The sequence below is a fragment of the Bradyrhizobium sp. FW305-F6 genome, assembly GCF_058782905.1.
On the sequence record NZ_JBYSYD010000004.1, the window covers coordinates 168017 to 395833 of the forward strand.

At 64.1% G+C, this 227817-nt stretch carries 203 protein-coding genes, 2 tRNA genes and 1 pseudogene (2 of these 206 only partly in view); 101 read left to right on the forward strand and 105 right to left on the reverse strand.

From position 1 onward, the window contains the following. Positions 1 to 107, forward strand: partial view of a hypothetical protein gene (locus tag AC3WLX_RS25335; RefSeq protein WP_006022598.1) — the end only. 322 nt of this gene lie to the left of the window's left edge; 107 of the gene's 429 nt are visible here — the last part of the coding sequence; the start codon falls outside the window, past its left edge; the stop codon is at positions 105 to 107. A gap of 81 nt (positions 108 to 188) precedes the next feature. Here the strand turns inward: AC3WLX_RS25335 and AC3WLX_RS25340 are convergent, their stop codons facing one another. The 3 genes from AC3WLX_RS25340 to AC3WLX_RS25350 all read right to left on the reverse strand — a co-directional run bounded on the left by AC3WLX_RS25340 (position 189) and on the right by AC3WLX_RS25350 (position 2287). After that, positions 189 to 827: a response regulator transcription factor gene (locus AC3WLX_RS25340; protein ID WP_006022597.1), complete on the reverse strand. Its 639-nt coding sequence runs from the start codon at positions 825 to 827 to the stop codon at positions 189 to 191. Beyond that, complete coding sequence (locus tag AC3WLX_RS25345) at positions 824 to 1843, reverse strand: sensor histidine kinase (protein WP_197057830.1); 1020 nt, start codon at positions 1841 to 1843, stop codon at positions 824 to 826. Before AC3WLX_RS25345 ends, AC3WLX_RS25340 begins: the two co-directional genes overlap by 4 nt. Before the next feature lie 165 nt (positions 1844 to 2008). After that, complete coding sequence (locus AC3WLX_RS25350; protein ID WP_006022595.1) at positions 2009 to 2287, reverse strand: metal/formaldehyde-sensitive transcriptional repressor; 279 nt, start codon at positions 2285 to 2287, stop codon at positions 2009 to 2011. Between the two features lie 340 nt (positions 2288 to 2627). Here AC3WLX_RS25350 and AC3WLX_RS25355 point away from each other — a divergent pair, with 340 nt between their 5' ends. From AC3WLX_RS25355 to AC3WLX_RS25375, 5 genes are all read left to right on the forward strand, one after another. Continuing rightward, positions 2628 to 2843, forward strand: a complete 216-nt coding sequence (locus AC3WLX_RS25355) for a hypothetical protein (RefSeq protein WP_124810155.1) — start codon at positions 2628 to 2630, stop codon at positions 2841 to 2843. 77 nt (positions 2844 to 2920) lie between these two features. After that, positions 2921 to 3439, forward strand: coding sequence for a phosphoribosyl-ATP diphosphatase (gene hisE / locus AC3WLX_RS25360; RefSeq protein ID WP_006022593.1), 519 nt, complete (start codon positions 2921 to 2923; stop codon positions 3437 to 3439). Then, complete coding sequence (locus AC3WLX_RS25365) at positions 3427 to 3843, forward strand: DUF2493 domain-containing protein (protein WP_006022592.1); 417 nt, start codon at positions 3427 to 3429, stop codon at positions 3841 to 3843. Before hisE ends, AC3WLX_RS25365 begins: the two co-directional genes overlap by 13 nt. A gap of 46 nt (positions 3844 to 3889) precedes the next feature. Continuing rightward, positions 3890 to 5656, forward strand: coding sequence for an NRAMP family divalent metal transporter (locus tag AC3WLX_RS25370; protein WP_006022591.1), 1767 nt, complete (start codon positions 3890 to 3892; stop codon positions 5654 to 5656). A 171-nt stretch (positions 5657 to 5827) separates the two neighbouring features. Beyond that, a complete protein-coding gene (locus AC3WLX_RS25375; RefSeq protein WP_492338012.1) occupies positions 5828 to 6280 on the forward strand; it encodes a hypothetical protein in 453 nt (150 codons plus the stop codon). A gap of 362 nt (positions 6281 to 6642) precedes the next feature. On the opposite strand, the gene AC3WLX_RS25380 is transcribed toward AC3WLX_RS25375, so the two are convergent. Further along, the gene (locus tag AC3WLX_RS25380; RefSeq protein ID WP_006022588.1) at positions 6643 to 6849 is read right to left on the reverse strand and encodes a hypothetical protein; all 207 of its coding nucleotides are present in this window, start codon (positions 6847 to 6849) and stop codon (positions 6643 to 6645) included. Between the two features lie 373 nt (positions 6850 to 7222). Here AC3WLX_RS25380 and trbB point away from each other — a divergent pair, with 373 nt between their 5' ends. From trbB to AC3WLX_RS25435, 11 genes are read left to right on the forward strand one after another with little or no spacing between them, the layout of a single operon-like run. After that, positions 7223 to 8239, forward strand: a complete 1017-nt coding sequence (gene trbB, locus AC3WLX_RS25385) for a P-type conjugative transfer ATPase TrbB (protein WP_024343194.1) — start codon at positions 7223 to 7225, stop codon at positions 8237 to 8239. Positions 8240 to 8274: 35 nt separating this feature from the next. Continuing rightward, complete coding sequence (locus AC3WLX_RS25390; protein ID WP_248312794.1) at positions 8275 to 8568, forward strand: TrbC/VirB2 family type IV secretion system protein; 294 nt, start codon at positions 8275 to 8277, stop codon at positions 8566 to 8568. Then, positions 8568 to 8849 (forward strand): VirB3 family type IV secretion system protein, encoded by a 282-nt coding sequence (locus AC3WLX_RS25395; RefSeq protein ID WP_006022585.1) that lies wholly within the window; start codon positions 8568 to 8570, stop codon positions 8847 to 8849. The genes AC3WLX_RS25390 and AC3WLX_RS25395 overlap by 1 nt, the downstream gene beginning before the upstream one ends. Before the next feature lie 13 nt (positions 8850 to 8862). Continuing rightward, positions 8863 to 11301: a conjugal transfer protein TrbE gene (gene trbE, locus AC3WLX_RS25400; RefSeq protein ID WP_006022584.1), complete on the forward strand. Its 2439-nt coding sequence runs from the start codon at positions 8863 to 8865 to the stop codon at positions 11299 to 11301. Then, positions 11298 to 12059 carry a P-type conjugative transfer protein TrbJ gene (gene trbJ / locus AC3WLX_RS25405; RefSeq protein WP_006022583.1) on the forward strand — a complete coding sequence of 254 codons (762 nt, stop codon included), beginning with the start codon at positions 11298 to 11300 and terminating at the stop codon, positions 12057 to 12059. The genes trbE and trbJ overlap by 4 nt, the downstream gene beginning before the upstream one ends. 10 nt (positions 12060 to 12069) lie before the next feature. Next, positions 12070 to 12471, forward strand: coding sequence for a putative entry exclusion protein TrbK-alt (trbK-alt, locus tag AC3WLX_RS25410; RefSeq protein WP_006022582.1), 402 nt, complete (start codon positions 12070 to 12072; stop codon positions 12469 to 12471). Between the two features lies 1 nt (position 12472). Next, positions 12473 to 13828, forward strand: a complete 1356-nt coding sequence (gene trbL, locus AC3WLX_RS25415; protein WP_006022581.1) for a P-type conjugative transfer protein TrbL — start codon at positions 12473 to 12475, stop codon at positions 13826 to 13828. A gap of 2 nt (positions 13829 to 13830) precedes the next feature. Then, complete coding sequence (gene trbF, locus AC3WLX_RS25420) at positions 13831 to 14514, forward strand: conjugal transfer protein TrbF (protein WP_006022580.1); 684 nt, start codon at positions 13831 to 13833, stop codon at positions 14512 to 14514. Next, a complete protein-coding gene (gene trbG, locus AC3WLX_RS25425; RefSeq protein ID WP_006022579.1) occupies positions 14511 to 15578 on the forward strand; it encodes a P-type conjugative transfer protein TrbG in 1068 nt (355 codons plus the stop codon). The genes trbF and trbG overlap by 4 nt, the downstream gene beginning before the upstream one ends. Next, on the forward strand, positions 15575 to 16831 hold the full coding sequence (locus AC3WLX_RS25430) for a TraB/TrbI/VirB10 family type IV secretion system protein (RefSeq protein WP_006022578.1): 1257 nt from the start codon (positions 15575 to 15577) through the stop codon (positions 16829 to 16831). The genes trbG and AC3WLX_RS25430 overlap by 4 nt, the downstream gene beginning before the upstream one ends. A gap of 1 nt (position 16832) precedes the next feature. Further along, positions 16833 to 17072 carry a DUF2274 domain-containing protein gene (locus AC3WLX_RS25435; RefSeq protein ID WP_006022577.1) on the forward strand — a complete coding sequence of 80 codons (240 nt, stop codon included), beginning with the start codon at positions 16833 to 16835 and terminating at the stop codon, positions 17070 to 17072. Here the strand turns inward: AC3WLX_RS25435 and AC3WLX_RS25440 are convergent. The 7 genes from AC3WLX_RS25440 to AC3WLX_RS25470 all read right to left on the reverse strand — a co-directional run bounded on the left by AC3WLX_RS25440 (position 17005) and on the right by AC3WLX_RS25470 (position 26883). Further along, complete coding sequence (locus AC3WLX_RS25440; protein WP_024343196.1) at positions 17005 to 17964, reverse strand: LysR family transcriptional regulator; 960 nt, start codon at positions 17962 to 17964, stop codon at positions 17005 to 17007. The two genes, AC3WLX_RS25435 and AC3WLX_RS25440, sit on opposite strands and share 68 nt — an antisense overlap. A 310-nt stretch (positions 17965 to 18274) precedes the next feature. After that, the gene (locus AC3WLX_RS25445) at positions 18275 to 18907 is read right to left on the reverse strand and encodes a response regulator transcription factor (protein WP_006022575.1); all 633 of its coding nucleotides are present in this window, start codon (positions 18905 to 18907) and stop codon (positions 18275 to 18277) included. Then, on the reverse strand, positions 18907 to 19971 hold the full coding sequence (locus tag AC3WLX_RS25450; protein ID WP_006022574.1) for a sensor histidine kinase: 1065 nt from the start codon (positions 19969 to 19971) through the stop codon (positions 18907 to 18909). The genes AC3WLX_RS25445 and AC3WLX_RS25450 overlap by 1 nt, the downstream gene beginning before the upstream one ends. A 90-nt stretch (positions 19972 to 20061) precedes the next feature. Next, positions 20062 to 20760, reverse strand: coding sequence for an MgtC/SapB family protein (locus AC3WLX_RS25455; protein ID WP_006022573.1), 699 nt, complete (start codon positions 20758 to 20760; stop codon positions 20062 to 20064). A gap of 87 nt (positions 20761 to 20847) precedes the next feature. Next, on the reverse strand, positions 20848 to 23007 hold the full coding sequence (locus AC3WLX_RS25460) for a carbohydrate porin (RefSeq protein ID WP_006022572.1): 2160 nt from the start codon (positions 23005 to 23007) through the stop codon (positions 20848 to 20850). 561 nt (positions 23008 to 23568) lie between these two features. Beyond that, entirely contained in the window at positions 23569 to 26283 is a 2715-nt protein-coding gene (gene mgtA, locus AC3WLX_RS25465; protein WP_006022571.1) for a magnesium-translocating P-type ATPase, read from the reverse strand. Positions 26284 to 26586: 303 nt separating this feature from the next. Further along, positions 26587 to 26883 (reverse strand): hypothetical protein, encoded by a 297-nt coding sequence (locus tag AC3WLX_RS25470; protein ID WP_006022569.1) that lies wholly within the window; start codon positions 26881 to 26883, stop codon positions 26587 to 26589. A 369-nt stretch (positions 26884 to 27252) separates the two neighbouring features. Here AC3WLX_RS25470 and AC3WLX_RS25475 point away from each other — a divergent pair, with 369 nt between their 5' ends. Beyond that, entirely contained in the window at positions 27253 to 27729 is a 477-nt protein-coding gene (locus tag AC3WLX_RS25475; protein ID WP_124810153.1) for a hypothetical protein, read from the forward strand. A 145-nt stretch (positions 27730 to 27874) separates the two neighbouring features. Further along, the gene (locus AC3WLX_RS25480) at positions 27875 to 28120 is read left to right on the forward strand and encodes a PilZ domain-containing protein (RefSeq protein ID WP_080655009.1); all 246 of its coding nucleotides are present in this window, start codon (positions 27875 to 27877) and stop codon (positions 28118 to 28120) included. A 548-nt stretch (positions 28121 to 28668) separates the two neighbouring features. Here AC3WLX_RS25480 and AC3WLX_RS25485 read toward each other — a convergent pair. The 3 genes from AC3WLX_RS25485 to AC3WLX_RS25495 form a co-directional block, all read right to left on the reverse strand. Then, on the reverse strand, positions 28669 to 29364 hold the full coding sequence (locus AC3WLX_RS25485; protein ID WP_006022566.1) for a VIT1/CCC1 transporter family protein: 696 nt from the start codon (positions 29362 to 29364) through the stop codon (positions 28669 to 28671). Positions 29365 to 29962: 598 nt separating this feature from the next. Then, on the reverse strand, positions 29963 to 33193 hold the full coding sequence (locus AC3WLX_RS25490) for an efflux RND transporter permease subunit (protein WP_006022564.1): 3231 nt from the start codon (positions 33191 to 33193) through the stop codon (positions 29963 to 29965). Further along, positions 33190 to 34464 (reverse strand): TolC family protein, encoded by a 1275-nt coding sequence (locus tag AC3WLX_RS25495; RefSeq protein ID WP_006022563.1) that lies wholly within the window; start codon positions 34462 to 34464, stop codon positions 33190 to 33192. Before AC3WLX_RS25495 ends, AC3WLX_RS25490 begins: the two co-directional genes overlap by 4 nt. 119 nt (positions 34465 to 34583) lie before the next feature. Between AC3WLX_RS25495 and AC3WLX_RS25500 the strand changes: the two genes are divergently transcribed. Together AC3WLX_RS25500 and AC3WLX_RS25505 are read left to right on the forward strand one after the other, a co-directional pair. After that, the gene (locus tag AC3WLX_RS25500) at positions 34584 to 35237 is read left to right on the forward strand and encodes a response regulator transcription factor (protein ID WP_024343199.1); all 654 of its coding nucleotides are present in this window, start codon (positions 34584 to 34586) and stop codon (positions 35235 to 35237) included. Next, positions 35237 to 36583 carry a sensor histidine kinase gene (locus tag AC3WLX_RS25505; protein ID WP_006022561.1) on the forward strand — a complete coding sequence of 449 codons (1347 nt, stop codon included), beginning with the start codon at positions 35237 to 35239 and terminating at the stop codon, positions 36581 to 36583. The genes AC3WLX_RS25500 and AC3WLX_RS25505 overlap by 1 nt, the downstream gene beginning before the upstream one ends. A gap of 31 nt (positions 36584 to 36614) precedes the next feature. Here AC3WLX_RS25505 and AC3WLX_RS25510 read toward each other — a convergent pair whose 3' ends face one another. From AC3WLX_RS25510 to AC3WLX_RS25565, 12 genes are all read right to left on the reverse strand, one after another. Continuing rightward, the gene (locus AC3WLX_RS25510; protein ID WP_209612057.1) at positions 36615 to 37061 is read right to left on the reverse strand and encodes a tetratricopeptide repeat protein; all 447 of its coding nucleotides are present in this window, start codon (positions 37059 to 37061) and stop codon (positions 36615 to 36617) included. A gap of 712 nt (positions 37062 to 37773) precedes the next feature. Further along, positions 37774 to 37850 (reverse strand) — tRNA-Arg (locus tag AC3WLX_RS25515). A gap of 350 nt (positions 37851 to 38200) precedes the next feature. Then, positions 38201 to 39244 carry a sensor domain-containing diguanylate cyclase gene (locus AC3WLX_RS25520; RefSeq protein ID WP_492338013.1) on the reverse strand — a complete coding sequence of 348 codons (1044 nt, stop codon included), beginning with the start codon at positions 39242 to 39244 and terminating at the stop codon, positions 38201 to 38203. After that, positions 39244 to 42354, reverse strand: a complete 3111-nt coding sequence (locus tag AC3WLX_RS25525) for an EAL domain-containing protein (protein ID WP_492338014.1) — start codon at positions 42352 to 42354, stop codon at positions 39244 to 39246. The genes AC3WLX_RS25520 and AC3WLX_RS25525 overlap by 1 nt, the downstream gene beginning before the upstream one ends. 158 nt (positions 42355 to 42512) lie before the next feature. Continuing rightward, the gene (locus tag AC3WLX_RS25530) at positions 42513 to 43598 is read right to left on the reverse strand and encodes a branched-chain amino acid ABC transporter permease (protein WP_492338015.1); all 1086 of its coding nucleotides are present in this window, start codon (positions 43596 to 43598) and stop codon (positions 42513 to 42515) included. Continuing rightward, positions 43595 to 44605, reverse strand: a complete 1011-nt coding sequence (locus AC3WLX_RS25535) for a branched-chain amino acid ABC transporter permease (RefSeq protein WP_291618749.1) — start codon at positions 44603 to 44605, stop codon at positions 43595 to 43597. Before AC3WLX_RS25535 ends, AC3WLX_RS25530 begins: the two co-directional genes overlap by 4 nt. Beyond that, positions 44602 to 45324, reverse strand: coding sequence for an ABC transporter ATP-binding protein (locus tag AC3WLX_RS25540; RefSeq protein WP_492338016.1), 723 nt, complete (start codon positions 45322 to 45324; stop codon positions 44602 to 44604). The genes AC3WLX_RS25535 and AC3WLX_RS25540 overlap by 4 nt, the downstream gene beginning before the upstream one ends. Continuing rightward, a complete protein-coding gene (locus AC3WLX_RS25545; RefSeq protein ID WP_492338017.1) occupies positions 45321 to 46094 on the reverse strand; it encodes an ABC transporter ATP-binding protein in 774 nt (257 codons plus the stop codon). The genes AC3WLX_RS25540 and AC3WLX_RS25545 overlap by 4 nt, the downstream gene beginning before the upstream one ends. 181 nt (positions 46095 to 46275) lie before the next feature. Beyond that, positions 46276 to 47460, reverse strand: coding sequence for a substrate-binding domain-containing protein (locus AC3WLX_RS25550; RefSeq protein ID WP_492338018.1), 1185 nt, complete (start codon positions 47458 to 47460; stop codon positions 46276 to 46278). Positions 47461 to 47665: 205 nt separating this feature from the next. Beyond that, positions 47666 to 49102: a sigma-54 interaction domain-containing protein gene (locus AC3WLX_RS25555; protein ID WP_492338019.1), complete on the reverse strand. Its 1437-nt coding sequence runs from the start codon at positions 49100 to 49102 to the stop codon at positions 47666 to 47668. 270 nt (positions 49103 to 49372) lie between these two features. Next, positions 49373 to 51109 carry a putative bifunctional diguanylate cyclase/phosphodiesterase gene (locus AC3WLX_RS25560; protein ID WP_492338020.1) on the reverse strand — a complete coding sequence of 579 codons (1737 nt, stop codon included), beginning with the start codon at positions 51107 to 51109 and terminating at the stop codon, positions 49373 to 49375. A gap of 649 nt (positions 51110 to 51758) precedes the next feature. Continuing rightward, positions 51759 to 52724 carry a sensor histidine kinase gene (locus AC3WLX_RS25565; protein WP_492338021.1) on the reverse strand — a complete coding sequence of 322 codons (966 nt, stop codon included), beginning with the start codon at positions 52722 to 52724 and terminating at the stop codon, positions 51759 to 51761. Between the two features lie 179 nt (positions 52725 to 52903). Between AC3WLX_RS25565 and AC3WLX_RS25570 the strand changes: the two genes are divergently transcribed. After that, positions 52904 to 53743: an SDR family NAD(P)-dependent oxidoreductase gene (locus AC3WLX_RS25570; protein WP_291624191.1), complete on the forward strand. Its 840-nt coding sequence runs from the start codon at positions 52904 to 52906 to the stop codon at positions 53741 to 53743. Positions 53744 to 53849: 106 nt separating this feature from the next. On the opposite strand, the gene AC3WLX_RS25575 is transcribed toward AC3WLX_RS25570, so the two are convergent. Both AC3WLX_RS25575 and AC3WLX_RS25580 read right to left on the reverse strand, forming a co-directional pair. Then, a complete protein-coding gene (locus AC3WLX_RS25575) occupies positions 53850 to 55226 on the reverse strand; it encodes a cytochrome P450 (protein WP_492338022.1) in 1377 nt (458 codons plus the stop codon). Positions 55227 to 55370: 144 nt separating this feature from the next. Then, on the reverse strand, positions 55371 to 56606 hold the full coding sequence (locus AC3WLX_RS25580) for an LLM class flavin-dependent oxidoreductase (RefSeq protein ID WP_492338023.1): 1236 nt from the start codon (positions 56604 to 56606) through the stop codon (positions 55371 to 55373). Between the two features lie 470 nt (positions 56607 to 57076). On the opposite strand from AC3WLX_RS25580, the gene AC3WLX_RS25585 reads away from it, so the two are divergent. After that, positions 57077 to 58249 (forward strand): extracellular catalytic domain type 1 short-chain-length polyhydroxyalkanoate depolymerase, encoded by a 1173-nt coding sequence (locus AC3WLX_RS25585; RefSeq protein ID WP_492338024.1) that lies wholly within the window; start codon positions 57077 to 57079, stop codon positions 58247 to 58249. Between the two features lie 63 nt (positions 58250 to 58312). Here AC3WLX_RS25585 and AC3WLX_RS25590 read toward each other — a convergent pair whose 3' ends face one another. Further along, positions 58313 to 58993, reverse strand: coding sequence for an MBL fold metallo-hydrolase (locus AC3WLX_RS25590; protein ID WP_291624198.1), 681 nt, complete (start codon positions 58991 to 58993; stop codon positions 58313 to 58315). A gap of 161 nt (positions 58994 to 59154) precedes the next feature. Between AC3WLX_RS25590 and AC3WLX_RS25595 the strand changes: the two genes are divergently transcribed. Together AC3WLX_RS25595 and AC3WLX_RS25600 are read left to right on the forward strand one after the other, a co-directional pair. Continuing rightward, a complete protein-coding gene (locus AC3WLX_RS25595; protein WP_492338025.1) occupies positions 59155 to 60753 on the forward strand; it encodes an alpha-amylase family glycosyl hydrolase in 1599 nt (532 codons plus the stop codon). Between the two features lie 198 nt (positions 60754 to 60951). Further along, positions 60952 to 61443, forward strand: coding sequence for an MmcB family DNA repair protein (locus AC3WLX_RS25600; RefSeq protein ID WP_291624202.1), 492 nt, complete (start codon positions 60952 to 60954; stop codon positions 61441 to 61443). A gap of 75 nt (positions 61444 to 61518) precedes the next feature. Here AC3WLX_RS25600 and AC3WLX_RS25605 read toward each other — a convergent pair whose 3' ends face one another. From AC3WLX_RS25605 to AC3WLX_RS25615, 3 genes are all read right to left on the reverse strand, one after another. Further along, complete coding sequence (locus tag AC3WLX_RS25605) at positions 61519 to 62508, reverse strand: c-type cytochrome (protein ID WP_492338026.1); 990 nt, start codon at positions 62506 to 62508, stop codon at positions 61519 to 61521. Positions 62509 to 62807: 299 nt separating this feature from the next. Next, positions 62808 to 63362, reverse strand: coding sequence for an ActR/PrrA/RegA family redox response regulator transcription factor (locus AC3WLX_RS25610; protein ID WP_291624206.1), 555 nt, complete (start codon positions 63360 to 63362; stop codon positions 62808 to 62810). A gap of 194 nt (positions 63363 to 63556) precedes the next feature. After that, positions 63557 to 64879: an ActS/PrrB/RegB family redox-sensitive histidine kinase gene (locus tag AC3WLX_RS25615; protein WP_492338410.1), complete on the reverse strand. Its 1323-nt coding sequence runs from the start codon at positions 64877 to 64879 to the stop codon at positions 63557 to 63559. A 118-nt stretch (positions 64880 to 64997) separates the two neighbouring features. Between AC3WLX_RS25615 and AC3WLX_RS25620 the strand changes: the two genes are divergently transcribed. The 4 genes from AC3WLX_RS25620 to AC3WLX_RS25635 all read left to right on the forward strand — a co-directional run bounded on the left by AC3WLX_RS25620 (position 64998) and on the right by AC3WLX_RS25635 (position 69277). Next, positions 64998 to 65801 (forward strand): ABC transporter ATP-binding protein, encoded by an 804-nt coding sequence (locus tag AC3WLX_RS25620; RefSeq protein ID WP_492338027.1) that lies wholly within the window; start codon positions 64998 to 65000, stop codon positions 65799 to 65801. A 151-nt stretch (positions 65802 to 65952) separates the two neighbouring features. Continuing rightward, a complete protein-coding gene (locus tag AC3WLX_RS25625) occupies positions 65953 to 66771 on the forward strand; it encodes an ABC transporter permease (protein ID WP_291623650.1) in 819 nt (272 codons plus the stop codon). 121 nt (positions 66772 to 66892) lie between these two features. Continuing rightward, positions 66893 to 68221 carry a polyhydroxyalkanoate depolymerase gene (locus AC3WLX_RS25630; RefSeq protein WP_492338028.1) on the forward strand — a complete coding sequence of 443 codons (1329 nt, stop codon included), beginning with the start codon at positions 66893 to 66895 and terminating at the stop codon, positions 68219 to 68221. A 216-nt stretch (positions 68222 to 68437) separates the two neighbouring features. Beyond that, complete coding sequence (locus tag AC3WLX_RS25635; RefSeq protein WP_492338029.1) at positions 68438 to 69277, forward strand: M48 family metallopeptidase; 840 nt, start codon at positions 68438 to 68440, stop codon at positions 69275 to 69277. Between the two features lie 322 nt (positions 69278 to 69599). On the opposite strand, the gene AC3WLX_RS25640 is transcribed toward AC3WLX_RS25635, so the two are convergent. Beyond that, positions 69600 to 71810 carry a transglycosylase domain-containing protein gene (locus tag AC3WLX_RS25640; RefSeq protein WP_492338030.1) on the reverse strand — a complete coding sequence of 737 codons (2211 nt, stop codon included), beginning with the start codon at positions 71808 to 71810 and terminating at the stop codon, positions 69600 to 69602. Between the two features lie 168 nt (positions 71811 to 71978). On the opposite strand from AC3WLX_RS25640, the gene AC3WLX_RS25645 reads away from it, so the two are divergent. Continuing rightward, positions 71979 to 72404, forward strand: coding sequence for a DUF1330 domain-containing protein (locus AC3WLX_RS25645; RefSeq protein ID WP_492338031.1), 426 nt, complete (start codon positions 71979 to 71981; stop codon positions 72402 to 72404). A 132-nt stretch (positions 72405 to 72536) separates the two neighbouring features. Here AC3WLX_RS25645 and AC3WLX_RS25650 read toward each other — a convergent pair whose 3' ends face one another. Continuing rightward, positions 72537 to 73760: an ABC transporter substrate-binding protein gene (locus AC3WLX_RS25650; protein WP_492338032.1), complete on the reverse strand. Its 1224-nt coding sequence runs from the start codon at positions 73758 to 73760 to the stop codon at positions 72537 to 72539. A gap of 133 nt (positions 73761 to 73893) precedes the next feature. Beyond that, complete coding sequence (locus AC3WLX_RS25655) at positions 73894 to 74256, reverse strand: DUF1304 domain-containing protein (protein ID WP_492338033.1); 363 nt, start codon at positions 74254 to 74256, stop codon at positions 73894 to 73896. A 92-nt stretch (positions 74257 to 74348) separates the two neighbouring features. On the opposite strand from AC3WLX_RS25655, the gene AC3WLX_RS25660 reads away from it, so the two are divergent. Next, the gene (locus AC3WLX_RS25660; protein WP_492338034.1) at positions 74349 to 74879 is read left to right on the forward strand and encodes a methylated-DNA--[protein]-cysteine S-methyltransferase; all 531 of its coding nucleotides are present in this window, start codon (positions 74349 to 74351) and stop codon (positions 74877 to 74879) included. A 157-nt stretch (positions 74880 to 75036) separates the two neighbouring features. On the opposite strand, the gene AC3WLX_RS25665 is transcribed toward AC3WLX_RS25660, so the two are convergent. Next, positions 75037 to 77826, reverse strand: a complete 2790-nt coding sequence (locus tag AC3WLX_RS25665) for a [protein-PII] uridylyltransferase (RefSeq protein WP_492338035.1) — start codon at positions 77824 to 77826, stop codon at positions 75037 to 75039. A gap of 248 nt (positions 77827 to 78074) precedes the next feature. Between AC3WLX_RS25665 and AC3WLX_RS25670 the strand changes: the two genes are divergently transcribed. The 3 genes from AC3WLX_RS25670 (at position 78075) to AC3WLX_RS25680 (ending at position 81475) form a co-directional block, all read left to right on the forward strand. Beyond that, positions 78075 to 78584: an OsmC family protein gene (locus tag AC3WLX_RS25670; protein ID WP_492338036.1), complete on the forward strand. Its 510-nt coding sequence runs from the start codon at positions 78075 to 78077 to the stop codon at positions 78582 to 78584. A gap of 168 nt (positions 78585 to 78752) precedes the next feature. After that, a complete protein-coding gene (locus tag AC3WLX_RS25675; RefSeq protein ID WP_492338037.1) occupies positions 78753 to 79553 on the forward strand; it encodes a hypothetical protein in 801 nt (266 codons plus the stop codon). A 245-nt stretch (positions 79554 to 79798) separates the two neighbouring features. Continuing rightward, a complete protein-coding gene (locus AC3WLX_RS25680) occupies positions 79799 to 81475 on the forward strand; it encodes a methyl-accepting chemotaxis protein (RefSeq protein WP_492338038.1) in 1677 nt (558 codons plus the stop codon). 93 nt (positions 81476 to 81568) lie between these two features. Here the strand turns inward: AC3WLX_RS25680 and mutS are convergent, their stop codons facing one another. Beyond that, positions 81569 to 84307: a DNA mismatch repair protein MutS gene (gene mutS / locus AC3WLX_RS25685; RefSeq protein ID WP_492338039.1), complete on the reverse strand. Its 2739-nt coding sequence runs from the start codon at positions 84305 to 84307 to the stop codon at positions 81569 to 81571. Between the two features lie 339 nt (positions 84308 to 84646). On the opposite strand from mutS, the gene pcaF reads away from it, so the two are divergent. The 6 genes from pcaF to AC3WLX_RS25715 all read left to right on the forward strand — a co-directional run bounded on the left by pcaF (position 84647) and on the right by AC3WLX_RS25715 (position 91336). After that, a complete protein-coding gene (gene pcaF, locus AC3WLX_RS25690) occupies positions 84647 to 85855 on the forward strand; it encodes a 3-oxoadipyl-CoA thiolase (RefSeq protein ID WP_492338040.1) in 1209 nt (402 codons plus the stop codon). Between the two features lie 115 nt (positions 85856 to 85970). Further along, positions 85971 to 86864: a dioxygenase family protein gene (locus tag AC3WLX_RS25695; RefSeq protein ID WP_492338041.1), complete on the forward strand. Its 894-nt coding sequence runs from the start codon at positions 85971 to 85973 to the stop codon at positions 86862 to 86864. 116 nt (positions 86865 to 86980) lie between these two features. Continuing rightward, positions 86981 to 87682, forward strand: coding sequence for a protocatechuate 3,4-dioxygenase subunit beta (gene pcaH, locus AC3WLX_RS25700; protein WP_492338042.1), 702 nt, complete (start codon positions 86981 to 86983; stop codon positions 87680 to 87682). Continuing rightward, a complete protein-coding gene (gene pcaG, locus AC3WLX_RS25705) occupies positions 87683 to 88273 on the forward strand; it encodes a protocatechuate 3,4-dioxygenase subunit alpha (protein ID WP_291624555.1) in 591 nt (196 codons plus the stop codon). A gap of 233 nt (positions 88274 to 88506) precedes the next feature. Then, positions 88507 to 90195 (forward strand): methyl-accepting chemotaxis protein, encoded by a 1689-nt coding sequence (locus AC3WLX_RS25710; RefSeq protein WP_291624556.1) that lies wholly within the window; start codon positions 88507 to 88509, stop codon positions 90193 to 90195. A gap of 76 nt (positions 90196 to 90271) precedes the next feature. Further along, positions 90272 to 91336 (forward strand): phosphotransferase, encoded by a 1065-nt coding sequence (locus AC3WLX_RS25715; RefSeq protein ID WP_492338043.1) that lies wholly within the window; start codon positions 90272 to 90274, stop codon positions 91334 to 91336. 127 nt (positions 91337 to 91463) lie between these two features. On the opposite strand, the gene AC3WLX_RS25720 is transcribed toward AC3WLX_RS25715, so the two are convergent. The 3 genes from AC3WLX_RS25720 to AC3WLX_RS25730 are packed head-to-tail and all read right to left on the reverse strand — an operon-like array spanning position 91464 to position 94682. Then, positions 91464 to 93020 carry an MDR family MFS transporter gene (locus tag AC3WLX_RS25720; RefSeq protein WP_492338044.1) on the reverse strand — a complete coding sequence of 519 codons (1557 nt, stop codon included), beginning with the start codon at positions 93018 to 93020 and terminating at the stop codon, positions 91464 to 91466. 17 nt (positions 93021 to 93037) lie between these two features. Beyond that, positions 93038 to 94207 carry an HlyD family secretion protein gene (locus AC3WLX_RS25725; protein WP_291624559.1) on the reverse strand — a complete coding sequence of 390 codons (1170 nt, stop codon included), beginning with the start codon at positions 94205 to 94207 and terminating at the stop codon, positions 93038 to 93040. Next, positions 94200 to 94682 (reverse strand): MarR family winged helix-turn-helix transcriptional regulator, encoded by a 483-nt coding sequence (locus tag AC3WLX_RS25730; protein ID WP_291624560.1) that lies wholly within the window; start codon positions 94680 to 94682, stop codon positions 94200 to 94202. The genes AC3WLX_RS25725 and AC3WLX_RS25730 overlap by 8 nt, the downstream gene beginning before the upstream one ends. 156 nt (positions 94683 to 94838) lie before the next feature. Here AC3WLX_RS25730 and AC3WLX_RS25735 point away from each other — a divergent pair, with 156 nt between their 5' ends. The 4 genes from AC3WLX_RS25735 (at position 94839) to AC3WLX_RS25750 (ending at position 98581) form a co-directional block, all read left to right on the forward strand. Further along, positions 94839 to 95333: a Fur family transcriptional regulator gene (locus AC3WLX_RS25735; protein WP_291624561.1), complete on the forward strand. Its 495-nt coding sequence runs from the start codon at positions 94839 to 94841 to the stop codon at positions 95331 to 95333. Positions 95334 to 95368: 35 nt separating this feature from the next. Continuing rightward, the gene (locus AC3WLX_RS25740) at positions 95369 to 96322 is read left to right on the forward strand and encodes a DMT family transporter (protein WP_492338045.1); all 954 of its coding nucleotides are present in this window, start codon (positions 95369 to 95371) and stop codon (positions 96320 to 96322) included. 12 nt (positions 96323 to 96334) lie between these two features. Further along, positions 96335 to 97618, forward strand: coding sequence for a flavodoxin-dependent (E)-4-hydroxy-3-methylbut-2-enyl-diphosphate synthase (gene ispG, locus AC3WLX_RS25745; protein ID WP_492338046.1), 1284 nt, complete (start codon positions 96335 to 96337; stop codon positions 97616 to 97618). 150 nt (positions 97619 to 97768) lie between these two features. Then, positions 97769 to 98581 (forward strand): N-acetylmuramoyl-L-alanine amidase, encoded by an 813-nt coding sequence (locus AC3WLX_RS25750; protein WP_492338047.1) that lies wholly within the window; start codon positions 97769 to 97771, stop codon positions 98579 to 98581. 22 nt (positions 98582 to 98603) lie between these two features. Here the strand turns inward: AC3WLX_RS25750 and AC3WLX_RS25755 are convergent, their stop codons facing one another. Next, a complete protein-coding gene (locus AC3WLX_RS25755; protein ID WP_492338048.1) occupies positions 98604 to 100211 on the reverse strand; it encodes a Na+/H+ antiporter in 1608 nt (535 codons plus the stop codon). Positions 100212 to 100375: 164 nt separating this feature from the next. Continuing rightward, positions 100376 to 100750, reverse strand: a complete 375-nt coding sequence (locus AC3WLX_RS25760) for a nuclear transport factor 2 family protein (protein WP_291626003.1) — start codon at positions 100748 to 100750, stop codon at positions 100376 to 100378. A 94-nt stretch (positions 100751 to 100844) separates the two neighbouring features. On the opposite strand from AC3WLX_RS25760, the gene AC3WLX_RS25765 reads away from it, so the two are divergent. Further along, positions 100845 to 101273, forward strand: a complete 429-nt coding sequence (locus AC3WLX_RS25765) for a GFA family protein (RefSeq protein ID WP_492338049.1) — start codon at positions 100845 to 100847, stop codon at positions 101271 to 101273. 183 nt (positions 101274 to 101456) lie between these two features. Continuing rightward, positions 101457 to 103286: a caspase family protein gene (locus tag AC3WLX_RS25770; protein WP_492338050.1), complete on the forward strand. Its 1830-nt coding sequence runs from the start codon at positions 101457 to 101459 to the stop codon at positions 103284 to 103286. 42 nt (positions 103287 to 103328) lie between these two features. On the opposite strand, the gene AC3WLX_RS25775 is transcribed toward AC3WLX_RS25770, so the two are convergent. Both AC3WLX_RS25775 and AC3WLX_RS25780 read right to left on the reverse strand, forming a co-directional pair. Next, complete coding sequence (locus AC3WLX_RS25775; RefSeq protein WP_291625997.1) at positions 103329 to 104021, reverse strand: DUF1345 domain-containing protein; 693 nt, start codon at positions 104019 to 104021, stop codon at positions 103329 to 103331. A 9-nt stretch (positions 104022 to 104030) separates the two neighbouring features. Beyond that, positions 104031 to 104954: a polyprenyl synthetase family protein gene (locus AC3WLX_RS25780; protein WP_492338051.1), complete on the reverse strand. Its 924-nt coding sequence runs from the start codon at positions 104952 to 104954 to the stop codon at positions 104031 to 104033. 161 nt (positions 104955 to 105115) lie between these two features. Between AC3WLX_RS25780 and mtgA the strand changes: the two genes are divergently transcribed. The 3 genes from mtgA (at position 105116) to AC3WLX_RS25795 (ending at position 106940) form a co-directional block, all read left to right on the forward strand. Continuing rightward, entirely contained in the window at positions 105116 to 105790 is a 675-nt protein-coding gene (gene mtgA, locus AC3WLX_RS25785; RefSeq protein WP_291625993.1) for a monofunctional biosynthetic peptidoglycan transglycosylase, read from the forward strand. A 171-nt stretch (positions 105791 to 105961) separates the two neighbouring features. Continuing rightward, the gene (gene rpmF / locus AC3WLX_RS25790) at positions 105962 to 106144 is read left to right on the forward strand and encodes a 50S ribosomal protein L32 (RefSeq protein WP_007598106.1); all 183 of its coding nucleotides are present in this window, start codon (positions 105962 to 105964) and stop codon (positions 106142 to 106144) included. Between the two features lie 142 nt (positions 106145 to 106286). Further along, positions 106287 to 106940 (forward strand): hypothetical protein, encoded by a 654-nt coding sequence (locus AC3WLX_RS25795; protein WP_492338052.1) that lies wholly within the window; start codon positions 106287 to 106289, stop codon positions 106938 to 106940. 6 nt (positions 106941 to 106946) lie between these two features. On the opposite strand, the gene AC3WLX_RS25800 is transcribed toward AC3WLX_RS25795, so the two are convergent. Beyond that, positions 106947 to 107207 carry a hypothetical protein gene (locus tag AC3WLX_RS25800; protein WP_291625916.1) on the reverse strand — a complete coding sequence of 87 codons (261 nt, stop codon included), beginning with the start codon at positions 107205 to 107207 and terminating at the stop codon, positions 106947 to 106949. 220 nt (positions 107208 to 107427) lie between these two features. Between AC3WLX_RS25800 and AC3WLX_RS25805 the strand changes: the two genes are divergently transcribed. Continuing rightward, on the forward strand, positions 107428 to 109122 hold the full coding sequence (locus AC3WLX_RS25805; protein ID WP_492338053.1) for an EAL domain-containing protein: 1695 nt from the start codon (positions 107428 to 107430) through the stop codon (positions 109120 to 109122). A gap of 105 nt (positions 109123 to 109227) precedes the next feature. On the opposite strand, the gene AC3WLX_RS25810 is transcribed toward AC3WLX_RS25805, so the two are convergent. From AC3WLX_RS25810 to AC3WLX_RS25840, 7 genes are all read right to left on the reverse strand, one after another. Beyond that, entirely contained in the window at positions 109228 to 110736 is a 1509-nt protein-coding gene (locus AC3WLX_RS25810) for a tripartite tricarboxylate transporter permease (RefSeq protein WP_492338054.1), read from the reverse strand. A 3-nt stretch (positions 110737 to 110739) separates the two neighbouring features. After that, a complete protein-coding gene (locus AC3WLX_RS25815; protein WP_492338055.1) occupies positions 110740 to 111225 on the reverse strand; it encodes a tripartite tricarboxylate transporter TctB family protein in 486 nt (161 codons plus the stop codon). A 147-nt stretch (positions 111226 to 111372) separates the two neighbouring features. Continuing rightward, positions 111373 to 112350, reverse strand: a complete 978-nt coding sequence (locus AC3WLX_RS25820; protein WP_492338056.1) for a tripartite tricarboxylate transporter substrate binding protein — start codon at positions 112348 to 112350, stop codon at positions 111373 to 111375. Positions 112351 to 112545: 195 nt separating this feature from the next. Then, the gene (locus AC3WLX_RS25825; protein WP_492338057.1) at positions 112546 to 115410 is read right to left on the reverse strand and encodes a PAS-domain containing protein; all 2865 of its coding nucleotides are present in this window, start codon (positions 115408 to 115410) and stop codon (positions 112546 to 112548) included. A gap of 250 nt (positions 115411 to 115660) precedes the next feature. Next, positions 115661 to 116536 carry a GNAT family N-acetyltransferase gene (locus AC3WLX_RS25830; RefSeq protein ID WP_492338058.1) on the reverse strand — a complete coding sequence of 292 codons (876 nt, stop codon included), beginning with the start codon at positions 116534 to 116536 and terminating at the stop codon, positions 115661 to 115663. A gap of 95 nt (positions 116537 to 116631) precedes the next feature. Then, the gene (locus tag AC3WLX_RS25835) at positions 116632 to 117612 is read right to left on the reverse strand and encodes an amino acid--[acyl-carrier-protein] ligase (protein ID WP_492338059.1); all 981 of its coding nucleotides are present in this window, start codon (positions 117610 to 117612) and stop codon (positions 116632 to 116634) included. Between the two features lie 75 nt (positions 117613 to 117687). After that, positions 117688 to 118905 (reverse strand): acyl-CoA dehydrogenase family protein, encoded by a 1218-nt coding sequence (locus tag AC3WLX_RS25840; RefSeq protein WP_492338060.1) that lies wholly within the window; start codon positions 118903 to 118905, stop codon positions 117688 to 117690. 356 nt (positions 118906 to 119261) lie between these two features. Here AC3WLX_RS25840 and AC3WLX_RS25845 point away from each other — a divergent pair, with 356 nt between their 5' ends. Both AC3WLX_RS25845 and AC3WLX_RS25850 read left to right on the forward strand, forming a co-directional pair. Next, positions 119262 to 119534 carry a phosphopantetheine-binding protein gene (locus AC3WLX_RS25845; protein ID WP_492338061.1) on the forward strand — a complete coding sequence of 91 codons (273 nt, stop codon included), beginning with the start codon at positions 119262 to 119264 and terminating at the stop codon, positions 119532 to 119534. A 162-nt stretch (positions 119535 to 119696) separates the two neighbouring features. Further along, on the forward strand, positions 119697 to 120596 hold the full coding sequence (locus AC3WLX_RS25850) for an EamA family transporter (protein ID WP_492338062.1): 900 nt from the start codon (positions 119697 to 119699) through the stop codon (positions 120594 to 120596). Positions 120597 to 120647: 51 nt separating this feature from the next. Here AC3WLX_RS25850 and AC3WLX_RS25855 read toward each other — a convergent pair whose 3' ends face one another. The 4 genes from AC3WLX_RS25855 to AC3WLX_RS25870 are packed head-to-tail and all read right to left on the reverse strand — an operon-like array spanning position 120648 to position 123121. After that, on the reverse strand, positions 120648 to 121130 hold the full coding sequence (locus AC3WLX_RS25855; protein ID WP_291624287.1) for a DUF1178 family protein: 483 nt from the start codon (positions 121128 to 121130) through the stop codon (positions 120648 to 120650). Beyond that, a complete protein-coding gene (locus tag AC3WLX_RS25860) occupies positions 121127 to 122005 on the reverse strand; it encodes a carbon-nitrogen hydrolase family protein (protein WP_291624286.1) in 879 nt (292 codons plus the stop codon). The genes AC3WLX_RS25855 and AC3WLX_RS25860 overlap by 4 nt, the downstream gene beginning before the upstream one ends. Further along, the gene (gene grxC / locus AC3WLX_RS25865) at positions 122002 to 122277 is read right to left on the reverse strand and encodes a glutaredoxin 3 (RefSeq protein WP_492338063.1); all 276 of its coding nucleotides are present in this window, start codon (positions 122275 to 122277) and stop codon (positions 122002 to 122004) included. Before grxC ends, AC3WLX_RS25860 begins: the two co-directional genes overlap by 4 nt. Before the next feature lie 34 nt (positions 122278 to 122311). Beyond that, entirely contained in the window at positions 122312 to 123121 is an 810-nt protein-coding gene (locus AC3WLX_RS25870; RefSeq protein ID WP_492338064.1) for a ComF family protein, read from the reverse strand. 103 nt (positions 123122 to 123224) lie between these two features. On the opposite strand from AC3WLX_RS25870, the gene AC3WLX_RS25875 reads away from it, so the two are divergent. Further along, positions 123225 to 124103, forward strand: a complete 879-nt coding sequence (locus AC3WLX_RS25875; RefSeq protein WP_492338065.1) for a methyltransferase domain-containing protein — start codon at positions 123225 to 123227, stop codon at positions 124101 to 124103. An 81-nt stretch (positions 124104 to 124184) separates the two neighbouring features. Here the strand turns inward: AC3WLX_RS25875 and AC3WLX_RS25880 are convergent, their stop codons facing one another. From AC3WLX_RS25880 to AC3WLX_RS25890, 3 genes are all read right to left on the reverse strand, one after another. After that, a complete protein-coding gene (locus AC3WLX_RS25880) occupies positions 124185 to 124595 on the reverse strand; it encodes a (deoxy)nucleoside triphosphate pyrophosphohydrolase (protein ID WP_492338066.1) in 411 nt (136 codons plus the stop codon). Positions 124596 to 124599: 4 nt separating this feature from the next. Beyond that, complete coding sequence (gene argJ, locus AC3WLX_RS25885; RefSeq protein ID WP_492338067.1) at positions 124600 to 125841, reverse strand: bifunctional glutamate N-acetyltransferase/amino-acid acetyltransferase ArgJ; 1242 nt, start codon at positions 125839 to 125841, stop codon at positions 124600 to 124602. A gap of 116 nt (positions 125842 to 125957) precedes the next feature. Next, positions 125958 to 126872 (reverse strand): peptidylprolyl isomerase, encoded by a 915-nt coding sequence (locus tag AC3WLX_RS25890; protein ID WP_492338068.1) that lies wholly within the window; start codon positions 126870 to 126872, stop codon positions 125958 to 125960. Positions 126873 to 127225: 353 nt separating this feature from the next. Between AC3WLX_RS25890 and secA the strand changes: the two genes are divergently transcribed. Then, a complete protein-coding gene (gene secA / locus AC3WLX_RS25895; protein WP_492338069.1) occupies positions 127226 to 130066 on the forward strand; it encodes a preprotein translocase subunit SecA in 2841 nt (946 codons plus the stop codon). Positions 130067 to 130304: 238 nt separating this feature from the next. Then, entirely contained in the window at positions 130305 to 131831 is a 1527-nt protein-coding gene (locus AC3WLX_RS25900; RefSeq protein WP_291621405.1) for a sensor histidine kinase, read from the forward strand. Here the strand turns inward: AC3WLX_RS25900 and AC3WLX_RS25905 are convergent. Together AC3WLX_RS25905 and AC3WLX_RS25910 are read right to left on the reverse strand one after the other, a co-directional pair. Continuing rightward, positions 131782 to 132324 carry a response regulator gene (locus tag AC3WLX_RS25905; protein ID WP_492338070.1) on the reverse strand — a complete coding sequence of 181 codons (543 nt, stop codon included), beginning with the start codon at positions 132322 to 132324 and terminating at the stop codon, positions 131782 to 131784. The two genes, AC3WLX_RS25900 and AC3WLX_RS25905, sit on opposite strands and share 50 nt — an antisense overlap. Before the next feature lie 36 nt (positions 132325 to 132360). Further along, the gene (locus AC3WLX_RS25910; RefSeq protein WP_036042586.1) at positions 132361 to 132804 is read right to left on the reverse strand and encodes a MarR family winged helix-turn-helix transcriptional regulator; all 444 of its coding nucleotides are present in this window, start codon (positions 132802 to 132804) and stop codon (positions 132361 to 132363) included. A 178-nt stretch (positions 132805 to 132982) separates the two neighbouring features. On the opposite strand from AC3WLX_RS25910, the gene AC3WLX_RS25915 reads away from it, so the two are divergent. The 7 genes from AC3WLX_RS25915 to AC3WLX_RS25945 all read left to right on the forward strand — a co-directional run bounded on the left by AC3WLX_RS25915 (position 132983) and on the right by AC3WLX_RS25945 (position 140656). Continuing rightward, positions 132983 to 134167, forward strand: a complete 1185-nt coding sequence (locus AC3WLX_RS25915; protein WP_492338071.1) for a substrate-binding domain-containing protein — start codon at positions 132983 to 132985, stop codon at positions 134165 to 134167. Between the two features lie 167 nt (positions 134168 to 134334). Continuing rightward, complete coding sequence (locus tag AC3WLX_RS25920) at positions 134335 to 135849, forward strand: amidase (protein WP_492338072.1); 1515 nt, start codon at positions 134335 to 134337, stop codon at positions 135847 to 135849. Between the two features lie 36 nt (positions 135850 to 135885). Then, positions 135886 to 136743: a branched-chain amino acid ABC transporter permease gene (locus AC3WLX_RS25925; RefSeq protein WP_492338073.1), complete on the forward strand. Its 858-nt coding sequence runs from the start codon at positions 135886 to 135888 to the stop codon at positions 136741 to 136743. A gap of 2 nt (positions 136744 to 136745) precedes the next feature. Next, entirely contained in the window at positions 136746 to 137963 is a 1218-nt protein-coding gene (locus AC3WLX_RS25930) for a substrate-binding protein (RefSeq protein ID WP_492338074.1), read from the forward strand. 189 nt (positions 137964 to 138152) lie between these two features. Further along, entirely contained in the window at positions 138153 to 139247 is a 1095-nt protein-coding gene (locus AC3WLX_RS25935) for a branched-chain amino acid ABC transporter permease (protein WP_492338075.1), read from the forward strand. Next, on the forward strand, positions 139234 to 139968 hold the full coding sequence (locus AC3WLX_RS25940; RefSeq protein WP_291621419.1) for an ABC transporter ATP-binding protein: 735 nt from the start codon (positions 139234 to 139236) through the stop codon (positions 139966 to 139968). Before AC3WLX_RS25935 ends, AC3WLX_RS25940 begins: the two co-directional genes overlap by 14 nt. Beyond that, complete coding sequence (locus tag AC3WLX_RS25945; protein WP_492338076.1) at positions 139961 to 140656, forward strand: branched-chain amino acid ABC transporter ATP-binding protein; 696 nt, start codon at positions 139961 to 139963, stop codon at positions 140654 to 140656. Before AC3WLX_RS25940 ends, AC3WLX_RS25945 begins: the two co-directional genes overlap by 8 nt. Before the next feature lie 428 nt (positions 140657 to 141084). Here AC3WLX_RS25945 and AC3WLX_RS25950 read toward each other — a convergent pair whose 3' ends face one another. The 5 genes from AC3WLX_RS25950 to AC3WLX_RS25970 form a co-directional block, all read right to left on the reverse strand. Continuing rightward, positions 141085 to 142176 (reverse strand): helix-turn-helix transcriptional regulator, encoded by a 1092-nt coding sequence (locus AC3WLX_RS25950; protein WP_291621423.1) that lies wholly within the window; start codon positions 142174 to 142176, stop codon positions 141085 to 141087. 150 nt (positions 142177 to 142326) lie between these two features. Further along, positions 142327 to 143886 carry a L,D-transpeptidase family protein gene (locus AC3WLX_RS25955; protein WP_492338077.1) on the reverse strand — a complete coding sequence of 520 codons (1560 nt, stop codon included), beginning with the start codon at positions 143884 to 143886 and terminating at the stop codon, positions 142327 to 142329. Between the two features lie 453 nt (positions 143887 to 144339). Continuing rightward, positions 144340 to 145302 (reverse strand): acetyl-CoA carboxylase carboxyltransferase subunit alpha, encoded by a 963-nt coding sequence (locus AC3WLX_RS25960; RefSeq protein WP_492338078.1) that lies wholly within the window; start codon positions 145300 to 145302, stop codon positions 144340 to 144342. A 326-nt stretch (positions 145303 to 145628) separates the two neighbouring features. Beyond that, positions 145629 to 146588 (reverse strand): site-specific tyrosine recombinase XerD, encoded by a 960-nt coding sequence (gene xerD, locus AC3WLX_RS25965; protein WP_492338079.1) that lies wholly within the window; start codon positions 146586 to 146588, stop codon positions 145629 to 145631. Between the two features lie 17 nt (positions 146589 to 146605). Next, positions 146606 to 146752, reverse strand: coding sequence for a histidine kinase (locus AC3WLX_RS25970; protein ID WP_492338080.1), 147 nt, complete (start codon positions 146750 to 146752; stop codon positions 146606 to 146608). Between the two features lie 168 nt (positions 146753 to 146920). Here AC3WLX_RS25970 and AC3WLX_RS25975 point away from each other — a divergent pair, with 168 nt between their 5' ends. The 3 genes from AC3WLX_RS25975 to AC3WLX_RS25985 all read left to right on the forward strand — a co-directional run bounded on the left by AC3WLX_RS25975 (position 146921) and on the right by AC3WLX_RS25985 (position 150100). Next, complete coding sequence (locus AC3WLX_RS25975) at positions 146921 to 147544, forward strand: shikimate kinase (RefSeq protein ID WP_291619663.1); 624 nt, start codon at positions 146921 to 146923, stop codon at positions 147542 to 147544. Beyond that, on the forward strand, positions 147541 to 148683 hold the full coding sequence (gene aroB / locus AC3WLX_RS25980; protein ID WP_492338081.1) for a 3-dehydroquinate synthase: 1143 nt from the start codon (positions 147541 to 147543) through the stop codon (positions 148681 to 148683). The genes AC3WLX_RS25975 and aroB overlap by 4 nt, the downstream gene beginning before the upstream one ends. Positions 148684 to 148747: 64 nt before the next feature. Further along, entirely contained in the window at positions 148748 to 150100 is a 1353-nt protein-coding gene (locus tag AC3WLX_RS25985; RefSeq protein ID WP_291619645.1) for a hemolysin family protein, read from the forward strand. 90 nt (positions 150101 to 150190) lie between these two features. Here the strand turns inward: AC3WLX_RS25985 and AC3WLX_RS25990 are convergent, their stop codons facing one another. Beyond that, positions 150191 to 150460, reverse strand: a complete 270-nt coding sequence (locus tag AC3WLX_RS25990) for a BolA family protein (RefSeq protein WP_492338082.1) — start codon at positions 150458 to 150460, stop codon at positions 150191 to 150193. Positions 150461 to 150588: 128 nt separating this feature from the next. Here AC3WLX_RS25990 and AC3WLX_RS25995 point away from each other — a divergent pair, with 128 nt between their 5' ends. Beyond that, complete coding sequence (locus AC3WLX_RS25995; protein WP_291619643.1) at positions 150589 to 151221, forward strand: J domain-containing protein; 633 nt, start codon at positions 150589 to 150591, stop codon at positions 151219 to 151221. 54 nt (positions 151222 to 151275) lie between these two features. Here the strand turns inward: AC3WLX_RS25995 and AC3WLX_RS26000 are convergent, their stop codons facing one another. Together AC3WLX_RS26000 and AC3WLX_RS26005 are read right to left on the reverse strand one after the other, a co-directional pair. After that, entirely contained in the window at positions 151276 to 151512 is a 237-nt protein-coding gene (locus tag AC3WLX_RS26000) for a hypothetical protein (protein ID WP_291619642.1), read from the reverse strand. Positions 151513 to 151760: 248 nt separating this feature from the next. Next, positions 151761 to 152855, reverse strand: coding sequence for a citrate synthase/methylcitrate synthase (locus tag AC3WLX_RS26005; RefSeq protein WP_492338083.1), 1095 nt, complete (start codon positions 152853 to 152855; stop codon positions 151761 to 151763). Between the two features lie 75 nt (positions 152856 to 152930). On the opposite strand from AC3WLX_RS26005, the gene AC3WLX_RS26010 reads away from it, so the two are divergent. Next, on the forward strand, positions 152931 to 154148 hold the full coding sequence (locus AC3WLX_RS26010; RefSeq protein ID WP_492338084.1) for a citrate synthase family protein: 1218 nt from the start codon (positions 152931 to 152933) through the stop codon (positions 154146 to 154148). A gap of 112 nt (positions 154149 to 154260) precedes the next feature. Beyond that, positions 154261 to 155658 carry an allophanate hydrolase gene (gene atzF / locus AC3WLX_RS26015; RefSeq protein ID WP_492338085.1) on the forward strand — a complete coding sequence of 466 codons (1398 nt, stop codon included), beginning with the start codon at positions 154261 to 154263 and terminating at the stop codon, positions 155656 to 155658. An 89-nt stretch (positions 155659 to 155747) separates the two neighbouring features. Here atzF and AC3WLX_RS26020 read toward each other — a convergent pair whose 3' ends face one another. The 5 genes from AC3WLX_RS26020 to AC3WLX_RS26040 form a co-directional block, all read right to left on the reverse strand. Then, on the reverse strand, positions 155748 to 156473 hold the full coding sequence (locus AC3WLX_RS26020) for a Crp/Fnr family transcriptional regulator (RefSeq protein ID WP_492338086.1): 726 nt from the start codon (positions 156471 to 156473) through the stop codon (positions 155748 to 155750). Between the two features lie 379 nt (positions 156474 to 156852). Continuing rightward, complete coding sequence (locus AC3WLX_RS26025; protein WP_492338087.1) at positions 156853 to 157731, reverse strand: ABC transporter ATP-binding protein; 879 nt, start codon at positions 157729 to 157731, stop codon at positions 156853 to 156855. Then, positions 157719 to 158498, reverse strand: a complete 780-nt coding sequence (locus tag AC3WLX_RS26030; protein ID WP_492338088.1) for an ABC transporter permease — start codon at positions 158496 to 158498, stop codon at positions 157719 to 157721. The genes AC3WLX_RS26025 and AC3WLX_RS26030 overlap by 13 nt, the downstream gene beginning before the upstream one ends. After that, on the reverse strand, positions 158495 to 159496 hold the full coding sequence (locus tag AC3WLX_RS26035; protein WP_492338089.1) for an NrtA/SsuA/CpmA family ABC transporter substrate-binding protein: 1002 nt from the start codon (positions 159494 to 159496) through the stop codon (positions 158495 to 158497). The genes AC3WLX_RS26030 and AC3WLX_RS26035 overlap by 4 nt, the downstream gene beginning before the upstream one ends. Before the next feature lie 224 nt (positions 159497 to 159720). Further along, a complete protein-coding gene (locus AC3WLX_RS26040; protein WP_492338090.1) occupies positions 159721 to 160650 on the reverse strand; it encodes a LysR family transcriptional regulator in 930 nt (309 codons plus the stop codon). 124 nt (positions 160651 to 160774) lie between these two features. Here AC3WLX_RS26040 and AC3WLX_RS26045 point away from each other — a divergent pair, with 124 nt between their 5' ends. The 3 genes from AC3WLX_RS26045 to AC3WLX_RS26055 all read left to right on the forward strand — a co-directional run bounded on the left by AC3WLX_RS26045 (position 160775) and on the right by AC3WLX_RS26055 (position 162271). Then, a complete protein-coding gene (locus tag AC3WLX_RS26045) occupies positions 160775 to 161377 on the forward strand; it encodes an NADPH-dependent F420 reductase (protein ID WP_492338091.1) in 603 nt (200 codons plus the stop codon). 51 nt (positions 161378 to 161428) lie between these two features. After that, positions 161429 to 161809 (forward strand): nuclear transport factor 2 family protein, encoded by a 381-nt coding sequence (locus AC3WLX_RS26050; protein WP_291619621.1) that lies wholly within the window; start codon positions 161429 to 161431, stop codon positions 161807 to 161809. A 297-nt stretch (positions 161810 to 162106) separates the two neighbouring features. Beyond that, positions 162107 to 162271: a hypothetical protein gene (locus tag AC3WLX_RS26055; RefSeq protein WP_366863945.1), complete on the forward strand. Its 165-nt coding sequence runs from the start codon at positions 162107 to 162109 to the stop codon at positions 162269 to 162271. A 122-nt stretch (positions 162272 to 162393) separates the two neighbouring features. Here the strand turns inward: AC3WLX_RS26055 and AC3WLX_RS26060 are convergent, their stop codons facing one another. Next, on the reverse strand, positions 162394 to 163308 hold the full coding sequence (locus AC3WLX_RS26060) for a helix-turn-helix domain-containing protein (RefSeq protein ID WP_492338092.1): 915 nt from the start codon (positions 163306 to 163308) through the stop codon (positions 162394 to 162396). 110 nt (positions 163309 to 163418) lie between these two features. Between AC3WLX_RS26060 and AC3WLX_RS26065 the strand changes: the two genes are divergently transcribed. Then, positions 163419 to 165998 carry an HWE histidine kinase domain-containing protein gene (locus AC3WLX_RS26065; protein WP_492338093.1) on the forward strand — a complete coding sequence of 860 codons (2580 nt, stop codon included), beginning with the start codon at positions 163419 to 163421 and terminating at the stop codon, positions 165996 to 165998. On the opposite strand, the gene AC3WLX_RS26070 is transcribed toward AC3WLX_RS26065, so the two are convergent. Next, a complete protein-coding gene (locus tag AC3WLX_RS26070; RefSeq protein ID WP_492338094.1) occupies positions 165995 to 167545 on the reverse strand; it encodes a PAS domain S-box protein in 1551 nt (516 codons plus the stop codon). The two genes, AC3WLX_RS26065 and AC3WLX_RS26070, sit on opposite strands and share 4 nt — an antisense overlap. Positions 167546 to 167661: 116 nt before the next feature. Further along, a complete protein-coding gene (locus AC3WLX_RS26075) occupies positions 167662 to 168309 on the reverse strand; it encodes a DedA family protein (protein ID WP_492338095.1) in 648 nt (215 codons plus the stop codon). A 295-nt stretch (positions 168310 to 168604) separates the two neighbouring features. Between AC3WLX_RS26075 and cobS the strand changes: the two genes are divergently transcribed. The 6 genes from cobS to AC3WLX_RS26105 all read left to right on the forward strand — a co-directional run bounded on the left by cobS (position 168605) and on the right by AC3WLX_RS26105 (position 175686). Continuing rightward, positions 168605 to 169603, forward strand: coding sequence for a cobaltochelatase subunit CobS (cobS, locus tag AC3WLX_RS26080; protein ID WP_492338096.1), 999 nt, complete (start codon positions 168605 to 168607; stop codon positions 169601 to 169603). Between the two features lie 164 nt (positions 169604 to 169767). Further along, positions 169768 to 171672 carry a cobaltochelatase subunit CobT gene (gene cobT / locus AC3WLX_RS26085; protein ID WP_492338097.1) on the forward strand — a complete coding sequence of 635 codons (1905 nt, stop codon included), beginning with the start codon at positions 169768 to 169770 and terminating at the stop codon, positions 171670 to 171672. Then, the gene (locus AC3WLX_RS26090) at positions 171669 to 172742 is read left to right on the forward strand and encodes an esterase-like activity of phytase family protein (protein WP_492338098.1); all 1074 of its coding nucleotides are present in this window, start codon (positions 171669 to 171671) and stop codon (positions 172740 to 172742) included. Before cobT ends, AC3WLX_RS26090 begins: the two co-directional genes overlap by 4 nt. A gap of 55 nt (positions 172743 to 172797) precedes the next feature. Then, positions 172798 to 173766, forward strand: coding sequence for a Bug family tripartite tricarboxylate transporter substrate binding protein (locus AC3WLX_RS26095; RefSeq protein WP_492338099.1), 969 nt, complete (start codon positions 172798 to 172800; stop codon positions 173764 to 173766). Positions 173767 to 173927: 161 nt separating this feature from the next. After that, positions 173928 to 175040, forward strand: coding sequence for an NADH:flavin oxidoreductase/NADH oxidase (locus AC3WLX_RS26100; protein ID WP_492338100.1), 1113 nt, complete (start codon positions 173928 to 173930; stop codon positions 175038 to 175040). 238 nt (positions 175041 to 175278) lie between these two features. Continuing rightward, positions 175279 to 175686, forward strand: a complete 408-nt coding sequence (locus AC3WLX_RS26105) for a hypothetical protein (protein ID WP_291630645.1) — start codon at positions 175279 to 175281, stop codon at positions 175684 to 175686. Positions 175687 to 175943: 257 nt separating this feature from the next. Here AC3WLX_RS26105 and AC3WLX_RS26110 read toward each other — a convergent pair whose 3' ends face one another. From AC3WLX_RS26110 to rpmB, 7 genes are all read right to left on the reverse strand, one after another. Continuing rightward, positions 175944 to 176195 carry a PilZ domain-containing protein gene (locus tag AC3WLX_RS26110; RefSeq protein ID WP_291630643.1) on the reverse strand — a complete coding sequence of 84 codons (252 nt, stop codon included), beginning with the start codon at positions 176193 to 176195 and terminating at the stop codon, positions 175944 to 175946. 173 nt (positions 176196 to 176368) lie between these two features. After that, positions 176369 to 177709 (reverse strand): T6SS phospholipase effector Tle1-like catalytic domain-containing protein, encoded by a 1341-nt coding sequence (locus AC3WLX_RS26115; protein WP_492338101.1) that lies wholly within the window; start codon positions 177707 to 177709, stop codon positions 176369 to 176371. Positions 177710 to 177821: 112 nt separating this feature from the next. Next, complete coding sequence (locus tag AC3WLX_RS26120) at positions 177822 to 179012, reverse strand: hypothetical protein (RefSeq protein ID WP_492338102.1); 1191 nt, start codon at positions 179010 to 179012, stop codon at positions 177822 to 177824. Positions 179013 to 179037: 25 nt separating this feature from the next. Next, on the reverse strand, positions 179038 to 181080 hold the full coding sequence (locus AC3WLX_RS26125; protein WP_492338103.1) for a hypothetical protein: 2043 nt from the start codon (positions 181078 to 181080) through the stop codon (positions 179038 to 179040). Then, a complete protein-coding gene (locus AC3WLX_RS26130) occupies positions 181080 to 181544 on the reverse strand; it encodes a hypothetical protein (RefSeq protein ID WP_492338104.1) in 465 nt (154 codons plus the stop codon). The genes AC3WLX_RS26125 and AC3WLX_RS26130 overlap by 1 nt, the downstream gene beginning before the upstream one ends. Before the next feature lie 22 nt (positions 181545 to 181566). Then, positions 181567 to 182472, reverse strand: coding sequence for a hypothetical protein (locus AC3WLX_RS26135; protein WP_492338105.1), 906 nt, complete (start codon positions 182470 to 182472; stop codon positions 181567 to 181569). Positions 182473 to 182665: 193 nt separating this feature from the next. Next, the gene (rpmB, locus tag AC3WLX_RS26140; RefSeq protein ID WP_061882608.1) at positions 182666 to 182974 is read right to left on the reverse strand and encodes a 50S ribosomal protein L28; all 309 of its coding nucleotides are present in this window, start codon (positions 182972 to 182974) and stop codon (positions 182666 to 182668) included. A 576-nt stretch (positions 182975 to 183550) separates the two neighbouring features. Here rpmB and AC3WLX_RS26145 point away from each other — a divergent pair. From AC3WLX_RS26145 to AC3WLX_RS26170, 6 genes and pseudogenes are all read left to right on the forward strand, one after another. Then, a complete protein-coding gene (locus AC3WLX_RS26145) occupies positions 183551 to 184360 on the forward strand; it encodes a DUF3108 domain-containing protein (RefSeq protein ID WP_492338411.1) in 810 nt (269 codons plus the stop codon). 814 nt (positions 184361 to 185174) lie between these two features. Further along, positions 185175 to 188618: a helicase-related protein gene (locus AC3WLX_RS26150; protein ID WP_492338106.1), complete on the forward strand. Its 3444-nt coding sequence runs from the start codon at positions 185175 to 185177 to the stop codon at positions 188616 to 188618. 9 nt (positions 188619 to 188627) lie between these two features. Further along, a pseudogene (locus AC3WLX_RS26155) lies at positions 188628 to 188891 on the forward strand (RNA-binding S4 domain-containing protein); the annotation flags it as partial. Positions 188892 to 189023: 132 nt separating this feature from the next. Then, positions 189024 to 189362 (forward strand): ferredoxin FdxA, encoded by a 339-nt coding sequence (gene fdxA, locus AC3WLX_RS26160; protein ID WP_291628573.1) that lies wholly within the window; start codon positions 189024 to 189026, stop codon positions 189360 to 189362. Positions 189363 to 189706: 344 nt separating this feature from the next. Further along, positions 189707 to 190528 carry a CarD family transcriptional regulator gene (locus tag AC3WLX_RS26165; protein ID WP_492338107.1) on the forward strand — a complete coding sequence of 274 codons (822 nt, stop codon included), beginning with the start codon at positions 189707 to 189709 and terminating at the stop codon, positions 190526 to 190528. A 233-nt stretch (positions 190529 to 190761) separates the two neighbouring features. Continuing rightward, complete coding sequence (locus tag AC3WLX_RS26170) at positions 190762 to 190998, forward strand: hypothetical protein (protein WP_492338108.1); 237 nt, start codon at positions 190762 to 190764, stop codon at positions 190996 to 190998. 33 nt (positions 190999 to 191031) lie between these two features. Here AC3WLX_RS26170 and AC3WLX_RS26175 read toward each other — a convergent pair whose 3' ends face one another. The 7 genes from AC3WLX_RS26175 to cyoA are packed head-to-tail and all read right to left on the reverse strand — an operon-like array spanning position 191032 to position 197972. Beyond that, positions 191032 to 191565, reverse strand: coding sequence for a response regulator transcription factor (locus AC3WLX_RS26175; protein WP_492338109.1), 534 nt, complete (start codon positions 191563 to 191565; stop codon positions 191032 to 191034). After that, positions 191555 to 192958: an ATP-binding protein gene (locus AC3WLX_RS26180; RefSeq protein ID WP_492338110.1), complete on the reverse strand. Its 1404-nt coding sequence runs from the start codon at positions 192956 to 192958 to the stop codon at positions 191555 to 191557. The genes AC3WLX_RS26175 and AC3WLX_RS26180 overlap by 11 nt, the downstream gene beginning before the upstream one ends. After that, positions 192930 to 193781: an SURF1 family protein gene (locus AC3WLX_RS26185; RefSeq protein WP_492338111.1), complete on the reverse strand. Its 852-nt coding sequence runs from the start codon at positions 193779 to 193781 to the stop codon at positions 192930 to 192932. The genes AC3WLX_RS26180 and AC3WLX_RS26185 overlap by 29 nt, the downstream gene beginning before the upstream one ends. 13 nt (positions 193782 to 193794) lie before the next feature. Next, positions 193795 to 194175 carry a cytochrome o ubiquinol oxidase subunit IV gene (gene cyoD / locus AC3WLX_RS26190; RefSeq protein ID WP_291628585.1) on the reverse strand — a complete coding sequence of 127 codons (381 nt, stop codon included), beginning with the start codon at positions 194173 to 194175 and terminating at the stop codon, positions 193795 to 193797. Continuing rightward, positions 194172 to 194801 carry a cytochrome o ubiquinol oxidase subunit III gene (gene cyoC, locus AC3WLX_RS26195; RefSeq protein WP_492338112.1) on the reverse strand — a complete coding sequence of 210 codons (630 nt, stop codon included), beginning with the start codon at positions 194799 to 194801 and terminating at the stop codon, positions 194172 to 194174. The genes cyoD and cyoC overlap by 4 nt, the downstream gene beginning before the upstream one ends. Continuing rightward, on the reverse strand, positions 194802 to 196799 hold the full coding sequence (gene cyoB / locus AC3WLX_RS26200; protein ID WP_291626641.1) for a cytochrome o ubiquinol oxidase subunit I: 1998 nt from the start codon (positions 196797 to 196799) through the stop codon (positions 194802 to 194804). A 12-nt stretch (positions 196800 to 196811) separates the two neighbouring features. Beyond that, positions 196812 to 197972 carry a ubiquinol oxidase subunit II gene (gene cyoA / locus AC3WLX_RS26205; protein WP_291626639.1) on the reverse strand — a complete coding sequence of 387 codons (1161 nt, stop codon included), beginning with the start codon at positions 197970 to 197972 and terminating at the stop codon, positions 196812 to 196814. A 180-nt stretch (positions 197973 to 198152) separates the two neighbouring features. Here cyoA and AC3WLX_RS26210 point away from each other — a divergent pair, with 180 nt between their 5' ends. Continuing rightward, positions 198153 to 199496, forward strand: coding sequence for an MFS transporter (locus tag AC3WLX_RS26210; protein WP_492338113.1), 1344 nt, complete (start codon positions 198153 to 198155; stop codon positions 199494 to 199496). Positions 199497 to 199685: 189 nt separating this feature from the next. Here AC3WLX_RS26210 and AC3WLX_RS26215 read toward each other — a convergent pair whose 3' ends face one another. Together AC3WLX_RS26215 and AC3WLX_RS26220 are read right to left on the reverse strand one after the other, a co-directional pair. Beyond that, positions 199686 to 201077 (reverse strand): M48 family metalloprotease, encoded by a 1392-nt coding sequence (locus AC3WLX_RS26215; protein WP_291626637.1) that lies wholly within the window; start codon positions 201075 to 201077, stop codon positions 199686 to 199688. Positions 201078 to 201214: 137 nt separating this feature from the next. Next, positions 201215 to 201985, reverse strand: a complete 771-nt coding sequence (locus AC3WLX_RS26220) for a thermonuclease family protein (protein ID WP_492338114.1) — start codon at positions 201983 to 201985, stop codon at positions 201215 to 201217. A 342-nt stretch (positions 201986 to 202327) separates the two neighbouring features. Between AC3WLX_RS26220 and AC3WLX_RS26225 the strand changes: the two genes are divergently transcribed. From AC3WLX_RS26225 to AC3WLX_RS26235, 3 genes are all read left to right on the forward strand, one after another. Next, positions 202328 to 203533, forward strand: coding sequence for an ABC transporter substrate-binding protein (locus AC3WLX_RS26225; RefSeq protein WP_291626635.1), 1206 nt, complete (start codon positions 202328 to 202330; stop codon positions 203531 to 203533). A 177-nt stretch (positions 203534 to 203710) separates the two neighbouring features. After that, positions 203711 to 204502, forward strand: a complete 792-nt coding sequence (locus AC3WLX_RS26230; protein ID WP_492338115.1) for an enoyl-CoA hydratase — start codon at positions 203711 to 203713, stop codon at positions 204500 to 204502. A 2-nt stretch (positions 204503 to 204504) separates the two neighbouring features. Beyond that, positions 204505 to 205251, forward strand: a complete 747-nt coding sequence (locus tag AC3WLX_RS26235) for a VOC family protein (protein ID WP_492338116.1) — start codon at positions 204505 to 204507, stop codon at positions 205249 to 205251. 184 nt (positions 205252 to 205435) lie between these two features. On the opposite strand, the gene AC3WLX_RS26240 is transcribed toward AC3WLX_RS26235, so the two are convergent. From AC3WLX_RS26240 to AC3WLX_RS26250, 3 genes are all read right to left on the reverse strand, one after another. After that, positions 205436 to 206248 (reverse strand): enoyl-CoA hydratase/isomerase family protein, encoded by an 813-nt coding sequence (locus tag AC3WLX_RS26240; protein ID WP_492338117.1) that lies wholly within the window; start codon positions 206246 to 206248, stop codon positions 205436 to 205438. 197 nt (positions 206249 to 206445) lie between these two features. Continuing rightward, positions 206446 to 207606, reverse strand: a complete 1161-nt coding sequence (locus tag AC3WLX_RS26245) for an acyl-CoA dehydrogenase family protein (protein ID WP_291627271.1) — start codon at positions 207604 to 207606, stop codon at positions 206446 to 206448. A 16-nt stretch (positions 207607 to 207622) separates the two neighbouring features. Beyond that, complete coding sequence (locus tag AC3WLX_RS26250) at positions 207623 to 208687, reverse strand: acyl-CoA dehydrogenase family protein (RefSeq protein ID WP_492338118.1); 1065 nt, start codon at positions 208685 to 208687, stop codon at positions 207623 to 207625. 243 nt (positions 208688 to 208930) lie between these two features. Here AC3WLX_RS26250 and AC3WLX_RS26255 point away from each other — a divergent pair, with 243 nt between their 5' ends. Next, positions 208931 to 209716: an SDR family NAD(P)-dependent oxidoreductase gene (locus AC3WLX_RS26255; RefSeq protein ID WP_492338119.1), complete on the forward strand. Its 786-nt coding sequence runs from the start codon at positions 208931 to 208933 to the stop codon at positions 209714 to 209716. A 179-nt stretch (positions 209717 to 209895) separates the two neighbouring features. On the opposite strand, the gene AC3WLX_RS26260 is transcribed toward AC3WLX_RS26255, so the two are convergent. Both AC3WLX_RS26260 and AC3WLX_RS26265 read right to left on the reverse strand, forming a co-directional pair. Next, positions 209896 to 210168 carry a GlsB/YeaQ/YmgE family stress response membrane protein gene (locus AC3WLX_RS26260; protein WP_492338120.1) on the reverse strand — a complete coding sequence of 91 codons (273 nt, stop codon included), beginning with the start codon at positions 210166 to 210168 and terminating at the stop codon, positions 209896 to 209898. 28 nt (positions 210169 to 210196) lie between these two features. Beyond that, on the reverse strand, positions 210197 to 210775 hold the full coding sequence (locus AC3WLX_RS26265) for a YidB family protein (protein WP_492338121.1): 579 nt from the start codon (positions 210773 to 210775) through the stop codon (positions 210197 to 210199). Positions 210776 to 210938: 163 nt separating this feature from the next. On the opposite strand from AC3WLX_RS26265, the gene AC3WLX_RS26270 reads away from it, so the two are divergent. Beyond that, positions 210939 to 211940, forward strand: a complete 1002-nt coding sequence (locus AC3WLX_RS26270) for a 2-dehydropantoate 2-reductase (protein ID WP_492338122.1) — start codon at positions 210939 to 210941, stop codon at positions 211938 to 211940. 19 nt (positions 211941 to 211959) lie between these two features. Next, complete coding sequence (locus AC3WLX_RS26275) at positions 211960 to 212175, forward strand: hypothetical protein (protein WP_492338123.1); 216 nt, start codon at positions 211960 to 211962, stop codon at positions 212173 to 212175. A 190-nt stretch (positions 212176 to 212365) separates the two neighbouring features. Here AC3WLX_RS26275 and AC3WLX_RS26280 read toward each other — a convergent pair whose 3' ends face one another. Further along, complete coding sequence (locus AC3WLX_RS26280; RefSeq protein WP_492338124.1) at positions 212366 to 212989, reverse strand: hypothetical protein; 624 nt, start codon at positions 212987 to 212989, stop codon at positions 212366 to 212368. 232 nt (positions 212990 to 213221) lie between these two features. Here AC3WLX_RS26280 and AC3WLX_RS26285 point away from each other — a divergent pair, with 232 nt between their 5' ends. The 7 genes from AC3WLX_RS26285 (at position 213222) to AC3WLX_RS26315 (ending at position 219641) form a co-directional block, all read left to right on the forward strand. Continuing rightward, complete coding sequence (locus AC3WLX_RS26285) at positions 213222 to 214739, forward strand: AMP-binding protein (protein ID WP_492338125.1); 1518 nt, start codon at positions 213222 to 213224, stop codon at positions 214737 to 214739. Positions 214740 to 214760: 21 nt separating this feature from the next. Next, complete coding sequence (locus tag AC3WLX_RS26290; RefSeq protein WP_492338126.1) at positions 214761 to 215399, forward strand: RraA family protein; 639 nt, start codon at positions 214761 to 214763, stop codon at positions 215397 to 215399. A gap of 26 nt (positions 215400 to 215425) precedes the next feature. Then, a complete protein-coding gene (locus AC3WLX_RS26295; RefSeq protein ID WP_291621693.1) occupies positions 215426 to 215797 on the forward strand; it encodes a cupin domain-containing protein in 372 nt (123 codons plus the stop codon). A gap of 48 nt (positions 215798 to 215845) precedes the next feature. Then, entirely contained in the window at positions 215846 to 216802 is a 957-nt protein-coding gene (locus AC3WLX_RS26300; protein ID WP_492338127.1) for a tripartite tricarboxylate transporter substrate-binding protein, read from the forward strand. Positions 216803 to 216903: 101 nt separating this feature from the next. Beyond that, positions 216904 to 216980, forward strand: a tRNA-Arg gene (locus tag AC3WLX_RS26305). Between the two features lie 256 nt (positions 216981 to 217236). Further along, positions 217237 to 218376 carry a DUF2252 family protein gene (locus AC3WLX_RS26310; protein ID WP_492338128.1) on the forward strand — a complete coding sequence of 380 codons (1140 nt, stop codon included), beginning with the start codon at positions 217237 to 217239 and terminating at the stop codon, positions 218374 to 218376. Between the two features lie 125 nt (positions 218377 to 218501). After that, positions 218502 to 219641 carry an amidohydrolase/deacetylase family metallohydrolase gene (locus AC3WLX_RS26315; protein ID WP_492338129.1) on the forward strand — a complete coding sequence of 380 codons (1140 nt, stop codon included), beginning with the start codon at positions 218502 to 218504 and terminating at the stop codon, positions 219639 to 219641. 36 nt (positions 219642 to 219677) lie between these two features. Here the strand turns inward: AC3WLX_RS26315 and AC3WLX_RS26320 are convergent, their stop codons facing one another. Further along, positions 219678 to 220403 (reverse strand): alpha/beta hydrolase, encoded by a 726-nt coding sequence (locus tag AC3WLX_RS26320; protein ID WP_492338130.1) that lies wholly within the window; start codon positions 220401 to 220403, stop codon positions 219678 to 219680. A 140-nt stretch (positions 220404 to 220543) separates the two neighbouring features. Between AC3WLX_RS26320 and AC3WLX_RS26325 the strand changes: the two genes are divergently transcribed. Beyond that, entirely contained in the window at positions 220544 to 221524 is a 981-nt protein-coding gene (locus AC3WLX_RS26325; RefSeq protein WP_492338131.1) for a helix-turn-helix domain-containing protein, read from the forward strand. 16 nt (positions 221525 to 221540) lie between these two features. Here AC3WLX_RS26325 and AC3WLX_RS26330 read toward each other — a convergent pair whose 3' ends face one another. Genes AC3WLX_RS26330 through AC3WLX_RS26350 form a run of 5 tightly spaced genes read right to left on the reverse strand, consistent with a single transcriptional unit; the run spans position 221541 to position 225597 of the window. After that, on the reverse strand, positions 221541 to 222686 hold the full coding sequence (locus AC3WLX_RS26330; protein WP_492338132.1) for an acyl-CoA dehydrogenase family protein: 1146 nt from the start codon (positions 222684 to 222686) through the stop codon (positions 221541 to 221543). Between the two features lie 13 nt (positions 222687 to 222699). Beyond that, positions 222700 to 223527 carry an SDR family NAD(P)-dependent oxidoreductase gene (locus AC3WLX_RS26335; protein ID WP_492338133.1) on the reverse strand — a complete coding sequence of 276 codons (828 nt, stop codon included), beginning with the start codon at positions 223525 to 223527 and terminating at the stop codon, positions 222700 to 222702. A gap of 20 nt (positions 223528 to 223547) precedes the next feature. After that, positions 223548 to 223958, reverse strand: a complete 411-nt coding sequence (locus AC3WLX_RS26340; RefSeq protein ID WP_492338134.1) for a MaoC family dehydratase — start codon at positions 223956 to 223958, stop codon at positions 223548 to 223550. Further along, complete coding sequence (locus tag AC3WLX_RS26345; RefSeq protein WP_492338135.1) at positions 223958 to 224410, reverse strand: MaoC family dehydratase N-terminal domain-containing protein; 453 nt, start codon at positions 224408 to 224410, stop codon at positions 223958 to 223960. Before AC3WLX_RS26345 ends, AC3WLX_RS26340 begins: the two co-directional genes overlap by 1 nt. Before the next feature lie 5 nt (positions 224411 to 224415). After that, positions 224416 to 225597, reverse strand: coding sequence for a lipid-transfer protein (locus tag AC3WLX_RS26350; RefSeq protein WP_492338136.1), 1182 nt, complete (start codon positions 225595 to 225597; stop codon positions 224416 to 224418). A gap of 88 nt (positions 225598 to 225685) precedes the next feature. Between AC3WLX_RS26350 and AC3WLX_RS26355 the strand changes: the two genes are divergently transcribed. After that, positions 225686 to 226423 (forward strand): TetR/AcrR family transcriptional regulator, encoded by a 738-nt coding sequence (locus AC3WLX_RS26355; protein WP_492338137.1) that lies wholly within the window; start codon positions 225686 to 225688, stop codon positions 226421 to 226423. Beyond that, positions 226420 to 227817, forward strand: partial view of an acyl-CoA synthetase gene (locus AC3WLX_RS26360; protein ID WP_492338138.1) — the 5' portion only. 159 nt of this gene lie beyond the right edge of the window; the window shows 1398 of its 1557 coding nt (coding positions 1-1398); its start codon is at positions 226420 to 226422; its stop codon lies off the right edge, out of view. The genes AC3WLX_RS26355 and AC3WLX_RS26360 overlap by 4 nt, the downstream gene beginning before the upstream one ends.

The window sequence follows — 227817 nt, forward strand, 5'->3', positions numbered from 1 at the left end:
CTGGCGAACGCTATGATCAGTTTGTCACAGCTCTCGGCCGCCGTCTCGCGAAGGGCCCGAAGCTTCATCAGGAGATTTCTGAGGACGTTGATGGCGAGGCAGAATAGCTCGTCAGATCGCGCACGCTCCTGCGTGAGCCCAAGCTGCTCTCCAAGGCCGCATTGAAGTCAGCAATAATCGACTGCCTCTCAATCCCTTATTCTTTCCAATCTCTCGGACATCCGCCCGAGTTCAAGCAAGGATGCCGCCTCCATCTTCCGCATGATCTGCGCCCGACACACCTTCACCGTGATTTCGCTGAGTGCAAACTTCGCAGCAATTTGCTTTGTGAGTTTTCCATCAAGTATCATGTCCATAACTTGGCGCTCGCGAACAGAAAGCGAATCGTACCGCGCGCGAAGATCAGCTGTCATTGTCTTCTCGTTTCGTCGGATTTGCGAAGTCTGGAGACCGAGATAGATCGCATCAAGTAGGTCTTGGTCCCTAAACGGCTTGGTCAGAAATTCGATCGCGCCAAACTTCATAGCCCGGACCGACATCGGGATATCCCCGTGCGCCGTAATGAACACGACCGGGATCTCCACACGCGTTCTGAAAAGCTCTTGTTGGAAATCCAAGCCGTTCTGACCCGGCATTCTAACGTCCAATACCAAGCAAATCGGCGTATCAGGAATCGACCACGCCAAAAACTCGTGCGTAGACGCAAAGGTGTGAATATCAAGTCCGACAGAACTCAGGAGATTTCTGAGCGCTTCACGCACGGAAAGATCATCGTCGACGACGGCTACCGTGCCGCCCACAACGACGGGCTGTTTCGACTGTCTCATAGTATTTTCTCCCTGTCGCCAGGCAGAGTAAAACAAAAGGTAGCGCCGCGCGGATTGGTCGGCTCAGCCCAAATATTACCGCCGTGAGATTCAATAATTGATCGGCATATTGAAAGTCCAATTCCCATGCCATCGCTCTTGGTGGAGTGAAAGGCATCGAAAAGATGCCTTACGAAGCCAGGATCGATACCGCCTCCCGTGTCTTCTATCGTGATCATCACGCCGGACGCGCTTGATTTAGCGGAGTTTATTCGAATCTCACGAACACTGCTCTGCAGCGTACCCATCGCATCTATCGCGTTCACGAGAAGGTTGAGTGCAACCTGTTGAAGTTGAATACGATCACCGAAGATCATGGGCAGATCACTCGACAGGTTCGTATAAACGGAAACTCGGCTTTCTCGGAAACGGCTTTGCAAAAGCCCCAGCACCTCTCTGATTACGACGTTGATCTCAATCCAGGACCTCTTTGGTTCTGCACGCATAGACAGCGCTTGGACGCGCTTGATGATTTCACTTGCTCGGTTTGCGTCGCTGACGATGCTATCTATCGAAGACGCGGCTTTTTCTAGGTTCGCGGGATCTCCGTGAATCCAGCGTGTACATGCATTGGCGTTGGTCACGATTGCGGCGAGCGGCTGATTGACCTCATGGGCGATTGAGGCAGCGATCTCGCCGAGAGTCGTGATCCGAGCGACGTGCGCAAGGCGGGTCTGCGCCTGTTCGGCCGCCACACGAGCGGTCTCCATCTTGACAGCGAGATAGGTCGTTGCCGCGATCGCCAGCAGGCTGATCGAGGTGTTGACGACTCCGGTTCCGAAGCTTCCACTCGGCGTCAGGATGTAGCTCGCGATCGTCAACGCGATGCATATTCCAGAGACCGTGCCCATGCCCCGCGTGTGGCTGAAGCGAGCCGACAATAGAACGACAATCACATAAAACGTCGCAGCGGATATCTCGTAAGGGGTTATGGTGTCGATGATGAAGATGCCGATAGTGAGGATGCCGATCAGCAAGGGAAGCGTTCCAGACCTAACGAGGCGCCATAGCCCATCGATGAACGTCAGTAGTTCCCTTGAACGGGTGCCGAGCGGGTATCGATGCGTCAAGTTTGCCTCGTGATCTATAGGATCGACGTGGGCAGGCTGATTGACTGGTGTTTTTTGTGGAGCCATCGCAGTTCACTTGATGTAGGTGTGCAAAACGTCGACTAATTCGAGCGCGGCATTACGTTCAGCTTCTGTGGGCGTGCGGTTCGCATCGACCATATGCGCTTGAATGTGCCCATTGACGACTTCGGCCATGATTCCGTTGATCGCACCGCGCGTGGCCGTGACTATCCGCATCACGTCGCCGCAACTCTCATCCGCGATGAGGGCCCGTTCAATCGCATCGACCTGACCTCGAAGGCGTCGGACCCTATTCAGCAGCTTCTGCTTCTCAGCCACCGCATGCGCCATCGCGTCCCTCCGCTATACCCGGGTATAGTTGTAATATACCCCCCAGAGTATATATGAATGTCGCGCGAAGTGAAGACCGGCAGGGTTGTTCGCGTCGTGGTCCAGTTCGTCGTGAATTGGATCCGGATTGGCACAGCAGAGGATCATATGAACCCGCGATCTAGCAACGACCCCTCGGAGGGAGATAGTAGGCGTCAGTCACCTGCTATCGACGCTCCGCTGGGTTGCATCATCGCTCGGGTCGGTTCTGCCGACGTAACTGCGCCAGCACTTCGACGCTGAGCACCGTCCGTCCAGGCCACCCGGGTTCGAGCAACTGCTTGAACAGACGGAGGTGGCCATGGCCGCTCATCTCAACATCGACACACGTCGGGCGCCACCGGTGGTCGCCCATGATGATATTCAATTCGCCGGGGTGTTTCCCGGCTTGAAATTGGGCGCTCGCAACTTGGCGAGACCAAAGCTTCTTGCCCATTGGCATCAGGAATCCGATGGCCGGCTGATTGGGGGCTGGCAATTGGAGACATCCGCCACTCTGAAGAATCCTGACGATTGATCATAGCGACACACGGCAATGCCGTGCGCAGCGTAGCGCTGCTGTTGGCAGCAAAGTTCAAACGAAGGGATTAACTAATGAATGCAGTGGTGGCTTTGCTGCCTGCGCGCCCCGCAGGCACTAATACGACTTGCGCGAATACTATCTTCGCCAACGATTTAGAGCAGCTCTACAACGCGCTGAATGATGTGACATTGACGGAGCATGCTCGCACGGCAGAGCTGATGAATGCCGGATTGCGGAAGATCTCGCAGAAGGTTGTCGAGGAGGCTGCCGAGGTCGCTCTCGAGGCGGTGAGGAAGCGGACCCAAAAGACGGTCAGCGAAAGTGCCGATCTTCTCTATCACTTGGTCGTTCTGTGGCACGCACTCAATATTGAACCCAGCGAAGTCTGGGCCGAGATGCGGCGCCGCGTGGAAAGCATGGGCATTGCCGAAAAGCTTCCTAAGCCGCGTCGGGGAACGACTGATCCCGCCCCGGTCAACGACAGCTCGGAAGGAAATCGCGTACCTGCGCCCTGCATCACCGCCAACTCGCGCGCACCAGCACCGTGTCCCGAAGAGCAGCCCGAAAGGACACGGCCATGCGCCTCCTAGTCTGTGGAGGACGTCACTTCGAGGACGCCGAGATGGTGCATCACGAACTAACTGCACTGCATTGGCGAAAGCCAATCAGCGTTGTGGTCCACGGCAGCATTGCAGGCGTCGGCATCATCGCTGAGGCGTGGGCGCGTCGCCATGGGATCGCTGTGGTGCGTTACCCGCCAAATTGGGAGTTTTACGGCAAGAAGGCCGAAGGGCTGCGCAGCGATTTCATGCTGACAGACAGCCGACCCGACTTTGTCGTGGCTTTCCCAGGGGGGCGCCACACCGCCGATCTCGTCCAACGGGCAATCAACGTCGGGCTCGCCGTGCTCGCCATTCCGCCCAACACGGCTGGAGCTTGCCCAGTCGCAAAGCATCCGCCGCAGCGGGGCCAGCCAACAACCGCTTCGCTCTGATCCAGTGAATTCACCCAAAAACGAGCAAAACTCAACGGAGTTTGAAATGTCCGATACCTCTGCGACATCGCTTGAACAAATCGAATTGGCCTCAAGCGCGCCCGCTGTCCTGGATAGCGCGCATATTGGCGACATCCACGGCGCGTTCGGCACCATCCGGCAGCACGACACCGGTGTACGAAAGACTTGGCGGGCTAGGCTGGCGACCTTGATGGCAATCGTCGGCCCGGGACTGATTGTCATGGTCGGCGACAATGATGCCGGCGCTTTTGGAACCTATACGCAGGCAGGTCAGAACTACGGCACCTCTCTGCTGTGGACGTTGATGCTCTTGATCCCGGTGATTTACGTGAATCAGGAGATGGTGTCACGGCTAGGTGCTGTGACGGGCGTTGGCCATGCACGACTGATATTCGAACGTTTCGGAAAGTTCTGGGGTGCCTTCAGCCTTATAGACCTAGTTCTTCTCAACGGACTAACCATTGTAACCGAGTTCATCGGCATCGTATTCGCACTCCAATATTTTGGTTTGCCAAGAGTTCCGGGACTGATTGTCGCGGCGGTGCTCATAGTGGCCGCCGTCAGCACCGGAAGTTTCAAGCGGTTTGAACGCTTCGCGATGGTTTTGGTCTTTGGCAGTCTGTTGCTAATACCTGTGCTCCTCGCCATCCATCCACCAATCGGTGAGATCGCCCATGGACTGCTCGTGCCGCAATGGCCCGCTCACTCCGACATGGCGGCAGTCATGCTGCTTGTCATTGGCATCGTTGGCACGACCGTCGCACCTTGGCAGCTCTTTTTCCAACAAAGCTATGTTGTCGATAAGCGGATCACGCCCGCCTTCAACGGCTACGAGAAAGTCGATCTTTGCCTCGGGATCCTCCTGGTAGTAATCGGCGCCGTTGCCATGATGGCGTTCTGTGCCGCATTGTTTGCCGGACGGCCGGAATTCGGCAATTTCACGGATACAGGTGCGGTGCTTACGGCGCTGGACAAATATGTGGGTCCATATTCGGCGACGATTTTTGCAATCGCTCTTTTGGATGCTTGCCTCATCGGCGCAGCAGCCGTCTCGCTCTCGACGTCTTATGCGATCGCCGACGTCCTCAGGGTGAGGCACTCATTGCATCGCAAAGTCACGGATGCCATCGGATTCTACGTTGCTTACGGGATTCTCATATTCATTGCCGCAGGCCTTGTTGCCTTCGCAAGTGATGCGCTGCTGGGCCTCTTTGTCAGTGCCGTGCAGGCTCTCGCTGGCGTGCTGCTACCAAGTGCCACGGTCTTCCTGCTCCTCCTTTGCAACGACAAGGCGGTTGTCGGCCCCTGGTCCAACGGTCCTAAGCTCAATGTATTCACCGGAGCAATAATCTGGTCCCTTGTGTTGCTCTCGATCATCCTCACCGTGGCGACCGTCTTCCCAGATGTGGCTGACAGCACAATTCTGAAAATACTGATTGGCGGCTCTTTGCTGGGGCTTTGCGGGTTCGTCTTTTCGTTCGCAGCACGCAAGCGTAGTTATGACGTGCCCGCTGCCGCATATGGCAACGATCAAGATCACCGCTTCGCCAAGATGACGATGCTCGAGCGCCGGAACTGGCGCATGCCGCCGCTTAATCGGCTGCCTGCCCTGCATATGACGTTGATGACGAAGGTCTGGATGGGCGTGCTACGCGGCTATCTTCTGATTGCTGTCGCGCTGATCGGCTTCAAGGTCTTCGTCGCCGCGACCGGCGTCGAGGTCAGCATCCCCCAGATCGGCGGAACGCCAACCAGCAACGACGCTGCTACAAGCAATACCGGCTCGAAGTAGCACGCAAGAAGGCGGGTGACGACGTTGACGCACGGGCGCGAGCACCGACATGTCCGCAATAGCCTCGCGGACGTTGCTATACCCCGCGTCGTCGCCTGCCAACCAAAACGAAAAGGAAACAATCTGAATAGACAAAACTCTTTTGTTCTAACTAGCTGATGGGGGCGCCTCATGTCTGAACAATTCAAGACTCTTCCCGAACGCATCCAGGCGCTTTCCGATGCAACTTCTTGTAGTTCTTTTTCGCTGACCTCAGTCGAGCAGACCAAGGGCTTTCAGATTATCGCTTTTGTCGACAGCTGTTTCGGCGATTCTCAATGCGAGATCGATGCTTGCGGATTGATCGCCGCTATGCTGATGGCTTTTGCCAAAGCGCGCAGCGATCCGTTCACGTTTCATTATTTTGCAACGCGTGCTCTCCATGACGGACTAGAACGTTGCATCGCTATCCTTGTCCAACGCGGCGAAAGGCTGCCCGTTGTCGCCTATGCGCTCATCGCAAATTATATCCGCTGGACGGCTCGACGCCGAGAGATGGCTTTAGCCGCGGCGTTTGAGCGTCTGCGCCTTTATCCGACACTTCCAAACATGTTGATCTGGCCGCCGAAGCGCACGCCAGGATAGCGTGCCAGCGCCTGAGATTCATCGAACAAAAAAAAGCCGTGGCAGATTTTCTCAAAGGAGACGCAAAACAATGAGTAATCAACTATCGCATTGGCCTCCGCCACTTCGGATCCGCCTTCTGCTTTTTGTGGTGTCTCGCATCGAACACTTTCTCCTCTTAAGGTGTCCGAAAGGTCGCATCAGGCGATTGGGATTGGCTTGGGTCGACCAGATTCATGCGCGCGTGCGCAAAAAGCTCAGCCGTGCAGAGCTACCCGAAACGCGTTGATGTTTCTTCCGCGTTCGATCGCGCGTCAAATAGCCTTGAATCAGCGCTGAATGGTGAGGAAGCCTACAAATCTCTTTCCGCGCCGATCGGTCCGTCACCGTGATCTATAATCGACGAGGGCTTCATTGCGCCGCGCCGGTGTTAAACTGTCAAGGAGGGCGTTGGCCTTCTCAATTACCTTGCTGCCGATCTCGCGCTGTTGCCCTTGATTGGCTTTTCGGGCGCCCTCGGCGAACACCGATTCCGCGGGGAGTACCGCCGCAGCAAATGCGGCGGCGGCCAAAACCGATCTAAGAAACATAGGCTACTCTACTCGGCTGGGGTTCATGGCTGCAAAGATGCTATCGTACGTACCGTCCCGTTCAGCCTAACGCCGTGCATGATCCCGATTAAGAAGGATCTCACCCCCCGGATGATCTCCGCGATCGAGGATGTCCATCACCTCCACAACAAATGCATTGAGCGGTCATTGTGCGAGGATCAGACGCTTGCGCAGAGCCGGTCAAGCTCCGCGAGCGTATTGGCGTATCGTGCGTCCGACACCGCCGTTCTCCTGTATTTGCACGCTACACTACTACGTCGATGAATCTTTGTTGAATCGCCCCGAAATCTGGCCCCTTTAATCATCCCCGTCTGGGGAAGGACTGTATCGGCCCCGATAGAAACGGGGCACTATGACAGCATCACACCACAATTCGGAAGGCCTCGCGCGCGGCGCAAGGATGCTGCGCACTGCGCTCGGTCCTGCAATCGCGCGCTATCTTGATGACGCCAGCATCGTCGAGGTGATGCTCAATCCCGATGGGCGCCTCTGGATCGACCGACTCTCCGAAGGACTTTCCGATACCGGTGAGCGGCTGTCACCAGCGGACGGCGAACGTATCGTTCGCTTGGTTGCGCACCATGTCGGAGCCGAGGTTCATGCTGGTGCTCCTCGGGTATCCGCAGAGTTGCCTGAAACCGGCGAGCGGTTCGAAGGCCTGCTGCCACCCGTCGTCGCTGCCCCCGCATTCGCGATCCGTAAGCCCGCTGTCGCGGTGTTCACGCTCGACGACTACGTCGCGGCCGGCATCATGTCAGCGACGCAGGCCGAGATACTCCGCCGGAGTGTCTCCTCACGCGCCAACATCCTCGTCGCCGGCGGGACATCCACCGGCAAGACGACGCTGACAAACGCGTTGCTCGCCGAAGTTGCGAAGACCGCCGATCGCGTCGTCCTCATCGAAGACACCCGCGAACTGCAATGCGCCGCGCCGAACCTCGTGGCGATGCGAACAAAAGATGGCGTTGCCTCACTTTCCGATCTCGTTCGCTCTTCGCTGCGTCTGCGGCCCGATCGCATACCCGTTGGCGAAGTGCGCGGCGCCGAAGCGCTCGAACTGCTCAAGGCCTGGGGCACCGGCCATCCTGGCGGGGTCGGCACCATCCACGCCGGCAGCGCGATCGGCGCACTGCGCCGCATGGAGCAGCTCATTCAGGAGGCAGTCGTCACGGTCCCGCGCGCATTGATCGCGGAAACGATCGACCTCGTTGCCGTCCTCTCCGGTCGCGGGTCCGCGCGGCGACTCTCCGAACTCTCGCGCGTCGAAGGCCTCGGTCTCGACGGCGACTACCGCATCGCGCCGGCCACCACGGATGGCGACGGCAGCTCGAGCTTGTTCGTCCCAGCACCTGAAGGAGAAAGCCTGTGATCCAACGCCTGCGGCGCGCGCGCCATCATCTCGTCTTGACCGTTTCCATCGCCACTCTGTCGGCGGTGATGGCAGCCCCCGCTCACGCTTCCGGTTCGTCGATGCCGTGGGAACAGCCTCTCCAACAGATCCTGCAGTCGATTGAAGGTCCCGTGGCGAAAATCATGGCGGTGATCATCATCATCGTTACCGGCCTGACGCTGGCCTTCGGCGATACCTCCGGCGGCTTCCGCAGGTTGATCCAGATCGTGTTTGGTCTCTCGATTGCCTTCGCCGCGTCGAGCTTCTTCCTGTCGTTCTTCTCGTTCGGCGGCGGGGCGCTGGTCTGATGACGGGCGCTGTCGATCAGGGCGGCGACGTCCCAGGCTATACCGTCCCCGTTCACCGGGCACTGACCGAGCCGATCCTGCTCGGCGGCGCCCCACGGGCTATCGCCATCATGAACGGGACGCTCGCTGGCGCGGTCGGCCTAGGGCTTCGCCTCTGGCTGGTGGGGATCGCGATCTGGGCGATCGGCCACGTCACCGCGGTGTGGGCTGCCAAGCGCGATCCGCTCTTCGTCGACGTTGTGCGCCGCCATCTGCGCGTCCCCGCACACCTTTCGGTCTGAGGGGAGCGCGGCCATGATGAACCTTGCCGAATATCGCAATCGCAACAGCCGCCTGGCCGACTTCCTCCCCTGGGTCGCGCTGGTGGGCTCCGGCATCGTCCTCAACAAGGACGGCAGCTTTCAGCGCACCGCGCGGTTTCGCGGCCCCGATCTCGACAGCGCCGTACAGGCTGAGCTAGTCGCCATCGCCGGCCGCCTCAACAATGCGTTCCGTCGCCTTGGATCAGGCTGGGCAATCTTCGTCGAGGCGCAGCGGCAAGCTTCGAACCTCTATCCCGACAGCCGCTTTCCCGATCCCGCCTCGGCGCTGGTCGACGCCGAGCGCAAAGCGGATTTCGAGGAAGCTGGCGCACATTTCGAGTCGAGCTATTTCCTGACCTTCACCTATCTGCCGCCGGCCGAGGACGCCGCGCGCGCGGAATCCTGGCTCTATGAAGGCCGGGAAAAGTCGGGCCTCGACCCCAACGAGGTGATGACCGGGTTCGCCGATCGCACCGATCGCATCCTGCGCCTGGTCGAAGCCTTCATGCCCGAATGCCGCTGGCTTGATGACGCGGAGACGCTCACCTATCTCCACGGCTGCGTCTCGACCAAACGGCACCGTGTCCGCGTCCCCGAAACGCCGATCTATCTCGACGCGCTGCTCGCCGACCAGCCGCTCACCGGCGGGCTCGAGCCGCGCCTTGGCGCGTCGCATCTGCGCATCCTCACCGTCACAGGCTTTCCAACGGCGACGACACCTGGCCTGCTCGACGAGCTGAACCGTCTCGCATTTCCGTATCGTTGGTCGACGCGGGCGATCCTGCTCGACAAGACCGACGCGACCAAGCTGCTGACCAAGATCCGCCGGCAATGGTTCGCCAAGCGCAAGTCGATCGCCGCGATCCTCAAGGAGGTAATGACCAACGAGGCGTCCGTCCTCGTGGACACCGACGCCGCGAACAAGGCCGCCGATGCCGACATGGCGCTCCAGGAACTCGGCGCCGACTATGCCGGGATGGCCTACGTCACCGCGACGGTGACGGTGTGGGACGAGGATCCGCGCGCTGCCGACGAGAAGCTGCGCCTCGTCGAGAAGGTCATTCAGGGCCGCGACTTCACTGCCATGGCCGAGACGATCAACGCGGTGGACGCCTGGCTCGGATCATTGCCCGGCCACGTCTATGCGAACGTCCGCCAGCCGCCGATCTCCACGCTCAATCTCGCCCACATGATCCCGCTGTCGGCGGTGTGGGCGGGGCCGGAACGGGACGAGCATTTTGCAGCGCCCCCACTGCTCTTCGGCAAGACCGAAGGCTCCACCCCGTTCCGGCTTTCGCTTCACGTCGGCGACGTCGGCCACACGCTGATCGTTGGCCCGACCGGCGCGGGCAAGTCGGTCCTGCTGGCGCTGATGGCGCTGCAGTTCCGACGCTATGCTCGCGCCCAAGTCTTCGCCTTCGACTTCGGCGGCTCGATCCGCGCGGCGGCGCTCGGCATGGGCGGCGATTGGCATGACCTCGGCGGCGATCTCAGTGACGGCGCGACCGATAACGTCAGCCTTCAACCGCTCGCCCGCGTTCACGACGTGCCCGAGCGCGCCTGGGCGGGCGACTGGATCGTATCGATCCTGACCCGCGAGGGCGTGGCGATCACGCCCGAGGTGAAGGAGCATATCTGGACGGCGCTGACCTCGCTGGCATCGGCGCCCGTCGAGGAGCGCACGATCACCGGCCTGGTCGTGCTGCTCCAGTCGAACGATCTCAAACAGGCGCTCAGGCCCTATTGCGTCGGCGGTCCCTACGGCCGGCTGCTCGACGCTGAACGCGAGTATCTTGGCTCGGCGTTCGTTCAAGCGTTCGAGACTGAGGGGCTGATCGGCACCGGCGCGGCGCCGGCGGTTCTCTCCTATCTCTTCCATCGGATCGAAGATCGGCTCGACGGTTCGCCGACTCTTCTCATTATCGACGAAGGCTGGCTGGCGCTGGACGATGACGGTTTCGCCGGCCAGCTCCGCGAATGGCTGAAGACGCTGCGCAAGAAGAACGCCAGCGTCATCTTCGCCACGCAATCGCTCAGCGACATCGACGGCTCGGCCATCGCGCCTGCCATCATCGAAAGCTGCCAGACCCGGCTTCTGCTGCCGAACGAGCGCGCGATCGAGCCGCAGATCACGGCGATCTATCGGCGCTTCGGCCTCAACGACCGCCAGATCGAGATCATCGCGCGGGCAATGCCCAAGCGCGACTATTACTGCCAGTCGCGGCGCGGCAACCGCCTCTTCGAGCTCGGTCTGTCCGATGTCGCGCTCGCTCTGTGCGCCGCGTCATCGAAGACCGACCAGGCGGCCATTGCCCGCATCGTCGCCGAACACGGCCGCGACGGCTTCCTCGCCGCATGGCTCGATCACCGTGAGGTCGGTTGGGCCGCCGATCTCATCCCCACGCTCACCAACAAGGAGACGTCCCAATGAAACTGCGCAATTCCCGCGCAGCGCGTTTTGCTGCCGCGCTGCTGACCGCTCCCGTCGCGCTCGCGCCCATGCTGGCGACGCCCGCTCACGCCATCATCGTATTCGATCCCTCGAACTATGCGCAGAACGTGCTCACGGCGGCGCGATCGCTTCAGCAGATCACCAACCAGATCACCTCGCTTCAGAACGAAGCGCAAATGCTGATCAACCAGGCACGCAACCTTGCGAGCCTGCCGTTCTCGTCGCTGCAACAGCTTCAGCAGTCCGTCCAGCGCACGCAGCAGCTTCTCAACCAGGCGCAGAATATCGCCTACGACGTCCAGCAGATCGACCGGATGTTCCAGCAGAAGTACGGGAACGTCTCGCTGTCCGCTTCGGATCAGCAACTCGTCACCGATGCCCGCTCGCGCTGGCAGAACACGGTCGGCGGCCTGCAGGACGCAATGCGGGTGCAGGCGGGCGTCGTCGGCAACATCGACACCAATCGCACGCAGATGTCGGCGCTGATCGGCCAGAGCCAGGGCGCGACCGGCGCGCTGCAGGCGACGCAGGCCGGCAACCAACTCCTTGCGCTCCAGGCGCAGCAACTCGCGGATCTCACCGCCGTCGTGGCGGCCAACGGCCGGGCGCAGGCCTTGCAGTCGGCCGAGCAGGCCGCCGCCGCCGAACAGGGCCGCGAGCAGCGCCGGCGTTTCCTGACGCCGGGCTCGGGCTACCAGCCCGGCAATGCCCGCATGTTCCCGAACAGCGGCAACTGAGGCTGGCACGATGGACGGCAAGACCCTCGCTCGCGTCGGCGCCATCGTCTTCGTCGCGGTCGCCATCACGGCGACCGCGATCGAGATGAACCGCAAGGACGTTTCGACGGACGTCCTCGCGACGCAGGGCCGTCCGGTCACAACATCGGATCCTCTCGCCGCCGAATTGCTTCGTTGTTCCGAGATCGGCGAGGCCGGCACGCGCGATCCCAATTGCCTGAAGGCATGGGCAGAGAACCGGCGCCGCTTCCTCGGCCAGCCGGCCCCCGTTTCATCACCATCGCCGGTTGCGCCGACCACGCTGTTTCCAAGCGCGCCCGCGTCGGCCGCTCCCATCCACAAAGACAGTGCGCCAGCGGACGTGACCGGGCCTGCGATGCAGGCCGAGCCCGCTCAGCCAGAGGTTCGCTGACATGGGCGGCACCGGTGTCATCGACCATTTCCTCGAGGTCTTCACTCGCTACATCGACGGAGGATTCGGGCTGCTCGGCGGCGAAGTCGGTTTCATCGCCACCACCTTGATCGTCATCGACGTCACGCTCGCCGCGCTTTTCTGGTCATGGGGCGCCGACGACGACATCATGGCGAGGCTGGTCAAGAAGACGCTCTTCGTCGGTGTCTTCGCCTACCTGATCTCCAACTGGAACAATCTCGCCCGCATCGTCTTCGAGAGCTTCGCGGGCCTCGGCCTGAAGGCTTCGGGAACGGGCTTTGCCGTGAGCGATCTCATGCGCCCCGGCAAGGTGGCGCAGACTGGTCTCGATGCCGGCCGGCCGCTGCTCGACTCCATCTCCAGCCTGATGGGCTACTGGTCGTTCTTCGAGAACTTCATCCAGATCGCCTGCATGTTTTTCGCCTGGGCGCTGGTGCTGCTGGCGTTCTTCATCCTGGCGATCCAGCTCTTCGTCACCCTGATCGAGTTCAAGCTGACCACGCTCGCCGGCTTCGTCCTCATTCCCTTCGGCCTGTTCGGCAAATCGGCGTTCATGGCCGAGCGCGTGCTCGGCAACGTCATCTCCTCCGGCATCAAGGTGCTGGTGCTCGCCGTCATCATCGGCATCGGCTCGACGCTGTTCTCCGAGTTCACCTCGGGCTTCAACGGCGCAACGCCATCGATCGACGATGCCATGGCGATCGTGCTTGCCGCGCTGTCGCTGCTTGGTCTCGGCATCTTCGGTCCCGGCATCGCTAACGGCCTCATCTCCGGTGGCCCGCAGCTCGGCGCCGGCGCGGCCATTGGCACTGGTCTTGCCGCCGGCGGCGTTGTCGCAGCAGGCGCGGCCGCTGCCGGCGCCGTCGTGACAGGCGGCGCTGCACTTGCTGGCGGCGCTGCCGCCGCCGCGCGTGGCGGTGCAGCCCTCGCCGGTGGCGCCTCCACCGCCTACAGCCTCGGCGCGGCCGGCCAGGCCGGCGCATCCGGCGTCGCGTCGGGTCTTGGCAGTGTTGCCAGCACCGGCGCGAAGGCGGCCGTCTCACCGCTGAAGCGCGCAGCCGGTCGTGCCGCCGACAGCCTGAAGCAGAGCTATCAGGCCGGTGGCCAGGCCGCGACGGAGATCGCCACCGGCGCATCCGGTGCTGCGACGACCGCCACCGCGGAGGCCGCATCTCCCGGAGCTGCGTCTTCCACCAGCGACGGGCCGCCGGCCTGGGCGAAACGCATGAAGCGCTCGCAGCAGATGTCCCATGGCGTTCAGGCCGCCGCCCACGCCGTGCGTAGCGGCGACAGCCATGGCGGCGGCTCCTCCGTCAACCTCTCCGAAAGCGACTGACCATGTTCAAGCGACCATCCACCCACTACGGCAAAGCCCCTCAGCCCGAGACTCCCTATCAGCGCGCCGCTCAGGTCTGGGACGATCGCATCGGCTCCGCCCGCGTGCAGGCCCGTAACTGGCGCTACATGGCCTTCGGATCATTGGCCCTCGCGGGCGGCCTTTCGGCCGCGCTGGTCTGGCAGTCCGCCAACGGCTCGATCGTGCCTTGGGTAGTGCAGGTCGACCGGCTCGGCCAGGCGCAGGCGATCGCGCCGGCGACCGCCGACTATCAGCCAAACGATCCGCAAATCGCCTTCTACCTCGCGCGCTTCATCGAGCAGGTCCGCTCGATCCCGTCCGACGCCATCATCGTGCGGCAGAACTGGCTGCGCGCCTACGACTTCACGACACAGGGTGGCGCGCTCGCGCTGAACGATTATGCGCGCGCCAACGACCCCTTCACCAAGGTCGGCAAGCAGCAGATCGCGATCGAAGTGTCGTCGGTGATCCGCGCCTCGCCGTCGAGCTTCCGCATCGCCTGGATCGAGCGACGCTATCAGGACGGCTCACTGGCCTCCACCGAACGCTGGTCCGCGATCCTCACCGTCGTCGTGCAGCCCCCACGCGACGCCGACACGCTGCGGAAGAACCCACTCGGAATCTACATCAACGCCATCAACTGGTCGAAGGAGCTTGGACAATGACGCCCGCACTCCGCAAAGCCGCCCCTTGGAGTGCAGGGCTCCCGGCTTTGCTCATCCACGTAGTTCCGGTTTTCCGCAAATCCGCTTTGCCGGGAATCTTGCTCGCCGGTTCGGCGCTGGCAGGGTGCGCCACTCACACCCCGCCGCCGGAGATTTCCTACGACAATGCGGTGCCGGCTGTGCAGACCTCCGATCCGCCAGCGCCCGTCCGGGTGGTGGAGCTTCCCAAACCGCTCCCGCTGCCTGGTCAGTTGAAGCCCATCGGCAAGGACGGCAAGCCCGAGCCGGAACCGTCCGATCCCGCCGCGCGCGTCAACCAGGCCAATGCCGCAGCGCGCGTCCAGCCCGTCCGCAACGGCTTCATCAACTCGATGCAGGTCTATCCCTTCGTCGATGGCGCGCTCTATCAGGTCTACGCCTCGCCGGGGCAGATCACCGACATCGCGCTTCAGCCCGGCGAGCAGCTCGTCGGCTCCGGTCCTGTCGCCGCTGGCGACACAGTGCGCTGGATCATCGGCGATACCGAGAGCGGCGTTGGCGCGGCCAAGCAGGTCCATATCCTCGTGAAGCCAACGCGGGCCGAGCTGATGACCAATCTCGTCATCAACACCGACCGGCGCACCTATCACATGGAGCTGCGCGCGACGCCATCGACCTATATGGCATCGGTGTCTTGGCAATATCCGCAGGACCAGCTCATCGCGCTGCGCCGCCAGAACAGCCAAGCCGAGGCCGCGCAGCCGGTGTCGGGCGGCATCGATCTCGCCCGTGTCAATTTCCGCTACGAGGTGACCGGCGACCGCGCACCGTGGCGGCCGCTGCGCGCCTTCGATGACGGCAAGCAGGTGTTCATCGAATTCCCCCGCGGCATCGGACAGGGCGAGATGCCGCCCTTGTTCGTGGTCGGACCGGAGGGCGACACCTCCGAGCTGGTGAACTATCGCGTGCGCGGCAACTACATGATCGTCGATCGACTGTTCGCCGCCGCCGAACTGCGGTTCGGCGCGGGCAAGAACCAGAAGCGTGTCCGCATCTCCCGCACCGACGGGAGGCCGGCATCGTGAGCGACGAACGCGATCCCGAAAAGGAGGAAGGCCGGACGCCCGGTTCGGCGCCCCAGCCTCAGCCGACCGACGACGACGCTCGGCCGCTGACCGGCGAGCCGGCCGCGACCATGCGGCTGCGCGCCGAGCCGCCGCGTGTGACCCGCCTGTCCCGCAAGGTGCTGGCCGGTCTGGGTCTTGCGGCAAGCCTCGGTGTCGGTGGGGCGCTGATCTATGCGCTCCAGACTCGTCACAGCGGCCAGGGTCAGGAGCTTTACTCTACGGACAACCGCTCGACACCGGACGGTCTGGCTGGATTGCCGAAGGATTATTCCGGCGTCCCGAAGCTCGGCCCGCCGCTGCCCGGCGACCTCGGTCGCCCGATCCTCAACGCGCAGAACGGTGGCACAGTGCCGCCGATCGGCGCACCGGCATCAGGTCCGACGGGACCGAGCCCCGAGGAACAGCGCCGGGCGCAGGAACTGGAGGCGGCTCGGACCGCACGGCTGTTCGCATCCACCGAGACTCGGCCCGCTACGGCTGGAGCTTCGACACAGCCGACTGCGACCGCCACGCCGTCGGCCGATCTCGCCAGCCTCGGCCTTGCGCCGCAGCCAGCGACACCCTCCGCGCAGGATCGTCAGCTCGCATTCCTCAATCAGACGCCCGACAAGCGCACTGTCTCGCCGGATCGCGTTGCCGCGCCAGCGTCGAAGAACGTCCTGCAGGCCGGCGCCGTCATCGCGGCCGCGCTCATCACCGGCATCCGCTCCGACCTGCCGGGTCAGATCACCGCACAGGTGACGGAGAACATCTATGACAGCCCGACCGGCAAGATCCTGCTTGTGCCACAGGGCACGCGCGTTATCGGCCAGTATGACAGTGGCGTCGGCTTCGGTCAGAGGCGCATACTTCTCGTCTGGAACCGGCTGATCTTCCCCAATGGCCGCTCCATCGTTCTGGAGCGTCAGCCTGGTGCGGACGCCGAGGGCTATGCGGGCCTTGAGGATGGCGTCGACTATCACTGGGGCGAACTGTTCAAGGCCGCTGCACTTTCCACGATTCTGAGCATCGGTGCGGAGGCGGGCTCGTCTGGCCAGGACAGCGATATTGTGCGGGCGCTGCGACAGGGTGCCTCCAATAGCGTCAGTCAAACCGGCCAGCAGATCGTCCAGCGCCAGCTCAACATCGCACCGACCCTCACCATCCGGCCAGGCTTGCCCGTCCGCGTCATCGTCACCCGCGATCTCGTTCTCGAACCCTACGGAGGCTGACATGACCAAGCTGAAATTGGGAGCGATCGTCGACGACAAACCGGTGAAGGTCACGGTGGAGTTACCGGCAAGCCTGCATCGCGACCTAACGGCCTACGCAGAAATTCTCGGCCGCGAAGCGAGGCAACCGCCGGCCGATCCCGTTCGCCTCATCGCTCCGATGCTGGAGCGGTTCATAGCCACGGATCGGGGATTTGCGAAAGCGAGGAAGTCAAAAGAACTGCCGAAACCGTCTGAATGATTGTGGCGGCAGCCGAGCGCGACATTGAACGCGCAAGACTGAGGAGGCGGCGCCAGGCCGGGTTATCATTCCGCGGCGACCACACCGCGCAGAACGGCAGAACCTCGCCGGCAAGCTGCCGATAGGCAGTTCCCGGAAACTGAGCCGCCGTCCCGGCCTCGCTCATGACCGTGACGCCTTGGCCGATCGCCACAAGCGACAGGAGATTGTCCCTCCCGACGTATTGGGTATCGATTTCTGGGTGACGCCCAAGATCGGCGAGGCGTTGAACCAAATAGTCGTGAATTTCCGATCCAGGGGCACCGTCACTTACAATGAATCTCTCGTCCACAAGATCACGCCAGCCAAGCTCCGATTTCTCAGAGAGAGGATGATCGCTGGGAAGTACGGCGAATACTCGCTCGGACCAAAGTTGCTCTGTTTCACAGTCCGACCACTGTGTGGTTCCCGTGATAAAAGCCACATCGAGTTGAAGTCGCCGGATCGAGGCAACGTGATCCGCAGGATCGCCGTCAAAAAATTCGACCCGTACACTTGCATGCTCCTTGCCGTAGGCTCCCAGCAGATCGGACAGGAATCCAGACGCGAGCGACGAAAAGATGCCGACCTTGATATGCCCCCGCTCGGAGCGACCTATGGCGGCCACATCCTTCGCGCCGCAGTCGATCTGTTGAAGTGCTTTGCGTGCTCGACGCACAAACTGCTGTCCTGCCAACGTCAGGCAGACGCCGCCGTTGTGCCTCTGAAATAGGGAAGCGCCGAGTTCGTCTTCGAGATCGCGAACGCGACGGCTGATCGCCGATTCCTGTATTCCCAAGGCCAAGGCCGCCTTTCGGAAGCTGCCATATTCGGCCGCCGCAAGAAAATACCGGATCTGGCGGAATTCAAGCATCGGTCAATTGCGACCGAGATCTATTCGAAATGATTCCTGGCCTCGCGACGGTCCATCGTCCGCTCGTTGCGAGCATCGCTCTGTAAGCACCATCTACCACGACCATCGCGCCCCGACCGCAGCTAAGGCAAGACCTCCCGATTCTCACCCTAGAATAGACGGCTACAGACGCTCATTGGCCGATGATCTTATATAGATTCGATATACCAACGTATCTTCGAAATATACCGTGTTCTGAAAGGGGGGGGTGGCACGCCCGCGCAGATCGCGCACCAGTTCGCGGTGCAGGGGCTCTCCTCTCAGTCGAGATTCAAACGCTCAAACTGTCCGACATTCTAACAAGGTCAATAATCGTCTTGGCCTGCATCTTCTGCATGAGATGGCTACGGCGAACCTTCACCGTGATCTCGCTAACATTCAGGTCGGCGGCGATTTGTTTATTGAGGAGGCCCTTTACAACGAGCTTGAAAACGTCTCGTTCGCCGGGCGTCAATGTCTCCCAACGCGCATTCAAATCCAGCGAACGCGCTTCGCTCTCGCGCCTTCGCCGGTCTTTTTCGATCGCTTGTTGGATAGCATCCAGCAGGTCTTGGTCGCGAAACGGCTTGGTCAAGAACTCGAAGGCGCCATTCTTGATGGCGTTCACGCCCATCGTGATGTCCCCATGTCCCGTGATGAATATCGTCGGCAGATGAATGCCGTATTCAGGCATTTGCCGATGAAAATCGATCCCGCTTTGTCCGGGCATTCTCACATCGAGCAGCAGGCAGCCGGGCGCGTCCGGCATGGAGCTTTCCAGAAATTCGGCAACCGAGCTATACGAGCGCACCTGTAGCCCAACGGATGCGAGCAAATCTTCGAGCGCGGCGCGAACGGACCGATCGTCATCGATGACATAGACGATGGGCTGCGGCCGCGAATCCGCCGTCGGTTCATTTTTCATCAGGCTGCCTCCATGTGGCGCGGCAGGCGCACCTCAAATACGGTCCCGCCTCCAGGGACTGGAGCCGCGGAAATCTGTCCGCCATTCGCTTCAACGATCGTCTGACTGATGGTAAGGCCAAGACCCATGCCTCCCTCTTTCGTCGTCCAGAAGGCGTCAAAGAGGTGCTCACGAGCTCCCGGCGCCAGACCGGTGCCGGAATCGGCCACCGCGAGAACGATCGCATCCCGTCCATCCTGCGAGGCGGCAATTCGCAGACGACGCTCGGGCAATGCGCGGTCCGACATCGCCTCGGTCGCATTGAGGACGAGATTGCTGATGACCTGCTGGATCTGGACCCGATCGGCAAAAACGCGAGGTAGGCCGTCATGCAGGTCCAGTTGCAAGGCGACGCCGCCACGCTCGATCTCGCCGCGCGACAAGGTCGCGATTTCCATGACAGCTTCCCTGAGGTCGAATGGTTGTCGGCGCGGCGCCTCGCCCTTCGAAAGGGCGCGAATGCGCGCGATGACCTGGCTTGCCCGGTTGGCATCGCTGACGATGCGGTCGAGCGCGAGGCGGGCCTTGTCGAGATTTGGCGGCTCCTGGGCAAGCCATCGGGTGCACGCGCCGCCGCTGGCGACGACGGCAGCCAGGGGCTGGTTGACTTCGTGCGCGATCGACGCCGACAGTTGACCGAGCGTCGTGACCCGCGCAATTCGCAAAAGCCGATCGCGCGCCTCCAGCGCCTCGGCCTTCGCAGCCACCATCCTTAAACTGAGATAGGTTGTAACGCCGATCGCAACGATACTAATCCCGGTATTGACGATGCCGACCTCATACGCACCGGAGTGGGTCAAGAAAAAACTGATCAGGGTCAGCGCGACACAAATGCAAGCGAGGGCCACTACAGCCGTGCCAGACAAGATGCGTGTCGCAACGAGAATGACCGCTGTGTAGAATACGGCCGCTGCGATGGCGTAGTCCGTGACCGTATCGGCGATAAAAATGCCGGCCATCGCAACGCCCATCGCGATCAACGTCAGCGCCGATCCGGGACGTATATCATTGGCGATCTTGAGCATTGTTCACCTTCTCGATCAACTTACCTACTTTCAATATTCTTCCCTGGAGAATCTACTCCGCCGTGTACCTAGATAACTATTGCTTCTCGGTCACTCGCCTGGCTCGAACCGCCACCGAGCAGATGTTACCAGCGGCTCCAGACTGAGACGACCGATAATCTGTTCCAAAAGGCGATCCTGCCGAGTGTCGGCTCGCACTGTCGCGCTCACCTGGACTCGGTTTGTGTCCTCGATATTCGTGCTTTCGAGGTCGCGGATGTGCAGCGCACCGGCGAGATCGCGAAGAAGAAGCGCCCGAACATGCGCCTCAGCCTCTCCATGGCAGATGATGCTGATCGCATATGCGCTGTCCAACGGGCTTGCGGCGAATGACTGGCGCTCAACGAGGCGCACGAGCGGGCGCAGAACTGCGTTGACGGCGATGACGAACGTCGTCGCAATCAATGCATGAAAGAAAAATCCGGCCCCACACAGCGCGCCGATCGCGGCGGAGCACCACAGCGTCGCGGCGGTGTTGAGCCCGCGCACATTCAACCCTTCCTTGAAGATGATGCCGGCGCCCATAAAGCCGATGCCGGAAACAATCTGGGCCGCAACGCGCGTCGGGCTCGCCTCGCCGGGGAACAGCCCGGCAAAGAGGACGAAGATGGCCGCGCCGAGCGCGACGAGGGTATTGGTTCGCAGCCCGGCCAGGCGCTGGCGCCATTGCCGTTCGAAGCCGATCAAGCCGCCAAGAAGGAATGCGCCCCCGAGCGTGAGTGCGGTGTGGCCAAGGCTTTGCCAATCCATCTGAATGTGTTCCCATCTCGTTGCGTCGGTCGCGCCCTCCCGAGGCGCAAGCCCGCGCTATTGCTGGAATTGCCACTCCACTCGCTGTCAGAATTCGGCGTGGGCGCGAAGCGACAGAATCGAGGCTGGTCCGCGGTCGGCGTTGTAGGCGGGGTTTGCAACAAACTGATAGTCGAAGGTGACGGTGCTCCAGCCGTTGACCCGCAAGGCGTAATACGCCTCGACGATCGACTCGTGGCCGTAGCGCAGTCTCCCATCACCGATCAGCAACCCCGTGCCTCCGGCGGCGAGGAAGTTACGATGTGCACTCGAGAGGCCGTTGACCGCAGCACCGACTCCGATCGTGTCCGCAGGCCGTCCCCATGCAGAACCCTTTAGGGAGAAACCACCGGAAATGCTGCGGTCGATGTCCGTGAAGGAGAGGATTTCGGTGCGGCCGTCGTTCCAGCTTGCACGGGCGAAAAGCCCGAGGTCAGCTGTCAAAGCCTGTTCGATATTTCCATAAAAGCCATACTTATTCTGATTGCGGCGCAGGGCCGTCATCGCATCGTTGATATCTGTTTGAGGGCTCGCTTGCGCGAGGTTGATAGCGTCGCGATACGCGCCGGTGTAACCACGGTTGATGAAAGCGCCGATCCGAACCTTACCCGGCTGCCCGAACAGGCTGTGCCGTTCCTCGAACTCGACGGCGCCACCGCCGCCCCCATTGAAGACCAAAACATCACTGTTCGGCTCCCTGGGCACTTGGAAGGCCCCGGCTCGCACAGCCCAATCCTTACGATTCAGCTCGATGACCGCACCGCGCGTCATGCCGGGAAGGTCGGCGGGGAAGTCATAGGCCCCCGACGACCAGATTGCCCAATTCATGAAATCCGCGCGCGGATCCTTGGCATAGGCATTCGCGTCGAAGAAATCGCCAACCGCGAAACGACCAACCGTGACAGTGACGCGATCGATATCGCGTCGCCCCGCCAGTTGCAGGGGGCCGTCTGCGACATCCTCCTGCTCGCCACCAAGACCGAATGTCTGCTGAAGATAGTAGCGCTGTGGCCGAAATTTCGGAAATTCAGCGCCGCCTTTTTGCGCTTCTCCATTTGGAAAGCCTGCGAGTCCGAGCGTCCCGTTCAGCCCGAAGCCTTGGGCTAGCTCGGGATTGAAATAGAACGCACCACCGTCCCAAAGCCTCACGCCAAGAAATGCGTCCGCGGTCCACGTCTCACGAACTTGCCCACCACCGGGCAGGCTGGCGCTGGAAGCGTAGGGGGAACGAATCGCGGGATAGCCTTGGGCGATGAATGTGGTCTGGCCATGAATATTCCAGTCCGGCGACATTTCGACAGTTGCCGGTGGTCTTGGGAGTGTCGAGGCCACATCGCCCAGTCGGTAGTTCAGGCCAAGCGTGAACCTCTGGGTTCGGGGGCGGACGGACACATCGCGCAGTCCGGCACCATCGAGTCGATAGGTCGAGGAAGCCAGATCGAGGTAGTCGTACTGGACGCGTGCCGTCCATGGTCCGCCCAAGGCCATTTCGACACCTGCGCCTGCCGTCCACCCAGCGTGCCAGCGCCCCAGTTTTGACAAAACGCTGCCGTCATCGCCATTGATGTCGACGTTCGTTCGTGTCCAAGCGAGGCCTCCCGTTGCATAGGGGAGGAATGGGCCAAAAGCATAGCCGATCCTGCCACGCACCGTCCCCACGACATCCAGGGATGTGTTGAAGGGAGCCGGTATCCGTCGCGTCTCATCGGGCGGGCTCACAAAAGTGACATCGGCTTCCGCGCCGAGCACCCAACGATCGCTGGCCTGAAAGTTGTAGCCTCCCTGAAAGCCGCCGATCATTCCTGTCACCGTAGGCGGCAGGCCAACGGACTGATTCAAGACGGGGTTCGTTCCCGGGCCAAGGCTGCCAGCCCCGAAACCGGTGTGTCCGCCAAAATAGACGCCCGACCAGTCGGGCCCGCCCGATTCCACCTTATTGTCACGCGAGGCCCCCGGTGCCTTCGTTGGCATCGCCAGGATGGGTTGCGGTCCACTAGTGTTGAGCCGTGCCGCATCCGGATGGCCGGGAGTCGTTTGAAGTTCTTGCGCGTGCGCTTTGGTTACCTGAAGAACCGCTACAAGACCGAGCGCCAGCAAGTAGAAAGCGATCACCATCAGTCGGCAAAAAAGAACCCGACGACGCCTGAAAACCTTCAGTCCGGTGGTGATAGTGAAATTGGGAAGTCCGTGGGTCGTAAAATAAGTCATGGGCTACTCCTGGCGTCGGGTTGCGAGAGCGCCCGGCGCCAATAGCCGCGAGCTGCCCTCCTAGTTTTCTCGTGAATTCAAGCGGCGCGAGTTGTTGGTCGCGCCGCGACTAGATGGGTCGTCCATTTGAAGCTCCTTGCTGATCGAAGTCCGGTTCAGGTCCGGGCCTCGTGCTTTGGTTCCATGCAAGCGATCGTTTTGCGCTTGTGTGGCTCACCAGCGGCAACGCCGCATTCGCGATATCGCCGCTCTGTTCAACCGTGCGCCGCAACGCAGCAGGAATCTGAGCTTGAAACCGTCCAGCAGACGGCGACGAGCAAGGTGAACGGCCGCATGCGTCACGAACATCGCCAAAACCGCCAAAGCCCAACACAAACGTCTGTCCAACCGATTCCGAAGCGACGACCTGGCATCGCCCGGCTCGCGATTGTGGGGCGGACGCGGCGCTTGTCGCCTCGGCGGTGGCGGCCCTTGTCGCGGGCAGTCTCCAGCCTGCGGCGGCGCAAATCTCAGGATCAACGGTGATGTGGACATGATCAGGACCTCTCATGCGCTTGGCCGTCAGAACCATTGTCCGAACCGGCGGATGTAGACGGTCTTCATCAGTTGAGCGACGAGGCAGTAGCAGAGCAGCGTTCCGGCCAGCCACGGGAAGTAGGCGATAGGCAGGGGCTGCAATCCGATGGCTGCTCCCAGCGGAGAGAACGGCAAATAGATCCCCAGTACGCAGATGACGCTCGACATCAGCAAGACCGGCAAAGCCGCTGTGCTGTTGACGAAGGGAATCTTCTGGGTACGCAGCATATGGACCACGAGCGTTTGAGAAAGCAGGCCCTCGATGAACCAGCCCGACTGAAAGAGCGATTGATGCTCCGGGCTATTGGCGGCAAAGACGAACCACATCAGAGCGAACGTCGTGATGTCGAAGATCGAGGACGTCGGCCCGATCCAGATCATGAAACGACCGATATTCTTGGCATCCCACTTCCGCGGTTTGCTGAGAAACTCCTTGTCCATGTGATCCCAAGGCAGCGCCAATTGGGAAATGTCGTACATCAGGTTTTGCACGAGCAAATGGATCGACAGCATCGGCAGGAACGGAATGAATGCGCTCGCCACCAGCACTGAAAACACGTTTCCGAAGTTCGAGCTGGCGGTCATGTTGAGGTATTTCATGATGTTGCCGAAGGTTTCGCGCCCCTTCAGCACACCCTCCTCAAGAACCATCAGGCTCTTCTCGAGCAGGATGATATCGGCCGACTCCTTCGCAATATCGGCGCCGCTATCGACGGAAATGCCGACATCGGCATCGCGCAGCGCCGGGGCGTCATTGATGCCGTCACCGAGAAATCCGACGGTATGACCGTTAGCCTGAAGCGCCTGCAATACACGCGACTTCTGGAGCGGAGTGAGCTTCGCGAAGATCGTCCGCTCCTCGACCAAAACGCGAAGCGCGGTGTCGTCCAATTTTTCTATGTCGCGCCCGAGTACGGCTTGGCCCGGTTCAAGTCCTACTTCACGGCAGATCTTGGCACTCACGACCGCATTGTCGCCCGTAAGAACCTTGACCTTGACGCCATGCTCCGCGAGCGCAGCGATTGCTGGTCCAGCCGTCTCCTTTGGCGGGTCGAGAAAAGTAAGGAACCCCTGAATCGTGAGATCGGCTTCGTCCGCGATGGCATAATGCGTCTTGGCCTCGGACGCCACAAACCCTCGGGTGGCGACGACCAGCACACGGAATCCGTCCTCGTTGTACGCCCGAGCCATCGCAGCCAGATTCTTGCGCTCAACGTCACCAAGGCGGATCAGATCTTTGCCTCTTCTGACGTGCGTAGAGATCGACAGCATCTCCTCAACCGCGCCCTTGCAGATGAGCAAGTGATCTCCGTCCTCGCCCTCGACGACCACTGAGAGTCGGCGGCGCACGAAGTCGAACGGAAGTTCATCGACTTTTCGGTAGCTCGCGGCCGTGTTCGTGATGGCTGGCTCCGCCCCGGCGAATCGCACGACGGCCTGATCCATCAGGTTCTTCACGCCGCTCTGGTGGTAGCTGTTCAACCAGCCCAACCGGAGAACGTCAGCGTTGGGTTGCCCGGTAACGTCGACGTGGTGCTCCAGAATGATCTTGTCCTGAGTCAGCGTGCCGGTCTTGTCCGTGCAGAGAACATCCATCGCGCCGAAGTTCTGAATGGCGTTGAGTCGCTTCACGACGACTTTGCGCCGCGCCATCGCTACGGCGCCCTTCGCGAGGTTCGAGGAAACGATCATCGGCAGCATTTCGGGGGTAAGTCCGACGGCGACGGCAAGGCCGAACAACAGCGCTTCCACCCAGTCGCCTTTGGTCAGGCCGTTGATGACAAAGACGACAGGAACCATGACGAGCATGAAGCGGATGAGCAGCCAGCTCACACTGTTGATGCCGCGATCGAACGCCGTTTGAGCGCGCGATCCGACGATCGCCTTGGCTAACGATCCGAAATAGGTGCGAGCACCCGTGGCAACGACAAGCGCGGTCGCCGTGCCGCTCACGACGTTGGTGCCCATGAAGCAGACGTTGGGCATGTCGAGCGCGTTCATTTCGCTGGACGCTACGCTCGCCGCGGACTTCTCGGCGACAGACCCGAGCGTGTCATACTTCTCAACAGGGATGGCCTCACCGGTGAGCACTGCCTGGCTCACAAACAGATCGCGGGATTCGATCAGCCTCACGTCTGCCGGGATCATATCCCCTGCTGAAAGACGCACGATGTCGCCGGCGACGATCTCTCGCATCGGGATTTCGAATGCTTCGGGATTTGACGTTGCCGATCCTCGACGAAGAACCGTCGCCGTCGTGCGGACCATCGCCTTCAGAGCTTCGGCCGCAGCGCTCGATCGGTACTCCTGAACGAAGCGCATCAAGGCGCTGGCAAGCACCATCACGATGATGATGGTGACTTTTGTCGGATCCGCATCCTCGCCATGTTGAAGCCGAAGCCAGATGTCCGTTACAGCGCTGATCCCAGCCAGGATCAGCAGCACTGCAATGAACGGATTCTTGAAAGCGCCAAAAAACTGAACAACCGCTGGCAGGCGTCGCTCTTGCGCAACCTCATTGGGGCCGTCTTTTGCCAGCCGTTCGATCGCATCTCGGGCAATCAGGCCGTTGCGGTCGCCTTTGACGTTTTCGAAGGTGTCATCCAACCCATTCTGGGCTTCACGGACCGCCTTCATCGACAGCTTGCGTTCGTCTTTTCCGCGCGGCTTGAGAGCCGCCTTGAGGATGGGGGCATTCATTGGATGAATCTCCTGCCGCAAGCGCCGAGACCATGCGCCTCTCGGCACGGTCTTCGGCGCTTGGGGTCTTGGTCGGCTGAGGGGATAATGAAACCGATGCATCTTCACGACGCTCGGCATTCGGACCGCGCTTGAGCAGCGCAGCCGCTCTTCACCAGGGAGGGTCCGCACCTTCGCGCGACCGTGCGATTCTGCGCGAGTACGGATTGCCGCCCCGGCGGGGGTGAAGCCCGTCCAGGCCGGCGGACACCAGAACCATCGCCGTGCTGGCCTTATGCAGCGTGAGGGAATGCATCACACGCCTCACGCCGCAAAGCGACCATGCTGGTAAACTGCAAGAAGGAGTCCGGCGCGCTCGATCAATCGGCGCAACCCGCCGCCCGTGTCTGGTTCGGCGTCAAGCATCCAGATGCATTCGAGCCGACCGGTCTCGCCATTGACACGCCACGCCGCGACCAGTCGAGTCCGGTTCGTGCGGGGAGACTTCGTGAAAGGACGGTCACGCTCGCATCGCGGGTCGGCGAATGCGGGATTGCGTTTCGGCGAGGCGATCCGCGAAACGCGGAGCGAAGCCGGCAGAGTAAAAAATTGGAGAGTCATGTCTCACCTCCGTGACGAGCCGCTCGGCCGTCACAGGCGAGACTGATGATTCAGACTCGCGAGAACGACCTGAGCGGCACGCTTGCTCGACTACTGTCGCTTGGCATTGCTCGTTGATCCTCATGCGTCGGCAGCGGGTTGGAGCCGCTAGATGACATTGGCTGGATATCACCGTCATTCCTTGAGTGACAGTGTCTTGCGGGGTTGATCCGATATACAAAACAATATCCGGGATATACCATCGTATATTGTAAGGTCTTCGGCGATAACTACCTGCGCAATATCAAGCCGCTTAGACTCACCGGACACGGGCGCGTCGACTTCACTAGCGATGTGATCGCTCTGATTTATTTCGATCCGAGGTCTAGTGTGGGTATCGATATGGTTCTTGTCGAGCGCATCGTCGCGCGAAGCCCTCGTCTTCGGCGATTGCTTTATTCGTTGTCCTTAACCTTTCTGAAAGCGGCGTTTCGGTTTCGCCGCACGGGCTTGGATGCCTTTGCCCGACCGACATTGCGTTTATCGCAGTGTCTCTTTCGTACTGCCTCTTCGCGGATACGACGTCGTTATGCAGCCGAGCCGAAAATGACGTCGGACTCGCGCTTTGTGCTCCGTCGCCTTTCTCTCAAACTTTTGATCGTGCTGATCTTTGCCGGTGCTCAAAGCCCGCTGCCCTGGGGATTCGGGAAAGCGCTTACGATGATGCTGTTTATGAGCGCGGCTATCAGCTGTGCCTTGGCCCTCATGAACCACCAACGATTCAGATTGGGAGTCTTGAGCTACTGGGACGAATCTTTGGCCTTTGTCCTGCTCGGCCAAACCGCGCGGATGGTGTTTCTACGTTGAAGTATTGCGAGTGCGCTATGCCGGGGGCTCTCGTCTTCAAAATACTCGCCAATAACCTGCCACGCGATACGGGAATCGCGAAGGTGGCCGTCGAGGCGAGACGCGGGGCAGCGACAACCGCCTGCGGCGTCGTTTGGTATTGGTTATGACGGAGCGTCGCACCACTCGCCGTCGCCGCACGCTGTTGACGGGGAAGATCATTCTCAATCAGCGATCGTCCGTGATAAGTTGCGTCGTCCGAAACTTGTCGGACACAGGCGCCTGCCTCGAAGTTCCTGCTGCCCTGAACATTCCGGATGCCTTCGAGCTGAAAATAGAACCTGGCGGCGCTTGCTCACAGTGTCGAATAGTCTGGCGGAGCGCTACGCGCATCGGCGTGGCGTTCGATTGACACAAAGCTAGAACGCGCCTTCACTTTCAAGGGCGAGTGTAAAGGCGCTGGCCCGAGATACTGGCCGCGCGCACGGCGCTGCAGGCGTGACGGCTGATATGGCCGGACGGCAGGCTACAGAAATAACAAGGACAATGTGTGGGGGAAAGAGCCAATCTCACAAGGAGAATGGCGCGCCGTACTGGATAAAAGTGCGAACGCATATGTGATTGAATCTGCGATTAATTTATTTTGGGGCATCGTGATCCTCTCATCTTTCAGCGTTCGCCGGCTGCCGCCAATAGCCCCACCCAAACGGGTGCGCCGAACCGAACGCGGAGCTGATATCGGACCAAGTACAAGGTATCCGGTATTTTGCTTCTCCCGGGTCTATGAGGAAATGACTAGCTCTTTCCAAATCTGGGCCGCGTACGCAGTGGCTCTCTCCTAGTCCTGAAGTCCGCGGCATGTGTGATTGGGTACCGCTGGAATACATCGCAGAAAATCCCATTCTGCAGCGATGCAAATATCGAGTGCAAAATCGATTAAAAAATAGAGAGCTCCGCGAACTAGACGGCTCGACCGATGAGGGCACCAATGGTCGCAGTTGAGGCCATGGCGACTGCTCCCCAAAACACGACCCGAAGAGTGGGTTTCCATATGCTGGCGCCGCCAGCGCGAGCGCCGATCGCTCCGAGAACGCCAAGTCCGATGAGGCAGGCAATGGAGACGGTCCAGGTGGCGGTCCAGGCCGGCGACAGGAGAGCGACGGCCAGCGGCAAAGTCGCGCCAGATGCGAAGGTGACCGCCGAAGTGAAAGCCGCTTGAACTGGCTTCGCCATCACATGACTGGTCAGTCCGAGTTCATCCCGCGCATGGGCCCCGAAGGCGTCCTTTGCCATCATCTGCTCGGCGACCTGTCGCGCCAGTTCGGGCGTTACACCACGCTGCTCGTAGATCGCGGCGAGTTCGGCCAGCTCCGCTTCAGGTTGCGTGGCAAGTTCGCGGCGCTCACGCGCCATGTCGGCTTCTTCCGTATCGGCCTGGGAACTGACCGACACATATTCGCCTGCAGCCATCGACATTGCTCCGGCGACGAGCCCCGCTACGCCAGCAACCAGAATTTCGTGGGAAGCGGCGGTCGCGGCGGCAACACCGACGATCAGACTCGATGTTGAAATCAGCCCGTCATTGGCGCCTAGCACCGCTGCGCGAAGCCAACCTATTCGTTCGATCAGATGGTTCTCTTTATGAAGGGCTCGCATGGAACATGGTCCTGAATTACATTTCTAAGGCTTTGTAACGCGGCGCTGAGCACATAGGAAAAGGCGCCTTGCCTTCGAGATCGATCTGGAAACTTGGCCGGTCAGGCTGATCAATGATGCTATCTTCCGATGAAACGCCTACCGTTCCATCGCCACATACGCTGTAGTCCAAAGCCGCATTCAACTTCAATCGCCGGAGTGTTGTCCAGGCCTCTCAACGTGACTTCATTTGCCCTGACACTCATCACCAGATGATATCGTCCGTGGTGCGACATGTAGACCTGATGGAGGCATTTTCCGCTGCTACAAAACGTAAGGCGGTCGCCACATCTGAGTTCATGAAGATGAAGAGCGATGAGACGAACGTTCCCAACGTCAATGAAGCGGCTGAAGCCACGCGTTGTTGTCAATTCATCGCCACATACCTTCCTGTATTTTTGAAGGCCTGCCCGCACTTCCGCCGGCAGGTTTTGCACGTAGAAAGGACTGGGTTGATTATCATGGACAGGAGAACTTGCGAGCGAGAGGGCCGGCGAGACAAAGAAAAGTGACGTCATAGCGGCTAAGATTGCCACGTCACGGAGCCGATTCGATCTTTTCATGCTGAAACCTCCACTTCCAACGGCTGTTTCTCTCGTTCGACGACGGCTGCGGAGCGGCGCTCCATCCATCGGTAGATCGCCGGCAACAGCAGCAGCGTCAGAACGGTGGACGACAGGACGCCGCCGATGACGACAGTGGCGAGCGGTCGTTGCACCTCCGCTCCCGCGCCCTGTGAAATCGCCATCGGTACGAAGCCGATTCCCGCGACCATGGCGGTCGACAATACCGGACGGAGCCGATCCGTGGCGGCTTGCCGGACTGCCTCGATAACAGGCAGCTTCCGCCGCAACGCATTGATATGATCGATCAGAACGAGACCATTCAGCATCGCGATGCCGGAGACCGCGATAAAGCCGATCGCGGCGGTGATCGAGAATGGCATGTCACGTAGCCAGAGTGCCAGCACGCCACCGGTGATCGCAAACGGAATACCGGTATAGACGACGGCGGCATGACGGACGCTCCCCAACGCCGAATAAACGAGCAAGAAGATCATCAGCAGCGCCGCCGGCACGACGATCATCAGACGGGCTCGGGCCGCTTCTAGCTGACGGAACTGGCCTCCGAACTCGATGCGATAGGATTCAGGCAGCGCAAGCTTGCCGTCGAGGCGTGCACGCGCTGCGGTCACATAACCTTCGATGTCGCTGGTGTTGAGATTGACCATCAAGGCGGCGCGGCGCTTACCATTGTCGTGCAGGATCGGTTCGACCGTTCTCATCTCGCGCAGACTTGCAACGCGGTCCAGCGGCACAAGGCCGGACGCGCCGACGCGCAATGGAAGGGAGAGGATCGATTTTGTGTCCGCGCGTAAGGACTCGGGCATACGAACGACGATCGCGTGTCGATGCTCTCCGTCCGCGATGAAGCCGACCTCGTCCCCACCGATCGCTGACGCAATGGCACGGTTGACCTCGGCGGTTCCCAGCCCCAACCGCACCATCGCGTCGTGATTGATCTCGACCACCACACTGTGGGTGCGGCTGGCCGCTTCGAATGCGGCATTGGCGGTGCCGGGCACGCCTTGCAATTCCTCTCGCGCCTGCGCGGCGAGCCGCTCAAGCACGTCGTAGTCGTCTCCGAATATCTTGACCGACAGATCCGCCCGCGTGCCCTCCAACATTTCGTTGAAGCGCATCTCGATAGGCTGCGCGAAAAGGAATGACTGCTCCGGCGCCAGCGCAGTGGCAGCCTTTTCGATCGCCGCAACCAGCTCGCTCTTGTTGCGCGGCATGTCCGGACCTTGCGGCCATTGGTCGAGCGGCTTGTAGAAGATGTAGAGGTCGTTCTCATTCGGCGGCATCGGGTCGGTCGCAACCGCGCTGGTGCCGATGCGGGAGAAGGTTCGGGTCACTTGCGGAAAGCGACGCAAAATTTCACGCTCGGTTTGCTGCTCGATCTCAAGGCTACGGTCGAGCGACATCCCCACGGGCTTGTAGACCATCGCCGTGATGGAGCCCTCATCGAGGCGTGGCGTAAACTGCGAGCCAAGGGTCAGGAATATCCTCAATGCCACGGCCAACAGGACTGCCGATGGAACGAGAAGGGCAGCGGGATGACGGAGGGCGAAGTCCAGGACGGGACGGTAGCCCCGGATCACGAGGCCGGCGAAGCCACCGTTATGCGTGATGTGGTTGTCGGCGGTTATCTCCGGGAGAGAATCTTCCTTTTCACTGACGCTCGGCTGACGCACCTTCTCGCCTCGTAGCAGCCGGGCGCACAGCGCCGGCACTAGCGTAAAGGTAACGATCAGCGCCGCTGCCAGCGCCAGCATCACGGCTTGCGCCATCGGCTGAAACAGCTTCCCCTCGACGCCGCCCAGGCTGAGTACCGGCACATAAACCAGCGCGATGATGGCCATGCCGAAGAACACGGGCCGCGCCACGCCCCCCGCAGCGTTGATGACGATGCGACGGCGTTCATCGGCCGTCAGCTCGCGCCCCTTGAGGCGCTGTGCCTCGCCCATCAGACGCAATGTGTTTTCCACGACGACGATCGCGCCATCTACGACCAGGCCGAAGTCGAGCGCGCCGAGGCTCATCAGATTGCCCGATATACCGAGCGCATGCATGCCCGAGATCATCATGAGAAAGGCCAGCGGGATGACCGACGCGACGATAAATGCCGCGCGCCAGTTGCCGACCACGATCAGCAATACGACGGCGACCAGCAACGCTCCCTCGCCAAGGTTGCGCTCGACCGTCGCGATGGTGCGATCCACCAATTCTGAACGATCGTACTGAACCTGAAGGATCATGCCTTTGGGCAGCGCGGCGCGCAGGTTCGGCAATTGCGCATCGACGCGCCGGGCAACGTCCCGGCTGTTCTGCCCGACCAGCATCATCACTGTGCCGAGCACGGTTTCCTTGCCGTTGGTGGTCGCGGCGCCATCGCGTGGAGCATGGCCGATGGTCACGGTCGCCAGATCCGCTACAGTCAGCGGCCGCACGCCACCTGCGAATTTCACGGGTAATGCGCGGATCATCTCCGCCGTCGTGACACGCGCTTCGGTTCGGACGGTGAAGCGTTGGCCGTTCTTGGTGATGGTCCCGCCGCCGGCATTGGCGACGTTGGCGCCAACAGCCTGGGCAAGCTCGCTCGGCGTGATGCCCGCTGTCGTGAGCTTCTTCAGATCAGGCTCGATGACAAACTGACGTTCGAGGCCGCCGTTGGAATTGACGTCGGCGACCCCCTCGATCGCGCGCAGCATCGGGCGCACGATATATTCCTGAGCCTCGAACAACTCCATCAGTTGTTGCCGCTCGTCCAAATCGGACGGCGGTTGCGCCCATTCGAGTGTGTAGTACCAGATTTCGCCAAGCCCGGTGGTGATCGGAGCGAGGCGCGGCGATGATCCGGCTGGCAGCATGTCGCGCACTGCGGAAAGCCGCTCGTTGACGAATTGGCGTGCGCGAAGCTGGTCCGTGCCGTCCTGATAGATGAGCGTGACCTGTGACAGTCCGGTCTTGGTGAGCGATCGCATTTCCCGCAGGCCCGGCTGACCACCCATGCTGCGCTCGATGGGCAGCGTCACAAGACGCTCGATTTCCTCTGGCGCCAGGGCAGGAACAGTCGTGTTGATCTGCACCTGCACGCCTGTGATGTCGGGAATGACATCGATTTGCAGATTCACGAAAGACCAGATTCCAAGACCAGCGATCAGCAAAGCGATGATCATCACCGTGGCTGGTCGACCGGTTGTCCATTCCAGAATCCGCCGCGTCATCGGGACACGCCGTCGAAGCTGCGGCCGCCATTGAGCGCCCGAAGTTGAAGCATCGCTTCCATAGCCTCACGTCGCGTGTCGAGCAGAGCCGACAGCGCGTCCAGATACTGGCGCTGCATCTCGACGTAAGTTGCGATCGGGATCGCTCCCTGGCGATAACTATCGGCGGCGGCGGTAGCTGCGGCCGCAAATTTCTCGGTGGCCCCGGCTGGCCAGCCCGCAAGGGCTCGACGCTTCGCCTCGTAGTAGGCTGCCTGTTCGTAAACCTGCCTCGCGATCCGTCGGTTGGCGGCGAGCAGGGCCGCATCGCCCTGGGATTGACGGCTCAACTCCTGTGCGAGGCCAGCAGCCTGGCTATTCCAAAGCGGCAACGTCGTCGTCAGCCGTATGCCGAAATTGGTCTCGCGGCTGTCTGACTTCGCGCGATTGAAGTAGGGACCGACTGAGACGTTCGGCACACGCGCTGCTTGTGCTAGGTCAACGCGCAACCCTTGCTGCTGCAATTGCGCGCGCAGCGACTGAATCTCGAAATTGTTGATGCCAGCTTGTTGCGCCATGCGCTCGACCGACGGAAGGCCGGGCAGCGTGATATCGGGCGGAGCAATGCGGAGCCGCGCTTTGAGCGGCGCGCCGCGAAGTTGATTCAGTTCGTAGACGATCGTGCTGGTCTCGGAATCAGCCATCGCGGCATTTCGCTCCGCCGTGATGGCACCCGCATCCAGAATGGCCGTGTCCAGCGTGGTGGCGATGCCCGCCGGATCCCGCTGCTCCACAACGCGTGCAAGCTCGCGCATCCGCGCGGCAACGTCGCGTGCCGCGGCGGCTTTCCGCTCGGCCGCGAACAAGGCATATCCCAAAGAGCGTGCCCGGCTTGCGAGCGTTGCGTCGAATTGCGCAAGACCGAGCCGCGCCAGCGCGATCTGATGCTCGGCGATGGCGCGACGGAGCGCCCCGCGTCCGGCAAAGTCGAGCGGCTGCATAATCGACAAGCCATATGTCGGCCCGGCGCCTTTCGGTGCACCTGTCAGGCCGTCGGCCATCCGGCGTTCGCCTAACTCGAATGCAGCTTCAGGGTCCGGCAGGCGATCAGCCGCGTCGCGCTCAACACCTGCAAGCCCGATCTGCTGGAAATAAAAGCGTCGTTCGGGGTTACTTGCCACGACGGAATTGGCAAGTGCATCAATCGACAGCACGGCGGCCTGCTGAGCGAAGGCTGGGGTCACCAAGATAATTGTTGATATGCGAACGATTATCAGGAGCAATTTTAACATTGGCACGAGTCTCAACACTGACTTCTAGACGCCTGATTGCCACGCTAGTCTGAACACAAGCTGTCAGCGTAAATGCAGGTTGATCCAGTATCGGACTGCAGCAATCAGGAGACATGACCATTCGCATTCTTCTTGTCGAAGACGATCAGGACATTGGCGCCCGCCTGAAGGAAGGGTTGGCCAGCTTTGGCTTTGTCGTTGAGCATGTGGAAGATGGTGAGCACGCCCTTTCCTTCGCGCTGCAAGAAGAATTCGACGCGATCGTTCTCGATCTCGGTTTACCCGGCCTGTCAGGCATCGAGGTCTTACGGAGGTTGCGACGTACCGGGGCCGCCACACCGGTCCTGATCCTGACGGCGCGCAGCAGCTGGACTGAGAAGGTGGAAGGTCTCAATGCAGGGGCTGATGACTATGTGGCGAAGCCGTTTCACGTCGACGAAGTCGCAGCTCGCCTGCGCGCGCTGATGCGGCGCGTCGCGGGCCAAGCCACCTCCGAATTGCGCCACGGAGATATCGTGCTTGACCCCGTTGCCGGCACCGCCAATGTTGCGGGCCAGCCGATCGAATTGACGGCACAGGAATTTCGCCTGCTCCACCTCTTCCTGCATCGCGTCGGCCGCGTCGTGACGCAAGCCGAGTTGCTCGACCATCTCTACGGCCTGAATGAGGAACGCAGCTCGAATACGATCGAGGTCTATGTCGGTCGGCTGCGACGCAAAATCGGCCGCGATACCATCAGGACCCTGCGCGGTCTGGGCTACAGGTTCGGCTGATGGTCAGAAGTCTGCGCGCCCGGCTGCTGGTTGGCGTTATTCTCACGACCGTGACAGGTATCGCTGTCGCTGGCGTTTCGATTTCCGCGCTGTTCCGGGCGCACGTCACGGAGCTTGTCAATGCCGAGCTGATCGGTCATCTCGACGAGCTCGAAGGTCTGTTGGCCCGCACGGCCGACGGACATGTCGCTCTGGCACAAAGGCTCAGTGATCCGCGCTTCGCGCAGCCCGGGACTGGCTATTACTGGCAGGTGAGCGATCGCAACGGCATCGTCCTACAATCAGCCTCCCTCGAACCGCAACGGCGTTTTCCGCCACCCGCGCGGGGGGCGGATCGGCAGCTTACTCGCTCAGTCGAAGCTGGCCCGGCTGGTGAGCCGATGATCGCATATGAGCGACCGTGGCAGACCGCTGAAAACGGTTACGTGCTTCAAATTGGCGCCGACCAGCGGATCGTCGATGATGTACTGAGACATTTTAATCAGGCGCTGGCCCTGTCACTCGGCACACTGGCAATAGCCCTAATTGGGGCCGGCACGTTGCAGGCCTGGTTTGGTCTGCGTCCCATGCGCCGTCTGCGCGACGCGCTGGGCGACATTCGCGCGGGCAAAGCAGAAACCCTGCCTGGTGACTTCCCGTCCGAAGTTCGGCCGCTGGTCGATGATCTCAACGCTCTGATCGACGCCAATACCCAGATGGTTCGCCGCGCCCGCACGCAGGCGGGCAATCTCGCGCATGGCCTGAAGACACCATTGGCCGTGCTGACGGACGAAGCGCGCCGGCTGCTCGCGAGAGGTGATACCGAGGGCGCCGCGGTCCTGACTCAGCAAACAGGGCGGATGCAGCGCCAGATTGATTTCCAGCTTGCCCGAGCCCGTGCCGCAGCCAACGCCGGCCTGCCTGGCGTCATCACGCAGGTCGAACCTGCCTTCGCATCAATAGCCGCGGCGATGCGGCGGCTCTATGCTCATCGTGAGCTGACGATCGTCCATACAGCCGAGACGGAATTGCTTGCCGCCGTCGATCCCAACGACCTTGACGAGATGGTCGCCAACCTGGTCGATAATGCCTGCAAGTGGGCTCGTGGTGTTGTCTCGATCAAGGCTACGCGCGATACCCCGACGGGGCAGCTCCTTATTACGATCGTTGATGACGGGCCAGGCATCCCGGCTGATGCACTAAACCGCGCGTTCGCCCCAGGCGAGCGGCTCGACGAGGCCAAACCGGGAAGCGGGCTCGGACTCGCAATCGTCCGCGATCTCGCCACACTGCACGGCGGCTCTGTCGAACTATCCAATGGCAGAAATGGAGGCCTTCACGCGGAGTTGCGGCTCCCATCAGCCTGACAAGTTCAACGGCGTCTAGGTTGGGCGAGTTTCATCGTGGCCGCGTCGTCCGCGCACCATTCGACCTGAGCGATTCGGCGCGCTCGAAATCAGCATCCGCGCCGCTCTGATCTCCAGCGTTCGCTTTCATCGTTCCGCGTTCGAACAAGAAGGTCGGATTCTTCGGATCAGCCTTGATGACCAGATCATAATCCGCGATGGCACGATCAAAGAGTCCTTTACGCCCGAGTGCCTTCCCGCGATTATAATAGGCACCGAGGTAGTCAGTCCTCAGTTGTACGGCGCGATCGAAATCAGAAATCGCGCGATCAAGCTCTCCCTTGCTCATTAAAGCAACGCCTCGGTTGTTGAGCGCGACATAGTAGTCGGGGGACAAACGAAGTGCTCGATCGTAATCCTCCATGGCACGGTCGATATCTCCACTCGACCGCAGCGCGACACCGCGATTGTTATAAGCCGCCGCCAACTGGGTGATCATCCGCTCGCCTGCCTGGATAACCGCTGTGCATCCCCGGATCGAGCGATCGGGTACGATTTCGGCCGCATGCACGCACGAGTCCCAATCCTCGTCGCTCAAAGCTGATGTGGGCGACGAGTTAATTGCAAAGTACGCAATAAATATCGTTGTGCTCAATAACGTAAGAGCACAACGCTTCCAGCGGGTGGTTCGCGCTAGGATCGATGCAGTTCGTGTTCTCGTATACAGCGGCGTAATGCAAATGAGCAAAGAGTAGCCTCAAGTACGTGCATTATATTATTCCCAGTTTGTTCTCTAACAATCCTGTCTGAATTTTCCCTGACAATCGACGTTTGAGACATCCGATCTGGTCGCTTCCCGAACGAGAGTACACCCGTCGAGTGCTATAGAGATTACCAAGCGAGCGCCGTGCGTGCCATCCGACAGGGACAGATCCAAGACTCCCGGACTAAGCCTCAGTCTGGTAGCATGAAGACATCAGCGGTGTTTGATGTACTAGCAGCGGCAATCGACGGGACGGGATGGATCCGGACTCGGTCACGGGAGGGCAACGAGGAGCCGCTATCCGGAAGAAATCGTCCTGCAAGAATTGAACATCGCGCTCTGCGGCGCTGCCAACTTGAATGACCTCTGAAATATCTGGAGGTCAATACGGCGAATTGCTCTGCAACGGCGCTCCGCAAATATGCAAGATATCAACCTAATATTAAGTTGGCGCGCCCGACACGATTCGAACGTGTGGCCTCCACCTTCGGAGGGTGGCGCTCTATCCAGCTGAGCTACGGGCGCATCGATATTCAGATAGTGTCCGAGATCGACCACGGTCAATCGCGAATTCTAGAATCGACATGGCTCAAACGACGCGGGCTAAAGCCTCGCCGATCATCGCCATTCGTACTCCACAACCTCCTTTCGGTTTGCTTCCGTGGTGCTTCCGCGACCTCGAATGCGATTTTCGTGCTTCCTTCGAGTTTCGCCAATCGCTTGGTTTCACTCGTTTTTTACGACACCCTCGACCATCAGAAAGAGCTTGCATTTGCCTTCGGAGGGCAACGCTCTATCCAGCTGAGCTACGGGTGCAATGCACGTTCATTAGCCGATTGGCGCGGGGCGGGCAACCGCTTCTGGCCGGATCGGATTCAAGCCATTTTGCGCCGGAAGGGCGCTGGAACAGCCGCAGCCTCCCGGCCGATGGCGGCGAACTCGGCTAAAACCCGTTCGGCGCAGATGACGCGGTTGCGGCCGAGCCGTTTGGCGACATAGAGCGCCTCGTCGGCTGCGCCGAGCAGCCGGTCGGGGCCGCCATCGGCGCCGGTGGGAATGTGGCTGGCGACGCCGACGCTGAGCGTGACATGGCCGCCCGCGTCCGCGGCGCCGTGCACGATCGCCAAGGCCATCACGGCGCAGCGGATCTGCTCGGCGACGATGCAGGCGGCGCTGCAGTCCATGTCCGGCAGGATCAGCGCGAACTCCTCGCCGCCATAGCGGCTGGCGAGGTCGAGCGGGCGCATGGCGTGCCGGCTGACGACGCCGGCGACCGCGCGCAGGCATTCGTCCCCGTTCTGGTGGCCGTGACGGTCGTTGAACAGCTTGAAATGGTCGACGTCGACGAACAGCAGCGCCACCGGCTTCTGCGTGCGTTGGGCGCGTGCCCATTCGCTGGTCAGCATCTGGTCGAAGGCGCGGCGGTTCGACAGGCCGGTCAGCCCGTCCTTGGTGGCGAGCTCCTTCAGCGCCGTCTCGGCGCGCTTCTGGTCGGTGAGATCGCGCAGCGTCTCCACCACCGCGATCAGACGGCCGGCCTCGTCGTGGATCGGGCCGGCGTCGATGGCGAGATAGAGCTGGCTGCCGAGCTTTGGCATCACGCACCAGTTCTCCGCTGAGAAGCCGAGGCCGTTATGGCCGCGCGCGGCATATTCCGAGTAGTATTCCGGCAGCTGCTCGGGACGGTCGAGCGCGACGAGGTCGGCAAGGCAGGGGCGCTTGGTCTCGTAGAACGCCTGCCAGTGCTTGCTCGTGCCGATCACCTCGCTTGCCGCGACGCCGGTCAGACGCTCGCAGGCCCTGTTCCAGATCACGACGCGGCGCTTCGGGTCGATCACGAAAGTCGGCACCACGAGGTGCTGCATCAGGCGTACCGCGTAGGAATCCGCGACATCGACGGTCTTGCGCGGCTTCGCCATCAGGCCACCGCGGCCACCGGCGCGGCATCGCCGGCACCGAACAGCTTTCGCACTTCAGTGGCCGGCTTCGGCGCGCTGAACAGGTAGCCCTGCATCTGCGTGCAGCCGAGCGTGCGCAGCATCTCGCGCTGCGCCTCGGTCTCGACGCCCTCCGCGACCGTGGTCATGTTGCTGGCGGCCGCAATGTTCACTACCGCCTGCACGATGACCGGAGAGCCGCTCTCCTCGGCGATGTCCGCGACGAAGCAGCGGTCGATCTTGATCTTGTCGAACGGGAAGCGCTTCAGATAGCTCAGCGAGGAATAGCCGGTGCCGAAATCGTCGAGCGCGATGCGGACGCCGATCGAGCGGAGCTGATGCAGGATCGAGAGCGCCGCCTCGTCGTCGCGGATCAGCACGGCTTCGGTGATCTCGAGCTCGAGCCGGCGCGGGTCCAGCCCGGAGGCGGCGAGCGCACCGGCGATCCGCAGCGCCAGCGTGTCGCATTTGAGCTGCACCGGCGAGACGTTGACAGCGATGCGCACATGCGCCGGCCAGGTGGCGGCCTCGTTGCAGGCCGTGCGGAGCACCCAGTCGCCGAGCTCGGTGATGAGACCGGTGTCCTCGGCGACCGGAATGAACTCGGCCGGCGACACCATGCCGCGCTGCGGATGCCGCCAGCGCAGCAGCGCCTCGCAGCCGGAGACATCGCCCGAGCGCAGGTCGACCAGCGGCTGATAGTGAATCTCGAAGCCGCCATCGACGAGGGCCTGTCGCAAATCCTGCTCCAGGCTGAGGCGTGCCTTTGCGCTGGCATCCATCGCCGGCTCGAAGAAGCGGTGGGTGCGCCGCCCCTCGGCCTTGGCCCCGTACATCGCGAGGTCGGCGTTCTTGACCAGCTGGTCGAGATCGGTGCCGTCCTGCGGCGCCAGCGCGATGCCGATGCTGGCATCGGTGGAGAGCTGGTGGCCGAGGCAATGATAGGGCTGCCGGATCGCCTGGTAGATCTGCGTCACGAAGGACAGCACGTCGGCGGATGACTCGATGTCGGTCTGGATTACGGCGAACTCGTCGCCCCCGAGCCGTGCGATCAGGTCGCCCTGCTTGAGGCAGCCGCGCAGGCGGCCGGCAATCGCCTTCAAGAGCTCGTCGCCGACGTGGTGACCGAGGGAGTCGTTGATGCCCTTGAACTCGTCGACGTCGATGTAGAGCAGCGCGAACTGTCCGCCTTCGGCGACCTTCTCCAGCTCGCATACGATCTGCTCGCGGAACAGGGTCCGGTTCGGCAGGTCGGTCAGCGCATCGTAATGCGCCATGTGTGCGATCTTCTCGTGATCGCGCCGCCGCTCCGTGACGTCCTCGACGACGTTGATGATGTAGCGGGGCTCGCCCGACCCGTCGCGGATGCCGATCCGGGTGGACGTGATGTAGCGCCGTCCGATGCTCGGCGTGGTCCACACGTGCTCGTCCAGGAACAGCCCGTCCGCCGATTGCAGCAGCTTGTCGTCGTCCCGGGTGATGATCCCGGCGGTTTCCGCGGGATAGAGGTCGAACGCGGTCTTGCCGACGATCGTCTCGCTGGTTTCGCCGAGCTCTTGCTCGGCCACCTGGTTGGCCAGCAGGTAGCGGCGCGTGCGGGCGTCCTTCACGGTGATCCGTGACGGGATATGGTCGATGATCTCGCGCAGGAAAGTGTAGTTGCGGTCGCGTTCCTGCTCCAGATTGCGCTGCTCGGTGATGTCCTCGATCGTGGCGACCCAGCCGCCCTGCGCGAGCGGCGTGTTGATGACCTGGAAGGCGCGGCCGTTGGCCAGCTGATGCGTTCTCGTCGAGACCGTGCCTTCGGCGACCACCTTCATGACGTCGGCGCAAAACGCCTCGACGTCTCCATCGAATGCGCCGCGCTCCTTGCGATGGTACATCGCCTCGCGAATGTGGCAGCCAGGCTTGATGACGTCGTGGGAGAGGCCGAACATCTCGGCGTAGCGGCGGTTGCAGGTGACGATGGTGCCGCTCGCGTCGTACAGGATCAACCCTTGCGACATGTTGTTGATGGCGGTGTCGAGCCGCTGCCGCTCCGCTTCGATGCGCTGCTGGGCCTCGCGGTTCTGCCGGGCGATCTGGCGGATGATCAGATAGAGGATCAGTGCGATGGCGGCGGCCGAGAGCGCAGCGGTCGCCACCAGGAAGCCGGTCTGCTGGCGCCAGTCCGAAAGCGCAGCCGCCGTGGTGTTGGTGGCGACGATGACGAGCGGGAAGTGCCTCAGCGAGGCGGCGGAACCAAGCCGCTCCTCGCCGTTGATCGGGCTGTTGCCGCGGTGAGACTGCTGGCCACCTTGGGCCAGCACCTTCTGCATCAGCGGCGCATCCCTGAAGTTCCGCCCGATCAGCTCTTCGCTATGTGGATGACGCGCCAGCATCTTGCCTTCGCGGTCGAACAGCGAGATGGCGGTACCCTCGCCGAGTGCGACGGAGGCGAAATAGTTCCGGTAACTGTCGGGATCGATGCGCCGGACCATGGCGCCGAAAAAGGTGCCGTCCGCGCCGTTCAAGCGTCGTGCGACGACCGTGGTCCATTTGTTGTTGATGAAGCTGCGGACCGGTTCCAGGATGACCGGCTCCGCCGCCGGATTGGATTTGAACGCCTGGAAATAGCCGCGCGACGAGACGTTGATCTTGGGCAGCGGCTGAGCCCGCGACCAGTTGATCAGCTCGCCCTCGGCATCGTAGATCGCGATGTCGCCGAGATACGCCACGGAGCTGATTTTGCTGCGCAGCATCTGGTTGGCCGCAGGCCCGGACATGCGCTCGCGGAACATCGCGGGCGAGGTGAGCTCCGCAAGGTTCATCTGCCCGATCACGTCGGCAGCGACGACGTCGGAATCCTCGAACTGCTGATCGAAATGTTGCGCGATCAGCTTCACCGTGTTTTCGAGCTCGCGCTCGCGATTGGCGAGGGTCCGCTCGCGAAATTCGCCGACGGTCATGGCCGTGACGATGAAGATTCCCGCGACCAGAAACACGCCGCACAAGGTCAGCCACAGCACAGGACCACGCCGCGCCAAGGTCTCCCAGCCGTTCCTCGCGGCTAGAGACAGTCCGGTTGCCACCGTTGAAAAGACCTGGCGCATTCCCCCTCCCTGGACGAACAGGAATACACCGCACAAATGGCGCAAAGCTTAGGAAAGCCAGTTACCTAAGCATTAATCCGGTTGCGTAATGGCACCGATATGCCGTCCGGCCTGTATCGCGCGTCCCGCCAGCGCCGCGCCGCATCATGAATGACCGCTTAATGCGAGGGGCCGGCAGTCTTCTTGCCGCCGCCATGGCGCAGCCGTCCGACCACGCCGGTCGGAAAGAAATAGACGCTCGCGATGAACAGCAGCCCGAGCCACAGCAGCCAGCGGTCCGGATGAAGCAGCCCCGGCAGCAGCGGCAGGCCGGCTTCGTCCGCCGCCTTGGAGGCGACCCCCATCAGCGATTGCAGATAGTTCTGGGCGACGATGAAGATGGTGGCCCCGATGACGGCGCCGTAGATCGTGCCCATGCCGCCGATCACCACCATCAGCAGGATATCGAGCATGATCGAGAAGCTGAGCGAGGTATCGGGACCGGCATAGCGCAGCCACAGCGCGTTCAGGATGCCGGCGCTGGCGGCGACGAGAGCCGCGATGCAATTGGCGTAGGTCAGGTGGAACACGGTGCGGAAGCCGAGCGCCTCGGCGCGGAAGCGGTTCTCGCGGATCGCCTGGAGCACGCGCCCGAATGGCGAGTTCACGACGCGCAGCAGCGCGAGAATCATCAGCGCGGAGCCGGCGAACACGAGGTAATACGTCAGGATGCGTCCGTTGATCTCGACGCCGAACATGTCCTTGGGGATCAGGACCGTGCCGGGCCGGAGCAGTTCCGGGAGCCGAAAGCTGCGTCCGTCCTCGCCGCCGGTGAGCCAGGACAGTTGCGAGGCCAGCACCTGGAAGGCGGAGGCGACGGCGAGCGTGATCATGGCGAAGAAAATCGCGGCCACCCGCAGCGAGAACAGGCCGATGGCGAGCGCGAGCAGCGCCGCCAGCGGCAGGCCGGTGACGATGCCGGTGGCGACCGCGGCCCAGTTCGGGCCCATCCCGTACAGCGCGATCGCGATGGCGTAGCTGCCGATGCCGTAGAACATGGTGTGCGCGAACGACACCGTGCCGGTATAGCCGAGCAGCAGGTCGTAGGAGGCGACCAGCGCGGCGAACACGCAGATCTTGGCGGCGACGTTCAGCGCCTTTGCGCCCGGAAACAGGAACGGCGTCGCCGCCAGCGCCAGGATGATGAGGACGAGAACGAGCGTGAGCACGCGGCTCTTCGGCGGATCGCCTGAGAGGATCATCATCGGCTGGTCACCGCATAGAGCCCGCGCGGCCGCCACATCAGGATGGCGACCATCAGCAGGATGTTGGACACGAGGGCGAGCTTCGGCACCAGGAAGCCGCCGTAATTGGCCACCATCGCCACCAGGATGGCGCCGATGAAGCAGCCGCCGATCGATCCCAGCCCGCCGATGATGACGACGATGAAGATGAGCACGGTGAGGTCGTCGCTCATGGAGGCATGCACCTGCTCGCGATAGAGCGCCCACATCACGCCGCCGAGGCCGGCCAGCGCCGATCCCGTCATGAACACGCCGAGGAACAGGCGGCGGATGCGGTAGCCGAGCGCCTCGACCATCTCGCGGTTCTCGACGCCGGCACGGATCAGGAGGCCTAGCTTGCTGCGGTTGAGCACGAGCTGGATGGCGATGAAGATGGCAAGGCCGATCAGCATCGCCAGCACGCGGTATTTCGCGATCGCGACGTCGCCGATGATGAAGGAGCCGCGCAGCGATGCCGGCAGCGGCATCGGGATGATCTGCGGTCCCCACAGCGCATAGAGCGTCTGCTCGGCAACGATCAGCCCGCCGGTCGTCATTAGGATCTGCTTCAGGTGCTGGCCGTAGACAGGGAGGATCAGCACGCGCTCGACGACGAGGCCGAGCGCCCCGGACACTGCCATCGACAGCAGCGCCGCCGGGGCCAGTACCGCAAGGTTCATCCAGAGCGAGTCGGCCTGGATCGACGCCGCGAACGGGGCCAGCACCAGCGTGGCAACATAGGCGCCCACGGCGATGAAGGCGCCATGACCGAAATTGAGCACGTCCATCAGGCCGAACACCAGCGTCAGCCCTGAGGCCATGATGAAGATCATCATGCCCATGGCGAGGCTCGCAACGGTCAGTGTCAGCCAGGAGCTGGTCGAGCCGATCAGGGGAATCATGAGGAGCGCGAGCGCGATCGGCAGCAGGATCGGCGCGAGATCGCGCTTCGGCTTCGGCAGCGGATCGTTTGCGGCAAGGTCAGTCACTGATGCGTCTCCAGGCTCAGGCCGAGCAGCCGCTCCTGCAGCGGCACGTCGGCGGCGAGCGCCGCCATCTCACCGCGATGGACGATGGTGCCGTTGTCCATCACCAGCACGCTGTCGCCGAGCTCGCGGGCGGCAAAGAAATTCTGTTCCACCAGAAGGATCGTGGCGCCCTTGCGCTTGATCTCCTTCAGGCACTCGATCAGCGCCATCACGATGGCCGGCGCCAGGCCCTTGGTCGGCTCGTCGATCAGCAGCAGCTTGCGCGGCTCGATGATCGCGCGTGCGATCGAGAGCATCTGCTTCTGTCCGCCGGAAAGGCTTCCCGCGCGCGACAGCCAGAACCGGCGCAGCGCCGGGAAGAAGCCGAAGATCCAGTCGAGCTGGGCGTCGTCCAGCGGCCCGTCGCGGGCTGCCAGCACCAGGTTTTCCTTCACCGTGAGATCGGAGAACACGGCCATGCTCTCCGGCACGTAGCCGACACCGAGCCGCGCGATGTCGGGCGTCGCAAGGCTCTCGACGCGCGTCCCGCCGAGGGTAATCTCGCCTTTCGAGGCCTGCCACAGGCCGATGATGGTGCGCAGCGTCGTGGTCTTGCCGGCGCCGTTGCGGCCGAGCAGCATCGTGACCTGTCCCTGGGGGACGGCGAGGTCGATGCCCTGCAGGATGTGATAGCGGCCGATATGAGTGTGCACGCCGGAGAGCGTGAGGAGATCGGTCATCCGACGCTCTCCGCGGTCTTGGGGGCGACGCCGAGATAGGCCTCCTGCACGATCGGCGAGGCGATCACCTCGGCCGGCGGGCCGTCGGCGACGAGCTGGCCGTTATGCAGCACGATGATGCGGTCGGCGAGCGAGCGCACCACGTCCATCTTGTGCTCGACGAGGAGAATGATCTTGCTTCTGTCCTGCTTGAGCTGCGCGATCAGCTTCAGCACCACAGGCACCTCGTCGATGCTCATGCCGGCGGTCGGCTCGTCGAACATGAATACCTTTGGCTCGAGCGCGATCATCAGCGCGACCTCGAGCTTGCGCTGGTCGCCATGCGACAGCGCGGTCGCGGTGACGCCGCGGCGGCTGCCGAGCGCAACCTGGTCGAGGATGCCGTCCGCGCGTGCGATCAGGTCGCGGCGCACCATCCAGGGCCGCAGCATGTCGTAATGGGTGCCGCTCGCGGCCTGCACCGCGAGGCGGACATTCTCTTCCACCGACAGGTTCGGGAACAGATTGGTGAGCTGGAACGCGCGTCCGAGACCTGCGCGGGTGCGCATCGGCGCGGAATGCTGGGTGATGTCGATGCCGTCGAACAGGATGCTGCCGCCCGATGCCCGCAGCTGGCCCGAGATCAGATTGAAATAGGTGGTCTTGCCGGCGCCGTTCGGCCCGACGATGGCGGTGAGCTCGCCCGGGCTAAACGTGCAGGAGACGTGATTGACCGCGACATGGCCGCCGAAGCGAATGGTGAGGTCGCGGGTTTCGAGGGTGAGCGGCATTGAGCGTCTGCAAATGATGAAACGAGACGGATCCATAGGTCGCGCTGCGCTCCCTCCCCCGCTTGCGGGGGAGGGTCGGGGAGAGGGTTGCCTCCGCAGGCGAGAGCCTCCAAGAGGAAAAAGCCCTCACCCGGCGCTTCGCGCCGACCTCTCCCGCAAGCGGGAGAGGTGAAGCAAGGCATTACCGCTTGTTCTTGATCGGAACGTTCATGTCCTCGATCTTCAGCTCGCGCACCGGCTCGAGCACGGCCCACGCGACGTTCGGATCGACCTTGACCTTGAAGTGATACATGCTCTGCAGCGCCTGATGGTCCTCCTTTCGGAACACCATCTTGCCCTTCGGCGTGTCGAACTCGAGACCCTCCATCGCCGTGATCAGCTTCTCGGTGTCGGTCGATTTCGCCTTGGTGACGGCGGCGACGACCGACATCGCGGCGGCGAAGCCGCCCGCGGTGAAGAAGTCCGGCGGCGCGTTGAAGCGCTTCTGGTGTTCGGCGACCAGCCAGTCGTTCACGGGGTTTTTCGGAATCTCATAGAAGTAGTAGGTCGCGCCTTCCATGCCGGGCAGGCTCTTATAGGCTGCGAGCGCCGGCAGGATATTGCCGCCGGTGGAGAGCTCGATGCCGTAGCGCTTCGGGTCCATGTCCTGCAGCTTGGCGAGCGGATTGCCGGCGCCGGCCCAGATCACCCAGATCACCTTGCGGCCCGGCTTGTCCTTCAGCGCGTCGAACAGGCGCTGGCCGACCGCGGTGAAGTCGGTGGTCGAGGTCGGGGCGTATTCCTCGGCGGCCAGCGTCGCGCCGGTCTTGGCCAGCGCCTCCTTGAAGGCGGCGACGCCGTCGCGACCGAAGGCGTAGTCCTGCGCCAGCGTCGCGACGGTGACGCCCTGCTTGCCGATCGCGACCGCGTTGGAGATGGCGTCCTGCGAGGAGTTGCGCCCGGTGCGGAAGATGTAGCGATTCCACTTCTCGCCGGTAATCTGGTCCGCGACCGCGGGCTCGACGATCAGGATCTTCTTGTTCTCCTCGGCGACGGGCAGAATGGCGAGCGCGGCGGCCGACGAGGTCGTGCCGATCGCGATGTCGACCTTGTCATCCTGATAGGCTTCGGCGAGCGCGGCCTTGGCGAGGTCCGGCTTGCCCTGGTCGTCCTTGGTGATGATGACGATCTTGCGACCGTCGAGCGTCATGCTGCCCTTGGTGGCGTATTCGAAACCCATCTTCAGGCCGGTTTCGGTCTGCTTGGCATAGGCCTCGAGCGGGCCGGTCTTTCCGTAGATCAGCCCGATCTTGAGATCGTCGGCCCGTGCGGAGGTACCCGCCGCCAGCGCGAGGATGGTTGCTGTTAAGATGAGTGATCGACGCACGATGGTCCCTCCTGATCTGAAGTTTCTGCCAACAGCGATTTGCACAAGCTTGCGAACATTGCAATTAAACCTTCCGGCCGGACGCCCGGAGATCGCACGCGCAACGCTCGCTGACGTAAAGGGCGCTGCTTGCGATTCATTCCGGAGCCGCGGCCCGGGGTGGTGTCCGGAATCCGAGACTCCGGACAGTCCGATGTCTCGAAATTCAGACGGGCGCCGATCCCGTGGCAAGGCCAAACTTGGCGAGCTTCTTGTAGAAGGTCGCGCGCGAGATCTGCAGCATCCTGGCGGCCTCGGTGATCTGGCCGTTGCTGGCGGCGAGTGCCTGTTCGAGCGTGTGCTTCTCGAACTCGGCCTCGGCTTCGGCATAGGGCACCACCAATCCGGCGGGGCGCTCGGGCGGTGCGAGCCGGACCTCGCCGCAAACTGGGAGGATGCGGGCGACATCTTCGCCGGTCAGCCGCCCGGAATCGCTGAGGATCAGCGCGCGTTCGAGGACGTTGCGGAGTTCGCGGACATTGCCCGGCCAGTCGTAGCGGGCGAGCGCGGCGAGCGCGCTCGGCGTAATCTTCGCCTTCACGTAGTCGCCCGAGGCGCTGATGTCGTCGAGCAGACGGGCACAGATTTCGGGGAGATCGTCGAGGCAGTCACGCAGCGGCGGCAGGTCGACCGCGAGCACGTTGAGGCGGTAATAGAGATCGGCGCGAAATGCGCCGTCGCTGACCCGCTTGCGCAAATCCACATTGGTGGCGGCGATGACGCGGACGTCGACCCTGGTGATCTTGTCCGAGCCGAGCGGCTCGATCTCGCGCTCCTGGAGCACCCGCAGCAGCTTGGCCTGCAGCTGCAGCGGCATCTCGCCGATCTCGTCGAGGAACAGCGTGCCGCCGTCGGCAATGCGGAATTTACCCTCGCGCCCCCTGCGGTCGGCGCCGGTATAGCCGCCCGGCGCGGTACCAAAGAACTCGGACTCGATCAGCGTGTCCGGGATCGCGGCGACGTTGACGCTGACGAACGGCTTCTCCGCGCGCGATGAGGCGTTGTGGATCGCCTGCGCCAGCATCTCCTTGCCAGTCCCGGTCTCGCCGGTGAGCAGAACCGTGACGCTCTGCCGCGCAGCCCGGCTCGCGAGCTCCTTGGCGCGCGCAATGCCCGACGTCGTGCCGACGAAATCGGCGAGGGTGAAACGCGCCGCTCGGGGGTTGGACAATTGCCGCCGCGCCAGCCGCAGATCGCTCTCCAACTGGGCGACGCGGGCGAGCAGGGGCTTCAGGCTTTCGAGATGATCGTAGAGCACGAAGCCGATCGCGCCGATCACCGTCCCGTTCTCGTCCTCGATCGGCATGCGGGTGACGACGAGCTGCTCGCCGCCGAGCTCCATGATGTCGAGCAGGATCGGCTCGCCGGTCTCGGCCACCTTCCGCATCAGGCTGTTCGGGATGACCTCCTCGATCGAGCGGCCGATCGCCTCGCCGGCATGGTCGAGACCGAGCGCGGCAAGGTATTTCTCGTTGACGTAGACGACCCGCCCGCCGCGATCGATCGCGATCGCGCCCTCGCAGAGCTGTTCCAGCCGCTCAAACAGCGTCTCCATCGCGCGTGCGCGGAGATAGGCAGGGTCGCGGATGGAGGAGGCGGGCATGACGTACCTCGCGGGAAGTCTGGCTGCTTATTAGCAAAAGACCCATAATTTCAAAGGGGAATTGACCGTTTGGAGGGCGGCTATTCTCGGTCGTCGTCCCGGACAAGCGCAGCGAAGCGGAGCGCAGATCCGGGACCCATACCCACAGGAAGAAGTTTGACGAAGACTCGGAGTGGGAGTCCCGCGTCACACTGCTCCCTGTGGTTATGGGTCCCGGGGCTCGCTTCGCGCCCCGGGACGACAGCGGTACGTGTTGCCCCGCTTTAGCCCCTACCGCCGATACCCGCTCGCTCGCGAATAGCCCTGGCGGTTCGGCTGCATCGGACGGCTTGCCACGCTGACCCGCGCCTCGCTTGACGACGGCGTCGCGAGCTTCAGCTCCTCCAGGAAGATCGGCCGCGAGAAGTAGTAGCCCTGCGCGTAGCGGATCTTGGTGGCAGCCTGCAGATAGGCGAGCTCCTCGTAGGATTCGAGGCCTTCGGCAACCACGGTGATGCCGAGCGCTTCGCTCAAGGATTCGATCGCGCGCAGGATGCCCTGGCTGCGCGGGCGCTTATGAATATCGGTGATGAAGGAGCGGTCGATCTTGATCTCGTCCGCGGTGATGTCGGCGAGCGCCGAGAGCGACGAAAAGCCGGTTCCGAAATCGTCAATCGAGATGCCGACGCCCAGCTTGCGGAACATCGGCAGGATCTCGGTCTGGAAATGATCCTTGGCGACGAAAGCGTCTTCCGTCACCTCGATCATGAAGCGCTGCGGAAAGCCCGTCTCCTCGAGCGCCCGCGCGAAGCTGCGCATGAATTCGGGTTTGCCAGCCTGCCTGGCGGCGACGTTGATGCTGATGGTCGCGTCCGCGCCGAACGTCTCGTTGATCAGGTCGACCGACCTGACGATCTCGGCGAGCACGAGATGGGTCAGTTCGTCGATCAGGCCGAGCTCTCCGGCGAGATTGATGAACGAGTCGGGTGCCTGGATCACGCCGTCGTCGTCGCGCAGGCGTACCAGGGCTTCGATGCCCTTCACCTCCTGCGTCCGGATGTCAACCTTGGACTGGAAGGCGCAGCAGAAGCGCTTTTCCAGGATGGCGAGCCGCAGTGACTGCTCGACCTTCATCCGCGCCTGTGCCTCGCGCTCCATGCCGGCGTCGAAGAAGGCGGCCAGTCCCTTGCCGTTGTTCTTGATGCGATACATCGCGATGTCGGCGTTCTGCCGCAGCGTTTCGAAGCTGCATCCGTGCTCGGGATAGAGGCTGATGCCGACCGAGGTCGAGGCGAAGACCTCCGAATTGTCGATGAAGAACGGCGCCGTTAGCCGCTCCAGCGTCGATTGCATGAACTCGGCGACTTCCTCCTGGCTCTGGATCGGCGAGAGCAGCAGCAGGAACTCGTCGCCGGAGATGCGCGAGAGCATGTCGGAATCGCGCAAGTCTCGCCCGAGCCGCTTCGACAATTCGACCAGCAGCGCATCTCCGACGACATGGCCGTAATAGTCGTTGATGTGCTTGAAATTGTCGACGTCGAGAAAGGCCAGTGCGAAGCGCTCGCCGCCGCCATCCTTCGCCAGCAGATTGTTGGCGCGATGCTCGATGACGCGCCGCGAGGGCAGCCCGGTCAGCTCGTCGAAATAGGCCGAACGGAACAGCTGGTCCTCGAAATTCTTCTGTTCGGTGATATCGGAGGAGGCCGAGATCAGGAGCTCGCGTCCGGCCAGACGAACGGGGCGATGGGTCGTGAGCAGCACCTGACGCGCGGCGCCGGCGTGAAGCGCTTCCTCGGTCACGACCTGCTCGCCGGCGCTCAGTGCCTGCCGGCAGGCCTCGCGCCGCGGCGACAGATCGGGTGCGGGACGGCTGCCGTCGATGCCGAGCTGAGCGGCAGCTGCATCATTGACCAGCAGAAGCTCTCCATGCGCGTCCTGCACGGTGAGACCGGCCGGAAGCATTCTAACGATTTCCTTGAGAAAACCGAGCTCGGCTTCGGTCGCGCCGGAATACTGATTGTCGTTCATAGAAGTCATGAATCTTGTTGTTTCGCGCGCCTTTGCAATGAGCGCGATGTTGCGCGGTTCCCTCTTAAGTTTGGTTAAGGGCTCCGGAGAAATACGAGGGTGTTTTGGAGAAAACTCGCGGCGATGCGACGCGCGCCGGCGATCGTCATTAACAGAGGGTCAACGCGCTCAGTGAAACGCAGGCGCGAGCGCAGTGCGCGCAGATGGATTTCGCTCGCTGTAGAGTCTGACTCGGGATGCGCTTGGGTTAAATCGATTGACCGCGGGCTCGGTGCACCTCTCCCGCTTGCGGGAGAGGTCGTGCCGAAGGCACGGGTGAGGGTTTTCTCCTCTGGGGGGCTGTCGATTGCGGAGATACCCTCTCACCAACTCTCCCCCGCAAGCGCAGGGCAATCGCATATGGGAATGATCTCGCCTGTGGCCATCCTTCGAGACGCCCGCCGTTGGCGGGCCCTCAGGATGAGGACCGCGTGCGTTGCACTGGCTTCAACGGGCACTCGTGCCGCTTAGCCTCACCCTGAGGGACCGCGAAGCGGTCGTCTCGAAGGGCGAGGCGCGCGCTCAGGTCTTTCAAAACCATATGCGATTGCCCTACCCCTAAGCGGGGGAGGGAGCGCACCTCCCACGTTGCGACACCTAAACCTAATCGTTAGCCGCTTGCTGGGATGCGACACTGCATGATGCAATGCAGTCCGGTTTTCAGATATGAGATCTCGGTCTTGCCGTCGAAGGCCGACAATGCCGATTTCAGCAGCTGGGTGCCGAAGCCGGGTTCGGACACCTTGTCCACGCTCGGCCCCTCGGTTTCGTCCCAGGTGATGGTCAGGCGGTCGTCGCTGATGCCCCACGACACCTGCAACAGACCGCGCGGCGAGGAGAATGCGCCGTACTTGCCCGCGTTGGTGGCAAGCTCGTGAAACATCAATGACAGCGTCACCGCGAGCTTCGGCGGCAGGAACAATCGGTCGCCGTTGAGCGTGAAGCGGACATGGCCGTAAGGCCCGAGCTCCGAAATCAGGAGGTCGCGGATATCGCAGCCGGCCTTGTCGATCCGTGAGATCAGATCGTCGGTCGCGGCCAGCGAGCGCAGCCGCGGATCGATCCGGGCCCAGACCTGCGGCTGGTCGTGCAGCACCTGGTGCAACACGGCATGCACGGTCGACAGCTTGTTCTTCAGCCGGTGCTGGAGCTCATCGACCAGCTGCTTGCGATATGCCTCTTCCTCGATCAGGCGTTTGGAGATCCGCCGCTGCTCGGCCAGCATGGTGCGATAGTGCTCGACACCCCAGATGGTCATCGCGCAGACGGCCCAGTAGAGTGCCAGCAGCGCAAACCGCGCGCGATCGGCAAATGCATCGCCGAAATTCAAGACGACGCCGAGCACACCGCCGACCAGCGCCGTCACGATGCCGATCCGAAATCCGCCTAGCGCCGCAGCAAAGAACACGGCCGGGAAGTACGGCGTGAAATAGATGTCGGGGCGAACCTGAGCGAGTCCCCAGCGGACCAGGGTGGCGGCCAAAAGGCAGGTCACGGCGAAGCCGATGCTCAGGCCAAGCGAGGGCGCCGCCGCTCCTTGCCAGCCCTTGCGAAACTCGTCGATCAGCTTCCCCATGCGCAGCCCGGTTGCGAGAGGCGTTCGAACATCGATCGGCCCGCGAGGATGTCACGCATGCCGCCGTCACAAGCATAGCTTGCCTTGGCGGCAGCGGGCAGGAATAGTAGCCGCTTTCGCGATGGTGGCGGCCGACATCCGTCACTGGGGATCAAATCGTTCAAGAACGGGAACATTCCATGGGTAGGCTGGACGGCAAGGTGGCGGTGATCACGGGAGCGACCAGCGGCATCGGATTGCGCACTGCAGAAGTCTTCGTTGCCGAAGGTGCCAAAATTGTGATCGCTGGACGACGACTACCGGAGGGCGAGGCGCTGGCGAAGCAGCTCGGGCCTGCTTGTGTCTTCCGCCAGACCGACGTCACGGTCGAAGCGCAGATGCAGGCGCTGATCGCGCTCGCGGTGGACAAATTCGGCAGGATCGACTGCCTGTTCAACAATGCGGGCGGGCCGGCGCAGACCGGCGGCATCGAGGGGCTCGAGGTCGAGCGGTTCGACGCCGCGATGGCGACGCTGGTGCGCAGCGTCATGCTCGGCATGAAGCACGCCGCCCCCTACATGAAGAAGCAGGGCTCAGGCAGCATCATCAACAATGGCAGCATTGCCGGCCGCCTCGCCGGCTTCTCGTCGTCGATGGTGTACAGCGCGGCCAAGGCGGCGGTGATCCATCTCACCAAATGCGTGGCGATGGAGCTCGGTGAATCCAACGTCCGCGTCAACGCGATCTCGCCCGGCGCGATCGCAACCGGCATTTTCGGCAAGGCGCTGGGGCTCTCGACCGACGCGGCGGAGAAGACGCCGGCGGTGATGCGCGAGGTCTACAAGACCGCACAGCCGATCCCGCGTGCCGGCCTTCCCGACGACATCGCCCAAGCCGCGGTGTTCCTCGCCAGCGATGAATCCAGCTTCGTCAACGGCCACGACCTCGTCGTCGACGGCGCCATGACCGGCGGCCGCAACTGGAGCCAGCAGCAGCAGGGCTATGTGGCCTTGCGCAAGGCGTTCGATCAGGGGGCGTGAAAGTAAGTTATTCGCTGTCATTCCGGGGCGCACGAAGTGCGAACCCGGAATCTCGAGATTCCGGGTTCGATGCTTTGCATCGCCCCGGAATGACGGTGTCTGCCGCTTAAACCGCCTTCACCCGCACGCGCAGTCCATCCCGCGGCTTCGGGATCGGCCACATCTGCCAGTCCGGCTTGTAGCCGGGCGCGAGCGATACTTCGATATTCTCCAGGAAGTGCCGCGCAAAGCATTTCGCCTGCATATAGGCGAAGTGCAGGCCGAGGCACATATGCGCGCCGCCGCCGAACGGCACGAAGGCGAAGCGGTGGCGGCCGCGTTGCGCGTCCTCGGTGAAGCGCAAGGGATCGAAGCGGTCCGGCTCCGGCCAGATCTCCTTCATGTGGTGCGTAAAGAGCGGATTGATGCCGACCGCGGTGCCGGCGGGGACCGCATACCCCTTGAAGCTGAAATCGCGCATCGCACGGCGCGGCATCGACGGCACCGGCGGCTTGATCCGCAGCGCCTCCTTGAACGCCATCTCGGTGAGCGGCATCTTCTCCAGATCGTCGAAGCTGCTGGGCGCACCCGGGGCAAGGCCGAGCGCGAGCACCTCGGCACGCAGCCTGTCCTGCCAGTGGGGATTGGCGGCGAGCTCGCCGATGAAGGAGGTCAGCGACGACGTCAGCGTGTCGTGCGCCGCCATCATCAGGAAGCTCATATGGTCGATGATGTCCTGCTCCGAGAGCAACGCGCCGTCCTCATGGGTGGCGCGGCAGAGCTGCGAGAACAGGTCGTCGCCGCCGTGATTGCCGCGGCGCAGGGGAATCTGCTCGCGAAAATAGGCGACGATGCGCTTGCGTCCTTTCACTCCTCGCGCCATCTGCGTGCCGGGCAGGGGGCGGCGGACCGGCGAGACGGCGGCGGCGACCATGTCGACGAAAGCGCGGTTGATCTCGTCGACCTCCGGCCCGATGTCGGCGCCGAGGAACGAGGCCGCGGCGAGATCGAGCGTCAGCTGCTTCATCGCCGGATAGAGCTGCATCTCGCCCGGCTTTGCCTTCCACTGCGCGATGCGCGCGGAGATGCCGCGGTCGAGGTCGCCGAGATAGGACTTCATCGGCCCGGACTTGAAGGCGACCGACAGCGCCTTGCGATGCAGCCGGTGCTCGTCGAAATCCAGCAGCATCAGCCCGCGCGGAAACAGCAGGCCCAGAACCTTGTTCCATCCATGCGTCGAGGAGAACAGCTTCTGCTGGTCGAACAGCACGAGCTCGTTGGCCTCGGGCCCGAGCAGCACGACATTGGTCTCGCCGAAGAAATGCGTGCGGTAGACCAGGCCGTATTTGGCGCCGTTGGCTTCGATATGGCCCTTGGGATCGGCGAGTACTTGAAACGTCTTGCCGATGAAGGGCCAGCCCTCGTCGCCGGGGATATGGGTCAGCTCGTTGCGCCTGGGCGGGCTGAACGGCAGCGCAGGCGCGGCCACATTCTGCATCGACATCACGATTGCTCCGGTTGGCTGACCGACAGAATCCGAGCCACCGACGGCGATATTGCGGCCGGTGCCTGAATGATGTGATCAGCTTAGCACGGGCCGATATCACTTGCTCGCGATCGTGGCCGCAGGTGCAGCCGCAGCGCGCCCCTACCGCTTCGCCGCTTCCTTCTGCAGATCCGGCGCGTTGACGGCGGGAATGGCGACGCGGCCGGGGCCTGTCACCTTCAGCGCCTCGGCGGCCTTCTCGTTCTCCATGATCTTGGCCATCACGGCCTGTCCCGCGCGTTCGAAGATCGCGCGGTTCTCGATCACGAATTTTTGCGATCTGCGCAGCCCGTCGATGTAGCCGTTGATCTCCGGCACGACGTAGCGCGCCACCATGTCCCAGCTGCGGCGGGTGTTTTCCGGATTGGCCCAGTCGTGCACGAAGCCGATGATGGCGCCGACGCCGCCGGAGACCTGCATCACGTTCTTGATGGTTTTGACGAGATCGTCGGGCGTGCCGATGGTGGATGCAGCGCCCTCGACGAAGGCGGTCTTGTCGACGGCTTCGTCCGGCGAGGAGAACGCGGTGAGCCCCGGCCGCTGCAGCGTGCCGACGTTATATTCGTTGTGCCAACGCATCAGCCCGGCGCCCGCTTCGCGGCGCGCCTGCTCGCGGGTCTCGGCGATGTGGAAGGTCAGCAGCACGCGCCAGTCGGCGCGGTCGACCTTCGTGCCGTGCTTCTTCGCCGCGTCCTCGGCGAACTGCCATTGCTGCTGCAGCGACATCAGCCCCTGCGTCGTCATCGAGCCCAGCGAGATGATGCCGATGCCGTATTTGCCGGCGAGCGTCATGCCGGACGGCGAGATCTGCGACGCCACGACGAACGGCATCTCCTCCTGCAACGGCAGGATCTGCAGTGCGGCATCGTTCATCGTGAACCAGTCGCTCTTGGCCGTGACGCGTTCGCCGTTGAACAGGCGGCGGATGACGCCGATCGCCTCGTCCTGGCGGTCGCGCTGCGTCATCGGATCGATGCCGAGCGTGTGCGCGTCGGAGGCGAGCGCGCCGGGGCCTGAGCCGAAGATGGCGCGGCCGCCGGTCATGTGGTCGAGCTGCACCATGCGCTGGGCGACGTTGTAGGGATGGTGATAGGGCAGCGACACGACGCCGGTGCCGAGCTTGATCCGCTTGGTGCGCTCGCCGGCCGCGGCCAGGAACATCTCGGGCGAGGCGATCATCTCCCAGCCGGAGGAATGATGCTCGCCGCACCAGAACTCGTCATAGCCGAGCGCGTCCAGCTGCTCGACGAGGTCGAGATCGCGCCGGAACTGCAGCATCGGATGCTCCCCGATCGGGTGATGCGGGGCAAGGAAGGCTCCGAACTTCAGGCGCGCCATGCGTTCTCTCCGGCTTTCATTTTCTGTTTGTTGATGCGCTCACGCTACGTGCCTGATCGCGCGAACGCAATCATGCGATGTCCCGCGCGGCGGAATGCAGGCATGCGTTGTGACGCGTGTGACGTCCGGTATCCCTCGACATCGCGCGACGCAGAATCTCGTGAGATGGGGACATGATTGGGCTGGCCGGCTCATTCCCGTCCCGACACCTTCCTGTCGAGGCTTCAATCAGCGCGCAGATCCCGCGTCGTTCTTGCTGCTTTTGTGACATTCATCGTGCCCTGCGCCGCATTTTTGGCGTGGATGCGCCGCGTCGCTGCACGAAGTTGAGGCATTACGGTTAATGCGTGCTGATTCCACCGGGTTTTCCCGGGTATCGGTGAGATTGACAGCGCACGGTCTTTTTATTTTGCATCGCAGCAACTATTTGGTTGGGCTGGACGTTGATCGTCGCCCACCAGGACATTGCCGTGTCGCTAGCCAAGAACATCGACTTGCTGAAACGTCTGCACAGGCTGGACGGGCTGCGCCTTGCCGGGCTCGGCCGCAGCGCTGATTCATCCAGCCCGCTGCAGGAGGTGACGGAGTTCGGCGACAATCCCGGCGCCTTGCGCATGTTTGCGTTCGCGCCGCCGCAATTGCAGAAGCCCCGCGCGCTGGTCGTCGTGCTGCATGGCTGCGGGCAGACTGCCGCCGCCTACGATCTCGGCGCGGGCTGGTCGACGCTGGCACAGCATTACGGCTTCGCGCTGTTGATGCCCGAACAGCAGCGCGCCAACAACGCCAATACCTGCTTCAACTGGTTCAATCCGGAGGATACCGCACGGGACTCCGGCGAGCCGCGCTCGATCCGCGCGATGATCGCGCACATGGTGAAGGCGCACCGCATCGATCCCAGGCGCGTCTTCGTCACCGGCCTCTCCGCCGGCGGCGGCATGACGTCGGTGATGCTCGCGACCTATCCGGAGTTTTTCGCGGCGGGCGCGATCATTGCCGGGCTGCCTTACGGCATCGCTGCGAATCTGCGCGAGGCGCTCGACGGCATGTTTCATTCTCCTGCGCGTCCCGCGCGCGAGCTCGGCGATCTCGTGCGCCGTGCCACCGATCATCGCGGGCCCTGGCCGAAGATCTCGGTATGGCACGGCAGTGCCGACCGCACCGTCAATCCCGGCAATGCCAACGAGATCGTCAAGCAGTGGCTCGACCTGCATGACCTGCCGGAGATGCCGATGGCGGAGACGGTCGTCGACGGCCATCCGCGCCAGGCCTGGTGGAACAGGGACGGCGAGACCCTGGTCGAATCCTACGCCATCACCGACATGGCCCACGGCACGCCGCTCGGCCTTGCCGACAACGACCAGCGCTACGGCGTCGAAGGCGCCTTCCTGATCGAGGCCGGCATCTCCTCGTCCTATCACATCGCCAAATTCTTCGGCCTGACCGGCTTCATCGCCGATGCGGCGGCGAAAAAGGCCGACGTCAAGCCCGCGAAGCCGGCGCTGACGTCCGCGCCACATCTCGCCCGCTCGATTCGAACTGCCGTTGCCGAACAGCCGGCTGACGCCAAGCACGAGAGCCCTCGCGGCCTCGACCTTGGCCAGATCATCACGCGCGCGCTGACGGCCGCAGGCTTGATGAAGTAGCCCCGCCGTCGTCCCGGATGGCGGGGTTCGAGACAGCGGCGCGTGGCCGCCAACGCGAATTGCTCACATCTCGCCCGTGATGAACGGATTGGTCATCCGCTCCTGGCCGATGCTGGAGCCCGCGCCGTGGCCACAGATGAAGCCGACATCGTCCCCGAGTGGCAGCAATTTCGACTTGATCGAGTTGATCAGCGTGGCGTGACTACCGCCGGGCAGGTCGGTGCGGCCGACCGAGCCGGCGAACAGGACGTCGCCGACATGGGCAAAGCGCAGATCCTTGTTGAAGAACACCACGCTGCCGGGCGAATGGCCCGGGCAGTGCAGGATATCGAATTGCAAGGCGCCGATCGAGACGCTGTCGCCTTCGTCGAGCCAGCGGTCCGGCGCAAAGTTGCGCACGCCCGTCATGCCGAAGCGCGCGCCGCTCTCGACCACGTTGTCGAGCAGAAACTTGTCAGCTTCATGCGGTCCCTCGATCGGCACCTTCAGCGCATCGCGCAGGTCCGCCGCGCCGCCGACATGGTCGATATGGCCATGGGTCAGCCAGATCTTCTCCACGGTGACCCCGGTCTGCCTGATCGCGTCCAGGATCTTCGGCACGTCGCCGCCGGGGTCGATCACCACGGCCTTCTTGGTCGGCTCGTCCCAGATGATGGTGCAGTTCTGCTCGAATAGCGTCACGGGAACGATGATCGCGCCCGCCTTGGCTTGCGGGGATTCTTGGGTGTCGTCTTGCTCGGTCATGGCCTCACAATGCCGATTTTTGCCGGGCCGCCAAGCAAAAGATTCGGAGCCTCTGCCGGAACAACCGTCACACGGCGGGCCCAATTGGTCCGCCAATTTGAACCGGGGCATGGCTGTCGCGTTCTTCCGCGCAAGGCGGCAGATTTCGGGTGGTCTTCGGCATGGCTCACGACAACGAAAATTGGTGGCGCGACGGCGTCTTCTACCAGATCTATCCGCGCTCCTTTCAGGACTCGAACGATGACGGGGTCGGCGATCTCGCCGGCATCCTCACGCGGCTGCCTTACGTCAAGTCGCTGGGCGTCGACGCGATCTGGCTGTCGCCGATCTTTCCCTCGCCGATGGCGGATTTCGGCTACGACATCTCCGATTATGTCGGCATCGAGCCGCTGTTCGGCACCATGGCCGATTTCGATGCCTTGCTCCAAGCCGCCCACGACAACGGCCTGAAGCTGATCCTCGACCTCGTGCCGAACCACACCTCCGACCAGCACCCCTGGTTCATCGAGAGTCGGTCGTCGCGCGACAATCCCAAGCGCGACTGGTACATCTGGCGCGATCCGGCGCCCGGTGGCGGCGTGCCCAACAATTGGCTGTCCGAGTTCGGCGGCAGCGCGTGGCAGTTCGACGAGGCTACCGGTCAATATTACTACCACGCCTTTCTCGCCCAGCAGCCGGACCTGAACTGGCGCAATCCGGACGTCCGCGCCGCGATCTACGACGTGATGCGGTTCTGGCTCGACAAGGGCGTCGACGGCTTTCGCGTCGACGTGATCTGGCACCTGATCAAGGACGCCGAATTCCGCGATAATCCCCCGAACCCGCATTATGTCCAGGGCCGCCCGCCGAACGAGAGGATCCTGACTCAATATTCGACCGACCAGCCGGAGGTCCACGACGTCATCGCCGAGATGCGGCGCGTCACCGATTCCTATGGCGGGCGCGTCCTGATCGGCGAGATCTATCTGCCGCTGCATCGCCTCATGGCCTATTACGGCAACGATCTCACCGGTGCGCAGATGCCGTTCAATTTCGCGCTGCTCTCGACCTTCTGGAGCGCGCGTTCGATTGAAAAGATCATCGAGGATTACGAGAACGCGCTGCCGCGCGGCGCCTGGCCGAACTGGGTGCTCGGCAACCACGATCGCCCGCGCGTGGCGAGCCGCGTCGGGCCTGAACAGGCCCGCGTTGCCGCCATGCTGTTGCTGACGCTGCGCGGCACGCCGACGCTTTACTACGGCGACGAGATCGGCATGCACCAGCTCGCGATCGCGCCGGAGTTCGTTCAAGACCCATTTGAGAAGAACGTGCCCGGCATCGGTGTCGGCCGCGACGGCTGTCGCACGCCGATGCAATGGGATTCCTCGACCTTCGCCGGCTTTTCGCAAGCGAGACCGTGGCTGCCGCTGCCGGAGGATTACATCCGCGAGAACGTCGCCAATCTCGAAGCCGATCCGCGCTCGATCCTCAGCCTCTACAAGCGTCTGATCGAAGTGCGAAGGAACTGTCCCCCGCTGGTTGCGGGCGATTATCATCCGGTCTCCGCGCAGGGCGACCTCCTGATCTACCGCCGCGAGGCCGGCGGCAAGGCCGTCATCGTGGCGCTCAATCTCGGCCCCGAGCCGGTCGCGGTGACGACGAGCGCGATCAAGTTCGGCAGCAGCATCCTGCTGTCGACGTTCCTGGATCGCGAAGGCGAGGAGATCGAAGGCGTGCTGGACCTGCGCGGCAATGAGGGCGTCGTGGTGGCGCCGCCGTAAGCTGTCGTCCCGGGGCGCGCGAAGCGCGAGCTATGATGCGCAGTTACGCATCTGAGGTCCCATAACCGCAGGAAGGAGTTTTGCGACGACTCGGAGTTGCCGTTTTGCCCCACACGTCTTCCTGTGGTTATGGATTCCGGGCTCGCGCTGCGCGCGCCCCGGAATGACGGGCGGAGGGGAATCGGCTATCCTGTCCCCATGGACAACACCGCCCGCAACATTTCCCTCGTGCCGCTGCCGGATCGCCGCCAGTCGGAGACGGCGCTCGCCATCGCGCGCGGAACGTCGCGGCTGTTACGCTCGCTCGGCTTCTCCAGCATCAGCGAATTGCCGCTGCCGTCGGGCCGGCGCGCGGATCTCGTGGCGCTGAACGAGCGTGGCGAGATCTGGATCGTCGAGATCAAGTCGTCGGTGGAGGATCTCCGCGCCGATCAGAAATGGCATGAATACCGCGCCCATTGCGACCGGCTGTTCTTCGCCTTCACGCAGGACCTGCCGTGCGAGATCTTCCCTGAAGACACCGGCCTGATCGTCGCCGACGCCTATGGCGCACACATGCATTGCGAGGCGCCCGAGCACAAGCTCGCTGCCGCCACACGCAAGCAGATGACGCTGCGGTTCGCGATGGCGGCGGCCTTGCGCATCAACCGGCTGGTCGATCCGCAAGGCCATGCGGACTTCTGGGAATAGGCCGCGCTGAACGAAGCGCGGCGTGATCCGGAGCCTTCGTGATCCCCGAGGGCACCGATTTGCAATGGGCCGTGGCTACTTCTTGGCGTGCGCCGCCCGGATCGGACCGAAAGGCCCGTACATGTGCTGCTGCTGATCGAATCCGTCGGCATACGGTCCGTAAGGGGTGTCGACCGGCTTCTTCGAAAGGTCCGGATAGTCCTTGTCGAGACCGGTCTTTCTCGGACGCGGTTGAGAGATCATATAGGCGGCCACGTCCCAGGCCTGCTCGACCGTGAGCTGCGGATTCAGGTAGTCCGTTCCGTGCGGCATGTTGAAGTGCACGAAGTTCGCCGCAGTAATCAGCCGCGCCATGCCGGCACCGTCATTGAAACTATCGGGGCCCCAGAGCGGCGGCACCATGTAGCCGAGATCGACGCTCGGCAGGCTGCGGCGTATTCCGGAGCCGTCCTCGTTGTGACAGGAGAGACAAGCGTTCGCATAGATCGCCTTGCCACGAGCGGGGTCGGCCGCTCGATCGAGCTCAGGCATTGATCCGGCGCCGAGTCCCGACAAGGCTTTGCCTGCCGGCACGCCGGACGAGAGAAATTTGATGTAAGCCACAAAGGCCTGCATTTCCGGACTGTCGAGCGGCAGCGCGCGGCCATTCATGCTGCGGGTCATGCACGAGTTCACGCGGTCCTCGATCGTGATCTCGGCGCCCAGGCGGGCACTGTATTGCGGGAAGAGCTCGACCAATCCGAAGATCGGCAAGCCGAACTTCTTCGTACCGGCTTCGAGATGGCAGTTGCTGCAGGCGAGATTGTTGCCGGCATAGCGCTTGGCTGGATCCGGCACCTCCGGCCCGATATGGGCGTAGGTCGCCGTGATGAGGTCGCGCCCGCGTCGCACGAGCCGGCCATGGGCGTCTTCAGGCAGCGCGCCGACTTCCGGTACCGTCCAGACCGGCGGGGAGGCTTGCTGAGCACGCCCCGCACCTGGTGCGGCTGCTGCGACGACAGCGACGGCAATGGCACGTAGCGTCCAGAAGCAAAGCGATGCAAGCAGCGGCTTAAGGTGAACCATCGGTCTCTCGGGATGTTCGAGGCGCCGCTATGATCCGCCGTCCGGAGTTAACGCCGAGTTCAGCGAGCGCTCGACGTCAGCGCCCGGCTTTGTCGGATTGGAGCTGGGGTTATCAGTCCGGGCACGCCCTGCGAAGTCCGGCAGCTCATCGTCCTGAGGGGCTTGCTCCGCCCCTCCGCCGCTGATTTTTCTCACGAAATGGCCACGCCACGTCAAAGCGCCCAGCACCTGACCACGTCGCACATCTCCGCCTCGGCCGTGAGGGGCGGAGATCTTCGTTTCCCGCGTGAGCGCCGGGATTAACGCGGCGCGCGCTTGGCCAAAATGCGCTGCAAGGTGCGCCGGTGCATGTTGAGCCGGCGCGCCGTTTCCGAGACGTTGCGGTTGCACATCTCGTAGATGCGCTGGATGTGTTCCCAGCGCACGCGGTCGGCCGACATCGGATTGGCCGGCAGCTCGGATTTCTCCGCGCTGGTCGACAGCAGCGCGGCGACGACGTCGTCGGCATCCGCGGGCTTGGAGAGATAGTCGATCGCGCCCATCTTCACGGCGGTCACGGCGGTGGCGATGTTGCCGTAGCCGGTCAGCACGATCGCGCGCGCATCCGGGCGCTTCTTCTTCAGCGCCGAGACCACGTCGAGACCGTTGCCGTCGCCGAGCCTGAGATCCACCACCGCGAAGGCCGGCGCGGACCTTCCGATCTGCGCAAGACCGTCGGAGACGGTATCGCATGACGTCACCGAAAAGCCGCGGGTCTCCATGGCGCGCGACAACCGCTCCAGGAACGGCTTGTCGTCCTCCACGATGAGCAGCGAGCGGTCGGCTTGTTCGTTCAGTTCGGCGATGGCGTTCAAGGCTGTTTCCTCTCTCCAACGCATTGACATATGGCGTTGCGATCGCGCGGTGCCAAGGCGGCAAATCGTCGATCCGCCCCGTCGTGCGACGCAAGGTCGCGGTCTCGAGCGCGATGAATTGTCATCCCGCTCGCGATTCTTGTTTTCAGCATGATCCTATCGGAAAACCGCAGAACACTTTTCCGGGATCATGCCTATCCTATTGTTTCTTCGAGCGTCTCGGTAGCCTCAAAACGCTGTCTCGGCCATGTGATTTGCACCACCGCGCCGTGGTCGGGAAAGATCCGGTTGGTAAACGAGACCTTGGCGCCGGTGCGTTCGAGCAAGGTGCGCGCGATGAACACGCCGAGGCCGAGACCGCGCCGCTCGCCGCCGCCGTCGTCCTGGGGACGGCGTCGCGACAGATACGGCTCGCCGATCCGGTTGAGAATATCGGGCGGAATGCCCGGTCCGTCGTCGGAGATCACGAGCTCGATATGGTCATTGTTCCACCAGGCGTTCACCTCGACGGTGGTGCGGGCGAAATCGACGGCGTTCTCGACAATGTTGCCGATGCCGTAGAGAATCGCCGGATTGCGCGAGCCGACCGGCTCGGACGCGGCGGCCACCGCGATCCGCACCTTGATGTCGACGCCGAAATCGCGGTGCGGGGCCACCACCTCCTCCATCAGCTCCGACAGCTTCATGCGGTCGAATGGGGCGCCGGTGGAGGAGAGCTGGGTGATCTTGCTCAATATGTCGCGGCAGCGCTGGGTCTGCTCGCGCAAGGTCTTCAGGTCGGCGGCGATGGTCGGGTCCTTCACCGTCTTTTCCAGCTCGCGCGAGATCAGGAAGATCGTCGCGAGCGGCGTGCCGAGCTCGTGCGCGGCCGCAGCAGCGAGGCCGTCGAGCTGGGTCAGGTGCTGCTCGCGTGTCAGCACCAGCTCCGTTGCGGCCAGCGCGTCCGCGAGCTTGCGCGCCTCCTCGGTCACCTGGAACGAGTAAAGGCTGGTAACGCCGATCGCGAGCGCGATCGAGAGCCAGACGCCGACGAGATAGACCGGCGGCAGCACCAGGGGATCCTCGGAATCCCAGGGCAGCGGAAAATGGTAGAAGAACAGCACAGACGCGCAGGCGACGGCAAGCAGGCCGAGGCCGAACGTGAAACGGGCCGGCAGTGCGGTGGCCGAGATCAGCACGGGCGCGAGGAACAGGAACGAGAACGGGTTCTGCAGGCCGCCGGTGAAGAACAACAGGCCGGCCAGCTCCACGATGTTCAGCGCGAGGAGCCCGGCCGCCTGCATCGGCTCCAGCCGCCGCATTGGATTGGCCGCGGTCTGCAGCACCAGATTGAGCGCCGCCGACAGTGCGATGATGCTGACACAGGGGACGATCTCGACGTTGAATTCCAGTCCTTGCGCCACGATGAAGATCGCGGCGAGCTGCCCCAGCACTGCGAGCCAGCGCAGCCGCAGGATCGTGTCCAGCCTGATATGCCGCTGTGCGTGGTGAAAGTCGGAATCGGCAATTTCGGTCATATCGGCCAATGTGGCGGCGCCTTCCAAGGTCACGAACGCGGGCTGACGGAACCGCCCGGTGAGCAGCCCATACATCAAGCCTTGCGCTTGCCGATGCAATAGCAGAAGAACGGCCAGCATGACCGAGAATGACGAGGCTTCAAGTCGGCCGACTGTCGCGGATCGCAATTCGTCCGCGGCAATCGCGGTCGATCACCTCGTCAAGGTCTACAAGCAGACCCGCGCCGTCGACGACATCTCCTTTTCGCTGCCGCGCGGCAGCATCACCGGGCTGCTCGGCGGCAACGGCGCCGGCAAGACCACGACCATCGCGATGATCATGGGCCTGGTGCTGCCGACCTCCGGCCGCGTGCAGGTGCTCGGTCACGAGATGCCCGGCGAGAGTGCATCCGTGCTGGGGCGGATGAATTTCGAAAGCCCCTATGTCGACATGCCGATGCGGCTCACGGTGCGGCAGAATCTCACCGTGTTCGGCAAGCTCTATGCGGTGAAGAATCTTGCTGGCCGCATCGCCGAACTTGCCGAGGCGCTCGACCTCGGCGATTTCATCGACCGCGCCAACGGCAAGCTCTCCGCCGGGCAGAAAACCCGCGTCGCGTTGGCGAAGGCGCTGATCAACCAGCCCGAGCTGCTGCTCCTGGACGAACCGACGGCCTCGCTCGACCCTGATACCGCCGACTGGGTGCGCGCGCATCTGGAGCGCTATCGGAAGGAGAACAACGCCACCATCCTCCTCGCCTCGCACAACATGCTCGAGGTCGAGCGACTCTGCGACCGCGTCATCATCATGAAGCGCGGCCGCATCGAGGACGACGACACGCCCGAAGCCATCATGGCCCGCTACAACCGCACCACGCTGGAGGAGGTCTTTCTGGACGTCGCCCGCGGCCGGGTGAATGGGGCGACGGAGGCGGTGAGGTGAGGCAGCCCACGTGTCTCATCCGTCATTCCGGGGCGCGCGGAGCGCGAGCCCGGAATCCATTTCGCCGCGTGTGCTGCGGGCCGATGGATTCCGGGCTCGATGCTGCGCATCGCCCCGGAATGACAGCTCCTTTCGAGATGAAGGAGCGGCCATGACCGACCTCTCCCTCCACTCCGGCATCTCCATCCACCGCATCGGCGCGATGATCCTGCGCTATTGGTACCTCTTGCTGTCATCCTGGCCGCGGCTGCTCGAGCTGCTCTATTGGCCGGCGCTGCAGGTCATCACCTGGGGCTTCCTCCAGCACTACATCGCCGAGAACGCCAACTTCTTCGCGCGCGCCGGCGGCACGCTGATCGGTGCCGTGATCCTCTGGGACATCCTGTTCCGGGGACAGCTCGGCTTCTCCATCTCCTTCCTCGAGGAGATGTGGGCGCGCAATCTCGGCAATCTCATGATGAGCCCCTTGAGGCCGATCGAGTTTCTGCTGTCGCTGATGGTCATGAGCCTGATCCGGCTTGCGATCGGGATCATTCCGATGACGCTGCTAGCGCTGTTCCTGTTTCACTTCAACGTCTACGCCCTCGGCCTGCCGCTGATCGCGTTCTTCTGCAACCTGATCTTCACGAGCTGGTCGGTCGGGATCTTCGTCTCGGGCCTAGTCTTGCGAAACGGCCTCGGCGCCGAGAGCATCGTCTGGACCCTGATGTTCGCGATCCTGCCGCTGGCCTGCGTGTATTATCCCGTCAGCGTGCTGCCCGGCTGGCTGCAATACGTCGCCTGGGCGTTGCCGCCGACCTACGCCTTCGAGGGCATGCGGGCGCTGCTGATCGAGCACACCTTCAGGACCGATCTGATGCTGCAGGCGTTGGCCATCAATGCCGTGCTTCTGGCTGCATCTTTTTGGGCATTCCTTGCCCTTTTGCGCAGCGCTCGGGAGCATGGCTCGCTGCTGTCGGGAGGCGAATAGGGTCACTTTCCCGTGGATTCAGGCTGATTTAGCCACCTCGGCTACGTAGATGTACGGAAGCATGCATTGACGCAATATTACGCATTCGGCAGTATGCTGCGATGCGAAGAGGAATATAGCGATGCCCATTGGTGAGTTCGGCGGCGCCCCGCCCCTGGCTGCAGAAGGCAGTCCAGTCCTGACGACGCCGATGTACTGGATGTACGAGATGGCCCATGCCGCTCTCAATCCGGCACGTGCGGTCACCGACGCGACCAAGCTGCTGTTTCAAAATCCCCTCAATCCCTGGACGCGCACCGAGGTCGGCAAGTCGGTCGCTGCGGCCTGCGAATTGTTCGAGCGCACCACGCGCCGCTACGGCAAGCCGGAATGGGGCCTCAACGACACCGAGGTCAACGGCATTCGCGTTCCCGTCGAAGTCCGCTCGGTCTGGGAAAAGCCGTTCTGCAACCTGCTCTACTTCGATCGCAAGTTCACCCGCCCGCTGCGCAGCCCGCAGCCACGCGTGCTGATCGTGGCGCCGATGTCCGGCCATTATGCGACGCTGCTTCGCGGCACGGTGGAAGCTTTCCTGCCGGCGCATGAGGTCTACATCACCGACTGGGCCGATGCCCGTATGGTGCCGCTCAGCGAAGGCCGCTTCGATCTCGACGACTACATCGATTATGTCATCGAGATGCTGCATGTCCTCGGCGGCAACACCCATGTCATCGCGGTGTGCCAGCCTTCCGTCCCCGTCCTCGCCGCCGTCTCGATCATGGAAGCGCGGCGCGATCCCTTCGTGCCGACCTCGATGACGCTGATGGGCGGGCCGATCGACACTCGCAGCAATCCGACCGCGGTGAACAACCTCGCCCAGGAGCGCGGCATCGACTGGTTCCGCAACCACGTCATCACCAAGGTGCCGTTCCCGCATCCGGGCATGATGCGCGACGTCTATCCGGGATTCCTGCAGCTCAACGGCTTCATCAGCATGAATTTCGACCGGCACATGGATGCGCACAAGCAGCTTTTCGCCAATCTGGTGAAGGGCGACGGCGATCTCGTCGACAAGCATCGCGATTTCTACGACGAATATCTCGCAGTGATGGATCTCTCGGCCGAGTATTACCTTCAGACGGTCGACACCGTGTTCGTGAAGCACTCGCTGCCGAAGGGCGAGATGACTCATCGCGGAACCCGCGTCGATCCTTCCATGGTCAAGCGCGTCGCGCTGATGACGGTCGAAGGCGAGAACGACGACATCTCCGGTCTCGGTCAGACCGAAGCGACGCACACTTTGTGCTCCTCGATTCCCGATCATCGCCGCGTTCATTACGTCCAGAAAGGTGTCGGACATTACGGCGTGTTCAACGGATCGCGATTCAAGTCGGAGATCGTGCCGCGGATTCACGACTTCATGGTTTCGGCTGCGAATCCTGCGTCGTTGCGGGCTCTCGCGGCTGAATAGACAGCGATTTCGGCTTTCCCGTCGAAATTTCAGCCCGGCCGGGTCCTCCGGCAGGGGCAAGTTCCCTCCAGATTCGCGGTATTTGGGTAGTCTTCTAGGAGTGAGTCAGTGCTCACCTCTTGGGGGTGCCACATGCGTCCAGCGAGGGCGAAAAAAGCCGGTTCCAACCCCAGTCTGTAGGGTCTCCCGGACGCCGGACCGCTGTATATTGGGCAAATGATTTGTTTTTGCGCCGAGCGCTTCCCATGGCGGCGGTTATGGCAGAATCCGGGCGCTCTCCTGCCCCCCGGACTGACAGACATGGCCACTCGCGCACTCCTTTATCGTCGGCCCCACGAGCCGAAGACCCTGGTCATCACCCACGGATCGCAATTCTTTGCGATTCGGCTGCGCCGGCACCGCCGCGCGCGCCGCTACACGCTCAGAATTCACCCAAGCGACCGTGAAGCCATCCTCACCATGCCGCCGCGCGGCACGCTCGCCGAAGCCAAGGACTTCGCGCAGCGTCACGGCGCATGGATCGCGGCACGTCTCGGCCGCCTGCCGAAGGCGGCGCCGTTCCAGCCGGGCACGGTGATACCGCTGCGCGGCACGCCGCATCGCATCGTTCATCGCGCAGGCGCCCGCGGCACGGTGTGGACCGAGACGCGTGACAGCGGCGAGCGCATTCTCTGCGTCGCCGGCGGCCTCGAGCACGTCGACCGCCGTGTCAGCGACTTTCTGAAGCGCGAGGCGCGTAAGGATCTCCAGCGGTCGGCGGAAGCCTACGCCGCCGAACTCGGCGTCAGGGTCAAGCGGCTTTCGATCCGCGACCAGTCCAGCCGCTGGGGCTCCTGCACCTCGGCCGGCTCGCTGTCGTTCTCCTGGCGCCTGATCCTCGCGCCGCCCTTCGTGCTCGACTATCTCGCCGCCCACGAAGTCGCCCATCTCGTCGAGATGAATCACTCGGCGCGTTTCTGGCGCGTCTGCGGCAAGGTCTGCCCGTCAATGGAGCGCGCCAAGAAGTGGCTCGACACGTACGGGAACGACCTGCACCGGTATGGCGTCGAGGATTAGGACTGGTCCGAGTAGGGCCACGCTGCAATTCAGGAACACCGTCTCGCCCGCGAAAGCGGGCGATTCAGTACGCCGTGACGTCAGTGATTGAATCGAGACGCTGCGGCGTACTGGATCCCTGCTTTCGCGGGGAATGACCGGCGGAGGACAAGGCAGCATCAGCGCTCGATTCTCGCCACAATTTGCGACGCTTGCGCCGTTTGCCTGATTACCTCCGTCGCATCAAACGCTTCGAACGATTTACCCAGCGTCACGCCTGAGGTCGCGTTCTACTGTGCATGGGGTTGTTTTCGCAGTTTTGTTGTGAGGCCCTCAACAAGGCCTATCGATTGCCGCCGAACAGCCGATCCATCAGCCAGCCATCGAGCCCGGCGGCCGGCTCGGGCCGCACATTGGCGCGCGTCGGAGGCGGCGGGCGATAGCCGCCCGCGTTCGCTTGTGGCGGCGCGGCGGCTGTCGGCGGCGACACCTGCGAGGCCGCCTGCGCGAGGTTCGACAGGCCCCAGCCGCCGGGTGCGCTCGGCAGGGCCGCCACAGGCACGCCCTCATGCGCGGCCTTCATGAAGCGCGACCAGACTTCCACCGGCAGGCCGCCGCCGGTCGCCTTCTTGGTCGGCGAGTTGTCGTCATTGCCAAGCCAGACGCCGGTGACGAGATTGGCGGTGTAGCCGATGAACCAGGCGTCGCGATAATCCTGGCTGGTGCCGGTCTTGCCGGCGGCCGGCCAGCCCGGGATCTCCGCTTTCTTGGCGGTGCCCGAAACCAGCGTCTCCCGCATCATCGCATTCATCATGCCGACGTGGCGCGGGTCGACGACCTGGTTGCGCTCCTCCGGCTGGCGCATGTAGAGCAGCTTGCCGCTGAGCGTCCTGATCCGCGTGACCACATGCGGCGACACCGCGAGGCCGCCATTGGCGAACGGCGCGTAGGCGCCGACCAGCTCGACCATGGAGACTTCGGAGGTACCGAGCGCGATCGAGGCGTTGGGCTCGAGCTTGGACGAGATACCGAGCCGGTGCGCGGTGCGCACCACGTTCTTCGGCCCGACCTCGAGGCCGAGGCGGATCGCGACCGTGTTGAGCGACATCGCCAGCGCCTGCGTCAGCGTCACCGAGCCAAAGTATTCGTGGGTGTAGTTCTCGGGTCTCCAGCCCTTGACCTCGATCGGCGCGTCCTGGCGCATCGTGTCGGGCGTCAGGCCCTGCTCGAGCGCAGTGAGATAGACGAACGGCTTGAACGAGGAGCCCGGCTGCCGCCTGGCGGTGACCGCGCGGTTGTACTGGCTGTCGGAGTAGTTCCGCCCGCCCACCATGGCGCGCACCGCGCCGTCAGGTGTCATCGCCACCAGCGCACCCTGGCTGACGTTGAACTTGACGCTCTTGGCCGCGAGCTCGTCGATGATGGCGGCTTCCGCCACGCTCTGCAGCTTCGGATCAATGGTGGTCTCGACCTTGATGCTTTCGTCGATCTGGCCGACCAGATCGTCCAGCACCTCGCCGATCCAGTCGGCGACGTAATTGACGGTGCCGGCGCCGGCCGGCTTCACGTTGTAGGAGGGATGGCCGATCGACGCCTTGGCCTGCGCATCGGTGATGAAGTTCGCATCCGCCATCGCCGCCAGCACGATCTGCGCGCGCGCTTCGGCGCCTTCCGGGTTGCGGTTCGGCGCAAGGCGCGACGGCGACTTGACGAGGCCGGCGAGCATCGCCGCTTCCGCGACCGTCACGCTCTTGGCCGACTTGCCGAAATATTTCTGCGCAGCCGCCTCCACGCCATAGGCGCCCGAGCCGAAATAGACGCGGTTGAGATAGAGCTCCAGGATCTCGTCCTTGGAGTGCTTGCGCTCAAGCCAGATCGCGAGCTCCGCCTCCTGCAGCTTGCGCCGGATGGTGCGCTCCTGCGTGAGAAACAGGTTCTTCGCGAGCTGCTGCGTCAGCGTCGAGCCGCCCTGTGACACGCCGCGATGCATGACGTTGGTGACCAGCGCGCGCGCGATGCCGACCGGGTCGATGCCGAAATGCGAATAGAAGCGGCGGTCCTCGATGGCGATGAACGCCTTGGGCAAATACGGCGGCAAATCCTTCAGCGCGACATTGGCGCCGGCCATCTCGCCGCGCTGCGCCAGTAGGCTGCCGTCGATCCCGACGATCTGGATCGTCGGCGGGCGCTTGGGGATCTCCAGCGACTGGATCGGCGGCAGATGCGCGCCGACATAGACCACGACGCCGGTCACGGCGATGGCGCCCCACAAGCTCAGCACCGCGCCCCAATAGACCAGGCGGCCGAGGCTGAAGCCGCCACGCGACTTCGCGCGCCGCTTGGCGCCGCTGCGGCTGCTCGGTGGCTTGCGCTCACGCGGCGGCTCGTCGCCGGCATCGTCGCTCTTGCGCTTGGTGGATGATTTCGCTGATTTCTTCGGCTTGTCCTCGCCGCCGGGAATGCGGTCCGCCGGGTTAAGGCGCAGATCGGCGAGCGCTGCAGGCAAGCCGAACAGCGGCTCCTTCCGCGCACCCTTTTTCTTTCCCCACGCCATACGCAAAACGCCCGGTCAGACCGCCCCGCCGAGACGCTAGCGGCCGCTGTTTAAGGCCCGGTTACCCCGGCGTTAACGCGCGATTAGGAGATGGGGCATTCGCCCCTCGCGGTTCCGCATTCGCGGCGGCGAGGGTAGGATCGCCTATCAATAAGTAGAGGGAGCGCCATGGGCCATATCGATCCGACCAAGGAGATCTTCGCGCAGTTCCGGGACAACGACCGCCCCGGTCCGATCCACATGCTCAACCTGGTCCGCCTGCGCAAAGAGGCGGCCTATCCCGATGGCCGTAAGGCCAGCGGCGCGGAGGCCTATGCCGCCTATGGCCGCGAAAGCGGTCCGGTCTTCGAACGCCTCGGCGGCCGCATCGTCTGGCAGGGCAAATTCGAGCTGATGCTGATCGGTCCGCAGGAGGAACGCTGGGACCATTGCTTCATCGCCGAATATCCCAGCGTCTCCGCCTTCGTCGAGATGATCCGCGATCCCGTCTACCGCGAGGCAGTCAAGCACCGCCAGGCCGCGGTGGAGGATTCGCGGCTGATCCGGCATGCCGTGCTGCCGGTGGGAAAGAATTTCGGCGAGATAGCGACGTAGATTGTAGGGTGGGTTAGCGCAGCGGCGGCGCGAAGCGCAGTCCGCTGGGCGTAACCCACCTCTTCTCGTTCCCGTGTATCGGCAGATGTGGTGGGTTACGCCTTCGGCTAACCCACCCTACGAGACCAGCGCCTAGCCCGACGGGCCGGTGTCCTCGATGATCGGTCCGAACAGCTCCCAGCGTTCGCCGTTGAACTTCATCATCTGCATCTGCTTGTTGACGCGGTAGTCGTTCGGGCCGGTGGTGATCTTGATCCCCGGCAGCGCCAGGCTCGGGGTGAAGCCCTTGATGTTCGCGGCCTGCTTCATGACGTTCTCGCGCGTCAGGTCGTCGCCGCATTGCTTCAAGACCTGCACCAGCAGCTCCGCCACCGAATAGGCGTAGGTGTTGATTGTGTTGAGCTTGTCGCCCTCCGGGAAATACTTGTCCATGAAGGCGAAGAAGGCCTTCACGCCCGGATCGTCCTTCCACTGGGGATCGCCCGGATCCTTGCCGTAATTGGTCGAGATGATGCCCTTGGAGATGTCGAGGCCGGCCGGCTTCAGCGTCGCCGACACCGGGCTCGCATTGATGTCGAGGATGTGCACCGGCGTCCAGCCGAGGTCGGCGAGCTTCTTGATCGCCTGTGCCGCGAATTTCGGCGTGGAGGCGTCATAGAACAGATCGACGCCCATCGACTTCAGCTTGACCACCTGGGAATCGACGGTCGGGTCGGTCACCTCGTAGGAGACCTCGCCGACGATCATGTTGGCCTTGTCGCCGAGGCCGCTCTTGAGGCCGGCGAGATAGTCGCGGCCCATGTCGTCGTTCTGGTAGAGCACGCCGATCTTGGCGTTGGGGTGGTTGGCGAGAATGTATTTGGCGTAGATCCGCCCCTCGGACACGTAGTTGGGATTATAGGCCATGGTCCAGGGGTAGTTCTGCGGATCGTTGAATCGCGCGGCGCCGGTCGAAGCCAGGAGCTGCGGGATCTTCTTGCCGTTGAGGTATTTCTGCACGGCGGCGTTCGCGGCGGTCCCGATCAGCTGGAAGGTGAACAGCACTTCGTCGCCTTCGACGAGCTTGCGCACCTGCTCGACGGTCTTCGGCGGCGAATAGGCGTCGTCATACTGGATCAGGTTGATCTTGCGACCGTTGATGCCGCCCTGATCGTTGATCATCTTGAAGTAAGCGGCCTGGGTCTTGCCGATATTGGCATAGACGGAGTAGGCGCCGGAGAACGGCACTGTCTGGCCGATCTTGATCTCGGTGTCGGTCGCGCCGGTGTCGTATTTCTTCTGGGCGAGGGCCTGGCTGGTCGAGACTGCGAAGGCGAATGCCGCCGTGGCAGCCATGAAGGCTCTGCGATTGCTCATATTGGAACGTTCCTCCTGACGGAATTATCGGCCGATGGTCTTTTCCGTTGATTGCAACGGTCGCCATCGCTGCCGAAGATTGTGGAGGAAGCTTCGCCGCCGCGCAAGGATCGGGGCGCTGCGCCGTAGCGTCTCAGGCGAGAAACAAGGCGGCCAAGGCGATGGCCGCCGGCAGCGCCTGCACCATCAGGATCCGCGTGCTCACGGTCGCGGCGCCATAGGCGCCGGCCACGATCACGCAGAGCAGGAAGAAGACCTTGATCTGGAACGCGAAGGCGGGGTTGCCGTGGACAAGTCCCCAGATCAGGCCGGCAGCGAGAAAGCCGTTATAAAGGCCCTGATTGGCGGCCAGCACTTTGGTGATCTCGGCCTTTTCGGGCGAATTCCGAAACACCTTCAGTCCCAGAGGCTTGTCCCAGAGAAACATCTCCAGGGCCAGGAAGTACACGTGCAGTGCCGCGACCAGCGCCACCAGGAAATTGGCGATCCAGATCAAGTTGAGCCCCCCAAAAGCGTCAGCTTTCGGGTGGACGTTAGCACGGCCACCATGGCAAGTGCGACGGCATGTTTCGATGCAATGGTGGCACCATGCCCGCGCGATCAGCCAAACTGTCCGCAAGCTTCGATCTCGACCGCCTAGCGACGCCAATCGGGATCGCGCTGCTCGTCACCGACGCCGAGGGCGCGTTGCGCGCGCTCGACTGGGAAGACTATGAGCATCGCATGCGCCAGCTGTTGCGCTTGCACCATGGCGCGGTGGATCTGCGTGACCAGACGGCCCCGGCGGAGCTGCGGACTGCGTTGTCGCGCTATTTCGACGGCGATCTCGGTCAGCTCTCGGGCATCGCATGGCGCGTCGCCGGCACCCCGTTCCAGCAAAAGGTCTGGACCGCGCTCGCGCAAATCCCCGCCGGCGCGACGATGAGCTATGGCGCGCTCGCCGCGCAGATCGGCATGCCCAAAGCCATTCGCGCCGTCGGCCATGCCAACGGCTCCAACCCGATCAGCGTGGTGCTGCCCTGCCATCGCCTCATCGGCGCGGATGGTTCGCTGGTGAAGTACGGCGGCGGCCTCGAGCGCAAGCGCTGGCTGCTACGGCATGAGGGGGTGGAGGTGTAGGCGTGGCGCGCTATCTTCTCCACTCGTCATTCCGGGGCGCGCGTAGCGCGAGCCCGGAATCCATCGGGCGACACCGAGGGTGCCGATAAACGGATTCCGGGTTCGCCGCTTACGCGGCGCCCCGGAATGATAAGTGGAGAGACACGCGCGCGCCCGCTCACGCCGCCGGCTGCACCGCCTTGTCGCCGGCCATCACATGGGTCAGGGCGCTCTTGATCGCGGCCTGGCGCGTCGGCGCATTGATCTGCGCGCCCAGGAGATCGGTGACGTAGAACACGTCGCGGGCGCGCTCGCCGAAGGTCGCGACATGGGCCGAGGCGATGTTGAGGTTGAGCTTCGAGATCGCCGTTGTCAGCTCGTAGAGCAGGCCGGGCCGGTCGAGCCCGGAGACCTCGATCACGGTGTAGCGATCCGACCATTGGTTGTTGATCGTCACTTCCGGCTCGATCACGAACGGCCGCGCCTTGCTGCGCACGGTGCGCCGCGCCACCACTTCGGGCAGGCGCAGCTTGCCTTCCAGCACGTCCTCGATCATCTCGCCGATGCGGGTGGCGCGCCGTCCCTCGTCCTCGTCGCGGTCGTATTCCCGCGAGATCGAGATGGTGTCGAGCGCGCGGCCGTCGGTCGTGGTGTAGATCTGGGCGTCGACGATATTGGCGCCGGCCGAGGCGCAGGCGCCCGCGATGATCGACAGCAGCCAGGGATGGTCGGCGGCGAAGATCGTGAGTTCCGTGACGCCGCGCACCTCGTCGAAGCCGACATTGATCGCGAGCTTGTGGCCGGCCTGCTCGCTGGAGCGGACGAAGCGTGCGTGACGGATCTTGCGCGGCAGCTCCACCTTGAGCCAGTAGGCCGGATAGTGCCGGTCGATATAGGCATCGAGCTCGTCCGCCGGCCATTCGGCAAAGGCGTTGCGGAATTCGGCATAGGCCGCCGTGAGGCGCTTGCCGCGATCGACCTCCGAGAAACCGCCTGTCAGCACCGGCTCGGTTTCATAGTAAAGCGAGCGCAACAGCTGGGCCTTCCAGCCGTTCCACACGCCGGGCCCGACGCCGCGGATGTCGGCTGTCGTCAGGATGGTCAGGAGCTTCATCTGCTCGACCGACTGCACCACGGCGGCAAAATTCTCGATGGTCTTGCGATCCGACAGGTCGCGCGATTGCGCGACGGTGGACATCGTCAGATGCTCCTCGATCAGCCAGGCCACGAGCTCGGTGTCGGCCGCGCTGAAGCCGAGCCGCGGGCAGAGCCGCCGCGCCACCTTGGCGCCGGCGATCGAATGGTCCTCGGGCCGGCCCTTGGCGACGTCGTGCAGCAGGGTGGCGATATAGATCACGGCGCGATGCTCGGGCCGAATCTTACGGAACAGGTCGCTGGCCAGCGCGAATTCTTCGATTCCGCCGCGCTCGATGTCCTGGAGGAAGCCGATGCAGCGGATCAGGTGCTCGTCGACGGTGTAGTGATGATACATGTTGAACTGCATCATCGACACGATCTTGCCGAACGCGCGGATGAAGTGGCCGAGCACGCCGGTCTCGTTCATCCGCCGCAGTACGATCTCGGCGTTGTCGGAAGTCAGAATCTGCATGAACAGCCGGTTGGCCTCGGGATTCTCGCGCAAGCCCGCGTTGATCAGGCCCAGCGAGCGCGTCACGTCGCGCATCGCATCCGGGTGGAAGGCGAGGTTGTTCTTCTGCGCGAGGCGGAAGATGCGGATCAGATTGACCGGATCGTGCTTGAAGATGTCGGGCGCTGCGACGTTGATGCGGTTGTTGTCGACGATGAAGTCGTCGCTGTCGGGGACGCGCCGCTTCACGGTGCTGGGCCGCAGCCGCGCCATCATCCGGCTCAGCACCGGTGCCGGCTTGGCCTGCTGGTCCTCGAGCTTGGCGCAGAGGATGGCGGTGAGGTTGCCGACCTCCTTGGCGACCAGGAAGTAGTGCTTCATAAAGCGTTCGACGTCCTGCATGCCGGGATGCGAGGTGTAGCCGAGGCGTATGGCGATCTCGCGCTGGAGGTCGAAGGACAGGCGCTCTTCGGCGCGGCCGGAGTAGAAATGCAGGTTGCAGCGCACCGACCAGAGGAAGTCGGAGCAGCGGCGGAAGGTGCGATATTCCTGCGCGTCGAACACGCCGCGCGCGACCAGCTCGTGGGTGTCGCGCACGCGGTAAACGTATTTGGCGATCCAGAACAGCGTGTGGAGGTCGCGCAAGGCCCCCTTGCCGTCCTTGACGTTGGGCTCGACCAGATAGCGCGACTGGCCGCCGCGGCGGTGCCGCTCCTCGCGCTCGGCGAGCTTTGCGGTGACGAACTCCGAGGCGGTGCCCTGCACCACTTCCTTATCGAAGCGCTCCACCAGCTCCTCGTAGAGTGGCTTGTCGCCGGTCAGGAAGCGCGTCTCCAGGATCGCGGTGCGGATGGTCATGTCGCCGCGCGCCTGCCGGATCGATTCGTCGACCGAGCGCGTGGCGTGGCCGACCTTCAGCCCCATGTCCCAGAGGCAATACAGGATCGCTTCGGCGACCTGCTCGCCCCAGGCGGTCTGCTTGTAGGGCAGGATGAAGAGCAGATCGATGTCCGATTCCGGCGCCATCAGGCCGCGGCCATAGCCGCCGGTCGCCACCACCGCCATGCGCTCGGCCCCACTCGGGATCGGCGAGCGGTAGAGATGGCGCGTCGCGGCCGAATAGAGGATGCGGATGATCTCGTCCTGCACGTGGCACAGCCGCTCGGCGCAGCGGCGGCCATGACGGTCCTTCAGGAGGATCGCCTGCGCGGCGGCGCGCGCCGCGATCAGTTCCGCCTTGAGCAATTGCGCCATCGCCGTGCGGAATACGTCCTCGCGTCCCTGATGTTTTTCGGCAAGCGCATCGACCGCGGCGGTGATCCGCGCGGTGTCGAATCGATCGTCCACCCCGGCCTTCTGCTCAGTCGCAATGCTGTCCATGTCTCTCCGGATATAAGAGGTGACAGGCGCTGTCACGAGACATTCGCAAGCCAGCCGTCGATGACCTCGGTCACGTAGATTAGGCAGTCGTGGCGTCGGTCGTGAATTTCAGCTTAACATTATGAATATACGGTGGTTTTCGGCTCGAATCCGGTCGCTCATGGCTGATCCCATCAATCGAGAGCTGACACGAAACCGGCCGCCTTCTATACCGCTCTTCGGAAACTCTACCCCGGGGAGAGAACGAGATGGACGCTGTTCAGCTGCGCCAGATGCAGGCTCCGATCAAAGAGCGCTACAAGACCGATCCCAAGACCGCGCTGATCACGCTGAAGGCCAAGGGCTCCACCGATAGCGAAGGCATCGCCTGCAAGGTCGAGACCGGCCGCGCCATCGCGATGGCCGGCCTGCATCCCGCCACCGGCGGTTCCGGGCTCGAGCTCTGCTCCGGCGACATGCTGCTCGAAGCCCTGGTTGCCTGTGCCGGCGTCACGCTGAAATCGGTTGCGACTGCGGTCGAGGTGCCGCTCAAGACCGGCAACGTCTATGCCGAGGGCGATCTCGACTTCCGTGGCACGCTCGGCATCGACAAGGAAACGCCCGTCGGCTTCGCCGAGATTCGCCTGCGCTTCGAGGTCGACACCGACGCGCCGCAGGACAAGCTCGATCTCCTGCTCAAGCTCACCGAGCGCTATTGCGTGGTCTATCAGACCATCAAGAACGGTCCGAAGGTCTCGGTGTCGATGCAGCGGTTGTGACTACCCACCTCTCCCATAGGGAGAGGTCGCGCCGAGGGCGCGGGTGAGGGGTTGCGCTGCCCCGTGGGACCTGAAGCCCTCACCCGATTTGCTGCGCAAATCGACCTCTCCCTCCGGGAGAGGTGCACGAGCCCGCGGAAAACTTCTCAACAATAATATCCCGCGCGAATGTCCCTCGACCTCCACTTCCTCCTCCTCCTTCTCTTGCGCATGGCGATCGCTGCGACTTTCGTGGTCACGGCGTCGATCATCACGGAGCGCTCGGGGCCGGTGATCGGCGCGCTGGTCGCGACTCTCCCGGTGTCGGCCGGTCCGTCCTACGTATTCCTTGCGCTCGATCATGACGCCGCCTTCATCGCGCAGGGCGCGCTGGCGAGCCTGCCGGTCAATGCGGCGACGATCTTCATGTGCCTCACTTACGTCGTGCTGGCGCAGCGGCACACTATCGTGGCGAGTTGCGGAAGCGCTTTCGCCGTCTGGATCCTGCTGGCGTCGATCATCCGCCGGTTCGATTGGTCGCTCACGGCGGGGCTCGCCGCCAACCTGATCGCATTCGGCATCTGCATTCCGCTGCTCGCGCGCTATCGCGGTGTGAAGATGCCGCTGGTGACGCGCCGCTGGTACGACGTGCCGATGCGCGCTGCACTGGTTGCGACCCTCGTTGCCATCGTGGTTTCGACCTCCAGCTGGGTCGGCCCGCGCATCAGCGGCGTCATCGCGCTTTTTCCCGTGGTGTTCTCCAGCATCATGGTGATCCTGCATCCGCGCATCGGCGGCCCGCCGACCGCCGCCGTGCTCGCCAACTCCGCCTGGGGACTGCTCGGGTTTGGCATGGCCATTGCCGTTCTGCACGTTGCAGTCGTGAAATTTGGATCGACGGTTGGTCTTTTTCTCGCGCTTGCAACCTGCGTGATGTGGAATCTGACGCTGTGGTGGAATGGGCGCAGGCGATCGCGCATAAAAGCGTAAGCATTGCGTCCAGGATTCTTGCGGCTCCAAGCTCCGTAGTTCTGCGGTGGCTGCCGGCGCGTTTTCGACGCGGTCGTTAATTTAATCTTCGCGCCTTCACCGTAAATCTACTCAAGTTAAGACCGTCCATGTTGGGGCGGCAGTTCCACCAGTGCACAACAGTGAACGTCGAGCCGAAATTTCGAGTTCGAGACTTATGCCGCGCGTCATTCAACAAGACGCTTTCTCAACGAGGAGACCATTGAATGTTCAAGCGCAAGTCAAATTCCGACGGACTGGCCTTGATGGCCTCCAAGGTCGTGACTGCAAACCTGATGGTTGCGGATAACGACCTCAACATCGTCTACATGAACAATGCGGTGACGGATTTGCTTCGCACCGCGGAAGCCGACCTCAAGAAAGAACTGCCGCATTTCAACGTGAACACGCTGGTCGGCACCAACATCGACGTGTTTCACAAGAACCCCCAGCATCAGCGCCAGATGCTCGCCAGCCTCAGCACGGTGCATCGTGCGATGATTCAGATCGGCGCACGGAAATTCGACCTCGTCGCAACGCCCGTCAAGAACGACGACGGCAGCCGGGCGGGGGTCGTGGTGGAATGGTCCGATGCATCTATCCGCCTGCAGAACCTCGACTTCGGCGCGCAGGTTGCCGCCGCGAACCGCTCGCAGGCGGTCATCGAGTTCAACATGGACGGCACGGTCATCACTGCGAATGCCAACTTCCTCGGCGCGCTCGGCTATTCGCTCAACGAGATCGCGGGCAAGCACCACAGCATGTTCGTCGAGCCCAGGGAGCGCGACGGTGCCGCCTACCGCGAGTTCTGGGCCGCCCTCAATCGCGGTGAATACCAGGCCGCCGAATACAAGCGGATCGGCAAGGGCGGCAAGGAAGTCTGGATCCAGGCCTCGTACAATCCGATCTTCGACGAGAAGGGCAAGCCCTTCAAGGTCGTGAAGTTCGCGACCGACGTCTCCGCGGAGAAGCTGAAGAACGCCGATCTCGCCGGCCAGCTCGCCGCCATCGGCAAGTCTCAGGCTGTGATCGAGTTCAACATGGACGGCACGATCGTCACCGCCAACGCCAACTTCCTCGGCGCGCTGGGCTATTCGCTGGCCGAGATCAAGGGCAAGCATCACAGCATGTTCGTCGATCCCAGCGAGCGCGACGGCGCAGGCTATCGTGAGTTCTGGGCCGCGCTCAATCGCGGCGAGTACCAGGCCGCCGAATACAAGCGCATCGGCAAGGGCGGCAAGGAGGTCTACATCCAGGCCTCCTACAACCCGATCCTCGATCTGAACGGCAAGCCGTTCAAGGTGGTGAAATACGCCACCGACGTCACCAAGCAGGTCTTGGTCCGGATGGGCAACGAGCGCGTGCGCGGCATGATGGAATCGGTCGCGGCGGGCTCGGAGGAGCTCAACGCCTCGGTGCGGGAAATCTCCGAGGCGATGACCAAATCGCGCGAAACCGCGATGAGCGCGGTCGAGCAGGTATCGTCCGCCGACGCGCAGGCCCAGCGTCTGACCGAAGCCGCGCAGGCGATGAGCGGCATCGTCGAGATGATCAACAACATCACCGGGCAGATCAACCTGCTCGCGCTCAACGCGACCATCGAATCCGCCCGCGCCGGCGAAGCCGGCCGCGGCTTCGCGGTGGTCGCATCCGAGGTAAAGAGCCTCGCCAACCAGGCCAAGCAGGCGACCGACAAGATCGGCCAGGAGATCGGCAGCCTCAACGGCATCTCCGGCGACGTCGTCAGCGCGCTCGGCTCGATCAAGCAGGCGATCAACAATGTCAGCGAATACGTGACCTCGACCGCCGCGGCGATCGAGGAGCAGAGCACGGTGACGAACGAGATGTCGACCAGCATGCAGCGCGCCGCGGCGGAAGCGGCGGCGATCGCAGCGAGGGCGTAGGCCAAGCGCTCAGAATCTGTAGCCCGCATGAGCGCAGCGATATGCGGGGCGGTCGTCCCGGATGTCGCTTCGCTCATCCGGGCTACGGCGCGGTTACTGCTTCGGCAGCTTGGCCTTCAGCGCATAAAGCGCATCGAGCGCCTCGCGCGGCGACATCTCGTCGGGGTGCAGCGCCTTCACCGCCTCAACCAGCAGCTCCGCTTCGCTCGGCGGCGCGGCCTCCGTGGCGGCGCGCGAAGGCACGGCGAACAGCGGCAGGTCGTCCACCAAGGCCCGCGCGGTTTGGCCGCGGTCCTGCGCCTCCAGCTTGGAGAGCACCGATTTGGCGCGCGTGATCACCGCCGGCGGCAGGCCGGCGAGTTTCGCGACCTGGATGCCGTAGGAGCGGTCGGCCGAGCCCGGCAGCACCTCGTGCAGGAATACGACATTGCCTTGCCACTCCTTGACGCGCACGGTGGCGTTGAACATCCGCGGCAGCTTGGCCGCGAGCGCGGTCAGCTCGTGGTAATGGGTCGCGAACAATGTGCGGCAGCGATTGCTCTCATGCAGATGCTCGATCGCCGCCCAGGCGATCGAGAGGCCGTCGAAGGTCGCCGTGCCGCGGCCGATCTCGTCGAGAATGACCAGCGAGCGCTCGCCGGCCTGATTGAGGATCGCCGCGGTCTCGACCATCTCGACCATGAAGGTGGAGCGGCCGCGGGCGAGGTCGTCGGCGGCGCCGACGCGCGAGAACAGGCGGTCGACGATGCCGATCCGCGCGCGCGTCGCCGGCACGAAGCTGCCGATCTGGGCCATCAAGGCGATCAGCGCGTTCTGGCGCAGGAAGGTCGATTTACCCGCCATGTTCGGCCCGGTCAGCAGCCACAGCTGGCCGGACTTCTGCCCCGGTGTAGGCGACAGATCGCAGGCATTGGCAATGAACGGCTCGCCGTTGCGCTTGAGCGCCTGCTCGACCACGGGATGGCGGCCGGCCTCGATGGCGAAGCCGAGCGAGCCGTCGACCTCGGGTCGCACATAATTGTCGTCGATGGCGAGCTTGGCCAGCGACGTCGCGACGTCGAGCAGCGCAAAGCCTTGCGCCGCAGCACGCAGATCGTCGCTGATCGCGAGCGCCTTGGCGCAGAGCCGCTCGAAGATCTCGAGCTCAAGGCCGAGCGCGCGGTCGCCGGCATTGGCGATCTTGGCCTCGATCTCGCCGAGCTCGGACGTCGTGAAGCGCACCTGTCCCGCCAGCGTCTGGCGATGGATGAAGGTGGCGTTCAGCGGCGCCGACATCAGCTTGTCGCCGTGCTGCGCGGTGACCTCGACGAAATAGCCGAGCACGTTGTTGTGGCGGATCTTGAGGCCCTTCACGCCGGTCGTGTCCGCGTAGCGCGCCTGCATCGAGGCGACGACGAGGCGCGAGGCGTCGCGCAGGTTTCGCGCTTCGTCCAGCGCCGGCTCGTAGCCCTGACGCACGAAGCCGCCGTCGCGCTTGATCAGCGGCAGCTGCTCGTCGAGCGCACCGGAGAATTCGGCTGCGAGCGTGCGCGACGGCCGCTGTAGCGCCGCCATCACTGCGGCGATCTCCTGCGGCGGTTGATCCAGCTCGGCGAGCCGCGTCAGTACCTGGTCGGCGGCGATGATGCCGTCGCGGATGCCGGCGAGGTCGCGCGGTCCGCCGCGGCCGACCGAGAGGCGGGCCAGTGCCCGCGACATGTCGGGCGCGCCGCGCAGGATACTGCGGATGTCTTCGCGCGCGGCTGAATCGGCAACGAAGGCGCCGACCGCGTCCAGCCGCCGGGCGATCGCCGGCGCATCCGTCAGCGGTGCTGCCAAGCGTTGCGCCAGCAGGCGCGAGCCGGCCGAGGTGACCGTGCAGTCGATCGCATCGAGCAGCGAACCGCGGCGCTCGCCGGCCAGTGTCCGCGTCAGCTCGAGATTGGCGCGGGTGGCCGGGTCGATCGCCATGGTCGCGCCCGAAGCCTCGCGCGCGGGCGGCGACAGCGGCGGATGCTTGCCGACCTGGGTGCGGTCGACATAGGTGACGGCCGCGGCGGCGGCGGTGGCCTCCAGGCGCGTCAGCTGCGCCAGCCCGTCCATGGTCGCGACGGCGAAGTAGTCGCACAGCCGCTTCTCGGCGGTGGCGCCGTCGAAGACGTCGCGGGTCAGCGGCGTCACGGCGGGCAGCTCGCGCAGGATCTGGCCGAGCTCGTTGTCGTTGTAGAGCGCGTCGGTGACGATGGCCTCGTTCGGATTGATGCGCGCCAGCGTCGCGGCGAGCTCGCCGCCGGACGCTTCGGTCACCATGAACTCGGCGGTGGAGATGTCGATCCAGGCCAGGCCGAAGCGGTCGCCGCCGGCGGAGGAACGGGCGCGCGCGATCGCCAGCAGGTAATTGTTGGCGCGCGCATCCAGCAGCGTGTCCTCGGTCAGCGTGCCGGGCGTTACCAGGCGCACCACGCCGCGGCGCACCACGCTCTTGTTGCCGCGCGCCTTCGCCGCGGCGGGATCCTCGGTCTGCTCGCACACGGCGACGCGGTGGCCGGCGCTGATGAGACGATGCAGATAGTCCTCGGAGCGCTCGACCGGCACGCCGCACATCGGGATGTCGGCGCCCTGGTGCTTGCCGCGCTTGGTCAGGACGATGCCGAGCGTCCGCGAGGCGATCTCGGCGTCCTCGAAGAACAGCTCGTAGAAATCGCCCATCCGGTAGAACAGCAGCAAGCCCTGATGCGCCGCCTTGATCTCGAGGTATTGCTCCATCATCGGCGTGACGCGCGCGGCAGCCTCGGCCTGCGGCGCGGGCGTGTCGTCGGCGGGCGGAACGGGGATCGGCTGTTGCATCGTCATGGGCGGCGCAACCTACAAAATTTCGCCCGGTGCTCCTATCGCTTTGGCCGGCGAGGGGAGGTTTTCCACGTTGTCCGCGTGGCGGAAGCTGCTGCCACATTTTCCGTTGTCATTCCGGGATGCGCCGCCAGGCGCAGGCCCGGAATCCATAACCCCGGCTCGTGGTTATGGATTCCGGGCCCGCGACTTCGTCGCGCCCCGGAATGACGGCTGAGTTTCATGACATTCAGTCGAATACGCCACCTGCGAAACCGTCAATTGACCTGCTGCGGGCGCCCTCCTAAAACTCCGCCGACATTGAAGAATTTGGCCGGACCGCGGCATTCAGGGAGAACAACGATGCGTGATGTCTTTATCTGCGATGCCGTGCGGACCCCGATCGGCCGTTTCGGCGGCTCGCTCGCCAAGGTGCGCGCCGACGATCTCGCGGCAGCCCCGATCAAGGCGCTGATGGCCAAGCACCCCAATCTCGACTGGGCGCAGGTGGACGAGGTCTTCTTCGGCTGCGCCAACCAGGCCGGCGAGGATAATCGCAATGTTGCGCGCATGGCGCTGCTGCTGGCGGGCCTGCCGGATTCGGTTCCCGGGCAGACCCTGAACCGGCTCTGTGCCTCCGGCCTCGATGCCGTCGGCGCTGCGGGGCGTGCCATCCGTTCCGGCGAGATCGAGCTCGCCATCGCCGGCGGCGTCGAATCCATGACCCGCGCGCCTTTCGTGATGGGCAAGGCGCAGGAGGCCTTCTCGCGCTCGGCCGAGATCTTCGACACCACGATCGGCTGGCGCTTCATCAATCCGCTGCTCAAGGCGCAGTACGGCGTCGACGCGATGCCCGAGACCGGCGAGAACGTCGCCGAGGAATTCCAGGTCTCGCGCGCCGACCAGGACGCCTTCGCCATCCGCTCGCAGCAGCGCGCGGGCAAGGCGATCGCGGCCGGCTATTTTGCGGAGGAAATCACGCCCATCACGATTCCCGGCGGCAAAGCCGGTCCCATAACCGTCGACAAGGACGAACATCCGCGCCCTGAAACCACGCTGGAAGGTCTCGCGAAACTGAAGCCGATCGTGCGCAATCCCGGCACGGTGACGGCCGGCAACGCCTCCGGCGTCAATGACGGTGCCGCCGCCATGATTCTGGCGTCCGAGGCGGCCGTGAAGAAGCACGGGCTGACGCCGCGGGCCCGTATCCTCGGTCTTGCCTCGGCTGGCGTGCCGCCGCGCATCATGGGCATTGGCCCGGTGCCAGCGACCCGCAAGCTGATGGAGCGTCTCGGCAAGAAGATCGGCGATTTCGACCTGATCGAGCTGAACGAAGCCTTCGCTTCGCAGGGCATCGCCTGCATGCGCCAGCTCGGCGTGGCTGACGATGCCGATTTCGTCAATCCGCATGGCGGCGCCATCGCGCTCGGCCATCCGCTCGGCATGAGCGGCGCGCGCCTCGCCCTCACCGCGGTCCACGGCATGGAGAAGCGCGGCGGCAAGCTCGCGCTCGCCACCATGTGCGTCGGCGTCGGCCAGGGCGTCGCCGTCGCGATCGAGAAGGTGAATTGACGAGACGCATAGCGTCTCGTCATCCCGGGGCAGACCGAAAGGGCTGAGCCCGGGATCTCGAGATTCCGGGTTCAGCCCTGTCGGGCTGCCCCGGGATGACAGGGAAGACAGCGGCATGATCATCGAGCGCGAGCAGGACGTTACGGCCGCGGCGCTGGCGGTGATGGAGCGGACATCCGATCCTCGGCTGCGCCAGATCATGATCTCCCTGGTCCAGCACCTTCACGCCTTCGTCCGTGATATCAGGCTGACCGAGAAGGAGTTCCGCGATGCCACGGCGATGTTGGCCCAGCTCGGCAAGCTGACCACCGACACGCACAACGAGGTCGTGCTGTTGGCGGGCTCGCTCGGCGTCTCCTCGCTGGTGTGCCTGCTCAACAATGGCGATCAGGGTAACACCGAGACCGACCAGTCGCTGCTCGGGCCGTTCTGGCGGTTGAATTCGCCCCGGGTCGAGAACGGCGGGTCGATCGTCCGGTCCGAGACGCCGGGCGCGCCGCTGTTCGTGAGCGCCCGTGTCGTCGACAAGGACGGCCGTCCGGTCGCCGGGGCGGAGGTCGATGTCTGGCACGCCTCGCCGGTCGGGCTCTACGAGAACCAGGACCCGGAGCAGGCCGACATGAACCTGCGCGGCAAGTTCACGACCGACTCGGATGGGCGCTTTGCATTTCGTTCGGTGATGATGGTCGGCTATCCCATTCCGACCAATGGCGTCGTCGGCCGCCTGCTCGAGGCGCAAAGCCGGCATCCCTACCGTCCCGCGCATCTGCACGCCCTGATCTTCAAGCCCGGCTTCAAGGTTCTGATCTCGCAGGTCTACGATCCCGCCGACCCGCATATCGACAGTGACGTGCAATTCGGGGTGACGCAGGCGCTGATCGGCAAGTTCCAGCGCCACGACACGCCACATCCGACCGCAAGCGACGTTGCGCCGCCCTGGTACTCGCTCGACCACACCTACCGGCTCGAAGCCGGGGAGGCCGTGCTGCCGCGGGCGCCGATCAAATAGCCTGGGCCTGTGTCAGCGGCATGGCCGCCAAACCCGCTTCCCCCATTTAGTTATATCCTATAATGATTGCCGGAAACGTGATCCGGCCACCGAAAATGGTCGGGGAGGAGTTCGCCATGACATTCATCTATCCGACCGACAGCAACAAGGCGCATCCGCTGCCGCTGTCGCCCGACTACAAGAGCTCGATCAAGCGGGCGCCGAACAAGCCCTTGATCCCGATGCCCCATACGTTGTCCGAGCTGACCGGCCCGGTCTATGGCCACGAGACCGTGCGCGAGGGCGACGACGACCTCACCCGGCAGCACGCGGGCGAGCCGCTCGGCGAGCGCATCATCGTCCACGGCCATGTGCGCGACGAGGACGGGCGCGGCGTGCCGAACTCGCTGATCGAAATCTGGCAGGCCAATTCCTGCGGCCGCTACGTTCACGTCCGCGACCAGCACCCGGCGCCGCTCGATCCGAATTTCACCGGCGCGGGCCGCACCGTGAGCGATGCCGCCGGCTATTACCGCTTCGTCAGCATCAAGCCCGGCGCCTATCCCTGGGGCAACCACCACAACGCCTGGCGCCCAGCCCACATCCATCTCTCGGTGTTCGGCCATTCCTTCGTCACGCGCCTCGTGACGCAGATGTATTTCCCGAACGATCCCCTGTTCCCGTTCGATCCGATCTTCAATTCGGTGCCGGACGAGAAAGCGCGGGCGCGGATGGTCTCGTCGTTCGACCTCGAGAACACGAAGCCCGAATGGGCGCTGTGCTACCGCTTCGACATCGTGCTGCGCGGCAAGAACGCCACCCCCATGGAGAACAGCTAAGTGCAGGATAATGGGATCACCCCGTCGCAGACCGTCGGTCCGTTCTTCAAATACGGCCTGACGCCGACCGGCGAATACGCCTGGAACGATGCCTTCACCAATTCGACGCTGACGCCCGACGTCACGGGCGACCGCATCCGTATCGAAGGCCGCGTGTTCGATGGCGACGGCCTCGCCGTGCCGGATTGCATGCTGGAGATCTGGCAGGCCGATGCGCAGGGCCGCTTTGCCGACCCGCAGGACGAGCGCGCGCTGCCCAATGCGAGCTTCCGCGGCTTTGCCCGTTGCGGCACCGACAAGGATGGCCATTACTCCTTCGACACCATCAAGCCGGGCGCGGTGCCGGGTCCGGACGGCAAGCCGCAGGCGCCGCACGTCCTTCTCGCCGTGTTCGGCCGCGGCATGCTCAGGCATCTTTATACCCGCATCTATTTCAGCGACGAAGCCGGCAACGCCGCCGACCCCGTGCTGGCGCTGGTGCCCGCCGATCGGCGCGTCACCTTGACCGCCGTGCGGGATGCCGGCACGCCGGTCTATCGGCTGGATCTGCGGCTCCAGGGCGACAACGAAACGGTGTTCTTCGACGTATGACGGCAAGGCGTGCCGGGGAGGCCCGCTCCTCGGCACGCATGTCTCATTGGGCGCATCAGCGCCGGTGCTCGTCGCGTTTATGCGTCAGCTTCACTGACGCAATACCGATGGCCTGACCTCGAATTCCCGTATTTGTGCGGGGTTCGCATGCTGCAATTCTCGCGCGAAGCAATCCCGCATTTACCGTATTCATCTAGGGTGGCGGCAGTTTCGACGGCGACCCGGATTGCTCCATGAAATTTCGTCTGTCCTTGTCCTCAGCGATCGTCGCGTTCGGCATCGTTCTCGCCATTGGTTTTGCCGCCGTTGTTTCGACCAGCCTTTACGCCCTGAAAGAACTAAAGGTCGGCGGCCCGCTCTATTCCGACATCAAGCTGGGCAACGACCTCATCGCCGACATCCTGCCGCCGCCGGAATATGTCATCGAGGCGTATCTCGAGGCCACCCTCGCCATGCGCGAGCCGGACCAAGTGGCCGCCCATGGCGAGCGGCTGGTCCAACTCCGCAAGGACTACGACGAGCGCAAGGCATTCTGGGTCTCGTCCAGCCTCTCGCCCGACCTGAAGACCGCGCTGGTGTCGAAGTCCGACGCCGAGGTGCAGAAGTTCTGGAAGGCGTCCGACCAGCTACTGCCGGCGCTCAAGGCCAGGGACGCCGCTGCTTCCGAGCGTGCCTATGCCCAGCTCAAGGACGCCTATACCGCGCATCGCGCCATCATCGATGGCATCGTCGAGAGCGCCAACAAGCAGAATGCCGCCATGGAGAAGCTGGCGGCGGACCGCGACAGCGCGATGCTCTATATCCTGCTCGGCGTCTCGATCGCCGTGCTCGCCTTCGTCGCTGCCGGCCTGCTCGGCGTTGCGTTCGGCGTGGTGCGGCCGATCGTGCGCATGACCGGCACGATGCAGAAGCTGGCGACCGGCGATCTCGCCGCCGACATCCCGTTCGCGCACCGCCAGGACGAGGTCGGCTCGATGGCGGGCGCGCTTCTGGTGTTCAAGCAGGCGGCGATCGAGAATTCCCGTCTGCGCGAAGAGCAGTTGCGGCAGGAGCAGGAGGCGGCGCTTGCCAAGCGCTCCGCCCTGCACCAGATGGCCGAAACGGTCGAGCGCGAGACCGGCCGCTCGGTCGATACCGCGACCGAGGCGACGCAAGGCGTCGAGCAGGCCGCCTCCGGCCTGTCGGACATCGCAAAGTCGCTTTCCGCGCAGTCGCAGGCGGTCGCGATGGCCTCGACACAGGCCCTCGGCAGCTCGCAGGCCGTCTCGGCCGCGGCCGAGGAATTGAGTGCGTCGATCCGCGAGATCGCAGGCCAGGTCGCGCGCACCAGCACCGTCACCAAATCGGCGGTCGCCGGCCGCGAGCAGGCGCGTTCGACCATTCAGGCGCTGTCGGGATCGGTGAAGAAGATCGCCGAGGTCTCCGACCTGATCGGGGGCATCGCCGGGCAAACCAACCTCCTCGCGCTCAATGCGACGATCGAGGCCGCGCGCGCCGGCGAGGCCGGCCGCGGCTTCGCCGTGGTTGCCGCCGAAGTGAAATCCCTCTCCGACCAGACCGCGAAGTCCACCGAGGAGATCGGACGGCTGATTGCCGAGATCCAGGCCTCGACCCAGGCCGCGGTCGATGCGGTCGAGACGATGGGAGGGCACATCGTCGAGATCGACGGCGTGACGACCTCGGTTGCCGCTGCGATGGAGGAGCAGGACGCGGCCACACGCGAGATTACGCGGTCGATCTCCGAATCGGCGTCGGCCGCCAAGGAGGTCTCGGCCAAGATCAGCAATGTCAGCCGCGATGCCGCCTCGGTGGACGAGCGCGCTGCGGAGGTCAGGCAGACGATTGCGGGGATGGCGGCCAATCTCGAACAGCTGCGGTCGGTGGTCGTGCGAACCGTGCGAGACTCGACCGCGGCAGCCTGAGCCCGGCGGCCGTTCGGCCGCTGGTGCCCGGGAGCGCGATCGTGCAGTATGGCGCGGGACAGGGGCATCGTGGTTCATGACATCTCCACAATTGCCGGCGGTCGTTGAGCCTGCCAAGCTGACGGCTGCGCTACGCAGGGGCGGCGTGCTCGACGCCGGCGCCGTGCGCGAGATCAAGGTGCTGCATCAGCGCGACACCGTCGTGTCGCACATCATCCGGCTCGGCCTGCGCTATGTCGGCGAATCCGCCGGCGCCCCGCAGTCGCTGATCGTGAAGATCCCCAATTCCGCCTTCGCGCAAACGCTGGCCGATGGCGGCCGGCGCGAGGTGGACTATTACACGCAGCTCGCACCGAAAATGCCGCCGGGGCTGGTGCCGCGCTGCTATGACGGACAGTTCGACGAGCAGGGCCTGACCTGGCATCTGCTGCTCGAAGATCTCACCGACAGCCATGCGACCGCGGGCCAATGGCCGCTGCCGCCGTCGCGTGATCAGGCGGTCGCGATCGTCACCACGCTCGCACGCTGGCATGCGGCGTGGTGGGACCACCCGGATCTCGGCGACACCGTCGGCACCTTCGCGAGCGCCGGAGACAGCGCGCAGCGCATGGAGATCTTCGCCGGCCATTACGACCGCTTCGCCGATCTGGTCGGGGATCGCCTCAGCGAGGAGCGCCGCATCATCTATCGCCGCCTCATCGATCGGTCGGAGCAGTTGTCCCAGCGTTACCTTTCACGCCGCCACCTCAGCATCACCCATGGCGACGCTCATATCTGGAATTTCCTGCTGCCGCGCGCGGGCGTCGCCGACACCGTGCGGATCTTCGATTTCGATCTTTGGAGCATCAACGTTCCGACCCTGGACCTCGCCTATATGGTGGCGATGCACTGGTATCCGGAACGAAGGCAGGGGCTCGAACGGCTGCTGCTTAATTTCTACCACGACACGCTGATCGAGAGCGGCATCACCGGCTACACCCGCGGCGCGCTCGATCGCGACTACCGCTGGGCGGTGCTCTGGCAGATCACGCGGCCCGTCTGGCAGTGGAGCATCAATCTCCCGCCGCTGATCTGGTGGAACAATCTGGAGCGGGTGTTCGCGGCGGTGGACGATCTGGGCTGCGAGGAGTTGTTGGGGTAGGCGGCGCCGCAACCTCGCTGTCGTTGCCCGGCTTGACCAGGCGACCCAGTATTCCAGAGACGTTGCCGTGATACGGAGAAGCCGCGGCGTACTGGATGCTCCGGTCAAGCCGGGGCATGACACCCCGCTACTCCATCACCGCATGCTCCGGTCCCGCCGCCTGCTTGCGCAGCGTGGCCTTGGTCGAGCCGATCAGCAGGGCGAGCGGCAGGGTGCCGAGCACGAAGAACATCACCAGCTGGTAATCATGGGAGAAGGCGATGATCTGCGCCTGCACGCTGACCATCCTGTCGGCCATGGCGCGGCCGGTATCGGTCGACAGATTGATGATGCCGCTGACGCCGGGCATCTGCAGGGCGTGGTTGAACGGGTTGATGTGCTCGGACAGGATCGCGTAGGTCCATCGCGTGCCCTGCGTCAATTGCGCGATCACGATGGAAATGCCGACCGAGCTTGCGACGTTGCGCACCAGGGTCAGCATCGCGGTGCCATCGGTGCGCAGCTCGTTCGACAGCGTCAGGAACGCGACGGTGGAGAGCGGCACGAAGACGAGGCCGAAGCCGAAGCCCTGGATGACGCTGACGGTGACGATTTCCGGCACCTGGGTCAGGTCGGTCCAGCCCGTCATCTGGAACAGCGAGCCGGCGGTGAGCGTCAGCCCGGCGAGGATCAGCGTGCGCGCCTCGACATAGCGCATCATGCGGCCGACCAGCATCATGGCGAAGAAGGTGCCGACCCCGCGGCTCGCCAGCAGCAGGCCGGCGGTGATGATGGGATAGCCGATCACGTTCTGCATGTAGGGCGAGGCCAGTGCCATGGTCGAGAACAGCACGAGCCCCATCACGATCATGAAGACGCAGCCGGTGACGAAGTTGCGGTCCCGGAACAGCGCGAAGCGGATGAACGGGGTCGAGGTCGTGAAGGAGTGCGCCAGGAAGAAGTAGAAGGCGGCGGCCGAGACGATGAACTCGGCGAGGATCTCATTGGATTCCAGCCAGCCCAGTTGCTCGCCGCGGTCGAGCGCGAGCTGCAGCGCGCCGATCGCGATCGCCAGCGCGGCGAAACCGAACCAGTCGAATCTGAGGCTGAGATTCCTGTCGGTCTCGTCCATGAAGACGATGAGGCCGAGCACGGTGATGACCCCGAATGGGAGGTTGACGAAGAACACCCAGTGCCACGAATAGGTCTCGGTCAGCCAGGCTCCGAGCGAGGGTCCCATGATCGGGCCCATCATCACGCCCATGCCCCAGATCGCCATCGCCTTGGCACGCTCCTGGAGCGTGTAGTAGTCGAGCATGACCGATTGCGACAGCGGCACCAGGGCGGCGCCGAACACGCCCTGCAGCAGGCGGAACAGCACCATCTGGCTGATGTCCTGCGCGAGGCCGCACAGCACCGAGGCCATGGTGAAGCCGGCCGAACAGATGATGAAGATGCGCTTGCGGCCGAAGCGGTTGGCGATCCAGCCCACCGGCGCCGTCATGATCGCGGCGGCGACGATGTAGGAGGTCAGCACCCAGTTGATCTGGTCCTGCGAAGCCGACAGGCTGCCTTGCATGTAGGGCAGGGCGACGTTCGCGATGGTGGTGTCCAGCGCCTGCATGATGGTCGCGGTCATGGCGCAGATCGTCACCATGTTCCGGCGCAGGCCGGGCACCATCAGGCTGGCATTGGGGCCGGACATCGCATCGGTCCTTGTTCTCAGTCTTGGTCTTTATCCTGGCTCGCGGTCGCCGACAGGCCAAGCAGGCCGGCGAGAGACCGCTTGTGGCCGGTGTCGATGGTGGCATAGACGCTCATGCCAGCTTTCAGCTTGCGCACATATTTGTCGGTCTCGTCGAAATAGATCCGGATCGGCACGCGCTGCACCACCTTGACGAAATTGCCGGTGGCGTTCTGCGGCGGCAGGATCGCGAATTGCGCGCCGGTGCCCGGCGAGAGCGAGCCGATCCTGCCCTTGAAGACGTGGTTCGGGAACGCATCGACCTCGAGTGTGACGGGTTGTCCTTCGCTGACGTAAGTGAGGTCGCTCTCCTTCGGATTGGCATCGACCCAGGGATGCGCGACGTCGATGATGGAGAACACCGGCGTGCCGGCGGTGACGTAACGGCCGAGCTGAATCTGCTCGACCTGCGTCGCCACGCCATCCATCGGCGCGCGCAGCACTGTGTGGTCGAGGTTGCGCTGGGCGTCGTCCAGCTTGGCTTTTGCCTGGGCGTAGGCCGGGAATTGCTCGAGCGGCAGGCCCGGATTGCCGAGCAATTGCGTCTTGGCGTTCGAGAGCTGCTGCTTGATGTATTGCGCCTGCGCCCCGGCGGTGACCAGCGCGTTCGAGGCATTGTCGAGATCGAGCTGCGAGCCGAAATTGTTCTTCACCAGCGCCTGCTTGCGCTCGACGTCCCGCTTCTTCAGGTCGATGCCCTGCTGGGCGAGATCGAGCATGTCGCCGTAGATCTTGATGTTGGCGACGAGGTTGTCGTAGGTCGTGTGCGCCTGCGCGAGCTGCGCCTTGGCTTCATCCACGGCGAGGCGGAACGGAACCGGGTCGATCTCGAACAGCGCGTCGCCTCGCTTGACGGTCTGGCCTTCTTTCACGACGACCTTCAGGATCTTGCCGGAAACGTCGGGGGTCACCAGCACCTTCTGCGCGCCGACATAGGCATTGTCGGTGCCGACATAGCGCCCGCCATTGAGATAGAAGGTGACCCCGCCGATGGCGACGATGACCGGCAGAACGACCAGGAGCAGAAAGCGGCGATAGCGGCGTAGGCCCGCCATCAGGCGGCGTCGCGGATCGGTGCCGGCCTTCTTGGTCGGCTTGTCGCTGTCGCTTTTCTGCTCGGGCTGGAATTTGATGACCTGATCAGCCATAGCGCTGCTCCTTGCGCAGCTGTGCCGCGCCGGATGCCTGGATCGCAGTCCGCACGTTTTCCTTGATGGCTTCGAGCTGGGTGAGGAGGCGATGGGCGTCGGCCGGCGTAATGCCGTCGAGCGCGTTGGCCGTCAGCTCGGACTTCAGGCCGTTCATGCGGCCGAGCAGCTGCCGCCCGGCCTTCTTGAGGTACAGGCGTTTGACCCGGCGATCCGACGCGTCATTGCGCCGCTCGATCCAGTCGTTGTCGCAGAGCTTGTCGATCAGGCGGGTCAGCGTGATGGGCTGCATCTCCAGAAGCTCTGCGAGCTCGGACTGCTTCATGCCTTCGCTGCGCTCGACCTTGGCAAGCACCGCCCATTGGGCGCGGGTGATGCCGAAGCGCGAGGCCTCCTTGTCGGCATAGACGCGCAGCAGGCGGTAGAGTTCGCCGAGCGTGAACAGGAAATTCTGGTCGACCGACCCACGTGTCATGAGGCTCGTCTCCGATAAGCTTCCCATATAATAAGCAAGCTTATCATTATTCCCATGTGGATTGGCAGGAGGCTGTCCCGCAGCCCCCGCATGGCTGGCAGCCGTTCTCGGTGTCGTGCTTTGGGTTCCCCTGATGAAATGCTAGAAGACGGGCGCATGACCCTCGCAAAGCCGGCATTCCCCGCGCCCGACCACGACCACGGCCGCTGCACCGCGGACGCGCTGGCGCATGCCGAGTTCGTCTGCGAGCAGCGCGCCCAGAAATTTACGCCGATTCGCCGTCAGGTGCTGGGAGCGCTTCTCTCCAGTCACCGCCCGCTCGGTGCCTATGAGATCATCGACGAACTCGCCAAGTCCATCTCGCGGCCGGCGCCGATCACGGTCTATCGTGCTCTCGACTTCCTGATGGCCAACGGCCTTGTGCACCGCATCGAGAGCCGCAACGCTTATCTCGCCTGCGCTGCCCATGACCACGATTCGACATCTGCGGTGGCGTTCCTGATCTGCGAGCGTTGTGGCCTTGTCGGCGAGATCTCCTCGGCGTCCTTCGCCAAGGACCTCAACGCCGCCGCGCGCAGCTCGGGCTTCGCCCCCAAACTGTCTGTGGTGGAGATCACGGGCGTCTGCACACATTGCCAGAAAGCTGACTAAACCAACAACGGCGCAAAGCCGGTATTCGGGAAGAGATGTCCTTACCTCAAGTCAATCCATCCGCCGCGCGCCCCCTCAGTGCCGGCGCCATCGCCCTGATGCTGATGTTGTGCCTCACCTGGGGCTTCAACCAGATCGCGGTGAAGCTGGTGCTGCCCGACATTCCGCCGATGCTCCAGGCCACCATTCGCTCGATGGGCGCGCTGCCGGTGCTGTTCATCATCGGCACCTTTCGCGGCGTCAATTTCTTCGATCGTGACGGCACCTGGAAGCCCGGCCTGATCGCCGGGCTGATGTTCGGCATCGAGTTCGTGTTGATCTTCCAGGGGCTGCGCTTCACGTCCGCTTCGCGGGCGGTGGTGTTCCTCTACACCGCGCCCTTCTTCGTCGCGCTCGGCTCCTATCAGGTGCTCGGCGAGCGTCTCGGCGCCTCGCAATGGCTCGGATTGGCCATCAGCTTTGCCGGTGTCGCGCTTGCGATCGGCGTGCCGCAGCCCAATGTCGATTCGCATGTCCTGCTCGGTGATCTCATGATCGTCGGCGGCGCCGCGCTGTGGGCGGCGACGACGCTGGTCGCCAAGGGCACACGGCTGCGCTTCGCCGCGCCCGAGAAGGCGCTGGGCTACCAGGTCGCGACCTCGATCCCCATTCTCGGGACGGCGGCCTGGCTGTTCGGCGAATCCATCACGCACACGCCGAGCCCGCTGTCGCTCGGCCTGATGGCGTTCCAGGCGATCTGGGTGGTGGGAACCACGTTCACGCTTTGGTTCGCGCTGGTGAAGACCTATTCGGCCAGCAAATTGTCCGCTTTTACCTTCATCACCCCTTTGTTCGGCGTGGTGGGTAGCTATTTCATCATGCACGACACCCTGAGCCTGGCATTTGGGGCCGCTGCAATCCTTGTAATTGTTGGGCTTTTTCTGGTTAACCGTCCGAGCCCATCTGCCGCGACGCCGCCGGATGCATTGCTGAACGTCACCAAAACCTGATATTTGGACCCCATGAACAAGCTCGAAAGCCCCATCGTTTCGGACATCGCGGGCCCCGCGCCCCGGCACCGGACTACCCAGGTCAAGGTCGGCAACGTCGCCGTCGGCGGCGGCGCGCCGATCGTCGTGCAGTCGATGACCAACACCGACACCGCCGACATCGACGGTACCATCGCCCAGGTCGCAGCGCTCGCGCGCGCCGGCTCCGAAATGGTCCGCATCACCGTGGACCGCGAGGAGGCCGCGGCCGCGGTCCCGCACATCCGTGACGGCCTCGCCAAGCGCGGCATCACCACGCCCCTGATCGGCGACTTTCATTATATCGGCCACAAGCTGCTCGCGGCCTATCCGGCCTGCGCCGAGGCGCTGGCGAAATACCGCATCAATCCCGGCAATGTCGGCTTCAAGGACAAGCGCGACACTCAGTTCGCCGACATCATCGAGATCGCGAACAAGAACAACAAGCCGGTCCGCATTGGCGCCAATTGGGGCTCGCTCGACCAGGAGCTCCTGACCAAGCTGATGGACGAGAATGCCGCTTCGCCCAGTCCGCGCGACGTGCGCGCGGTGACGCGCGAGGCCATGGTGCAGTCCGCGCTGCTGTCGGCCGCGCGTGCCGAAGAGCTCGGCATGCCGAAGGACCGCATCATCCTCTCCGCCAAGGTCTCGGCGGTGCAGGATCTCATCGCGGTCTACCAGGACCTCGCAAGCCGCTCCGACTACGCCATCCATCTCGGCCTGACCGAGGCCGGCATGGGCTCGAAGGGCATCGTGGCCTCTTCGGCGGCGCTCGGCATCCTCCTGCAGCAGGGCATCGGCGATACCATCCGCATCTCGCTGACGCCCGAGCCCGGCGGCGACCGCACCCGCGAGGTGCAGGTCGGCCAGGAGCTGCTGCAGACCATGGGCTTCCGCACCTTCGTGCCGCTGGTTGCAGCCTGCCCCGGTTGCGGCCGCACCACCTCGACCACGTTCCAGGAGCTGGCCCGCTCGATCCAGGATTTCATCCGCGACGAGATGCCGACCTGGAAGACGAAATATCCGGGGGTCGAGGAGCTCAACGTCGCGGTGATGGGCTGCATCGTCAACGGCCCCGGCGAGTCCAAGCATGCCAATATCGGGATCTCGCTGCCCGGCACCGGCGAAGCGCCGGCGGCGCCCGTCTTCGTCGACGGCAAGAAATTCCGCACGCTGCGCGGCCCGACCATCTCCGCCGACTTCAAGGCGCTGGTGATCGACTACATCGACCAGCGCTACGGCCAGGGCGCCAAGGTGACGGCGCCTGCGGCGGAGTAGGGGAGGTCAGCGCGCCACGTGCTGGCCTGGCCGGCTTTTGCCCATCTGACGGTGGTCCTGAGTTGACGCAGGCCCCCTTCGCGCGCCAATTTTCGCGATGACGAAGCGGGGGCCATCGGCATCCCGCGGATCACGATCGCGGAGCAGCACTTGGGGCAACAGCGGAGCATCATCGCCGGGCTGGTCGCGTCGATCCTGCTGTCGTCGCTCGTCCTTGTCGATGCCGTCGCCGCCGCTGCCGCGCGAGACATTGCAAGACCCCGGCCGAAGCCGGCGCCACCGGCCAGCTGCGAGATGCCCAAATTCCGCATCGTCGTGGATGTCGGGCACACGCCGGACTCTTATGGTGCGCTCAGCGCGCGCAATGATCCGGAGTTCGGCTTCAACTTCCGCCTTGCCCGTTTGATCACCGCGAAGCTCAGGTCCGAAGGCTTTGCCGCAGCCCGCCTGTTGGTCACGGACGGCAAGGCGAAGGCTAGCCTGTTCAAGCGCGTCAGTGCCGCGAATGACGCCCGAGCCGATCTGTTCCTGTCGGTTCATCACGATTCGGTGCCGGACAAGCTGCTCGAGACCTGGGAATTCGACGGCGCAAAGAGCTATTTCAGCGACCGCTTTTCGGGCCACTCGCTGTTCGTGTCGCGGCAGAACCCGCACTTCGGGACCAGCCTGAGGCTGGCCCGGATGATCGGCAGGCAGTTGAAGGAGCAGGGCCTGCACTATGCCAGTCAGTACACCCTGCCGGTGATGGGCCGCCACCGGCGCCAGCTGCTCGACAAGGATGTCGGCGTCTACCGCTATGACGGGCTCGTCGTGCTGTCGCGGACGCGGAGCGCCGCCGTGCTGCTCGAGGCCGGCTCGATCATCAATCGCGACGAGGAAATGGAGCTGAACGCGCCGGAGCGGCACGAAGCGGTCGCGGGCGCCGTCGTGGCCGCGATGAGGGAGTTTTGCGAGAGGCGGTAGTCTCCTTCGCTGCCGACACGCCCTACAGCGGCGCCTCTCGATACTCCCGGTTCGCCAGACTGGCCTCCTCCAGATCCAGATCTCGCTCGATTCGCCGCCGCGTCTCGTCGGTGATCTGGCCATCGCGCAGGAGGTCATGGATGAATTTGCGTTCGGCGCTGATCAACTCGCGGGTCAGCGCGGTGCCGTCGGATGAGACGTCGTGATGATTGGGGTCGAGCGCAGCGGGCAACTGGCTGACGCGGATATCGTGGCGGGCACGGAGCAGCTGCATCACCTCGTCCGACACTTCCTTCTCGATGGTCAGTGCATCCAGCGATCTGAGCGCGGCATCGAGCGCACGGCGACGGGCGGCGATCTCGGCCTGGTGCTGGGCCGCATGCTCGCTGCGGCCGGCTTCGGCGACGCCGAGCCAGCGCACCACCGGCGGCAACGTCAGGCCGACGCCGATCAGCGTGACGAAGATGACGCCGAAGGCGACGAACAGGATCAGGTCGCGATACGGAAACGCCTCGCCATTCGGCAGCGTGAACGGCAGCGCCAGCGCGGCAGCCAGCGACACCGCGCCGCGCACGCCGGTGAAGGCGAGCACGAACGGCCATTGCCATGGCGGCGAGGGATCGCGCTGGCGCAGCGACTTCGAGAGCATCCGCGGCAGATAGGTCGCAGGATAGAGCCAGGCGAAGCGCGCGACGACGACGATCACCAGCACCACCGCGGTTGCGATGAGAATGTCGTCGAGCGGGAAGGTTTTCGATTTCTCGTAGAGCGCGCGCAGCTGGAAGCCGGTGAGCAGGAACAGCATGCCCTCGATCAGGTAGATCACGAGGTCCCAGAAAAAGATGCCTTGCAGGCGCGTCGCCGAGGAGATCAGCAACGGGCCATTCCAGCTGACATAGAGTCCGCAGGCCACCGTTGCGATCACGCCGGAGCCGCCGACATGCTCGGGCAGCCAGTACGAGACATAGGGCGTGATCAGCGACAGCGTCAGCTCGACCTGCGGATCCCCCGACCATTTGCGAAAACGCAAGGAGAGCCAGCCGATGCCGATGCCGAAAGCGATCTCGCCGGCGACGATGAGGAGGAATTCGCCCGCCGCCAGCGGCAATGAGAAGTGCCCGACCATGATCGCGGCGAGCGCGAAGCGGTAAAGGATCAGCGCCGTGGCATCGTTGGCGAGACCTTCGCCCTCGAGTATGACCAGGATGCGGCGGGGCAAATTGAGCCGTCGCGCGATCGCGAGCGGCGCCACCACGTCGGGCGGCGCGACGATGGCGCCCAACAGGAAGCCGATGGTCCAGGGCAGGCCGATCAAATAGTGCGTGGCCGCCGCCACCATCGCTGCGGTGAAGATCACCGCGCCGACCGCGAGCAGCACGATTGGGCGCAGATTGTTCCTGAACTCGCGCCAGCTCATGGCGACGCTGGCCGAGTAGATCAGCGGCGGCAGCACCATCAGGAGCACCAGTTCCGGCGGCAGCTCGACCGCCGGCATGCCCGGCACGAAGGCGAGGCCGACGCCGGAGAGCATCAGGAGAATGGCGGGCGCAATGTTGAACCGGCGCGCCGCCAGTGCGGTGACCGCGAGCACGGCAAGCAGGATAAGAAAAGTCTGAAATTTGGCTTCCATGATGGTCTGTCTTGACCCGGAAGCGCGCGCAAGGTCAATGCGGCTCTGCTCACGTCAGCTGGGCGGCGCCGTGCGTCCAATCTGCGCAAGCAAAGTCGCCTCGCTCGCAATGACGAATGGAGAACGAGTGCGCCAGATTCGGGCAGCGGAAGAGCGGAAAGCACTCATTCCCGCAGGTCGTACCGGTACGATTTCGACACGATCTGCCAGCCATCGGCGAGCTTCATCGCGACCAGATAGTCGGTGAAATAGCGCGGCGGCAGCTGGCAGCGCACCTTGATGAAGGCGGTCTTGTCGTCGGAACGGTCGATGGTGACGATGAAGTCCTCGCGCGGCTTGCCTTCTGCCTTGGCGGAGGCGCGCTTGCGCACGCGGTCGAGCCAGTCGGGCACCGTTAGGACCTGCAGCTCGCCCTTTTCGACCCAGCGCAGATCGGCGGAGGGATGGAAGATGGCACCGAGCTTTTCGGCGTCGCCCTCGTACAGTCCGTCGAAATAGGATTGCACGACGGCTTCGACGCTCGACCGGTTCTGGCTCATGGGTAATTCCTTTGCATGATGGCTTCGGCGAACTTAGTCGGAGAGATCGAAATGCGCTATGGATGTCTCGGGTCAATTGCGCAAGGTCTTTGGAATGACTGGTTCAAAGAATTCGAACGCTCGCATCCTGATCGGTGAATGCTATTGCCGCGCCGTCCGCTTCGAGGTGGCCGACGAGTTCTCCTATGCGATGAACTGTCATTGCTCGAACTGCCGTCGCACCACCGGCGCCGCCTTCAAGCCGTTCGCCGGCATCCCGCACGACAAGCTCCGCATTGTCAGAGGTGGCGACCTCCGGATGATCTTCGGCGACGAGACCACCCATGACGCGCATTGTGCCCACTGCGGCTCGCTGCTCTATTCCCGGGTCCGAGAAGGAGAATGGGTCCACGTCGCCATGGGAACCCTGGTCGATGCCCCCTCGATCTGGCCGAGTGCCCATATTTTCGTGGGTTCGAAAGCGCCTTGGTACGACATTACGGACAATCTGCCGCAATATCGGGAGCACATCGGGGTTGTCTGATGGAACCAGGCTCGCGCGCCATTGACTGGCGAACCACGACAGGGCTGGCGCGACAAACCAAGAGGGGGCCTTTGGCCTGTCGTCGGCGTCCCCTTCGTGACCTCCATCACAAGCGCCGGCGGTGAATGCTGCTAAAGCGGTCCCCAAAGGGCCGAACGGCCCGGAACTATCGGAAGTGGTGTCATGCGCAGTTTGCTCAGACTTTGTCCGCTCTTCATTGCTCTCGGCCTGCTGTTGGGCGCCGCGCCCGCCGTTGCCGGCAAGCGCGTTGCGCTGGTGGTGGCCAACTCGGCCTATCAGCATGCGCCGTCGCTGACCAACCCCGTCAATGACGGGTCTGTGATGGCGAAGATGTTGAAGGAGGCCGGCTTCGACATCGTCGAGTCCCGGCACGATTTGTCGGCGCTGGACACACGGCGCGTCCTGCGCGACTTCGCGGATGCAACCCGCGATGCCGATATCGCCGTGGTCTACTACGCCGGTCACGGCATCGAGGTCGAAGGCTCCAATTACCTGATCCCCGTCGACGCCAAGCTCGAGCGCGACACCGACGTCTATGACGAGGCGCTTTCGCTCGATCGCATCCTGGTCGCGGTCGAGCCCGCAAAGCAGCTTCGTCTGGTGATCCTGGACGCCTGCCGCGACAATCCGTTCGGCAAAAAGATGAAGCGCACGGTTGCCACGCGCAGCTTCGGCCGGGGCCTTGCCCAGGTCGAGCCGAACAGCCCCAACACGCTGATCGCCTATTCGGCCAAGGCCGGCTTCACGGCGCAGGACGGCGACGGCGTCAACAGCCCGTTTACGGTTGCGCTGTCGAAGCATCTGACGACGCCGGGCCTCGACGTCCGCCGCGCCTTCGGCTTCGTGCGCGATGAGGTGCTCAAATCGACTGGCAACAAGCAGGAGCCGTTCGTCTACGGCTCGCTCGGTGGCGAGGACGTGCCGTTGGTGCCGGTCAAGGTGGCGGCGACCACGCCGGTGGCGCCCGCGGCGAATCGCCAGGCGGATATCCGCCGTGACTACGAGCTCGCGCTCCAGGTCGGCAACAGGTCGGCGTGGGAAGCCTTCCTCGCCCAGCACCCCGACGGCTTCTATGCGAGCCTTGCCAAGCTCCAGCTCGAGAGGATCGGCGCCGAGCAGGCGCATGCGGCGGCGATCGCGAAGGCCAAGCAGGCCGAGGCGGAGCGCGATCGTCTTGCTGCGCTCGGCGCGCAGAAGGATGCGCAGGCCAGAGCCGCGGCCGATGCGAAGGCTGCCGAGCAGGCGCAGCTTGCCGCGCAGAAGGCCAAGGAGCAGGCGCAGCAGCAGGCGGCCGCCGCCGAGCAGCAGCGCGTCAACCTTGCCGCTTCGGCACCAAGTGCTACGCCCAGCACCGCGAACGCTGCCGGCACCAACGTCGCCTCGCTGACGCCTGCGGCGACGCCGGCCGATCTCAACCGCTCGGTGCAGGCCGAGCTCGGCCGCGTCGGGTGCTTCTCCGGGCAGGCCGACGGCAATTGGAATACGTCCGCGCAACGATCGCTGTCGCAGTTCAATCGTTATGCCGGCACCAAGCTCGACGTGAAGGTCGCGAGCACCGATGCGCTCGATGCCGTCAAGTCGAAGCCGGCGCGCGTCTGCCCGCTGGTCTGCGAGCACGGCTTCAAGGCTGACGGCGACAAATGCACCAAGATCGTCTGCCGCGAGGGCTATGCGGTCAACGACGACAATGAATGCGAAAAGCAGCGTGCAGCCAAGCCGGCCAAGCCCAAGCCCGCGACGGCCAAGCGTGACGATGGCGATGAGCGTCCCGGCCCGCAGCGTCGTCAGTCCGGCGGTGCGGCAGGTGTCGCCGCGGGCGGCTACGGTGCTGCTGCCGGCATCGCTGCTGCCGCTGGCGGCAGCCGTGCCTCGGGTGGCGGGCAGATCATCTGCAACAGCACCGGTTGTCGTCCGGTCCATCGCGGTTGCCGTCTCGAATATCGCGGTGGCGGCGGCCCCGGCAACGACGCCCATGCCGAGGTCTGCTACTGAGCACCTTCAAATGTCGTCCCGGCGCCCGCCGGGACGACCCGATCAGTTCGAGATCGCGCTCGCCGCGATGTTCACCGTCAGCGCCAGCAACGCCGTGTTGTAGATGAACGAGGCGATCCCATGCGCCGTCGCCGTGCGGCGGATGGTCTTGTCGGTGATGCCGACGTCGGAGACCTGCGCGGTCATGCCGATCACGAACGAGAAATAGACGAAGTCCCAATAATCGGCATGGTCTTCCTGGTCGCCGCCGCTCGGGAATTGCAGGCCGCCCGGCTTTGTGTTGCGGTAGTAATCATGCGCGTAATGCAGCGCGAAGATCGTGTGCACGGCGGCCCATGACAGCACGATGGTGACGATTGCGATCGTCAGCTCGAGGACGCCGCGATGCGGCGTGCCGAGCTCGGAGACGATCGCTGCGATGCTGGCAAAGGCCCCGATCGCGGTCACGAGCAGGATCACGAAGCGGCCGTCATCCTGCATCGCTGCGGCACGGCGGATATGCTGATGGTCGTTGCACAGCATCATCGCGTAGACCAGCACGAGATAGACAGCGATCAGCGCGTCCCAGCCGAGCAGGAGCCGTGTCACCACCCGGAAGGTCCCCGGCAACAGCAGGCAGACCAGGACGCCGACGGTGAGTGCGATGAAGGTCCGCGGCCTCGCATAGATCAGCCGCATCGGCCGCGACATCCGGCGGAAGCGAACGAGGACGGGATCCTCTTTGCCGCCGGCCATTGTCTTGCGTCAGTTCTTCCGTTCGGCGACGAAGCGCGCCGCGGCTTGCAGCACGGCGGCGCGGTCGCCGAAGATCGACACGGCGCTGTCGGCGCGCGCGAGCAGGTCGCGTACGCGCTGCTTGGCGCCTTCGATGCCGAGCTGGGTGACGAAGGTGGTCTTGCCGAGGGCGGCATCGGCGCCGGCCGGCTTGCCGAGCGCGGCCGCGTCGCCTTCGACGTCGAGCAGGTCGTCGGCGATCTGGAACGCTTCGCCGAGCGCGCGGCCGTAATCGTCGAGCGCCTGATATTCCGCCTTCGAGGCCTGGCCGAGGATTGCGCCGGCGATGCAGCCGTAGCGCAACAGCGCGCCGGTCTTCATCTGCTGGATACGGGCGACGTCGATCGGCTCGTTGCCGCCGAAACGGCCTTCGCCGGCGAGGTCGAGGATCTGGCCGCCGACCATGCCGCCGATGCCGGCGCAGCGCGCCAGCGCGCGCGTCAAGAGCAGCCGGACATTGGCGTCGCGGTGGACCTCGTCGCGCGTGATGATGTCGAAGGCGAGCGTCAGGAGCCCGTCGCCGGCGAGGATCGCCGTAGCGTCATCGGTCTTCTTGTGCAGAGTGGGGCGGCCGCGCCGCAGGTCCGAATTGTCCATGGCCGGCAGATCGTCATGGATCAAAGAATAGCAGTGGATGCATTCGAGTGCGGCGCCGACGAGCAGGGCCGCCTCGCGCGGCACGCTGAACACGGCGGCGCTTTCGACCACCAGGAAGGGGCGCAGGCGCTTGCCGCCGTTCAGGCTCGAATAGCGCATTGCGTCCATCAGTCGCTTGGGCCGGGCGATTTCGTCATGCAGGATGTCGTCGGACAGCAGGCGCCCGAGCAGGGCCTCGGTGTCATCAGCGGTCTTGTCCAGACGTTTGGCGAAATCGGACGGGGACGTGCCGGTCATCAAGAGGGGCTCCAGAACTAAAATTCGGCGGGACAATCCTTTATGCGCCCGCCCCAGTCAATCGTTTGGAAGGCCTAAAAAGTGCTGGAAAAGGCCCGAATAATCACAGACTTAATGCTCCAGCCCGTAGCCGTGGTTCAGTTTGCGCCGGAAAGGTCGATTTGCGCTTCGTCAAAATCCTGCTGGTCGTGCTCGCGGTCGTGGTCCTTGCGCCCTATGTGATCGCGCCGTTCTACCGCACCGGCCACCCTGTTTCGACGCTGATGGCGTGGCGCAGCTTGCAGGGCGCGCCGATGCAGCGGCAATGGATCGATCTGGCTGATATGTCGCCTTCTCTGCCGCGCGCGGTGGTGGCGGCCGAGGATGCCCATTTCTGCAAGCATCACGGCATCGATTGGGGCGCATTACGCGAGGCGATCGACGACGCCAGGGAGGACGGCGGCGCCTTCCGCGGCGCGTCCACAATCACCCAGCAGGTCGCCAAGAACCTGTTCCTGTGGCAGGGCCGCGATTACGTCCGCAAGGCGCTCGAATTCCCGCTGGCACTTTGGATCGACCTCGTCCTGCCCAAGCAGCGGATTCTCGAAATCTACCTCAACATCGCCGAGCTGGGGCCGCAGGGGCAATTCGGCGTCGAGGCGGCCAGCACCTACGCCTTCGGCAAATCGGCTGAAAACCTGTCGCCCCGGGAGGCGGCACTTCTGGCCTCGATCCTGCCGAACCCGGTGAAACGCAGTGCCCGGACGCCGGGACCGGGCGTCCGGCGGCTGGCCGCCACCTATATGGCGAGAGGGCAGGCCAGCTCGCTTGCGACCTGCTGGCGGGAGAATCGCTGATTTTGGGCCCATTCCGGGCTCATTTTCCGGTCCAAGAGCCTAGCTTTACGGACGGCCTTCCTCTATAAGCGCGGCCTTGATCGGCATTCAGCTCGCCCCGTTATTTGCGGGTGCTGAGCCGTCCCGTCGCGGACGATGCCCTGATGACACCAATCCCTAGAGGATGTTGAAATGGCCGTTCCGAGAAGAAAAACCTCGCCGTCGCGCCGTGGCATGCGCCGCTCGGCTGACGCCATCAAGAAGCCGACCTATGTGGAAGACAAGGACTCCGGCGAGCTCCGTCGTCCGCACCATCTCGACCTCAAGACCGGCATGTACAAGGGCCGCCAGGTCCTGAAGAAGAAAGAGTCCTGAACCCAGGACCCTTCTCCAGGCGGGATGATCGTGCCTGCCTGATTTCGGCCAACCCATGAGATAGACGGTGACGGCGGCGGAGCGAATGCTTCGCCGCTGCATTGTTCTGTCCGGATATCTTGATCGAGAAGGCATCTCGTCGATGGTCGGTTTCCCGCTGCTTCTGATTCCGCTCGCGGTCTACAACATCATCGCCTTCCTGATGCCGACCGTGTCCTTCACGGACGTGCTGTTCAAGGTCCCGATGGTGTCCGGCGAGGTCTGGCCGGTCACGCTCGCCGATCTCCTGCTGGCGCTCGGCGTGGTGCTGCTGCTGCTCGAAGTGGTCAAGGGCGCGCGGCCCGGCTCGAAATTCCTGATGGATCATCTGCTGTCGCTGATCGTCTTCGGCGCCGCCGCCGCCGAATTCGTGATGTGGCCCAAATTCGGCAACTCCACCTTTTTCCTGCTGGTGCTGCTGGCGATGGCGGACTTCTTCGCCGGCATTGCCCAGCGCACGCGCCGCCGCGTCACTTATGTCGCCGAGACCACGGTGCCGGCGCCGCGCAGGGCCAAGCGCAAGGCCGAAGAGCCGGCGGAGGATGTGGAGTCCGAGCGCAAGTTCGAGCCGGTGGTTGCGCCGCAGCCAGCACCGGCGGCACCCGCCTCCTCGGCGCAGTCCGTCGCCGAATCCGTGCTGATGGACCATCCGGCGCCGAAGACGGCGCAGGCTACCGCGCCGTCGCCGGAAGTACCCTCGCCCCATCTTCAGCCGGGCAACGGGACGCCACCCCCGACTGATGCGCCGCCGCGCTGATCGGCCTCAAGCCACCAGCCGCGTTCGCAATGCGACGCTTCCCAGCGGCCGCTTGTCGCCATAGGCCGTCCGCGCATCTTCGGAAGAGGCGCGGCGGAGCCGGCTGGCCTGGGACGGATATTCGGCATTGGCGATGAGCTGGGTGACGAAGCTCGGATCGGGGCGCGGCAGCGGCGCCTTGTGAACCCAGCGCAACGTGGGCAGCAGCGGCACAAGGGCCGTGCCCGTGCCGTTGTCCGCCCCATCCGCTCGATCGGTACCCAACATCGCATTCACCGTTGATCCGGCGAGATTGTCGCGTTTCGGGACGCGGGAGCCGGTGCGAGTCCTGTACTCGCAAGGCCTATGCCGGCCGGACCGGTTTGGTTCCCGCGCCGGCAAAACGTGGTTTCCAAATTGTTTATCAACTTTGCCTAGGGTCGGGGGCGAATCTGGCTCTATCCTGTGCCGGCTCAGGACTTCTCCACTGTCCCGAAACGAGGCGATTTTGACCCCTGCATTGCCGCAAGCCTCCGACATCCTGGCCGCGCTCGGCCAGGCCGTGTTCGCCTGGGACCTCGCCAGCGACGTCATGGTCTGGGGGGAGCAGGCCGCCAGCATCTTTCCCGGGATTCCCGCCGAGCGGCTCGCGACCGGCGCCGAATTCGCCAAGCTGATCGAGCCCGCGCAGTCGCTGCGGACGGGGGCGCTGGCGCAAACGTCCCCCGTGCACGGCGCCGACGGCACGCCCTACCGGGTCGAGTACGGCGTCCGCATGAGTGCCTCCGATCCCGTGGTCTGGATCGAGGAGACCGGCCGCTGGTTCGCTGGTCCCGACGGCCGCCCCGTGCGCGCGATCGGCTCCGTGCGCATCAACAATGAACGCCACGCCCGCGACGAGGAGCTGGCGAAGCTGGCCCGGCTTGACCCGCTGACGGGTGAGCTGAACCGCTCGCATCTGATCGCAGCGCTCGCCGAGGCGATCGAGGAGACGGCCCGTTTCCGCTCGACCGCGGCTTTCATGCTGGTCGGCATCGATCATCTCGCCCGCGTCAACGACGCCTTCGGCTTCGACGTTGCCGATGCCGTGATCCTCGACGTCGCCAAGCGGATCCGCGCGCGGCTGCGCGGCGGCGACGTGCTCGGGCGCTTCTCCGGCAACAAGTTCGGCCTGATCCTCAAGAACTGCACCGTTGACGACATGAACGTCGCTGCCGAGCGCTTCCTTGCCGGCATCCGCGACGAGGTGGTGCCGACCAAATCCGGCCCGGTCTCGGTCACCGCGTCGATCGGCGCGGTCAGCCTGCCGCGCTACGCCCGCACCACCGACGAGGCCGTCAACCGCGCCCATGAGACGCTGGACGCTGCCAAGCGCCGCCGCGCCGGCTCGTTCGCGGCCTGGCGCCCGGATGCCGCGCGTGACGCGCAGCGCCGGGTCAACATCCGCGTCACCGACGAGATCGTCACCGCGCTCAACGAGCGCCGCATCAGGCTCGCCTATGAGCCGGTGGTCTCGGCGGCCTCGCGCGAGCGCGCTTTCCATGAATGCCTGGTGCGGATGGACCAGGGCGGCGGCCAGGTGCTGCTCGCGCCCGACATCGTTCCGGTGGCCGAACGGCTCGGCCTGATCCGCCTGGTCGACCACCGCGTGCTCGAGCTCGTGGTCGCCGAGCTCGCCGCTGCCCCCGAAATCTGCCTCAGCCTCAACATCTCGCCCGATACGACCATGGATCCGGACTGGTGGGCGGGGATCGAATCGCTGATGCTGGCGCATCCCGGCGTCGCCGAGCGGCTGATCATCGAGATCACCGAGACGGTCGCGATCCAGGACATCGACGACGTACGCGGCTTCGTCACGCGGCTGAAGAATTTCGGCAGCCGGATCGCCATCGACGATTTCGGCGCCGGCTACACCTCGTTCCGGAACCTGCGCAAGCTCGGCGTGGACATCGTCAAGATCGACGGCGCCTTCGTGCAGAACATCACCCGTTCCGCCGACGACCGCGCTTTCGTGCAGACCCTGATCGATCTCGCCCGCCGCCTCGAGATCAAGACCGTCGCCGAATGGGTGCAGGACGACGAAGCCGCAGGCATGCTGCGCGAGTGGGGCTGCGACTACATCCAGGGCCGCCTGATCGGCTTGGCATCGGCCGAGCGGCCGTGGGACGTGCCGTCGGACAGCGCGCTGCCTGCGGCGAGCTGAGATGCTGTAGGGTGGGCAAAGGCGCACTTGCGCCGTGCCCACCGTTCCTCTGTGATGGATGCCGATCGTGGGCACGCTTCGCTTTGCCCACCCTACGAGATCTCCTCACGCGCCCTCGTCCAGCGCCACCAGCTCGCGCTTCTTGCGCAGCGACGGCAGCAGCGGCGCGATCAGCAGCACCAGCGCGAAGACGAGACACACGCCCGAGATCGGGCGCTGCACGAAGGTCCAGAGATCGCCCTGCGACAGGATCAGCGACTTGCGTAAGTTGTTCTCCATCATCGGCCCCAGCACGAAGGCGAGCACCAAAGGTGCCGGCTCGTAGCCGAGCTTGCGCATGAAATAGCCGATGATCCCGAACGCGATCATGACGTGGACGTCGAACACGTTGTTGCTGGAGCAGTAGACGCCGATGATCGTGAACAGGATGATCAGGGGAAACAGCACGTTGTAGGGCAGCTTGAGCAATTGCACCCACATGCCGATCATCGGCAGGTTCAGGATCAGCAGCATGACGTTGCCGATATACATGCTGGCGACGATGCCCCAGAACAGGCCGGGGTTCTGCGTGATCAGCAACGGTCCCGGCTGCAGGCCGTGAATGACGAAGGCGCCTAACAGCAGCGCCATCACCACGTTCGGCGGGATGCCGAGCGTCATCAGCGGAATGAAGGCGCCGCCCGCCGCGGCATTGTTCGCCGATTCCGGCCCGGCGACGCCTTCGATCGCACCATGGCCGAAACGCTCGGGCGTCTTCGACAGCCGCTTCTCCAGCGCGTAGGAGGCGAACGACGCCACCACCGCGCCGCCGCCGGGCAGGATGCCGAGGAAGAAGCCGAGGATGGTGCCGCGGCCGACCGGGCCTGCGCTCGCCTTCCAGTCCTCTTTGCTAGGCAGGAGATGGGTGATCCTGGCGTTGATGATGTCGCGCTTGATGGCCTGCTCGGTGTTGAGCAGCACCTCGGCGACACCGAACAGGCCCATCACCACGGGCACGAGGCCGATGCCGTCGATCAGCTCCATGCGGCCGAAAGTCAGCCGCGGCTGTGCGGTGATGCTGTCGAGCCCGACCAGCCCGAGCACGACACCGACGCACGCCATCAGCAGCGCTTTCGGCATCGAGCCCTGGGTGAGAAAGGTGAGCACGACGAGGCCGAGCACCATCAGGCTGAAATACTCGGCCGGGCCGAACGCGATCGCGACGCTGGCGAGCTTCGGCGCCACCAGCATCAAGGCGATCAGCGCGAACGTGCCGGCGGCGAACGAGCCGAAAGCGGAGATGCCGAGCGCGGGACCGGCGCGGCCCTGTTTGGCCATCTGGTGGCCGTCGATGCAGGTGACGACAGAGGCAGCCTCGCCTGGGATGTTGACCAGGATCGACGTGGTCGAGCCGCCATACATCGAGCCGTAATAGATGCCGGCCATCATGATGATGCCGGATTCCGGCGTGCCCGACAGCGTCACCGGCAACAGCAGCGACATCGCCGAGATCGGCCCGATCCCCGGCAGCACGCCGACCAGCGTGCCGATGAAGACGCCGATGAAGCAATAGAGCAGGTTGACCGGCAGCAGCGCGACGCCGAACCCATGGGCGACATTGACGAGCGTATCCATGGCTCAGCCGATCCCGAACAGGCCGGAGGGCAGCTGGATCAACAGCAGCCGCTTGAGCACCCACCACATTCCCGATGGCGCCAGCACTGCGATCGGAATCGCCAGCGTCCAGCGCACGGGATCGATCAAGCGTAACAGCAGCAGCATCAACGGAATCGACGACAGCAGGAAGCCCAGCGGCTCGAGGGCGAGGGAGAATGCGATGAGGCAGGCGATGAGGAGGAGCGGTTTGCTCAAGCGTACGTTCTCCCAGCGTGAGGCCAGCGTCGGCCCACCCTCCGTGATCGCCGAGACGATGATGGCGCCTGCGAGCACGCACATCAGGATGCCCGTGTAGAACAGCACGTAGCCGGACCCGGGATCGTTGATGGTGCCGAGCCTGAGCTTCAACCCCGACCAGATCACGAATCCGCCGAGTGCAAGCCCGATCAGCCCGCCCCAGAGCTCGGAGTTGCTGAGGCGGAGTTTGACGTTGGTTGGGTCGTGCATCGATTCTCTCTCGTGCCCCGAACGCAGCGCATCAGGACTGATGCGCTGCAGAGCCGGGGCCCATGGGTGTGGGCAAAGAAGATGAGTTCCGGCTCTGCGCAGCAGCGTTGCACGCCGCAGCGCGTCCGGGACACAAGCGGCGCGGTTTTACTTCTTCGCCAGCCCAAGCGTGTTGATCACCTTGCGCTCGGACTCGGTGACCTCGACGACAAATTTCTTGTAGTCCTCGGTGTTCTTGTAGTTCGGCACCATGTCGTACTTGGCGAGGGTGGCGATCACCGCAGGGTCCTCGACCGCCTTCTTGAAGGCATCGTGGAGCTTGGCGACGATCTTGGGATCCATCCCCTTCGGGCCGGCTATGCCGAACGGAGAATCATAGACCATGGGATAGCCGAGCTCCTTCAGCGTCGGCACATCGGGATAGTTCGGCGAGCGTGCGCCGGTCCACACCATCAGGAGCCGCAGCTTGCCGGCGTCGACCAGCGGCCGCCAACCCGTGGAGTCAGCTTGAAGCATGGTGTGCTGACCGAGCACGGCGGCATTGGTCTCCGCGCCGCCCTTGAAGGGCACCTGGGTCAGCTTGATTCCGGCCATTCCCGCAATCTGCTCCATTCCGACATGCAGCGAGGTTCCGGCGCCCGGCGTGGCATAGGTCACCTTGCCCGGGTTCGCCTTGGCGAACTCGACCACGTCCTTCCAGCTCTTGAATTGCGACTCCGCACTGGTCGTGACGCCGAAGGTGTAGCCGGTGAGATGGACGATGTAGGTGAAATCCTTCGCCGGATCCCACGACACCTCCTGCATCAGTGGAAGGCGAAACACCGTGATGGGGATCTGCGAGATGGTGTAGCCGTCCGGCTTCGCCGCCGCCGCCATCGTCGCCGGTCCGACCGTCCCGCCGCCGCCGGCCTTGTTGTCGATCACGATCGGCTGCCCCAGCACCTTCGAGGCGCTGTCGGCGATCGCGCGCATCGAGATATCGGTCGAGCCGCCGGCCGGCCACGGCACGATCAACGTGATCGGCTTGGTGGGATAGTCCTGCGCATAGACGGCCGTGGAGAGCAATGCGCCCATGACTGCATGCAGCGCGGCAAATGCAATCGTCTTCAGCCCGTATCCCGACATCGAAAACGCCTCCCTTTCGGCGGCGTCCTTGGGGCCGCCGTCTCTCATTCTTGTGGGGCGATTGTTTCTTAAATCGAGCCAGAAGAAAAGCGCGTTGCGCGGGCCGCGGGCGGTCGGGCAATTCCCGCGGAGGCGGCCAATGCGACAATTCGTCGTGCGGCCGCGTGCCGAGGGGCGGAATTTGAGCTGCAGCCGTCAGGCCACCCGCCGGACCATGTTCAGCGCCTCGATGGTGCGGTCGACCTCGGATGCGAGGCACGGCTTGCCGAAATAATAGCCCTGCACGGCGGTGCAGCCGCACTCGCGGACGAAGTCGAGCTGCTCCTCGGTTTCCACCCCCTCCGCCGTGGTCTCGACGCCGAGCACGGAGCCGAGGCTTGCGATGGTGCGGACGATGGCGACGCTCTCCGGGCTTTCGCCGAGCGTGCCGACGAAGGAACGGTCGATCTTGATGCGGTCGAACGGAAACTTGCGCAAGTAGCTCAGCGAAGAATAGCCGACGCCAAAATCGTCGAGGCTGACCCGCACGCCCAGCGCGCGGAGTTGGTGCAGGATCTCGACCGTCGCTTCGCTGTCGTCGAGCAGCGCCGTCTCGGTGACCTCGAGCTCGAGCCGTTGAGGGGGCAGTCCGGCTTGCGCAAGTGCGCTCGTCACCATCGCTACCAGTCCGCGGAAGCGGAATTGCACGGGCGACAGGTTCACCGCGACGGTGACATCGGGCCAGGCCGCGGCGGCTGCGCAGGCCGTGCGCAGCACCCATTCGCCGATCGGAACGATCAGCCCGTTCTCCTCGGCAATCGGAATGAACTCGGCCGGAGAGACCAGCCCGCGCGAGGGATGCTTCCAGCGCAGCAGTGCCTCGAAGCCGGTGAGAGCGAAAGAATCGAGCCGCATCTGCGGTTGAAACACCAGGTGGAATTCACGTCGTTCGAGCGCGCCGGCCAGATCCTGCTCCAGCGCGTGCCGGCTGCGCGCCTGCTCCTCCATCTCGGGCTCGAACAGCTGATATGCGCCGCGCCCCCTGGCCTTGGCCTGGTACAGCGCGAGGTCGGCGCATTTCATCAGCTCGTCGGCGTCGAGCCCGTGATCGGGTGCGATCGCGATACCGACGGAGACGCCGACATGGACCGACTGGCCTTCCAGCGGCGGGGGATGGCCGATGACGTCGACGAGGCGGCGGGCAAGTTCCTCGGCCGCTTGCGGCTGCGGTCCGCGCTGGAGAACGGCGAACTCGTCGCCGCCGAGCCGCGCGACGGTGTCGTGCTCGCCGACATTCTCCTTGAGGCGCTCTGCGACCCAGCGCAGCAGGCGGTCGCCTGCGGCGTGGCCGAGGCGGTCGTTGACGGTCTTGAAATTGTCGAGGTCGAAGCACAGCACGGCCATGGCGCCGCCGGCGACCGCGACCTGGTTCAGTCCCTCGCTCATCTTCTCGCGGAACAGCGTGCGATTGGGCAGGTCGGTCAGCGAATCGTGCTGCGCCATGTGCGCGACGCGTGCCTGGGCCTTGTGGCGTTCGGTCACGTCTTCGTAGGTGACGACCCAGCCGCCGTGCTCCATCCGCTTGTGGTTGAGCTTGATGATGCGGCCGTCGTTCAGGTGCCGGTGCAACGTGTGCTCGCCCTCGCGCAGCCGCTCGACGTAGTCGGCATAGAGCCGGGCGCCCGTGATGTTGGGATGATTGCCGAGCTCGCAGCTGTGCTCCATGATCTCGCGCATCGAGACGCCGGGCTTCACGATGTCCGGCGAAAGGCCGTACATCTCGATATAGCGGCGATTGCAGACGATCACGCGCAGGCTCGCATCGAGCATGCAGAGCCCCTGGCTCATGTTGTTCAACGCCGCGTCGAAGCGGCGGTACTGTTCACTGAGCTGCTCGATCGCATGTTCCCGCTCGGTGATGTCCTCGTAGGTGGCGACGAAGCCGCCATCGGGCAGCGCGCAATAGCGTACCGAGATCACGGTGCCGTTCGACATGCGCCGGCGCATCGGCGAGGAATCGCAAGTTGCGATCCGCGCGCGGGCGGATTCGAGGATTTGCCCGGCGCTGTATTCCGCAGCGTACGCGCCGTTCGCCATCGAACGTTCGATCAGCTCGGCGAGATGCGTCCCTGGCCTGGTCTCCTCCGGCGATAGCCGGTAGATCTTGCGATAGGTGGTGTTGCAGACCCGAAGCCGCATGTCGCTGTCGTAGAAGGCGAGCCCGTGCGCCATGTTCTCCAGGGCAGCATCGAGGATGAAGTTCTGCTGCCTCAACGTTTCTTCATGTTGCAGCTGCTCCGTGACGTCCTCGTGCACCGTGACCCAGCCGCCGTCCGGCAGGAAGCGGGAGACCGCCTGCACCATCCGTCCGTCATAGCGCATCACCAGCAGGGACTTCGATTTCCCCCTGCGCACATCTTCCAGCCGGCTCGCGACGAACTCGTCGCTGGGCATGCCGGGGAGGTTGCCGCGCGACATCCAGTGCTCGATCACCGTGCTGTGCGGGATGCCCGGCTTCACGACCTCGGGATCGAGATCATAGAGCTTGAGGAAACGCTCGTTGCAGAGGACGACGCGGCTCTCGGCGTCGTACATGATGAGGCCGTGCGACATGTTGGCGAGCGCATGCTGGCTGCGCTCGGTCTGCACGTGCAATTCCGCCTCGAGCCGGGCGAGGCGGGTGACGTCGTCGCAGATCGTCATCCAGCCGCCGCCGGGGAGCGGCTTCAGATCGAGGGACATGACGACGCCGTTCGCCAGCCGCTGCTCGGTCCGGAACGGCTTGCCCCCTGCGATCTGTGCGATGCGTGCTGAATACAGCGCGTCCAGCTCGCTTTCCGGAAAGTTGCCCCGACTCGCACTGTGAGCGAGCACCTCACGGTACTTCGTACCGACCCGCACGACCTCGGCCGACATATCGAAGAAGGAGAGGTAACGCTGATTGACCAGCATGATGCGATTGTCGACGCCGTAGACGCAGACACCCTGCTCCATGTGGTCGAGCGCAAGCTGGCTCAGCGCGACCAGGGCATCCGCGTCCTGCTCACGGCCCGTACCAAGCTCGTTGTCGGGGGGCGACATCATGGGGTCGGCGGGACCTCGGCAGGCAACAGACTCGACGCAACCTAGTGCAGCCGCCGAGGGTAGCGAAGAGGCCGGAAAATTCCCTTAAGCGCCGTAGTTTACGGACGGTGACCGGCGACGGGGAGAGCGCCCGTAAATGGCGTTCTGACAAGGCGATAGGCCGTAGCCCGGATGAGCGCAGCGATATCCGGGACGGGCGTCCCCGCATGTCGCTACGCTCATGCGGGCTATGGAGCCGAACGTTGCGCTACGGCCCGTACAACACGAGTTCCGTGTCCGTGAGATCGCCGAGCCGTGGCTCATGCGGCCCCCTGAAATATTTGCGGCCGCGCCGCTCGGTGTAGATGCCGACGAGGCCCGGAATCGGACCGTTGGCGTCCACAGCAACCGCGATCTTGCCAAGCCGTAGCAGCAACCGGCCGATGCGGCCGGCGCATTCGGCATATTCGGCGGCATTCCGGCAATAGATCAGCTTCATGGCGGGGGGCGCGATGAAGCCGCGGCGGATACGCACCGGTTGCAGGATGAAGGGGAATGTTCCCTTCGGCGTGCGGCACACGAGGCTGAGGCAGTTGTAGCGCGCATGGCGTGCCAACAGCTCGGTCTCCGCTTCGGAAAGCCCCTTGATCTCCTTGGCGTGCGGCGGAATGACCTCGATCTCGCTCCGGCGCGGTGGCCGCGCCAACGCAGGGACCGAAAAGAATAGGCCGCGGCAATAGTCGCGAAAACCCTGCGTCTCGATGATCGGCCAGGTCCACGGCGCCGGGCTGATGTTGAAGTAAGTGACGTCCTTGTGCCGCTGCGCGATCTTGGTCAGCAGCGGGGCGTAGTTGCGATAGGCCGGGTCGACGTACCAGCTCGACAGATTGCACCGGATGACGGTCTCTTCGCCCTCCTTGCGTGCCGTGTAGATCAGGAGCAGCACGCCGACCGGCGTGCCATCGTCGTCGAGCATGTAGCCGAAGCGCGGATAGCCCTCCGGCACGGCTCGGAAGGCCTGCCGGCGCAGGCCCTGAATCCAGTAGTCGCGTGATCGGCCGACGAAGCCGCGCGTCAGCAAGTCCGCGATCTTGTCGACGTCGGACTCCGTGATCTCGCGGCATCGGACCTTGGTGTGGATCACGTTCGTCTTGCCCGTGGAAATGGTCGGCCTCGTGGTGTCTATCGTTTCAGCATGATCTTTTCGGAAGACCGCTTCGCACTTTTCCGGATCATGCTCTAGCGCCAGCCTTCGCCATGGGCCTCGGCCGCGACAGGCGGCTGCAGGCCCAGGACGTCCCGCACCTTGGCGGGCCAGGCGGAGAGATCGGTGCCGTGGGTGTGGAACATGGCGACCGCGAGCCGATCCATGCCGAAGGCGACGCAGCCGGTATGGGCCGGCTCGCCGTTGGCGTCCTGAATGTCCCAGGTCGTGCCGAAATGCTCGCGATGATAGTTGAAGCTCATGCAGGCGGTCGGCTGCTCCTCGGAGCGCAGCGGAATCAGGAGCTCGAACTTGAGCTGCTGCTGCTTCTGGCTGACCGCCTTCATCTGGCCGACGCGGCCGAAGAAGGGGTCGCTGGCATAGTCGACGCGGAAGGTGAGGCCGAGGTCGCGCGCGATCGCCTGCGCCCGCACCATCCAGCGCTCGCGGAAATCGGCGACGTCGTCAGCCGTGCCGATGCAGACATATTCGCGCATGCGGAACGATTGCAGCCGGTCGAGATGCTTCGACGGCTCGCGGCGGAAGCAATCGGCGGCAACGTCGAAGCGCAGGCCGCCCTTCGGCAATTGGCCACGGCTCGCTGCGATCGGGTAGACCGGATAGCAGGCGGCCGGCGACAGCACGAGATCGGCCGGCGAGAGCGAGGTGGTCCAGTCGCCGCCGGCATCGAAACGGCTCACCGCGGCGTTGATCTCGCGCTCGGTGCCGTGCAGGCCGCAGACGCAGCCGAGCAGGTTCGGAAAGCTCTTGAGGTAGCCGGATTTCTCCAGCTGCGCGCGGCTCATCACCGGCGGGAAGCGCATCACCTCGGTGCCGGCTTCGCGATGGCTGGTGATCAACGCGGCAAGCCGCTCGACAATTCCCTCATAGAGCGCGGTGCGGGCATAGACGCCGTCGGCGCCCATGCGGTGGAATAGCCGGTCGGCGAGATGATCGAGCGGATCGATCTGCTGCGGCGCGGTCGCGGGCGATTCGGGGAGGACGGCAATATTCATGATTCGATGTCCTGCTATCTCGAAAATTGTTCTTGTTGATTCAGTCGCCAATGCACGTCGAAGGCACGTCGGTCGTCAGTCGCGAAGGCTCGTCGGCACCCCGCTCATCAGCGTCGATGTCGCGGCGTTGAGCAGGATGCGGTCGTTGTTGATCATGATCGGCGACGACAGCACGTCGCGCAGGTGACGGCCCATGGTGAACTCGCCGTCGTTGCGGTAGCCGGAAAGACCCGTGGTGCGCATCGCATGCATCACGGTCTCGACCGCGAGCTCGGAAGCCTGCACCTTCAGAAGCGTGATCGACGACTGGAAGTCGAGCGAGCCGAGCGCACGCTCGTCATGCTCGACACGGGCGAAAGCATCGATATTGGCGGCGATCAGCGCGCGCAGCTTGGCAAGCGACATCTTGGCGGCGGTGAAGTGCGCCGCAGCCGGCGGCATCTGACCGCCGGACGAGCGCGCTGCCTTGCGGATGAAGGCCTGCGCGCGGGTCACGGCCGCCGCGGCGATGCCGGCCCAGGCCGACGACCAGCACAGATGCGCGAACGGCGTCATGGTCTGGGCGTGGATCTTGTCGTAGGCTTCCGGGAAGACGCGGTCGGCGGGGCAGTCGACCTTCAGCTCGAAACCGGTCGAGCAGGTGCCGCGCATGCCGAGCGTTTCCCAACCCAGCGTCCGCTTCAGCGAATAATCGTCCTTGGCGAGGGCCAGCAGGACCTGGTCGGAGGCAGCGGCATCGGTGGCGCGGCGGGCGATGGTGACGAGGCCGTCGGCCTCGGCACCGTAGGAGATCACGGTGGCGTCGCGCACCAGCGAGACGGTGTCGCCGGCATGATCGACTGCGGCGGCGCTGGCGCGGATGTTGCCGCCGTTCTGGCCCTCTGTGGTGGAGGAGGCGAGCAGCCACTGGTCGCGCGCGACCCGGCGCATCATGGTTTCCATCCAGGGAATGCCATGGCCATGCCTGACGACGCAGGCGACCTTGGTCTGGTGCATCGCATAGATCATCGCGGTCGAGGCGCAGGCGCGTCCGAGCGTGTAGCAGATGTCGGTGACGTCATGGATCGAGGCGCCAAAGCCGCCGAACTCGACCGGTATCATCACGCCAAGCAGTTTCTGCTCACGCGCGACGTCGAACGCCCGGTGCGGGAAGCGTGCGTCGCGATCGACCTCCTCTGCGTCGGCCGCGGCCGCCGCAGCGGTCCGTGCGGCGCGCTCGATCAGGGAGGGGCCCTGTTCGAGAAAGCTCGCCTGCATTTCGTCGACAGTGAGGACTGCTTCACGCACGTTCATGCTCGTCCGCCTCCGGTTTGCCGTTCGAGATCGCCGGCATCATTCGCGATGCCGCCGGCGATCCTCCGGTCCTCTTTGCTTGTGAGACGAGGCTACGGATTTAATTCAAATTCGTCGATGAAATAGAGGGTAAACAAACCCGAATTCCGGACTAACAGTTAAAGCCCGGTTGTTTGCAGCACCCGGTTTTCCGGCATCGCGTTAGGATTTTGGAAAAAGCCGAATTCAGACAATCCGAGTCATCGTTTACTAAGAAACGCGAAGTATTGCTGCCGCCCATTGCAGGAGCGGCGGCCCGTGCCCATCGTAGCCGGCAGTCCGGTCCGCTCCGATAGACAAGATGGGAATGATTGCCGATGCAGGCCTTCCATAACGATTTGCGCAACCGCATCACCAAGCTGGTGAAGGGCATCCTCGAACAGAATTCGCTCGCCGCAGACGTCACCCCTTCGGCCAAGCTCGTCGATGTCGGCCTGACTTCGATGGACATGGTCAATCTGATGCTCGGCGTCGAGGCCGAGTTCGACTTCACGATCCCGCAATCCGAGATCACGCCGGAGAATTTCCAGTCCGTCGAGACGCTGGAACGCATGATTGCGACCCAGCTGCGGCCGGCAACCGCGGCCTGAGCCGGACACACGGCCAATCCGGCGCCGCCCTTGCGTTTTGCAGGCGCCGGCACCGAGTTCGTTGCGAGAGCATCGCACCCATGACGTCCGCGTGATTGACGTGCTTCGCGGGCGGCGGCAGGTTGGCTGAAATCTTCGGTCTTCCCCCACCCCTCCGCCCCGATGCTCACCATCGCCAGCCTCTGGATTCCCTTCACCATTGTTGCCGCGCTCGGGCAGGTCGCGCGCAACGCGATGCAGCGGTCGTTGACGAAGCCGCTGGGGACCTGGGGCGCGACCAACATCCGCTTCCTGTTCGGCTTTCCGTTCTCGCTGCTGTTCCTGGGCCTGGTGCTGGCTGCGACCGGCGATCCTCTCAGCCGGCCGCCTGCCGTGTTCTGGCCGTGGCTGCTGTTGGGGGCGCTCAGCCAGATCGTCGCGACCGGGCTGATGCTGCTTGCGATGAACGACCGCTCTTTCGTCGTGACGACGGCATATCTCAAGACCGAAGCGATCCAGACCGCGATCTTCGGCTTCGTCTTCCTCAGCGATCACCTGACCTGGCTGAAAGTGCTCGCGATCGTGATCGCCACCGTCGGCGTCGTCATCACCGCGCTGCGCCCGGGCGGCGAGAAGAGCTTCGCGGAATTGAAGCCGACCATCACGGGCCTCGTCGCCGCTGCGGCGTTTGCGCTCTCCGCGGTCGGCTTCCGCGGCGCCATCCTCAATGTACCTGATGTCTCCTTCGTCACCGCGGCGTCGGTCACGCTGGTGCTCGGCCTGTTCGTGCAGACGCTGGTGCTGACGATCTATCTGCTGCTGCGCGCGCCGGACGTGTTGCGGGGCATCCTCCGCCTATGGCGGCCCTCGATGCTCGCCGGCTTTACGGGCGCCTTCGCCTCGCAGTTCTGGTTCCTGGCCTTCGCGCTGACGGCAGCCGCCAATGTCCGTACGCTCGCCTTGATCGAGGTGCTGTTCGCACAAGGCGTTGCCTACTACTCCTTCAAGCAGCCGATCGCGCCGCGCGAGCTTCTCGGCATCGCGCTGATCGTGGCAGGCGTCGCGCTGCTGGTGGGGGCTTAGTCAATTGCCTCAACCGTCGTCATGCCCGGCCATGACGAAGGTGGCGAAGGTCTAGTTCCTGTCTTCCGGTAGCGCCGGCAGCGGCGAGACCTCGATGCCTTCCTCGATCAGCGACTTCGCCTCTTCCGGCGAGGCCTCGCCATAGATCGGACGGTGCTCCTTGTCGCCGTAATGCATGGCGCGGGCTTCATTGGCAAAACGCTCACCGACATTGTCGGCGTTCTTGACGATATGGTCTCGCAGCTCTTTCAGCTTGGCGCGCAGCTCCCGCTCCTGCGCCATCAGCAGCGAGGTCGGACCCGAGGGCGCAGCGTCGGGCGCCGCGGCCGCCACGGGCTCGGGCGGCGGGGCTGCGCGGCCACGGCCCTTCTTGCCGACGATGCGGGGGGCCATGATTGCCTTCTCGACCTTGGCCGAGCCGCAGATTGGACAGGTCACGAGCTTGCGCTTCACCTGCGAATCATAGGCAGACGAGCTCTGGAACCAGCTCTCGAACTCGTGGTTCCGGTCGCAACGAAGCGCGTAGCGGATCATGCCGAGCCCCGAACCAGGTGCAGATGGTCCGGCCCCGCCTTGGGATCTGAAACACCGAAGCGGCGGCCGTGCTGGAGCGACGGGATGGCCCGGCGGGCCGACTCGACCTTGGCCGGATCGATCTTGGCCATGATGATGCCGGGCTCGACATCGCCCTCGGCGAGGATCTCGCCCCAGGGATCGATGATCAGCGAGTGGCCATAGGTCTCGCGCTTGTTCTCGTGCAGGCCGGCCTGGGCCGCGGCGAGAATGAAGCAGCCGGTCTCGATCGCACGCGCCCGCAGCAGCACGTGCCAATGCGCTTCGCCGGTCTTGCGGGTGAAAGCGGACGGCACCGTGATGAAGTAGGCGCCGCTTTCGGCGAGCGCGCGATAGAGCGCGGGAAAGCGCACATCGTAGCAGATCGTCAAGCCCACGCGGCCCCAGGGCAGGTCTGAGATCACGGCGGTCTCGCCGGGCTGGTAATTGGCGGATTCGCGATAGCTCTCGCCATCCGGCAGCTCGATGTCGAACATGTGGATCTTGTCGTAGCTCGCGAGCACATTGCCCTCGGGCCCGATCAGGAAGGAGCGGTTGACCGCCTTCTCCGGCGAAAAGCGCAGTGCCAGCGAGCCGACATGGAGGTGGATCTTCAGCTCCGCCGCGAGCGCCCGGTAGGCCTTCAGCGAGGCGTCGTCCTCCTCGCTCTGCAGATGCTCGAACAAGGCCTTGCGGTTCAGCTGCATCATGTTGCTGACCTCGGGCGTCTGCACGTAGTCGGCGCCTTTGGCCGCAGCCTGCCGGATCAGCTTGGTGGCCTGTTCGAGGCTTGGCCCCGGCATCAGACCGGTGCGCATCTGCACCATGGCGGCCGTGAACGTGCGGTCCTCGCTCATGAGCTGGCCTTCACGCCGTCGAGCATGCCGTCGAGCTTGCCTTCGCGATCGAGCGCGTAGAGGTCGTCGCAGCCGCCGACATGTGTCCCGCCGATCCAGATCTGCGGGAAGGTCGAACCCTGGCCGGCACGGCCGTACATCTCCTCGCGCCAGGACGGGTTCTTGGCGACATCGAATTCGGTGAAGGTCACCTTCTTGCGGGCCAGCAGCGACTTGGCGGCGGAACAATAGCCGCAGCCCGGCCTGGTGTAGATCTCGACAGCAGCGGTCATTCGTCTGGCGCTCTCATGTCATGAATTCGTTGAATTATATGGGACGGGAGCCGCTCTCGACAACCCGGGCAAAGACCAGCACGTCGACTTGGGCCGCCTTGGCCCGGAGCAGGACCCGCGCGCAGGCATCCAGCGTGGCCCCTGACGTCAGGACATCGTCGATCAGGATAATGCGCCGGCCCTGAACCTCGGCCTGACGGTCGGGAGATACCTGGAATGCGCCCTGCACATTGGTAGCGCGCTGGGCCCGCGACAGCCCGATCTGCTGCTCGGTCGCACGCACCCGCAGCAGCACGTCGCCCCGCGCTTCGACCCCGCTCTGCCGTTCGATGACACGCGCCAGCGCACCGGACTGGTTGTAGCGGCGCCGCCAGGCCCGCCGCCAATACAGGGGCACCGGCACCAGCATGTCGGCCTCCTTCAGCAACTCGCCGCCCGCGCGCGCCATCCAGCGGCCCATGGCTGGCGCCAGATCGGTGCGGTCCTGATACTTCAGCGCATGCACCAGCGTGCGCGCGACGTCGTCATAGCGCACCGCCGCGCGGGCACGCTGGTAGGCCGGCGGGCTCGCGATCGCCTCCATCGACAGCATGTCGGGGCCGGGGTCATAGACGAAGGGGATGCCGAGCCTCGGGCAATAGGGCCGCTCGATGAACGACAGCCGCGCCCAGCACGCCGCGCAAACGCCCTCGCCATCCACCGGCTCTTGGCAGGACACGCACTGAGTCGGCAGCGCAATGTCGAGCGCGAGCCGCGCGGTGCGCGACACCACATGGCGACCAACCTTCCACGCCGCAAGCAGGGGAGCGGCGAAGGAACGGTTGGGGGTCGTCTCAGCTTCCATGAGGGAAGGCTAGCGTTGCACCATGGATTGCTCAAGCCATTCATCTCGTGCTCCGGGCACAACCCAGCAGCTGCCGAGCGTTCGGGACACGAGAGCGATTGCCATGCCCAACCTGATCAGCGTAACCAATCGCATGGCTCAGACCTCGCAAACTCCGCCCGCCCTGTTCGATCGCGCCTTGCTGCATGCGCGGCAGCAGCGCGCGCAAAAACAAGGGGCGGTGACCTTCCTGCTCGATCGGGTCGCCGAGGACATGTCCGACCGGCTGGCGGCGGTGATGCGCGAGTTCCAGGCACCGGCCGATCTCTGGACGCCCGGCGACGGGCTCGCAGCGCTGCGCACGCGGCTTCCCTCCATCGAACTCATTGAACTCGACGCAGTGGGCTTGGAGACACTTCCCTTCGCGCCCGAAAGCTTCGATCTCGTCGTCTCGGCGCTGGCCCTGCAATTCGTCAACGACCTGCCGGGCGTGCTCGCGCAAATCCGGCGGGCGCTGAAGCCCGACGGCCTGCTGCTCGCAGCGATGATCGGCGGCGACAGCCTGACCGAGCTGCGGCAGGCCTTTGCCGCGGCGGAAGCCGAATGCGAGGGCGGCGTGTCGCCGCGCGTGGCGCCGTTTGCCGATCTTCGCGACATCGGCGCGCTGCTGCAGCGGGCCGGCTTCGCGCTGCCGGTCACCGACGTCGATCGCGTCGTGGTGCGCTATGCCAATGCATTCGCCTTGATGCAGGATCTCCGCCGCATGGGCGCTTCGAACGTGCTGATCGAGCGGCGGCGAATGCCGCCGCGGCGCGCGACGTTGCTGCGCATGGCCGAAATCTACGCCGAGCGCTTCGCCGATGCCGACGGCCGCATCCGAGCGACATTCGACATCATCTGGCTCTCGGGCTGGGCTCCGCATGCGAGCCAGCAGCAGCCGCTGAAGCCGGGGTCGGCGAAGGCGAGCCTTGCGGAGGCGGTGAGGAAGGCGGGGGACACGTAGGCGTTTCCAACGTCATTCCGGGGCGATGCGCACCACAGTTCACGCTCTCGCGCGTCCTGGAATGACGATGCAAGGGCATCGTCACATCAACAAATCGATCAGATGCGGGATCAGGGGAATGTCCGCCGGCGGCATCGGATAGTCGCGCAGCTTGTTGGCGCGGACCCAGGCGAGGTTCTGGCCCTCGCGCGGCGCCACCATCCCTTCCCAGCGCCGGCAGACATACAGCGGCATCAGGAGGTGGAAGGTCTCATAGCCGTAGCTGGCGAAGGTCAGCGGCGCCAGGCACGGCTCGGCCACGGTGATGCCGAGCTCCTCATGCAGCTCGCGGATCAGGCACTGCTCGGGCCGCTCGCCGGGCTCCAGCTTGCCGCCGGGAAATTCCCAAAGGCCAGCCAGCGCCTTGCCCTCGGGGCGCTGCGCGATCAGGACGCGCTTGTCGGCGTCGACCAGCGCGCAGGCCACGACGAGGGTGAGCCTCAGTTCCGCCATCCGATCAGGACCTGTAATCCCCGTTGATCGCGACATATTCCTTGGTGAGGTCGCAGGTCAGCACGCGGTCGCGGCCCTTGCCGAGGCCGAGCGAGACCAGAATCGCGATCTCCGGCGCCTTCATTGCTTCCGACACCTGCGCTTCGTTATAGTCGGGGTCGCGCGCGCCTTTCTTGGCGACGCGGATGCCGTTGAACGAGATCGAGAGCTTGTCGCGGTCGGCGGGCTCGCCGGCCTTGCCGACTGCCATCACCACGCGGCCCCAATTGGCGTCCTCGCCCGCGATCGCGGTCTTCACCAGAGGCGAGTTGGCGATCGACATCGCGATTCTGCGCGCCGAGGCCTTGGTCTTGGCGCCCTCGACGGTGATCTCGACCAGCTTGCGGGCGCCTTCGCCGTCGCGCGCCACCTGCTCGGCCAGATTGGCCAGCACCTGGTTGAAAGCCTTGACGAACGCCTTCAGGCGCGGATCGCTGGCGCGGCTGATCTTCGGCGCACCATGCGCGGCGGCAGCGCCGGTGGCGAATGCCAGCAGCGTATCGGAGGTCGAGGTGTCGCCGTCGATCGTCACGGCGTTGAACGTGTCCTCGACGCCGCTCTTGAGCAGCGCCTGCAAGGCCGCCGGCGCGATCGGCGCATCGGTGAAGATGAAGGACAGCATGGTCGCCATGTCGGGCGCGATCATGCCGGCACCCTTGGCCATGCCATTGATGGTGACCTTCGCCTTGCCGAGCCGGACGGTCGCGGTCGCGACCTTCGGGAAGGTGTCAGTCGTCATGATCGCCTTGGCCGCGGCGAGATAGTCGCCGGGCTCGGCGGTCCCGGCGAGGCGGCCGAGCACGCCGTCGAACTTGGTTGCGTCCAGCGGCTCGCCGATCACGCCGGTCGACGCCAGGAAGATCTCACCCTCGCTGCAGCCGACCGCCTTGGCCGCGATCTTCGCGGTCAGTGCGGTGGAGGCGCGGCCGGTCTTGCCGGTGAAGGCATTGGCATTGCCGGAATTGACCACGAGTGCGCGCGCCTTACCGCCGTTCAGCTTGGCGCGGCACCATTCCACCGGGGCCGAAGGGCACTTCGATTTGGTGAAGACGCCGGCGACGGCGGTGCCCTTGTCCATCACCGCCAGCAGAACGTCGGTGCGGTTCTTGTAGCGGATGCCGGCTTCGGCCGTCGCCAGACGGACGCCCGCGATCACGGGCATGTCTGGGACGGTTTTCGGGGCGAGGGGAGAGACTGAGGAGGACATCGCGGGCGCCTTGGTGGGGTCTGGACATGCAGATGGCCGGGGGATTCCCGGCCATTGCGACGTTAGATACTCTCGGCGTCCGCCAAGTGACAGCGAATTCTTACGTCTTCGCGGTCTTACTTCTTTGCGGGCGGCGCCATCTTGCTGTCGGACGGCTTGGCCGCGTCGGCCGGCTTGGCGTCGGCTGCGGGCTGATCCAGCCGCTCGACCTTGGCCTCGGTGCGGAGCTTGGCGACATACTCGGCCTGGGCCTTGCGGGTCACGTATTGCTCGATCTGGGCCTTGACCTGCTCGAAATCGGGCGCCTTGCGGCTGCGCTTTTCCTCGACCTTGATGATGTGCCAGCCGAATTGCGACTTCACGGGATCGGAGATCTTGCCCGGCTCCAGCGCGAAGGCGACCGTCGAGAATTCCGGCACCATCTGCTCCTTGGTGAAGAAGCCGAGGTCGCCGCCGTCGGCCGAGCCCGGATCCTTGGATTTCTTCTTGGCCAGCTCGGCGAAATCGGCGCCCTTGTCGAGCTCGGCCTTTACCGCCTTGGCCTCGTCCTCGGTCTCGACCAGGATGTGGCGGGCGCGCACCTCCTGCTCGCCGGTGATCTGCTTGGCGGCCTCCTCATAGACTTTCTTCATGGCCTCCGGGGTGGTCGCGGCCTTGCCCTCGCTGGCGAGCAGGCTGTCCATCAGAAGCCGGTTGCGGGCGAATGCCAGGCGCTTCTTGAACTCCTCGTTGTCCGCGATCTTCTTGTCTTCGGCAGCCTTGCCGACGATCTTCATGTCGATCAGGAAGGACAGGACGTTCTCGTCCTTGGTCGCCGGGTCCATCTGGGCGAGGCTTGCCCCGAGTTCCTCCTCGGCCATGGCGACGTCGCTCTTCTTGATTTCAGCACCATTGACCTTCGCCAGCACCGGATCATCGGCGGCCCGGAGCGGGCCCGCGAACGCCAGGGACAGCGCCAGAGCGAGGCTCCCAGCCAGGGCGGACGCATGGCGGAAGCGCTGGCCGGTGGTTACCGGGAACGAGGTGGTCATGAAAAATCCTTATGTTGAAGCAGGGGGCTGCTCGAAGCGGGCGGACACTCGCCCAATTCAGGGGGGCTTGGCAACGCGAAAAGTCTGTCAAAATGATGAATTAGCCGCAATGCGCCCGCCGTTGACAAGGCCCTGACCGGGCCATATCTCTGGCCGGTCGCGACCATGGCGATGGCGTTTATTTTGCTGCGTTTTTGGCCGTTGAACCCAGACTAGCCCAATTCCCACCCATATGGCGGATGACCCCCGCAGTCCGGGCTCTGACGCCGCGAAGCGTCACGGTGAGTTGATAGCCAGGCGGGTGACAACTTTCTTAGGCCAACGCGGTTAAATCGCGAACACAGGAACCAGGCATGATCGGCGCGCTCGCCCGCAAGTTTTTCGGCTCCGCCAACGACCGGCGGGTGAAGGGATATCAGTCCCGCGTCAACGCGATCAACGCGCTGGAGCCGGAGGTGTCGAAGCTCTCCGACGAGGCGCTCAAGGCCCGCACTGCGGAATTCAAGCAGCAGCTCGCCAACGGCAAGACGCTCGACGACCTCCTGGTGCCCGCCTTCGCCACCGTGCGCGAGGCCGCCAAGCGCACGCTCGGCCAGCGCCATTTCGACGTCCAGCTGATCGGCGGCATGGTGCTGCACGAGGGCGACATCGCCGAGATGAAGACCGGCGAAGGCAAGACGCTGGTCGCGACGCTGGCGGTCTATCTCAACGCGCTCGCCGGCAAGGGCGTCCACGTCGTCACCGTGAACGACTATCTCGCCCGCCGCGACTCCGGCTGGATGGGCCAGATCTACGGCTTCCTCGGTATGACCACCGGCGTGATCGTCCACGGCCTCGACGATGCCGAGCGCAAGGCGGCCTACGCCTGCGACATCACCTACGGCACCAACAACGAATACGGCTTCGACTATCTGCGCGACAACATGAAGTACCGGCTCGAGGACATGGTCCAGCGGCCGCACTTCTTCGCCATCGTCGACGAGGTCGACTCCATCCTGATCGACGAAGCGCGCACGCCGCTGATCATCTCCGGCCCGCTCGACGACCGCTCCGATTTCTACAACACCATCGACGGCTTCCTGCCCAAGCTCGACAAGACCGATTACGAGGTCGACGAGAAGCAGCGCACGGTGACGCTGACCGAAGGCGGCATGGAGAAGATCGAGACGCTGCTGCGCGATGCCGGCCAGCTCAAGGGCGAGTCGCTCTACGACGTCGAGAACGTCTCCGTCGTGCATCACATCAACCAGGCGCTGCGCGCCCACACGCTGTTCACCCGCGACAAGGACTACATCGTCCGCGACAACGAGGTCGTCATCATCGACGAGTTCACCGGACGCATGATGCCGGGCCGCCGCTATTCGGAAGGCCTGCACCAGGCGCTCGAAGCCAAGGAGCACGTCCAGGTCCAGCCTGAGAACCAGACGCTGGCCTCGATCACCTTCCAGAACTACTTCCGCATGTACGAGAAGCTGGCCGGCATGACCGGCACGGCCGCGACCGAAGCGGACGAATTGTTCGACATCTACAAGCTCGAGGTCGTTGAGATCCCGACCAATCTGTCGATCGCGCGCCTCGACGAGGACGACGAGGTCTATCGCACCCAGCAGGAAAAATACCGCGCCATCCTCGCCGAGATTGAGCGCGCCAATTCGCGGCTGCAGCCGGTACTGGTCGGCACCGCCTCGATCGAGAAGTCGGAAGTGCTCGCCGAATTCCTCAAGAAGAACGGCTACAAGCAGATCGATTTCGGCAAGGAGAACGCGCTCGACAAGCTCTATGCCGCCGCCCGCGCAGGCAAGCCGGCCAAGCTGTTCGCGGTGCTGAACGCGCGCTTCCACGAGCAGGAAGCTTACATCGTCGCCGAAGCCGGCGTGCCCGGCGCGATCACGATCGCGACCAACATGGCCGGCCGCGGCACCGACATCAAGCTCGGCGGCTCGCTCGAGATGCGCCTCCAGCAGGAGACCGCAGGCATCGAGGACGAAGCGGAGAAGGCCAGCAAGATCGAGCAGATCAAGGCCGATATCGCCCACTTCCGCGACATCGTGCTGAAGGCCGAGGAGACAGTCGAGATCGAGCCGGCGAAGGGAAGCAAGCCCGCCAAGACCGTGAAGAAGCCCGGCGGCCTCTACATCATCGGCTCCGAGCGCCACGAATCCCGCCGCATCGACAACCAGCTGCGCGGCCGTTCCGGCCGTCAGGGCGACCCCGGCCGCTCGAAGTTCTTCCTGTCGCTGGAAGACGATCTGATGCGCATCTTCGGCTCGGACCGTCTCGACAGCATGCTGCAGCGTCTCGGCCTGCAGGAGGGCGAGGCCATCATCCATCCCTGGATCAACAAGGCGCTCGAGAAGGCGCAGCAGAAGGTCGAAGCCCGCAACTTCGACATCCGCAAGAACCTGCTCAAGTTCGACAACGTCCAGAACGACCAGCGCAAGGTGATCTTCGATCAGCGCATCGAGCTGATGAAGGACGAGAGCGTGGCCGAGACCGTCGCCGACATGCGCCATGCCTTCATCGACGACCTCGTCGCCAAGCACGTGCCCGAGCATGCCTATGCCGAGCAGTGGGACGTCGCCGGGCTCAAGGACGAATTGAACCGCGTGCTCGGTCTCGACCTGCCGGTCGACGAATGGGCCAAGGAAGAGGGCATCGCCGACGAGGAGCTGCTCTCGCGCATCGAGACCAAGGCCGACGAGCACATGGCCGCCAAGGTTGCGCAATGGGGTCCCGACGTGATGCGCTACGTCGAGAAGACCATCCTGTTGCAGACGCTCGACCATCTCTGGCGCGAGCACCTGATCATGCTCGACCATCTGCGCCAGGTCATCGGCCTGCGCGGCTACGGCCAGCGCGATCCGTTGCAGGAATACAAGACCGAAGCCTTCAACCTCTTCCAGGAGATGAGCGCTCATCTGCGCGAGGCCGTCACGGCCCAGCTGATGCGGGTCGAGATCGTGCCGCCGGAGCAGGAAGCCCCCGTGCTGCCGCCCATGGAAGCGCACAAGTTCGATCCGAATACCGGCGAAGACGAGATGGCGCTCGCCAGCGTCTCGCTCGGCACCCAGGCCACCGACGCGTCGCTGCGCGATCCAAAGAACCCCGCCAGCTGGGGCAAGATCGGCCGCAACGAGGATTGCCCGTGCGGTAGCGGCAAGAAGTACAAGCACTGCCACGGGCGGTACGCCTAGCCGTATCCAGCGCCGCCGCGGAACATTTCGTCGCGGCGCCGGCCCTGGCAAGAGGATGTCGGCGGAACCGCTTTTAACAGATGTTATTATAGATAGGACCTTGGCGGGGACGCCCCGGCGGGTCACGGGCAGGTAGTCCATCGTTGCTCCCTCGAATTCGCGTTTGCGAAGACCGCAGGGAGTGCTTCGATGCGATTGCGCTCGATGACAGATGCAATCGCGCCGGACCGAATTTTTCATGACATCTGCGGACTATTCTCTGCCTTCCCGGTCTGCGGTGCTCGCAGCGCACGACCTGACAAATGCAGCCGACGTCGCCGCGTTCGGCGAATTGACCGGCTTCGCCGCGGCGCTGTGCAACGCGCCGATCTGCCTGATCAGCGTGGTGGAAGACACGACGCAGCGCTTTCTTGCCAAGCAGGGGATTGATCTCTGCGAAACGCCGCGCGAATCGTCGTTCTGTGCGCATGCCATGTTGCAGCCCGATCTCATGGTTGTGCCCGATGCGACACTTGACCCGAGGTTTGCCGAGAATCCACTGGTGATCGGCGAGCCGTTCATCAGGTTCTATGCCGGGGCGCCGCTCGTGGCCGATGACGGATTTCCCCTCGGCGCGCTTTGCGTCATCGATCGCGCTCCTCGGGCCAGCCTGACACCGCTGCAGGCGCAGGGACTGCGGGTCATGGCAGCCCAAGTCATGGCTGTGCTCGGTTCGCGCCGCAAGACAAAGCTTCAGGCGGCCAACGAGGCGGTTGCAAAGCAGGCGCTATCAGAGACGGAGCAGAAGTTTCGCATTCTTGCAGACACCATGCCGCAGATGGTGTGGTCGACGCTGCCGGACGGCCATCACGACTACTACAATGCCAGATGGTACGAGTTCACCGGTATGCCCGAAGGGTCCACCGATGGCGAGGGCTGGAACGGGATGTTTCATCCCGAGGATCAGGAGCGAGCCTGGGAACGCTGGCGGCATGCGCTGCGGACCGGCGAACCTTATGAGATCGAGTACCGCCTGCGCGACGCCGAGGGCAAATACCGCTGGACGCTCGGACGGGCTTTGCCGATCCGGGATTCCGACGGCAACATCACCCGCTGGTTCGGGACCTGCACCGATATTCACGAGCAGAAGCTGCTGATGGAGCAGCGCGAGATGGTCAGCCAGGAGCTGAGCCATCGCATCAAGAACATCTTTTCGGTCATCAACGGATTGATTGGCCTGTCGACGCGGAGCCATCCCGAGTTGAAGGGGCCTGCCGACGAGTTGCGTGCGCGCATCATGTCGCTCGGCAAGGCGCACGATTTCGTCCGGCCGCATAGCGCACGGTCACAGCCGCTCGCGCCTCAGGCGACCCTCAAGGGTCTCCTGGAGCAGTTGCTGTCGGCCTACCAATCCGGGACCGAGCGGGTTTCGATCAAGGGCGACGATCTCCGGATCGATGATCGCTCTGCAACGCCGCTGGCGCTGTCGTTCCACGAACTTGCGACCAATGCCGCCAAATATGGTGCGCTCTCGACGTTCGACGGCCGGGTCGTCATCGACATTCGCGAAGCGGATGACGACGTCGCGATCGAGTGGATCGAGCGCGGCGGTCCTAAGCTTGAGCAGCCGCCGCGCAACGAAGGCTTCGGCTCGCGGCTGATCAACCTCAGCATGTCCAATCAGCTCGGTGGAAAGGTCTTTTACACCTGGGATCCCGACGGCCTTCAGGTCGAGGCTAGGATCCCAAAGACGTCGATGAGCCGTCCGGTCCTGCAAAGAACGTGACGTCCGCCGAGTGGACCGCTTTGGTCGCGCCGGCGGCGTGCTGGACTGCCGTGAGGATGGCTTCGTCACTGAACGGCTTGCGGATGAAGCCGATCGCGGTGCCAGCCCTCGGCTTGATCTGCGCAGGATTTGCCGTGACGTACACGATCTTGGTGCCGTAATCCCGCGCAAGGTCCAGCGCGATCTGCGGCCCGGTCAAGCCGTCCCTGAGGTTGACGTCCACCAGCGCAATCTGCGCCTGGGGTGCTGCCTCCAACGCTTCCCTGCGATCCGCCGCGATGGCCGCGACCCGGTAGCCCGCGTCTTCGAGGATGCGTGCAATGTCGCTGGCGACGAAAATTTCGTCTTCGACAATCAATACGGAGGGTGTCATTTGCGCCGTCGTAACGGTTGAACAATCCGGATCGGCTTGGCGGACATGTTCTCCACGGCCGTGCGAGCCGGGACTAACCCCAAGTTGCGTCTTTGGTTCCCGTGATGCCGGCGCGGCCAAGGCCCGAAAGCATGCGCAAAGCTCAATCAGACAAGCTCAATTGGAACTGTCGATCAGGCTCTCCAAAAGCCGCTTGAGCTCGCTCGTCGGCTTGTCGCCGTAGCTTTCCAGGATGTGCTCCTCCTGGTCCACCGCCAGCGAGTTGAGCTTCTTGCAAAGCACCTTGCCGCGGTCGGAGATGAACATCAGCACCTTGCGGCGGTCGTTCGGGTCCTGCACGCGATAGACCAGCGTGTCGGAGACCATGCGGTCGATCATCTTCGTCAGCGTCGGATGGTTGAGCAGCACGGCGTCCGCGAGCTCGCCCATCGAATGGCCATTGCCGTCCGACAGCACTTTCAGGATACGCCATTGCTCGACGGGGACCCCTTCCTTACTCAACCGCAGTTCGAGCTGCCGGTTGATTTCCCGGTTGGCTTGCGCGAGCAGGTAAGCGAGGTGTTCGGTGATCGGGGAATTTTGTTTCGGCGGTTTTGCCACGGCTGAGACTTCGCCTTGACCCAAATGAGTGAATGTCTTGCAATCGATGCTGCATCTATATGCACTTCAATTCTTGAATATTCAATATTTTCAAAATAGGATCGCTGCCTAACAAAAGGGCGGAAGCCGCGGCCGCTCGAAGAATGTGCTTTCGGTCTGGTCCCAGACAGGAGTTGGCGTGCGCGCGACGGTGAACTTCCCGGCTCACGGCGGCTCGGCGTTGCCGCCGTCCTTGCTGTTCAGGAATTTGTCGTCATCGGCGGCGGATTTCGACCTGTCGCCATTTGACACCCATTTCATGAAGCGCCGCGGCGCGCGCAACAAGCTGCGCATCGGCAATTTCCTCACCTTCACCGGCTCGCCCGGGATCTGGGGGCCGAGCTCCACCAACAGCGCGATGCTCGCAGTGGCCGAGATCAACAAGCGCGGCGGCATTCTGGGCCGCGAACTCGAGCTGTCGATCTACGATTCCGGCGGCCCGATCGAGGAGGTGGTGCGTCGCGCCGAGCAGGCGATCGCCTTCGACGAGGTCGACCTGATCATGGGCTCGCATATCAGCGCGGTCCGCGTCGCGCTGCGCAAGGTCACCGGCAACCGCATCCCCTACATCTATACCCCCGTCTACGAAGGCGGCGAGCGTACGCCGGGCGTGATGGCGATCGGCGAGACGCCGCGCTGGCAGAGCCGGCCCGCGATCCACTGGCTCGCGGACGTCAAGAAGGCGGCGCGGTGGTACCTGATCGGCAGCGACTATGTCTGGCCCTGGCAGTCGCATCGCGCCGTGAAACGCTACATCAAGGAGGCGGGCGGGCAGGTCGTCGGCGAGGAGTTCGTGCCCGTCGGCGAGGACAACCACGAGCCGCACCTGGCGCGCATCCGTGCGGCGAGGCCCGACGTGGTGCTGATCTCGCTGATCGGCACCGACAGCATCACCTTCAACCGCGCCTTCGCCGAAGCGGGCCTTGCGACGTCGACGCTGCGGCTTGGTGGCGCGATGGACGAGACCGTGCTGCTCGGCATCGGCGCCGACAACACCGAGAATCTGTTCTGTGCGTCCGGCTATTTCAACTGCATGGCCTCGCGCGCCAACGACGAGTTCCTCAGCGGCTACCACGCCATGTTCGGCGCCAACGCGCCGCCGGTCGGCTCCGTCGGCCAGTCGAATTATGAGGGCTTGCGCTTCCTGGAGTCGGTGGCCAACCGCGCCGGCTCGCTCGCCTTTCGTCCGCTGCTCGAGGCCGCGCGCAACACGGTCTATACGGCCGGCCGCGGTCCGGTGACGCTGCGCGACGGCCGCGCCGAGATGCCGATGTATCTCGCCGAGGCCGACGGGCTCGACTTCAGGATCCTCAGGACGCTCTGAGCGGCGCCCGCCGACACGCCGCAGCGACCTTGCGAAATAATTCTTGAAAAGGAAAATATTTCCGTCTCTAGTAATCCCGTGAAGCCGGTTGGCCCGCGCCGTGCAGGGCGCCAGCGAGCGGCTTCCGTCCAAACGCCAGGGATCAAGAAGCCTTCAAGGAGAGCGCCGTGACAGTTGCCCTTCCAACGCCAGCCCAGCTTCGCAGTGTCGCCGAGCAGTGTGGCCTTTCGCTCACCGACGACGACGTCGCCTCGTTTCGCGGCCTGATGCAGGGCTCGATCGAAGCCTACAATCTCGTCGCCACGATGCCGGATGAACTGCCGGAGGTGAAATATCCGAGGACGCCCGGCTATCGGCCGTCGGCGGAGGAGAACCCGCGCAATGCCTGGTATCGCAAGTCGACCGTGAAGGGCGCCGCCAGCGGCAAGCTCAAGGGCAAGACCGTCGCGCTGAAGGACAACATCATGCTGGCCGGCGTGCCCATGACCAACGGCTCGTCGACGCTGGAAGGTTATGTGCCCGATTTCGACGCCACCATCGTCACCCGCATGCTGGATGCCGGCGCCGAGATCAAGGGCAAGGTGCATTGCGAGCATTTCTGCCTGTCCGGCGGCAGCCACACCGGCTCCTACGGTCCGGTGCACAATCCGCACAAGATGGGCTATTCGGCCGGCGGCTCGTCGTCGGGCTCGGGCGTCGTGGTCGCGCTCGGCGAGGTCGACATGGCGATCGGCGGCGACCAGGGCGGCTCGATCCGCATGCCGTCCTCGTTCTGCGGCACCTACGGCATGAAGCCGACCTGGGGCCTCGTGCCCTATACCGGCATCATGCCGATCGAGATCTATGTCGATCATACCGGCCCGATGACCGCGACGGTCGAAGACAATGCGCTGCTGCTCGAAGTGCTCGCCGGTGACGACGGCTACGATCCGCGCATCAAGTCCCCGAAGGTCGAGGAATACACCAAGGCGCTCGGCCAGGGCGTCAAGGGCATGAAGATCGGCATCGTCAAGGAAGGCTTCGAGCAGCCGACTGCGGAAGCGGCGGTGAACGAAAGCGTGCGAGAGGCCGCAAAGCGTTTCAAGGACCTCGGCGCCACGGTCGAGACCGTCTCGATCCCGATGCACCTGTTGGGTGGCGCGATCTGGACCCCGATCGGCACCGAAGGCCTGACCCAGACCATGATGTTCGGCGACGGCTACGGCCTGTCCCGCGGCGATCTCTATTCGACCTCGCTGATGGACTTCCATCGCGGCTGGCGCCGGCAGGCCGACTCGCTGTCCGAGACCACGAAGCTTTTCATGTTGCTCGGCACCTACATCAACAACAATTTCGGCCCGCGCTTCTACGGCAAGGCGCTCAACATCTCGCGCCGGCTGACGGCCGCCTACGACAAGGCGTTTGGGGACTACGACCTGCTCCTGATGCCGACGACGCCGATGAAGGCGACCAAGCTGCCGGAGCCCAATGCCAGCCGCGAGGAATATGTCGCCCGCGCGCTGGAGATGATCTCCAACACCGCGCCGTTCGACATCACCCATCATCCGGCGATGTCGCTGCCCTGCGGCATGGTCGACGGCCTGCCGGTCGGCCTGATGCTGGTCGGCCGCATGTTCGAGGAAACCACGATCTACCGCGCCGCCCATGCCTTCGAGCAGATCGGCGACTGGAAGAAGATGTGAGGAAAGCTTTGCTTCAACTCGTCGGAAACGCAACGCATGGCTAACGCGTTCGTCGCGGCGTTCGAGATCCTGAGCTTCGGCGCGATCATCGTCCTGATCGTGCTGGGGCTCGGGATCATCGCCAGCATGATGGGCATCTTCAACTTCGCGCAGGGCGAGTTCGTGCTGCTCGGGGCCTACATCACCTATCTCGCCTATGCCAAGGGCCTGCCGATCTGGGCGGGCATGGTCGCGGCGCCCTTCGTGGTCGGCGCGCTCGGCCTCGTGCTGGAGGCGCTGATCATCCGACGATTCTACGCCGCACCGATCGTGGCCATGCTCGGCACCTATGCGCTCGGCCTGATCATCCGCGAAGCCGTCCGCGGGTTGATCGGCGGCTTCTACCTCACCGTGCCCGAGCCGATCGGCGGCTCGATCGACATCGGTGCCATGCATATCTCGGCCTGGCGCTTCACCATCATCGTCATCACGCTGCTGGTGATGGCCGGCTGCTATCTGCTGCTGTCGCGAACGAATTTCGGACTGCGCATGCGCGCCACGCTGGAGAACCCGTCGCTGGCGCGCGCGTCGGGCATTTCCACCCCGCTGATGTACGGCGCGACCTTCGCGTTCGGCTCGGCGCTCGCAGGCCTTGCCGGCGCGCTGATCGTGCCGGTGTTCAGTCTCTATGCCGATCTCGGCCTGCGCTTCCTGATCCAGGGCTTCGTCGCCGTCATGGTCGGCGGCGTTGGTTCCTTCATCGGTCCGGTGGCGGGTGCCGGCGTCATCGGCACGCTCAGCGCCGCGCTGCCCTGGGTGATGGCGCCGGTCGTCGCCGACGTCCTCGTCTTCGTTCTCGCCATCGTCTTCATCAAATTTCGCCCGCAGGGCCTCATCGCTGGAAAAGGGGTTTAGTCATGTTCGATCGTACACAGCTCTCACGCCGCCGTTTCCTCTCCAATTTCGCCTTCGCCTCCGGTGCGGTCGCAACCGGCGTCGGCAGCTGGGTGATCCCGGCGCCCTGGGCCAACGCGGCCGAGGCCCCGATCAAGGTCGGCATTGCCACCGACCTCACCGGCCCGATCGCCTATGCCGGCAACGCCGACGCCAACGTCGCGAAAATGGTGATCAAGGAGATCAACGCGGCCGGCGGCCTGCTCGGCCGTCCGCTCGAGCTCTACATCGAGGACACCGCTTCCAACGAATCCGTCGCCGTCGGCAACGTGCGCAAGCTGATCCAGCGCGACAAGGTCGACATGGTGCTGGGCGGCATCACATCCTCGATGCGCAATGCGATCAAGGACCCGATCGTGGCGCGCGGCAAGACGCTCTACATCTATCCGCAGCTCTACGAGGGCAAGGAGTGCACACCCTATCTATTCTGCACCGGACCGACCCCGGCGCAGCAATGCGACGAGTTCATTCCCTGGCTGATCAAGAACGGCGGCAAGAAGTTCGCGCTGCCGAGCGCCAACTATGTCTGGCCGCACACGCTCAACGTCTACGCCCGCAAGGTGATCGAATCGAACGGCGGCGAGGTCGTGTTCGAGGAGTATTATCCGCTCGACCAGGTCGATTTCTCCTCGACCGTCAACCGCATCATCTCCAACAAGGTCGACGTCGTCTTCAACACCGTCATTCCGCCGGGCGTCGGGCCGTTCTTCAAGCAGCTCTATGAAGCCGGCTTCCTCAAGAACGGCGGGCGCCTCGCTTGCGTCTACTATGACGAGAACACGCTCAACATCAATCAGGCCGCCGAGATCGAGGGGCTCGCGAGCTGCCTCGACTATTTCAAGGTGCTGACCAAGGAGAACCCGTTCGACGCCAAGATCCAGGCGGCCTACGAGAAGGATTTCCCTGGCAACTTCCTGTTTGCGGCCGGCAGCGCTGCCACGGGCACCTACCGCGGCCTCAAGTTGTGGGAGGCCGCCGTCAAGGAAGCCGGCAAGATCGATCGCGAATCGGTCGCCGCCGCGCTCGACCATGCCAAGATCGCCGAAGGTCCGGGTGGGCCGGCCGAGATGGTGCCGGGCAAGCGGCACTGCAAGATGAAGATGTACACCGCCGTCGCCAAGGGCGGAAACTACGAGATCGTCGCGCGCAGCAACGGCCTCGTCGATCCCAAGGAATGCTGATTTTTCTTCACCTCTCCCGGAGCGAGAGGTCGGATCGCTCCCGGCGATGCGAAGCATCGTCCGGCGCGGTCCGGGTGAGGGGGTACAGTCTCAGTCATTGCTGCGGCCCCTCACCCGGATTGCTCCGCAATCCGACCTCTCCCCGTTGGGGAGAGGTGCAGCGTCCGCCACAAGGTGCTCTAGCTTGGAATGCTGAAATCGATGAGTGGAGCCAAACAGGCAGTTGCCGCTGAGATTGGCGGTGAGGTGGACGTCGGAATGACCGAACGCGTGGCGATGACTCAGGCTGTCGCGGGACGAAAAATCCTGCCGATCGTCGAGGGCGTCGTGCTCGTCGCAGCGTTGCTCGCGCCGCTGGTGCTGCAGGACTATCTGACGGTGTTCGCGACGCGCGTGATCATCCTCGCGCTGTTCGCGCTGTCGTTCGACCTGGTTTGGGGCTATGCCGGTATCATGAGCTTCGGCCAGGCACTGTTCTTCGGCTCGGCCGGCTATGGCGTCGCGCTGCTCGCGCGCGACCTCAACGTCACCAACATCTTCCTCGTGTTGCCGGCGGGAACGCTGATCGGCCTCACCTTCGCGCTGCTGCTCGGCGGCTTCCTGCTCTTGGGACGGCATCCCTCCAGCGTGATCTTCGTCTCGCTCGGGACGCTGACCGGCTCCTACGCCGCCGATCGCCTCGCGCGCGGCTGGTATTATCTCGGCGGCCAGAACGGCATCCCCTCGATCGCGCCGATGTCGCTTGGGTCATACGACTTCACGGAAGGCCCGGCGTTCTATTATCTCGTGCTCGGCATCCTCGTCGTGGTCTATCTGCTCTGCCGCTTCCTGGTGCGCTCGCAATTCGGTCTGGCGCTCGCAGGGCTCCGTGAGAACGAGCAGCGCATCGCCTTCTTCGGCTACAAGGCACAGCACCTGAAGGCGATCATCTTCACCATCGGCGGCGCCGTTGCGGGCCTTGCCGGCAGCCTCTATGCCTTTCATGAGGGCTTCGTCTGGCCCAACATGGTCGGCGTCGTGGTTTCCACGCAGGTGGTGCTCTACGTGCTGTTCGGCGGCTCCGGCACGCTGATCGGCGCGGTGATCGGCGCCATCATCGTCGAGGGCGTCAGCTTCTGGCTCTCGGACAATTACCGCGACATCTGGCCGATCATCCTCGGTCTGCTGCTGCTGCTCGTGATCCTGTTCCGCCCGCTCGGCCTGATCAGCTTCGTCCTTGGCGAGCGCGAGCGGGTCGGTAGCTTCGGCGCGAAGCCAAAGGAGAAGCGCGATGCCGCTCCTTGAGGCCGCCGGCATCAAGAAGGTCTTCGGCAAGCTGACCGCGCTCGACGGCGCGGCGCTCACCGTCGGCGAGAACGAATTCCACGGCCTGATCGGCCCCAACGGCTCCGGCAAGAGCACGCTGATGAAGTGCATTGCGGGGGCCGAAGTGCCGACGCAGGGCAAGGTTTCCTTCGTCAACACCGACATCACCGCGTTCACGCCGACCGAGCGCGCCCGCGCCGGCATGAGCCTGAAGTTCCAGATCACCTCCGTGCTCCCGTCGCTGACGCTGTACGACAACATCCTGCTCGCGCTGCAGGCGCAGTCCTCGCTGTTCGACCTGGTGTTCTCGCGCACCCGGGGCGCGCTGCACGACCAGGTCATGACCATGCTGAGCCAGTTCCGCCTCGCCGACCGCGCCTTCGAGGCGGCGGCGGCGCTGTCGCATGGCCAGCAGCAATGGCTGGAGATCGCGATGGCGCTCGCCGGCAAGCCGAAGCTGCTGCTGCTCGACGAGCCCACCGGCGGCATGAGCCTCGAGGAGCGCCGCGTCACCGGCGAATTGCTGCAGCCGATCAAGCAGCATTGCTCGCTCGTCATCGTCGAGCACGACCTCGATTTCATCCGCGACATCTGCGATCGCCTCACCGTGCTGGACCAGGGCAAGGTGCTGGCCTCGGGCACGGTGCCGGAGATCCAGGCCAACCCGTCCGTCCAGGAGATTTATCTGCGCCGTGCCTGAATTTTTGGACATCAAGCATCTCGACGCCGGCTATGGCCGCAGCCAGGTCCTGTTCGACGTCACGCTCGGCATCCCCTGGCGCGGCGGCGTCGCCGTCCTCGGGCGCAACGGCGCCGGCAAGACCACGCTGATGAAGACCATCGTCGGCGAGCTGCCGGCCTGGAAGGGCGAGGTCGCCTTCGATGGCCGCGACATCAGCCGCCGCGCCACCCAGGAACGCGTGCGCGCCGGCATCGGCTACGTACCGCAGGAGCATTCGGTGTTCGCGCGCCTGTCGGTGCGCGACAATCTTGCCGTCGGCTCGCTCGCGAGCAAGAAGGCCGACGCGGTCGATCACGTGCTGACCATCTTCCCCAAGCTCGGCCAGCGGCTCGACCAGCCCGCTGGTACGCTCTCCGGCGGCGAGCGCAAGATGCTCGCGATCGGCCGCGCCATGCTGGGCGATCCGAAACTGCTGCTGCTGGACGAGCCGACCGAGGGCGTCTGGATCGGCGTCATTGAGGAGATCACCGAGCGCCTGATCGAGCTCGCCAAGGAGATCGCCGTCATCATCGTCGAGCAGCACCTCGATCTCGCACTGCGCGTCGCCGACTACGCCTATGTGCTCGACCGCGGCCGCGTCGCACTGCAGGGCCAGGCGGGGGAGGTCAGGGGCAATCCGGAGCTGATGCGGTATCTGGCGCCGTAACCGATGCGCGCGAGACGTCTCACGGCGAACTCAGCAGTCATGCTCCGCGAAAGCGGAGCATCCGGTACGTCGCGATTATGCGGGAAGTCGCGACCAATAGGGCGCGGTCAGAAGCAGCATGAAAAGTGCGCGTTCGGCCTGGTACTTTGCGGCAGATCGACTTGCTTCCCGCCCCCGGACCACGACCGCTCCTTGGCTGGTGCAGACGCTCCAGGCCCATCTTTTTCGCTTGCGCTGCACCAAAGTCACTTCGAACGTCGGAAACTCCGGTCTGACCATTGTCGCCGCTTCTCGCCCTTCATCCAACCGGATCAACTTCAACCCAGCGCTCCGACCGCTGTCTTCACCCATTTGGGTGAAAGAGATTCCAAGGCAAAGTCCGGCCTGGGGCCATCGAGAGCAAGGGCGATGCGGGACGGGAGATGGGTCTAGCCGCCCTGTAATGCCTTGCCAGCGAGCAAGCTGACGAGTTCCTGCTGACGGGAAAGGCCCGTCTTCGAAAGCACGGCTTTGAGCTGCGTGCGCACAGTCTCGCGCGTCACACCGAGTCTGACCGCGAGTGCATCGATCGATCCGGCCTGGGCAACTCCACGCGCGACCTGGGCCTCTGCCGGCGTCAGGTCGAACAACCCTTGCAGGACTTCCGCACTCGGGACCGCGCCGCGATCGACGGGTGTGACGATGAGCATGAAGGTGGCCAGCGTGAAGATATCGCGTGCCGATCCGCGCACCGGGACGACATGCAGCACCATCGGTACGCGATCGATCGCCGCTGCGATGGCGAGGGATTTGACGGTCGGGCCGTTGCCCACGAACGAGCGCCCCAGCGCCGCCGAGAACAATCCGTCGGCAGTGACATCGGTCAAAGTCAACCGATCTGCGCGGTCCTGGAACAGCGACGGCATCAGCGCTTCGAACAGGCCGTTCGCCGCGAGTAACTTGCCTCGTTCGCGCAGTATCGCCCCCGGCAGCCCAATGGCCTGCAAAGCATCGGCTTGCGCGCGTGCGCGCTCGAATCCAAGGCGGTTTGCAGTCAGGGACGCCCGAGCCAGATGAGGCCTCAAGCCATCGAGGAACAAGACGACGTCGCGCGGCACCGGTCCGTTGTCGTGGTGCCGCGGCATGACGATCGCGATCGAATCGCCGCTCGGTATTGGAATGAGAGTCCCGGCCCGGTAGCCGATGCCGTGCCTGCGGTAGAAATTGCAGTACACGTCATTGGTCGCGATCTCCTCTTCCGATAGAAGGTCTCCATCGTTCAGGAAGCCGGCGTAGTTGAGAGCGGCGGCGCGGGGCAGCAGCGGATCGCGCTCACTCCAACCCTCCTGCAAGAAGCGAGGCATGGTCTGGTCGTGATTGACGGAATTGACCCCGCTCACATAGCCGTCGCGAACCGCGAAAAGCAGTCCGCCATTGCCGCCGATGGCGTTGCCGATTTCATGGAGGACCTCGGGCCACAATGACGGTATGAGCCCGGCCTCGTAGATGCGGTCAATCAGATGATCGATACCCAAATCCACTTAATGCGCAGCGCCAAAGAGGTTGCGCCGTAACTATAGCTGGGTGATCCGGGTGAGCAATCCGGCACAACCAGCGTCGCGCCGGTTCCTCGAGGGAACCAACCGATGACCAAATTTGTGCGGAGAGTCCTCGCTGCGGGACCGACGCCCCTATCTCACCGCCCCAAAGCGGCTCTCGAACGAGTTCGACGGCACCACCGGCGCGGCGCCCATGATCTGCGTCGCTTCGCCCGCGCCATCGCTCAGCGACGGCTTCAGCGGCGGGCGCGTCTGGGCAAGGCGCGTGTCGGGCTGCGGCTTCGGCGGCTCTGCCGGCTTGGCGGCGGCAACAGCCGGCTTCGGCGCGTCCTTCGCGGCATCCTTCTTGTCTTGTCCCGGCACGAATCTCGTGACGGCGGCCTTGAGCCGCGACGCTGCCGTCGGCGGCGTCACGGGCGTCTGGGCCGGCGCCGCAGATGCGGTGGCTTGCGGCGGCGGCGTGGTTGCCGTGGTTTCCGATGAGCCTATGCCCATCTTGCGGCCGAGATTGGAAAAGAAACCGCCGCCTTGAGACTTCTCCGCCGGCTGAGCCGAGGCGACGCGGGTGCTTGGCGCGCTGACTGCGACCACCGGCTCCTCCTGCGGCGCGGGCGCGCTTGCCACCGCGTCGAGATTCGGCTTCGGCGGGTTGACGTGGCCGGGGATCGTACCCGGCGCCCTGGCCATCGCCAGCATTTGCAGCGTGGTGCCTTCGGCGCCCTCGGACAGCCCGGTCGAGCCTTCCGGAATCTTGGCGGCGAACACCTTGTTCATGCCGCCGTCGATGCCGGTGTTCATGCGCGCCACCGGCGTGCCCTTGGCGACGAGCCTTGCGTATTCGGTTTCGTCCTTGGCCTGCTTCTCGCGCACTGCGCTCGCGATCTCCTCGGGGATCACATAGGCCGGACATTTCGCCGAGGCGTCGAACACCAGATCGCGCTTGGCATCCGCCGGCCGAGCGGCGTCGAACACGTATCTTTTCTCGCAGAAATCGACCTTCGGCTCCTGCCGCGTCACCTCGAAATGATCATAGCCCTGCTTGATCATCTTCCAGAACGGCATGTTCGGATTGTTCCGGTGCTTGGCCATGTTCACCGGCGTCATCTTGAACGGATAGGCCTGCAGCTGGAACGCCTTCTGGCCGCCGAAGAAGGATTCGCGCCCGAGCGAATAGATCTCCGCGATCTGCTCGTCGGTCATGGCGTAGCAGCCGCGCGAGGAGCAATCGCCATGCACCATCAGCTGCGAGCCGGTGCGGCCGAGCGCCTTGTCGAACGCATTCGGATAGCCGGTGTTGAAGGAGAGGTAATAGGCCGATTGCGGATTCATCTGGCCCGGATTGATCGAGTAGAAGCCCTCCGGCGCTTGCCGGTCGCCTTCGCGCACCTTGGGGCCGAGATCGCCGGACCAGCGGCAGATCGGATAGGTCTTGAGCAGCGCGAACTGGCCCGAGCGGGTCTGCTTCCAGACCTCGAGCTCGGCCTCCTGCTTGAACAGGCGGACCAGGATCGGCGATTGCAGATCCATGTCCTTCTCGGCCATCGCGGCGATCAGCTTCGGCGGCACCGGCTGATTGGCCTTGGCGTTGGTCGCGAGCGAGATCTGGTCGCTGTTGCAGCCGGCCAGCAGGCCGCCGGCCGTCATCAGCGCAACCGAAGTCAAGAGCGCGCGCGCAAGCGAACGAGAAATCAAGATCGACCCCACACCGTGCCGGGCAGCAAGCGCAAACCCCAATTCGTTTGGCTCATGATCCGACCCGAAACCGACCCGCCGCGACGGGCTCGTCCAGACCATGCTCCAGCGCTTATGCCCTGAAGCCATTGATTAAAATTCTAACCTCTGGGTCATGTGGTCGCAACCCGGGCGGGGATCACGAGGCCGTTGGCCCAAGGGCATGGTCAACGAAGAATGAACGGACGCGACTTTGGGCGTGACTTGGGACGGAACTAGGGCTTTCGGCCCGTCCCGGACTCAGATCGCCGATTTGGGCAAAAAAAGGGTTAACGCAGGGTTACCGGGGGCTGCAGGGGAGGTCTCGTAGGGTGGGTTAGCGTCAGCGTAACCCACCTCTTCATCGCCGCGGAGACAGAAGTGGTGGGTTACGGCTGCGCCTAACCCACCCTACGGCACCGGAATCGTGGCGAATCAGCCCAGTTTCCGGCCGATATCGAGGAATTTCTGCCGCCGCTGCTTGCGGATGGCGTCGCCGTCCAGGCCGCGGAGCTCGTCGAAGGCCTTGGCGATGGCATCGCCGGTGGTGGCGATCATGGCGGCGGGGTCGCGGTGGGCGCCGCCAACGGGCTCCTTCAGGATCTGGTCGATCACGCCGAAGCGCAGCATGTCCTGTGCGGTGATCTTCATGTTGTTGGCGGCTTCCTGCGCCTTGGTGCCGTCGCGCCAGAGGATGGAGGATGCTGCTTCCGGCGAGATCACGCTGTAGATCGCGTGCTCCAGCATCAGCACCTTGTTGGCGGTGGTGATGGCGATGGCGCCGCCCGACATGCCCTCGCCGGTGATGATCGCAACGTTCGGCACGGTCAGTGCGAGGCACGCATCCGTCGAGCGCGCGATGGCTTCGGCCTGGCCGCGCTCTTCCGCGCCGATGCCGGGATAGGCGCCGGCGGAATCGGCGAGCGACAGCACCCGCAGGCCGAAGCGCTCGGCCATCTCCATCAGCCGCACGCATTTGCGATAGCCTTCGGGCCGCGCCATGCCGAAATTGTGCCGGATGCGGCTCTCGGTGGAATCGCCCTTTTCCTGGCCCATCACGCAGATCGGCTCGCCGCGGAAGCGGCCGAAGCCGGCGACCAGCGCCTCGTCCTCGCCGAACTTGCGGTCGCCGGCGAGCGGGGTGAATTCGGTGATCAGGCCTCTGATGAAGTCGTTGAAGTGCGGCCGCTGCGGATGCCGCGCCACCAGTGTCTTCTGCCACGGCGTCAGGTTTTGATAGAGGTCGGCCAGCGCCTGCGCCGCCTTGTCCTCGATGCGCCCAATCTCATCAGAGATGTCGGCGCCGGTGGCGGCCAGCGCGCGCAATTCATCGACCTTGGAGTCGAGCTCGGCGACGGGCTTTTCGAAGTCGAGATAGCTGCGCATCTGGTCTTGCATCAACTCAATATAGGGGGACGGGGCTGAGAGGCGAAGCGGGTTTGGTTCAGCGAAAAGAAGTGTAGCTTCTTCAATGGCTTAGCCTGTCGCTCCTGCCGCCCCGCCAAATCACTCGAAAGGCCACGGCTCTTTCCGCGGAGATGTGGCGGAAGTCAAGGCGGTTTCGGTTGTCCTCCCGACCCCGATGTCGTGTCCCGGACGCGCTGCAGCGCTTCTTTAGCGCTGCTGCGCAGAGCCGGGACCCAGCAAGCGGCATGGGCCCCGGCTCAGCAGCGCATCACTTACGTGCTGCGCTGCGTCCGGGGCACGAGACCTCTCATCTATCCCTACTTCTCCGCCAGCGGATGCAGATCGCGCACCAGGCTCTTCAGCCTCTCCTCGACCACATGGGTGTAGATCTGGGTCGTGGAGATGTCGGTGTGGCCGAGCAGGGTCTGCACGATGCGCAAGTCGGCACCGTTGTGCAGGAGGTGGCTGGCAAAGGCGTGGCGCAGCACGTGCGGCGAGACCAGCCGGGCCTGCAAGCCCGAGGCGACCGCAAGCTCCTTGAGGTCGCGGGCGAAATGCTGCCGCGTCAGATGCCCGCTCTCACCGAACGAGGGAAACAGCCATTTCGACGCGGCGAGGCCGTCTTTCTTCTTCTCGGTCTTCGCGGCCTCCGTGGCGGCGAGATAATCCGCCATCGCCTGCCGCGAGGCCTCGTTGAGCGGCACCAGGCGTTCCTTGTTGCCCTTGCCGCGCACCACGATCATGCGCGCGTCGCGCTTGGCGGCCGAGCGCGGCAGCGCCACCAGCTCGGAGACACGCAGGCCCGTGGCATAAAGCACCTCGAGCAGACAGTAGAGCCGCAAGGCACGCAGTCGCTTTGACGGCGAGGCATCCTCCGCCTCGCTCAATTCCTTGGCGCGGCGGAGCATGCGGTCGACATCTGATATCGACAGCACCTTCGGCAGGCCGCGGCCGCGCTTCGGGCCTGACAGGATCGCTGCGGGATCATCGCCGCGGATGCGCTCGTTCAGCAGGAAGCGGTAGAGATGCCGCATCGCCGACAGCCGCCGCGCGACGCTGGTGGACTTGAAGCCGCGCGTGTCGAGATCGGCGAGATAGTCCCGCAGCGTTTGCGTCTGCGCATCCACGAAGGTGTGGCCGGCTTGGCCGAGAAATTCCGAGAAATCGGTGAGGTCGCGCCGATAGGCATCGAGCGTATTGGCCCCGGCGCCCTGTTCCGCCGCGAGCATGTCGAGGAACAGGCCGGTGAGCTTGGTATCGGAGGGCTTGCTGGGCATGCCTCGGAGGCTAGCGCCTATTTCTTGAGAAACTTATCCGGCGGGATCGTCACCGTCATTTCCCGCGACTTGGGCGCGACAAAGTTCGCCAGCGCGAAGACCACGCCATAGACGATGCCGGCGATCACGGCGACGACCGTCAGGAAGCGGAACAGGCTCGGCATCGGTCTGGGGTCTCGGGGTAGGGGCGCGGCAGCCAAATTAGCCAATGAAATCATCCAACATGTTCGCCGTTTCGTGGCAAGAGTCCTCTGGCGAGGGCCCCCATGGGGTCGTATAGGTGGCCAAACCATGCCGCATCTCGCGGCAGTTCGAGCGAGATCCAGTCGACGATGTCCGACGCCGCGTTGCCGCTTCCTGCTTCGCCTGAGGCCGACATCCTGTCGGCGCTCGGGGCGCGCGCGATCGTGCTCGTCGGCATGATGGGGGTCGGCAAATCCACTGTCGGCCGGCGCCTCGCGGCCCGCCTCAAGCTGCCCTTCGTCGATGCCGACACCGAGATCGAGGCGGCCGCCGGCATGACCATACCGGAAATCTTCGAACGTCACGGCGAGCCGCATTTCCGCGACGGCGAGGCCCGTGTGATCGCGCGCCTGCTCGAGGGTGGTCCGCTGGTGCTGGCGACCGGCGGCGGCGCCTTCATGCGCGAGGAGACGCGGGCGCGCATCGCGGCGAAAGCCGTCTCGGTCTGGCTGAAGGCGGAGCACGACGTCATCATGCGCCGCGTGCGCCGCCGGGCCGATCGTCCGCTGCTTCAGACCGCCGACCCCGAAGGGACCGTGACGCGCCTTCTCACCGAGCGCGAGCCGATCTATGCCAATGCCGACCTCACCATCGCCTCGCGCGACGTGCCGCACGACAGGATCGTCGAGGAATGCATCGAGGCGCTGCACGCCCGTCTCTGCGGCGGACAGCCAGCCCAACCGCCTGCCGACATTGCGAGTGCGTCAAGATGACTGCGCCGTTGAAACATTCCGATCCCATCAAGGTCGACGTCGCCCTCGGCGACCGCGCCTATGACATCGTGATCGGCCGCGGCGTGCTGTCTTCGCTTGGAGAACGGGTCGCGGCCTTGCGCCCCGGCGTGCGCACGGCCATCGTGACCGACCGCACCGTCGCAAAATTCTGGCTGGAGCCGACCGAAGCCTCGCTCGCCGCGAGCGGCATTCCGACCTCGCGCATCGTGGTCGAGGAAGGTGAGATCTCCAAGACCTATGCGGGCCTGGAAAAGGTCAGCGAGGCCCTGATCGCCGCAAAAATCGAGCGCAACGATCTCGTGATCGCGCTCGGCGGCGGCGTGGTCGGCGATCTCGCCGGCTTTGCGGCGGCGATCCTGCGCCGCGGCGTCGATTTCGTGCAGGTGCCGACCTCGCTTCTGGCGCAGGTCGATTCTTCCGTAGGCGGCAAGACCGGCATCAATTCGCCGCAGGGCAAGAACCTGCTCGGGGCCTTTCACCAGCCGGTGCTTGTGATCGCCGACACCGCCGTGCTCGACACGTTGTCGCCGCGCCAGTTCCGCGCCGGCTATGCCGAGGTCGCCAAATACGGCGTGCTCGGCGACGAGGCCTTCTTCAGCTGGCTGGAAAAGAACCATGCCGACATCTCCAGGGGCGGGGCGGCGCGCGAGCACGCCATCGCGACCTCATGCCGCGCCAAGGCGGGCGTGGTGTCGCGCGACGAGCGCGAGACCGGCGAGCGCGCGCTACTCAATCTCGGCCACACCTTCGGTCACGCGCTGGAAGCTGCGACCGGCTTCTCCGACCGCCTGTTCCACGGCGAGGGCGTCGCCATCGGCATGACGCTGGCGGCGCAGTTCTCGGCAAGCCTCGGAATGATCGGCGAGTTGGACGCAACCCGTGTCGAGCGCCATCTGATCGAGGCGGGCCTGCCGACGCGGTTGCAGGACATCGCGGGCTTCGCGCAGGAAGGCCTTGCCGACGCCGACGCGCTGATGGCGCTGATGGCGCAGGACAAGAAGGTCAAGCGCGGCAAGCTCACCTTCATCCTGCTGGAGGCGGTGGGGCGTGCGGTGATCGCCAAGGACGTCGAGCCGGCGCTGGTGCGCGATTTCCTGCAGTCGAAGCTGTCGCGATGACGGGATCGTCCGGACGTGCCGCCTGCGGACAGGGGCGGAAGGCCGGAGCGGCCGCGAGGCATACATGAGTTCGATCTCGATCAATCTGCTGCTTGCTTTCCTCCTGCTCGCCGCCAACGCGTTCTACGTGGCGGCAGAATTTGCCCTGGTGAAGAGCCGCGGCTTCCGCGTCAAGGCCATGGTCGAGCAGAACCGCTTCGGCGCGCGTCTGCTGCAGACCATGATGGAGAACATCGAATCCTATCTCGCCTGCTGCCAGCTCGGCATCACCATGGCCTCGCTCGGTCTCGGCTGGATCGGTGAGCCGACCGTGTCCGCGCTGCTGAGCCCCGTCCTCAGCCCGCTCGGATTGTCGGAGGCCACGCTGCACTTCGTCTCGTTCGTGGCGGGTTTTCTGGTTTTCTCCTCGCTGCACATCATCATCGGCGAGCAGGTGCCGAAAACGCTTGCGATCCGGGAGCCGATGCCGGTGTCGCAGTGGATCGCCTATCCGCTCTATTTTTCCTACCTGGTGTTCTACCCGCTGAGCTGGTGTCTCAACACGGCATCTGGCGCGATCCTGCGCCTGATGGGCGTCCAGGAGTTCTCGCAGCACGAGATCCTGACGGATTCCGAGATCGAAGGGCTGGTCGAGGAATCGGCCGTGCACGGCAAGATCGAGAGCGGCGAGGCCGAGTACATTCACAATGTCTTCCGGCTCGGCGAGCTGACGGTGTCCGACGTGATGGTTCACCGCACCGCCATGGTGATGATCAATGCCGACCTGCCTCCGGAGGAGCTGGTGCGGGAGGTGCTGGCGACCGAATACACCCGCATTCCGCTGTGGCGCGACAAGTCGGAGAACATCATCGGCATCCTGCACGCCAAGGATCTGTTGCGGGCCATCCGCGCCGCGGACGGCGATACCTCGCGCATCGACGTCACCACCATCATGCTGCCGCCCTGGTTCGTGCCGGAGATGCGGCCGATATCCCAGCAGCTCAAGGCGTTCCGACGCCGCAAGACCCATTTCGCGCTCGTCGTCGACGAATATGGCGAGGTCGAAGGCCTCGTGACGCTCGAGGACATTCTGGAGGAGATCGTCGGCGACATTTCAGACGAGCACGACGTGGTCGTCGCCGGCGTGCGCCGTCAGCCCGATGGCTCCGTCGTGGTCGACGGCTCGGTCCCGATCCGCGATCTCAACCGCGCGCTCGACTGGCATCTGCCCGACGAAGAGGCAACCACGGTCGCAGGCCTCGTCATTCACGAGGCGCGCTCGATCCCCGACCGCGGCCAGAGCTTCACCTTCCATGGCTTCCGCTTCCGCGTCCTCCGCCGCGAACGCAACCGCATCACTGCGCTCCGTATTTCGCCGGTGTCGCGGGACGCAGAGCTGGACGAGGTTAAGCCGAGACGGGCCGGGACATCGTTTTAGACGCTCAGTCATTCCGGGGCGATGCAAAGCATCGAACCCGGAATCTCGAGATTCCGGGTTCGGCTCTTCGAGCCGCCCCGGAATGACAAGTCACCCTTCCCCCGGCGCCTGTGCCTGAATTGCGAGCGCGTGCACGCCGCCGGAGAGTTCCGCGGCGAGCGCCGAATTTATCATGCGGTGGCGGTCGACCCGGCTCTTCCCTTTGAAGGCGGCAGCCACGATATAGACGCGGAAATGCGTCTCGCCGCCCGGCTGATGGCCGGCGTGGCCCTCATGCAAATGTGACTCGTCGACGACCTGCAGGCTTTCGGGCGTGAAAGCTTCCTGCAACTTGTTGCTGATAGTGTCTTTCATGGCCATGTGTGCCATTAAAGGTGCGCAATCGCATCCCGTCAATACCCGGACGTCCAAGGTCGTTGCGGCCGGGTGCTCAGCGAATTGCAATGTCAAGACTTGAAGGTTTTTGCATTGCGTAGTCAAAGTCTGCCATGCCGATCGATTCATCAAAGTTCTTCGACTCCATCCGCGTGAAGCCGCGGGGCAAGCAGCCGGAAGTGAAGCCGCGCGACACCGCGGTCAATTGCGAATGGGCGGGCTGCGCCAACAAGGGATCGCACCGCGCGCCGAAGGGCCGCGAGAACCAGCGCGAGTACTGGCACTTCTGCCTGGATCACGTCCGCGAGTACAACCAGAACTACAATTTCTTCTCCGGCATGAATGCCGACGCGGTCGCGCGCTATCAGAAGGATGCACTGACCGGCCATCGCCCGACCTGGAAGATGGGCGCCAATGGCGGCAAGAAGGGTGCGGAAGCCGAGATCGACATGGCCTCGGATCCGCTCAACATGTTTGCCGAGATCAACGGCCGCACCGGCTGGCGCAAGGGCCCGGAAGCTGCGCCCAAGGCCGAGACGCGCAAGGTCATGAACGCCGAGCGCAAGGCGCTCCAGGTCATGGGCCTCGGCCCCAGCGCCACGCTCGCCGACGTCAAGGCCAAGTACAAGGCGCTGGTGAAGCAGCATCATCCCGACGCCAACGGCGGCGACCGCTCTACCGAAGATCGCCTGATCGAGATCATCAAGGCGTATAATTATCTGAAGACGGTGGTGCGGGAAGCCTAGAGCCTTGCGCCGTAATGGGATGCCGCCCGCGGAAGCGGACGGCATCATGAGCGTTTACCTGACCCGACAGACCCGGACGCGCTTGACGATGCGGCGTCCATGATGGCCGCGCGTGACCACCGTGCGCACGGTACAAACGCGTCGCGGAGCGTAGTGATAGCGCGCGTTCATGGCGTCACCGGACATTGCTGCGCCGGGGATCGGCTGAGCCGGCAACGCATTGGCGGGGGCGGCGAGGGACGAGATTGCGAGCAGCGTTCCGGCAGCGAGGGCGCAAGCGAGTTTCTTCATTTCTGTTCCTTTTATTGTTCGCCCCTTCGAAGACCTTTTCGGGGCGAGCGTGAATGCGCTGCTGGCCGCATTGTTCCCGATAACGTCTGAGTCCTTCCGTCGCACATTCCTCCTCACGTGCATGCTTATGAGCGCGAAACGCCATTGCGCCGTGCCCATATCCAATGAACTCGTTGGAAAGTGGTAACGGTTGATGGGCACGTTGCGCACCCGCCAGTCCGGAGACTCCGGCGTTGTCGAAGCGAGATTCACCCCTCCGGCATCGCACCCACATAGGACGAACTCGGCCGGATCAACCGTCCCGTCCGCTGCTGCTCGCGTGCATGCGCGGTCCAGCCTGCGCTACGTGCCACCGCAAAGATCGGCGTGAACGCCTGCCGCGGAATCGCGAGTGCATCGAGCAGGATCGCGGTGAAGAACTCGACATTGGTCTCGATCGGCCGATCCGGATTTTTCCTGCGCAAGGCGGCGCGGATATAGGCTTCGACCTCGCCGGCGAACGGCAGGTCGGCTCCGTCTGAGGCGAGCGCCTCGATCGCGGCCTTCAGCACGTCGGCGCGCGGGTCGCGCACGCGATAGACGCGGTGACCGAAGCCCATCATCCGCTCCCCGCGCGCCAGCGCCGCGTCGACCCAGGGCTGGATCCGCTCGCGCGAGCCGATGGCATCCAGCATCTCCAGCACCGGCTCCGGCGCGCCGCCATGCAGCGGACCCGTGAGCGCGCAATAGCCAGCAGTGACGGCGGCGAACAGATCGGCTTGCGTCGAGGCCACCACGCGCGCGGTGAAGGTCGAGGCATTCATGCCGTGGTCGCTGGCGGTGACCAGATAGGCATCGAGCGCGGTGACCTCGCGCGTTTCAGGCGCGCGCCCGTGCAGCATGTGCAGCGTGTCGGCGGCATGGCTCACATCGGGATCGGGTGCGACCGGCTCGAGCCCCTTGGCGCGTCGGACCAGCGCGCCCGCGATCACCGGAAATGCGCCGACGATAGTGGCCTCGTTCTCCAGCCCGGGCTCGGCGCGAAGTCCCGCGGCGGCCGCGCGAAACCCGTCAATGATGCCCATGCCGCGCGTCGCCGCCAGCAGGTCCGGTAGGCGTGCGAAGGCGCGCTCGCGAGCCGCACCGAGGCTCGCCCGCACGTTGGCTTCGGTGAGGGTGGTCTTGCTGGCGCCATTCCAGAGCCGGGCGGTAACGCCCTCAAAGCTCGACTGGCTCGCCAGCCGGCCGACATGCTCGCCGGCAATGATTAGCTCGCCGCGCTCGCCATCGACATGGCTCAGCACGGTCTCGGCCGCGGGAACGCCGTCCAGCCCGATCTGGCTCTTCGTGAGGTGGATGTTCATGGCCTGTCTCCTTTCACACGGACGGAAAGGTCGGACCTCTCGACAGATTGATCAATCTTGATTACGTAAATCAATATGAAAAATTCCGATGGGCTGTACCTGTCCGCCCGCGAAGCCGCCGCCGAACTCGCGATCTCCCCGGCCACGCTTTACGCCTATGTCAGCCGTGGCCTGATCCGGTCCGAGCCGACGGCGGATTCGCGCAAGAACCGCTATCGCGCCGAGGACGTGCGGGCACTGAAGGAGCGCCGGGTGCCGTCGCCGGAGCCGCGGGGGCTGCGCAGCTTCGACGCCGACCTGCCGGTGATGGACACCGAGATCTCGACCATCACCGAGGACGGCGCGATCTACCGCGGCGTCAACTGCGTCGACCTTTCGGAAAACGACACGCTCGAGCACACCGCGACGTTGTTGTGGGACGTCTCCCGCGTCGATCCGTTCGCACCCGACAATCTCCCGCTGCTCTCCGAGGAGATGCGCACGATCGCGCAGGCCGCGCGCCGGGCGGCCCCGATCGACCGCGCCATCGCGGTGCTGGCGCTGGCCGCGAGCGCCGATCCGCGTGCCTTCACCCGCGCGCCCGACGGCCGCGCGCTGGTCGGCGCGCGCATCGTCCGCCTGCTGGTCGCGACCATGCTCAATGCCGGGCCGTCGGCCGAGGCCCTGCACCAGCAAATCGCAACAGCCTGGGCGGCGGACAACAAGCACGCGCCCGACCTGATCCGTCGCGCACTGGTGCTGCTGGCGGACCATGAGCTGAACGCCTCGACTTTCACCGCGCGCTGCGCGGCCTCTACCGGGCTCAACCTCTACGATTCCGTCATCGCCGGCCTCGCCGCACTGAAGGGGCCGAAGCATGGCGGCGCCGGCGTGCTGGCCTCGCAGCTCGTCAAGACGCTGGTCGACCGCGACGTCGAGCCTGTCGTGCGCGAGCGCGTCGCGCTCGGCGAACGCTTCGCCGGCTTCGGCCATGGCGTCTACAAGCGCGGCGATCCTCGCGCGCAATCGCTGCTCAACGCGCTCTCACGCGCCGGCGCGCCGCGCAAATTCACCCGCGAAGTGCCGGAGCGCATCGCCGAAGCCACCGGCGAATTCGTCAACATCGACTATGCACTCGCCGTCCTCGTGCACGCGCTGCGCCTGCCCGCCGGCAGCGAGCTCGCTCTGTTCGCGATGGCCCGCAGCGCCGGCTGGATCGCGCATGCCAGCGAGCAATTGCAGTTCGGGAAGTTGATCCGGCCAAGGGCAAGGTATGTGGGACCGGCGCCGGGGCGGCGGGCGGGGAGTTCGTGATCGCAATCACTCGCGGTCCGGTTCACGGCGGCAGCAGAAGCGCTTAATTGCTTTCCGTCCCATTCACCTCCGGGCAGGCTTGCAGCACCTTCGATCTCCTCGGGAGCCATTCGTGTCGCAAGCCGTCGCCCTCACTCGCCGCAGCCGCCCCCTTCGCACCTCGACCGAACTGCGTTCGGCGATCGCGACGGCATACGAGCGCATCGAACGAGACCGACACCGCAATTGCTGGATCCATGTGAGGCCCATGGAAGAGGCGCTGGCGGAGGTCGAGGCTCTCGCACGGCGCGGCGCGCAGGGCGAATTGCTGCCTCTGCTCGGTGTGCCCTTCGGCGTGAAGGACAACATCGACGTGGAGGGCATGCCGACCTCGGCGGCCTGTCCGTCCTTCGCCTATGTTGCGGAGCGATCGGCCCGGTGCGTCGAGCGCCTCGTCGCGGCCGGCGCGATCTGTCTCGGCAAGACCAATCTGGACCAATTCGCAACGGGGCTGTCCGGCGCCCGGTCACCTCACGGCGCCTGTCCAAGCGCCGCCGACGATCGCTATATCTCGGGCGGATCGAGCTCGGGCTCGGCCGTCGCCGTGGCGGCCGGTCACGTGGCCTTCTCACTTGGCACCGACACCGGCGGCTCAGGCCGGGTGCCGGCAGGCTTCAACGGCATCGTCGGAATCAAGCCGACGGTGGGGCTTGTCTCATCCCGCGGGCTGGTTCCGAACTGCCCCACGCTCGATTGTCCGTCGATCTTCTGCAATTCCGTAACCGAGGGCAAATTGTTGCTGGAGCTCGTCGAGGGCTTCGACGTTGAAGATCCGTACAGCCGGGAAGCGCACGGCCCGTCATCGGCTATCCCCAACGAATTCCGCTTCGGGCGCATTTCCGCCTCGCAGCTCAATTCATTCGGGGCGCCCGAATGCGATGTGCTTTACGAACAGGCTTGCGGGAGACTGGCGGGACTGGGAGGCGAGGCCCTCGAGATCGATTTCACTCCTTTCGCCGAGGCCGGCGAAATGCTCTTCTCGGGACCGTGGATCGCCGAACGCTACGCGGCTGTCAGCAGGCTCTATGACATCGATCATGGTGATTTGCTGGAGGTGACGCGCAAAGTCCTGCATTCTGCGGCGCAATTCTCAGCAGCTGACGCATTCGCGGCGCAGCATCGTCTCCTGAAATTGCGGCGGCAGGTCCAGCTTCTCTTCAAGCAGATCGACGTCCTGGTCGTGCCGACTGCGCCGCGTCCTTTCACCATTGAGGAAATGCTGGCAGACCCCATCGCGCTCAATACGCGTCTTGGTCACTACTCCTATTCCGTCAATCTGCTGGATCTGTGTGCGGTGGCGCTTCCCAATGCAACGCTCGCCAGCGGCATGCCGATGGGCGTCACCCTGCTGGCACCCGCATGGCAGGACCACGCCCTCCTGGACTTCGCCTCGCGGTGGCAGCAGGACGATGGCGACGCTTTGTTCGGGCTGAACGTCACTCCGCGCACCGCCGGTAAGGTTAGAGCATGATCAGGAAAAGCGTGCAGCGGCTTACCGGAATGATCATGCTCAAACCCTAAGCCGGAGCGCGACGACGCTTCGTCTGATTTCATCGCGCTCTAGACGATTTCGAGGTCGAGCGCGCGCAAGTTCAGGATGACGATCAGGCCCCTGTCGTAGCGGATGATGCCGCGCGCCTGCATGCGAGAGAGCTGCACCGTCACCCATTGCCGCGTCGCTCCGATCAGGTTGGCGAGATCGCCATGGGTGAAGGGAATGCCGAGCACGATCTCGCGACCGTGCTGCGAGCCGTAGATATTCGAGAGAAAGATCAAGAGACGCTGCAACCGCTCGGTCACCGATCGTGTGCCGAGCATTTGCGCCATGGCCGAGTAGCACCTTGCCTTGAAGGCCAGCGCATCCAGCAGCGCCACCGCGAGGGGCGCCGACTGAAGCGCAAGCTCGCGCAAAGCGGGGCCGGGCAGAAACAGGAGCCGGCTGCGCTCGATGGCCACCGAAGACCACATATGCGCTCCGGCGCCGAAGAGGTCGGGACCGCCGACGAAATTGCCGCCGAACCAGTAGGCGAGCGTCACCTCACGCCCCGAAGGCGCTGCGTAATAGCTGCGGATCCGGCCGGATTCGATCAGATATATGCCGTTCTGCGTGTCTCCCTGGCGCCAGATATGCTTGCCGGTGTCCAGAACCTCGTAGCGACCGACGGACAGTACGCGGCGCCGGTCGGCCTCGCTCAGATGGTCGAGCAAACCTGGCAGCGATCTGACCAGAGCATCCGACTCCGCCAGCATGATCCCGGCTGTCGTCTTGAGAGTTGCCGCTGACATCTGTCCGCTCCCTCGTAGCTGGAGCAGTTTCATTCAAGAGCTATGCCAGCCTCGGCTGCGGTCCAAAGCGTGATGAATTTTGGTTGAGCTGACACGAGCCCAGAGCGCAGTCACCTCTCCCCGCTGAGGTCAGGGCAATCGCATTTGAGAGCTTTTCCTCGCAGCCAACCTTCGAGACGCCCGCTTGAGGCGGGCTCCTCAGGATGAGGACGGAGTGCGCGGCAGCAGCTTCAACGAGCACTGACGCCGATCAGCCTCATCCTGAGGAGGCGCGTAAGCGCCGTCTCGAAGGACGAGGCGTGCGCGCAGGCCGCCACCGCCCCGCCGTCGGCGAGAGGTGAACCAAGGACGGCCAGCCGAACCTGGTCTCATCGCAAGTTTAGGTCACCACTTCCATTTGCTCGAACGCCTTGCGGCCCTCGGTCCGGATCAAGTCGAGGCAATCCCGCTTGAGCGCGAGGTAGGCCGGATCGGTCAAAATAGCGCTGGAGCGCGGGCGCGGCAGGTCCACGGAAAGATCCCGCAGGATGCGCCCCGGCCCGGCGCTCATGATCAGCACGCGATCCGACAGGAGTATCGCTTCGTCAATGTCATGCGTGACGAAAACGATCGTGGCGTTGATCCGGTCGCGCAGTTCGAGCAGGTTATCCTGCATCACGGCGCGGGTCTGCGCGTCCAAAGCGCCGAAGGGCTCGTCCATGAGCAGCACGCGCGGCTGGTTCGCGAGGGCGCGAGCAATCGCCACCCGCTGCTGCATGCCGCCTGAAAGCGTGTGCGGATAGGCGCTCGCGAATTTTGTCAGCCCGATCATCTCGATCAGGTCGTCGGCGATCCGAAGCGCCTCCGTTTTCGACTTGCCGAGCGCGCGCGGTCCGTGCGCGATGTTACGGCGCACCGATTTCCAGGGGAACAGATGCGGCTGCTGGAAGACCATCCCGATATCCGGTCGAGGTGCCAGCATCGGCCTGCCGGCGACGATGACCTCGCCTTCGAACGGGCGTTCGAGGCCCGCCATCGCATTCAAGAGCGTAGACTTGCCGCAACCCGACGGACCAACCAGCGAGACGAATTCGCCCGGCATTACGACCAGCGACACGCGGTCCACCGCAATGACCTCGCCGCGCGGCACATCGAAGACGATGCTCAAATTCTCGACGCGGATGATCGCTTCCGGCGCGGTCGATGAAGGCTCCGGCGGAGCATCCACGAGCCGAAGCGGCGGTGTCGGTCGAAGCGGGTTGTGCATCATCGCCACCATACGGCACGCTCGGCAATGGCCGCGAAGGAACGATCGGCGACGAAGGAGAGCAATCCGAGCGCCGCCAGCCCTCCCATGACCTGTCCGGTTTGCATGTTCTGTTGCGCGATCTCGATCCGGTAGACGATGCCGGCGAACGCGCCCGCCAGCTCGGCGGCGACGAGTGTGTAGAAGGAGATGCTGACGGCGGTGCGCAGGCCGACAACGATGTAGGGAAGCGCCCCCAGCAGGATGATCTCCGAGAGCATCTGCCGACGTGGCGTGCCGAGCATCAGCGCGGCGCGAACGAGGCCGCGGTCGACCTTCTGAACGCCGATATGGGTCGCGAGCCATACCGTGAAGAACACCCCCCAGACGACCAGAAAGAGTTTGCCGGCCTCCGACAAGCCAAACCAGAGGATCACGATGGGCACGAAGGCGATCGGTGGGATCGGGCGAAGGATATGAAACAACGGCGAGAGCAGACTCGAGACCAGCCTGAACCGGCCCGTCAGTACGCCGAGCAGGATCCCGCCCGCCGTCCCGATCAGGAAACCCACGGTGACGCGGAAGAGGCTCGCCGAAAGGTCCCCGAAAAACTGGCCGCTCTGGATCCAGTCAAGGACGGCGACAGCGACCGTCGACGGCGGCGGAAAAAGCACCGCATTGACGATACGCGAGCGCGCGATCAATTCCCATAGGCCGACGAAAGCTGGTACGGAGAGCGCGCCGACAAGCACGCTCAGGCGTCCGGCCGTCGTCGCACTCCTGTGCCCGCCGGTGCTCATGGATTGGCCGACAGTGTCACGCGTGCAGGATCAAGCGCCTTCAGCGGCGCCGCCACGATGACCTTCGAGAAATCTGGCATGCCCGCTCCCGGCGGGTGATTACCGGTCGCGAGCCGCCAGGCCGCGTGCGTCTTCAGCGTCTCGAGTAGCTTGTCGTCGAGGCGGACGTGATAGACGTAATCCGACCAGATCGGCGCCAGCTCGTCGCGCTTCATGCCGGTTGCGGCAGCGACGATGTCGATCGCTTCGTTCGGATGAGCCTTGACCCAGCCTTCCGCTTCGATGAGAGCAGCCAGGAATTTGCTGACGATTGCCGGGTTTGCCTCGAGATAGGGCCGCGTCACGACGATGTTGAAGGTCTCCGAGTAGAGACCCTTGGTGTCGAGCAGGACGGCCCCCTCGCCGAGCACCTTCTTTGCATTGGCCACGTGCGGCTCCCAGGTATCGAACGCGTCAATGCTTCCCGCCGCCATTGCGGGAAGCATCTCCTGGGGGCGAAGGTTGACGAGCGTGACGTCCTTGGCGGTCAAGCCCGCCGCCTTCAGCAGAACCGAGGTGTAGACCTCACTCCCCGTGCCGGCTGTGAAGCCGATTCGTTTGCCGCGCAGATCCGCTTTGGTCCTGATTGCGGCGGATGCGGCCGTCATCGTCTTCAGATCCGAGTACTCCATGCCGGCGACGAACGCGATCGGTTGCTGGGCCATCGCGGCTGCCGTCACCGGAGCTTCGGCGGTCGTCGCGATATCCGCTCCTCCTCCCATCACCGTGTCGAGGCATTGCTTTCCGCTGGTGAAGTTCGAGACCGAGATATCAAGTCCCTGCTTGGCGAAGAGGCCGTTCGCCTTGGCGACAATCGCAAGGCCCGAGATCGGCGCGAGGTTCTGCGCGAGCCGCGCCTTCAGGACCTCTTCGGCTTTGGTCTGGGAAGCCGGATTCAAGATGCCCGAACAGGCCGAGATCGCAAACGAGACCATGCGAAGAATTGTTTTCGAGCGCATGCACCACCTCCGGTCATGTCGGCGGCCACGACGGCCAGCCCGTGATGGGAGGAGGGTCATCTGAAGGCAAAGCGTCGTGAAGCAATTAATCGACAACGTGTCCCGCTGACGAGCATTTGCGCATCGCGGATCCGTAGCGGGTCGCAATTTGGGCAACGGAGAGCCCTGTTTGCCCGCGGCTTGTGCGGCGTGCGGTCCGGAGCCTGGAATACTTGCCGGTTCTGCTAGCTCAGGCTTCCGGCGAACCGTTCGGCGAGCCTGTTTTTCTTGAATGCGTCGGCAACCCAGTCCACGAAGGCTCTCGTCTTCGCGGGCACAAGCTTGCGCGATGCGTGGTAAATCGAGATTGCGCCTGCGTCACAGTACCAGCGTGGCACCAGGCGCAGCAGCGACCCGTTTTCGAGCGCGGGAAGAATGTCGGCGGTGGCAAGCATGGCAACGCCCAGGCCCAACAGTGCCGCCTCGCGCATCGCAGCGGGATCGTTGACCACGATCGACTCGGATAGTGGGGCTTGAACTTCCCGCCCCGAAACATCGCGCATCGACCAGTGCCGGATGCGTCCCGTCTGCAGCGAGCGCATGACGATGCCATCCAGTGCGGCCAGTTCGTCCGGCTTGGTCGGTGATGTTCGCCCGGACATGTAGGCTGGCGACGCCACGGCGATGATGTGTGCTGGCGCAAGGGTGCGGCTGACAAGCCCGGGCAACAATTCGAACCCGCCGCCGATCGCGGCGTCATAGCCTTCACCGACCAGATCGACCTGACGGTTCTCGAAGTGCCACTCAGGGCGGACCTGCGGGTAACGGGCCAGGAAGCCGGGAAGCAGGGGCAGAATATGGGCTGTGCCGAATGTCGGCGGCAGGCTGATCTTGAGAACGCCCGCCGGCTCCTCGCGTCCGGTCGATGCTCCGGCGATTGCGGCCTGCAGTCCCTCAAGATGACCGGCGATGGCTGTGCGAAACGTCTCCCCGGCCTCGGTGAGCGTCAGCCTCCGTGTTGAGCGATGAAACAATCGCACGCCGAGATTGCGCTCCAGCATGGCGACGTTGCGGCTGACGGCTGCCGGGGTCAGCAGAAGACGCCGGCCAGCCTCCGAGAAGCTGCCGCACTCAGCGCTCCGAATGAAGGATTCCAGGTTGGCCAGCGTTTCCATGGGCTCATTTGCAAGGGATCGTTGAAAATCTTACGAGCAATATCCTTCTAATCAAAGGGCAATGTTTGGGTCATCTCTAGGCCACCGATCAGCTCGCCTGATCCCAAACAGCTCGGAGCATTCCATGTCCACCATCGGCATCATCGGCGCAGGCAATATTGGCCGCGCCATCGCCCAGGCGCTGGCGCGCAATGGCATCGCCGTGACCCTGTCCAACAGCCGCGGCCCAGATAGCCTGGCGACGACCGTGGCCGAACTCGGTCCGCTCGTGACCGCCGGCACCCGCGAGGAGGCAGCTTCCAAGGAGATCGTGTTCGTCGCGGTCAACTGGTCGAAGCTGCCGGACGCGCTTGCCGGCCTGCCGTCATTCGCTGGCCGCATCGTCATCGATGCCAACAACCCGATCGAGGCGCCGCTGTTCAAGCCGGCGGAACTCGGTGGCCGCGCCTCGTCCGAAGTTTTCGCCGATCTGGTGCCCGGCGCGCGGGTGGTGAAGGCGTTCAATCATCTCTTGGCGCAGCTTCTCGCAACAGACCCGGCGAGCGACGGCGGCAAGCGTGTACTGTTCTACTCAGGCGACGACGCTGATGCGAAGGCAAGTGTCGGCGCGCTGATCGACCGGCTCGGATTCTTTGGCATCGATCTCGGTTCGCTCGCGGTCGGAGCCAGGCTGACCCAGTTTCCGGGCGGTCCGCTTCCGGCGCTGAACCTGGTCAAGTTCGGCTGATGGTTCGACGCAAATGTGCCCCAACACGATGAGATGACGAAAGGCTGTAAGATGACGACCGCTGAATTTGATTTCGACCATCTGCTTCGCTCAAATCTGGAGCGCGTCTTCAACGAGCGGGACGACGGCAAACGTCGGGCCGCCATCGCCGAACTGTTCGTCGAAGAGCCCGTCATGTACGAACCGACGGACATCGTCCGGGGAAGGGCCGAGATATCGCGCGTCGCCGGGAGCCTACTGTCGCGGTTCGGGCCAGCGTTCCGCTTCGTGCCTGATGGCGTCGCCGTCGGTCACCATGGCCTCGCGCATCTGGCCTGGCACGCCGGGCCCGAGGGCGGGCCGGTCGCAGTGACTGGTGCGGACGTCGCCGAAATTGAAGGCGGCAGGATCGTGCGGCTGTGGGTGCTGCTCAACGGGCAGAAGAGCGAATAACGTCGCTTCCTTAAGCCCGCGGCTCCACGTCCGCGACACCACCACCATTCCTTCAGCGATAAATCCACGCTGCTGCCCTCAGCCGGGGGAAGGTCGTCGGAGGCGGACAAGGCTTCGCTTGCGACGCCAAGGTCATGATCAGGCGCAACAAGCCAAACGAGCGTCGCGGGGCTCAGGCCGCGTAAGGAAGATGGGCCTGGAGCCAGGTGCAGGTCCTTACTTGGTCGGACTCTGCCCTTTGGGCGGCTGCAATCCCGGCGAATGCGCCCAGTCTTGGATGTGGGACGCAACGTCGGCTTGGCGAGCTTTCTTGAGAAGATTGTCCCGTTCGGGACCGGGGTCGAGCTGAATGGCCTGCTGGCGCAACTGCTCGGCCCATTCCTCGATCCGATCCTGAAGGGGTCTATCCTGCTTGAAGCGGCGTCGCGTTTTCAACTGCACCTCCTGCCGTCTCCCATTTGAGCGAAATGATCGCCAAGGACAGCTTCAGGGTGACAGCAAGATTAGGCGAATTCCAGCAGGAAATTTCGCGCCCCGGTTTGGAACTTTTGCGCGAATCTCTGATGTTGGTTCGGCGACGTGCTTCAGAGCCCCTCGCGCCGGCGGAGCGACAGTGGTGTGACGCCTGCGAATTTTCGCATGTGGCGCGCCAGCATCGTGTTGTTCTTCAGCCCCACCTTGCTGGCGATTTCGCTCATGCCGAGATCGGTTTCCCGCAGCAATTGCTTCGCATAGTCGATGCGTCTGCGCGACACGTAGCGGTGGGGCGGTTCGCCGAATGTGATGGCAAAGGCGCGGGCGAAATGAAAACGGGTGAGGTCGACCACGGCGGCAAGATCGGACAGCGAAATGTCGGTGTGCAGATAGTCTTCGACATAATCGCGGAGGATGGTCTGTTGGGCCAGTGAAAGACCACCCTTGGGGACCGCGGCCGGCTTCGGTGCAGTCTTCAGCATGCGCAGCAGTTCGATGACGGCGGTCAGGCCGAGCGTCTCGCCGTAGAGCTGATCCTGTGGGCCGCGATGACGCAGCAACTCATCGATTTTTTTCAGTGTGGCGAGCAGCGCGGGGTCCTGGAAATAAACCCGCGGAACCAGCTCGACAGACTTGTAGTGCTCCTCGATCTCGCCCGACATCTCGCCGGTTCGAAAGTAGACGGCGGTGAAGGAATTTGCCCGCTTCTTCGTCGCCGACCAGCCTGAGATGGCCCGCCCCCCCGGAATGAACGTCATCCGGTTGGTGAGATCGCAGAGCCGCGAACTCAGCTCGCCGTCCACAAATGTCTCGCCGTCGTTCAGGCTGAGATCATGGAGCGCCAGGTAGTCGGGCGTGCCCGACCAGCGATAATCGAACGCCGTCTTGGGTTCGATTACGACGCGTTCGGCGCTGAAACCCTTGCCAACCAGTCGCTTCCGCACAGGCGCGGTGTCCTGGTCGTTGAAATTCAGCAACACCCGTGAAGCCATGCAAGGTCCGCATCTGGAAGCTGCTGCAAACATTGCGCAATTGTCCCGAGACCGCAACCGGTGAAAGATCGGCATTGCAATACCTATGGAAGCTAGCAAGAATAGGCGAAGTCAAGCAATTTTGATCGAGTAGGACTGGCGATATGCCGGCGTTTGGTGACCCTGATCTGCGCAGTTGCGACCAGGAGCCCATCCATGTTCCAGGATTTATTCAACCCTACGGAGCGCTGGTCGCTTTCGATCCCGAAACTCTCGAGATCGTGCTGGTCGCAGGAAATACGCAGGATTATTTCGGATTCGCCCACCAGGACCTGATCGGGCGGAAACTCGAAACGCAGATCGGCGCCGCTGCTAAGGTCCGGCTCGAGGCTCAATTCTCGCAGAAGAGCGTGGCGCCGCGTTCCTCCCTCGCGCTCGATATCGAGTTGCATGGCGCGCAGATCGAAGCCACCGCGCATTTGCATGACGATCTCGTCATCCTAGAACTCGAGCCGCAGCGGCCGCTGCCCGCGCCCGACGTTCTGGACTTCGTCCATGCAATGATCGGTCGGCTGCAGTCGGCCGACAACCTCGATCCGCTGCTGCGAACCCTGTCGGCTCAGGTCCAGAAGGCGACAGGCTTCGACCGCGTCATGGTCTACCGCTTCCTGGAAGACGACAGCGGCTGCGTGGTCGCGGAAAGCCGCTCGTCGGATCACGTGCCGTCCTATCTCGACCTGCATTACCCGGCGAGCGACATTCCGGCCCAGGCGCGCGAACTCTACCGCCGCAACTGGATACGCTACATTCCCGATGCGGTTTATACGCCGATGCCATTGAGCCCGGCGTTGAACCCGAAGACCGGCCTGCCGCTCGACCTGACCTATAGCCGGCTTCGCGCCGTTTCGCCAATTCATCTCGAATACCTTGCGAATATGGGCGTTCGCGCGTCGCTGTCACTGTCGCTGATCGTCGGTGGAAAATTGTGGGGTCTGATTGCCTGCCATGCCGCCGCCCCGCTGTATCTCAGCAGTCGCCTGAGGCTCGCGCTCGAAGTGTTCGCGCAGCTTGCCTCGCTTCATCTGAGCAGCACGATCGAACTGGCCGAGGCCACCGATCGCATCCACGCCCGCAATCTTCATGATCAACTGATGCGGGCCATGAGCCTCCACGGCCTGGCAGAGGCGCTGATCGGGCTTCGTCCGAACCTTCTCGATTACATCCGCGCATCCGGCGTGGTAGTCCGGATCGAAGGCAAAAATTTCGTGCTCGGCACCACGCCCGATGATGCCCAGATCGAAGCGCTGGTGAAATGGCTCAGCGTCACGCAGTCGGAAGGCGTCTTCTGCATCGATCGACTGTCGCAAGTTTTTCCCGAAGCCCGCTCCTTCCTCGATCGTGGCGCTGGTCTACTTGCGCTCTCGGTGTCGCGCGATCCCCGGGACTACGTGCTGTGGTTTCTTCCGGAACTGATTTCGACCGTGACGTGGGCGGGTGACCCGGTTAAGCCGGTGACGGCCGGCCCTCAGGGCGACCGGCTCTCGCCGCGCAAATCGTTCGAGGCATGGCAGCAGATCGTCACCGGCCAATCCCGCCCCTGGAGCGCGGTCGAGATCGACGCCGCGCAGATCCTGCGCACCACCGTTCTGGAGGTCGTGCTGCACCGTGTCGACCAGTCGCTGCGCGAGCATGCGAAAGCGCGAGCGCATCAGGACCTTCTGATGAACGAGCTGGATCACAGGGTCAAGAACACCATCGCAACCATCCAGTCGCTGGTGAGGCTTTCCAGCCGGAGCGCCGAAAGCCTCGTTCAGTTCACGACGTCGATCGAAAAGCGGCTGCAATCGATGGCGAAAGCGCACAGCCTGCTATCCGCTTCGCGCTGGGAAAGCGCGTCGGTGCGCACCATCGTCGATGACGAGATCGAGGCGCAACGCTCTCATCTCGGCGGCAATGTCCATATCGAAGGCGATCATTTCGCCCTCGAGCCACGCACGGCCTTGTCGTTTGCTCTGGTCCTGCACGAGCTCATCACCAACGCCATCAAATATGGCAGCCTTTCCAGCGAGCAAGGCAAGGTAACCGTGAGCTGGACCGAAGGCGTCTCGGGTGGCCGGACCTGGCTCGTCTTCCAGTGGGTCGAGTCCGGCGGGCCTCAGGTCAAGCCGACCGGGCGGCGCGGATTTGGCCACACGCTTCTCGAACGCGTCTTTGCGGAGGACGTCAGCGGCAAGGTCGATCTCGTGATGGATCCGGCCGGCGTGCGTTGCGTCATTCATATTCCGTTCGAAAAGGTCGTCCGAGCGGGGCAAACTGAAATGACGCTTCCTGCTCATCGACACCCGGTCGTTGAAACGCGCGAGGCATCGCCTCTCGCCGGCTTGCGAATCCTGGTTGTCGAAGACGATGGCCTGATCGCTGCAGATGTGTGCGAAGTTCTCGGCCGGGCCGGCGCGGTGGTCGTTGGACCCTATCCCCGCCTTGGCGACGGTCTGAAGGCCGCCGTCGATGAAAAGTTCGACGTGGCGCTGCTCGACGTCAATCTTGAGGGCAAGCCGTCGTGGCCTATTGCCAGCCTGCTTCGGGAACGAGGCGTCCCCGTCGTGCTCGGGACCGGCTATTCGGACCACTTTGCCAGGCCCGCCGCCCTTGGCACGCTGCGGTCGATCTCGAAACCGTACGACACCGGCGAGCTGGTAAGCTGCCTGTCGGAGGCCGCCGGGCTTCGAGGTCTCGCTGACTAACCAAGGGCCTTACGTTCCGCCGCTTGTGGCGGACCATGGTCCAGTGCCCTCCGAATGATCCTGGCCAGGTCGGCTTTTCGAAAGGGCTTGCTCAGAAGCAGCGTGCCGGGGTCGAGGCGGCCGTGATGAATGATGGCATTTTCCGTGTAACCCGACATGAAGACGACCTTGAGTTCGGGAAAAGATCTTTGGGCTTCGTCTGCCAGCTGCCTGCCATTCATCGTCCCAGGCATGACCACATCTGTCAGCAGCAACGCGAACCGGTCGCGCGCCAGGAGCGCGAGCGCATCGCTTGCGTTCGCGACCGCCAGGGCATGATAGCCGAGGCTCTGGAGTTGCCGCGTGGTGGTCTCGCGCACCAATTCATCGTCCTCGACAACAAGCACATCTTCATGACCGCCAACGATCGGCGAGCTCGAACGAAGGGCGACCTCTTCTGCCGCATCTTCAGCCTGCGGCAAATAAATCTTGATGGTGGTTCCGACGCCGATCTCGCTGTAAACCTTGATGTAGCCCCCGGATTGTTTCACGAACCCGTGGACCATGCTCAACCCCAGCCCGCTGCCGCGGCCGGTCGCCTTGGTCGTGAAAAATGGATCGAATATGCGGCCCTGGATGGCCTTGGGTATGCCGTCGCCATTGTCGCTTACCGCGATCATCAGCTGTTGACCGGGAATGGCCTCGGGATTCTCAGTGAGATAGTCGGCATCGAAACTCGCGTCCCCGGTTTCGATCATGAGCTTTCCGCCCTCCGGCATGGCGTCGCGGGCGTTCAGGGCGAGGTTCAGCACGGCGGTCACGAGCTGGTCAGGGTCCACCATGGCCGCGGCAATGTCAGCCTTCAGATCGATTTCCAGCGCAATGTTCTCCGGCAATGTGCGCTTGAGCAGATCGGCAGTCTGCTCCACAAGCCTGTTCACATCGGTCGCCACCGGCGATAACGGCTGCTTCCGGGCGAACGCCAGCAGACGCGAGGTCAGCTCGGCACCCCGGGTAGCCGCGGCGTCGATCAGCTTCACGATCGCCTGAAGATCGGGGCGATCGTTCAATTCGTCCGCAAGAATCTCGATCGCCCCCGTGATCACCGACAGAATGTTGTTGAAGTCGTGCGCGACGCCACCCGTCAAATGACCCACCGCCTCCAGCTTCTGGGCTTGACGCAGGACGCGCTCATCCTCCTTCTGTCTCGAAATATCCCCGGCGATCTTGGTCGCGCCGATGATCTCTCCGGTCGACGATCTAACCGGCGATACGCTGATCGACACTTCGATCAGGCGACCAGCTTTCGATTGCCGAAATGTTTCGAAATGTTCGATGTGCTCGCCGTTGCTGAGACGTTCGAGGATGCGACGTTCTTCATCCTGTCGATCTTCGGGAACGATCAAGAAGATGGACGCCCCGATCGCCTCCTCCGGCGCAAAGCCAAAAAGACGCTCGGCGCCCTTGTTCCAGCTGGTGATCGTGCCGTCGAGCCTCTTTGTAACGATCGCGTCATCGGAAAACTCGATGGCAGCAAGCAGTAGAAGGTTCTTAGAGGCGTCGGACACGCGCCTTCCTCTCAAAAGAGTAAGGCTAGGAGTTTCAGCAACTGAAGTCCACAACCAAGGCTATGGCCGGCCACTCCGCACGCTTTGAGAATCGCCAAACCTGCCGGATTGTGGTGTCAGGCCGGACGCTTTGCGCCGGGACGGCGACGCCGGATGGCCCTGATCGTAAGCCACAGGACCACGGCGCCAGCCACCACGGCGAGAATCCAGATGTGCTTTCCGATGTGCTGATGATGATGCAGCCCGGCATAGTCGTGCAGCGCCGACACCGCCAGCACGCCGGGCAGCACATGCGCGGGCGCCCAGGCCAGGATCGCCGGGATGTTCACCGCATAGAATTTGGCCGGCGCCATGCCGAGCGCGCCGGCGGTCACGGGGACGAAGGCGCGGACCGGCGGCACGAAGCGGGCGAAGAACACGGCCCAGGTGCCGAAGCGGTGGAAGAAGCTCTCGCTCTCGGCGACCACGCGCGGATAGTTGGTCAGCGGCCAGGTGTTGAGGATCTCGCGCTGGCGCCGGTGGCCGATCCAGTAGGCCGAGCCGTCCCCCAGTACGGCGCCGAGCGCGGCCGACAGCAGCACCCATGGCAGCTGCAGCTCGCCGCCCGGCACCAGCGCGCTCAGCGCCAGAATGATGGTCGAGCCGGGGATCACCGACCCCACCACCGGAACGGCTTCGAGCAACGCCGCCAGGAACAGCGTCAGATAACCCAGCCACGGATGGGCGGACACGAAGGCGATGAGGGGATCGAGGAAGGACGTCACGTGGCCTCTGGCGGGCTGGAGCAGGGGGCGTTGACCTTACATAAGTAGCGGCAAGCGGCCCAAAGTCCATTTGTGTGCGCTGCGTTCGCAAACCGGGCCCCAATTCGGGCGTGATTCGCAAGGCAGCCCTCCAAAATCTGCGTTCCTTGCCTATCTAAATGAAAAGACAGCGGAACTTTGATTGGTGCCCGGGCTTCTGCCGGCTCGTTGTCTCTGATAGGTTGCTTTCCAGCACCCAGCCGCAGCCAACGTGCGAATAACCGGTTTCGGGACCGCCCGGGACCTCGGAGGATTGATGACGACCGCCGCCCTGTCCAAAGTTGAGGAAGTTTCCGGTCTGCCCGACATGAAGGTGTCGGTGCGCCAGGTGTTCGGGATCGACAGCGATCTCGAAGTCCCGGCCTATTCCGAAGTCGATCCTCACGTGCCCGATGTGGATCCCGACTATCGCTTCGACCGCGCCACCACGCTCGCCATTCTCGCGGGCTTTGCGCGCAACCGCCGCGTCATGGTGACCGGCTATCACGGCACCGGCAAGTCCACCCATATCGAGCAGGTCGCGGCGCGCCTGAACTGGCCCTGCGTGCGCGTCAACCTCGACAGCCACATCAGCCGCATCGACCTCGTCGGCAAGGACTCGATCGTGGTCCGCGACGGCAAGCAGGTCACCGAATTCCGCGACGGCATTTTGCCCTGGGCGCTGCAGCACAACGTCGCGCTGGTGTTCGACGAATACGACGCCGGCCGCCCGGACGTGATGTTCGTGATCCAGCGCGTGCTCGAAGTTTCGGGCCGCCTGACGCTGCTCGACCAGAACAAGGTGATCAAGCCGCACCCGGCGTTCCGCCTGTTTGCCACCGCCAATACGGTCGGCCTCGGCGACACCTCCGGCCTCTATCACGGCACCCAGCAGATCAACCAGGGCCAGATGGACCGCTGGTCGATCGTCACCACGCTGAACTATCTCAGCCATGACGAGGAAGTGGAGATCGTGCTGGCCAAGGCCAAGCATTATCGCACCCAGGAAGGCCGCGACATCGTCAACAAAATGGTGCGCCTCGCCGATCTCACCCGCAACGCCTTCGCCAACGGCGATTTGTCGACGGTGATGAGTCCGCGCACGGTGATCACCTGGGCGGAAAACGCCGACATCTTCGGCGATATCGGCTTTGCCTTCCGCGTCACCTTCCTCAACAAATGCGACGAGCTCGAGCGTCCCCTGGTCGCCGAATTCTACCAGCGCTGCTTCAACGCCGAGCTGCCGGAATCGGCGGTGAACGTGGCGCTGAGCTGACGCAAGCACGATGTCGTCCCGGACCAGCGAGCGAAGCGAGCGCCGATCCGGGACCCATAACCCCAGGCCCGCGTTGCGGCGCGAGCTGTTAGTTCCCGCCCTTCGTCAAACGACGTCCTGTGGTTATGGGTCCCCGCTTTCGCGGGGACGACGGTGAGATCGAGATGAGCACCACCTCCAACTCCAAATTCCGCAACACCAAGGAAGCGCCGACCGAGCCGTTCAAGCGCTCGGTCGCCTCCTGCCTGAAGGCGATCGCAAAAGCGCCCGAGCTCGACGTCTCCTTCGCCGCCGAGCGCCCGGGCCTTGCGCCCGGCAAGGCGCGGCTGCCCGAGCCGGCGCGCAAGATGACCAAGCGCGATGCCGCCATCGTGCGCGGCCACGCCGATTCCATCGCGCTCAAGCTCGCCTGCCACGATCCCAAGGTGCATCGCAAGATGATGCCGGGCAATCCGCAGGCGCGCGGCGTGTTCGAGGCGGTGGAGCAGGCGAGGGTCGAGGCGATCGGCGCGCGCCGCATGGCCGGCGTCGCCAAGAACCTCACCGCGATGCTCGACGATCATTTCCATCGCGGCAAGTTCGACGAGATCACCGACCGCGCCGATGCCCCGCTCGCCGATGCGCTGGCGATGCTGGTGCGCGAGCGCCTGACCGGCATGGCGCCGCCGACGGCCGCCAAGAAGATGGTCGACCTCTGGCGCCCGATCCTCGAAGACAAGATCGGCAAGCGGCTCGACCGGCTCGACGGCGTGGTCGAGGACCAGTCCAAGTTCGGCGATGCCGTGCACGACCTGCTCTCGGCGCTGGAGCTCGGCGACGAGCGCAGCGCCGACAGCGAGGACGATGACGAGAACGAGGAGAACCAGGACGGCGACAACGACCAGTCCGGGGCCGAGGGCTCGCCCGATTCCGACGCCGCGCAGGAGATGAGCGCCGACCAGGCCCAGGCTTCGAGCGAGGAGATGAGCGAGAGCGCGATGGAAAGCGCGCAGGCCTCGACCTCCGACACGTTCGACGACGGCGAGCTCGGCGACGACGAGACCCCGGGCGAGGCGACGCGTCCGAATTCGTCCGGCAAGAACGAGCCGCGTGGGCCGGAATACCACGCCTTCGCGCCCAAGTTCGACGAGGTCATCGCGGCCGAGGACCTCTGCGACCATGACGAGCTGGAGCGCCTGCGCGCCTATCTCGACAAGCAGCTCGCGCATCTGCAAGGCATCGTCGCCCGCCTCGCCAACCGCCTGCAGCGCAAGCTGATGGCGCAGCAGAACCGCGCCTGGGAGTTCGATCTCGAAGAGGGCATCCTCGACCCCGCGCGCCTGTCGCGCGTCGTCACCGATCCCTATCACCCGCTGTCCTTCATGCACGAGAAGGAGGCGACGTTCCGCGACACCGTGGTGACGCTGCTGCTCGACAATTCCGGCTCGATGCGCGGGCGGCCGATCACGGTCGCCGCGACCTGCGCCGACATTCTCGCGCGCACGCTGGAGCGTTGCGGCGTCAAGGTCGAGATCCTCGGCTTCACCACGCGCGCCTGGAAGGGCGGGCAATCGCGCGAGGCCTGGCTCGCCGCCGGCAAGCCGGCCAATCCCGGCCGCCTCAACGATCTCCGCCACATCATCTACAAGTCCGCCGATGCCCCCTGGCGCCGTGCGCGAAAGAATCTCGGCCTGATGATGCGCGAGGGGCTCCTGAAGGAGAACATCGACGGCGAGGCGCTGGACTGGGCGCACAAGCGCCTGCTCGGCCGGCCCGAGCAGCGCAAGATCCTGATGATGATCTCGGACGGCGCGCCGGTCGACGATTCCACGCTGTCGGTCAATCCCGGCAACTATCTCGAGCGGCATCTGCGTCACATCATCGAGGAGATCGAGACCCGCTCGCCGGTCGAGCTGATCGCGATCGGCATCGGCCATGACGTGACGCGCTATTATCGCCGCGCGGTGACGATCGTGGACGCAGAAGAACTCGGCGGCGCCATCACCGAGAAGCTCGCCGAACTCTTCAGCGAGACCAACACGGCGCCGACGCAAGCGCCCGGCCGTCCGCGACGCAAATTGCATTCGTGAGCACGCACTCATCCCGCCGCAGCTTCCTCAGGCACGCTGCGGCGGGATTCTCCACTCTCGCAGTCCCTCGTCTCGCGCAGGCGCAAGCCGCCGCCGAGCCGCCGCCGCGCCGGCTCCAGGTCGAGCACGCCGTCGCCGAGCCCGCCAGCGTCGAGGTCAACGCGCGTCCCATTCCGCATTTCGAGCCGCGCGACCGCACGCGCACGCGCTTCGGCGCGCTGGATTATCGCAGCGGGCTGGTGCTGACCTCGCCCTTTCGCGGCTTCGGCGGACTCTCCGGTCTCCGCTTCCTCGACGGCAAGGGCGAGCGCTTCCTCGCCATCTCCGACCAGGGCGGCTGGTTCACCGGCGCCATCCGCTATTCCGGCCGCGAGATGACCGGCCTTGCGGACGTCGAGGCCGCGCCGGTGCTGGGCGCCGACGGCCGGCCGATCACCGAGAAGAAGCTCTGGTACGACACCGAGTCGCTCGCGCGCGACGGCAGCCTGGTCTATGTCGGGCTCGAGCGCGTCAACCAGATCCTGCGCTTCGATTTCGCCAAGGGCGGCACCCGCGCCCGCGGCGAGCCGATCGCCGTCCCGCCCGGCTTGCGCAGGCTGCCCTACAACAAGGGCCTCGAGGCGATGGTGGCCGTGCCGAAAGGCCAGCCGCTCGCGGGCGCCCTGATCGCCTTCTCCGAGCGCGGGCTCGATGCCGACGGCAATCTCCTCGCCTTCCTGATCGGCGGCCCCGCGCCCGGCCAGTTCAGCGTGCGCCGCACCGAGAACTACGACGTCAGCGATGCCGTGCTGCTGCCCTCCGGCGAACTGCTCATCCTCGAACGCAAATTCTCCTGGTTCACCGGCGTCAACATCCGCATCCGGTCGATCCCGTTGAAGTCGATCGCACCTGGCGCGGTGGTCGATGGTCCCGCCCTGTTCGTCGCCGATCTCGGCCACGAGATCGACAACATGGAAGCCATCGACGCCCATGTCACGAGCGAGGGCGAGACCGTGCTGACCCTGATCTCCGACGACAATTTCTCGATGCTGCAGCGGACCCTGCTGCTGCAATTCACGCTGGCGGAGTAGACGACCGCGCCGGAACGGTTCTTGCAACGATCGCGCGACCCGATCGGAGATGTCGATGACCAGGTTCCTTCGCGTGTTTTGTCTGTATGCGTGCTTCTGGATTGCCGCTGCCACACTAGTCCAGGCACAGGACTGGCCGGCGCGGCTGATCAAGGCGACCATTCCGTTCGGTCCGGGCAGCGCGGCGGACGTGGTGCCGCGTCTGGTGTTCGAGCGTCTCTCCGCCGAGCTCGGTCAGCCGATCGTGATCGAAAACCGTGCCGGCGGCGGCGGTATGGTGGGTTCGGCGGCGGCCGCGAAGTCCGATCCCGATGGTTACAGCCTGCTCGCCCAGTCGTCGGCGCTGACCGTTGCGCCCCTGCTGTTCCCGAATGCGAGCTTCGACCCCAGCCGCGATCTCGCCTCGGTGTTCATGATCGGATCCGGTGCCAATGTCATGATCGTGCCGAAGGAGCGGCCCTGGAAGACCATCCAGGACTTCATCGCCGCCGCCAGGGCGAAGCCCGGCTCGATCTCGTTCGGCTCGGTCGGCATCGGCAGCGCCGTGCACATCTCGAGCGAGAAGTTCCGCTACGCGGCCGGCATCGAGGCCACCCATGTGCCGTATCGCGCCGGCCCGGAAGTGATCGCCGACATTCTCGGCGGGCGCATCGACCTGTATTTCTGCCCGCTGGCGACCGCGCTGCCGCTGATCCGCGAGGGCCAGGTCCGCGCGCTGGTGGTCTCGACGCCGAAGCGCGTTGCCGAGCTGCCCGATGTGCCGACGCCGGGCGAGATCGGCTTGAAGGATGCCGACAGCGAGATCTGGTTCGGCGTGTTCGTGCCGGCGAAGACCCCGCGCGAGATCGTCGACAAGCTGCACGCGGCCGCCGAGAAAGTCCTGGCCACGCCCGCGATGCAGGCGAGCCTGGCAAAGCTCGGGATCGAACCGAGGCCGATGAAGCCCGCCGCGATGGACGACCTCGTCAAGCACGAACTGGTGGCCAATCAGGAGCTGATCAAGGCCGCAGGCATCAAGCCGTAGGGGCGCCTACGCGCGTCGTCCCGAGCAGCGAAGCGCAGATCCCGTTCAGCGCAATGCAGCCTGTCCCGGTGGGCCATGTCCGCCGCGCAACTGGCATTTCGCTGCGCACGCGCTAATCTTCATGCAATCGCTTCCATCTCTCCAGTCCGGAACCCCCTCGCATGAGCGCCCTGTTTTCCCCGATCAAGCTGCGCGGCCTGACCCTGAAGAACCGCGTCGTGGTGTCGCCGATGTGCCAATATTCGGCCCAGGATGGCGTCGCCACCGACTGGCACTTCACCCACATCAACAATCTCAGCCTGTCGGGCGCGGCGATGTTCTGCATCGAGGCGACGCATGTCGAGGCGATCGGCCGCATCACGCCGGGCTGCCTCGGCCTCTATGACGATGCCTGCGAGGCCGCCTTGAAGCCGATCCTCGCCTCGGTGCGCAAGCATTCCTCCACCGCGATCGCGATGCAGCTCGCCCATGCCGGCCGCAAGGCCAGTAGCGCCAAGCCCTGGGACGGCGGCCAGCTGATTCCGGAGGGGCAGGGCGGCTGGCAGACGGTCGGCCCGTCGGCGCTGCCGCACAAGGAGGGCGAGGCCGCCCCGCTCGCGCTCGATGCCGCGGGCCTGACGCGCATCCGCGAGGCCTTCGTCGACAGCACGAAGCGCGCCGCGCGGCTCGGCATCGACGCCATCGAGGTCCACGGCGCGCACGGCTATCTCCTGCATCAGTTCCTGTCGCCGATCGCCAACAGGCGCACCGATGAGTACGGCGGCAGCCTGGAGAACCGCATGCGCTATCCGCTCGAAGTGTTCGACGCGGTGCGCGCCGCATTCCCCGCCGACAAGCCGGTTGGCATGCGGGTGTCGTCGACCGACTGGGTCGAGGGCGGCTGGGACCTCGAGCAGACCATCGCATTCGCAAAAGCCTTGAAGGCGCGCGGCGTCGATTGGATCGATGCCTCCTCCGGCGGCGTCTCGCCGCTGCAGAAGATCCCGCTCGGCCCCGGCTATCAGGTCCAGTTTGCCGAAGCCGTCAAGCGCGAGACCGGCCTGCCCACCATCGCCGTCGGCCTGATCACGGAAGCCAGGCTGGCGGAGGAGATCGTTGCCGGCGGCAAGGCCGACATGGTCGCGCTCGCCCGCGGCATGCTCTACGACCCGCGCTGGGCCTGGCACGCCGCCGCCGAGCTCGGCGCCGAGGTGGAGGCCCCGCCGCAATATTGGCGCTCGCAGCCCTCGACGCAGAAGGCGCTGTTCGGCAAGACCACGTTCGGCGCGCGCTAGGCGCGCGCTGCCGCCCCCCCGTCATTGCGAGCGTAGCGAAGCAATCCAGGATCCCTCCGCGGAAAGACTCTGGATTGCTTCGCTTTCGCTCGCAATGACGATGGCCGGGACAAGCCCGGCCTCGACGGAAAGGCAACCAAGGCCTTCCTCCAAATCCCTCCGTAAATCTCCTCTGCTTCCACAGGTCCCAAAACTGGCCTAACCTTCTACGAAGAAACGAAGCAACGGAGGCCCGCCCATGCGTTATCCCGTCCGCAAAGCGGCTCACGTCTTCGAGCGCGTCGGCCTTGCGATGGCGGGCGCCGCGTGCGGGCTGTTCGTCGGCGCCTATGTCGGCGCGGCGATTCCGATGCTGACCACGCAGGGCTTCCTGCTGCTGATGATGCTGCTCGGCGCCGTCGGCTTCTATCTCGGCATCGACACGCCGCAGCTGCCGTTCGACGACGCCCACAGCCAGATCGACGCCGCCGAATTCATGAGCGCCGCCGGCACGCTGCTCGCCACGCTCACCGCTTTCGTCTCCGTCGCGGTGATCGTGCTGCGGCTCGACCCGCACATGACCTGGACCTGGCTCGTCTTCGCCGGCTGGCTCGCCGGCGTCGCCCTGCAGATCGTTGCGGGCACGAAAGCGAGACTGCGGAAGTAGCTTGCTGACCCTCTCCTGGGGGGAGGGTACTTGACCTGTGGCGGCGGCCTGCGCACACGCCTCGTCCTTCGAGACGGCGCTTACGCGCCTCCTCAGGATGAGGCTGATCCAGCGTAAGTGCTCGTTGAAGCTGCTGCCGCGAACTCCGCCCTCATCTTGAGGAGCCCGCGCAGAGCGGGCGTCTCGAAGGATGGCCGCGCAAAAAACTCCCAGAATGCGATCGACCCTCACCCTCCAGGGGAGGTCAGCGGCACCCCTCAGAACACCACGCCCACGCGCGTGCCGCGCTTCCAGGCGATGCGGCAACGCTTCTTGGTGTTGACGTGCAGCAGCTCGAATCTATCGGGAATCTTCACCTGGCCGCCGAGATCGACGCAGGCTCCGCCGGGCGAATAGTCGATCAGCGTGCACGGGATCACCGGCGCGCGCGGGTCGGTGATGATCTTGGCCTGCCGCGACACCAGTCCTGCGGGCTTCACGCGGGCAAATTTTCGCGGATGCTGTGGCACGTCCCCTCCAAGTCCGCTCGGCGTTGCAGTCGGTTTGGAGGGCCATGATGGCACGCGAGATGATGCAATCGCGCTAAGCGGCGCACGAGAATTTTAATGAAAAGTGTCAGCGAAGCGTAAAACCAGCGGTAGCGGGGTGCCCACCCTCCAGGGGAGGGTAAGGGCACCCCGCCTCACCCCGTCACGCTCTCCACCTCCGCCCCCGCCGCGAGGTCCACCCCCGGCGGCACCGGCATCGGCACCGTCACATAATCCTTCGGCATGTTCACCGGCCGGTAGCCCGGCTCCACCTCTATCCGCTTCACGACGCTCTCATGCACATGCGCGCCCTCGGGAATGAGGCGCGGCTCGGCATCGGGAATGTAGAAGCCGAGCCAGACCTTCCGCTCCGGCCACTCGCGATATTTCGCGCGCTTCGGAAGGAATTCCAGCACCCGCCAGGCCCAGTTCATGGAATCGTGCAGCGTGCCGGTCTTGCCGGTGAAGGCCGGCGCGACATAGTGGAACGGCGAGTTCTTGCGCTGGATGCCCCAGGCCAGCTGGTTCACCGTGCGCGGGTTGAACTTCAGTCCGGCCTTCTCGGCCTCGTCGATCATCCACAGCAGCGGATATTTGGAGTCCCCGCTTTCCGCTTCCGGATAGCCGCCGCCGATATCGCTGTGCACGCCGGCGAACCACACCTGCAAGATGTCCTGCGGCACCTTCTTCTCGTCGGGCACGTAGCGGTTGCTCCAGAACTCCTGCGGCTCCTCGTACCGGTTGAGGCGGAACATGCGCCGCCGCTCGTCGATCGCGATCGCCTGCCGGAAGATCCTGATGCTGGGGTCGCGCCGCGTGAAGGCGAGCTCCTCCAGGCTCGGCCAGAACAACCGGTCGGGGCGCGGCACGATCACGCTCGCCACCGTGTCCCACACGCCGACGAAGTAAATGGTCGGCCAGCGCGTCGAGGTGATGCGCGCGAACTGCGCGGCGAGGTCGAAGGCGTCCGTCGGCAGCGGCCCGCTCTCGTCGAACGCGACGTCCTCGACATCCTTGATGGCGTTGCCGCGCCCGGTGCCGGAATATTGCTTGTAGGCGATCAGCCCCGAGCCGGCGAGGTTCGCCTGTTCGGGGCGGATCAGCCCGATCTTGTGGATCAGCCCCGCCAGCACGCGCACCGTGTAGGCCCCGCGCGAAAAGCCGAACAGGTAGATCTTGTCGCCCGGCGCGTAGTGCTGGACCAGGAAGCCATAGGCCGAGAGCACGTTGTCATCGAGCCCGTAACCGGTGGCGAGCCCCAGCACCAGGTTGATGTTAGCCTTGAGCCGGTGCCACGTCGTCGGCTCCGTCACCGTGCCGACCCCGGGATCGTAGAACACCATCTGCCGCGGCGACGTCTTCTCGGTCTTGCGCAGGCAGCGATAGAGCTTCAGGACGTTGGAGATGTTCTCGCTGATCTCGTTGCCGGTGCCGTCACAGCAGATGACGAGATGCTTCGGTTCGGGCTTGCGGTCGGCCTCGTGCGCCTGCTCCATGGGATGCAGCTCCGGGTGATGCTACCGGGGCGAGTATAGCAGAAAGTTGGGAAACATTGCTAATGTCAAAAAGAACGGCCGACTCTCAGTGAGAAAGTACGGATGTATGAACTTACATAAGGGCTAACTGAGTTGCCAGGGACAACCGCCCAAGCTTACGCGTGGCGATTGTTACCGAGTGGAGGAAGTTGGTCTTTGTCATAAGGTGAACAATCTCGGCCTGCGCGTCGTTCTCAGCGGCATGTTCCTTCTGCTTCTTCTCAACAAACGTCTCGTAATCCTCTGGATAAACGCCGTCGCGGCCCAAATAAAAGATTGCCTCAATTTCAGCTAGCTTGGCACTAGGCATCTTTTCCCGCACCGTCGAAATAACCTCACTCTGAATCTTTCGTTCTTCCTTCAACTGTTCGATCCAGGCGCGGTCGATGAATTTTGGAAGCGCCACTTCCCCCTCTTGCGCTTTCGGGTGGATTCGTCTCCACTGCTCGACCATCCAGACAACCTCGTCGTCAGTGAGATTGAGCAACTCGGTTTCCATTCCGAGGATAGCTTTAGTCTCACGTGCGGTCTGGATTACGCTCAAGGCTTCTTGGAATTGTCGGCTCGACAAATTAAACCGCTTGATGACGACGTCTTTCTGTTTGTCGAATAAACTGGTGGACCAAGATTCTCTCCTCGGCATTAGTTGTGCAATGGTCACGAGGTCGCGCCGCGAGCAGCGACTTGTAAAAAGGCCACTGTGACGTTCGTCAACAAAGGATACCGTACGGTTCTTCAGGACCTCAATTATTTCCGATAGGTCGATGAGGCTCGCCTGGATCACTTCAAGGTTTGCAAGTGAGTACGATGAGAGGCTTGGGTCGCTGAACTGATTTAGATGATATCGAAGTTCTTGCCCGTCTTGATCGATGCGCGAGAGGCTGTCGATGAAGGGTTTCAATTCCGACAGTTTTTTTGAGATGATTTCGTCCCCGATTGCTGCGCGGTCGAGCCTTTCCCAGTAGTCGCGGATATTGTGAGAGGGGCGTCCTGCTGGCTTTTGAAGCAATCTAGCCCCTTCAAGGTGGTTCGTTGAAAATTTCAGCGCCAGTTCGACGGCGTGCCTAGCAGTATACAGAATAGGTAACACTAGGGTATCGCGCTTCGCGAACAGCTTCTTCTCTATGATGAGGTGTGAAAGTTGGAGGGCGGCATCGATGTAGCCGTCAAGATAGTTCTCCTCGTCGCCCTGTTCGCCTATGCACGCGTTCCAGGTCGGATCAGTGTGCCGCTTGAAGAAGGGATCACCTGCGTACGGGTCCAAGTCGAGATCCGCGACCTTGCGTGCTTCAGGCGTTGTCATGACGCAGAGAATGGAGTGGTTTGATCAGATAGCCGGGAAAGATAAGTGCTTCGCAATCCAAATTCGCGATGATGCCCTTCAATATCGTCAAGTCCTCGCTCGTCGAGAAAATGACCTGTTGTCCTCGTGACTTTGCGGACGAAGCTCGTTCAAGTAGCCGTTGGAAGCTAACCCTTGCAGAGGATTGTTGTCTCGGCTCATCAAACACAAGCAAGTCTGGATGATTTGTTTTCTCCAGGCTAGCAAGCTCAAGTAGTCCTAGCTGATACGCCCATTTAAGTCGAATTGCATCGCTTGCGGATGTTTCGAACCCGATTTCAAAGCCTTCCTTTTGCGGTCGGTAGCTATCATCAGAAATGCTAACTTCGTCGGGATCAAACGTGCTGAATCCAAATTGCTTTGTCTGCTCTCGTACGATCCGCGTTAGCTGAGTTAGCTTGACATCATCGCTATGGCTTAGTTTTTCGCGGGGCAGAGACGCCTGTTCGACCAGCAACTTGGCATATTCTGTAGAAATTTCCTTGAGGCGGTCGATCATGTTTTGGAAGGTCGTTTCCATCTCTTCGAGCTCGCGGAGGCGATTCTCTGTGCGAATGCGCTCTTCGATGGCTGCAAGTGACGGAGAGGTGTTGGGCGAGACCAAATCCGTTCGAAGTGAACGGATGCGCGCATAGAGCTCTGTCAATTCTCTATCTGATACCTCAATGTCTCGATTTAGTCGGATAGCCGCTTCTTGCTCGCGAGCAAGGATGTCTTTGAACATTCGAAGCTCAGAACGGAGATATTCGATATTGTCTTCAATAGGCATCACTGCGGAGAGTGCCTCTTGTCGCAGCAGAGTATCGATCAGCGCCTGCTCGCATGTGGGGCAACGATCGGGGGTAATCTCAGCTATACTGCCGGAATAGCGCTGGAGCTTCTGAACATCGAGATTTTTCTGCAAATCCTCTTCCAGAGATTTTATTCGGCGCAACAAGGAAGAAATGTCCGCTTCTTTTAGCTGTTTGGCATTGTAGGCGGATATTCTAGTAGCGTTTAGATCGTCCGCTCTTTGGCTCACCTGGCTTAACTCTTCGGCTAACTTGTCCGCCGAAGCGCCTACCTCCGGAAGGGAGGTATTGCTCAGCGCCGATGCACGGGCCCTCAGTCGAGTCATCAGGAGGCCCAGTGGTAGCCATTCTGTATTCTCGGCGATTAGCACATGGGCTTGGGTTAACTCGTCGGGAATTGAAGTCTGCTTAGGAGGAAGGGCTTCAATTCTGCCGCCACCGCGACGAATGTTCCTTTCTGCCTCGTCTAGGCGGGCCCGCCATTCGTGTGCGTTCGCGGTGAGTTGCTCCATGAGTTGCTGACGGCGAAGTTCGAGGCGATAGACGTCGAGATCCATAATGAACTCGACCGCACGCTTCTGGACCTCCCGGATACGCAAATATGTTGGGATCGCTGCCGGTATAGATGACCAGCCAATCTTCTGTTCGACCCAAAATAGTGGGAAGATTGTTTCTAGGTACAATTTGCCATCCGGCGCGTCATATCGCTTAACAGTCGGAAGCTCCCATCCAATGAAATGTTCTAGGAAGTGGTGAAAACCGTCCTCCCGCGAGGCTGCGCCGGCATCGCTAACGAAGAAGTTCCTACGAGTTGCTTTTGCATTTGAATTCGTCAATGTAGGGCCGAAATCAACCGTCACTAGACGGTTGTCGAGTTGAGACTTCACCGGGCGGTGAATTGTAATTACCTGGCCAGCGCCGTTCTCGACTTCGAGTGCAACTGTGGACTCGATGACAGTATGTCGTTGTCTGTCGTCATCCTCGACGTAGTTAGTCATCACGTGAGGCAAGGGTATTTCACGTCGAGGGCTGAGCATTCGCTCCATGCCCAGGACGTAAAGCATCGCTTGCATGCAAGTCGACTTACCCTTGGTGTTGTCGGCCCAAATCACCGTCAATCCATTGCCAAAAGTAAGATCGGCCCCGTATGGACCCGCCGAGGTTTCAGCGCGTAGCCGCAGGTGTCTGAGGCGCAGCATCAGAGCAGGTCCTCCATTCGCCAAATTCGTCGAAGCAATGCGTCTGTAATTTTTGAAGCCACTTCCCTCAGGAAAGCACCTTCTTCCGCCAGCGCTCCGCTTTGTTGAATTTGACCAGTGACCGTTACGCCTTTGTCGGTCAGCGAGACTACTTTGCCCTTGTCCACCGAAACGAGGCCAAGTGCATGCGCGTAAGAAATCGCTCTATTCAGCCATGGCTCTACCCGGACTGAGATGTCCGATGGTCGAAGCTCCGCTTTAAGTAGGGCTCTTACATCATCACGCCCCTCAGCTATCCTTACGGAGTGCGCCAAGAATTGAAGCTTTTGGAAGCTCGCCTTTTTTGCTCGGCTGTACAGGAGGCTTAGTAGGAGCACCGATATGCCCCACGACATTCTCAGGTCGCCAGCGATCGGCTCCGGCCGTGACTTGAACGAAAACGGAGCGTCAAACAGTTTTCTCAATTGGGACTCAACGGGCATCGCGCTAGAAATCCAGAGGGCATCTCATTATCCATTCAGAGATCGCCCCAAGGGCGATCTCTTGAACGAGATCATCCGAAAGGTTCGGTGCAGCCGCAGCGATAGAGTGGATCAAGCTATCAATTTCGGTATTGAGGATCGACGCGGGCGTAGGGCCGCCCTTCGGTCCCGCAAAGCTCAATCTCCTGGAATGGTTTGCGACCACGGAAATGATTTGTTCGTGTAAATCCGGTGAGCTTGAGCGTAGCGCGTCTAATACTGAACGACCCTGAAGAAATGATCTTGCTGTTTCTGAAACAGCGTCTTGGACGCCCTTAGGCCCCGTTCGCTTGCCCAACTTGTGCGTTGCATTGGCGACAAGGTTCGCCGATCCCGCTTGCCAATGGTTCAGCTCCTCTGGAGTTGGAGGCGGAACGTTCAGACGAATGGTTTGAAGGGCAATCATTCCCGCTGCAACGGCATTAGCCGCAAACAAGGCTTGGTCGTGAATGCCGACTGCAAAGTTGGGATCGAGGTGTGAGCAATTCAGGTTTCGAAGCTCAGTAGTTTTCTTTGCGCAGTGTAAATTGACCTCTTTGCTGTCGTGCAATGGTACCAAGAGAATCCAATGCTTTATCTTGCTGCCCAGAAACAGGTTTGAGATGTCTGTCGAGTTCGCGACCAACTTGTTCGTGTCTATGGTAACCTTGGTCTTCTGCCGATCTGCCCGAGTTGCGATGTCGATGGGCTCTCGAACCGCGTAACATTGATAAGCCACTAGGTCGGATACGCAGATGTAGTCGATGCCGAGATCTCCTTTGTGAGCCGCAGGGATCTTGTGCACGTTGAGCGCACCGTGCCTGCTCTGCAGGAGGCCCAGTGCAAACGCTTCCCAGTCATCTGGATTCCAGATGTGAACCGCATCCGACACGCGGCCCTCCCCCCATGTCATGAAACATTCGCACGTTTAAAGGGACGGTACAACCCAGCCGAGTGGCGCGGCTTTCGATAGCGCCCCACAAAACAAAAACGGCCGGATCTTCCGATCCGGCCGCCACGCAAACTCTACTCGGCTAAGCCTACGCCACGCGACGCAACCTAGCCCCCGCCCAATTCAAAAAATCTCAGCTCGCCTGCTTCGCCGGCTGCGCGTCGCCGACCTTCTTCTGGATGGCGCGCTTCAGCTCGAGGGCGCGCGGCGACAGGTTGTCGGCGTTGGCCTTGAGCAGGAAGGGGTCGAGGCCGCCATTGTGGTCGACGCTCTTGACCGCGTTGGTGGAGACGCGCAGGCGCACGTTGCGGCCGAGCGCTTCCGAGATGAACGTCACGTTGACGAGGTTCGGCAGGAAGCGGCGCTTGGTCTTGATGTTGGAGTGGCTGACCTTGTGGCCGACGAGGGGGCCCTTGGCCGTCAGTTCGCAGCGGCGAGACATGGTAGAAATCCTTGAGTTCGAACCCCCAACGAATGCGGCCGCCATATGGGGCGCCACGGGGGCAAATTCTGTCGTCCTTGCAGGGAGCGGGCGGACGTATAGGGGGGAAGGGGCGGGACGTCAAGTTTTCGGGGCTTCTTTTGGAGCCGCCCAGGCGGTGCGCTCCCTCCCCCGTGCTTGTCTCGCCGAAGCCCGCCTTCGGGAGAAGGCGGATGCGGGGGAGGGCGGGGGAGAGGGCTCGTGCCGCGACGGGACAGACGTGGCTGTCCCCCAGAGGAGAGAACCCTCACCCGCGCTTCGCGCGACCTCTCCCGCAGGGCGGGAGAGGTTTGGCAGACCGCGGCCGCCGCCCTCCCAGAAAACGGCAATGTTTGTCGCGCGTTACCATCACATAAAGGGCACATTCGCCGCCGAAGACTGGTGGAGTTCCAAGGCCGCCCGCGTCCTCGCACATTGTTTGCCGCAGTGTTTGGCTTAAATAACAGCGCATCGCGCCTCGATTGGATTGTTTTCGTGCCGACAACGCCTCTTTTCGCGCAAAAGCTGCGCCCGGCCTGCCTGCGCCTCGGCGGCGGGCTGGCGCTGCTTGGCGCTCTGGCGCTGGCCTTCGGCGCGGCGCCGGCGGCGGCGCAGGGCAAGCTCGAGGCGCAATATGAGGCCTCGCTGTCAGGCATTCCCGTCGGCAAGGGCGCCTGGAACATCGATATCCAGGACGATGTGTTTTCGGCGGCGGCCTCCGGCGGCACCTCGGGGCTTCTGAAATCGTTCACGGGCGGGTCCGGCTCCGGCGCGAGCCAGGGCCGCGTCGTCAACGGCGCGCTGGTTGCGACCGGCTACCAGGCTTCCACCACCACCCAGAAGAAGACCGAAGAGATCCACATCACCCTCGACAAGGGCAATGTGAAGGAATTTGCGATCCTGCCGGAGCCGCCGGTCGACCCGGACCGCATCGTCGTCACCGAGGCGCACCGCCGCGGCGTCTGGGACCCCATGACGGCCTCGCTGCTGCGCGTGCCCGGTACCGGCGATCCCGTGACGCCGGAGGCCTGCCGCAACGCGGCGCCGGTGTTCGACGGCCGCATGCGCTACGAGCTCAAGCTCGATTTCAAGCGCATGGACTCGGTGAAGGCGGAGAAGGGCTATCGTGGCCCGGTCGTGGTCTGCTCGATCTATTTCGTGCCCGTCGCCGGCTACATCCCCGATCGCCCCGTGATCAAATACCTCGCCGCCCAGCGCAACATGGAGATCGCGTTCGCCCCCATCGCCGGCACGCGCATCCTGGTCCCGTTCTGGCTGAAAGTGCCGACCCCGCTCGGCCCGGCCATGCTGGAAGCCACCAGCTTCGTCACCACGGCCCAGCCCCCCAGGGTCGCCAAGACGCAGTAGGCGTTCCTCTCTCCGCCGTCATTCCGGGGCGCGCCCCTTGGCGCGAGCCCGGAATCCATCAACCCGCAGAGACGGTTGCGCGATGGATTCCGGGCTCGCGACTGCGTCGCGCCCCGGAATGACGGGAGAAATCGGGGGCCTAACACGCGCCTCAGTGATTTCAACGACTTACCTACTGTGCATGGGGTTGTTTTCGCAACAATGAGTTCGGAGGCCGTCATGGCCGGGCTTGACCCGGCCATCCATCCCCTTCGAGAGACGCTCGTCTTCGATGGATGCGAGGGTCAAGCCCGCGCATGACGAAGATGGGAATCCATTTGACTCCTCTCCGATTCTGATTCGACTCAGAACCATCCCCAGCTTTAACCAATCCGTCCGCTTGTGCGCCCGCGCAAAACTCCATCTAGTGCGCAACCCAGACGAGTCCCGCGACATGTTGCGAGAACGGAACAGGACTCACGGGGGAGTCAGCGATTCGGCCGCGATTCGTTCTCAAGTCGTTCCGAAGCTTAAGCCGAACGGAAAAAGCGTCGCAAAGTGAAACAGTTGCGCGGGATTCGGGGAGGGGGGCGAGCGTGTCTCTCGGTCACTCCCGTCACCCTGAGGTGGCCGCTTCTTCAGCGGCCCTCGAAGGGCGCCGGGCCCGGCTGGTGCTGCTCGGCTGGCAGCCGGGCCGTTCATCCTTCGAGGCTCCCCATGGCCCGCTTCGCGTCCCATGCCTCGCGCCTCAGGATGACGGATCGGGTCCCAGCCCCCTCACCGCCCCATACAGCACTGACATTCGCCCAAATCGCCATTACCTAATCCCTTAGACATGGCTTTTCCCTCCTCCCCCTTCGCCTCCGAGCGCGCAGCATCCGATCGCGTGCCCGGCGCCGGCGTCACCGCGGTGCTCGGTCCCACCAACACCGGCAAGACCCATCTCGCCATCGAGCGGATGCTCGCGCATCCCTCGGGCATGATCGGCCTGCCGCTGCGCCTGCTCGCGCGCGAGGTCTACAACAAGATCGCAGCCAGGGCCGGCGAGGCCAGCGTTGCGCTCGTCACGGGTGAAGAGAAGATCAAGCCGAAGAACCCGCGCTATTGGGTCTCGACCGTCGAGGCGATGCCGCGCGACTTGGATGTCTCCTTCCTCGCCGTCGACGAGGTGCAGATCGCCAGCGATCTCGAGCGCGGCCATGTCTTCACCGATCGCATCCTCAACCGCCGCGGCCGCGACGAGACGCTGCTGCTCGGCGCCGCCACCATGCGCCCGATCATCGAGCGGCTGCTGCCGGGCGTCTCCATGATCACGCGGCCGCGCCTGTCGCAGCTCGAATTCGCCGGCGACCGCAAGATCACGCGTCAGCCGCGCCGCACCGCGATCGTCGCGTTCTCGGCCGATGAAGTCTACGCCATCGCCGAGCTGATCCGCCGCCAGCATGGCGGCGCTGCCGTCGTGCTGGGCTCGCTCTCGCCCCGCACCCGCAACGCGCAGGTCGAGATGTTCCAGAACGGCGATGTCGATTATCTCGTCGCCACCGACGCCGTCGGCATGGGCCTCAATCTCGACGTCGACCACGTCGCCTTCGCCTCCGACCGCAAGTTCGACGGCTACCAGTTCCGCCGCCTCACCCCGTCCGAATTCGCGCAGATCGCCGGCCGCGCCGGCCGCGCCACCCGCAACGGCACCTTCGGCACCACCGGCCGCTGCGCGCCGTTCGAGCCCGAACTCGTCAACGCGCTGCAGAACCACACCTTCGATCCGGTGAAGGTGCTGCAATGGCGCAATGCCAGGCTGGATTTCTCCTCGCTCGGCGCGCTGCAGGTCTCGCTGAACGTTGGCCCCGGGCACGAGGCGCTGACCCGCGCGCCCATCGCCGAGGACATGCGCGTGCTCGACCACGCCGCCCGCGACGGCGAGGTGCGCGATGTCGCCCATGGCAAGGCCGCCGTTGAGCGGCTCTGGGAAGCCTGCCAGGTCCCCGACTACAGAAAGCTGTCGCCGGCGGCCCATGCCGAGCTCGTGACCACGCTGTACGGCTTCCTGATGCAGAAGGGCTGCATCCCCGATTCCTGGTTCGAGGCCCAGGTCACCCAAGCCGACCGCATCGACGGCGACATCGACACGCTGTCGGCCCGGATCGCGCAAATCCGCACCTGGACCTTCGTCGCCAACCGCCCGGACTGGCTGAGAGACCCCGAACGCTGGCAGGGGATCACGCGGGAGGTCGAAAATAAATTATCGGATGCGCTCCATGAACGCTTGACTGAGCGTTTCGTTGATCGCCGGACCAGTGTATTGATGCGCCGCCTGCGGGAGAACACGAGCTTGAATACTGAAATCGGCAAGACCGGCGAAGTCATCGTCGAAGGCCATGTCATCGGCCGCCTCGACGGCTTCACCTTTGCACCGGACGCGGCGGAAGCCGGCTCCGATGCGAAAGCCTTGCAGGCTGCAGCGCAAGCGGTGCTCGCCGGCGAGATCAACGCGCGCGCCGAAAAGCTGGGCAATGCGCCGGACGAGCAGTTCGTGCTGACCTCCGAAGGCATCATCCGCTGGACCGGCGATGCCGTGGCGCGACTGTCTGCCGCAGACGAGGCGCTGCATCCGCGCATCCGCATCATCTCCGACGAGCGCCTGACCGGCGCCCCCCGCGACAAGGTGCAGGCGCGGCTCGAGCTCTGGCTCAAGACCCATATCGAAAAACTGCTCGGGCCGATGTTCGAGCTCAGCAAGGCCGAGGACGTCACCGGCATTGCCCGCGGCATCGCCTATCAGCTGGTCGAGGCGCTCGGCGTGCTGGAGCGGCCGAAGATCGCCAACGAGCTGAAGGATCTCGACCAGTCCTCGCGCGCGACCTTGCGCAAATACGGCGTCCGGTTCGGCGCCTATCACATCTATTTCCCCGGCCTGCTCAAGCCCGCCGCGCGTGCGCTCGCCGCGCTGCTCTGGGCGCTGAAGCAGGACAATGTCGATCTCTCCGCGCTGTCGGGCGCGCAGCATCTGGCCTCCTCGGGCCGCACCTCGTTCCCGGTCGACAAGCAGCTGCCGCGCGATGCCTATCGCGTGCTCGGCTACAAACAGGCCGGCGAACGCGCGGTGCGCGTCGACATCCTGGAGCGCCTCGCCGATCTGATCCGCCCCGCTTTGGCCTGGCGCGAGAATTCGCCGGGCGAGAAGCCCGCCGGCGCCTTCGACGGCCGCAGCTTCATGGTGACGCAGGCGATGACTTCGCTGACGGGCTCGGCCGGCGAGGATTTCGCCTCCGTGCTCCGCGCGCTCGGCTATCGCATGGAGAAGCGCCCGCCGCTGCCGCCGAAGCCGGTGGTGACGGAAACGGTTGCGGCCGAGACGCCGCCCGCCGAAGGCAGCGCGGAGACTGCGACCGAGACCGCAGCCGAGACCGAAACTGCGGCCGAGGCCGTTGCCGGCCTGCCGGACGAGGCCTCCACCGAAGCCGCCGCTGAAGCGGTCACGGTCGAAGACGCGCCCGGCATGGAGCCGCAGGACGAGGTCGCGCAGGCCGAGCCGGCGCAAGACCCATCCCCTGAGGTCGCAGTCACGCCTGAAGATGCCCCCGGCATCGCGCCGCCGGCGGAAGAGGCTGCGACGTCTCCCGAGGCTGCGACGTCCCCTGAGACTGAAGGGCTCGAAGCCGCTGCCGCCGAGACCGCCGCCACCGAAGCCGCTGTATCGCCCGATATTGCCGCGCCTGTCGAAGCCGCTGCCGCGCCCGCCGAGCCCGAGCTGGTCGAGGTTTGGCGCCCCGCCGGCCGCCACGAGGATCGCAAGCCGCGCCACGAACGCCATCGCCATCAGCGTCACAACAATCAGCGTCCGCGGCCCGGCGCTGAGGCCGGCGCTGCACCCGATGCCGCGAGTGCCGCGCCCGGCGAAGCAACCGACGGCGCGAAGCCGGGCCATCGTCATGGCGGCCATCGCCGCGATGGCGGCCGCGACTTCCGCAAGCCGCGTGAAGGCGGCGAGGGCGGTGAGCGCCGCGACGACCGCAATCGCAGCTTCCAGGGCAAGGGGGATCGCGACAAGGATCGCGATCGCAATCGCGACAACAAGAAGTTCGGCGGAGATCGCGACAAGGGCCGCGACAATCGTGGCCGCGACCGCGACAAGGGCCGCGACCGTCAGGGAGGTCCCTCGCTGCGCCCCTACGCCTCGAGCGCGAACCCGCGCGAGCGCGACCGCCCTGCCGATCCGAACTCGCCCTTTGCGAAGCTCGCCGCGTTGAAGGAGCAGCTCTCGGGGCGGAAGGAGTAGCCCACGACCGAGCGGCAGCGCCTCGACAAATGGCTGTGGCACGCGCGCGTGGTGAAGGCGCGCACCTCCGCAGCCGAGCTCGTCGCCACCGGCCATGTCCGCGTCAACGGCGTGCGAGAGACCTCGCCGGGACATGCGGTCAAAGCCGGTGACGTGCTCACCATCGCGCTCGATCGCACCGTGCGCGTCCTCAAGGTCACCGCCTTCAGCGAACGCCGCGGCGATGCTGCCTCGGCGCGGGTGCTCTACGAGGAGCTCGGCACGCGCAATTAATTGCGCATTACATTCATTTCTTGGTCGATCAAAGACGCAAAGCCGTCATGATCGGGCCTTCCCGACCTTGCGGCGCCCGGCCATCCGCGCTAGGCAAGCCGCGACTTCTAAAAGAGCTTTTCGGAGCGTTGGATGACTTACGTCGTCACTGAAAACTGCATCAAGTGCAAGTACACCGACTGCGTCGAGGTCTGCCCGGTCGATTGCTTCTACGAGGGCGACAACATGCTCGTCATCCATCCCGACGAGTGCATCGATTGCGGCGTGTGCGAGCCGGAATGCCCCGCCGACGCCATCAAGCCGGACACGGAACCGGGCCTCGAAAAGTGGCTCGGGGTCAACGCCGAATACGCCAAGAGCTGGCCCAATATCACTCAGAAGAAAGAATCACCTGCCGACGCCAAGGAATTCGACGGCATGGATGGCAAGTTTGAGAAGTTTTTCTCCCCGAACCCGGGCTCCGGGGACTAATTCGGGCTCAAACTTAACCGTAATAGCGGCGCTTCTACCGAAAACCAGCCCTAAGAACCCCTAAATCATTGATTTTTGCGGGAAATGTGCTATATTGAGCACATTAAGCCGAACCCCGTCAGCCCCGTTGGCCCCTCTGGGTTCCCGTGAAACCAAATGTCGAACAGGGGCGTGGCAGTTTCCGCGCGCAGGCTGTGTCACAGAAAACGCGTAAAAAGAGTACTTCAGCGAGGGCTTCCCATAAGGAGGCCAAAAAAGTCGCCGCGGCCAGCCGTAGCGCATCCAAGGGTCGGACCGCGACGAAGGCGCCGGCTGCAAAGTCCTCGAAGAACAAAAGAAGCGCAATGCCTAACAAGACTGCCAAACCGGCCGCGAAAGCGACCGCTGCCAAGCCTGCTGTCAAGTCTGTGACCGCCAAGCCCGCTGCCGTCAAGGCTCCCGCTGCCAAGCCCGCCGCGCCGAAGGCTCCCGTTGCCGCTGCGCCTGCCAAGGCTCCCGTCGCTGCCAAGCCGGCCGCCAAGCCCGCGGCTGCGCCGAAGGTCGAGGAAAAGAAGGTCGTGACCCAGCGTCAGGGCTTCAAGGCCAACGAATTCGTGGTCTATCCCGCTCACGGCGTTGGCCAGATCCTGGCCATCGAGGAGCAGGAGATCGCCGGTGCGAAGCTCGAGCTGTTCGTCATCAACTTCATCAAGGACAAGATGACGCTGCGCGTGCCGACCGCCAAGGTCGCCAATGTCGGCATGCGCAAGCTGTCCGAGCCCGCGCTGGTCAAGAAGGCGCTGGAGACCCTCAAGGGTCGCGCCCGCGTCAAGCGTACCATGTGGTCGCGCCGCGCCCAGGAATACGAAGCGAAGATCAATTCGGGCGATATCGTCGCCATCGCGGAAGTCGTGCGCGATCTCTATCGCTCGGAATCGCAGCCAGAGCAGTCCTACTCTGAACGCCAGCTCTATGAAGCGGCACTCGACCGTCTCTCCCGCGAGATCGCGGTGGTGCAGCACTCGACCGAGACCGAAGCGGTCAAGGAGATCGAGGCGCAGCTCGCCAAGAGCCCGCGCCGCAACGCCAAGGCGGAAGCCGCCGAAGGTGAGGGCGATGCGGATGCCGAGGGCGAAGCCGACGATACCGATGGCGACGACACCACCGTTGCCGACGAGGCGGCGTAAGCAACGCTTGCGCCGATCGCAATCAATCAAAAGCCCGGCCGGTTGGCCGGGCTTTTTGTTTGCCGCGAGTTCGGTCGCAGCGGTCGCTCGTGCGGTCGATGGCAGCCAGGAGAAACTGCACCGTCGTCGGCCGGTCGCGCAGTGTGATGGCCGACACTTTCCTTCGCTCCGCCTTCCGTCAGTGTGCTGCCACGCGCCGGTTGTCCCGGCTGCAGAGCACATGGGAGAGGGTCATGAAGTTTCCACGTTTCGCGACTTGCGCCGCTTTGGTTATCGGAATCGGCTTGCTGGCCGGCTCGGCCTCGCACTCGCCGGCTGCCGCAGGCGCGTTCGGCCCGGACTACGGCTGGATGGGCAATCGAAAATACATGGACTGCCTCAAATATGTTGGTGCGTTCGGATCCAACTATCCTGGACGCGACAAGAACATCGCGGCCTGCAAGAGGGAGTATCTGCCCGGCGGTCGCTGATCGTGAACGCCCTGTGGCCGCATCACGCGGTACCTACTTCACCGGCCGCTTCTCGAGCTTCCTAGCCAGTGTGCGCCGGTGCATGCCCAGTCGGCGTGCGGCTTCCGAGATGTTGAAATCGGTCTCGATCAGGGTCTGGTGGATGCGTTCCCATTCCAGCGTCTTGATCGAGGTCGGCCGTGCGTCGAGTGCGACCTCGGTGTTGCCTTCGGCCTTGGTGAAGGCGGCCTCGATGTCGTCCGTGTTGGACGGCTTGGCCAGGTAGTGGCAGGCGCCCAGCTTGATCGCTTCCACCGCGGTGGAGATGCTGGCAAAGCCCGTGAGCACCACGATCAGCATGTCGGGGTCGTGCGCGTGCAGGAGCTCGACGCAGGCAAGGCCCGAGGCGCCGCCGAGCTTGAGGTCGACCACGGCATGGCCGAAGGAGCGCTGCTCCAGCACCTGGCGCACCTCTTCGATCGAGGCGGCGAGCACGACCTCGTAGCCGCGGCGCTCGAACGAACGCTTCAGCGTCCGGGCAAAGCCGGAATCGTCCTCGACCACGATGAGCGAACGGTCAGCCGTCAAAATTCCCTCCGATCGCGAGCGTTGCGAGCGGCAGCGTCAGCCGCACAGTGGCGCCGCGCTTCCTGTGGTTCTTGGCGGTCACGCTGCCCCCCAATTTGCGCACGACGTTGACCACCAGGAACAGGCCGAGCCCGCCGCCGGTACGGCCCTTGCTGGATTGGTAGGGCTTCCCCAGCTGAGCCAGCATCTCCGGCGCAAAGCCGGGACCTCGGTCGGAGATCGACAGCACGAGATTGTCGCCCTCGCGCTCGGTCACGAGCTCGACCCAGTCGCGCGAGACTTCGTAGGCGTTGTCGAGCACGTTGAAGATGACCTGCTTCAGCGCGACGTCGGAGACGATCGAGACGTCCTCGCCGAAGGTGTTGACGAAGTAGAGGGTGCGGGCCGAGCGCGCGTCTCGCCACTCCTCCACCAGCGCGGTCACGAACGCCGTCACCGTGGTCGGCGAGGAGCCTTCGCCGCGCGCTTCGCCCGCCGAGACCAGGATCCCCGTGACGATCGACTTGCAGCGCTGCAGCGAGGTCTCCATCTCCGCGAGGTCTTCGGCGAGCTCCTGATCGGCGGCAAGGTCCGGCATGCGGCGCCAGTCGCTGAGGATCACCGACAGGGAAGCGAGCGGCGTGCCGAGCTCGTGCGCAGCGCCAGAGGCAAGCAGGCCCATGCGCACGATGTGATCCTGTTCGGCGGCATGCTGGCGCAGCGCTGCCAGATTGGCGTCGCGCTCTCGCAAGTTCCTGTTGATGCGGGTGACGAACACCACGAGCAGCACGGCGTTGAGCACGAAGCCCAAGAGCATGCCTGTTACGGTGAGCGTGTAGGTCTCGCTCAGCGGATTGGGCGGCAGGTCGAGCGGCCGGTAGGCCAAAGTCAGCCAGACGAAGCTCGCACAGGTCAGCGCCACCAGCGACCAGGTCGAGCGGGCATCGAGCAGCACCGCGCCCAGCGTGACCTGGAGCAGGAACAGCGAGGTGAAGGGATTTGTGGCGCCGCCGGAGAGATAGAGCTGCGCCGTCAGCGCGGCGACGTCCAGCATCAGGGCGACCAGAAGCTCGTTGTTGGTGATTGCGGCGCGATGGCGCACCCACACGAGGCTCGAAACGTTGAGCAGCACCAGGGCGCCGATCACGGCGCCCATTCGTTCCAGGGGCAACGGGATGCCGAGACCAAAATGCACGACGCCGATGGTCACCATCTGGCCGACCACCGCAGTCCAGCGGAGCTGGATCAGCAGCGCCATGTTCTTGCGGTTGGTCTCGTGATCGGTCGGCGCCGTCCCGATCAGCTCGCTGCGCGCGCCGGCCAGCGATTGCAGCGTGACGGCCAGCCCGTCAGGCGCAAGCGTCTGGGAAGGCGTCTTCCCGTCGTCAGGTCGGCTCGACGATCGTTCCAGCATCTGATCCCGTCCTGCGGGCGGTCGAATCCGAGCCGCCGGCGCTGTCGTGGACGAAGCGCTTGCGGCGGAGCAACCCGCCGCCGAATGTTACGAAAAGCCTGCCGGCCAGCATGAAGGCCAGGGCAAACCACGTCAGCGCGTAGATCAGGTGGTTATTGGGAAAGCGCACCACGGTCAATCCGGCGATCGGTCCGCCAGCGATTTGTGATTTGGCATCGGCATCGACGAAGAATGGTGCGACGTTTTGGAGGCCGCGGGCCGCGGCAATCGCCTCGACATCCCGAGAGTACCAGCGGTTGTGCTGCGGCACGTTGCTCCGGAGGAAGCCGCCTTTGGGCTCCGTGATGCGGAGCAGGCCAGAGATCTCGACGTGGCCGTCCGGATTGCCGTCGCGGCGCGTCGATGGGTCACGCCGCTCCGACGGCACGAAGCCGCGGTTGATCAGGACCAGCGTGCCGTCGCTGCGTTCGAGCGGCGTCAGGACCCAATAGCCCGGGCCTTCCTCCGTGACGGCTTGGACCAGAGTCTCCCGATCGTGCAGGAAGCGCCCGCCGAGGCTGACATGTCTGTACTCGTCGTTGGCGGCGCTGACCGCGGGCCACGCCGCGGGCGCGGGGATCGGCTGGGCCGGAGCATGGACGCGCTGCTCGACCCGGTCGATCAGAGCCAGCTTCCAGGCGCGGCGCTCGATCTGCCAGACGCCGAGCGCGATCAGAACGACAAGAGCGACGAGCGAGAGGACCGTGAGCCACAGGGCGGGGGCGTGCACGGCGCTGCCCTGCGTCTTTCCCGCCTCGCTCGTCGCGGTGCCGGTTCTGCTCACGCCAAAGCCTCGCTCACTTCATGCCTGTCATCTGGTGCATTGGCATCATGTTGCTGTTGAGGTGGCTCATCACCCACAGCGAACCGGACAGCGCGATCACGACCATCACGATGGTGAAGATCAAGGCCATCATGGTCCAGCCGTTCTCGGAGGCCGTGTTCATGTGCAGGAAGTAGATCATGTGCACGACGATTTGCACGATCGCGAACGCCATGATGACCAGCGCGGTGATCTGCTTGCTCGGCAGTGTGCCGCTCATCACCAGCCAGAACGGGATGGCTGTGAGCACGACCGAGAGCACGAAGCCGAGCACGTAGCTCGAGAACGTGCCGTGAGCGTGGCCGTCGCCATGGTGGTGGTCGTGCGCGCCGGCTGCGTGGGTATCGGTGCTCATCGCAGAACTCCCAGGAGATAGACGAAGGTGAAGACGCCGATCCAGACCACGTCGAGGAAGTGCCAGAACATCGACAGGCACATCAGGCGGCGGCGATTAGCCTCGATCAGGCCGAATTTCTGGACCTGTACCATCAGCGTCACCAGCCAGATCAGGCCGCAGGAGACGTGCAGGCCGTGGGTGCCGACCAGGGTGAAGAAGGCGGACAGGAAGGCGCTGCGCTGGGGCGTTGCGCCCTCGTGGATCATGTGGGCGAACTCGAAGAGCTCGATGCCGATGAATGCAGCCCCGAACAGGCCGGTGATCGCCAGCCAGGCCTGCGTCTGCGCGATCTTGTTCTGCTGCATCGCCAGCATGGCAAAGCCGTAGGTGATCGAGGACAGCAGCAGCATCGAGGTGTTCACCGCGACCAGGTTCAGGTCGAACAGGTCCTTCGGCGCCGGGCCGGCGGCATAGTTGCCGCCGAGCACGCCGTAGGTGGCGAACAGGATCGCGAAGATGAGGCAGTCGCTCATCAGGTAGATCCAGAAGCCGAGCGAGGTGCTCCAGCCTTCCGGATGCGGATGCTCGTCGGCGAGATAGAAGACCGGCTCTCCGGTCTGCGAGGGATGTACGGCGACAGTCATTTACTTGGCTCCGGCGAGCAGCTTGGTGCGCGCGTCCTCGGTCCGGATGACGTCTTCAGCCGGAATGTCGAAGTCGCGGTGATAGTTGAAGGTGTGACCGATCCCGACGGCGAGCATTGCGATGAAGCTCACGGCGGCGAGCCACCACATGTACCAGATCAGGCCGAAACCCATCGCGGTGGCGAGGCCTGCTAGAATGATGCCGGTGCTGGTGCTGCTGGGCATGTGGATCGGCTTGAAGCCGGTGAGCGGACGCTGGTAGCCGCGCCGCTTCATGTCCCACCATGCGTCATTGTCGTGGACGACCGGGGTGAAGGCGAAGTTATAGTCGGGCGGCGGCGAGGAGGTCGCCCATTCCAGCGTGCGTGCGTCCCAGGGATCGCCGGTGACGTCCTTGAGCTGCTCGCGCTTGAGCAGGCTGACGGCGAACTGCATCAGCATCGAGAGAATGCCGATGAAGATGAAGACGGCACCGATCGCGGCGATGACGAACCAGATTTGCAGTGACGGGTCGTCGAACACGCGCAGGCGGCGGGTCACGCCCATCAGGCCGAGCACGTAGAGCGGCATGAAAGCGAGGTAGAAGCCGGTGACCCAGAACCAGAACGACATCTTGCCCCAGAACGGGTCGAGCTTGAAGCCGAACGCCTTCGGGAACCAGTAGTTGATGCCGGCGAACGCGCCGAACACCACGCCACCGATGATCACGTTGTGGAAATGCGCGATCAGGAACAGGCTGTTGTGAAGGACGAAGTCGGCCGGCGGCACCGCGAGCAGCACGCCGGTCATGCCGCCGATGACGAAGGTCAGCATGAAGGCGACTGTCCACATCATCGGCAGTTCGTAGCGGATCCGGCCGCGATACATCGTGAACAGCCAGTTGAACATCTTCGCGCCCGTGGGGATCGAGATGATCATCGTCGTGATGCCGAAGAACGAGTTGACGCTGGCGCCCGAACCCATCGTGAAGAAGTGGTGCAGCCACACTAGGTACGACAGGATGGTGATGACGACCGTGGCGTACACCATCGAGGTGTAACCGAACAGCCGCTTGCCGGAGAAGGTCGAGGTGACCTCGGAGAAGATGCCGAACGCCGGGAGAACCAGGATGTAGACCTCGGGATGGCCCCAGATCCAGATCAGGTTCACGTACATCATCGGGCTGCCGCCGAAATCGTTCGTGAAGAAGTTGGTGCCGACGTAGCGGTCGAGCGAGAGCAGCGCGAGCACGACGGTCAGGACTGGGAAAGAGGCAACGATCAGCACGTTGGTGCAGAGCGAGGTCCAGGTGAAAACCGGCATCTTCATCATGGTCATGCCTGGGCAGCGCAGCTTGACGATGGTGCAGATCAGGTTGATGCCGGACAACGTCGTTCCGACGCCGGCGACCTGCAGCGCCCAAATGTAATAGTCGACACCGACATCGGGACTGTAGCCGATGTTCGACAGCGGCGGATAAGCCAGCCAGCCGGTGCGGGCGAATTCGCCGATGAACAGCGAGGCCATCACCAGCACCGCGCCGCCGACCGTCATCCAGAAGCTGAAATTGTTCAGGAACGGAAACGAGACGTCGCGGGCGCCGATCTGCAGCGGCACGACGTAGTTCATCAGGCCCGTGACCAACGGCATCGCCACGAAGAAGATCATGATCACGCCGTGGGCGGTGAAGACCTGGTCGTAGTGATGGGCGTTGAGATAGCCCTCGGAGCCATTGAAGGCGAGCATCTGCTGCCCGCGCATCATCAGCGCGTCCGCAAAGCCGCGCAGCAGCATCACGATGCCGAGGATCATGTACATGATGCCGATGCGCTTGTGGTCCACGGTGGTGAACCATTCGCGCCAGAGATAGCCCCAGAGGCGGAAATAGGTGAGGGCGCCGAGCAGCGCCGCTCCGCCGAGCGCGACCACGGCGAAGGTGCCGACGACGATCGGCTCGTGCAGCGGCAGCGACTCGAATCCAAGCCGGCCGAAGATGAGCTTGAGAAGATCAGGAGACATGCGCGTTCTCTGTTAGGAATCTGACTTCGGACGTGGTCCGAGGAAGAAGGACGAGGACTTCAGCGGCGTGAAGCTCGGCCGCTTCAGTCCAGCGCCGGTGAGCGGCGCCATGTCGAGCGGGGCCGTGATGGAGGCGGAGGTCTGGCCCTGCGGCGCATCGGGCGTGCAGGCGCCGGCGACGAAGGTTGGCGCCGGCCCGAGCGGGGCGCCGCGGCGGGCGTATTTGTCGTAGGTGAGCGGCAGGGTGTTGTTCAGACCCTGGTGGCCGGCGCCGCCCTTGGCGTCGATCGCCATCATCTCGCTCTGGCACATCTTGCCTGTCTCGACGCACATATTGAGGATCAGGCGATAGAGATCGGCATCGACGCTGCCCCAGCGGCGCACCGGCTCGTTCTGGCTGGGCTTCTCGAGCTGGAGATATTCGGCGCGGCCGAGCGAGCCGCCGGCGGATTTGGCGCTGGCGATCCAGTCGTCAAAACCTTTGTCGTCGAGTCCCCTAAACTTGAAGTTCATGCCGGAGAAGCCGGCGCCGCTGTAGTTGGCCGAAAAACCCTTATAGGTGCCGGCGTGGTTGACGACGGCGTGCAGCTTGGTCTCCATGCCCGGCATTGCGTAGATCTGGCCGGCGAGCGCGGGGATGTAGAAAGAGTTCATCACCGAGGACGCGGTGATGCGGAAGGTGATCGGACGATCGACTGGCGCGGCGAGTTCGTTGACGCTCGCGATGCCGTAATCCGGGTAGATGAAGAGCCATTTCCAGTCGAGCGCGACGACGTCGACCTCGAGGGGGGCCTTGGACTGGTCCACGGCGCGGTCGGCATGAATGCGGCCGAGGGTGCGATAGGGGTCGAGGAGATGCGTGCCCATCCAGGTCAGCGCGCCGAGGCAAACGATGATCAGCAGCGGCGCCGACCAGATCACCAGCTCGAGCGCGGTCGAGTGATCCCAATCCGGCTCGTAGGGAGCCGCCGTGTTGGACTGGCGATAGCGCCAGGCGAACAGCACCGTCAGCGCCATCACGGGGAGGACGATGAGGAGCATCAGGACGGTGGAGATGATGACGAGGTCGCGCTGTTGGGCTGCGATATCGCCGGCCGGCGCCAGCACGACATAGTCGCAGCCGGTGAGAGCGGCAGCCAGAGGTAGTAGCGCCAGGATCTTGAGACGAGACACGGGCCGAGCCTTTGAGAATGAGTTTCTTTTGCGGGGCCAACGGGTAGCTGCGGCGCAACAGGCGGGACATTGGACAATTTGTCCAATGTTGCATTGCGGAATGCTGGATCAGACAGGGCCGGACTGCCTGGCGCCCGCCGGGCGGTCGGCCTTGGTTTTTAAGACGTTAAGGGCGCACGCATGGCGACGGCACAGACCCCCGCAATGACAGACATCCACACCGGCGAGCATGGCCACGACCAGGCCAGCCCCGGCGAGATCGCCATCGGCGTCATCATCGGCCGCACCTCGGAATTCTTCGACTTCTTCGTCTTCGCGATCGCCTCTGTGATCGTGTTTCCGCGCCTGGTGTTTCCGTTCGCCAGCGAGCTGAACGGCACCTTTTATTCTTTCATGGTCTTCGCTTTGGCCTTCATGGCCCGGCCGATCGGCACCGTCATTTTCATGACGGTCGACCGTGAGTATGGCAAGACGGCCAAGCTGATCTCGGCACTGTTCCTGCTCGGCACCGCCACCGTGGCGCTCGCGTTCCTGCCGAGCTATCACGAGATCGGCGCTGCCGCGATCTGGCTGCTGGCGCTGGCGCGTATCGCGCAGGGTCTGGCCTGGGGCGGCGCCTGGGACGGCATGGCCTCGCTGCTGGCGCTGAACGCGCCGCCATCCCAGCGCGGCTGGTACGCGATGGTGCCGCAGCTCGGGGCGCCGCTCGGGCTGATCGTGGCGAGCGCGCTGTTCGCCTATTTCGCCGGCAATTTGTCGGCGGATGATTTCTTCGACTGGGGTTGGCGCTATCCGTTCTTCGTCGCCTTCGCCATCAACGTGGTGGCACTGTTCGCGCGCCTGCGCATGGTGACGACGGAGGAATATGCCACGCTGTTCGAGACTCGCGAATTGCAGCCCGCGCGCATTTCTGAGACAGTTGCCCGCGAAGGCCAGAACATCATGCTTGGCGCGTTCGCGCCGCTGGCGAGCTTCGCCCTGTTCCATATGGTCACGGTGTTTCCGCTGTCCTGGGTGTTCCTGTTCACCCGCGAAAGCCCGGTGCGCTTTTTGATCATCGAGATCGTCGCCGCCGTGTTCGGCGTCGCCGCGATCGTGGCCTCCGGCATCATCGCCGACCGCGTCGGCCGCAAGTCGCTGCTGATGGGCTCGGCGATCGCGATCGCGATCTATAGCGGTTTCGCGCCGCAGCTGCTCGACGCCGGCGCGTTCGGCGAGACCATCTACATGGTGATCGGCTTCATCCTGCTCGGCCTCTCCTTCGGTCAGTCCTCCGGCGCGATCGCTTCGAACTTCCGGCAGACCTACCGTTACACGGCGTCGGCCCTGACCTCGGACATGGCCTGGCTGTTCGGCGCCGGCTTCGCGCCGCTGGTGGCGCTGCTGCTTGCCACAAATCTCGGCGTCATCGCGTCGGGTGCGTATCTGCTCTCCGGCGCGTTCTGGACCCTGCTCGCACTCTGGCTCAGCGGCCAGCGCGAGGCCGGCGACATGGACACGGGCGGCAAGGCCAGCAACGCATAGCCATCCGGACTTCAACGGGACGGCTGTAGGGTCGGCAAGGTGCATCGCGCCGTGCCCACCATCTGTTTCCGATGGAGCGAGATCGTGGGCACGCTTGCGCTTTGCCCACCCTACAGCAGCGCAATTTGCCGCTTGAGATCCCGGGTTCGCGCTAAGCGCGCCCCTGGATTGACGTGCGCTTAGCGCACGTCAATCCGCCACGATCTTCACGCGATCGCGCACCTTCACCTGCGCGGTGCGATCGAGGCCGTTCAGCACGCGGAAGCGCTCGGCGGGATGATCGACGCCGGCCATGCGGTGAGACAGCGATTCCACGGTGTCGCCGGGCTGCACGGTGATGACCTTGATGCGCAGCGGACGCGCGGCCTGGATCTCGTCGAGAGTCAGGCGGCGGAACGATTGGACCGTCTCGCGCGCATTGCGCTCGCTCTCGGTCGATTTCTGCCGTGTCGCGAAGATGAAGCGGTAGACGTCGCTGCCGAACCGCAGCGCATAGACCTTGAACTGCCACTGATCGCCCTTGGCGGTGGCGGACGCGGCCGGGAAGCCGTTGATGGTGAGGTCTTCGGTGGAGGCCTTCTCGACGCCTTCCATCCAGCCGGAGCTCAGATAGTCGCCGAGCGACTGCTCCGCCGGCACCCGCACCACGTCGAAGCGCATCGCCTGCGCACCGCCCTCGCGCACGCCGATCACGGCCTGCGCGGTGTTGTCGAGCGTGAAATTCTCCGGTGCCTGGAAGGTGAAGCCGAGCTTCGGATGCAGGAAGCGGCGGCCGCGAACGAAACCTTCGCTGGGGTCCTCGCCGTAAACGAGGTTGTCGATCGCTGCGAGATAGCTTTCGCGGTCGCGCTCGGCGCCTTCGGGCGCCGTGTATTGCCGCGCGATGTTCTGCGCGTTCTGCACGCGTTCGGGGGTCGCCGGGTGCGAGGAGGTGAAATCCTGCGCGCGCGGATCGAGCGAGCTCTTGCCGACCTTCAGCTCGGCATTGCGCTCCATCGCCGAGAGGAAGCGCGCCGCGCCATAGGGGTCGAAATGCGCCTTGGCGGAGATGCCGACGCCGATGCCGTCGGCCTCGAGCTCCTGCTTGCGCGAGAAGCTCGCCATTGTGAGCTTGGTCTTGGCGAGTGCGAGCGCGGTGAGATCGGGATCATTGCTCATGTCGGTGACGACACGGGTCACGATCGCGGCCTGGCGGGCCTGGTCCTCGCGCATCGCGGCGTGCTTGGACAGCACATGCGCCATCTCGTGGCTGAGCACCGAGGATAATTCCGAGGTGTCGCTCGCCAGCGCCAGCAGGCCGCGCGTGACATAGAGCTGTCCGTTCGGCAGCGCGAAGGCATTCACCGCCCCGGAATTGAGGATGGTGACCTTGTAGCCCTGGTCGGGACGCTCGGAGGCGGCGACCAGGCGGTCGACGGTCTTGCTGACGAGCGCCTCGAGCCTGGGATCGTCATAGGTCCCGCCATAGTTCGCCAGGATGCGCTCATGCTCCTTTTCGGTGGCGGGGGTTTGCGCGACGGCGGGCCTCGGCTTGGGCATCGCCACGGCTGGCGGCGTCGCAGCGGTCTGGAACCGGCCCATGTCGCCACAGCCAGCGAGAGCCGTGCAAAGGACAAGGCACAGCGCAGCCGGCGCCGCCCGCAGACGGCGGGGGCCATCACCTCGTTCGTGCCGCTCTAGCACCCCATTCACGTCGCTTAACCCGTGCCTGGCCTGATCTAAGGCCTTACCCCTGCCGGCTCGTTTGCGCCCAGCAACTCGACCTGCCCTATGAGGCGCACATCAATCCGTGGCCCCGTATTCCCCTCGACCCAGCCCCGGACTCGAATGCGCTTACGTTCCAAGGACTTGACGGCTATTCCGGCCGTTTCGAACGCCGGCAAAGTGCGCCTTGAGATAGTCACCGCAAAGCCGCGTGTCCAGTTCTGTCCAAAGTTCAGGTAGGTCGTTGCCCCAGCCTGCCGGACCGAAAGGACCTTACCCTCAACCACCGCAAAACGCCCGATCTCCGCCAAAATATCGTCGGGACTTTCCGCGTTTTTTATGGCCGACGGGTCAGCCCAGCTGCCCATTTTTTGGCGTCGCGCCGCTGCTTCGGACGCCATCAGCGCGACCGCGCAGTCCTTGTCCGTGATCTCGGCGGAGACCAGCGCCTCGCCCCGGGCGAGCAGCATGGCCTGCACGGAGGTCTCGCTCCCGCCGATGAAGACCAGCGCGCCCTGGCGGCCGTAACGGTCCGGCGTGTCGTCAGTGCTCCGCAATGTCACCTCCCGTCCGGGCAACAGTGAGGTCAGAGCCTGCTTCGTCGTCGCGGTCGGCTCGATGCCCGAAAGGCGGATCTCGCGCCCGTCATCGAGGCGCACGCCGCGCGCATCGACGATGGCCGCGACGCGGCCTTCGCCTTGCGCTTCGAATTGGCAGGGCGCTGCGAACGCGGCGTGACCTACGACGAGAAGAATTGCGACGATGAGATGAGGCAGTCGCGTCACGTGACCCGGGGAGGTTGCGTTACGCGTCGATCTTAACTCGAACGGCGTGTGAGGCGAAGGGGCTTCCTTACTTCCGTCATTGCGAAGGCAGCGAAACAATCCAGATTCCCTCCGCGGAAAGATTCTGGATTTACTTCGCTGCGGTCGAAACGACGCGGAGACATCGTGCATCCTCTTGCCATTCCGTTTTGCGGAAAGCATGCGCGACGATCATCAGCGCCTCGCTTGCTGCGCTCTTGCGCATGCGGCATGATTGCGGCAATAGCGATGGCCAACAGATATCACCAAGAGCAATAACCAAGCCGCCATCAGAGCACGGCGCGATAAGGGAGGTCTTTTTCGATGAAGCACATTCTGTCCGGCATTTTTGCCGCCGCGTTTGCCCTCAATGCTAGCGCCGCGCAGGCCCAGGACAAGCCGCCGCTGAAGATCGGCGGCATCCTCGACATGTCGAGCCTGTATGCCGACATCACCGGTCCCGGTAGCGAGACCGCGGCCAAGATGGCGGTGGAGGATTTCGGCGGCGAGGTGCTGGGACGCAAGATCCAGGTACTGGCGGCCGACCATCAGAACAAGGCCGATCTCTCCGCCAACATCGCCCGCGACATGCTCGACAACCAGGGTGTCGAGATGATCTACGACGTCGCGGCCTCCGCGACCGCGCTTGCCGCCGGCGAGATCGCGAAGGCGCGCAACAAGATCATCATGTTCAACGGCCCCGGCTCGATCCGTCTCACAAACGAGGCCTGCGGCCCCTACACCATTCACTACGTGTTCGACACTTACGGCCAGGCCAACGTGACCGGCCTTGCGGCGGTCAAGTCGGGCCTGGACAGCTGGTACTTCCTCACGGCCGATTACGCTTTCGGCCAGGATCTGGAGAAGGACACCAGCGCCGTCGTCACCAAGACCGGCGGCAAGGTGCTGGGCAGCGTGCGCCATCCGCTCAACACGTCTGACTTCTCGTCCTTCCTGCTCCAGGCCCAGGCCTCCAAGGCCAAGGTGATCGGGCTCGCGAATGCCGGCGGCGACACCATCAACGCCATCAAGCAGGCGGCGGAGTTCGGCATCACCAAGGGCGGCCAGAAGGTCTCGCCGCTGCTCGCCTTCGTCACCGATATCGACTCGATCGGGCTCGAGACCGCGCAGGGCCTGCTGCTGGCCGAAGCGTTCTACTGGGATCTCAACGACGACACGCGCGCATTCTCCAAGCGCTTCATGGAGCGCACCAAGCGGGTGCCGACCTCGGCGCAGGCCGGTGTCTATTCCTCGATCACGCATTATCTGAAGGCTGTGAAAGCGGCCGGCACGACCGACGCCGCGACGGTGATCAAGGTGATGAAGGAGACGCCGATCAACGACTTCTTCGCCAAGGGCGGCAAGATCCGCGAGGACGGCCGCATGATCCACGACATGTACCTGTTCGAGGTGAAGAAGCCGTCGGAGTCCAAGGGCCGCTGGGACGATTACAAGCTGCTCGCCACGGTGCCGGGTGCCGAGGCGTTCCAGCCCTTGGAGCAGTCGCGCTGCCCGCTCGTGAAGAAATAAGGGCGTGAGCCGTCGCGGTGACGCGCACACCCAACAATAGGTCGTCATCCCGGGGCTCGCGCAGCGAGAACCCGGGATCCATCGAGCGGCAATGACGGTTGAGGAATGGATTCCGGGTTCGCGCCAAGGGGCACGCCACGGAATGACGGAGTAAAAACAAACAAGGGGAGACGCCGCATGAGCAACGACATGGTCCTGCAGAAGCTCGAAGGCGGGCTGCTCACCATCACGATGAACCGGCCAGAGCGGAAGAACGCGCTCAATCCCGAGATGGTCTCCGGGCTTGTCGAGGCGGCGCGGCGCGCGGCTGACGATCCCGACGTGCGGGCGGTGCTCTTCAAGGGCGCCGGCGGCTCGTTCTGCGTCGGCGGCGACGTCAAGTCGATGGCGGCCGGCCGCGCGCCGTTGCCGTTCGAGCAGAAGCTGGCAAACCTCCGCCGCGGCATGGAGGTCTCGCGCATCCTGCACCAGATGCCGAAGCCCGTGGTGGCGCAGCTCGATGGCTCGGCCGCCGGCGCCGGCCTGTCGATGGCGCTGTCCTGTGACCTCCGCATCGCCAGCGAATCCTGCAAGATCACCACCGCCTTCGCCAAGGTCGGCTTCTCCGGCGATTACGGCGGCACCTATTTCCTGACGCAGCTGCTCGGCAGCGCGCGGGCGCGCGAGCTCTATTTGATGTCGCCGGTGCTCACGGCCAGGGAAGCCCACGCCATCGGCATGGTGACCAAGGTCGTGCCCGACGCCGAGATCGACACGGCCGCGCACGAGCTTGCGCTGTCGCTGGCGCAGGGCCCCTCGATCGCGCTTGGCTTCATCAAGCGCAACATCAACAATGCCGAACACCTGGCGCTCGAGGACTGCTTCGACGGCGAGGCGATCCATCACACCCGCTGCGGCGACACCGAGGACCACAAGGAGGCCGCAAAGGCCTTCGTCGAGAAGCGCAAGCCGACCTTCAAGGGCGCATGACCATGGCGCCCTATATCCGGCTGCGGCAGATCTGCCTGGTGGCGCCGCAGCTCGAACCCGTGATCTCTGACATTGCGGAGATCATGGGCCTTGGCGTCTGCTATCGGGACGGCAATGTCGCGAAATACGGCCTCGAGAATGCGCTGCTCCCGGTCGACACGATCCTGCTGGAGGTGGTGGCGCCGTTCAAGGACGGCACAACCGCCGGCCGCTTCATCGAGAAGACCGGCGGACGCGGCGGCTACATGGCGATCTTCTGCTGCAACGATCCCGACGAGCGCGGCCGCCATGCAAACGCCATCGGCGTGCGCACCGCCAACGTCATCGACCACGCGCCCTATCACGGCGTGCAGCTCCATCCCCGCGACTGCCGTGCTGCGTTCATCGAGTTCAACCACACCGAAGGCAGCGACGACATTCTGGGCCCCTATCCGCCGGCGGGCCCGGACTGGCAGAAGTTCATCCGAAAGGATGTGACGCAGGCGCTGACGTCGGTGGAAATGCAGAGCCCGGATCCGCAAGGGCTGGCGGAGCATTGGGGCAGGATCATTGGAATTGCGCCGAGCGGTGACGAGCTGAAACTGCCGAACGCAACCATTCGCTTCGTGAAGGGCGCCAGCGAGATCATGAGCGCGCTGGAGTTTCGTGTGATCGACGTGACGCGCGTGTTGCATGCCGCGAAGGCGAAGGGGTTCGCGGTTGAGGGGAACGAATTTTTGTTGGGTGGCGTGACGTTCCGCGTGAGTTGAGTGAGCTGCACCCTCGCCTCTTGTGGGAGAGGGTGGCTCGCCGCGTAGCGGCGAGACGGGTGAGGGGTCTCTCTCCGCGAACTCATCTTGTGCAGTCGAATTCGCTGAAAAAACCCCTCATCCGGCGCTTCGCGCCACCTTCTCCCACAAGGGGAGAAGGAAGAACAGGACATTCACCGCGCGCTCACCGCCCCTTGAAATTCGCCGCCCGCCGCTCTTCGGTCGCCTTTACGCCTTCCCTGAAGTCTTCCGTCGCGCGCAGCCTCGTCTGCTCGGCGAGCTCGTGATTGGTCGCAGCCATGACGCGGTCGGCGAGGCCATTGCGCATCGTGGCCCGGGTGGAGAGCAGGCCGAGCGGGGAGCATTCGGCGATCTCGCCGGCCAGCTTCATCGCGGCCGCCTTGACCTGGTCCTGCGGCACCAGCTCGTTGGCCAAGCCCCACTTCACGGCCTCCTCGCCGGTGACGCGGCGGCTGGTGTAGAACATCAGCTCGGCGTTGTTCTTGCCGATTAGCTCGGGCAGCGTCACGGTCAGACCGAAGCCGGGGTGAAAGCCGAGCTTGGTGAAGTTCGCGGAGAAACGCGCCTCGGGACAGGTGACGCGGAAATCGGCGGAGACCGCGAGGCCGAGTCCGCCGCCAATGGCCGCGCCCTGCACCGCGGCGACGATCGGCTTCTTGGCGCGGAAGATGCGCACGGCCTGGATGTAGAGATGGTTGATCGGGCCGAGGCTGTCGGCCGGGTCGCCCTTCTTCTCGGCCTCGCGCGCCTCCTGTTCCTGACGGGCCGGATCGCCGAAATTCGCGCCGGCGCAGAACGCCTTGCCCTGCGCGGAGAGAACGGTGCTGCGGATCTCGATGTCGCGGTCGAACTCTTCCAGCGCCTCCGCGATCTGGTTGATCAGCGAGATGTCGAAGAAGTTCAGCGGCGGGCGGCGGATCTCGATGGTGCCGACATGCCCGACCTTCTCAACGCCGATATCTTTGTAAGTGCTCATTACTTGCCTCCAGTAACTCGATGTATCGGTAGCGAAGAACCACCTCTCCCATAGGGAGAGGTCGGCGCGGAGCGCCGGGTGTGGGGCTGCGGTCCCTCATAAGAGCAGAACCCCTCACCCGATTTGCTGGCGCAAATCGACCTCTCCCTATGGGAGAGGTGGACGGAGCGAGCCGCGATCGTGTCGTTCATCGAAACCTACCGCAAGCCGAGTCCGCGGGCGATGATGCCGCGCAGCACCTCCGTGGTGCCGCCCTGGATGGTGAGCTTCGGTGCGGTCTTGATGGCGAAGTCGAGTTGCCGCTCCAGCGTCTCGCGGTTGGTCGCGGTCTCCTCGACGAAGGCGGCGAGATCGCGCACGCGGTGCGGCAGCTGCTGCTCCCACACCGTGCCGATGTCCTTGACGATAGACGCCTCGACCACCGGCTCCTTGCCGGCTTCCAGCATGCCGGCCACCGAGACCGACATGCGCCGCATGGTGTGGAGCTGCGCGACCAGGCGCCCGATGCCTTCGGCGCTGCGGGTGTCGGGATTGGGGCCGACCGCGCGCACCAGCTCGGTGAGCACGTAATAGGTTTCGAGGAAGCGCTCGGGGCCCGACCGCTCGTAAGCGAGCTCGCTCGTCGCCTGCTTCCAGGCGCCGTCGACCTCGCCGAGCACGTGGTCGTCGGGGATGAAGTGATCGGTGAACACGACCTCGTTGAATTCGTATTGGCCGGTGATCTGGCCGATCGGGTTCACCTTGATGCCGGGCTGCTTCATCTTGACCAGGAACTGGGTCAGGCCGTGACGGCGGTTTTCCTTGGTCGGCGGCGAGGTGCGGAAGATCGCGATCATGTAGTCGGCGATGTGCGCCGACGAGGTCCAGATCTTGGTGCCGTTGATGAGGTAGCCGCCGTCGGTCCTGGTCGCGCGCGTCTTCGCGGCGAACAGGTCGGAGCCGGAGTTCGGCTCGCTCATGCCGATGGCAAAGCAGACCTCGCCGCGACAGATGCGCGGCAGGATGTCCATCTTGACATGCTCGGGAGCGTATTTCAGCAACACCGGGCCGCTCTGGCGGTCGGCGACGAAGAAGCGCCGCGTCGGCGCGTTGGCGACGCGCATTTCCTCGGTCACCACGTAACGTTCGAGGAACGAGCGCTCCTGGCCGCCGTACTTTTTCGGCCAGGTCATGCCGAGCCAGCCCTTGGCGCCGACCCGGCGGGAAAATTCCGGCGCGTCGGTGTCTTCGCGGTTGGGCTGGTGCGGATCGAACGTGCCGGCGGCGATCTCCTCGGCGAGGAAGGCGCGCACTTCCTTGCGCAGCTGCTCGCACTTCTCGGGCAGGCGGATCGGATCGAAACGGAGGGCGGCGGTCATGTGTTTCTCTCCTCGATCAGCGCGACGCCACGAGCGGCCACAATTCGTCGGCGCCGCGGTTTGCGACCAGCTTGCCGAGCTCGACCGCCCAGTAGCTTTCCGAGCCGAAATCGTCGCGCCAGGCCAGCGCGCGCAGCGAATAGCGGTGCAGGATATGCTCCATGGTGAAGCCTATCGCGCCGTGGACCTGATGCGCGATGGCCCCGCCTTTCTCCGCGGCCTCGGCGCAGCGGATCTTGGCGGAGGCGGCTTCGAGATAGACCTCGTCATCAAATGATGTCGCATTCGCGATGGCGTCAGCCGCGGAGGTCGCGGCCGCAAGCGCCGCGGCGGACTCGCCGGCGAGGCGCGCGAGATTGTGCTGCACGGCCTGGAATTTCGAGATCTTCTTTTCGAAGGCGACGCGCTCGTTGGAATAGCGCACGGAGATGTCGAGCATGGATTCCAGCGCGCCGGCGATCTGCAGGCTGCGCGCGACGCCGCCCATCAGCATCAGATGAGTCTGCTCAAAGCCCTTCGGCGCGGGCTTGATGGTGACGGGCTGGACTTTGTCGAGCGTCACGGTGTCGCTGTGGTCGTAGCCGACATTCAGCCCGGCTTCGATCCGCGCCTTGGCCGCGTCGACCAGCGCAATGGAAACGCCGTCCTTGCCATGCGCGAGCACGGCAAAATGCTTCGCGCTCTTCGCGAAAGGCACGCCGCGCGCGCGACCCGAGAGCGCGCCGTCGGCATCGAGTGTGATGCGGTCCTTCGGCGACGCCGGCAGCACCGTCATCTCGCCCTCGGGCGAGGTGATCTTGGCCTGCGCCAGCAGCCAGCCCGCCAGCATGGTTTCGGCCAGCGGCACCGCGACGGCAAAACGGCCGGCGGCGTTCAGCAACGCAAAACCGTCGGCGAGGCTCGCGCCGGAGCCGCCGAGATCATCCGGCACCCAGGCCAAGGGTAGGCCGGCTTCGCTCAGCGCCTGCCACAGCGGCGCCTGCCACGTGCCCTTCTTGTCGTTGTTGATGGTTTGCGGATCGGCGAGATCGGCGAAGATCTTCTCCGCGGTCTCGACGACGATATTGTCACTCTCCGCCACAGCGTTCCCCGTATCTTGCCATTGGCGCGTCCTGTTCCGACGGGCGCGCGACCTCTTCTTGCGCCGGATGATCCGAAAAAGCCATGGCCCTGACAAGCGTTGACCGCAGACCAACCTGCGGCGTGGGCATGGGACGTCACCCGTCTGGGCTAATTCCGCTTAGCGGAGTTTGCTCGATTTGCAGGGCGCGGCAAACTCGTTAAACAAGTCGCGGAAGATCAGAGCCACGGGAAGGACAAAGGGATGGCCAAGGACAATCTGTGCGCAATCGTGACGGGGTCGGCCTCCGGCCTTGGCGCGGCAACGGCGGAAATTCTCGCTCGGAGCGGAGCGCGGCTCGTCATCAACTATTCGTCGAGCCAGAAGGAGGCCGAGGCCACGGCCGAGCTCTGCCGCAAGGCCGGCGCCGCGGAAGTCCTGGTCGCGCAAGGTGACGTCTCGAAGGATGAGGATTGCCGCAAGATCGCCGCGGCCGCCAGCGGCTGGGGCCGGCTAGACATCCTCGTCAACAATGCCGGCACCACCAAGCACGTCGCGCACGCCGACCTCGACGGATTGTCGGCGGAAGATTTCCAGCGGGTCTATGGCGTCAACACCATCGGGCCATTCCAGATGGTGCGCGCAGCGCGCAGCCTGCTCGAAGCCGCCGCGAAGGCTTCGGGGCGGCCGTCTGCGGTGGTCAACGTGTCCTCGGTCGCCGGCATCAGCGGCGTCGGCTCCTCGATCGCCTATGCCGCGAGCAAGGGCGCGCTCAACACCATGACGCTATCGCTGTCGCGCGCGCTGGCGCCGCTGATCCGCGTCAACACGGTATGCCCCGGCTATATCGACACGCCCTGGTTCACCAAGGGCCGTGGCGAGGCCGGCGCCAAGCAGGTGCGCGACAGCGTGGTGGCGAAGGTGCCGCTCAAGGTCGCATCGTCAGCGGAAGACATCGCGCAGCTCGTCTGCTTCCTGGCGATGCCGGCGTCCAGCAACATGACCGGCGAGGTCGTGCGCATGGATGCGGGGATGCATTTGATCACGTGATGAACGCATCCTCGCGTCGAACTCAGTCGTCGTCCCCGCAAAGGCGGGGACCCATAGCCCCAGGGAGGCGTTTGACGAACATTCGGAGTCATCAATATTCGCCAAACTCCTCCCTGGGGGTATGAGCCCGGATCTGCGCGCGCTTGGGGCGCGTTTGTCCGGGACGACACCGCATATAGTCACCCCTTGATTACGCCGCTCGCCACCAGCCGGTGCCAGATGAACAGCACCACCACCGCGCCGATGGTCGCGGTGATGAAGCCGGCGCCCTGGTCGGGGCTATAATGGCCGATGGCCTGCCCGATGAAGGTAGCCAGAAACGCGCCGGCGATGCCGAGGATGGTTGTGAGGATGAAGCCGCTCGGATTGTTCGGCCCCGGCGCGAGCCAGCGCGCGATGAGGCCGGCGATGAAGCCGACCAGGATGATCCACAACAGGCCGCCCATGCTCATGCCCGTGCTCCCCTCTCTCTGACGATGATCATATCCGATCCGAGAGCTCGTTCTCTGTCGGCAGCCGTCCGTCCGGCGTCAAATGGTCGATCACCTCTGGCAGATACTGGCTGAGGCCGGAGAGCAGATCCTCGCGCGACAGGCCGCTCTGGGCGGACAGGCTGTCGATCTGGTCGGCACCGAGCGCGCTGGCGAGATCGCCCGGCGCAATCGGCTTGTTCTCGCCCTTGCCGACCCAGGAATTCGCAACCTCGCCCTGGCCGCCCCTCTGGAGCTGGTTGAGCAGATCGCCGAGCCCGCCGCTGATCACGGTCCCCGCCGCTCCGCCCGCAAGCAGACCGCCGAGGCCGCCCTTGAGCAGATCGCCGAGACCGCCGCCCGGTCCGCCTGCATTCGCCTGCGTCGGAGGCGGCAGCGGCGAGCGCGGCTGCTGGGCGGGCGCCGCGCCGGGCTGGCCTTCCGTCAAATGCTTGAATGCCTTCCAGGCGAGCAGGCCGAGCAGCGCCATGGTCATCGGCGACATGCCGCCGGAGGATTTCTCGGAGCTCGGTGTGCTCTGGCCGCGCGGGCCGTTCTGCATGCCGTTGAGGACGTCGAGTAGACCCATGGTGCTCTCCTTTGGCGTCTCGTTCGGCGAGCGCTCGCCGCTGACTGCCCCCCGGGTCAAAAACATATGGGGCACGCATGACCGTTACAAGTCGGATGCGCCGCGATTGGTTGTCGGCCGCGTCTCTGCTATCGAAGGCCGGTCATTCAGGGAGTGAGTTTCGGTGATTGCGGATCGACCGATCGTGGTGGCCGGCGCTGGTGCCATCGGCTGTTTCGTCGGCGGCATGCTGGCCGCCAGCGGCCGCCGCGTCGCGCTCCTGGTGCGGCCGCGGGTGAAGTCCGAGATCGAGCGGTTCGGCCTGTGTCTGACCGATTTCGACGGCTCCGAGAACAAGCTCGATGCGGGTCGACTGGCGCTGTCGGAGGATCCCTCCATCTTCCATAGCGCCGGCATCGTGCTGGTGACGGTGAAGAGCGCTGACACCGCCGCCGTCGCCGCGCAGATCGCGCAGCATGCGCCCGAGGATGCCGTCATCGTCTCGCTGCAGAACGGCGTCGGCAATGTCGCGGTGCTGCGGGAGCGGCTCGGCGACCGGTCCGTGCTGGCCGGCATGGTGCCGTTCAACGTGATCGCAATGGGCGAGGGCCGCTTCCACCGCGCCACCTCCGGGGACATTCATATCGGGGAGGATGCGGAGAACACGGCCGGCAAGCTCTCGGTCGCCGGCCTCACGATGCGCGCCAGCGGCGACATCACCGGCGTGCAATGGGGCAAGCTGATCATCAACCTGAACAACGCGCTCAGCGCGCTGTCGGACATGCCGCTCGCCGCGCAACTGGCCAGCCGCGACTGGCGCCGGCTGTTCGCCGACCAGATGGCCGAGGGGCTGGCCGTGCTGAAGGCGGCCGGCATCGTGCCGGTGTCGTCGACGCCGATGCCGATGAGCTGGTCTCCGACCCTGCTCCGGCTGCCGGATGCGATCTTCAACGCGATCCTGGGACGGACCATGAAGATCGATCCCGAGGCGCGCTCCTCGATGTGGCAGGACCTGAAGCAGGGCCGCAAGACCGAGATCGACTATCTCCAGGGTGCGATGATCGCGCTCGCCGAACGGAACAATGTCGGCGTGCCGCTGATGCGCCGCATTGTTGCGCTGATCAAGGACGCCGAGGCGGCCGGCAAAGGTCCGCTTCGTCTGACACCGCAGCAGATCCGCGGGTAGTGCCCGAAGGAGGAACACGATGAAACGTCGTCTTGTGATCGGGATCGCGCTGACCGCGCTCTGCGGTTCGTCAACGCTCGCCTATGCAAGGCCGCCGACGGTGATGAACTCACCTGGCTATGACAGGCGATTGCAGGAGAGCCGGTCGCAGATGGGCAGTTCGCCGATAGTGACCGAGCCAGCGCCGGCACCGGTGGCGAAACCGAAGCGCAGCAAGAAGAAGCGCACGAACTGACGCTGCATTCTCCGCTGTCATCCCGGACAAACGCGCCAAAGCGCGCGCAGATCCGGGACCCATAGCCAAAGGGAGACGTTTGGCGAAGGCTCGGAGTTACCGGCTCGCCCCACAACCACTTCCTGTGGTTATGGATCCCGGATCTGCGCTTACGCTTGTCCGGGACGACAGCGGCGTGTTTGGCCGCAGCTCAGCCCTTCTTCGCCGGCTTGCTCGGTGTGGGGTTGAACAGCTTCTTCAGATCGTTGAGGCTTTCCGACAGCCGCGGCCACTCACAGGAGAAGGAGCCCTTGGCGCAAGGCGCGGCCTTCGGTCGCGCGACGGCGGACTGCTGCACCTTCGGCCGCTCGACGGGGATCGGCACGCGCGCGGTCTCGGTGCGCAGCGCGACCTGTTGAAGCTGCTGCAACTCCTGTTCCTGCTGCTCGCGCTGCTGACGCGCCATCGCCTGTGCCGCTTCGTTGCTGCGGCGCTGGTTGGCGAGGTAGGCCGTGTAGGCTGCGTCGATCTTCTTCTGCTCCTCCGGCGTCGGATTGGGCCCGGCGATGTCGAAGGTGCGATCCTGCAGGAAGTCGTAATAGGAATAGCCGCCACCCGGCTTGCGGCGGCCGGCGAACTTGGCGTTACAATCGGCGAGCGCTGCCGTCTTCTCTGCCTTGCTCGCGGCTTTCTCGGCGGCGTCGGCGCATTCCTCGAAGTCAACCGGTGCGCGCTTCCACCATTGCGCCTCGGCATGCCCATGCGTCAGCAGGACAAAACCTGCTGCGGCCACGGCGAGCGGCGCCGCACGACGCGATGTTACGACCGACGACATTCTACAAGAGCATTCCTTGCGCAACTCAACCCAAACTGAGTCGAGCCGGATTTTTGCCTCTTTATCGCCGGCTTGTCACCCATGGAACCCAGGAAATTCATGGCTGCAATGCTGACATTTTATGCTTGACGTGGCGTAGGAGTCACAGCGCCCTGGCGCCAGGCTGATACACTCGTCCCGCGAGCGCCCTCGCTCCTTGCGGCGACGCCAAGAACACAAATGGAAACGCCTGATGTTGCTGCCGCTCTCCGATGTGCCGCGCTGGTACGCTGAACGCAAACCACACGGCACGATCGCCGTCCGTCACGGGCAGGACACGCTGACCTGGGACGCGCTCGAGCGCGGCGCCAACCGCCGCGCGCGGGCGTTCGTGGCCAAGGGCGTCAAGCCCGGCGATTTCGTCGCGATCGGATTGCCGAACGGCAACGCGTTCTTCGAGACTTCCTTTGCGGTGTGGAAATGCGGCGCGACGCCGACCTCGCTGTCATGGCGGCTGCCACGCGGCGAAGCTGCTGCCGTGCTCGACATCCTCAAGCCGGCGCTGGTGGTCGGCGGCGAGGCCGACTGGAATGCGCCGAACCGGTTGCCCGCTGACTTCGTGCCGCAAGGCTTCTCGGATGAGCCGCTGACGCCGCCGGTGGCGCGATACTGGAAGGCGATGACATCAGGCGGCTCGACCGGCCGTCCCAAGGTGATCCTCGATCACCAGCCGGCCGTGACCGACACCGCGGCCGCGCCGCCGCTCAATATTCCCTCCGGCGTCTCGCTGCTCAATCCCGGTCCGCTCTACCACAATGCGCCCTTCATCGTCTCGCACTACGCGCTGTTCGTCGGCGGCCAACTCACAGGGCTGACCAAGTTCGACGCCGAGGAGACGCTGCGCCAGATCGAGCGCGAGCGCGTGCAATGGGTCAATTTCGTGCCGACCATGATGCACCGGATCTGGGCGCTGCCGGAGAGCGTGCGCAACTCCTACGACCTGTCGAGCCTGCAGACGGTCTTCCACATGGCCGCGCCGATGCCGCCATGGCTGAAGGAAAACTGGATCGCCTGGCTCGGACCCGAGCGGGTGTGGGAGCTCTATGGCGGCACCGAGCGACAGGGCGCCTGCATCATCTCCGGCACCGAATGGCTGACGCACAAGGGCTCGGTCGGCAGGATCGGCGATATGGCGCGCCTGCGCATCATCGGCGAGGACGGCAAGGACGTAGCGCCGGGCGAGATGGGCGAGATCTACTTCCTCAACAATGACGGCAAGGACGCCACTTATCACTATCTCGGCGCCGAGCCGAAGCGCCGCGCCGACGGCTGGGAATCGCTCGGCGATATCGGCCGGCTGGATGCCGAAGGCTATCTCTATCTCGGCGACCGCCTCGCCGACATGGTGCTGCGCGGCGGCGCCAACATTTATCCGGCCGAGGTCGAGGCCGCGGTGTCCGAGGCTCCCGGCGTGCGCTCCTGTGTCGTGGTGGGCCTGCCCGATCCGGAATTGGGCCAGCGTGTGCATGCCATCATCGAGCCGGAGCCCGGTGCCGACGGCCAGGCCATTGCCGACGCCATGGCGGATTTCCTCAAGGACCGGCTCAGCCGCTACAAGCATCCCGAAAGCTTCGAGTTCGTCAGCGCCCCGCCGCGCGACGATTCCGGAAAAGTTCGCCGCACCCTGTTGCGCGATGAGCGCGCGGCGTGGATGAAGGAGGGGCGCGCCTTCCGGATCTTGCCGTCGAAGGCCCGGGCGCATGCCGAATGAGACGAGCAAGGAAGGATTGACATGACGATCACCATCGCGGCGAACAGCGTGCCGAAGCCGCCGGCCGAGATCATCGAGGGTTTCAGGGGCGCGCCGACGTCGGTGATCTCGGACAATCTCGCGCGGCTGCCGGGCGCGGTCGGCTTGAAGCCCTATCACCGCGGCGGCAAGCTGGTGGGGACCGCCTTCACCGTGCGCACGCGCCCCGGCGACAATCTCGCCATCCACCGCGCGCTGGACCTGGTCGGGCCGGGCGACGTCATCGTGGTCGACGGCGGCGGCGACGAGAGCCGCGCGCTGGTCGGCGAAATCATGAAGAACATCGCGCAGTGGCGCAAAGCGGAAGGCTACGTCATCGACGGCGCGATCCGCGATGTCGCAGCCTTCGCGGCGGACGACTTTCCCTGCTATGCGCGCGCGGTGATCCACCGCGGTCCCTACAAGAACGGCCCCGGCGAGATCAACGTGCCCGTCACCATCGGCGGCAGCGTGATCTCGCCCGGCGACATCGTGGTCGGCGATGAAGACGGCGTGGTGTCGTTTCCCGCCGCCGGTGCCGCCGCGCTGCTGGAGGCGGTCCGCGCCCAGGTCGCCCGCGAAGAAGAAACGCTGAAGGCAATCCGCGAGGGCCGCTACCAGGGCTCGTACGGCAAATCCTGATCAGACGAGCGCAAAGGGAGGACGGCGTGAGCCAGAAGGAAGAATTTCACAATCTCGATGACGCCAGCGACGGGCTGTTTCGCGAACTCGCGGCGGGCGTGACGACGCGCATCTTCTCCGGCGAGCAGGCGATGCTGTCGGTGGTGACGCTGGCGCCGCATGCGCAGGGCACGCTGCATCATCACCCCGAGGAGCAATGGGGCGTGCTGCTCGACGGCTCCGCCATCCGCGTCCAGGGCGACGAGGAAATCGCGGTAAAGAAGGGCGATTTCTGGCGCACGCCGGGTAACGTGCCGCACACCATGCGCGCCGGCCCCGAGGGAGCCCGCGTGCTGGACATCTTCAGTCCACCTCGGCCAGAATACAGAAAAGCAGGGTCGGGCTTCGGAACGACCTGAAAGCGCCAAAGAGCAATAAGCCGGGCGCAACAACAACGGGAGGGGACCATGACGATCACACGACGCACGCTGCTGGCCGCACCGGCCATTCTGGCACTGACGCCGGCGATGGCGCAGGCCGGCAAGATCACGCTCGTGGTGCCGTTTCCGCCGGGCGGATCGACCGATGCCATGGCGCGGCTGCTGCAGAGCAGCCTGCAGACCAAGCTCAACCGCATCGTCGTGGTCGAGAACAAATCGGGCGCGGCTGGCGCGCTCGGCGCGGCGCAGGTCGCCAAGAGCCCGGCCGACGGCACGACCTTCCTGGTCACCTTCGATTCCCACGCCGTGATTCCGTCGATCCTCGACAAGCCGCCGGTCGATGTCGAGCGCGAGCTGATGCCGGTCTTGCTGATCGGCACCGCGCCTTACGTGATCGCGGCCGGCGCCGGCCGGCCCTACAAGCGCTTTGGCGACGTGGTCGCCGCCTGCAAGGCGAGCCCGGGCGCGGTGAAATACGCCTCGGTCGGCATCGGCACGCTCGGCCATCTCGCCATGACCGTGCTTGGCAGCAAGGCCGGCGTCGAGATCATGCACGTACCTTATCGCGGCGGCGGTCCGGCGATGAACGACGTGCTCGGCGGTCATGTCGACCTCATCGCGGGATCGGCCGCATTGGTCGCCGCCCAGCTCGGCACGAATATGCTGCATCCGGTCCTGCAGCTCGGCCGCGAGCGGCTGCCGGCGCTGCCTGAGACGCAGACTGCGATCGAGGCGGGCTTTCCGGATTTCGAGACGCTGGCCTGGTGGGGCATCTTCGCCCCCACGGGCACGCCGCCGGATGTCGTCGCGGCCTTCGCGGCGGCGTCCAAGGAGATCCTGAGCGAGCCCGCAACCGCAGCCCAGCTGAAGGAGACGCAGCACATGACGCTGTTGCTCCAGGACGGCGCCGCCTTCAAGACCTTCTTCGACAAGCAGGTCGCCACCTGGGGCAAGGTGGTGAAGGACAACAATATCAAGGCGTAGGCGCGCGGCCGATGGCCGCTTTGATCGAGGCGAGGGCTTCCGATTCGGCCCTCGCTTTGATATGTAGACCCTAGGCAACCCGCCTCGCCGGCGGGTTCCGCGGTCCCGTAGCTCAGCCGGATAGAGCGGCGGTTTCCTAAACCGTAGGTCGCATGTTCGAGTCATGCCGGGATCGCCATTTTTTCAGATGCTCGACGTGATCGCTGGCCGATCCCGGGCGGGTCTGCATCGATCTCCCAACAATTTGGCCCGCCCTCGTGTTTGCCCGCGGTCCCGCGGCTGATGGAGCGAGGGCACATCATCCGGGCTGGTGGAACATTCGCGGCGGAGCTATTCTGCTCGCTTTGTGATTGAATATTTGGAGCCTGCGTTGCGGTTTGCCGCGGTCATTGTGCAGGCTCGCTTATCATCGCTCGCTTCAGGAAGCTCTCGCCGTGATCAAGCAAACGCCAAGCAGAAGCAGCGGGATCGGGCCGCGTTCCTTTCTAGACGACAACAAGGCGTTCGAGCGCTGGCTGCGCTCTCAATGCAAGGTCGTCGAGCCGGACCTCGACAAAAAGCACAAGAAGATGAAGGAGGACCCGTTCGTCTTCCTTCGCGCAACTTTCTTCCGCTGGGCGAGGTGTATCGAAGCGCTGTGCCCGGGCCTGAGTAAAGCGCCGCGCGTGTTGTCCGTGGGCGATATGCATATCGAAAATTTCGGGACCTGGCGCGACGCCGAGGGGCGCCTCGTCTGGGGCGTCAACGATTTCGACGAGGCCGCGATCATTCCCTATCCCTTCGATCTCGTGCGCCTCGCGGCAAGCGCCCGGCTTGCGCCCAAGGCCAAGAAAAAGAAGGGTCGGGCCATGACCCACATCGGCAACGGCGACGCCGCAAAGGCGATTCTCGACGGTTACAAGAAGGGTCTGCGGCATCCGAGGCCCTCGCTTCTGGATGAAGACGCAAGCTGGATGCGCGAGTTCGTTGTCTGCACCGACGAAGAGCGTGCGGAGTTCTGGGATGATGTGAAGAAATACCGCCGCAAGGGGGCGCCGCTGCCGGTGCCGGCTCCCGTCGCCGCGGCGCTCCACAAGAATCTGCCGCGCGGCGCCGCGTTCAGTCACTTCGCGACACGTTCGGCAGGAGTCGGCAGTCTGGGCCGCCCGCGCTTCGTCGCCATCGCCGACTGGCGCGGTGGCCAGGTCGTCAGGGAGGCGAAGGCCCTGGTGTCGTCGGCTTGGGACTGGGCCCATGACATGCAGGGCAAGTCTCGATTTCTGAAGCTCGCGCGCGGGCTGTATCGAGCTCCTGATCCGCACCTGACGGTCCAACGCCAAAGCGGCTTCGTGATCCGGCGCATCGCTCCCGATTCGCGGAAGATCAATCTTGGTGATCACGCGAATATGGGGCTGGAGCTCAAGCTGCTCTACGCCATGGGCTTCGAGGTCGGCGCCATTCACGCGGCGAGGGGCGCGTCGAAGAGGATCGCCGACGACCTGGACGAGCGCGATCGCGATTGGCTTCATGCCGCTGCAAAGGCCGCTGCCGCGTTCGTCGAAAAGGATTTCGGTGAATGGCGCAAGCACGGCTGATCGATATCAGGCGGCCTTGTTCGGAATCATCCCGGCGTTTTGCTTGGTTGGTGCAAGATTTGCTATAGGCGGGAAGGCGGCCCCTGCGCGTGGCCCCCGCAACGCCTGCCTATCCGGAGACCCCAATGCCTTTCGATCTGATCCTGCGCGGTGGCCGCGTGGTCGATCCCTCGCAAAAGCTCGATGCCGTGACCGATGTCGCCTTTGCCGATGGCAAGGTCGCTGCGATCGGCACCGGGCTCAAGGCCGATCCGGGCACGCAAGTCCGTGACGTCTCGCAGTTCATCGTGACGCCCGGACTGATCGATCTGCACACCCATGTCTATTGGGGCGGCACCTCGCTCGGCATCGATGCCGAGGAGTTCTGCCGGCTCTCCGGCGTCACCACGGCGGTGGACACCGGCAGCGCCGGGCCCGGCAATTTCGCCGGCTTCCGCAAGCACGTGATCGAGCCGAGCGAGGTCCGCATTCTCGCTTACCTGCACGTCTCGCATGCCGGCATCTTCGGCTTCTCGCACCGGATCATGGTCGGCGAGAGCGAGGAGCTGCGGCTGATGAATCCGATCGAGGCGGCCAAGGTGGCCGATGCCAATCGCGATCTCATCGTAGGCATCAAGGTGCGCGTCGGATTGCACTCCTCGGGCACGTCGGGGGTTGTGCCGCTCGATATCGCGCTCGAGGTTGCGAACGAGGTCGGCATGCCCTTGATGGCGCATATCGACCATCCGCCGCCGAGCTATGAGGAGGTGCTGGCGCGCCTGCGTCCCGGCGACGTGCTGACCCACGCATTCCGCCCTTTCCCGAATACGCCGGCGACGGCGCAGGGCACGGTGAAGAAGGCGGTGCTGGACGCGCGCGAGCGCGGCGTGCTGTTCGACATCGGCCACGGCAAGGGCTCGTTCGCGTTCAAGACCGCGCGCGCGATGCTCGCCAACGGTTTCTATCCCGACACCATCTCCTCCGACATTCATCAGCTCTGTATCGACGGCCCGGCCTACGACCAGGTCACGACCATGTCGAAGTTCCTGTGCATGGGCATGGAGCTGCCGGATGTGATCGCGGCCTCGACCGTGAACGCGGCGATGGCGCTGCGCCGCCCCGAACTCGGCAGCCTCAAACCCGGCAGCGTCGGCGATGCCACGCTGATCTCGGTTCGGCAGGGCCAGTTCGACTATGAGGACGTCGTCGGCGAGCATTTGATCGGCGATCGCAAGATCGTCTCGGAGGGCGTCGTTATCGGCGGCCGCTGGTGGCATCCGAATTGAGCGGCCGACGATCGCGAGCGGGCCCAGGGCGCGCCGTCAGTCGCGTCCCGCCTCCATGATCGCCCTGGCGAGCCGTGCCGGATCGGAGAAGCACAGCTCGTGGCTTCCCGGCACCTGCACCAGGCGGAACAGGCCGAGCTTTTCCGACAGCCGCGGATGCCAGGGATGGCTGTGCGGCATCGCGGTATCCTCGGTGCAGTTGATGTAGGATTTGGCCAGCTGCATCTCCGCCGGATTGGCCTTGAGCGCGATCTTGTCGGTGAAGGTCGCCAGCGGATGCGGGTTGAGCACGTCATAAGCGCGCTGCGCCGTCTCCAGATCGGCATCGTTGATGAACGCCTCGCGCCAGATTGGAAATGGCAAGACTACCGAGCCGTCGCCGCGCTCGGCCGCGATCGCGTCGAACAGCCCGACATAGTGCGGCGGCACCATGTCGTTGAGACATTCGCCATTGTTGGGCACGAAAGCATTCCAGTAGACCAGGCGGCGGATGCGCTCCGGCGCGAGGTCGGCGACCCCGGTGATGACCATGCCGCCATAGGAATGGCCGAGCAGGATGACGTCCTTCAGATCGTTTTCGGCGAGATAGTCCGCGATCGACTGGATCGCCTCCTTGAGCCCTGTCGTCTTGGCGTCGCCCGGACGGTTGCCCCTGATGGTGGGGGTATGGACCTGATGGCCGGCCGCGCGGATCGGCGCTGCCACGGGCTCGAACTCGGCACCGGTGTGCCAGGCGCCATGGACGAGAACGTAGGTCGACATGTTGTGGCTCCTCCCGAGGATATGGTTAGATCGAGGCCGCGCTAATCCGGCCGGTGCGTCGCTGCCGCGCGTCAATTGTGGACTGGCGGCTGGTTTGGCGCTTGGCTGGGAGTGAACCGGATTGGTCTCGGAGTGAACCGATGCAGCAGATCGAGCGCGCCGTCCCCTCACGTCAATCGGCCTGGAATACTGCGGGCGTGCGGCCGGCCGAGCAATTCGCCTATTATCGTGAGGCGATCTGCCAGGCCTTCATGAATCTGACGCCCGAGCCGGCGGCCGCAGCCGGCTTTCCCGCCAGCGTCGAACACGTCCGCCTCGGCGATGCCGCGATCAACCGCGTCAGCTTTCCCGAGCACGTGGTGCGGCGCTCCGCGGCCGACATCGCGGCATCCGACCGCAGCTGCTTCTACCTCAATTTGAAGCTGGCCGGCCGCTGCCGCATCCTGCAGGATGATCGCGAGATCAGCCTTTCGTCGGGACAGGTCGGCATCTTCGACAGCGATCGGCAGTTCGCGCTTCTGCACGACCGCGGGCCGCAATTGCGCGTTGCCTCGTTCTGGGTGCCGGCTGAGCTGTTGCGCGAACGGTTGCCGGCCTCGTTCGATGTCGCGGCGGCTCGCGTCTCGGACGATCCCTATGTCGGCCATCTCATCGCCGAGACCGCGCGCACTCTCAGCGACGGCGCGCTGCGCATGACCGAGGAGGAGGGCGTGCTTCTGTTCCGAGCGCTGATCGAGCTGGTCGCCGTGAGCATGTCGCGGCGCAGCCAGGCAGGCGCTGCGGAATCTGAAAGTCTCGCCGATGCAACAGCGCTGGCGGTGAAGCGTGCCATTCACCGGCGGCTCCGCGAGCCCGGACTTGCGGTCGCCGATATCGCCGGCGTCGTCGGCATCAGCGAGCGCTACGTCCACAAGCTGCTGGCGCGATCGGGCTCGAGCTTCACTGAATACGTCATGGCCCACCGGCTCGACGGCGCGGCGCGGGATCTCGCCGATCCCGCGATGGCGGATCGTGCGATCGGCGCCATCGCGTTTGACTGGGGTTTCTCGGATCTCTCCCACTTCACCCGGCGTTTCAAGCAGCGCTTCGGCTGCCGGCCGCGCGACCGGCGTGCGCGATGATCTACAGAAACCTGATCTACAGGGATCTGGCGATCAACAGCTTCATGATCTCGTTGGTGCCGCCATAGATCTTCTGGATGCGGGAATCGATGAAGATGCGCGAGATCGGGTATTCTTGCATGTAGCCGTAGCCGCCGAACAGCTGCAGGCATTCGTCCGCAGTCTCGACCTGTTTCTCCGAGCACCAATATTTGGCCATCGAGGCCGTGACGGTGTCGAGATCCCCAGCGATCAGGCGCTCGATGCACCAGTCCACGAAGACGCGCGCGATCATCGCTTCCGTCTTGCGCTCGGCCAGCGTGAAGGCGGTGTTCTGGAAGTCCATCAGCGGCTTGCCGAACGCCTTCCGCTCCTTGGTGTAGTCCGTCGTGAGCTTGACCGCGCGTTCCATCGAGGCGACGGCGCCGACCGCGAGCGCAAGGCGCTCCTGCGGCAATTGCTGCATCAGCTGGACAAAGCCCTGGCCTTCCTCCTTGCCGAGCAGGTTTTCCGGCGGCACGGTCACGTTGTCGAAGAACAGTTCCGAGGTGTCGGAAGCATGCAGGCCGATCTTGTCGAGGTTGCGCCCGCGCTTGTAGCCATCCGCGCCCGCGGTCTCGACCACGATCAGCGAAATGCCCTTGGCACCAGCGTCGCCGGTGCGCGCGACCACGATGACGAGATCGGCGGCCTGGCCGTTGGTGATGAACGTCTTCTGGCCGTTGATGACGTAGGAATTGCCCTGCTTCTTCGCCGTGGTCTTGACGGCTTGCAGGTCCGAGCCGGTGCCGGGCTCGGTCATGGCGATGGCGCCGACCATCTCGCCGGAAGCCATCTTCGGCAGCCAGCGCTTCTTCTGCTCCTCCGAGCCGTAATTGAGGATGTAATGCGCGACGATGGCGCTGTGCACGGAGACGCCCGTCGTCATCTCCGGCACCGTGCTTTCGAGGTCTTCCAGCACCGCTGCGTCATAGGCGAAGGTGGCGCCGAGGCCGCCATATTCCTCCGGCACGCTCGCCAGCAGCGCGCCCATCTCGCCGAGCCCGCGCCAGGCGAAGCGGTCGACCATCTTCTGCTCGCGCCATTTTTCGGCGTGCGGCGCCAGGTCCTTGGCGAGATATTTCCGGAACTGGTCGCGGAACGTGTCCAGTTCTTCGGTCATCCACGACGATCGGTATTGCATCAGCGCCTCGCTCTCAGACAATCAGGCCGCCGCCGGCGACGACCACCTGGCCGCTGATATAGTTGGATTCCGGGCTGCAGAACAGATAGACGGCATCGGCCGCCTCTTCCGGCGTGCCGCCGCGGCCGAGCGGGATCATCCGCGACATCGCGTCCAGCATCTGCGGCTGCACGCCGACCTTGATGTCGCGGCCGGCGACGTCGATGGTCTTCTGCTGGGCCTCGATGGGCTGGGTCAGGCGGGTGTTGATGAGGCCGAAGGCGACGCAATTGACGTTGACCTTGTAGCGGCCCCACTCCTTGCACATGGTCCGGGTCAGCCCGATCAGCGAGGCCTTGGCCGAGGAGTAGCTTGCCTGACCGGCATTGCCGTACAGGCCTGCGATTGAGGAGATGTTCACGACCTTGCGGAACACCTCGCGCCCTTCCTCGGCCTCCTTCCGGGCAAACACCCGGATCGGCTCGGCGGCCGCGCGCAGGATGCGGAACGGAGCGACCAGATGGACGTCGAGCATGGCCTGAAACTGCTCGTCCGTCATCTTTTGGATGGTGGAGTCCCAAGTGTAGCCGGCATTGTTGACGATGATGTCGAGCCCGCCGAACTTGTCCAGCGCGGCGCCGACGAAGCGGTCGGCAAAACCCGCCTCAGAGACGCTGCCGTTCATGGCGACGGCGTCGCCGCCGAGCGCCTTGATCTCCGCCACCAGGGCGTCTCCGGGCTCGGCGTCGAGGTCATTGACGACGACCCTGGCGCCTTCGTGCGCCAGCTTGAGTGCGATCGCACGCCCAATGCCGCGGCCCGAGCCGGTGACGAGCGCGACCTTTCCCTGCAGTTTTGCCATTCGAATGAGTTCCTTTGCTGTTACAGCGCGACGACAGCGCTGCCTTCGAGCTTGACCTCGCCGCGATCGTCCCGGGTGGTGAGCGCGAGCCGTGCACGGCGCTCGCCGCCCTCGGCGAAGAGCTCCGTCACGGTGCCTTCGCAAGTCAGCGTGGCGCCGAGCTGGGTAATCGCGACGAACCGGGTCGCGAAGCTGCGGAGCTTCGAGGGCGGCACCGCATCTGTCAGCGCCTGCCCGAGACAGGCCATCACCAGCATGCCGTGGGCGAGCACGTCGGGAAATCCGGCCGCCTTGGCGAAGTCGATATCGACATGGATCGGATTGTGATCGCCCGATGCGCCGCAATACAGCGCGAGCGTATGGCGGGTGATCGGCGGAAAGACCTTGTGGACGATACGGTCGCCGGCCTTGATGTCTGCGGATGCCGTCATCACGCCACCTCGTTGCGGACGACGATGGTGCGGGCAGTATCGGCGACATGCACGCCGTCCTGGTTGGTCACCTCGCACCGGATCCCGATCAGCGTCATTGCGCCGCCCTTCTTGTCCGTCACGCTGGCCACGCGTGGCCGGAACGTCAGGGTGTCGCCGACCAGAACCGGCGCGTGATAGACGAAGCTCTGCTCGCCATGCAGTACGCGGGCGAGATCGATGCCGAGCGCGCTGAACATTTCGAATGGGTCGTCGACGTCCATCATCTCCAGGCAGAACAGATAGGTCGGCGGCACCGGCATGCCGGTGAATCCGGCCGTCCGCGCCGCATCCGCGTTGCGGTAGACCGGGTTCTGTTCACCCAGCGTGTTGAGGAAGTAGCGGAGACGGCCCGGCTCCACGCGCGCGGTGACGGGCGTGAAGCTGCGCCCTACGGCGGACTGATCGACCATGCCGATCAATGCCGCTTGTAGAGCGTGACGACGCAGGCGCCGCCGAGGCCCAGATTGTGCTGAAGCGCGACCTTGGCGCCCTCGACCTGCGTTGAGCCGGCCGTGCCACGCAGCTGCCGCGTCAGCTCGTAGCACTGCGCAAGGCCGGTGGCGCCGAGCGGATGTCCCTTCGACAGCAATCCGCCGGACGGATTGGTCACGATCCGGCCGCCATAGGTGTTGTCACCGTCGTTGATGAACTTGCCGGCTTCGCCCTCGCCGCAGAGACCCAGGGCCTCGTAGGTGATGAGCTCGTTGTGGGCAAAGCAGTCGTGCAGCTCGACGACGTCGAGATCGTCGGGCCCGATGCCGGCGCTTTCATAGACGCGGCCTGCTGCCTCTTTGGCCATGTCGTAGCCGACCAGCTGCATCATGTCGCCGGCCTTGAAGGTCGAGGGCGTGTCGGTGGTCATCGCCTGCGCTGTGATGCGCACCTGCTTGCCGATGCCGTGCTTGTCCGCGAACCGCTCCGACACCAGCACGGCCGCGGCGCCGCCGCAGGTCGGCGGGCACGCCATCATGCGCGTCATCACGCCCGGCCAGATCACCTGGTCGTTCATGACGTCGTCCGCACTGACCTCCTTGCGGAAGAGTGCGAGCGGATTGTTCTTGGCATGGCGGCTCGCCTTGGCGCGCACCTTGGCGAAGGCGTCGAGCGGGGTGCCGTATTTCTTCATGTGGCTGAGCCCGGCGCCGCCGAAATAGCGCAGCGCGAGCGGAATGCCGGGAGCGTCGATCAGCTGGTCGGCAGCCGCGTCGAACTCTTCGAACGCACTGGGGCGGTCGGTGTAGACGCTGCCGAGCGCGCCCGGCTTCATCTGCTCGAAGCCGACCGCCAGCACGCAGTCCAGCGCGCCGCTCGCGATCATCTGCCGCGCCATGAACAGCGCGGTCGAGCCGGTCGAGCAATTGTTGTTGACGTTGACGATGGGAATGCCGGTCATCCCGACGTGATACAGCGCGCGCTGCCCGCAGGTGGAATCGCCGTAGACGTATCCGGCATAGGCCTGCTGCACCTTGTCGTAACCGAGGCCGGCATCGGCGAGCGCCAGCTTGATCGCCTCCGTCCCCATCTCGTGATAGGGCGCGCTGGCCCCCGGCTTGGCGAAGGGGATCATGCCGACCCCTGCGACAATCACGTCAGACATCGCTTCCTCCAAATAAATTACCCATTGGACTTTTTCTTACCCACGGGTAACATATCGGTCGATGCCCGCGAGAGTCAACCGACCGAACATGGATTCAGCGCCGCCCGTTCCACCCTCATCGCCATCGCCCTGGCTGCCGTTCGAGAGCCGCCGCCGAGCCCGCGACGAGAAGCGCGAGGCGGTGCTGCGCGCCGCCGTGCAGCTGTTCCTGGAGCAGGGCTATCACCGCGTGACGCTGAACGAAGTCGCCGAGCGGCTGAATATCACCAAGCCGGCGCTGTACAATTATTTCCGGAGCAAGGACGAGATCCTGTTCGAATGCTGGTCGATGGGCGCCGAACTCGTCGACAGCGTGATCACGGCGATCAACGCCGGCGGCGGTTCGGGCCTTTCCAAGCTGCGCAAGCTGGTTCACGCCTATGCCGCGCTGATGGCGACCGATTTCGGCGCGAGCCTGGTGCGTTTCGACCTGCGCGATCTGGCCGAGCGGAACGCCGCCGTCGCGCGCGCCGCCAAGAAGCGGATCGACGCCACCTTCCGGCGATACATCGCCGCAGGCACGGCCGACGGCTCGATCAAGCCCTGCGATCCCAAGCTCGCCGCCTTCGCGATCGCGGGCGCGCTCAACTGGATCGGCCACTGGTATCAACGGGACGGCGAGCTCTCGCCGACCGAGATCGCGGACGAGTTTACGGTTCGGCTGACGGAAGGCCTGGCAACCGAGAGCCGGCAGCAAATCACAAAGAAGACGCCGAGGGCGCCGCAACGGCGCAACTCAACGCGCGGGACTATAGGGAAGAAGCGTACAGGAGGAGGAACGCGATGAACATCACGCACGGGCTGCGGCGCGCGCTGCAGATCAATCCGAACGGGCTCGCCACCGTCTATGGCCAGCGACGGCGCAATTGGGGCGAACTCGGCGAACGCGTTGCGAGGCTGGCCGGCGGCCTGCGCCCGCGCGGTGTCCGGGAAGGCGATCGCGTCGCCGTGCTGTCCTTCAACTCGGACCGCTACCTCGAGCTTTACCTCGCGACGGGTTGGGCCGGTGGCGTGATCGTGCCGCTCAACATCCGCTGGAGTGCTCTGGAGAACGAGGATGCGCTCCGCGACTGCCGCGCCGCCGTTCTCGTGGTCGACAAGGCCTTCGCGCAGGTCGGCGCGCAGCTCGCCGGCGCCATTCCGGGGCTGAAGCTGGTCTATGCCGACGACGGCGAGGTGCCGGCCGGAATGGAAAGCTATGAGGATCTGGTCGCGGGCAGCGCGCCCGCTGCCGATGCCATGCGCAAGGGCGAGGATCTCGCCGGCATCTTCTATACCGGCGGCACCACCGGGCGGTCCAAGGGCGTGATGCTCAGCCACACGAACCTGATGGCCAATGCACTCAATGCCCTGGGCGAGGGGCTGTTTCCGGCGAGCACGACCTATCTGCATGCGGCGCCGATGTTTCATCTCGCCAATGGCGCGGCGATGTATTCTCTGCTGCTCTCCGGCGGCTCGAACGTGATCGTTCAAGGTTTTACGCCCGAAGGCGTGATGGCTGCGATGCAGAACGAGCGCGTGACCGACGTGCTGCTGGTGCCCACGATGATCCAGATGCTCGTCGATCATCCCGCGATCGGAAAGTACGACCTGTCGTCGCTCAAGCACATTATCTACGGAGCCTCGCCGATCAGCGAGGCGGTGCTCGACCGTGCCGCGCGCGCACTGCCGCATGTGCGTTTCACCCAGGCCTACGGCATGACCGAATTGTCGCCGATCGCGACGCTGCTGCATTCCGGCGAGCATGTCGGGGAGGGACGCCGGAAGGGGCGTCATCGCGGCGCCGGCCGCGCCACGCTCGGCTGCGAGGTGCGGATCGTCGACGAGAACGACCAACCCGTGCCGACGGGCGCCGTCGGCGAGATCGTGGTGCGCGGCGACACCGTGATGATGGGCTATTGGGAGCGGCCGGAGGAGACCGCGCGCGCCGTCGTCGACGGCTGGATGCACACGGGCGACGGCGGCTATATGGACGAGGACGGGTTCATCTATGTCGTCGACCGCGTCAAGGACATGATCATCTCGGGTGGCGAGAACGTCTACTCGGTCGAGGTCGAGAACGCGCTGGCGCAGCATCCGTCGGTGCTGCAATGCGCGGTCATCGGAGTGCCAAACGAGCAATGGGGAGAGCAGGTCCACGCCGTCGTTGTCAAGCGCAGCGGTGTCGAGGTCTCGCCCGGC

What these genes read in the sequence shown, in the direction of transcription:
- AC3WLX_RS25620 (WP_492338027.1), top strand. Translation starts at nt 64,998, where the DNA reads ATGACCGAGAATGACGAGGCTTCAAGTCGGCCGACTGTCGCGGATCGC.
- AC3WLX_RS25845 (WP_492338061.1), top strand. Translation starts at nt 119,262, where the DNA reads ATGCAGGCCTTCCATAACGATTTGCGCAACCGCATCACCAAGCTGGTG.
- AC3WLX_RS26255 (WP_492338119.1), top strand. Translation starts at nt 208,931, where the DNA reads ATGGCCAAGGACAATCTGTGCGCAATCGTGACGGGGTCGGCCTCCGGC.
- AC3WLX_RS25860 (WP_291624286.1), bottom strand. Translation starts at nt 122,005, where the DNA reads ATGAGCGAGGACCGCACGTTCACGGCCGCCATGGTGCAGATGCGCACC.
- AC3WLX_RS25880 (WP_492338066.1), bottom strand. Translation starts at nt 124,595, where the DNA reads ATGGCGGAACTGAGGCTCACCCTCGTCGTGGCCTGCGCGCTGGTCGAC.
- AC3WLX_RS26035 (WP_492338089.1), bottom strand. Translation starts at nt 159,496, where the DNA reads ATGCGCTCGAAAACAATTCTTCGCATGGTCTCGTTTGCGATCTCGGCC.
- AC3WLX_RS26040 (WP_492338090.1), bottom strand. Translation starts at nt 160,650, where the DNA reads ATGGAAACGCTGGCCAACCTGGAATCCTTCATTCGGAGCGCTGAGTGC.
- AC3WLX_RS25740 (WP_492338045.1), top strand. Translation starts at nt 95,369, where the DNA reads ATGTCCTTACCTCAAGTCAATCCATCCGCCGCGCGCCCCCTCAGTGCC.
- AC3WLX_RS26320 (WP_492338130.1), bottom strand. Translation starts at nt 220,403, where the DNA reads ATGTCGACCTACGTTCTCGTCCATGGCGCCTGGCACACCGGTGCCGAG.
- AC3WLX_RS25380 (WP_006022588.1), bottom strand. Translation starts at nt 6,849, where the DNA reads ATGTTTCTTAGATCGGTTTTGGCCGCCGCCGCATTTGCTGCGGCGGTA.
- AC3WLX_RS25560 (WP_492338020.1), bottom strand. Translation starts at nt 51,109, where the DNA reads ATGAACGACAATCAGTATTCCGGCGCGACCGAAGCCGAGCTCGGTTTT.
- AC3WLX_RS25645 (WP_492338031.1), top strand. Translation starts at nt 71,979, where the DNA reads ATGGGCCATATCGATCCGACCAAGGAGATCTTCGCGCAGTTCCGGGAC.
- AC3WLX_RS26280 (WP_492338124.1), bottom strand. Translation starts at nt 212,989, where the DNA reads ATGTCGTCGGTCGTAACATCGCGTCGTGCGGCGCCGCTCGCCGTGGCC.
- cyoC (WP_492338112.1), bottom strand. Translation starts at nt 194,801, where the DNA reads ATGACTGTCGCCGTACATCCCTCGCAGACCGGAGAGCCGGTCTTCTAT.
- mutS (WP_492338039.1), bottom strand. Translation starts at nt 84,307, where the DNA reads ATGACGATGCAACAGCCGATCCCCGTTCCGCCCGCCGACGACACGCCC.
- AC3WLX_RS25370 (WP_006022591.1), top strand. Translation starts at nt 3,890, where the DNA reads ATGTCCGATACCTCTGCGACATCGCTTGAACAAATCGAATTGGCCTCA.
- AC3WLX_RS25640 (WP_492338030.1), bottom strand. Translation starts at nt 71,810, where the DNA reads ATGGCGTGGGGAAAGAAAAAGGGTGCGCGGAAGGAGCCGCTGTTCGGC.
- AC3WLX_RS26030 (WP_492338088.1), bottom strand. Translation starts at nt 158,498, where the DNA reads ATGAGCACCGGCGGGCACAGGAGTGCGACGACGGCCGGACGCCTGAGC.
- AC3WLX_RS25480 (WP_080655009.1), top strand. Translation starts at nt 27,875, where the DNA reads ATGACGGAGCGTCGCACCACTCGCCGTCGCCGCACGCTGTTGACGGGG.
- hisE (WP_006022593.1), top strand. Translation starts at nt 2,921, where the DNA reads ATGAATGCAGTGGTGGCTTTGCTGCCTGCGCGCCCCGCAGGCACTAAT.
- AC3WLX_RS26025 (WP_492338087.1), bottom strand. Translation starts at nt 157,731, where the DNA reads ATGGTGGCGATGATGCACAACCCGCTTCGACCGACACCGCCGCTTCGG.
- xerD (WP_492338079.1), bottom strand. Translation starts at nt 146,588, where the DNA reads ATGCCCAGCAAGCCCTCCGATACCAAGCTCACCGGCCTGTTCCTCGAC.
- AC3WLX_RS25800 (WP_291625916.1), bottom strand. Translation starts at nt 107,207, where the DNA reads ATGTTGGGTACCGATCGAGCGGATGGGGCGGACAACGGCACGGGCACG.
- rpmF (WP_007598106.1), top strand. Translation starts at nt 105,962, where the DNA reads ATGGCCGTTCCGAGAAGAAAAACCTCGCCGTCGCGCCGTGGCATGCGC.
- AC3WLX_RS25960 (WP_492338078.1), bottom strand. Translation starts at nt 145,302, where the DNA reads ATGCAAGACCAGATGCGCAGCTATCTCGACTTCGAAAAGCCCGTCGCC.
- AC3WLX_RS26245 (WP_291627271.1), bottom strand. Translation starts at nt 207,606, where the DNA reads ATGACCGCCGCCCTCCGTTTCGATCCGATCCGCCTGCCCGAGAAGTGC.
- AC3WLX_RS26095 (WP_492338099.1), top strand. Translation starts at nt 172,798, where the DNA reads ATGACCAGGTTCCTTCGCGTGTTTTGTCTGTATGCGTGCTTCTGGATT.
- trbF (WP_006022580.1), top strand. Translation starts at nt 13,831, where the DNA reads ATGTTCAAGCGACCATCCACCCACTACGGCAAAGCCCCTCAGCCCGAG.
- AC3WLX_RS25635 (WP_492338029.1), top strand. Translation starts at nt 68,438, where the DNA reads ATGATTTGTTTTTGCGCCGAGCGCTTCCCATGGCGGCGGTTATGGCAG.
- AC3WLX_RS25540 (WP_492338016.1), bottom strand. Translation starts at nt 45,324, where the DNA reads ATGACCGATCTCCTCACGCTCTCCGGCGTGCACACTCATATCGGCCGC.
- argJ (WP_492338067.1), bottom strand. Translation starts at nt 125,841, where the DNA reads ATGTCCTCCTCAGTCTCTCCCCTCGCCCCGAAAACCGTCCCAGACATG.
- AC3WLX_RS25490 (WP_006022564.1), bottom strand. Translation starts at nt 33,193, where the DNA reads ATGACGCGGCGGATTCTGGAATGGACAACCGGTCGACCAGCCACGGTG.
- AC3WLX_RS25940 (WP_291621419.1), top strand. Translation starts at nt 139,234, where the DNA reads ATGCCGCTCCTTGAGGCCGCCGGCATCAAGAAGGTCTTCGGCAAGCTG.
- AC3WLX_RS26170 (WP_492338108.1), top strand. Translation starts at nt 190,762, where the DNA reads ATGAAGTTTCCACGTTTCGCGACTTGCGCCGCTTTGGTTATCGGAATC.
- pcaH (WP_492338042.1), top strand. Translation starts at nt 86,981, where the DNA reads ATGACATTCATCTATCCGACCGACAGCAACAAGGCGCATCCGCTGCCG.
- AC3WLX_RS26335 (WP_492338133.1), bottom strand. Translation starts at nt 223,527, where the DNA reads ATGGCAAAACTGCAGGGAAAGGTCGCGCTCGTCACCGGCTCGGGCCGC.
- AC3WLX_RS26350 (WP_492338136.1), bottom strand. Translation starts at nt 225,597, where the DNA reads ATGTCTGACGTGATTGTCGCAGGGGTCGGCATGATCCCCTTCGCCAAG.
- pcaF (WP_492338040.1), top strand. Translation starts at nt 84,647, where the DNA reads ATGCGTGATGTCTTTATCTGCGATGCCGTGCGGACCCCGATCGGCCGT.
- AC3WLX_RS25970 (WP_492338080.1), bottom strand. Translation starts at nt 146,752, where the DNA reads ATGCCGAGCCTGTTCCGCTTCCTGACGGTCGTCGCCGTGATCGCCGGC.
- AC3WLX_RS25710 (WP_291624556.1), top strand. Translation starts at nt 88,507, where the DNA reads ATGAAATTTCGTCTGTCCTTGTCCTCAGCGATCGTCGCGTTCGGCATC.
- AC3WLX_RS25660 (WP_492338034.1), top strand. Translation starts at nt 74,349, where the DNA reads ATGCCCGCGCGATCAGCCAAACTGTCCGCAAGCTTCGATCTCGACCGC.
- AC3WLX_RS25650 (WP_492338032.1), bottom strand. Translation starts at nt 73,760, where the DNA reads ATGAGCAATCGCAGAGCCTTCATGGCTGCCACGGCGGCATTCGCCTTC.
- AC3WLX_RS25670 (WP_492338036.1), top strand. Translation starts at nt 78,075, where the DNA reads ATGGACGCTGTTCAGCTGCGCCAGATGCAGGCTCCGATCAAAGAGCGC.
- AC3WLX_RS26020 (WP_492338086.1), bottom strand. Translation starts at nt 156,473, where the DNA reads ATGTCAGCGGCAACTCTCAAGACGACAGCCGGGATCATGCTGGCGGAG.
- AC3WLX_RS25840 (WP_492338060.1), bottom strand. Translation starts at nt 118,905, where the DNA reads ATGAACGTGCGTGAAGCAGTCCTCACTGTCGACGAAATGCAGGCGAGC.
- AC3WLX_RS25930 (WP_492338074.1), top strand. Translation starts at nt 136,746, where the DNA reads ATGTTCGATCGTACACAGCTCTCACGCCGCCGTTTCCTCTCCAATTTC.
- AC3WLX_RS25760 (WP_291626003.1), bottom strand. Translation starts at nt 100,750, where the DNA reads ATGAGCCAGAACCGGTCGAGCGTCGAAGCCGTCGTGCAATCCTATTTC.
- mgtA (WP_006022571.1), bottom strand. Translation starts at nt 26,283, where the DNA reads ATGAATGCCCCCATCCTCAAGGCGGCTCTCAAGCCGCGCGGAAAAGAC.
- AC3WLX_RS25470 (WP_006022569.1), bottom strand. Translation starts at nt 26,883, where the DNA reads ATGACTCTCCAATTTTTTACTCTGCCGGCTTCGCTCCGCGTTTCGCGG.
- AC3WLX_RS26275 (WP_492338123.1), top strand. Translation starts at nt 211,960, where the DNA reads ATGAAACGTCGTCTTGTGATCGGGATCGCGCTGACCGCGCTCTGCGGT.
- AC3WLX_RS25450 (WP_006022574.1), bottom strand. Translation starts at nt 19,971, where the DNA reads ATGCTCAAGATCGCCAATGATATACGTCCCGGATCGGCGCTGACGTTG.
- AC3WLX_RS25985 (WP_291619645.1), top strand. Translation starts at nt 148,748, where the DNA reads ATGAGTTCGATCTCGATCAATCTGCTGCTTGCTTTCCTCCTGCTCGCC.
- AC3WLX_RS25900 (WP_291621405.1), top strand. Translation starts at nt 130,305, where the DNA reads ATGACATCTGCGGACTATTCTCTGCCTTCCCGGTCTGCGGTGCTCGCA.
- AC3WLX_RS25580 (WP_492338023.1), bottom strand. Translation starts at nt 56,606, where the DNA reads ATGGCGCGCCTGAAGTTCGGAGCCTTCCTTGCCCCGCATCACCCGATC.
- grxC (WP_492338063.1), bottom strand. Translation starts at nt 122,277, where the DNA reads ATGACCGCTGCTGTCGAGATCTACACCAGGCCGGGCTGCGGCTATTGT.
- AC3WLX_RS26290 (WP_492338126.1), top strand. Translation starts at nt 214,761, where the DNA reads ATGACGATCACCATCGCGGCGAACAGCGTGCCGAAGCCGCCGGCCGAG.
- trbB (WP_024343194.1), top strand. Translation starts at nt 7,223, where the DNA reads ATGACAGCATCACACCACAATTCGGAAGGCCTCGCGCGCGGCGCAAGG.
- AC3WLX_RS25485 (WP_006022566.1), bottom strand. Translation starts at nt 29,364, where the DNA reads ATGCGAGCCCTTCATAAAGAGAACCATCTGATCGAACGAATAGGTTGG.
- AC3WLX_RS25495 (WP_006022563.1), bottom strand. Translation starts at nt 34,464, where the DNA reads ATGTTAAAATTGCTCCTGATAATCGTTCGCATATCAACAATTATCTTG.
- AC3WLX_RS25680 (WP_492338038.1), top strand. Translation starts at nt 79,799, where the DNA reads ATGTTCAAGCGCAAGTCAAATTCCGACGGACTGGCCTTGATGGCCTCC.
- AC3WLX_RS25810 (WP_492338054.1), bottom strand. Translation starts at nt 110,736, where the DNA reads ATGGATACGCTCGTCAATGTCGCCCATGGGTTCGGCGTCGCGCTGCTG.
- AC3WLX_RS26315 (WP_492338129.1), top strand. Translation starts at nt 218,502, where the DNA reads ATGCCTTTCGATCTGATCCTGCGCGGTGGCCGCGTGGTCGATCCCTCG.
- AC3WLX_RS26115 (WP_492338101.1), bottom strand. Translation starts at nt 177,709, where the DNA reads ATGGAGCAGGCGCACGAGGCCGACCGCAAGCCCGAACCGAAGCATCTC.
- AC3WLX_RS25510 (WP_209612057.1), bottom strand. Translation starts at nt 37,061, where the DNA reads ATGATCACCCAGTTGGCGGCGGCTTATAACAATCGCGGTGTCGCGCTG.
- AC3WLX_RS25795 (WP_492338052.1), top strand. Translation starts at nt 106,287, where the DNA reads ATGGTCGGTTTCCCGCTGCTTCTGATTCCGCTCGCGGTCTACAACATC.
- AC3WLX_RS25850 (WP_492338062.1), top strand. Translation starts at nt 119,697, where the DNA reads ATGCTCACCATCGCCAGCCTCTGGATTCCCTTCACCATTGTTGCCGCG.
- AC3WLX_RS26235 (WP_492338116.1), top strand. Translation starts at nt 204,505, where the DNA reads ATGGCGCCCTATATCCGGCTGCGGCAGATCTGCCTGGTGGCGCCGCAG.
- AC3WLX_RS25775 (WP_291625997.1), bottom strand. Translation starts at nt 104,021, where the DNA reads ATGGCCGGCGGCAAAGAGGATCCCGTCCTCGTTCGCTTCCGCCGGATG.
- AC3WLX_RS26180 (WP_492338110.1), bottom strand. Translation starts at nt 192,958, where the DNA reads ATGCTGGAACGATCGTCGAGCCGACCTGACGACGGGAAGACGCCTTCC.
- AC3WLX_RS26330 (WP_492338132.1), bottom strand. Translation starts at nt 222,686, where the DNA reads ATGCAATACCGATCGTCGTGGATGACCGAAGAACTGGACACGTTCCGC.
- AC3WLX_RS25935 (WP_492338075.1), top strand. Translation starts at nt 138,153, where the DNA reads ATGCTGAAATCGATGAGTGGAGCCAAACAGGCAGTTGCCGCTGAGATT.
- AC3WLX_RS25350 (WP_006022595.1), bottom strand. Translation starts at nt 2,287, where the DNA reads ATGGCGCATGCGGTGGCTGAGAAGCAGAAGCTGCTGAATAGGGTCCGA.
- AC3WLX_RS25440 (WP_024343196.1), bottom strand. Translation starts at nt 17,964, where the DNA reads ATGCTTGAATTCCGCCAGATCCGGTATTTTCTTGCGGCGGCCGAATAT.
- cyoB (WP_291626641.1), bottom strand. Translation starts at nt 196,799, where the DNA reads ATGTCTCCTGATCTTCTCAAGCTCATCTTCGGCCGGCTTGGATTCGAG.
- AC3WLX_RS26210 (WP_492338113.1), top strand. Translation starts at nt 198,153, where the DNA reads ATGGCGACGGCACAGACCCCCGCAATGACAGACATCCACACCGGCGAG.
- AC3WLX_RS25625 (WP_291623650.1), top strand. Translation starts at nt 65,953, where the DNA reads ATGACCGACCTCTCCCTCCACTCCGGCATCTCCATCCACCGCATCGGC.
- AC3WLX_RS25340 (WP_006022597.1), bottom strand. Translation starts at nt 827, where the DNA reads ATGAGACAGTCGAAACAGCCCGTCGTTGTGGGCGGCACGGTAGCCGTC.
- AC3WLX_RS25820 (WP_492338056.1), bottom strand. Translation starts at nt 112,350, where the DNA reads ATGTCGGGATACGGGCTGAAGACGATTGCATTTGCCGCGCTGCATGCA.
- trbK-alt (WP_006022582.1), top strand. Translation starts at nt 12,070, where the DNA reads ATGGACGGCAAGACCCTCGCTCGCGTCGGCGCCATCGTCTTCGTCGCG.
- secA (WP_492338069.1), top strand. Translation starts at nt 127,226, where the DNA reads ATGATCGGCGCGCTCGCCCGCAAGTTTTTCGGCTCCGCCAACGACCGG.
- AC3WLX_RS26045 (WP_492338091.1), top strand. Translation starts at nt 160,775, where the DNA reads ATGTCCACCATCGGCATCATCGGCGCAGGCAATATTGGCCGCGCCATC.
- AC3WLX_RS25555 (WP_492338019.1), bottom strand. Translation starts at nt 49,102, where the DNA reads ATGCCCGCCTCCTCCATCCGCGACCCTGCCTATCTCCGCGCACGCGCG.
- AC3WLX_RS25720 (WP_492338044.1), bottom strand. Translation starts at nt 93,020, where the DNA reads ATGTCCGGCCCCAATGCCAGCCTGATGGTGCCCGGCCTGCGCCGGAAC.
- AC3WLX_RS25780 (WP_492338051.1), bottom strand. Translation starts at nt 104,954, where the DNA reads ATGACCGGCACGTCCCCGTCCGATTTCGCCAAACGTCTGGACAAGACC.
- trbJ (WP_006022583.1), top strand. Translation starts at nt 11,298, where the DNA reads ATGAAACTGCGCAATTCCCGCGCAGCGCGTTTTGCTGCCGCGCTGCTG.
- AC3WLX_RS25975 (WP_291619663.1), top strand. Translation starts at nt 146,921, where the DNA reads ATGTCCGACGCCGCGTTGCCGCTTCCTGCTTCGCCTGAGGCCGACATC.
- AC3WLX_RS26065 (WP_492338093.1), top strand. Translation starts at nt 163,419, where the DNA reads ATGCCGGCGTTTGGTGACCCTGATCTGCGCAGTTGCGACCAGGAGCCC.
- AC3WLX_RS25455 (WP_006022573.1), bottom strand. Translation starts at nt 20,760, where the DNA reads ATGGATTGGCAAAGCCTTGGCCACACCGCACTCACGCTCGGGGGCGCA.
- AC3WLX_RS25435 (WP_006022577.1), top strand. Translation starts at nt 16,833, where the DNA reads ATGACCAAGCTGAAATTGGGAGCGATCGTCGACGACAAACCGGTGAAG.
- AC3WLX_RS26060 (WP_492338092.1), bottom strand. Translation starts at nt 163,308, where the DNA reads ATGTTTGCAGCAGCTTCCAGATGCGGACCTTGCATGGCTTCACGGGTG.
- AC3WLX_RS25575 (WP_492338022.1), bottom strand. Translation starts at nt 55,226, where the DNA reads ATGTCGATGCAGAATGTGGCCGCGCCTGCGCTGCCGTTCAGCCCGCCC.
- AC3WLX_RS26225 (WP_291626635.1), top strand. Translation starts at nt 202,328, where the DNA reads ATGAAGCACATTCTGTCCGGCATTTTTGCCGCCGCGTTTGCCCTCAAT.
- AC3WLX_RS25600 (WP_291624202.1), top strand. Translation starts at nt 60,952, where the DNA reads ATGGACAACACCGCCCGCAACATTTCCCTCGTGCCGCTGCCGGATCGC.
- AC3WLX_RS26285 (WP_492338125.1), top strand. Translation starts at nt 213,222, where the DNA reads ATGTTGCTGCCGCTCTCCGATGTGCCGCGCTGGTACGCTGAACGCAAA.
- AC3WLX_RS26215 (WP_291626637.1), bottom strand. Translation starts at nt 201,077, where the DNA reads ATGGGCCGGTTCCAGACCGCTGCGACGCCGCCAGCCGTGGCGATGCCC.
- AC3WLX_RS25630 (WP_492338028.1), top strand. Translation starts at nt 66,893, where the DNA reads ATGCCCATTGGTGAGTTCGGCGGCGCCCCGCCCCTGGCTGCAGAAGGC.
- AC3WLX_RS25395 (WP_006022585.1), top strand. Translation starts at nt 8,568, where the DNA reads ATGACGGGCGCTGTCGATCAGGGCGGCGACGTCCCAGGCTATACCGTC.
- AC3WLX_RS26340 (WP_492338134.1), bottom strand. Translation starts at nt 223,958, where the DNA reads ATGACGGCATCCGCAGACATCAAGGCCGGCGACCGTATCGTCCACAAG.
- AC3WLX_RS25520 (WP_492338013.1), bottom strand. Translation starts at nt 39,244, where the DNA reads ATGGCGAAGCCGCGCAAGACCGTCGATGTCGCGGATTCCTACGCGGTA.
- AC3WLX_RS26005 (WP_492338083.1), bottom strand. Translation starts at nt 152,855, where the DNA reads ATGAACATCCACCTCACGAAGAGCCAGATCGGGCTGGACGGCGTTCCC.
- AC3WLX_RS25595 (WP_492338025.1), top strand. Translation starts at nt 59,155, where the DNA reads ATGGCTCACGACAACGAAAATTGGTGGCGCGACGGCGTCTTCTACCAG.
- AC3WLX_RS26125 (WP_492338103.1), bottom strand. Translation starts at nt 181,080, where the DNA reads ATGCTGCGCCTCAGACACCTGCGGCTACGCGCTGAAACCTCGGCGGGT.
- AC3WLX_RS25665 (WP_492338035.1), bottom strand. Translation starts at nt 77,826, where the DNA reads ATGGACAGCATTGCGACTGAGCAGAAGGCCGGGGTGGACGATCGATTC.
- AC3WLX_RS25355 (WP_124810155.1), top strand. Translation starts at nt 2,628, where the DNA reads ATGGCCGCTCATCTCAACATCGACACACGTCGGGCGCCACCGGTGGTC.
- AC3WLX_RS26265 (WP_492338121.1), bottom strand. Translation starts at nt 210,775, where the DNA reads ATGGGTCTACTCGACGTCCTCAACGGCATGCAGAACGGCCCGCGCGGC.
- AC3WLX_RS25605 (WP_492338026.1), bottom strand. Translation starts at nt 62,508, where the DNA reads ATGGTTCACCTTAAGCCGCTGCTTGCATCGCTTTGCTTCTGGACGCTA.
- ispG (WP_492338046.1), top strand. Translation starts at nt 96,335, where the DNA reads ATGAACAAGCTCGAAAGCCCCATCGTTTCGGACATCGCGGGCCCCGCG.
- AC3WLX_RS25715 (WP_492338043.1), top strand. Translation starts at nt 90,272, where the DNA reads ATGACATCTCCACAATTGCCGGCGGTCGTTGAGCCTGCCAAGCTGACG.
- AC3WLX_RS26010 (WP_492338084.1), top strand. Translation starts at nt 152,931, where the DNA reads ATGAAAAATTCCGATGGGCTGTACCTGTCCGCCCGCGAAGCCGCCGCC.
- AC3WLX_RS25565 (WP_492338021.1), bottom strand. Translation starts at nt 52,724, where the DNA reads ATGGGGAAGCTGATCGACGAGTTTCGCAAGGGCTGGCAAGGAGCGGCG.
- AC3WLX_RS25995 (WP_291619643.1), top strand. Translation starts at nt 150,589, where the DNA reads ATGCCGATCGATTCATCAAAGTTCTTCGACTCCATCCGCGTGAAGCCG.
- AC3WLX_RS26050 (WP_291619621.1), top strand. Translation starts at nt 161,429, where the DNA reads ATGACGACCGCTGAATTTGATTTCGACCATCTGCTTCGCTCAAATCTG.
- AC3WLX_RS25825 (WP_492338057.1), bottom strand. Translation starts at nt 115,410, where the DNA reads ATGTCGCCCCCCGACAACGAGCTTGGTACGGGCCGTGAGCAGGACGCG.
- AC3WLX_RS25365 (WP_006022592.1), top strand. Translation starts at nt 3,427, where the DNA reads ATGCGCCTCCTAGTCTGTGGAGGACGTCACTTCGAGGACGCCGAGATG.
- trbG (WP_006022579.1), top strand. Translation starts at nt 14,511, where the DNA reads ATGACGCCCGCACTCCGCAAAGCCGCCCCTTGGAGTGCAGGGCTCCCG.
- AC3WLX_RS25855 (WP_291624287.1), bottom strand. Translation starts at nt 121,130, where the DNA reads ATGATCCGCTACGCGCTTCGTTGCGACCGGAACCACGAGTTCGAGAGC.
- AC3WLX_RS25835 (WP_492338059.1), bottom strand. Translation starts at nt 117,612, where the DNA reads ATGAATATTGCCGTCCTCCCCGAATCGCCCGCGACCGCGCCGCAGCAG.
- AC3WLX_RS25990 (WP_492338082.1), bottom strand. Translation starts at nt 150,460, where the DNA reads ATGGCCATGAAAGACACTATCAGCAACAAGTTGCAGGAAGCTTTCACG.
- AC3WLX_RS25675 (WP_492338037.1), top strand. Translation starts at nt 78,753, where the DNA reads ATGTCCCTCGACCTCCACTTCCTCCTCCTCCTTCTCTTGCGCATGGCG.
- AC3WLX_RS26355 (WP_492338137.1), top strand. Translation starts at nt 225,686, where the DNA reads ATGGATTCAGCGCCGCCCGTTCCACCCTCATCGCCATCGCCCTGGCTG.
- AC3WLX_RS26105 (WP_291630645.1), top strand. Translation starts at nt 175,279, where the DNA reads ATGCGTTATCCCGTCCGCAAAGCGGCTCACGTCTTCGAGCGCGTCGGC.
- AC3WLX_RS25925 (WP_492338073.1), top strand. Translation starts at nt 135,886, where the DNA reads ATGGCTAACGCGTTCGTCGCGGCGTTCGAGATCCTGAGCTTCGGCGCG.
- AC3WLX_RS25730 (WP_291624560.1), bottom strand. Translation starts at nt 94,682, where the DNA reads ATGACACGTGGGTCGGTCGACCAGAATTTCCTGTTCACGCTCGGCGAA.
- cobS (WP_492338096.1), top strand. Translation starts at nt 168,605, where the DNA reads ATGACGACCGCCGCCCTGTCCAAAGTTGAGGAAGTTTCCGGTCTGCCC.
- AC3WLX_RS25525 (WP_492338014.1), bottom strand. Translation starts at nt 42,354, where the DNA reads ATGCGCCAGGTCTTTTCAACGGTGGCAACCGGACTGTCTCTAGCCGCG.
- rpmB (WP_061882608.1), bottom strand. Translation starts at nt 182,974, where the DNA reads ATGTCTCGCCGCTGCGAACTGACGGCCAAGGGCCCCCTCGTCGGCCAC.
- AC3WLX_RS25445 (WP_006022575.1), bottom strand. Translation starts at nt 18,907, where the DNA reads ATGAAAAATGAACCGACGGCGGATTCGCGGCCGCAGCCCATCGTCTAT.
- AC3WLX_RS25530 (WP_492338015.1), bottom strand. Translation starts at nt 43,598, where the DNA reads ATGATGATCCTCTCAGGCGATCCGCCGAAGAGCCGCGTGCTCACGCTC.
- AC3WLX_RS25695 (WP_492338041.1), top strand. Translation starts at nt 85,971, where the DNA reads ATGATCATCGAGCGCGAGCAGGACGTTACGGCCGCGGCGCTGGCGGTG.
- AC3WLX_RS25570 (WP_291624191.1), top strand. Translation starts at nt 52,904, where the DNA reads ATGGGTAGGCTGGACGGCAAGGTGGCGGTGATCACGGGAGCGACCAGC.
- AC3WLX_RS25590 (WP_291624198.1), bottom strand. Translation starts at nt 58,993, where the DNA reads ATGACCGAGCAAGACGACACCCAAGAATCCCCGCAAGCCAAGGCGGGC.
- AC3WLX_RS25375 (WP_492338012.1), top strand. Translation starts at nt 5,828, where the DNA reads ATGTCTGAACAATTCAAGACTCTTCCCGAACGCATCCAGGCGCTTTCC.
- AC3WLX_RS25755 (WP_492338048.1), bottom strand. Translation starts at nt 100,211, where the DNA reads ATGGAAGCCAAATTTCAGACTTTTCTTATCCTGCTTGCCGTGCTCGCG.
- fdxA (WP_291628573.1), top strand. Translation starts at nt 189,024, where the DNA reads ATGACTTACGTCGTCACTGAAAACTGCATCAAGTGCAAGTACACCGAC.
- AC3WLX_RS25875 (WP_492338065.1), top strand. Translation starts at nt 123,225, where the DNA reads ATGCCCAACCTGATCAGCGTAACCAATCGCATGGCTCAGACCTCGCAA.
- AC3WLX_RS26325 (WP_492338131.1), top strand. Translation starts at nt 220,544, where the DNA reads ATGCAGCAGATCGAGCGCGCCGTCCCCTCACGTCAATCGGCCTGGAAT.
- cyoD (WP_291628585.1), bottom strand. Translation starts at nt 194,175, where the DNA reads ATGAGCACCGATACCCACGCAGCCGGCGCGCACGACCACCACCATGGC.
- AC3WLX_RS26240 (WP_492338117.1), bottom strand. Translation starts at nt 206,248, where the DNA reads ATGAGCACTTACAAAGATATCGGCGTTGAGAAGGTCGGGCATGTCGGC.
- AC3WLX_RS25725 (WP_291624559.1), bottom strand. Translation starts at nt 94,207, where the DNA reads ATGGCTGATCAGGTCATCAAATTCCAGCCCGAGCAGAAAAGCGACAGC.
- aroB (WP_492338081.1), top strand. Translation starts at nt 147,541, where the DNA reads ATGACTGCGCCGTTGAAACATTCCGATCCCATCAAGGTCGACGTCGCC.
- AC3WLX_RS26260 (WP_492338120.1), bottom strand. Translation starts at nt 210,168, where the DNA reads ATGAGCATGGGCGGCCTGTTGTGGATCATCCTGGTCGGCTTCATCGCC.
- trbE (WP_006022584.1), top strand. Translation starts at nt 8,863, where the DNA reads ATGATGAACCTTGCCGAATATCGCAATCGCAACAGCCGCCTGGCCGAC.
- AC3WLX_RS25735 (WP_291624561.1), top strand. Translation starts at nt 94,839, where the DNA reads ATGACCCTCGCAAAGCCGGCATTCCCCGCGCCCGACCACGACCACGGC.
- AC3WLX_RS26150 (WP_492338106.1), top strand. Translation starts at nt 185,175, where the DNA reads ATGGCTTTTCCCTCCTCCCCCTTCGCCTCCGAGCGCGCAGCATCCGAT.
- AC3WLX_RS26000 (WP_291619642.1), bottom strand. Translation starts at nt 151,512, where the DNA reads ATGAAGAAACTCGCTTGCGCCCTCGCTGCCGGAACGCTGCTCGCAATC.
- AC3WLX_RS25815 (WP_492338055.1), bottom strand. Translation starts at nt 111,225, where the DNA reads ATGCACGACCCAACCAACGTCAAACTCCGCCTCAGCAACTCCGAGCTC.
- AC3WLX_RS26100 (WP_492338100.1), top strand. Translation starts at nt 173,928, where the DNA reads ATGAGCGCCCTGTTTTCCCCGATCAAGCTGCGCGGCCTGACCCTGAAG.
- AC3WLX_RS25765 (WP_492338049.1), top strand. Translation starts at nt 100,845, where the DNA reads ATGACTGGTTCAAAGAATTCGAACGCTCGCATCCTGATCGGTGAATGC.
- AC3WLX_RS25545 (WP_492338017.1), bottom strand. Translation starts at nt 46,094, where the DNA reads ATGCCGCTCACCCTCGAAACCCGCGACCTCACCATTCGCTTCGGCGGC.
- AC3WLX_RS26165 (WP_492338107.1), top strand. Translation starts at nt 189,707, where the DNA reads ATGCCTAACAAGACTGCCAAACCGGCCGCGAAAGCGACCGCTGCCAAG.
- AC3WLX_RS25460 (WP_006022572.1), bottom strand. Translation starts at nt 23,007, where the DNA reads ATGACTTATTTTACGACCCACGGACTTCCCAATTTCACTATCACCACC.
- cobT (WP_492338097.1), top strand. Translation starts at nt 169,768, where the DNA reads ATGAGCACCACCTCCAACTCCAAATTCCGCAACACCAAGGAAGCGCCG.
- AC3WLX_RS26230 (WP_492338115.1), top strand. Translation starts at nt 203,711, where the DNA reads ATGAGCAACGACATGGTCCTGCAGAAGCTCGAAGGCGGGCTGCTCACC.
- AC3WLX_RS25505 (WP_006022561.1), top strand. Translation starts at nt 35,237, where the DNA reads ATGGTCAGAAGTCTGCGCGCCCGGCTGCTGGTTGGCGTTATTCTCACG.
- trbL (WP_006022581.1), top strand. Translation starts at nt 12,473, where the DNA reads ATGGGCGGCACCGGTGTCATCGACCATTTCCTCGAGGTCTTCACTCGC.
- AC3WLX_RS25890 (WP_492338068.1), bottom strand. Translation starts at nt 126,872, where the DNA reads ATGACCACCTCGTTCCCGGTAACCACCGGCCAGCGCTTCCGCCATGCG.
- AC3WLX_RS26300 (WP_492338127.1), top strand. Translation starts at nt 215,846, where the DNA reads ATGACGATCACACGACGCACGCTGCTGGCCGCACCGGCCATTCTGGCA.
- AC3WLX_RS25615 (WP_492338410.1), bottom strand. Translation starts at nt 64,879, where the DNA reads ATGACCGAAATTGCCGATTCCGACTTTCACCACGCACAGCGGCATATC.
- AC3WLX_RS26345 (WP_492338135.1), bottom strand. Translation starts at nt 224,410, where the DNA reads ATGGTCGATCAGTCCGCCGTAGGGCGCAGCTTCACGCCCGTCACCGCG.
- AC3WLX_RS25870 (WP_492338064.1), bottom strand. Translation starts at nt 123,121, where the DNA reads ATGGAAGCTGAGACGACCCCCAACCGTTCCTTCGCCGCTCCCCTGCTT.
- AC3WLX_RS25770 (WP_492338050.1), top strand. Translation starts at nt 101,457, where the DNA reads ATGCGCAGTTTGCTCAGACTTTGTCCGCTCTTCATTGCTCTCGGCCTG.